The 230686-nt window shown below is 35.9% G+C and carries 206 protein-coding genes, 1 tRNA gene, 7 pseudogenes and 1 riboswitch (1 of these 215 cut by a window edge); of the genes and pseudogenes, 142 read left to right on the top strand and 72 right to left on the bottom strand.

The window, feature by feature from the left end; translation table 11 throughout:
• From AC58NB_RS08855 to AC58NB_RS08815, 9 genes are all read left to right on the top strand, one after another.
• On the top strand, positions 1 to 336 hold the final stretch of the coding sequence (locus tag AC58NB_RS08855; protein WP_497426462.1) for a carbohydrate ABC transporter permease. The gene continues 513 nt to the left of window position 1, outside the view; the window shows 336 of its 849 coding nt (coding positions 514–849); its start codon lies beyond the left edge, outside the window; it ends in the stop codon at positions 334 to 336.
• 6 nt (positions 337 to 342) lie between these two features.
• Entirely contained in the window at positions 343 to 2061 is a 1719-nt protein-coding gene (locus AC58NB_RS08850; protein ID WP_497426461.1) for a cache domain-containing sensor histidine kinase, read from the top strand.
• A gap of 2 nt (positions 2062 to 2063) precedes the next feature.
• On the top strand, positions 2064 to 3644 hold the full coding sequence (locus AC58NB_RS08845) for a response regulator transcription factor (protein WP_497426460.1): 1581 nt from the start codon (positions 2064 to 2066) through the stop codon (positions 3642 to 3644).
• Complete coding sequence (locus tag AC58NB_RS08840) at positions 3632 to 5071, top strand: glycoside hydrolase family 1 protein (protein WP_497426459.1); 1440 nt, start codon at positions 3632 to 3634, stop codon at positions 5069 to 5071. Before AC58NB_RS08845 ends, AC58NB_RS08840 begins: the two co-directional genes overlap by 13 nt.
• Before the next feature lie 262 nt (positions 5072 to 5333).
• Positions 5334 to 6623, top strand: coding sequence for a hemolysin family protein (locus AC58NB_RS08835; protein ID WP_497426458.1), 1290 nt, complete (start codon positions 5334 to 5336; stop codon positions 6621 to 6623).
• Positions 6624 to 8002: 1379 nt separating this feature from the next.
• Positions 8003 to 9790: an excinuclease ABC subunit C gene (locus AC58NB_RS08830; RefSeq protein ID WP_497426457.1), complete on the top strand. Its 1788-nt coding sequence runs from the start codon at positions 8003 to 8005 to the stop codon at positions 9788 to 9790.
• A gap of 586 nt (positions 9791 to 10376) precedes the next feature.
• A complete protein-coding gene (locus AC58NB_RS08825; protein ID WP_497426456.1) occupies positions 10377 to 11096 on the top strand; it encodes a hypothetical protein in 720 nt (239 codons plus the stop codon).
• A 16-nt stretch (positions 11097 to 11112) separates the two neighbouring features.
• Entirely contained in the window at positions 11113 to 11649 is a 537-nt protein-coding gene (locus tag AC58NB_RS08820; RefSeq protein WP_497426455.1) for a hypothetical protein, read from the top strand.
• A 573-nt stretch (positions 11650 to 12222) separates the two neighbouring features.
• Positions 12223 to 13275, top strand: a complete 1053-nt coding sequence (locus tag AC58NB_RS08815) for a hypothetical protein (RefSeq protein WP_497426454.1) — start codon at positions 12223 to 12225, stop codon at positions 13273 to 13275.
• A 123-nt stretch (positions 13276 to 13398) separates the two neighbouring features.
• On the opposite strand, the gene AC58NB_RS08810 is transcribed toward AC58NB_RS08815, so the two are convergent.
• Positions 13399 to 14319 carry a P63C domain-containing protein gene (locus tag AC58NB_RS08810; RefSeq protein WP_497426453.1) on the bottom strand — a complete coding sequence of 307 codons (921 nt, stop codon included), beginning with the start codon at positions 14317 to 14319 and terminating at the stop codon, positions 13399 to 13401.
• Between the two features lie 731 nt (positions 14320 to 15050).
• On the opposite strand from AC58NB_RS08810, the gene AC58NB_RS08805 reads away from it, so the two are divergent.
• The 4 genes and pseudogenes from AC58NB_RS08805 to AC58NB_RS08790 all read left to right on the top strand — a co-directional run bounded on the left by AC58NB_RS08805 (position 15051) and on the right by AC58NB_RS08790 (position 20183).
• Positions 15051 to 16019, top strand: a complete 969-nt coding sequence (locus AC58NB_RS08805) for a DUF4062 domain-containing protein (RefSeq protein WP_497426452.1) — start codon at positions 15051 to 15053, stop codon at positions 16017 to 16019.
• Between the two features lie 181 nt (positions 16020 to 16200).
• A pseudogene (locus tag AC58NB_RS08800) lies at positions 16201 to 16762 on the top strand (recombinase family protein).
• A 405-nt stretch (positions 16763 to 17167) separates the two neighbouring features.
• A pseudogene (locus tag AC58NB_RS08795) lies at positions 17168 to 17437 on the top strand (HNH endonuclease); the annotation flags it as partial.
• Positions 17438 to 17714: 277 nt separating this feature from the next.
• Positions 17715 to 20183, top strand: coding sequence for an HD domain-containing protein (locus AC58NB_RS08790; RefSeq protein ID WP_497426451.1), 2469 nt, complete (start codon positions 17715 to 17717; stop codon positions 20181 to 20183).
• A gap of 367 nt (positions 20184 to 20550) precedes the next feature.
• Here the strand turns inward: AC58NB_RS08790 and AC58NB_RS08785 are convergent.
• Positions 20551 to 21474 (bottom strand): annotated as a pseudogene (locus tag AC58NB_RS08785) (DUF5655 domain-containing protein).
• 449 nt (positions 21475 to 21923) lie between these two features.
• Here AC58NB_RS08785 and AC58NB_RS08780 point away from each other — a divergent pair.
• The 3 genes from AC58NB_RS08780 to AC58NB_RS08770 all read left to right on the top strand — a co-directional run bounded on the left by AC58NB_RS08780 (position 21924) and on the right by AC58NB_RS08770 (position 24883).
• A complete protein-coding gene (locus AC58NB_RS08780) occupies positions 21924 to 23063 on the top strand; it encodes a hypothetical protein (protein WP_497426450.1) in 1140 nt (379 codons plus the stop codon).
• A 363-nt stretch (positions 23064 to 23426) separates the two neighbouring features.
• Positions 23427 to 23846 carry a hypothetical protein gene (locus tag AC58NB_RS08775; RefSeq protein WP_497426449.1) on the top strand — a complete coding sequence of 140 codons (420 nt, stop codon included), beginning with the start codon at positions 23427 to 23429 and terminating at the stop codon, positions 23844 to 23846.
• Positions 23846 to 24883 carry a hypothetical protein gene (locus tag AC58NB_RS08770; RefSeq protein WP_497426448.1) on the top strand — a complete coding sequence of 346 codons (1038 nt, stop codon included), beginning with the start codon at positions 23846 to 23848 and terminating at the stop codon, positions 24881 to 24883. Before AC58NB_RS08775 ends, AC58NB_RS08770 begins: the two co-directional genes overlap by 1 nt.
• A 445-nt stretch (positions 24884 to 25328) precedes the next feature.
• On the opposite strand, the gene AC58NB_RS08765 is transcribed toward AC58NB_RS08770, so the two are convergent.
• From AC58NB_RS08765 to AC58NB_RS08755, 3 genes are all read right to left on the bottom strand, one after another.
• On the bottom strand, positions 25329 to 26288 hold the full coding sequence (locus AC58NB_RS08765) for a tyrosine-type recombinase/integrase (RefSeq protein WP_497426447.1): 960 nt from the start codon (positions 26286 to 26288) through the stop codon (positions 25329 to 25331).
• A gap of 123 nt (positions 26289 to 26411) precedes the next feature.
• A tRNA-Arg gene (locus tag AC58NB_RS08760) sits at positions 26412 to 26485 on the bottom strand.
• A 129-nt stretch (positions 26486 to 26614) separates the two neighbouring features.
• Positions 26615 to 27100, bottom strand: a complete 486-nt coding sequence (locus AC58NB_RS08755) for an STAS domain-containing protein (protein WP_497426446.1) — start codon at positions 27098 to 27100, stop codon at positions 26615 to 26617.
• An 831-nt stretch (positions 27101 to 27931) separates the two neighbouring features.
• Between AC58NB_RS08755 and AC58NB_RS08750 the strand changes: the two genes are divergently transcribed.
• The 8 genes from AC58NB_RS08750 (at position 27932) to AC58NB_RS08715 (ending at position 41108) form a co-directional block, all read left to right on the top strand.
• On the top strand, positions 27932 to 29239 hold the full coding sequence (locus AC58NB_RS08750) for a hemolysin family protein (RefSeq protein ID WP_497426445.1): 1308 nt from the start codon (positions 27932 to 27934) through the stop codon (positions 29237 to 29239).
• A 70-nt stretch (positions 29240 to 29309) separates the two neighbouring features.
• Positions 29310 to 30371: a hemolysin family protein gene (locus AC58NB_RS08745; RefSeq protein ID WP_497426444.1), complete on the top strand. Its 1062-nt coding sequence runs from the start codon at positions 29310 to 29312 to the stop codon at positions 30369 to 30371.
• A gap of 350 nt (positions 30372 to 30721) precedes the next feature.
• Positions 30722 to 32890 (top strand): DNA topoisomerase III, encoded by a 2169-nt coding sequence (locus AC58NB_RS08740; protein ID WP_497426443.1) that lies wholly within the window; start codon positions 30722 to 30724, stop codon positions 32888 to 32890.
• A gap of 92 nt (positions 32891 to 32982) precedes the next feature.
• Positions 32983 to 33909, top strand: coding sequence for a manganese-dependent inorganic pyrophosphatase (locus AC58NB_RS08735; RefSeq protein ID WP_497426442.1), 927 nt, complete (start codon positions 32983 to 32985; stop codon positions 33907 to 33909).
• A 389-nt stretch (positions 33910 to 34298) separates the two neighbouring features.
• The gene (locus AC58NB_RS08730) at positions 34299 to 34751 is read left to right on the top strand and encodes a YueI family protein (RefSeq protein WP_497426441.1); all 453 of its coding nucleotides are present in this window, start codon (positions 34299 to 34301) and stop codon (positions 34749 to 34751) included.
• Between the two features lie 179 nt (positions 34752 to 34930).
• Positions 34931 to 37171 carry an AAA domain-containing protein gene (locus AC58NB_RS08725; RefSeq protein WP_497426440.1) on the top strand — a complete coding sequence of 747 codons (2241 nt, stop codon included), beginning with the start codon at positions 34931 to 34933 and terminating at the stop codon, positions 37169 to 37171.
• An 85-nt stretch (positions 37172 to 37256) separates the two neighbouring features.
• A riboswitch (cobalamin riboswitch) is annotated at positions 37257 to 37437 on the top strand.
• A 323-nt stretch (positions 37438 to 37760) separates the two neighbouring features.
• Positions 37761 to 40037, top strand: a complete 2277-nt coding sequence (locus AC58NB_RS08720) for a ribonucleoside-diphosphate reductase subunit alpha (RefSeq protein WP_497426439.1) — start codon at positions 37761 to 37763, stop codon at positions 40035 to 40037.
• Between the two features lie 18 nt (positions 40038 to 40055).
• On the top strand, positions 40056 to 41108 hold the full coding sequence (locus AC58NB_RS08715) for a ribonucleotide-diphosphate reductase subunit beta (protein ID WP_497426438.1): 1053 nt from the start codon (positions 40056 to 40058) through the stop codon (positions 41106 to 41108).
• A gap of 50 nt (positions 41109 to 41158) precedes the next feature.
• Here the strand turns inward: AC58NB_RS08715 and AC58NB_RS08710 are convergent, their stop codons facing one another.
• A complete protein-coding gene (locus AC58NB_RS08710) occupies positions 41159 to 41311 on the bottom strand; it encodes a YpzG family protein (RefSeq protein WP_497426437.1) in 153 nt (50 codons plus the stop codon).
• Positions 41312 to 41574: 263 nt separating this feature from the next.
• Here AC58NB_RS08710 and AC58NB_RS08705 point away from each other — a divergent pair.
• The 8 genes and pseudogenes from AC58NB_RS08705 to AC58NB_RS08670 all read left to right on the top strand — a co-directional run bounded on the left by AC58NB_RS08705 (position 41575) and on the right by AC58NB_RS08670 (position 48714).
• A pseudogene (locus AC58NB_RS08705) lies at positions 41575 to 42333 on the top strand (methyltransferase domain-containing protein).
• Positions 42334 to 42871: 538 nt separating this feature from the next.
• Positions 42872 to 43474, top strand: coding sequence for a DUF6438 domain-containing protein (locus AC58NB_RS08700; protein WP_497426436.1), 603 nt, complete (start codon positions 42872 to 42874; stop codon positions 43472 to 43474).
• A gap of 136 nt (positions 43475 to 43610) precedes the next feature.
• Complete coding sequence (locus AC58NB_RS08695) at positions 43611 to 44714, top strand: branched-chain amino acid aminotransferase (protein ID WP_497426435.1); 1104 nt, start codon at positions 43611 to 43613, stop codon at positions 44712 to 44714.
• Positions 44715 to 44974: 260 nt separating this feature from the next.
• The gene (locus AC58NB_RS08690) at positions 44975 to 45409 is read left to right on the top strand and encodes a MarR family winged helix-turn-helix transcriptional regulator (protein ID WP_497426434.1); all 435 of its coding nucleotides are present in this window, start codon (positions 44975 to 44977) and stop codon (positions 45407 to 45409) included.
• A 28-nt stretch (positions 45410 to 45437) separates the two neighbouring features.
• Positions 45438 to 46304: a YitT family protein gene (locus AC58NB_RS08685; RefSeq protein ID WP_497426433.1), complete on the top strand. Its 867-nt coding sequence runs from the start codon at positions 45438 to 45440 to the stop codon at positions 46302 to 46304.
• Positions 46305 to 46432: 128 nt separating this feature from the next.
• Entirely contained in the window at positions 46433 to 47167 is a 735-nt protein-coding gene (locus tag AC58NB_RS08680; protein WP_497426432.1) for a gamma-glutamyl-gamma-aminobutyrate hydrolase family protein, read from the top strand.
• A gap of 114 nt (positions 47168 to 47281) precedes the next feature.
• Positions 47282 to 47758 (top strand): acyl-CoA thioesterase, encoded by a 477-nt coding sequence (locus AC58NB_RS08675; RefSeq protein WP_497426546.1) that lies wholly within the window; start codon positions 47282 to 47284, stop codon positions 47756 to 47758.
• 614 nt (positions 47759 to 48372) lie between these two features.
• Positions 48373 to 48714, top strand: a complete 342-nt coding sequence (locus AC58NB_RS08670) for a PTS sugar transporter subunit IIA (RefSeq protein ID WP_497426431.1) — start codon at positions 48373 to 48375, stop codon at positions 48712 to 48714.
• Positions 48715 to 49152: 438 nt separating this feature from the next.
• Here AC58NB_RS08670 and AC58NB_RS08665 read toward each other — a convergent pair whose 3' ends face one another.
• Positions 49153 to 49404 (bottom strand): alpha/beta-type small acid-soluble spore protein, encoded by a 252-nt coding sequence (locus AC58NB_RS08665; RefSeq protein ID WP_497426430.1) that lies wholly within the window; start codon positions 49402 to 49404, stop codon positions 49153 to 49155.
• Between the two features lie 116 nt (positions 49405 to 49520).
• On the opposite strand from AC58NB_RS08665, the gene AC58NB_RS08660 reads away from it, so the two are divergent.
• On the top strand, positions 49521 to 50276 hold the full coding sequence (locus AC58NB_RS08660; protein WP_497426429.1) for an exodeoxyribonuclease III: 756 nt from the start codon (positions 49521 to 49523) through the stop codon (positions 50274 to 50276).
• A 171-nt stretch (positions 50277 to 50447) separates the two neighbouring features.
• Here the strand turns inward: AC58NB_RS08660 and AC58NB_RS08655 are convergent, their stop codons facing one another.
• Positions 50448 to 51722, bottom strand: a complete 1275-nt coding sequence (locus AC58NB_RS08655; protein ID WP_497426428.1) for an MFS transporter — start codon at positions 51720 to 51722, stop codon at positions 50448 to 50450.
• A 3-nt stretch (positions 51723 to 51725) separates the two neighbouring features.
• Complete coding sequence (locus AC58NB_RS08650; RefSeq protein ID WP_497426427.1) at positions 51726 to 53051, bottom strand: alkaline phosphatase family protein; 1326 nt, start codon at positions 53049 to 53051, stop codon at positions 51726 to 51728.
• 305 nt (positions 53052 to 53356) lie between these two features.
• Here AC58NB_RS08650 and AC58NB_RS08645 point away from each other — a divergent pair, with 305 nt between their 5' ends.
• The 3 genes from AC58NB_RS08645 (at position 53357) to AC58NB_RS08635 (ending at position 59207) form a co-directional block, all read left to right on the top strand.
• Positions 53357 to 54175 carry a pyruvate, water dikinase regulatory protein gene (locus AC58NB_RS08645; protein ID WP_497426426.1) on the top strand — a complete coding sequence of 273 codons (819 nt, stop codon included), beginning with the start codon at positions 53357 to 53359 and terminating at the stop codon, positions 54173 to 54175.
• Positions 54175 to 56838 carry a pyruvate, phosphate dikinase gene (gene ppdK / locus AC58NB_RS08640; protein ID WP_497426425.1) on the top strand — a complete coding sequence of 888 codons (2664 nt, stop codon included), beginning with the start codon at positions 54175 to 54177 and terminating at the stop codon, positions 56836 to 56838. The genes AC58NB_RS08645 and ppdK overlap by 1 nt, the downstream gene beginning before the upstream one ends.
• A 203-nt stretch (positions 56839 to 57041) precedes the next feature.
• Positions 57042 to 59207, top strand: a complete 2166-nt coding sequence (locus tag AC58NB_RS08635; protein ID WP_497426424.1) for an ATP-dependent Clp protease ATP-binding subunit — start codon at positions 57042 to 57044, stop codon at positions 59205 to 59207.
• 93 nt (positions 59208 to 59300) lie between these two features.
• On the opposite strand, the gene AC58NB_RS08630 is transcribed toward AC58NB_RS08635, so the two are convergent.
• The 3 genes from AC58NB_RS08630 to AC58NB_RS08620 all read right to left on the bottom strand — a co-directional run bounded on the left by AC58NB_RS08630 (position 59301) and on the right by AC58NB_RS08620 (position 64401).
• Entirely contained in the window at positions 59301 to 60815 is a 1515-nt protein-coding gene (locus AC58NB_RS08630; protein ID WP_497426423.1) for a potassium/proton antiporter, read from the bottom strand.
• Positions 60816 to 61011: 196 nt separating this feature from the next.
• Positions 61012 to 62013 carry a PfkB family carbohydrate kinase gene (locus AC58NB_RS08625; RefSeq protein WP_497426422.1) on the bottom strand — a complete coding sequence of 334 codons (1002 nt, stop codon included), beginning with the start codon at positions 62011 to 62013 and terminating at the stop codon, positions 61012 to 61014.
• An 84-nt stretch (positions 62014 to 62097) separates the two neighbouring features.
• On the bottom strand, positions 62098 to 64401 hold the full coding sequence (locus AC58NB_RS08620; RefSeq protein ID WP_497426421.1) for a glycoside hydrolase family 2 protein: 2304 nt from the start codon (positions 64399 to 64401) through the stop codon (positions 62098 to 62100).
• A 209-nt stretch (positions 64402 to 64610) separates the two neighbouring features.
• Here AC58NB_RS08620 and AC58NB_RS08615 point away from each other — a divergent pair, with 209 nt between their 5' ends.
• Positions 64611 to 65846, top strand: coding sequence for an AraC family transcriptional regulator (locus AC58NB_RS08615; protein ID WP_497426420.1), 1236 nt, complete (start codon positions 64611 to 64613; stop codon positions 65844 to 65846).
• 151 nt (positions 65847 to 65997) lie between these two features.
• On the opposite strand, the gene AC58NB_RS08610 is transcribed toward AC58NB_RS08615, so the two are convergent.
• Positions 65998 to 66600, bottom strand: coding sequence for a hypothetical protein (locus tag AC58NB_RS08610; RefSeq protein ID WP_497426419.1), 603 nt, complete (start codon positions 66598 to 66600; stop codon positions 65998 to 66000).
• Between the two features lie 273 nt (positions 66601 to 66873).
• Between AC58NB_RS08610 and AC58NB_RS08605 the strand changes: the two genes are divergently transcribed.
• The 4 genes from AC58NB_RS08605 (at position 66874) to AC58NB_RS08590 (ending at position 73409) form a co-directional block, all read left to right on the top strand.
• Positions 66874 to 67980, top strand: coding sequence for a CotH kinase family protein (locus AC58NB_RS08605; RefSeq protein WP_497426418.1), 1107 nt, complete (start codon positions 66874 to 66876; stop codon positions 67978 to 67980).
• Between the two features lie 100 nt (positions 67981 to 68080).
• A complete protein-coding gene (locus tag AC58NB_RS08600) occupies positions 68081 to 69082 on the top strand; it encodes a hypothetical protein (RefSeq protein WP_497426417.1) in 1002 nt (333 codons plus the stop codon).
• A gap of 183 nt (positions 69083 to 69265) precedes the next feature.
• Positions 69266 to 72793: a S8 family peptidase gene (locus AC58NB_RS08595; RefSeq protein ID WP_497426416.1), complete on the top strand. Its 3528-nt coding sequence runs from the start codon at positions 69266 to 69268 to the stop codon at positions 72791 to 72793.
• A 193-nt stretch (positions 72794 to 72986) separates the two neighbouring features.
• On the top strand, positions 72987 to 73409 hold the full coding sequence (locus tag AC58NB_RS08590) for a GNAT family N-acetyltransferase (protein ID WP_497426415.1): 423 nt from the start codon (positions 72987 to 72989) through the stop codon (positions 73407 to 73409).
• Between the two features lie 198 nt (positions 73410 to 73607).
• On the opposite strand, the gene AC58NB_RS08585 is transcribed toward AC58NB_RS08590, so the two are convergent.
• Together AC58NB_RS08585 and AC58NB_RS08580 are read right to left on the bottom strand one after the other, a co-directional pair.
• A complete protein-coding gene (locus AC58NB_RS08585) occupies positions 73608 to 73766 on the bottom strand; it encodes a hypothetical protein (RefSeq protein WP_497426414.1) in 159 nt (52 codons plus the stop codon).
• Positions 73753 to 74100 carry a hypothetical protein gene (locus AC58NB_RS08580; RefSeq protein WP_497426413.1) on the bottom strand — a complete coding sequence of 116 codons (348 nt, stop codon included), beginning with the start codon at positions 74098 to 74100 and terminating at the stop codon, positions 73753 to 73755. Before AC58NB_RS08580 ends, AC58NB_RS08585 begins: the two co-directional genes overlap by 14 nt.
• Positions 74101 to 74303: 203 nt before the next feature.
• On the opposite strand from AC58NB_RS08580, the gene AC58NB_RS08575 reads away from it, so the two are divergent.
• The 3 genes from AC58NB_RS08575 to floT are packed head-to-tail and all read left to right on the top strand — an operon-like array spanning position 74304 to position 77098.
• Positions 74304 to 74981: a PspA/IM30 family protein gene (locus AC58NB_RS08575; protein ID WP_497426412.1), complete on the top strand. Its 678-nt coding sequence runs from the start codon at positions 74304 to 74306 to the stop codon at positions 74979 to 74981.
• Between the two features lie 20 nt (positions 74982 to 75001).
• Positions 75002 to 75535 (top strand): NfeD family protein, encoded by a 534-nt coding sequence (locus AC58NB_RS08570; RefSeq protein WP_497426411.1) that lies wholly within the window; start codon positions 75002 to 75004, stop codon positions 75533 to 75535.
• A gap of 12 nt (positions 75536 to 75547) precedes the next feature.
• Positions 75548 to 77098, top strand: coding sequence for a flotillin lipid rafts scaffold protein FloT (floT, locus tag AC58NB_RS08565; RefSeq protein WP_497426410.1), 1551 nt, complete (start codon positions 75548 to 75550; stop codon positions 77096 to 77098).
• A 78-nt stretch (positions 77099 to 77176) separates the two neighbouring features.
• Here floT and AC58NB_RS08560 read toward each other — a convergent pair whose 3' ends face one another.
• Positions 77177 to 77635 carry an OsmC family protein gene (locus AC58NB_RS08560; protein WP_497426545.1) on the bottom strand — a complete coding sequence of 153 codons (459 nt, stop codon included), beginning with the start codon at positions 77633 to 77635 and terminating at the stop codon, positions 77177 to 77179.
• Positions 77636 to 78064: 429 nt separating this feature from the next.
• Between AC58NB_RS08560 and AC58NB_RS08555 the strand changes: the two genes are divergently transcribed.
• The 13 genes from AC58NB_RS08555 (at position 78065) to AC58NB_RS08495 (ending at position 90631) form a co-directional block, all read left to right on the top strand.
• The gene (locus AC58NB_RS08555) at positions 78065 to 78964 is read left to right on the top strand and encodes a peptidylprolyl isomerase (protein WP_497426409.1); all 900 of its coding nucleotides are present in this window, start codon (positions 78065 to 78067) and stop codon (positions 78962 to 78964) included.
• A gap of 143 nt (positions 78965 to 79107) precedes the next feature.
• Positions 79108 to 79686, top strand: coding sequence for a nitroreductase family protein (locus tag AC58NB_RS08550; RefSeq protein WP_497426408.1), 579 nt, complete (start codon positions 79108 to 79110; stop codon positions 79684 to 79686).
• Positions 79687 to 79830: 144 nt separating this feature from the next.
• Entirely contained in the window at positions 79831 to 80418 is a 588-nt protein-coding gene (locus AC58NB_RS08545; protein ID WP_497426407.1) for an RBBP9/YdeN family alpha/beta hydrolase, read from the top strand.
• Between the two features lie 29 nt (positions 80419 to 80447).
• Positions 80448 to 81092: an SDR family oxidoreductase gene (locus AC58NB_RS08540; RefSeq protein ID WP_497426406.1), complete on the top strand. Its 645-nt coding sequence runs from the start codon at positions 80448 to 80450 to the stop codon at positions 81090 to 81092.
• 233 nt (positions 81093 to 81325) lie between these two features.
• Positions 81326 to 82741 (top strand): lysine 2,3-aminomutase, encoded by a 1416-nt coding sequence (kamA, locus tag AC58NB_RS08535; RefSeq protein ID WP_497426405.1) that lies wholly within the window; start codon positions 81326 to 81328, stop codon positions 82739 to 82741.
• Positions 82738 to 83007, top strand: a complete 270-nt coding sequence (locus tag AC58NB_RS08530; protein WP_497426404.1) for a YokU family protein — start codon at positions 82738 to 82740, stop codon at positions 83005 to 83007. The genes kamA and AC58NB_RS08530 overlap by 4 nt, the downstream gene beginning before the upstream one ends.
• A gap of 106 nt (positions 83008 to 83113) precedes the next feature.
• Entirely contained in the window at positions 83114 to 83773 is a 660-nt protein-coding gene (locus tag AC58NB_RS08525) for a CoA transferase subunit A (RefSeq protein WP_497426403.1), read from the top strand.
• A complete protein-coding gene (locus tag AC58NB_RS08520; protein WP_497426402.1) occupies positions 83770 to 84423 on the top strand; it encodes a 3-oxoacid CoA-transferase subunit B in 654 nt (217 codons plus the stop codon). Before AC58NB_RS08525 ends, AC58NB_RS08520 begins: the two co-directional genes overlap by 4 nt.
• Positions 84424 to 84536: 113 nt before the next feature.
• A complete protein-coding gene (locus AC58NB_RS08515) occupies positions 84537 to 85880 on the top strand; it encodes an aminotransferase family protein (RefSeq protein ID WP_497426401.1) in 1344 nt (447 codons plus the stop codon).
• Positions 85881 to 85883: 3 nt separating this feature from the next.
• Positions 85884 to 87185, top strand: coding sequence for an aspartate aminotransferase family protein (locus AC58NB_RS08510; protein WP_497426400.1), 1302 nt, complete (start codon positions 85884 to 85886; stop codon positions 87183 to 87185).
• Positions 87186 to 88631, top strand: coding sequence for an aldehyde dehydrogenase family protein (locus tag AC58NB_RS08505; protein WP_497426399.1), 1446 nt, complete (start codon positions 87186 to 87188; stop codon positions 88629 to 88631).
• A 16-nt stretch (positions 88632 to 88647) separates the two neighbouring features.
• Positions 88648 to 90138, top strand: coding sequence for a M81 family metallopeptidase (locus AC58NB_RS08500; protein WP_497426398.1), 1491 nt, complete (start codon positions 88648 to 88650; stop codon positions 90136 to 90138).
• Between the two features lie 16 nt (positions 90139 to 90154).
• Entirely contained in the window at positions 90155 to 90631 is a 477-nt protein-coding gene (locus AC58NB_RS08495; protein ID WP_497426397.1) for a GNAT family N-acetyltransferase, read from the top strand.
• A gap of 102 nt (positions 90632 to 90733) precedes the next feature.
• On the opposite strand, the gene AC58NB_RS08490 is transcribed toward AC58NB_RS08495, so the two are convergent.
• Positions 90734 to 91066: a DUF4181 domain-containing protein gene (locus tag AC58NB_RS08490; RefSeq protein WP_497426396.1), complete on the bottom strand. Its 333-nt coding sequence runs from the start codon at positions 91064 to 91066 to the stop codon at positions 90734 to 90736.
• 177 nt (positions 91067 to 91243) lie between these two features.
• On the opposite strand from AC58NB_RS08490, the pseudogene AC58NB_RS08485 reads away from it, so the two are divergent.
• Positions 91244 to 92250 (top strand): annotated as a pseudogene (locus AC58NB_RS08485) (IS1595 family transposase).
• A 71-nt stretch (positions 92251 to 92321) separates the two neighbouring features.
• Here the strand turns inward: AC58NB_RS08485 and AC58NB_RS08480 are convergent.
• On the bottom strand, positions 92322 to 92753 hold the full coding sequence (locus AC58NB_RS08480) for a cytidine deaminase (RefSeq protein WP_497426395.1): 432 nt from the start codon (positions 92751 to 92753) through the stop codon (positions 92322 to 92324).
• Positions 92754 to 93244: 491 nt separating this feature from the next.
• Between AC58NB_RS08480 and AC58NB_RS08475 the strand changes: the two genes are divergently transcribed.
• The 5 genes from AC58NB_RS08475 to AC58NB_RS08455 all read left to right on the top strand — a co-directional run bounded on the left by AC58NB_RS08475 (position 93245) and on the right by AC58NB_RS08455 (position 98590).
• Entirely contained in the window at positions 93245 to 93691 is a 447-nt protein-coding gene (locus AC58NB_RS08475) for a GNAT family N-acetyltransferase (RefSeq protein ID WP_497426394.1), read from the top strand.
• A 357-nt stretch (positions 93692 to 94048) separates the two neighbouring features.
• Positions 94049 to 94966, top strand: coding sequence for an HD domain-containing protein (locus AC58NB_RS08470; protein ID WP_497426393.1), 918 nt, complete (start codon positions 94049 to 94051; stop codon positions 94964 to 94966).
• A 279-nt stretch (positions 94967 to 95245) separates the two neighbouring features.
• Positions 95246 to 95944, top strand: a complete 699-nt coding sequence (locus AC58NB_RS08465; protein ID WP_497426392.1) for a potassium channel family protein — start codon at positions 95246 to 95248, stop codon at positions 95942 to 95944.
• A gap of 275 nt (positions 95945 to 96219) precedes the next feature.
• Positions 96220 to 96783 carry an alkyl hydroperoxide reductase subunit C gene (gene ahpC, locus AC58NB_RS08460; RefSeq protein ID WP_497426391.1) on the top strand — a complete coding sequence of 188 codons (564 nt, stop codon included), beginning with the start codon at positions 96220 to 96222 and terminating at the stop codon, positions 96781 to 96783.
• 139 nt (positions 96784 to 96922) lie between these two features.
• Complete coding sequence (locus AC58NB_RS08455) at positions 96923 to 98590, top strand: FAD-dependent oxidoreductase (RefSeq protein ID WP_497426390.1); 1668 nt, start codon at positions 96923 to 96925, stop codon at positions 98588 to 98590.
• 436 nt (positions 98591 to 99026) lie between these two features.
• Here the strand turns inward: AC58NB_RS08455 and AC58NB_RS08450 are convergent, their stop codons facing one another.
• From AC58NB_RS08450 to AC58NB_RS08440, 3 genes are all read right to left on the bottom strand, one after another.
• Complete coding sequence (locus AC58NB_RS08450) at positions 99027 to 99401, bottom strand: hypothetical protein (protein ID WP_497426389.1); 375 nt, start codon at positions 99399 to 99401, stop codon at positions 99027 to 99029.
• A 271-nt stretch (positions 99402 to 99672) separates the two neighbouring features.
• Positions 99673 to 99909: a hypothetical protein gene (locus AC58NB_RS08445; RefSeq protein ID WP_497426388.1), complete on the bottom strand. Its 237-nt coding sequence runs from the start codon at positions 99907 to 99909 to the stop codon at positions 99673 to 99675.
• Positions 99910 to 100095: 186 nt separating this feature from the next.
• Positions 100096 to 100590 carry a hypothetical protein gene (locus AC58NB_RS08440; protein ID WP_497426387.1) on the bottom strand — a complete coding sequence of 165 codons (495 nt, stop codon included), beginning with the start codon at positions 100588 to 100590 and terminating at the stop codon, positions 100096 to 100098.
• 103 nt (positions 100591 to 100693) lie between these two features.
• Here AC58NB_RS08440 and AC58NB_RS08435 point away from each other — a divergent pair, with 103 nt between their 5' ends.
• The 4 genes from AC58NB_RS08435 (at position 100694) to AC58NB_RS08420 (ending at position 106320) form a co-directional block, all read left to right on the top strand.
• Positions 100694 to 101731: a pyridoxal-phosphate dependent enzyme gene (locus AC58NB_RS08435; RefSeq protein ID WP_497426386.1), complete on the top strand. Its 1038-nt coding sequence runs from the start codon at positions 100694 to 100696 to the stop codon at positions 101729 to 101731.
• A gap of 10 nt (positions 101732 to 101741) precedes the next feature.
• A complete protein-coding gene (locus AC58NB_RS08430) occupies positions 101742 to 103616 on the top strand; it encodes a terpene cyclase/mutase family protein (RefSeq protein WP_497426385.1) in 1875 nt (624 codons plus the stop codon).
• An 85-nt stretch (positions 103617 to 103701) separates the two neighbouring features.
• Entirely contained in the window at positions 103702 to 104517 is an 816-nt protein-coding gene (gene proC, locus AC58NB_RS08425; RefSeq protein ID WP_497426384.1) for a pyrroline-5-carboxylate reductase, read from the top strand.
• 249 nt (positions 104518 to 104766) lie between these two features.
• On the top strand, positions 104767 to 106320 hold the full coding sequence (locus tag AC58NB_RS08420) for a hypothetical protein (RefSeq protein ID WP_497426383.1): 1554 nt from the start codon (positions 104767 to 104769) through the stop codon (positions 106318 to 106320).
• A gap of 47 nt (positions 106321 to 106367) precedes the next feature.
• Here AC58NB_RS08420 and AC58NB_RS08415 read toward each other — a convergent pair whose 3' ends face one another.
• Both AC58NB_RS08415 and AC58NB_RS08410 read right to left on the bottom strand, forming a co-directional pair.
• Entirely contained in the window at positions 106368 to 107060 is a 693-nt protein-coding gene (locus AC58NB_RS08415; protein WP_497426382.1) for an LrgB family protein, read from the bottom strand.
• A complete protein-coding gene (locus AC58NB_RS08410; RefSeq protein WP_497426381.1) occupies positions 107045 to 107434 on the bottom strand; it encodes a CidA/LrgA family protein in 390 nt (129 codons plus the stop codon). Before AC58NB_RS08410 ends, AC58NB_RS08415 begins: the two co-directional genes overlap by 16 nt.
• A gap of 764 nt (positions 107435 to 108198) precedes the next feature.
• Between AC58NB_RS08410 and AC58NB_RS08405 the strand changes: the two genes are divergently transcribed.
• The 11 genes from AC58NB_RS08405 to AC58NB_RS08355 all read left to right on the top strand — a co-directional run bounded on the left by AC58NB_RS08405 (position 108199) and on the right by AC58NB_RS08355 (position 120664).
• Positions 108199 to 109608 carry an MFS transporter gene (locus AC58NB_RS08405; RefSeq protein ID WP_497426380.1) on the top strand — a complete coding sequence of 470 codons (1410 nt, stop codon included), beginning with the start codon at positions 108199 to 108201 and terminating at the stop codon, positions 109606 to 109608.
• Between the two features lie 251 nt (positions 109609 to 109859).
• On the top strand, positions 109860 to 110720 hold the full coding sequence (locus tag AC58NB_RS08400) for an SDR family NAD(P)-dependent oxidoreductase (RefSeq protein ID WP_490999741.1): 861 nt from the start codon (positions 109860 to 109862) through the stop codon (positions 110718 to 110720).
• An 89-nt stretch (positions 110721 to 110809) separates the two neighbouring features.
• Positions 110810 to 111454 (top strand): bifunctional 2-keto-4-hydroxyglutarate aldolase/2-keto-3-deoxy-6-phosphogluconate aldolase, encoded by a 645-nt coding sequence (locus tag AC58NB_RS08395; RefSeq protein WP_497426379.1) that lies wholly within the window; start codon positions 110810 to 110812, stop codon positions 111452 to 111454.
• Between the two features lie 33 nt (positions 111455 to 111487).
• Positions 111488 to 112906, top strand: a complete 1419-nt coding sequence (gene uxaC / locus AC58NB_RS08390; RefSeq protein WP_497426378.1) for a glucuronate isomerase — start codon at positions 111488 to 111490, stop codon at positions 112904 to 112906.
• A gap of 20 nt (positions 112907 to 112926) precedes the next feature.
• Positions 112927 to 113973, top strand: a complete 1047-nt coding sequence (gene uxuA / locus AC58NB_RS08385) for a mannonate dehydratase (protein WP_497426377.1) — start codon at positions 112927 to 112929, stop codon at positions 113971 to 113973.
• Positions 113974 to 114049: 76 nt separating this feature from the next.
• Complete coding sequence (locus AC58NB_RS08380) at positions 114050 to 114892, top strand: HAD family hydrolase (RefSeq protein WP_497426376.1); 843 nt, start codon at positions 114050 to 114052, stop codon at positions 114890 to 114892.
• Positions 114893 to 114910: 18 nt separating this feature from the next.
• Entirely contained in the window at positions 114911 to 116659 is a 1749-nt protein-coding gene (locus AC58NB_RS08375; protein ID WP_497426375.1) for a glycoside hydrolase family 3 protein, read from the top strand.
• Between the two features lie 250 nt (positions 116660 to 116909).
• Positions 116910 to 117290: a Replication termination protein gene (locus AC58NB_RS08370; RefSeq protein ID WP_497426374.1), complete on the top strand. Its 381-nt coding sequence runs from the start codon at positions 116910 to 116912 to the stop codon at positions 117288 to 117290.
• An 857-nt stretch (positions 117291 to 118147) separates the two neighbouring features.
• A complete protein-coding gene (gene hutP / locus AC58NB_RS08365) occupies positions 118148 to 118603 on the top strand; it encodes a histidine utilization transcription antiterminator HutP (protein WP_497426373.1) in 456 nt (151 codons plus the stop codon).
• Positions 118604 to 118977: 374 nt separating this feature from the next.
• Positions 118978 to 119430 carry a hypothetical protein gene (locus AC58NB_RS08360; protein WP_497426372.1) on the top strand — a complete coding sequence of 151 codons (453 nt, stop codon included), beginning with the start codon at positions 118978 to 118980 and terminating at the stop codon, positions 119428 to 119430.
• Between the two features lie 79 nt (positions 119431 to 119509).
• The gene (locus AC58NB_RS08355; RefSeq protein WP_497426371.1) at positions 119510 to 120664 is read left to right on the top strand and encodes a thiolase family protein; all 1155 of its coding nucleotides are present in this window, start codon (positions 119510 to 119512) and stop codon (positions 120662 to 120664) included.
• A gap of 153 nt (positions 120665 to 120817) precedes the next feature.
• Here AC58NB_RS08355 and AC58NB_RS08350 read toward each other — a convergent pair whose 3' ends face one another.
• The gene (locus AC58NB_RS08350) at positions 120818 to 121714 is read right to left on the bottom strand and encodes a sulfurtransferase (RefSeq protein ID WP_497426370.1); all 897 of its coding nucleotides are present in this window, start codon (positions 121712 to 121714) and stop codon (positions 120818 to 120820) included.
• A 476-nt stretch (positions 121715 to 122190) separates the two neighbouring features.
• Here AC58NB_RS08350 and AC58NB_RS08345 point away from each other — a divergent pair, with 476 nt between their 5' ends.
• The 4 genes from AC58NB_RS08345 (at position 122191) to AC58NB_RS08330 (ending at position 125243) form a co-directional block, all read left to right on the top strand.
• On the top strand, positions 122191 to 123072 hold the full coding sequence (locus tag AC58NB_RS08345) for an NAD-dependent epimerase/dehydratase family protein (protein ID WP_497426369.1): 882 nt from the start codon (positions 122191 to 122193) through the stop codon (positions 123070 to 123072).
• 213 nt (positions 123073 to 123285) lie between these two features.
• On the top strand, positions 123286 to 123657 hold the full coding sequence (locus AC58NB_RS08340; RefSeq protein WP_497426368.1) for a helix-turn-helix domain-containing protein: 372 nt from the start codon (positions 123286 to 123288) through the stop codon (positions 123655 to 123657).
• 385 nt (positions 123658 to 124042) lie between these two features.
• Positions 124043 to 124609 (top strand): hypothetical protein, encoded by a 567-nt coding sequence (locus tag AC58NB_RS08335; RefSeq protein WP_497426367.1) that lies wholly within the window; start codon positions 124043 to 124045, stop codon positions 124607 to 124609.
• 145 nt (positions 124610 to 124754) lie between these two features.
• Positions 124755 to 125243 carry a prolyl-tRNA synthetase associated domain-containing protein gene (locus AC58NB_RS08330; RefSeq protein ID WP_497426366.1) on the top strand — a complete coding sequence of 163 codons (489 nt, stop codon included), beginning with the start codon at positions 124755 to 124757 and terminating at the stop codon, positions 125241 to 125243.
• A gap of 539 nt (positions 125244 to 125782) precedes the next feature.
• Here AC58NB_RS08330 and AC58NB_RS08325 read toward each other — a convergent pair.
• Positions 125783 to 126433 carry a nitroreductase family protein gene (locus AC58NB_RS08325; protein WP_497426365.1) on the bottom strand — a complete coding sequence of 217 codons (651 nt, stop codon included), beginning with the start codon at positions 126431 to 126433 and terminating at the stop codon, positions 125783 to 125785.
• A gap of 113 nt (positions 126434 to 126546) precedes the next feature.
• On the opposite strand from AC58NB_RS08325, the gene AC58NB_RS08320 reads away from it, so the two are divergent.
• From AC58NB_RS08320 to AC58NB_RS08310, 3 genes and pseudogenes are all read left to right on the top strand, one after another.
• Positions 126547 to 126912 carry a MerR family transcriptional regulator gene (locus tag AC58NB_RS08320; RefSeq protein ID WP_497426364.1) on the top strand — a complete coding sequence of 122 codons (366 nt, stop codon included), beginning with the start codon at positions 126547 to 126549 and terminating at the stop codon, positions 126910 to 126912.
• 1158 nt (positions 126913 to 128070) lie between these two features.
• Complete coding sequence (locus tag AC58NB_RS08315; RefSeq protein WP_497426363.1) at positions 128071 to 128568, top strand: hypothetical protein; 498 nt, start codon at positions 128071 to 128073, stop codon at positions 128566 to 128568.
• Positions 128569 to 128951: 383 nt separating this feature from the next.
• Positions 128952 to 129143: pseudogene (locus tag AC58NB_RS08310) on the top strand (GyrI-like domain-containing protein); the annotation flags it as partial.
• A 424-nt stretch (positions 129144 to 129567) separates the two neighbouring features.
• Here the strand turns inward: AC58NB_RS08310 and AC58NB_RS08305 are convergent.
• Both AC58NB_RS08305 and AC58NB_RS08300 read right to left on the bottom strand, forming a co-directional pair.
• Positions 129568 to 130614: a C45 family autoproteolytic acyltransferase/hydrolase gene (locus AC58NB_RS08305; protein WP_497426362.1), complete on the bottom strand. Its 1047-nt coding sequence runs from the start codon at positions 130612 to 130614 to the stop codon at positions 129568 to 129570.
• A 998-nt stretch (positions 130615 to 131612) separates the two neighbouring features.
• Positions 131613 to 133124 carry a tyrosine-type recombinase/integrase gene (locus AC58NB_RS08300; protein WP_497426361.1) on the bottom strand — a complete coding sequence of 504 codons (1512 nt, stop codon included), beginning with the start codon at positions 133122 to 133124 and terminating at the stop codon, positions 131613 to 131615.
• Positions 133125 to 133561: 437 nt separating this feature from the next.
• Here AC58NB_RS08300 and AC58NB_RS08295 point away from each other — a divergent pair, with 437 nt between their 5' ends.
• From AC58NB_RS08295 to AC58NB_RS08250, 10 genes are all read left to right on the top strand, one after another.
• The gene (locus AC58NB_RS08295) at positions 133562 to 133702 is read left to right on the top strand and encodes a hypothetical protein (protein ID WP_497426360.1); all 141 of its coding nucleotides are present in this window, start codon (positions 133562 to 133564) and stop codon (positions 133700 to 133702) included.
• The gene (locus tag AC58NB_RS08290) at positions 133680 to 133826 is read left to right on the top strand and encodes a hypothetical protein (protein ID WP_497426359.1); all 147 of its coding nucleotides are present in this window, start codon (positions 133680 to 133682) and stop codon (positions 133824 to 133826) included. Before AC58NB_RS08295 ends, AC58NB_RS08290 begins: the two co-directional genes overlap by 23 nt.
• Before the next feature lie 50 nt (positions 133827 to 133876).
• Positions 133877 to 134062: a hypothetical protein gene (locus AC58NB_RS08285; protein WP_497426358.1), complete on the top strand. Its 186-nt coding sequence runs from the start codon at positions 133877 to 133879 to the stop codon at positions 134060 to 134062.
• Positions 134055 to 135470, top strand: a complete 1416-nt coding sequence (locus AC58NB_RS08280) for a recombinase family protein (protein WP_497426357.1) — start codon at positions 134055 to 134057, stop codon at positions 135468 to 135470. The genes AC58NB_RS08285 and AC58NB_RS08280 overlap by 8 nt, the downstream gene beginning before the upstream one ends.
• Complete coding sequence (locus AC58NB_RS08275; protein ID WP_497426356.1) at positions 135461 to 135964, top strand: recombinase family protein; 504 nt, start codon at positions 135461 to 135463, stop codon at positions 135962 to 135964. The genes AC58NB_RS08280 and AC58NB_RS08275 overlap by 10 nt, the downstream gene beginning before the upstream one ends.
• Positions 135948 to 136922: a recombinase family protein gene (locus AC58NB_RS08270; RefSeq protein WP_497426355.1), complete on the top strand. Its 975-nt coding sequence runs from the start codon at positions 135948 to 135950 to the stop codon at positions 136920 to 136922. The genes AC58NB_RS08275 and AC58NB_RS08270 overlap by 17 nt, the downstream gene beginning before the upstream one ends.
• A 228-nt stretch (positions 136923 to 137150) precedes the next feature.
• Positions 137151 to 137336, top strand: coding sequence for a helix-turn-helix domain-containing protein (locus AC58NB_RS08265; protein WP_490557981.1), 186 nt, complete (start codon positions 137151 to 137153; stop codon positions 137334 to 137336).
• A gap of 13 nt (positions 137337 to 137349) precedes the next feature.
• Entirely contained in the window at positions 137350 to 138462 is a 1113-nt protein-coding gene (locus tag AC58NB_RS08260) for a site-specific integrase (protein ID WP_497426354.1), read from the top strand.
• A 156-nt stretch (positions 138463 to 138618) separates the two neighbouring features.
• Positions 138619 to 141138 (top strand): TIR domain-containing protein, encoded by a 2520-nt coding sequence (locus AC58NB_RS08255; protein WP_497426353.1) that lies wholly within the window; start codon positions 138619 to 138621, stop codon positions 141136 to 141138.
• Between the two features lie 153 nt (positions 141139 to 141291).
• On the top strand, positions 141292 to 142401 hold the full coding sequence (locus AC58NB_RS08250) for a site-specific integrase (RefSeq protein ID WP_497426352.1): 1110 nt from the start codon (positions 141292 to 141294) through the stop codon (positions 142399 to 142401).
• A 247-nt stretch (positions 142402 to 142648) separates the two neighbouring features.
• Here the strand turns inward: AC58NB_RS08250 and AC58NB_RS08245 are convergent, their stop codons facing one another.
• Both AC58NB_RS08245 and AC58NB_RS08240 read right to left on the bottom strand, forming a co-directional pair.
• On the bottom strand, positions 142649 to 142897 hold the full coding sequence (locus AC58NB_RS08245; protein WP_497426351.1) for a spore coat protein: 249 nt from the start codon (positions 142895 to 142897) through the stop codon (positions 142649 to 142651).
• 15 nt (positions 142898 to 142912) lie between these two features.
• The gene (locus AC58NB_RS08240; RefSeq protein WP_490999757.1) at positions 142913 to 143095 is read right to left on the bottom strand and encodes a hypothetical protein; all 183 of its coding nucleotides are present in this window, start codon (positions 143093 to 143095) and stop codon (positions 142913 to 142915) included.
• 258 nt (positions 143096 to 143353) lie between these two features.
• Here AC58NB_RS08240 and htpG point away from each other — a divergent pair, with 258 nt between their 5' ends.
• The 5 genes from htpG to AC58NB_RS08215 all read left to right on the top strand — a co-directional run bounded on the left by htpG (position 143354) and on the right by AC58NB_RS08215 (position 153194).
• Positions 143354 to 145231, top strand: coding sequence for a molecular chaperone HtpG (gene htpG / locus AC58NB_RS08235; protein ID WP_497426350.1), 1878 nt, complete (start codon positions 143354 to 143356; stop codon positions 145229 to 145231).
• A gap of 196 nt (positions 145232 to 145427) precedes the next feature.
• Positions 145428 to 146507, top strand: coding sequence for a Wadjet anti-phage system protein JetD domain-containing protein (locus tag AC58NB_RS08230; protein ID WP_497426349.1), 1080 nt, complete (start codon positions 145428 to 145430; stop codon positions 146505 to 146507).
• Positions 146498 to 148003, top strand: coding sequence for a hypothetical protein (locus AC58NB_RS08225; protein ID WP_497426348.1), 1506 nt, complete (start codon positions 146498 to 146500; stop codon positions 148001 to 148003). Before AC58NB_RS08230 ends, AC58NB_RS08225 begins: the two co-directional genes overlap by 10 nt.
• A gap of 6 nt (positions 148004 to 148009) precedes the next feature.
• Positions 148010 to 148756: a DUF6063 family protein gene (locus AC58NB_RS08220; protein ID WP_497426347.1), complete on the top strand. Its 747-nt coding sequence runs from the start codon at positions 148010 to 148012 to the stop codon at positions 148754 to 148756.
• Positions 148734 to 153194 carry a coiled-coil domain-containing protein gene (locus AC58NB_RS08215; RefSeq protein ID WP_497426346.1) on the top strand — a complete coding sequence of 1487 codons (4461 nt, stop codon included), beginning with the start codon at positions 148734 to 148736 and terminating at the stop codon, positions 153192 to 153194. Before AC58NB_RS08220 ends, AC58NB_RS08215 begins: the two co-directional genes overlap by 23 nt.
• A 100-nt stretch (positions 153195 to 153294) precedes the next feature.
• On the opposite strand, the gene AC58NB_RS08210 is transcribed toward AC58NB_RS08215, so the two are convergent.
• Entirely contained in the window at positions 153295 to 153600 is a 306-nt protein-coding gene (locus AC58NB_RS08210; protein WP_497426345.1) for a TIGR04104 family putative zinc finger protein, read from the bottom strand.
• A gap of 340 nt (positions 153601 to 153940) precedes the next feature.
• On the opposite strand from AC58NB_RS08210, the gene AC58NB_RS08205 reads away from it, so the two are divergent.
• The 14 genes from AC58NB_RS08205 to AC58NB_RS08140 all read left to right on the top strand — a co-directional run bounded on the left by AC58NB_RS08205 (position 153941) and on the right by AC58NB_RS08140 (position 165627).
• Complete coding sequence (locus AC58NB_RS08205; protein ID WP_497426344.1) at positions 153941 to 154318, top strand: PH domain-containing protein; 378 nt, start codon at positions 153941 to 153943, stop codon at positions 154316 to 154318.
• Between the two features lie 322 nt (positions 154319 to 154640).
• A complete protein-coding gene (locus AC58NB_RS08200) occupies positions 154641 to 154925 on the top strand; it encodes a hypothetical protein (protein WP_497426343.1) in 285 nt (94 codons plus the stop codon).
• Between the two features lie 357 nt (positions 154926 to 155282).
• The gene (locus tag AC58NB_RS08195) at positions 155283 to 156194 is read left to right on the top strand and encodes a dihydrodipicolinate synthase family protein (RefSeq protein ID WP_497426342.1); all 912 of its coding nucleotides are present in this window, start codon (positions 155283 to 155285) and stop codon (positions 156192 to 156194) included.
• 4 nt (positions 156195 to 156198) lie between these two features.
• Positions 156199 to 156843: a GDSL-type esterase/lipase family protein gene (locus tag AC58NB_RS08190; protein WP_497426341.1), complete on the top strand. Its 645-nt coding sequence runs from the start codon at positions 156199 to 156201 to the stop codon at positions 156841 to 156843.
• Between the two features lie 24 nt (positions 156844 to 156867).
• Positions 156868 to 158262, top strand: a complete 1395-nt coding sequence (locus AC58NB_RS08185) for an ABC transporter substrate-binding protein (RefSeq protein ID WP_497426340.1) — start codon at positions 156868 to 156870, stop codon at positions 158260 to 158262.
• Positions 158263 to 158338: 76 nt separating this feature from the next.
• Positions 158339 to 159214 carry a carbohydrate ABC transporter permease gene (locus tag AC58NB_RS08180; RefSeq protein ID WP_497426339.1) on the top strand — a complete coding sequence of 292 codons (876 nt, stop codon included), beginning with the start codon at positions 158339 to 158341 and terminating at the stop codon, positions 159212 to 159214.
• A 12-nt stretch (positions 159215 to 159226) separates the two neighbouring features.
• On the top strand, positions 159227 to 160066 hold the full coding sequence (locus AC58NB_RS08175; RefSeq protein ID WP_497426338.1) for a carbohydrate ABC transporter permease: 840 nt from the start codon (positions 159227 to 159229) through the stop codon (positions 160064 to 160066).
• A 27-nt stretch (positions 160067 to 160093) separates the two neighbouring features.
• Positions 160094 to 160783, top strand: coding sequence for an N-acetylmannosamine-6-phosphate 2-epimerase (locus AC58NB_RS08170; protein ID WP_497426337.1), 690 nt, complete (start codon positions 160094 to 160096; stop codon positions 160781 to 160783).
• Between the two features lie 92 nt (positions 160784 to 160875).
• Positions 160876 to 161763, top strand: a complete 888-nt coding sequence (locus tag AC58NB_RS08165) for an ROK family protein (RefSeq protein ID WP_497426336.1) — start codon at positions 160876 to 160878, stop codon at positions 161761 to 161763.
• Between the two features lie 13 nt (positions 161764 to 161776).
• The gene (locus tag AC58NB_RS08160; RefSeq protein ID WP_497426335.1) at positions 161777 to 162631 is read left to right on the top strand and encodes a MurR/RpiR family transcriptional regulator; all 855 of its coding nucleotides are present in this window, start codon (positions 161777 to 161779) and stop codon (positions 162629 to 162631) included.
• A 454-nt stretch (positions 162632 to 163085) separates the two neighbouring features.
• Positions 163086 to 163958 (top strand): glycoside hydrolase family 73 protein, encoded by an 873-nt coding sequence (locus tag AC58NB_RS08155; protein WP_497426334.1) that lies wholly within the window; start codon positions 163086 to 163088, stop codon positions 163956 to 163958.
• 147 nt (positions 163959 to 164105) lie between these two features.
• Positions 164106 to 164444, top strand: a complete 339-nt coding sequence (locus AC58NB_RS08150) for a hypothetical protein (RefSeq protein WP_497426333.1) — start codon at positions 164106 to 164108, stop codon at positions 164442 to 164444.
• A gap of 136 nt (positions 164445 to 164580) precedes the next feature.
• On the top strand, positions 164581 to 164874 hold the full coding sequence (locus tag AC58NB_RS08145) for a hypothetical protein (RefSeq protein WP_497426332.1): 294 nt from the start codon (positions 164581 to 164583) through the stop codon (positions 164872 to 164874).
• A 213-nt stretch (positions 164875 to 165087) separates the two neighbouring features.
• Complete coding sequence (locus AC58NB_RS08140; RefSeq protein ID WP_497426331.1) at positions 165088 to 165627, top strand: hypothetical protein; 540 nt, start codon at positions 165088 to 165090, stop codon at positions 165625 to 165627.
• Positions 165628 to 165708: 81 nt separating this feature from the next.
• Here AC58NB_RS08140 and ilvD read toward each other — a convergent pair whose 3' ends face one another.
• On the bottom strand, positions 165709 to 167379 hold the full coding sequence (ilvD, locus tag AC58NB_RS08135) for a dihydroxy-acid dehydratase (RefSeq protein WP_497426544.1): 1671 nt from the start codon (positions 167377 to 167379) through the stop codon (positions 165709 to 165711).
• Between the two features lie 301 nt (positions 167380 to 167680).
• Here ilvD and AC58NB_RS08130 point away from each other — a divergent pair, with 301 nt between their 5' ends.
• Both AC58NB_RS08130 and AC58NB_RS08125 read left to right on the top strand, forming a co-directional pair.
• Entirely contained in the window at positions 167681 to 168781 is a 1101-nt protein-coding gene (locus AC58NB_RS08130) for a mechanosensitive ion channel family protein (RefSeq protein WP_497426330.1), read from the top strand.
• A gap of 336 nt (positions 168782 to 169117) precedes the next feature.
• Positions 169118 to 169761 (top strand): annotated as a pseudogene (locus AC58NB_RS08125) (HAD hydrolase-like protein).
• Here AC58NB_RS08125 and AC58NB_RS08120 read toward each other — a convergent pair.
• Entirely contained in the window at positions 169748 to 170890 is a 1143-nt protein-coding gene (locus tag AC58NB_RS08120) for a DUF2515 family protein (protein WP_497426329.1), read from the bottom strand. The pseudogene AC58NB_RS08125 and the gene AC58NB_RS08120 overlap by 14 nt on opposite strands.
• A 244-nt stretch (positions 170891 to 171134) precedes the next feature.
• Between AC58NB_RS08120 and AC58NB_RS08115 the strand changes: the two genes are divergently transcribed.
• The 7 genes from AC58NB_RS08115 to AC58NB_RS08085 all read left to right on the top strand — a co-directional run bounded on the left by AC58NB_RS08115 (position 171135) and on the right by AC58NB_RS08085 (position 176254).
• Complete coding sequence (locus tag AC58NB_RS08115; protein WP_497426328.1) at positions 171135 to 172466, top strand: multi antimicrobial extrusion protein MatE; 1332 nt, start codon at positions 171135 to 171137, stop codon at positions 172464 to 172466.
• 236 nt (positions 172467 to 172702) lie between these two features.
• On the top strand, positions 172703 to 172837 hold the full coding sequence (locus AC58NB_RS08110; RefSeq protein ID WP_497426327.1) for a hypothetical protein: 135 nt from the start codon (positions 172703 to 172705) through the stop codon (positions 172835 to 172837).
• A gap of 2 nt (positions 172838 to 172839) precedes the next feature.
• The gene (locus AC58NB_RS08105) at positions 172840 to 173085 is read left to right on the top strand and encodes a UDP-N-acetylglucosamine 2-epimerase (RefSeq protein WP_497426326.1); all 246 of its coding nucleotides are present in this window, start codon (positions 172840 to 172842) and stop codon (positions 173083 to 173085) included.
• 333 nt (positions 173086 to 173418) lie between these two features.
• Complete coding sequence (locus AC58NB_RS08100; protein ID WP_497426325.1) at positions 173419 to 174924, top strand: class I adenylate-forming enzyme family protein; 1506 nt, start codon at positions 173419 to 173421, stop codon at positions 174922 to 174924.
• A 64-nt stretch (positions 174925 to 174988) separates the two neighbouring features.
• Entirely contained in the window at positions 174989 to 175261 is a 273-nt protein-coding gene (locus tag AC58NB_RS08095) for a hypothetical protein (protein WP_497426324.1), read from the top strand.
• 300 nt (positions 175262 to 175561) lie between these two features.
• On the top strand, positions 175562 to 175723 hold the full coding sequence (locus tag AC58NB_RS08090) for a hypothetical protein (RefSeq protein WP_497426323.1): 162 nt from the start codon (positions 175562 to 175564) through the stop codon (positions 175721 to 175723).
• An 81-nt stretch (positions 175724 to 175804) separates the two neighbouring features.
• The gene (locus tag AC58NB_RS08085; RefSeq protein ID WP_497426322.1) at positions 175805 to 176254 is read left to right on the top strand and encodes an OsmC family protein; all 450 of its coding nucleotides are present in this window, start codon (positions 175805 to 175807) and stop codon (positions 176252 to 176254) included.
• A 94-nt stretch (positions 176255 to 176348) separates the two neighbouring features.
• Here the strand turns inward: AC58NB_RS08085 and mbcS are convergent, their stop codons facing one another.
• From mbcS to AC58NB_RS08060, 5 genes are all read right to left on the bottom strand, one after another.
• Positions 176349 to 177929 (bottom strand): acyl-CoA synthetase MbcS, encoded by a 1581-nt coding sequence (gene mbcS / locus AC58NB_RS08080; protein WP_497426321.1) that lies wholly within the window; start codon positions 177927 to 177929, stop codon positions 176349 to 176351.
• A 787-nt stretch (positions 177930 to 178716) separates the two neighbouring features.
• Entirely contained in the window at positions 178717 to 179190 is a 474-nt protein-coding gene (locus AC58NB_RS08075) for a nuclear transport factor 2 family protein (RefSeq protein WP_497426320.1), read from the bottom strand.
• 158 nt (positions 179191 to 179348) lie between these two features.
• Complete coding sequence (locus AC58NB_RS08070; RefSeq protein WP_497426319.1) at positions 179349 to 179939, bottom strand: TetR/AcrR family transcriptional regulator; 591 nt, start codon at positions 179937 to 179939, stop codon at positions 179349 to 179351.
• Positions 179940 to 181678: 1739 nt separating this feature from the next.
• Positions 181679 to 182776, bottom strand: coding sequence for a metallophosphoesterase (locus AC58NB_RS08065; protein WP_497426543.1), 1098 nt, complete (start codon positions 182774 to 182776; stop codon positions 181679 to 181681).
• Positions 182777 to 182984: 208 nt separating this feature from the next.
• On the bottom strand, positions 182985 to 183149 hold the full coding sequence (locus AC58NB_RS08060) for a hypothetical protein (protein WP_497426318.1): 165 nt from the start codon (positions 183147 to 183149) through the stop codon (positions 182985 to 182987).
• Positions 183150 to 183350: 201 nt separating this feature from the next.
• Between AC58NB_RS08060 and AC58NB_RS08055 the strand changes: the two genes are divergently transcribed.
• From AC58NB_RS08055 to ykzB, 3 genes are all read left to right on the top strand, one after another.
• Positions 183351 to 183770, top strand: a complete 420-nt coding sequence (locus AC58NB_RS08055) for a YndM family protein (protein ID WP_497426317.1) — start codon at positions 183351 to 183353, stop codon at positions 183768 to 183770.
• Positions 183771 to 183910: 140 nt separating this feature from the next.
• On the top strand, positions 183911 to 184297 hold the full coding sequence (locus tag AC58NB_RS08050) for a hypothetical protein (protein WP_497426316.1): 387 nt from the start codon (positions 183911 to 183913) through the stop codon (positions 184295 to 184297).
• A gap of 119 nt (positions 184298 to 184416) precedes the next feature.
• Positions 184417 to 184665, top strand: a complete 249-nt coding sequence (ykzB, locus tag AC58NB_RS08045) for a protein YkzB (protein WP_497426315.1) — start codon at positions 184417 to 184419, stop codon at positions 184663 to 184665.
• A gap of 179 nt (positions 184666 to 184844) precedes the next feature.
• On the opposite strand, the gene AC58NB_RS08040 is transcribed toward ykzB, so the two are convergent.
• Positions 184845 to 185141, bottom strand: a complete 297-nt coding sequence (locus AC58NB_RS08040; protein WP_497426314.1) for a MerR family transcriptional regulator — start codon at positions 185139 to 185141, stop codon at positions 184845 to 184847.
• A gap of 231 nt (positions 185142 to 185372) precedes the next feature.
• Here AC58NB_RS08040 and AC58NB_RS08035 point away from each other — a divergent pair, with 231 nt between their 5' ends.
• From AC58NB_RS08035 to AC58NB_RS08020, 4 genes are all read left to right on the top strand, one after another.
• The gene (locus AC58NB_RS08035) at positions 185373 to 185702 is read left to right on the top strand and encodes a MerR family transcriptional regulator (protein ID WP_497426313.1); all 330 of its coding nucleotides are present in this window, start codon (positions 185373 to 185375) and stop codon (positions 185700 to 185702) included.
• A gap of 147 nt (positions 185703 to 185849) precedes the next feature.
• Entirely contained in the window at positions 185850 to 187130 is a 1281-nt protein-coding gene (locus tag AC58NB_RS08030) for an ammonium transporter (protein WP_497426312.1), read from the top strand.
• A gap of 80 nt (positions 187131 to 187210) precedes the next feature.
• On the top strand, positions 187211 to 188203 hold the full coding sequence (locus AC58NB_RS08025) for a DUF294 nucleotidyltransferase-like domain-containing protein (RefSeq protein ID WP_497426311.1): 993 nt from the start codon (positions 187211 to 187213) through the stop codon (positions 188201 to 188203).
• Positions 188190 to 188924: an exonuclease domain-containing protein gene (locus tag AC58NB_RS08020; protein ID WP_497426310.1), complete on the top strand. Its 735-nt coding sequence runs from the start codon at positions 188190 to 188192 to the stop codon at positions 188922 to 188924. The genes AC58NB_RS08025 and AC58NB_RS08020 overlap by 14 nt, the downstream gene beginning before the upstream one ends.
• A 90-nt stretch (positions 188925 to 189014) precedes the next feature.
• Here the strand turns inward: AC58NB_RS08020 and AC58NB_RS08015 are convergent, their stop codons facing one another.
• From AC58NB_RS08015 to AC58NB_RS08005, 3 genes are all read right to left on the bottom strand, one after another.
• Positions 189015 to 189233 carry an NINE protein gene (locus tag AC58NB_RS08015; RefSeq protein WP_497426309.1) on the bottom strand — a complete coding sequence of 73 codons (219 nt, stop codon included), beginning with the start codon at positions 189231 to 189233 and terminating at the stop codon, positions 189015 to 189017.
• A 122-nt stretch (positions 189234 to 189355) separates the two neighbouring features.
• Entirely contained in the window at positions 189356 to 189553 is a 198-nt protein-coding gene (locus AC58NB_RS08010; RefSeq protein WP_497426308.1) for a YkvA family protein, read from the bottom strand.
• Positions 189554 to 189575: 22 nt separating this feature from the next.
• Positions 189576 to 190232 (bottom strand): hypothetical protein, encoded by a 657-nt coding sequence (locus AC58NB_RS08005; RefSeq protein ID WP_497426307.1) that lies wholly within the window; start codon positions 190230 to 190232, stop codon positions 189576 to 189578.
• Positions 190233 to 190387: 155 nt separating this feature from the next.
• Here AC58NB_RS08005 and AC58NB_RS08000 point away from each other — a divergent pair, with 155 nt between their 5' ends.
• Entirely contained in the window at positions 190388 to 190870 is a 483-nt protein-coding gene (locus tag AC58NB_RS08000) for a glutathione peroxidase (RefSeq protein ID WP_497426306.1), read from the top strand.
• 6 nt (positions 190871 to 190876) lie between these two features.
• Entirely contained in the window at positions 190877 to 191308 is a 432-nt protein-coding gene (locus tag AC58NB_RS07995; protein WP_497426305.1) for a MarR family winged helix-turn-helix transcriptional regulator, read from the top strand.
• Positions 191309 to 191354: 46 nt separating this feature from the next.
• On the opposite strand, the gene AC58NB_RS07990 is transcribed toward AC58NB_RS07995, so the two are convergent.
• The 3 genes from AC58NB_RS07990 to AC58NB_RS07980 form a co-directional block, all read right to left on the bottom strand.
• Positions 191355 to 192314 carry a YsnF/AvaK domain-containing protein gene (locus tag AC58NB_RS07990; RefSeq protein WP_497426304.1) on the bottom strand — a complete coding sequence of 320 codons (960 nt, stop codon included), beginning with the start codon at positions 192312 to 192314 and terminating at the stop codon, positions 191355 to 191357.
• Positions 192315 to 192666: 352 nt separating this feature from the next.
• Entirely contained in the window at positions 192667 to 193641 is a 975-nt protein-coding gene (locus tag AC58NB_RS07985; protein WP_497426303.1) for a Gfo/Idh/MocA family protein, read from the bottom strand.
• 162 nt (positions 193642 to 193803) lie between these two features.
• Positions 193804 to 195870, bottom strand: coding sequence for a thioredoxin domain-containing protein (locus AC58NB_RS07980; protein ID WP_497426302.1), 2067 nt, complete (start codon positions 195868 to 195870; stop codon positions 193804 to 193806).
• A gap of 639 nt (positions 195871 to 196509) precedes the next feature.
• Between AC58NB_RS07980 and AC58NB_RS07975 the strand changes: the two genes are divergently transcribed.
• The gene (locus AC58NB_RS07975) at positions 196510 to 197088 is read left to right on the top strand and encodes a hypothetical protein (protein WP_497426301.1); all 579 of its coding nucleotides are present in this window, start codon (positions 196510 to 196512) and stop codon (positions 197086 to 197088) included.
• Between the two features lie 228 nt (positions 197089 to 197316).
• Here AC58NB_RS07975 and AC58NB_RS07970 read toward each other — a convergent pair whose 3' ends face one another.
• Complete coding sequence (locus tag AC58NB_RS07970; protein WP_497426300.1) at positions 197317 to 197844, bottom strand: DUF6241 domain-containing protein; 528 nt, start codon at positions 197842 to 197844, stop codon at positions 197317 to 197319.
• 725 nt (positions 197845 to 198569) lie between these two features.
• On the opposite strand from AC58NB_RS07970, the gene AC58NB_RS07965 reads away from it, so the two are divergent.
• Entirely contained in the window at positions 198570 to 198824 is a 255-nt protein-coding gene (locus AC58NB_RS07965) for a hypothetical protein (RefSeq protein WP_497426299.1), read from the top strand.
• Between the two features lie 158 nt (positions 198825 to 198982).
• Here AC58NB_RS07965 and AC58NB_RS07960 read toward each other — a convergent pair whose 3' ends face one another.
• The 3 genes from AC58NB_RS07960 to AC58NB_RS07950 form a co-directional block, all read right to left on the bottom strand.
• Positions 198983 to 199744 carry a sporulation protein gene (locus AC58NB_RS07960; protein WP_497426298.1) on the bottom strand — a complete coding sequence of 254 codons (762 nt, stop codon included), beginning with the start codon at positions 199742 to 199744 and terminating at the stop codon, positions 198983 to 198985.
• A 264-nt stretch (positions 199745 to 200008) separates the two neighbouring features.
• Entirely contained in the window at positions 200009 to 201409 is a 1401-nt protein-coding gene (locus AC58NB_RS07955; protein WP_497426297.1) for a sensor histidine kinase, read from the bottom strand.
• Positions 201410 to 201808: 399 nt separating this feature from the next.
• Positions 201809 to 202057: a hypothetical protein gene (locus tag AC58NB_RS07950; protein ID WP_497426296.1), complete on the bottom strand. Its 249-nt coding sequence runs from the start codon at positions 202055 to 202057 to the stop codon at positions 201809 to 201811.
• 436 nt (positions 202058 to 202493) lie between these two features.
• On the opposite strand from AC58NB_RS07950, the gene AC58NB_RS07945 reads away from it, so the two are divergent.
• Both AC58NB_RS07945 and AC58NB_RS07940 read left to right on the top strand, forming a co-directional pair.
• A complete protein-coding gene (locus tag AC58NB_RS07945; protein WP_497426295.1) occupies positions 202494 to 202880 on the top strand; it encodes a hypothetical protein in 387 nt (128 codons plus the stop codon).
• Positions 202881 to 203286: 406 nt separating this feature from the next.
• Complete coding sequence (locus tag AC58NB_RS07940) at positions 203287 to 204036, top strand: SDR family NAD(P)-dependent oxidoreductase (protein WP_497426294.1); 750 nt, start codon at positions 203287 to 203289, stop codon at positions 204034 to 204036.
• 97 nt (positions 204037 to 204133) lie between these two features.
• On the opposite strand, the gene AC58NB_RS07935 is transcribed toward AC58NB_RS07940, so the two are convergent.
• The gene (locus AC58NB_RS07935) at positions 204134 to 204925 is read right to left on the bottom strand and encodes an ion channel (RefSeq protein WP_497426293.1); all 792 of its coding nucleotides are present in this window, start codon (positions 204923 to 204925) and stop codon (positions 204134 to 204136) included.
• Positions 204926 to 205406: 481 nt separating this feature from the next.
• Here AC58NB_RS07935 and AC58NB_RS07930 point away from each other — a divergent pair, with 481 nt between their 5' ends.
• The gene (locus tag AC58NB_RS07930; RefSeq protein ID WP_497426292.1) at positions 205407 to 206231 is read left to right on the top strand and encodes an STAS domain-containing protein; all 825 of its coding nucleotides are present in this window, start codon (positions 205407 to 205409) and stop codon (positions 206229 to 206231) included.
• 100 nt (positions 206232 to 206331) lie between these two features.
• Here AC58NB_RS07930 and yutH read toward each other — a convergent pair whose 3' ends face one another.
• The gene (gene yutH / locus AC58NB_RS07925) at positions 206332 to 207363 is read right to left on the bottom strand and encodes a spore coat putative kinase YutH (protein WP_497426291.1); all 1032 of its coding nucleotides are present in this window, start codon (positions 207361 to 207363) and stop codon (positions 206332 to 206334) included.
• Positions 207364 to 207470: 107 nt separating this feature from the next.
• On the opposite strand from yutH, the gene AC58NB_RS07920 reads away from it, so the two are divergent.
• Positions 207471 to 207968, top strand: a complete 498-nt coding sequence (locus AC58NB_RS07920; RefSeq protein ID WP_497426290.1) for a phosphatidylglycerophosphatase A family protein — start codon at positions 207471 to 207473, stop codon at positions 207966 to 207968.
• A 163-nt stretch (positions 207969 to 208131) separates the two neighbouring features.
• Here AC58NB_RS07920 and AC58NB_RS07915 read toward each other — a convergent pair whose 3' ends face one another.
• On the bottom strand, positions 208132 to 208308 hold the full coding sequence (locus AC58NB_RS07915; protein WP_497426289.1) for a hypothetical protein: 177 nt from the start codon (positions 208306 to 208308) through the stop codon (positions 208132 to 208134).
• A gap of 405 nt (positions 208309 to 208713) precedes the next feature.
• Between AC58NB_RS07915 and AC58NB_RS07910 the strand changes: the two genes are divergently transcribed.
• Positions 208714 to 210480, top strand: a complete 1767-nt coding sequence (locus AC58NB_RS07910; protein ID WP_497426288.1) for a glycoside hydrolase family 3 protein — start codon at positions 208714 to 208716, stop codon at positions 210478 to 210480.
• Between the two features lie 78 nt (positions 210481 to 210558).
• Here AC58NB_RS07910 and AC58NB_RS07905 read toward each other — a convergent pair whose 3' ends face one another.
• On the bottom strand, positions 210559 to 212208 hold the full coding sequence (locus tag AC58NB_RS07905; RefSeq protein WP_497426287.1) for an FAD-binding dehydrogenase: 1650 nt from the start codon (positions 212206 to 212208) through the stop codon (positions 210559 to 210561).
• A 186-nt stretch (positions 212209 to 212394) separates the two neighbouring features.
• Here AC58NB_RS07905 and AC58NB_RS07900 point away from each other — a divergent pair, with 186 nt between their 5' ends.
• The gene (locus AC58NB_RS07900; protein WP_497426286.1) at positions 212395 to 212583 is read left to right on the top strand and encodes a hypothetical protein; all 189 of its coding nucleotides are present in this window, start codon (positions 212395 to 212397) and stop codon (positions 212581 to 212583) included.
• Positions 212584 to 212660: 77 nt separating this feature from the next.
• Here the strand turns inward: AC58NB_RS07900 and AC58NB_RS07895 are convergent, their stop codons facing one another.
• From AC58NB_RS07895 to AC58NB_RS07850, 10 genes are all read right to left on the bottom strand, one after another.
• A complete protein-coding gene (locus AC58NB_RS07895) occupies positions 212661 to 213275 on the bottom strand; it encodes a PH domain-containing protein (protein WP_497426285.1) in 615 nt (204 codons plus the stop codon).
• A gap of 108 nt (positions 213276 to 213383) precedes the next feature.
• Positions 213384 to 213518 (bottom strand): DUF6254 family protein, encoded by a 135-nt coding sequence (locus AC58NB_RS07890; protein WP_497426284.1) that lies wholly within the window; start codon positions 213516 to 213518, stop codon positions 213384 to 213386.
• A 58-nt stretch (positions 213519 to 213576) separates the two neighbouring features.
• Positions 213577 to 213738 carry a hypothetical protein gene (locus AC58NB_RS07885; RefSeq protein WP_497426283.1) on the bottom strand — a complete coding sequence of 54 codons (162 nt, stop codon included), beginning with the start codon at positions 213736 to 213738 and terminating at the stop codon, positions 213577 to 213579.
• A gap of 506 nt (positions 213739 to 214244) precedes the next feature.
• Positions 214245 to 214400 carry a sodium:solute symporter family transporter gene (locus AC58NB_RS07880; protein WP_497426282.1) on the bottom strand — a complete coding sequence of 52 codons (156 nt, stop codon included), beginning with the start codon at positions 214398 to 214400 and terminating at the stop codon, positions 214245 to 214247.
• A gap of 269 nt (positions 214401 to 214669) precedes the next feature.
• Entirely contained in the window at positions 214670 to 214924 is a 255-nt protein-coding gene (locus AC58NB_RS07875) for a GlsB/YeaQ/YmgE family stress response membrane protein (protein WP_497426281.1), read from the bottom strand.
• 639 nt (positions 214925 to 215563) lie between these two features.
• The gene (locus AC58NB_RS07870) at positions 215564 to 216472 is read right to left on the bottom strand and encodes a sugar ABC transporter permease (protein ID WP_497426280.1); all 909 of its coding nucleotides are present in this window, start codon (positions 216470 to 216472) and stop codon (positions 215564 to 215566) included.
• The gene (locus tag AC58NB_RS07865; protein WP_497426279.1) at positions 216469 to 217770 is read right to left on the bottom strand and encodes a carbohydrate ABC transporter permease; all 1302 of its coding nucleotides are present in this window, start codon (positions 217768 to 217770) and stop codon (positions 216469 to 216471) included. Before AC58NB_RS07865 ends, AC58NB_RS07870 begins: the two co-directional genes overlap by 4 nt.
• An 84-nt stretch (positions 217771 to 217854) precedes the next feature.
• The gene (locus AC58NB_RS07860) at positions 217855 to 219171 is read right to left on the bottom strand and encodes a sugar ABC transporter substrate-binding protein (RefSeq protein ID WP_497426278.1); all 1317 of its coding nucleotides are present in this window, start codon (positions 219169 to 219171) and stop codon (positions 217855 to 217857) included.
• A gap of 1292 nt (positions 219172 to 220463) precedes the next feature.
• Positions 220464 to 220964, bottom strand: a complete 501-nt coding sequence (locus AC58NB_RS07855) for a hypothetical protein (protein WP_497426277.1) — start codon at positions 220962 to 220964, stop codon at positions 220464 to 220466.
• Between the two features lie 133 nt (positions 220965 to 221097).
• Entirely contained in the window at positions 221098 to 221649 is a 552-nt protein-coding gene (locus AC58NB_RS07850) for a tyrosine-type recombinase/integrase (protein ID WP_497426542.1), read from the bottom strand.
• A 407-nt stretch (positions 221650 to 222056) separates the two neighbouring features.
• Here AC58NB_RS07850 and AC58NB_RS07845 point away from each other — a divergent pair, with 407 nt between their 5' ends.
• Both AC58NB_RS07845 and AC58NB_RS07840 read left to right on the top strand, forming a co-directional pair.
• Positions 222057 to 222389 carry a PadR family transcriptional regulator gene (locus AC58NB_RS07845; protein ID WP_497426276.1) on the top strand — a complete coding sequence of 111 codons (333 nt, stop codon included), beginning with the start codon at positions 222057 to 222059 and terminating at the stop codon, positions 222387 to 222389.
• A gap of 1 nt (position 222390) precedes the next feature.
• Positions 222391 to 223410, top strand: a complete 1020-nt coding sequence (locus AC58NB_RS07840; protein ID WP_497426275.1) for a hypothetical protein — start codon at positions 222391 to 222393, stop codon at positions 223408 to 223410.
• 51 nt (positions 223411 to 223461) lie between these two features.
• On the opposite strand, the gene AC58NB_RS07835 is transcribed toward AC58NB_RS07840, so the two are convergent.
• The 10 genes from AC58NB_RS07835 to AC58NB_RS07790 all read right to left on the bottom strand — a co-directional run bounded on the left by AC58NB_RS07835 (position 223462) and on the right by AC58NB_RS07790 (position 230334).
• Positions 223462 to 223953 (bottom strand): metallophosphoesterase family protein, encoded by a 492-nt coding sequence (locus tag AC58NB_RS07835; protein ID WP_497426541.1) that lies wholly within the window; start codon positions 223951 to 223953, stop codon positions 223462 to 223464.
• 2 nt (positions 223954 to 223955) lie between these two features.
• Positions 223956 to 224516 carry a YcxB family protein gene (locus AC58NB_RS07830; protein ID WP_497426274.1) on the bottom strand — a complete coding sequence of 187 codons (561 nt, stop codon included), beginning with the start codon at positions 224514 to 224516 and terminating at the stop codon, positions 223956 to 223958.
• A gap of 76 nt (positions 224517 to 224592) precedes the next feature.
• Positions 224593 to 225042: a staygreen family protein gene (locus tag AC58NB_RS07825; RefSeq protein WP_497426273.1), complete on the bottom strand. Its 450-nt coding sequence runs from the start codon at positions 225040 to 225042 to the stop codon at positions 224593 to 224595.
• A 240-nt stretch (positions 225043 to 225282) separates the two neighbouring features.
• The gene (locus AC58NB_RS07820) at positions 225283 to 226044 is read right to left on the bottom strand and encodes a PH domain-containing protein (RefSeq protein WP_497426272.1); all 762 of its coding nucleotides are present in this window, start codon (positions 226042 to 226044) and stop codon (positions 225283 to 225285) included.
• 352 nt (positions 226045 to 226396) lie between these two features.
• On the bottom strand, positions 226397 to 227368 hold the full coding sequence (locus AC58NB_RS07815; RefSeq protein ID WP_497426271.1) for an NAD(P)H-dependent flavin oxidoreductase: 972 nt from the start codon (positions 227366 to 227368) through the stop codon (positions 226397 to 226399).
• A 240-nt stretch (positions 227369 to 227608) separates the two neighbouring features.
• Positions 227609 to 228115, bottom strand: a complete 507-nt coding sequence (locus tag AC58NB_RS07810) for a DUF1648 domain-containing protein (protein ID WP_497426540.1) — start codon at positions 228113 to 228115, stop codon at positions 227609 to 227611.
• A gap of 172 nt (positions 228116 to 228287) precedes the next feature.
• Positions 228288 to 228467 (bottom strand): GNAT family N-acetyltransferase, encoded by a 180-nt coding sequence (locus AC58NB_RS07805; protein WP_497426539.1) that lies wholly within the window; start codon positions 228465 to 228467, stop codon positions 228288 to 228290.
• Positions 228468 to 228482: 15 nt separating this feature from the next.
• Complete coding sequence (locus AC58NB_RS07800) at positions 228483 to 228791, bottom strand: GNAT family N-acetyltransferase (RefSeq protein WP_497426270.1); 309 nt, start codon at positions 228789 to 228791, stop codon at positions 228483 to 228485.
• An 86-nt stretch (positions 228792 to 228877) separates the two neighbouring features.
• Positions 228878 to 229339, bottom strand: a complete 462-nt coding sequence (locus AC58NB_RS07795) for a VOC family protein (RefSeq protein ID WP_497426269.1) — start codon at positions 229337 to 229339, stop codon at positions 228878 to 228880.
• Positions 229340 to 229470: 131 nt separating this feature from the next.
• Positions 229471 to 230334, bottom strand: a complete 864-nt coding sequence (locus AC58NB_RS07790; RefSeq protein ID WP_497426268.1) for a cation diffusion facilitator family transporter — start codon at positions 230332 to 230334, stop codon at positions 229471 to 229473.
• Between the last annotated feature and the right edge of the window lie 352 nt (positions 230335 to 230686).

Genomic DNA, 230686 nt, shown 5'->3' with positions numbered 1-230686 from the left:
AAGGATATTGAAGAATCTGCGATCATGGACGGATGCGGGATTTTCAGGATATTTTGGTCCATTATTCTTCCTATGTCACGCCCAGCAATCGCAACAACTGTGATTCTTAATTTCATCTATAATTGGAATGAATTTTCATTTGCGTTGGTGTTAATCAATGACCCAGAGCTTCAAACATTGCCTCTTGGTTTAGCAAACTTTGCAGGTCAATTTACAACCAACTATGGTGCACAAATGGCTGGATTAACGATGTCTTTGATACCAATAGTCATTTTCTACATGATCTTTGAAAAGAATATTGTGAAAGGTATGACAGCTGGTGCCGTAAAAGGGTAGATGAAAATGATTCGAAATTGGGGCTTAAAAAGGAAGTTTATCATCATATTTCTTGTGTTCATTACACTTCCAACAGTTTGCTTTGGAGTACTTATTTATTACCAAACAACGGAAGTGCTTAAAAGTCAGCTGGAAGAAGATATCATTGAAATGCTAGATAAAGATGAACAGAGCCTTTTGTCCATCATTCGAGATGTGGAAAGTATGTCTTCCTATATGATTTACAGCGAGGACTTCCGAGCATTTTTTAAAACTTCAGGAGAAACCACCTTTGCTGATGAAAGCAGTATGGAAGGGATTAAAGGCTATTTTACTTTTCAGTTGATGTCAAATGAGTATATATCCTCCATCTTGTTAAGAGGAAGCAATGGTGAGGAACTGGCATTTGGTGAACCCGTTTTTGGAGACGAGGATAAATTGGATCAGGCTGCTATAGAAGGAAATGGTTCTCCGGTGTGGAGTGATACCTATGGGGTTACAAGTGGATGGGACGGAAAAAAATATGTGATCAGCCTCTCAAGAGTTATTAATGACCTAAATAAAATTAATCACCCGATTGGCAGCGTAAGAATCCGTCTCGATCAGGAAAAAATCAAGAGAAATTTAGAAGTCAAACAAGGAACGTACCTGGTCATGTCAAAGTCAGGTGAAATTATTCTTCATTCCAATCAAGAGTTACTAGGAAAAAAATACAATGATTCTGCTTTTGTTGATTGGGCAAATCATAGTGATAACTTAGCTTACGACTTTAAAATTAACAGCCATGACTACAAAGCTGTCAAAAAGAAGCTGGGTGGGACCGATTGGACCTCTATCGTGATTGTAAATGAGGAGGATTTGGTCAAGGAACTATTTACCGTTCGAAATTCGATCAGTACTATGATTTTTCTTCTTCTATTATGTGGAATCTTCGCTTTTTATGGATTCTATCGCTCCAATATAAAAAGAGTGATTGAATTAACCAACCAAACAAAACAGCTTGAGAAAGGGAATTTCTCTGCGAACGTGGACGTTTCTACAAATGATGAAATCGGTCAACTGGGTAGGCAATTTAATAAAATGGTCAAAACAATCCAAAGACATATTGATACTGAATACAAGCTGACTATTAGACAAAAGGAATCTGAATTAAAGGCGCTTCAAAATCAAATAGATCCACACTTTCTTTACAATACCTTAGACATGATACGATGGACAGCACGCCTGGAAAATGCGATGGAAACAGGTCAACAAATTGAACAACTTGCAAAAGTATTTCGAATGAATCTGAATAATGGGAAAACATGGGTTACAATAGAAGAAGAAATGGCCTATATTGAATCATATTTAGAATTACAAAAAAGTCGTTTAGGAGAACGTCTGGCTTTCTTTATTTTCATCGATGAACAAATCAAACGCTCTTATATCATGAAACAATTTATACAGCCACTAGTTGAGAATAGCATCCAGCACGGCTTCAAAGAATTACCGAGACAAGGTATCATTACTATTCGCTGTTATCAAGTGGAAGGTCAGTTATGGATCGATGTGAAGGATAACGGTTGGGGGGTTGAAAAAGATAAGCAAGATTCTGGTTATGCAATGAAAAACCTAAAAGAACGTTTATCGATTGTTTTAGGAGAACCGTTTGGATTACTGATGTTAGAACCTGAATCCGGAGCATTGGTAAGGCTTATCCTTCCGCTGATATGGGACCCAAAAAACATGGAGAATTTAGGTGGTTAATCATGACTTTTAAAATGTTAATCGTGGATGATGAACCTATTATTTCACGCGGGTTACGGGAAACAATTCCGTGGGAAACTATTCATGTAGAAGTGGTGGATACAGCACATGACGGAGATGATGCCATCCAGAAGATTGCAGAATATGGTAATATTGATATTGTTATTACAGATGTCAGAATGCCAAAGGCTGATGGATTGCAGCTGGCCAGTTTTTTGTATGTGAACTATCCTCATATTCGAACAATCATTCTTAGTGGATTTGACGAGTTTGAATATGCCCAGCAAGCCATCAAATTAGGGGTGGAGAATTATTTACTTAAGCCGGTTAATATTAATGAGCTTGTTGAGAATGTTAAAAATATAACAAACAAAATTAAGCAAGAGCAGCAGCAAAAAAAAGACCAGAACGAAACAGGATTGCGAAATGCGATCCTCCAACAACTATCAAATTTACAAACTAAATCAGACCCATACAATGGCATCCTGATTTATACGTTTATTAGTATGCATCAAAATTATATACGGAAAATAAACAATTTATCGGCCGCGGAATACGAAGAGTTTCTAAGAGAATGGGAAAAGGCGATCGAAAGTGGGCTGCATGCTTGTGGTCTTGCTTCTTATTCATTTTTTACGGAAGAAAATATCTTAGTTACCTGTGTTATTAGTGAAGATGGACGGAAAGTGCCGTCAGATAGGCTGCGAAATTTGAAGTGGAATGATCGATTCACACTTCAATTTGTATGGAATGATGAATGGATTCCTATTAAAAAACTCAAGACTGTACTTACTGATCTAGTTGATACAGGAAGATTTTTGCCTTTTACAAATAGCTCCAGTATTGTCGTTTCCAATCAATTGAGTCGGACTACAGATTCATCCTATCCAACTAAACTAGAAAAGCCATTCATAGATGCTATTATCCAGATGAAAGATGCGGACGTGCATTTTTTGATTACTGAATTATTCGAATACTTTTCGGTGAATCAATTTTTCTTAGAAGAAGTTGTTCAAACTTGCAAGGTGCTGCTCAATAAAATCTTGAATCACTATGAGTCTTTGGGTGGGAGAAAGGTAGAACAGGATTTTTATTACAATCAGAGTGTAAATGTTCATGTCTACAACTCGTATGAATTACTGGAAGAGCTTCTCTATCAGGATCTATCTACTATCCGTAAGGAACAATCCCAGTTAAAAAATGTAGACAAACAAGATTTGTTAATCGATCATGCGAAGGAATATATACATGAATATTACAGAACGAACATTAAAGTTCATGAAGTAGCGGAGGTTATTAATATATCGCCAAATTACTTTAGTTCTCTATTCAAGCAAAAAACAAGCGTTAATTTTAATGAATACGTTAACCAATTAAGAATTGAAGAAGCGAAGATATTGCTTGCGGAGACTCCCTTTAAAGTAAATGAAATATCGGAACAAGTAGGATTCCATGAATATAAGTATTTTGTTGGGGTCTTTAAAAAATTTACAGGAATGACGGCGACGGACTATCGGAAGTATAGAAGCTTACAAACATACAAGACTACAAAATGGGGGAGAGATGAGAAATGGAAAAAATAACAATGAATCTACCAGAGGATTTTATTTTGGGAGCGTCATCTTCAGCATGGCAAACGGAAGGTTGGACTGATAAAAAAGAGTTTCAAGATTCATACTTAGACTTATGGTATAAAAAGAATAAAAATGTTTGGCATAACGGATTTGGACCCGCCGGTGCAACTGATTTTTACAATCGCTATAAAACTGATATCAGTTATATGAAGGAAATCGGCCTGACCCATTTTAGAACATCGATCAATTGGTCTCGTTTTTTAGTGGATTATGAGAATGCTGTTGTTGATGAAGAATATGCCAGCTATGTTGGAAACGTTATCGATGAATTAATTAACAATAATGTTGAGCCAATGATCTGTCTAGAACACTATGAATTACCTGCCTATTTATTTGAAAAATATGGGGGTTGGGGTTCAAAACATGTAGTTGATTTATTTGTAAAATATGCTGAAAAAGTATTTGAACGATATGGGAATCGTGTGAAACATTGGTTTGTATTTAATGAGCCTGTTGTTGTCCAAACACGCATATACTTAGATGCCATTCGCTGGCCATATGAGCAAAACACAAAAAAATGGATGCAATGGAACTATAACAAAGGGCTTGCTACTGCTAAAGTGGTGAAATTATTTAAGGAAATGGGATTAAAAGATAAAACAGGAGCTAAAATTGGAACAATTCTAAACCCAGAAGTTACCTATGCTCGTTCATCTTCTGAACATGACCAAAAAGCAGCTAGAATGTATGATCTTTTCTTCAATCGAGTATTCCTGGATCCAGCGATTAAGGGTGAGTATCCACAGGAATTATTTGAGTTAATGGAAAAACACGATATTACTTTTGAACATACAGCTGAAGAACTTCAACTTATTAACGAAAATACGATTGAATATGTAGGTATTAATCTATATTTCCCGCACCGTGTCAAAGCACGGACAACGGCATGGAATGAAGAAACTCCTTTCCATCCAGAATATTATTATGAAAAACACGAGCTGGTAGGTAAGAAAATGAATCCATATCGAGGCTGGGAAATCTACCCGCAAATTATGTTTGATATGGCCATCAGATTAAAAGAAGAGTACGGAAACATTGAATGGTTTATTGCTGAAAATGGAATGGGTGTAGAGAATGAAGGCCGATTTAAGAATGAAGGACAAATCATTCAGGACGATTACCGAATTGAATTTATCAGTGAGCACTTGAAATGGCTCTTAAAGGCAGTCGAAGAAGGTGCCAATTGTAAAGGGTATATGTTATGGGCATTCACCGACAATGTTTCACCAATGAATGCATTCAAAAACCGCTATGGTCTGGTCGAAATCAATTTAGAGGATAATCGAAATCGAGCGCTTAAGAAGTCTGCTTACTGGTACAAGCAATTAATTGAAACTAAACAATTGGAAGCCGAGAATGATGATTTATATAAATAAATTGGTTTGACAGTCCAGCATGCTTCTGACCACACACGCATGAAATCAGGTTAATAAATATGAAAACAGTCTTTAAAAAGTATATATTAAATACTTCTGCAAAAGATACAGACATATATTAGTTGATGTTTTTTACGGTTGTGTATTCTTTTGCTGCGGAAATAGACTATATGGTATGGTATGCGTTATACTATTCTGTGAAAAATTTGATAAAGGAACGGTGAAGATTTTTTTGGACAGTATTTGGACCTCAATTGTCATTTTGTTAATACTTATCGTGGCAAATGGTATTTTTGCTATGACCGAAATTTCAATTGTTACATCTAAGAAGAACAGACTAGAAAAATTGCGAGATGAGGGAAATTCCAGTGCTAGTTATGCCTTGAAATTAGCGGATGACCCAAATCAATTATTGTCGACCATTCAGATTGGAATCACACTTATTGGAGTAATTACAGGTGCTTTTGGTGGTGCAACCATTGCGAGACAGCTAGCTGTTTATATAGAACAAATTAACATTCTTGCTTCTTTTAGTTATGAGCTAAGTCTTATCGTAGTTGTTGGGCTATCAACTTACTTATCATTAATTATTGGTGAGCTAGTTCCAAAACGGATTGGTATGGGAAATCCAGAAAAAGTGGCATGTTCAGTAGCAAAACCAATGTATTATTTTTCAAAAGTCGGACGCCCAATTATTTGGTTCTTAAGTAAATCTACTGATTTTGCATTGAAACTATTGAGAATAAAACCCACAAATGAACCGAATGTAACCGAAGAAGAAATAACCCAATTAATTGAACAAGGTGTTCATAGTGGGATTGTTGAAGAAATAGAACAAGATATGGTTGAACAAATTTTCTATTTAGGGGACAAGCGTATTAGCGATATTTTAACACCTCGTACGCAGCTTGTTTACATTGATTTAGAGGATTCGTTTGAAGAAAATATGAAAAAAATTAATGAAAGTCATTATTCCAAATTTCCTGTCGGCAACGGAAGTTTAGATGATTTTCAAGGAATCATTCATAAAAAAGATCTTTTATCAAGAATTGTGGCAGGAGAGAATTTTTCTTTAGGGGATTCTGTCAAAGATACACTCGTCCTGCCAGAACAAATGAAAGTGTTTCGGGCATTGGAAACATTAAAAAAATCAGGCCAGCATGAAGCCATAATTATTGATGAGTATGGGGGAATTGAGGGTTTTGTCACCCTTCATGATATTATGGAAAATATTATTGGTGAAATGCCGGAAAAGGATAATGAAGAAGAACCGCAAATTATAGAGAGAGATAGAAACTCGTGGTTGGCAGATGGTCTTATTTCGATTGATACTTTTATAAGATATTTTGATTTGGAAGACTTTACGATCCTTAACCAAAGTAAAAACTTCCACACATTAGGTGGATTTATTATAAATAAAATTGGTTATATCCCGAAAACCAAGGACACCATTCAAGTGGGTGATTTGCAACTTGAAGTAGTGGACATGGATCGTGCCCGAGTAGATAAAGTGTTGATTACAAGATTGGAAATAGAAAAGGAAGAAAGATAATGTGAAATTCCAAAAATCAACAAAAAAAGATGGCCTAATGAGAGGTCATCTTTTTTTATACAATTTAAAACAATAAAACATGAAGTTTCCTACTACGTGAAAGATATCAAAGGGTATTCCTTATAAAAAGTAAATTCAGAATCCTGAAAATCCAAACTGTCCATTAATCCAGAGTCTCGAGTATAAAAAGAAAGGGATCAAGCAATCAATGGGTTTGCGTTGGAGAATTAATTTTTTTTATACTATTAAATAAGTTCTTTATAGCACTCCATAAATCAATTACGAAGTAGCCGTATACAACTAAGTTTGCGACTATATCACTTGCCATAAATGAAGGGAATGTTTTAGACATAAATTGTATAAACAATATAAGTAAGCCAACAAGGACTAAGAAAAACTTATTGCATTTTTTGCTATAGAATACAGATAAAACATGATACTGATGAAGAAATATAATTCTACAAAACAGGTAATATACTCCTGATCTAAGATGAAATTATCGAAAATTACATATGTCCATAAAGCAGCAACTAAAGATTTTAATAAAACATTACTGACTTTATCCATCTTAGCCACCTCTATGATAGAAAATAATTACTTATTAATACATACCCATTTTTTCAGGATAATTAAAATAGTTTTAAATGAATAAAAGGAGAATAATCACGAAATATCTGTGGGGTTAGGTCATCACCGTTATATTCATTTGGGTCTTTCGCCAGGAATACACATAAGTATTTAATATGATGTCTATACTCATCAATAGTTCTAGGGTGTACCATCAATTTCTTAAGCATGATTGAATACATCGAGTACTTCTGCTAAGGAATAACTTTATGGCTATAGGGAAGTATTTTGGCCATCGTTAGTTCGTTACCTTCAGTAATTATCTGTTGCTCCTCTTTCGCCAATATACTTACGTTTCATCATTCAGAATCCTCTATTTTTGTACTATGTACGGTGGAAGTAAGTCTTTCGGATGTCAAAGGATATAAAAAAATCCGCAATATTAAACAAATGTCATCTGATTGACAAACGTTAATATAGCGGAAGGTGCTTTTTGTACGTCCCAGAGAGGATTCGAACCTCCGACCTACAGTTTAGGAAACTGTTGCATATGTCAGCACGCTTCAAACCATTGGTATGAATGGTTTTCTATATCAAAATGTCTCTTAGTTTACCTTTTTCAATATCCCATAGTTATCCTCAGAAAAATTCTCCTGCGTTGAGTTATTATCACTATATCTCTATTAATGAAGGCAGTCAAGTGGATACTCATCTATTTGTTTTGTAATAATCATAATAAATCAATATAATATTGAGCTTAAGATATAATTGAGTTATCAGGAAATATTCTCTGTACTAGGAGGAATATTATTATGGATGTTGGTGTGAAAAGTATTGATGAAATAAAAAAACAAGTAAAACAATTGATAAAGGTGAATTTACATAGAGAAGTAACACCAAAGACGAAACATAATATATCAGGCATTTATATGATTTATATAGATAACTTCACTTCGAAAAAGATTGTTCCAATTTATATAGGAAAATCAAAAGATATACAAAAAAGATATAAACAACATTTTTCCGAAATACTTGCTTTGAATAGACTTACTTATGATGAGTATTATAACTATTTTTTTTCAAAATCTATTTCTTTCTATGATGGACGATTTAAAGCATGTAAAATTTTTAAATATATGATAGAACATAAAAATACATTACAAGACTTCCGTATGACTATCATAGAGGAAGTTGAAGAAGAATTTTTAGATGAAAAAGAACAGGAGTACTTTCAAAAATTATTACCTTCTTTTTTTGGCTTTAACCAATTTAATTCTTTTCTAAAAACGATTGAGCTTCATTTCTTATCTCTAAAATCACATGTTAGTGATTCAGTAATAGATGATTTTTTTAGTATAGTACTAGAAGATGCTAAAGGAATATATTCTTATTATGAATATGGATTTACAAGGTTTAATTTTGAACATGCCTTTCCAAATCATATTTCCTATTTGATAAAAGGAAATGATTCACTAAGTAATAAGACACTTCTAAGATATACCGAAGTAAAATTACAGATTGATGAATTAAAGAAAGCATATAAACTTGATATTGAAGAAAGTAAATTGAAAAGTGAAATTGAAATTATAGAAGCAAAAATAAATAAATCAAAAAAACTTAAAGAAATTGCTGAAGAGAAATATAGCGAAGCAGAAAATTTACTAAGAACAGAAATAATAGAAAAATTTAAAGAACTAAAAATGTATACAAATAAAACACCGATAAACAATTTTCTTCGTAGTATATTATCAAATGAAAAAGATAAATATAGAGAACGTTTTAACAAGTATTTAAAAAGCAAACAATGTAAATTAGATTTTTATGAAGTTTTTGATGATAATATAAAAAATGTGGAAAAAACATTATTAGTAATGAATCATGAAGATAATCTTTATCTTCAGGCTTGCCGTTTACGGCAAGACACATTGAACAAAAATATACATAAAAGATATAAAATGATATTTCCTACTTGTAAATATGAGTCTTTCCCTTTAGGAGATAGGTCAAATAATCTTTCATTAAAAATAAATCAAGGTAATCATTTATTAAATACCTGTCATATCCAGATATATATTTCAAATAATGGAATAAATAAAAGTATAGAATATAATAAAGAACCATTTATTATTAGGCTTGATTATTGTTACGTTGATTATGAAGGAAATAAAACAGTAAATGAGTACTATATTGATAATGAAACCACAAGAAATTGTAAGTCTGGAATAGAGTATTTTGAAAAAGATTTTTATAAAATGTTTGTTTTTAAGAGAACACCGTTTAATATTTCTAGTTTAATAAATCATGAAATAGATAACTCTTTTATATCTATTCAATCTGAATATAAGCATGGGATAAATGATTATTCTTTAAGAGATAAAAAGTTGATTGACTTATCGGTTGTGATGGATGAAATTAAGGAAATAACTGATGAAGAGACTAGATTTAATATTGATGTTTCAGAATCGGTCAATTGTTTAAAAAGATGTATTATAAATGAAGGATTACAAAATAATGAATTTGTAGAACAAATACTACTTACGAAGAAATTACTTAAACTTAAGAAACGTAAAAATTTAACTTTGAATAAAGCTAGAAAGTAGTAATAAACATACTGACGAAAGTTGAATGTGCTACAGTATTATTTTACTTACTAATAAATAAATTAATTATCAGAAGAGAGTATAAGAAGGGAAATTGTCTGGCTTTAATTATAAAGAATGGTGATGATATAGCAATATCCCCAGGCCATAATAATATTCAAAAGCGGTCAAATAAATGTTCAGGATGTATTGTTTGAAAATATAATTCCTCATGCTTTGAGAAGAGATTTTGCTAGTACCATGTATGAAAAGGGGCGAATGTAGCAGTAATCTCAAAAGCTCTTGGCATTGGTGATATTTTATTAACAACGAAATATATACTTAGTTGTTTATTGATTTGTGAATAAAATACCTAGTATTTAAATTAAATTTATATTTAAGAATAGCTTATTAGCTATTCTTTTTTTATTGCAATGAAATTGTTTAAAGTAAAATAGCCTTGATAACAACATTTGTAAAAGCATTAATCTTCAAATTAGAAGAATTTGCAATGATTTTGGATAATTATATTAAAAAAGTAAAATACTGGACGAAGAATTCATCTCACTTTATAATGATTATGTAAATAATTAGAGGAGGTGGTTGGATGTTTATTGCTTATACAGATGCATCGGTAAAAGCTACAGAGACAGCTATAGCCTTCCATGTTGTTTTTGAAGATAGAAGTACAATAAGTAGAAGAATAATAGTTGATGAGAGTGATAATAACATTGCAGAGGGATTAGCATTATCCGAGTTAATATCATTTCTAGATTACTATCATTTTGCTAAAGGAGTAATTTTGATTGATTCAAAAGTGCTTAAGACACAATTGAATAATAAAAAAAGTAAGATGTATAAATTTATCCCTATAGGTATAAAAGAAACTATTAGAGACTTAAAAATAAGAGTTCAAATTATACCTAGAAAGTGGAATGTGGCTCATTATATTAGCTATAGAAATAAATTTGTAAAATCGTATGCGGTATCTTCTGTTAATAGAAAGCTATATAGTAATATACCTAACTATCCTGACTACTTTTTAGATGTACCTGTTTTAACAGAATACAGAAGATTGTTTAATAAGCCATCCATGACCTTCCATGATGCGCAAATAAAGTTGAACAAGTTAATATGGCTTGGAGACCTCTTTGAAGAAACGGTTAATGGCAGTATGTTTTTAGTTCATGATAAAAAAATTAAAGTATCTAATGATACTATTGTAGGTATTTATTCTCTCAATTATGTCCAAATCGGTAATCATTGGAGAATAATTAAAAGAGAAAAGAAACTTATAAAGTTATTAAAAAGTACGAACATTACATGAAAAAGAGAGGGATACTATGGCAAAGAAGCCATATACACATTCGAAAGGTTTTAATGTTACATCCTTATTAGGAATAGAAGGATTATATATCTTCCATGATTTTTGGGGAGCGGTTAATTACATAGGTAAGTGTAATGATGATTTTAAGGACCGAATTAGTAGTCACTGTTATGGTGAACATGGAAAGCTAAATGACAATATTAAATATATGCGTGTTATCGTTGCTGACCGAGAAGTTTATCCAATAGATGTTCTTGAACATCTATTTATCTGGTACTTTAGTCCAATGAAAAATGATGCTTTATGGTTTTTTAATAGAGAAATGAATCAAAAACAAGTGAAACAGATTGCAAATGAACATAATCTTAAAATAAAAGGGTCCCTGAGAAGTTTTATCCTTTCATTTGAATCTATTCTAATTGAAAGAGAGTGGGAAGATAATTTTAAATATAAAAGATACGGTGAGATAGAAACTTTTGATTTAAAGAGAATTGCTTGTTGCCGAACTAATGATTGCCTTTGTTTTAACTGTCTTGTAAAAAATAGATGTTAAATGGGTTATCACCTTAATCTGCATGTTATTCTAAGGTGGTAATTAGGTTATCCAATTAAGTTCCCATAAGTATAAAAATCGTATTTAAAGGAACCATAATAACCTATATTTGTTGTAAGGGTGCTTTATTAGTTACTCATAAAAATTCTCAAACAACAAATATAGGTTATTATGGTTCCTTTTAGTACTAAATTTCAACTTTTGGTAGGGTTCTGTTCTATATCAAAATGTATCTCTAAGTCATTGTAGGTTTAGCGAAAGGTATTGTATTCAGATGCATTATGTTTTATTTAAATGAAGGTATTATTCTTTATCTATTTCTCATGACATAGAAAATAAATTTTAAAAAAATAAAAAAAACACTTGACACGACCTGTTTTAGACTAAAGTTGAGAAACACCAGCATTTTATTGCTAAATCTACATATTTAGCTTTGCCGCTTAATCATTAGAAACCCTAGGGAAAACATGGTGTTTCCGGGGTTTTATCACCGATTTGGTATAATTATATGTAACGACAGCTATTGATATAGTCGAAATCAAAAATAATTATACAAAAGGAGTATTGAAAGAAGTGGAAAATGTATTTGAACACAATATTAAATTAGACAATCATGTTATTACAAAGCTACTTGAACAAAACGACAAAAGGGCGTTATTTATTTATACGTATGCTTTGAGATGGAATATAGAGAGAGTGTTTGTACCAACTCAAATATCGCTTATTTTAGAATTACTTGAGAAAAAGCCTGTAGCAGCTAACATCAAATCAGTAAAATATTCATTAAGGGTTTTAGAAGGTATGAATTTAATTAAGCTCTATTCAGATAAAAATCTTAAAATACAAGTTGATATAAATTCATTAAAAAAGAATGATAATATTTTTATAGTTGCAAAAGAACCACTTTCCGAAGAGTACTATACTTTGGTTAAAGTGGGGAATATTGATAAAGCTATGATAAATGAATCGGTATTGGAAAAAGAAGATATGATTGCAATTGTACTTCTGTTAAGTCGTAATATTGAAAGAAAAGATGAAGTATTACAAGTTACATGGCATTCAACCGAAAAACTTGCAACAGAACTCAAAATAAGAAAAGCGCGGTTTTTTGAATTAATTCATGGTCTTATGGAACTCGAGGTTATCTACTTTGAAAAACTTATATTTAAATTTTATGAAGGCAAGAAGAAAGAACATCTTATTTATTCTATGTTTGATGATTCAGAACATGTCAAAATGGCAGTGGTTAAGGCTAATATAAATGGTAAGCTTGATGCAAGAGTCAAGAGCTCTCTTAAACAAAATGTTAATGATATAATTGTCCCGTTGTACGATGATGATACAGGAGAGGTGTTTTATGCTAATCAATATGCTAAAGATGAGGTTGTATACAATCGTTTAATTTATGTATATTTCAATGGTGAAATCTTTCAAAATACTAATTATGAATTAAATGCTCGTTCAGTAAGTGTAATTAATAATGTAAACAAAGAGTTTGGTAGAGATATTCTTGTTCAGGCACTTGATGAAATTGGTTTTAAAGCAAGTGGTGCAGATAATCCAACAGGATATTTAATTAGTAGGTTACCAGAAATCTCTAAGGAACTTTCGAAGAAAGCCTCTTGATAATAACTAATAACTAATTTTGCCTCTTTTAAGGATTAACTCCCCTAATTTATATTTAAAAAAAATTCATAAAACTGTGATTTTATTTAAACTAAAGGAGGGATGTTCCCCTCCTCGTCAATTTTAGAATAAACTTAATTGTTCCGATATTTTCCTATTGAACGAACGGTTAAATAGCTTCTCAAACTCTTCCCAAGTGTCGCTTGCACGCATTAAAGTGGTCGCTGAGGTGATTTGTTTTTCTAAATGGCTTAATCCAACTTCGGAGGTAAGCCATTGATGAAGTTTTTCATTACCTGTTTTACGCTCACGAACTTCTTTCATAACATCATCGGGTAGAAAACTATAAATGAACTCATTTGTTATTTTTGCTACTGTATGTGGTCTTCTGCTACTACCTGTGTATTCCCAGCCCTTTAAACGATAAATTTCTATATAGAACTCCTCTGGAAATCTTCGTTCCCATGGCTGAAAGAGACCCTCTACATAAAGGTTTAAGAGTTTTTGTAATGCATGTTTCTCTCTGACTTCTTGGTAGCCAGTGATTTCATCAATAAATGCATTTATTCCCACCTTAGAGAATGCTAGAGTAATATTATATAGCCTTTCCGCTAGTTCTTTCTGGTATGTCATGCTTGGTTTGTCAAAGATGCCGTCGTTTTTAGCTTTATAAAACGCATCCGCTAGGTCCACAAGTAAAGTTGCTTTAAATGCATGGAAAGAATTTCCGCCTTCTGGGGGGCGAATTTTCTGGATTCTCCCTTTGTTTGTATCAAGCATCCATCTCTTAATATCGTCGCTTAAATAGTCTTGTATGTAATTTGCACTAAGCATACGTGGTAAAGCTAACGCCCCACCGCCTTTTAAGCCCATAGTTCTGGCAGTACCCCTAAGAGAGAATACCCTTTCTCCGTTCTCTAGAACATAGCACTCAATGTTAATATCTGTGCCAGAAGGATTCCACTCCCCTTTGTGGGTGGCCTGAAATACCTGTACTTCAGTTTCTATTAAATCGTCTGTAGACAAATTGTTTTCCTCTCCCATAAATTAACCCCCTCCTAAATACTAATGATTCAATTATATAACAAAATTTCCAACAATTTGAAGTTTTGTGTTATAATTTATTTAACTCATTCATTGTGTGAGTCTTCGCTACCGAAGTCTGGTGGGACCTTGTGTACTTGTGTTTTCCTAGCGAAAATTGTGAAAAAGGGAATGGTGCATATGAACAAATTAACTAATTGTTTTCAGGTATAAATTAAACTTAGGCTTTTATACTGAGATTCAAAAGCCAAATGTATCTGAGATGACCATCGTTAGGAAGTCTCACAGAAGAAATGATTATTAGAGTCGCATGAGCGTCTCTTTTATTTGGTCTAATTTCGGATAAAAATTAATTGACTAAACTAAAGAGGATAGCTTTGAATATTATTTTAATATCGTAAGGAAATATGAAATAAAGATAAAATCCACTGTAATACAAGTGGATTTTAAACTAATCATGTATGATGGATGAAAAAATCACCTTCATCCACACTCGCATTCATAAAATGTCCGATACGATTAAAATAATAGATATGTTAATGATTGATAAATGAGTAGATGTGTTAGTAAAACTATGATATTGTTCGAGACCAATTACATTATTACAATACAAGTCTATTCTTTATTGATTCGGTAGAATTTAATATATTCTTTTTAACGTAAGTTACACAAGTTAATTAATACCTAAATAGGGTCTATTTTATAGAATTAAATAGTATGGAGGATTTTTAGTGAAAAAGAAGCTTCAAGTTTTTATATCATCAACCTATATTGATTTAAAGGATGAGAGACAAGCTGCAGTAGAAGCAATACTCGATGCTGGTCATATTCCAGCAGGAATGGAGCTATTTAAAGCGGGGAATGAAGACCAGTTAAAAACAATAAAGCGTTGGATTGATGAATCTGATGTGTATTTGTTAATTCTAGGTGGGAGATATGGCAGCGTAGAGCCAGCAAGTGGAAAGAGTTATACACATTTAGAGTACGAGTATGCCATTAAGAAGGGAATGCCCGTGTTTGCAACTATATTATCTGAACCTTGGCTTTATAGTAAGGCAGCACAAATGGGAGCAGATAATGTATTTGAACAACGAGAACAGGAAAAATATAAGCAATTTAAGGAGTTTGTTCATACAAAGGTAGTTAGAAGAGTCGATGATTTGAAGGACATTAAACTTTCTATTCATACAACACTAAGTGAGTTTAAAGATTTGTATGAGTTTTCTGGGTGGGTTAAAGGTAGTGAAATAGAGGATAGTGTAGAACTGATTAAAGAAAATAGAGCTTTATTGAAGGAAAATAAGAAATTGAAAGAGTTACTAGAGAAACAAGTTCTAGTAAGAAGAGTGGGGAAATTTGAATACGAGGAAATAAAAGAGGCTTTAAAAAATAAAGAATTAACACTTCCCTCTCCACGATTTGGAAATGATGAGGATGAAAAGGTCAATTACCTTTCAGCCTTTATCTTGTTTAGAGCGACTTTTACTACGGGTATTAAAAACAGTATGTCGTCTGATGATGATGAGATATATCTATATTATAAGGTTGCTCCAACGCTAATGAGTTTTGGGTTACTTGAAAAGGTTAAGGTTGCTGGAGCTAGGTACGAAAGAATTCAGACCACAAAGGAAGGTTTAAATTTTCTAGCGTACTATGAACTCGATATAAGCAATGGGAAAAGAACTGCTGCTTTAAATTAATTAAGTAAATATATATAAGTAGGATTAAGTACCAGACTTAGTCCTTTTTGCTATATGATTTTAAGGGTTGGTGCAAATACTTGAAAGTTATTGCACCTATTTTGAATCCTTGATAGAATCTACTTCGTAAGGTGTATAAACTTAGTGCAATAAATAGACTGTGAAGAGCAAGGACAAGACAATGAAATATGGATATACAAGAGTCTCAACATTAGCACAAGACTTAGAGGTTCAAATCCAGGCTTTAAAAGAAGAAGGTTGCGAAGTCATATATAAAGAAAAGTTCACAGGTACTAAAACAAATAGACTAGAGTTCAATAAATTGCTTGAAATATTACAAGAAGGCGACACATTAGTCGTAACGAAGCTAGACAGATTTGCGAGGTCGGCAGTTGAAGGTATTCAAACAGTTAAGGATCTATTTGCAAGAGGTATTAAGGTTCACATTCTCAATATAGGACTAGTGGAAAATACCCCAACAGGACGACTGATTTTCAATATACTCAGTTCATTTGCAGAATTTGAACGAGACATGATTGTATAACGTACTCAAGAAGGTAAGGCATTAGCTAAACAACGTAATGATTTTAGAGAAGGTAGACCAAGGAAACATTCAAAGATGCAAGTACTACGCAATAGAATTATTTAAGAGTCATACATACAAAGAAGTGTAAGCAATGACGAGAATAAAGAAGCGGACACTTATTAACAGGAAAAATGAATTAGAAGCAAAGCTATTGTAAGAGACTCTTTAAGGGGTCTCTTTATTTGTGTTATAGAGGAGGGGGTGTATTCCCACATATTTATTTACCACATTCCAGGTTAAAGGAATAGTAGGTTGATTTACACACTGTGCATTTTTAAAAGGTCCGACAAGTATAACATTAAAGACTCCATTTACTCTGCGGAATGTTGAAAAGTTAAATTGGGAGCAGTCATCCAAGGCTGCTCTTTTATTACATTTTATCTGAAATTGATATTGTTTATATATAGAAGATTTAGAGCAAGAGCTTGAATCAGATATTAAGCTTAAACAAACAGAAAAAGAATTAATTGTGAAATCTAGGATTGGACAAACAATTTTTAAGAAGGAACTTTTAAAACGAGGGAATAAATATAACCTTTGAGGTGTAACAAATGAGCGGTTTCTTATTGCAAGCCACATAAAACAGTGGAGTGAATCTAATAATGATGAAAGGTTAGATGCTAATAATGGCTTACTCTTATGTTCCAATCATGATTCGTTGTTTGATAAGGGATATATTAGCTTTGACGAAGATGGTCAAATATTGATTTCAAAAAGTATAGATGATAACTCCAAAGTGTTTCTAAACATAAATGATAAAATGAAAATTCGTATGAATGATAAACAATCTGAATACATGAAGTGGCATAGGGATTATAAATTTAAAAATTAATGTTAATGATGTAAGGTAGTTTATCTTGAGAAAAAGACCTATTTCAGTTTGAAGAATCCATTATCGAGCAGATAGTGGATTTTTTATTTGTTTCTTTTGTTGATATGAGTGAATAGGTATTGATACTTCGTTGGTATAAATCGTATTGAGAATATAATTAATAATTTAATAAATTTAGAAACGCACTGATTCCTGTGTAAACATTTAGCTTTTTTACCATTAATGTAATAAAATTGTATAATTATCATAAATAAAATAGGAACAGGATGGGATAAGTTTGAATTTAGAAGATACTAGATTAATGAAAGAATTAAAGGGTAGGGATTCACGTTTTTACGATTCTATTTTAAGCATTTATAGTGAAATTAGACCACTTCTAGACCATAGAATTGCTCAGGTTTTTCCTACATATACTCAACATGATTCTGGCCACTCAATAAGAATTATTGAACATATGAACAATATTATAAGTGATATAAATGCATTAAATGATTTGGAAATTGCAATATTGATTTACTCTGCACTACTTCATGATATTGGGATGGCTGCTAAACAAGAAGAATTAGAAGAGATAGAAGCTTGTAGATTAAAATATAAAAATATAAGTTTTGAAGCAATTATGGAAAAGTTTAATCAGAATAAAACTTATGCTTTACAAGAATATATAAGAATGGTACATGCAGAGCGTTCCGCAGCTTATATCAAAGAAAATTTAAGTACGAAACTAACAATTCCAGGAGTACCTACAGTTTCATTTGGAGATACTCTTGCGTTAATATGTGAAGCTCACACTCAAGAGATAATATGGCTTACAATTAACTTAAAAGATAGAGATGTCAAAGGAAATTTTGAAATAAACCCTAAATTTTCTGCTCTAGTATTGAGATTGGCAGATATATTAGATTTTGATAGTTCAAGAACGCCCCCAGTGATTTATAATTCTCTTTCTCTTGGTGGATATAGTAGGGATGAATGGTTACAACATTTTTTTATAAGTAATCATAATAAAATTAAGGAAAATGATGTGGGTGAAAAGTTTATTGAATTTCATGGTCAATGCTCAGACCCTACTATTCACAGGAAAATTTTGAGTTATATAGATTGGGTAAATAAAGAAATAGGTTATGCAATTGAATCATCTAGAAGATTTCCTCCAAAATATCAATTTAAAATTTACCATAAAGTCCAAAATTACATTAGTTCAGAAGATTACTCAATAGTAGATATGAAGTTCCAAGTAAATTATAAGAACATGATTAATTTACTTATGGGGGAAGCATTATATGGAAATAAGGAATTAGGAGTTAGAGAATTATTACAAAATGCTATTGACGCTTGTGAAGTAAAGAAAGAGTTTTATGAGAAGTCAATCGATAGTTATGATGATTACGATGCGAAAATTTTAATTGTTTTAGATAAGGAAAACAATGAGGTTATAGTCAAAGATAATGGTATTGGTATGAACTTAACCATTATTAAAAATTATTTCTTAGAAGTGGGTGCTTCATTTTATAATTCGGATGAATATTTATTATCTAATAATAAATATAATCCAATAGGAAATTATGGAATTGGATTCTTATCTAGTTTTATGCTCTCAGGTAAAGTGAAAGTTAGGACTAAACATATTAATGAAGAGATTTTATATGAAATAGATATATTTAAAAATGATGATTTTGTTTCTATCAAGGAAAAAAGAGAGCCTCAGTTTAAAGGAACGGAAATAATATTAAACTATAAACAGTTTTTTGATGTGTGGGAAGATAAAGAGCATTTGAAAAACTTCATCGAAAACAATTTTATGACTGACATTGATATATCTCTTTTAGATAAAAGTAATGGAAGAGAAAGTATCAAGGTTAGTAACCTTTTTGGAACAAACCTAAATAATAAATTAATTGACTTGTCACCTTATCTTAATGGTGTAAGTGTTAAAGTAGAATTAACGCAGGAATTTTCAAATAGGATTTTTAAAGAGCAATTAGCTGATGTTAAGTTTGGTGGTGAGCCATATTTTTATAATGGTGAGGAACTTTTTCAAATTGATGAATGCGAAGAGGAATTCTTTCTTGCTAATTACTTAAAAGATAATAAGTTAGGTGTTATAGATTTTTCTATAATTGAATCTTCATTTGAATTGGACGAAATATCTTCTGTAATAGACGGAGAGGATGAAATAGAAGAAATCTATAAAGATAAATATTACCCAATAGAGATTTCTTTAATTACTTTGCCAGAATTATTAGAGTTGCCTCCTCAAGGACTTATGGTAACAGAGGAAATCGTTGAAGGATTAACTTTTGATAAATTTGAAGAATATGACCATGATAATAATTCTGGAACATTTTATGACTTTTACAATAAAACATTTTATACAGTAGAAAAAGGAAATAAACACATTGAATTACAAAGTAAAATGAATATAAATAATGGGAAATTATTTATAAGAGGGGTTTTTGTAAACAAAATTAATTTTATGATAGAGAATGCTATCCGTGGGTTAAATGTTAACGAAATTGAAATAAATGTAATTAATAAAATGATAAGACCTAATGTAGCTAGAAATTATATTAATAATAAAGATAAAATTCTTCTTCAAAATTCAATATATCAGGCATTATGTATTTACTTGTTAGAAAATTTAAGTGACCCACTAGAAAAGCTTGTTTTGGAAGAATTTATTAAGAGCTTTCATAATTATGATAATACACTCGTCCTTGAGAAATATACAAAAAAATTTATATGAACAAAAAAGTCCAAGAAAATGATTGAATCCTAAAATGGTTGAAGTTATCTGGAAGTAAAATAGATTCCGGAAATTAGTTCGAGATTGGGCTTGTTTTACACGAAAACTAATTAATATCTAATTTATAAACATTTGTTATAATATAAGGTGACAATATCGGTCTAAGTTCCGTCACACTGCTGGTAACACAAATAGCGATATAAGCGGCTCAGTTGGATAGAGCGATGGCCTTCTAAGCTTACTGATGTGGACTATACAAAAAATGTAAAAACATCTTATAGAAAAAATAATAACATAAAAGACTGAAGTTCAAATTACGAATTTCAGTCTTTTCCAATTTCCTCGGTATCTTATATTTGTCTTTACTTCAACTAACATCATATGCCATTTCAATAAGTCTTTTAGATTTTTCGAAATCTTCTTCTTTAAATATGGTTACCTCTAAATCACCTGTCCCATAATGTCCTATATTTCGAACATCTCGGGTGAAACCTTGCTCCAAGGTGATACTTTCGGGTTTAACTTTAAGATAAAGTAATATTTTAGCGGTTTGTGGGTGTATCTCAACACAAGCGAAGTTCTTAATGCGTTTAAATGCAATGTAATGTTTTAGTACTTTCATCTGTACATCATCACCAAGAGCCATCATAAAAGTTTTTAGTTTTTCAAATCTATCGGTTAGTTCTGTATTAGCTTGTTCTAAATAGTCGGATACCGTTTTGACTTTAGCGTTACGGTTATATGGAGAAGGTGATGTAGCATTGTCGCTAATTTGTATTGTTTGAGCAGTCGTAGAATTAACTAAATCTAACAATAAAAAACCATCTGGATAATGTTTATATTGATACAATTCTATATTCCGATTGATTTGTTAAACGGCGTGTTCATCATATTTAGTAAAACCACCAGCGATACATAGTAAACGAGGACTACTCCAATCGATAGAGTCTGAATACTCGTTGCCGTATTCACGCATAACCATTAACTCAAATTCAGCTTTATGGTCAAGTAACCAATCTAAATAAAATAAGCCTTGATTAATAACATTTTCATTAATAGACCGTTTATATTCTATTATAACAGGTGAGTTATTTTCATCGATTCCCAGTGTATCAATACGCCCTGCATGTCGCTTTCCAGTACTATGCTCTGAAGCTAAAAAACGGACTCCTAGAAAGGTTTCTAAATGTTTTTCAATGATATGTTGTAATGATTTTTCAATTGTAACGGATTGGCCTTGTAACTCTTCTACCGCATTATCATTTAATCTAAATAACTTTATATCCCCCATATTTTTCTCACTCCTTACAATGATTAGTATACCATTTTTTAATTTTGAAAATTCATGATGATTAAACTTTATGGAAAGATGGTTTTATAGAAAGTCGGCCCAGAAAAAGCCTCAAGCATCCAGTACTTCATCCTTTTGGATTGTTTAAGAATCATACATACAAATAGGTAGAAGCAATGATAGGAATAAAAGCTAAATCTGGTTAACAGAAGAAATGAATCCTCAACCATAAGATAATAGACTCGTTAAAGTCTCTTATAATTGATATATTCCATGTTGTTAAAGTAATATCGAATTTATGTTTAATATGGTATTATTCACCTATAAAGGAATATATAGGGTTGGATTTTTGGGTTGAAGTTAGTTTTGGTAAGTAGAACATGATTGAAAAAATTATTTTCGGTAGTGAAAGAGATGAATAGTTTAGTAAGAATCAAAATTAGAAAGGTATGATTAATTTGCTTGAGATAAAATTATCCCAGGATGATGAAAAAGTAGAAAATGAATTAATAGTTGATGGAAAAAAAATATCACAGAATACTGGTTATATTTCCTCTAAAGGAAACAATCACTTAATTGCCAGGATTTATGATTTAGTTCTTTCCAAAAAGGTTGCAACTATTTCCTTTAATGAAGTACCAAAAGAAATTTGGTATTTAAAACTGTATTTCCCTTTAGATTTTACCGAATTTATTGATGGAATTGAAATTGAAAGAGACTATTATAACGAAAATATTAAACTTAACTTTAACGTATCTTGGGATTTTGAAAATTGGAAAAAACCGTATAGCATTATAGAATTCGCCGAAGAAATGGGAAAAGTTGTTTCAGAATACACTGATAAAGGGATAAAATGGGAGGTAGAAGATGAAGAGATAATTAGTAATGGATGTCATATAAGTTGTCAAGAATTTGATACAAATGAATCAATAAAAGAAGTAATGGAAAGGAATCTTCCTTTTCTAAAAGATATTTTCCGAAAATTAGAGTTCAATCTTGTTGATAGAAGCATGCCCGATTCTGTTCTAAGTTTGTTTGATTTTCCAGAACAAGTACGGGTTCCGTGTGAACAATACCTTATTTATTTTTCTGAATTTTTAAGGAATATCGGGATAAATGCAACTACTGAAATTAACCATAATGCGGGACAAGTGCTTTTTTCTGTTACACCTGTTTCAAAGGAAACTGCCTTGGAAAGAATTAGAGAAGCGTTGAATATTTATCTCCAATTGCCTAATGATTTTGCAAACGCTAATTTTATACATATGCAAATGGAGCCTACAGAACAACAGCTAATGGCTAATATTCAACATTTAAATGGACAACTGATTCTTTCAAATGCTTTAGCACAAACTCAAAGAGAGTTAATTGAAAATCAAAGGGTTTCCATTCAACAACAACAACAACATATAATAGATTCTACAATTCTTCAGCAATCACTATTAATAAATTCAAGCAATAATGAAGAAACTGACAAAGAAAAAATATTAGGTGGTTCTATCTCACTTACTACTCTTGAGGGTAAAGGATTTGAAGTAAACCTACCTAGTATTTACCGTTGGATGAGGGGGAGAATTGCAAAACAATAGTACACGAAAAAGTGGGCTTTAAGTAGATGGGGAACTTTTCCGATAGAAGTGATTAGGGCTAGTTGAATATAAGTAATACATGATTGTAACCCGATTTTGAGGTATTGTTGTGCTATATTCTTAACAACTGATGCTATTTTAGCAATTGTGTTATCCTTATATAAAAAAACTAACGACCAATGACAGTAGGCAAATTAAAGTGCTCTCTGTTCTTGGTCTTTTTAATCAAATTTCATTAATAAAATATAGATTTTATTAATGAAATTTAAATGTATTAATCTATTTTAAAAAGAAAGATGTTGTAAAAGTAGAAAGCTAAAATATGGAAAGTGATTTATAATATTATAAAAAGGGGGGGTTAAAATGCCGAATATACATCAAACAAGAAAATATATGACTTTTACTTACATATTTACAGACCAACATAGAAATTTACAAAATCGTAATAAATCAGAATGGAAAATTAGTCGAGATGAAGAATTTAATTCATTTATTTTAATGTGTGATGAAGACTGGATTTATAAAGAGTTTAAAGGGTGGTCTTTGCATAGAATTAATTCTATAAATGAAAGGTTAGGGAAAAACAGGTCAAAAGAATGGGTTAAAATTGCTAAATTTGTTGATAGTAATAGAAATTCTGAGTGGCATGGTTATCCTGTCGACTATAGAGAGTCAATCCATGATAAACCACCTACAAAAATATTAAATCAATGGGTTAAAAGAGGTTTTATAAAGAAAAGTCAAATGGGGAAAATTGTGGATAGAAAAGGTTGCGATATTTAATGCGAATTATTAATTTAAGAATAGAAGGGGAGTACTGGGATTTTCTGATTAAATATAACAAATTATTTTTATGGAATTTTGATGGGGAAATTGAAATTTATAACTGGGAAAAAATTTTAAGTCATTTATCTTTAGAATACGGCGATATAATATATAAATTATTTAACGGTTCAATAAAAAATAAAATTTTTATAGAAAATGAAAGGTTCAGTTTTGGTCGAGACATATATCTATCAAAAAATGAATTAAAAATGTTTATATATAAAACAATGTTAACTCCTACGGGAGATATAATCACTTCCATTAATTCATACAGAGAAATTTTGCTAATAAATACTGATGAAGGATTGTTTATATCGTCTCTTGATAGAATCGAATCTTCTGAAAAAATTACGGATATGCCATTTTATAACATGAGTGTTGGAACATACGGAAAAGTAGCTTTTGCTGGCGGAGAAGAAGGTATATTTGAACTGTTATTACCGCAGAATCATTTTGATAAAAATTACAAGGGGTATACCGAGAATTTTAAGAATATTATTAAGAAACACTCGAATAATACAAGTTGGGTTGAAAATTCCATCTATAGTTCATCATACGTAGAGGATTTTATATTAAATCCTTTACAATTAAATAAAAATAATATTTATGATGAAAAACAGATATATAGATATTCTTATTATAATGAAAATAATAAGGTAACCTGGGTAACCTATAATAAAATTTATCGTAAATTAAGTCCAAGTGAATTAGAAGAGGTTACTGTTATAAATTTAGGTGATGGTAAATTATCTTTTCAATCTAGAATTATACAATTCCAAGGTTGGAAAGGTGAAATTATAGCAGGTGCAGGGTCTGCCTTTGGAACAATAGTTGAATGTGAAAATTCTATTGTGATTATATTTAAAGATAAAAGTTTCGAGAATATACCAGGTGAAGTTGTAAGATGGAAAAGTTATAGGGCAAATGAGAGGCACAGTAACATTCTTGGAATTATCTATGAAGAAGAGTTAGTTTTAGCTGCATTCGAATATTAATATAATTGAAAGAGATAGAAGAGAAGAATAATTTGTGATTTTTTGAAAGAAACTATGATGATGAGAGAATAGAAATATAAAAATTCCGCTTCAAGGTACTATTTAATCACACGCTATAATATCCAATATTTTGAATAACCTGGTGAAAACTTGCAACAAGGTGAAACTATCCGGCTTAACATTATTTTTTAAATTCCCAGTTGTATCCCAATGCAAGCAAAGTTCTTGATGAGTTTAAACGCATTGTAATGTTTAGCTCTATAATTTGTATGTCATAACCAAGCCCTCATAAACCTTTTTAGTTTTATATTTTTCTGTAATTATTTGTAGCTTGCCCAATATGGTTGGATAACATTTGATATTTCGTTACTCGTTACAGGGAGTAGGTGAAGCCTGTAACGAGATTTATCGAAGACTATATGAGAACTAAAGTAGGTGGGATATACTACTCAAAGAATGACTTAGTAGGCGAGATAGAATCATGTTCATTCCTTATGTGCTTATCGGTCTGATTCACATATATTTCAGTAGTTTTAATATCACTGTGCCCAAGTATCTTTTGTAATGCAAACATATTTCCACCCTTATTAATATAATTCGTTGCAAATGTTTTCCTAAGCATGTGTGGTGTACAGTGAACGCCGCTTTTCTTTTCTAAACGTTGCAACCTTTTCCGAAAGGTATCTGTTTCAAACTTATCCCCATAGGCATTGTAAAAGATGTGTTCAATAGATTCCCCAAAGAAGGCCTTAGTTTCCGCTATTAACTTCTGTAACTCTTTTCCTACAGGCTTACTAAAAGGAATGTATCTTGTTTGACGATTTTTAGTATCAGAACCCTTTAAGGCAATTACTCTGTTTTGAAAATCTATATCTTGAATACGTAAAGAAAGGCATTCGGTGATACGCATCCCAGTATCTAATAGTAATAATATAAGAATTCTATCTCGCCATTGTGCGTATGAATCAGTATCCAAAGAGCGGAGTAATCGCTTTGCTTCTTCATCTGATAGGATGTCATTGGCTTTTTTATCCGTTTTCAATAACTTAATCTTAGCAACAGGATTATCTTTTATTATTTCTTCTTCTTGCAGGTAGGTAAAAAATGTTTTGAAATTGCGTAACCTAAAGTTGATAGTGTAATTGGAAAGCATATTTTCCTGCATTTTAAATATGTATTCTTGAAAGTGTATTTTCTTTAATTCTTGTACATTTTCTACAGATGGGAAATATTCGTTTAAGTAATCTTGAAAGTAGCGGAATGTGGATTCATAACTGTCTAGTGTACGTTTACGTAGCCCTTCTAAACGTTTTTCAGCTAAGAATATAGTAAGAGCATGTTTAATGGTATGTGTTTCATCAATCGGGTGAGAATGGTTTAAATTGGTGGATTGTTTGCGATTCATAATGAAACTACGTGGCACGGTAGATTATCCTTTCTGTCTCATAGTGTCAGGAGAAAATGTCCTACAGTGGGTGAACTAAAAAGGATAATGGAATTGTAGAGGATTGTTGATATAACAGGATTACGTCCCAGAGAGGATTCGAACCTCCGACCTACAGTTTAGGAAACTGTTGCTCTATCCTGCTGAGCTACTGGGACTTATGTAAGATACTTTATAATTATAATAATATTATTCAGAAAGGTCAACTTTCTTGAACATTTTAATAATTATTTTTTAAAAGTATAATTTATATAAGAAGCGTTGTCATCCATGTACAATATTCACTCTTATAGTGATTTCTTCACTAACATTAACCCTTTTTCCTTCATTAAATATTCCAAAGCTGATTTAAAGGTTGAGAATGTATTTAGTGAGTTTGTAAAAGGCAGTTGACATGAGATTAGGTCTTTAATGAATGTGGGTGTTAAACCTACAACGAGTACTCGTATTCCCATTAATTTTAGGGAAGATATTAAACTTCCTATGTTCTCACCAAGTAATTCTAATTCATCACAATTTTTTAGTATGAATCCACTGAAATCCAATACGATAGAATCGATCTCAGTATTATTTACATAATTTAAGATACTTTGAATGACCTGATCAAAGTGAGCGACTGATATGTCAAAGGTTAATGGAACGAGTAGTGTATCAGGTATAATAGAAGGGATCATCGGGACGGAAATTTTATGAGTAATGTTTTCTAAATCTGTAACTCTATCAGTTAAATAATTGATTTTTTTAAGCAGAAATTCTTTTTCAGTTTTATCCATACTCAACCTCACATATATTTAGTAAACGCCTAACTGTCTGTTCTTTACTATTATTCGTTGCAACAGGACATAAATCCTTTATCTTGAAAATGAACTATTTTAAGAGTGTGGATAGACTAGAATGGAAAATTGAAAACACACGGAATTAATGGGTGGAGTGCTAAGACGGTATTTATCTTCGTTTGCTATATCTTACCATCTTTATGTAATAGATAGCCAGAAAGAATTATTGAATACGATAGTGGATCTCATCATTTATTTATAGGTACAAAGTATATGGGAAATTATTTAGATAATAATTTTCTTGGGTTTTATTCTTCCAAGAAGAATCATGTACAAAAAATAATTTTGAAATAGCATAATACAATCTATACATATAGAAGGAATATGAACATATTATGAAATTTTACAAAGATTTTATTATTTTCATAAGGGATATGAGTTTATTTTCACAATAGTTTTATGTTATAGTATTCTCTAAATATATTAGATAAGGAGGCTTTCTTGATAGTAAGTGAAAGGCTTGAATAATAATTTAATGAAACAGACTCCATTTAAAGATGTTTTTCATTAGAGAAGGATCTTCCGCATTAACTCTTCTTTAATCGAATCCTATCCTACATACGTAGTGATTCTGATTAATTTCTACATTAGTTATATTTTATACCCGATTTGAGAGCATTGAACATTCTCGGTTTGGTCTTTTGCATGCAGAAGAGTATTTAGAGAAAATTAGTTTATAAGAAAAATGAATAAATAGGTAAGCTCTTTGAAACTAGTAACAATTTTTAAAAATATTTTGGAGGTGAATCCCTCTTAAGAGGGAAATAATTGGACATAATCACGCTAATCAATCTTGTTTTACTTGTAATACTGATCGGAGCCTCAGGGTTCTTTGTAGCATCTGAATTCGCTGTAGTAAAAATTCGGATGTCACGTATTGATCAACTAATCTCAGAAGGAAACAAAAAAGCCGTGTTGGCGAAAAAGGTAGCAAGTGACCTGGATTACTATCTTTCTGCCTGTCAGCTGGGTATTACCGTAACCACTTTAGGATTAGGTGCACTGGGTAAACCAGCGGTAGAGGGTCTTTTGTATCCTTTGTTTAACCTCTTTAATGTACCTGATGCGGTTGCGTCGGCTTCGTCCTATGCGATAGCTTTCATTTTGGTTACCTTCTTACATGTAGTAGTGGGTGAAATGGCACCTAAAACGCTGGCGATCCAATTTGCCGAAAAACTAACTCTTATGCTTGCTCCGCCTTTATATTGGTTTGGCAGAGTTTTATCTCCATTTATAAAAGCATTAAATGGTGCATCGAGATTAATCCTTCGCGCATTTGGAGTCAAACCTGCAGGGCATGAAGAGGCATATTCTGAGGAAGAATTAAAGATTATTATGGCCCAAAGTTTTCAGGGCGGTGAAATTGATCAAACGGAATTGGAATACATGGAAAACGTATTTTCATTTGATGAACGTGTAGCTAAAGATATCATGGTTCCGAGAACGGAATTAGTAACGCTTGATTTAAATATGAATTATGATGAAATTGTGAGTATTATAGATGAACATAACTACACACGCTATCCAGTTGTTGAGGATGGCGATAAAGACAAGGTTATTGGAGTAGTAAATGTGAAGAAAATGCTGACGCATATTGCTGCCAAAAGAGACCGGAAGCTTGAGGAGTTTGTAAGGGATTTACCTTATGTTCTCGAAGCAACCCATATACAGGATGCGTTGTTAAAAATGCAACAGGAACGTGTTCACATGGCTTTAGTCATTGATGAATATGGTGGTACATCAGGAATCCTTACAATGGAAGATGTGTTGGAAGAGATTGTAGGGGAAATCCGTGATGAGTTTGATGAAGATGAAGTAGCCGATATACGTAAAGTTGGAGAAAACCAATATCTTATTAATGGCCGTGTGCTATTGAGTGAGTTGGAAGAACTGTACGGTTTGGTCTTTGATGACAGTGAAGAAATCGATACCATTGGTGGTTGGATACAATACCGGAATATCGATTCAGTTCAAGACGGTGATAAGGTCATTCATGGAGATCATGTATGGACTGTAACAGAGATGGATAACCATCAAATTAAAGAAGTCATGTTTGCTCAAAAAGGTAAGAAATAATCTAAAGGGATTACTGGGAACAAATTTTGTTACTATTGTTGGAGGTGAATCCCTCTCTAGGGGGAAATAATTGGACGGATCAATCGCTTTAAATTTATTTTTAGTAGCTATATTTATAGGACTAACTGCATTCTTTGTTGGTGCTGAATTTGCCATACTGAAGGTGAGAATGTCCAGAATTGAACAATTGATATCTGAAGGCAACAAAAAGGCAACTCTTGCTAAGAGAGTTGCAGAGAATTTGGATTATTATCTGTCAGCATGTCAATTAGGTATTACAGTCACAGGATTAGTATTAGGGGCGTTGGGTGAACCAACTGTAGAAAAAATGCTTCATCCAGTATTTGAGGATTGGGGAATATCAGAATCAGTATCCACTATCCTGTCTTATGCAATTGCTCTTCTCGTCGTCACGTTTTTACATGTCGTTGTAGGAGAACTTGCACCTAAAACATTGGCAATCCAATTTGCAGAAAAATTGGCTTTGCTTTTATCGCCGCCGCTATATTGGTTCGGAAAAATCACAAAACCAATTATCCATGCATTAAATGGCTCTGCTCAATTCATTCTTCGTACCTTTGGTGTAAAGCCGGCTGGGCATGAAACTGTCCATTCGGAAGAAGAGTTAAAATTAATTGTCACTCAAAGTTATGAAAGCGGAGAGATTAACCAAACTGAACTGGCTTATCTCGAAAATATTTTTGCATTCGATGAACGAATGCTAAAAGATATTATGATTACAAGAGACCAAATTGTCACTTTGGATAAAAAGATGTCTCTAGAAGAAATTCTTGAAACTCTTGATCATCATGATTATACCCGTTATCCTGTTACGGAAAATGGAGATAAAGACATTCTTGTTGGGTTTATTAATACAAAGGAAATGCTAACAAGTGTAGCGGCTGGGAGGGACAAACAGATCCAGGATTTCATTCATGATATGCCACGTCTAAAATCAACCACTCACATTAAAGCCGTATTATTAAAAATGCAACAGAGTCGAGTGCATATGGCAATCGTTGTTGATGAAAAAGGTGACATAGCCGGTCTAGTCACGATGGAAGATATATTGGAAGAAATCGTTGGTGAAATTAAGGATGAGTATAATGGAGATGAACTGCCTGCTACATGATGGTAAATCCATTAATCAAGTTCACTAAATAGGATGCTTTAAAGGTAGGCTGTCAGCTGAGTTGTTTTAAAGACTTAGTTGGCAGCCTCTTTTTTTAGCATTTAGATAGTTAAGTATGATGGCATAATTATAATTTTTAGAAATCCTTTTCCTCCTTAATAAGCGAGTAACATTCTCCTTTTTTACCGCAAAAATCTCTCCATTCATTTCCCCATTAATCTTTTCAGATTCTTTGTAGTAAGATAGTTGTATCAAAAAAAATGGGATACATGGTACTATTAGAAGTGGACTTTTAAAATACGTAAGCTTTAATAGGATCTAAATTTACATAGAAGGAGTTTGACCTGAATATGGGATTTCCATTGATTATTGCGGAGAAACCGGATCAAGGAGTTACGCTGGCCTCACCATTCTCTTTCAAAAAACGTGACGGATATTTAGAGATTGCTCCTAATGATATTTTTCCAGAAGGGGCATTGTGTACGTGGGCGATTGGACATTTAACCGAGTTATCCTCGCCGGAAAAATATAAACCTGAGTGGAAAAGATGGGCCATTGCCACATTGCCTATCATCCCTGAAAGATTTACATATGAAGTGACAAAATCAAAAACAAAGCAGTTTAATATTATCAAGCAATTGTTGAAGCGTTCGGATGTGGATTCAATTATCCATGCTGGCGATGCCGGGAGAGAAGGAGAATTAATTGTCCGCAATATCATTGCAGTCAGTGGTATCCGTAAACCGATGAAGCGCTTATGGATTTCTTCTTTAACGAAAAAATCCATAATAGAGGGATTTAACAGCCTCCGTGACAGCCAGGAGACAGTACCGCTTTATCATGAAGCCTATACGCGTTCTTGTGCTGATTGGCTTGTTGGCATGAATGCATCAAGAGCCTATTCCTTACTGCTCAAGCAAAAAGGAATGAATGATGTGTTCTCTGCGGGAAGGGTGCAAACTCCTACACTTGCTTTGATCGTAAAACGCGAACTGGAGATAGAAAAATTCGAATCTAAACCCTTTTGGGAAGTGATCGCTACATTTAATATAAACGGGAAAACCTATGAGGGCAAATGGGAGAAGGACCAGGAATCCAGGCTGGATAAACAAGAGATGGCCCAAAACATCGCTGCTTTTTGCAAGAATAAAGACGCAAAAATCATTGAAATGAAGACAGAACGGAAAGAATTCCAGCCGCCATTATTATTCAATTTATCGGCCCTGCAGGCAACTGCCAATAAAATGTATAAGTATTCTCCTAAGCAAACACTGGATATCACGCAAAAGCTTTATCAAAAGGGGATCGTTTCTTATCCGCGGAGTGATTCAAACTATGTGACCGAAGGAGAGGCAGAAACTTTTCCGGAAATCTTAGCAAAACTTGCTCAGTTTGAGGAATATAAATCTTTCATACCTGTTCCTAATCCGTCCATACTAAATAATTCCAGGTTCGTTAATGAAAAGAAAGTTTCTGATCACTATGCGATTATTCCGACGGAACAAGTTAAAGATCCTGCGAAGCTTTCCGGAGAAGAAAGGAATATCTATGATTTAATTGTACGCCGCTTGATTGCTGCTCACTATGAATCAGCCATCTTTGACTATACGACCTTAATTACATTGGTAGATGGAAGGGCAGAGTTCGTTTCAAAAGGGAAGCAGCAAATACGTGAAGGCTGGCGTCAAATTATTTTCCAACAAGAAAAGGATGAAGACACCATTCTTCCGAACGTTCAAAAAGATGATGAGGGAAAAGTAAAGAACGTTAAAGTAAAAGAAGGAAAAACACAGCCACCCAAACGGTATACCGAGGGACAATTAATTACATTAATGAAAACGGCCGGTAAACATCTTGATAATGAAGAACTCGAAAAAGTGTTAATGAAATCTGAAGGATTAGGTACAGAAGCAACAAGAGCAGGCATTATTACGATGCTGAAGGATCGAAAATATATTGATGTTAAAAAGAACCAAGTGTTCGCGACCGATAAAGCGAAAGTATTGATCAGGGCGATTGGTGATGAAATATTAGCTTCACCTGAGATGACAGCTAAATGGGAGCAGCGTTTGGCAGAAATCGGACAAGGAAAAGCATCCGCCGCTCAATTTATGGAACAGACAAAGAAGCTAACCGGAAAAATTATTGAAGATGCTGTAAAAGGATTTGAAACCTGGGATTTTACAGGACTAAAGGTTGATACGATTGAACGTACCTCTTCCAAGTTTACAACCGGAAAAAAGGTGGGAGCTTGTCCGCTTTGTAAAGGTGATATCGTCGATAAGGGTGAATTTTATGGATGTGCGAATTATCGACAAAACCAGTGTAAATTCACGTTCTCAAAAAAAATCCTTGGGAAAAAGATCTCTCAAACCAATATGCAAAAGCTATTAAAAGATGGCAAAACCAATGTCATCAAAGGATTTAAAAAGGGAGAAAAATCATTTGATGCGGCGATTGAATGGAAGGATGGAAAAATTAATTTCCTATTTTCAAATGAAATTGCCCCAAAAACTTAAAAATTTTTATGCATTCAGGTATAATGGTCGAAGAAGTTTCCATTTGCTTGTATGTAAATGGAGTACATACTATATTAAGGGAGTTTTTGTGAATGAGTAAAGTATTGATTTTTGGACATAAAAATCCAGATACGGACACAATTTGTTCAGCAATCGCTTATGCAGAATTGAAAAAAGAGTTAGGTGTTGAGGCTGAGGCTGTACGTCTTGGTGCCATTAACGGTGAAACGCAATATGCACTTGATACATTTAAAATGGCAGCTCCCCGTTTGGTTGAAAAAGTTTCAGAGGAAGCACAGGAAGTTATTCTTGTAGACCACAATGAAAGACAACAAAGTGCAGATGACATCGAGCAAGTGCGTGTTCTAGAGGTTATTGATCATCACCGTATTGCCAACTTCGAAACAGCTGATCCATTGTACTACCGTGCTGAGCCGGTTGGTTGTACAGCAACGATTTTAAATAAGCTTTACAAAGAGAACGGTGTTAAAATCAGAAAAGAAGTGGCGGGGTTAATGTTATCTGCAATCATTTCTGATTCCTTATTGTTCAAATCTCCAACATGCACAGAACAGGATGTGGCTGCAGCTAAGGAATTAGCTGAAATTGCTGGCGTAGATGCAGATGTTTATGGATTAGAAATGTTAAAAGCAGGTGCAGATTTAAGCAAGAAAACAATTGCAGAATTAATTTCTTTGGATGCTAAAGAATTCTCCATGGGTACTTCCAAAGTGGAAATTGCGCAAGTTAATGCAGTAGATACGAATGAAGTAATGGCGAAGCAAGCTGAATTGGAAGAAGTTATGCAAGCTACTATTAATGTAAAGGGTCTGGATTTGTTCTTGTTGGTTGTTACGGATATCTTAACTAATGATTCTGTTGCGCTTGCCATTGGTCAAAAAGCGGCAGCTGTTGAGAAAGCCTTCAATGTAACATTAGTAAACAATACAGCTGTTCTTAAAGGGGTCGTATCCCGTAAGAAACAAGTGGTTCCAGCATTAACAGAAGCTTTATCGTAAATAATACTTGCAAACTTCCTAGATTAATGTTATATTAATATATGCGATGAGCTGAATTGTGTAAGCCGAGCACATACCTTAGGGTACACACTATGTGGAGTGTGGTGACTCGCCTCAATTTTTTCGAAAAAGAGACACCTGTTTTTTAAACAGGTGTCTTTTTATATATACAAGTTATTATGAGGTCGATATGGATTTGATTGAACTACTGAGAAGCTGTATCCATTAATATACATAAAGTATAAGGATTAAACTAAAAATGTAAGTGAGTTCGATAAGGTATTCGGTATCGAGAAACCATTAGAAGGCCTTTAATTAAACTAAACAAATAAAAATGATCAATTCCAAATACCCTACATATGTTGATTATTATTCAAGGAGGAAATGACATGAATAAGAAAACGGTAGATGATATTTTACAGGAAGGAATTCATGGGCCTAAAGAAATAAAGCCTGCTGAACGAAAAGAATTTTTGGGGACTATACGTGAACGTGTTGTTGTCGTATTGACGCAGGCTCAGGTTTACCAAAAACAAATTCCCAATGGATTTATGGATCTTTTGAAAACGAATAAGGAAGCTAAACTATATTTAAACGGGCACATCAATTATTCCCATCTATCCAAATTTGTTAAAGCAGCAGATGAACATGGAATTCAATTTAAAATCGTGACCAATAAGGAATATAATTCACCTAACGGGTTAGTCTTGGCTTATGATCATGCTATAAATAAGGAAAACATTACGTTGATGGAGCAATCAGCTGAAAATAAGACCGAAGAAACACCTGAAAAGAAAGGTTTCTTTGAATCACTTAAACGAATGTTTATGAAAAATTCTTAAAGATTTTTTATTCAAGAATATGGCATCAATATAATAGGCACGTGCCGCTAGTATCATACGGTAATCAAGTGTCGGTTACTGGTAGGATGAACGTGCTATCCCCTATTCGAGTTGATGTTTGTGTGGTATAGTAATCAAATTGAAGATAAATTAGGTTTATAATTTGAGGGGCACAAAAAATGAATTCAACACGAGAGTATATTGAAGAATGGCAGGAAGCACTTGAAGAGGAAATTCAATACCTAAAAAAATATGGCAGTACGCGCTATCACTTGATGAATGGTAATAAGATTACATCAGGTGATTCTTTTACGTACTATTTTGAATCTTCCAGTGCATTGAGAATCCCTGTGGGGACGATTGCTAAACTGGAATGGGGCGGGAGCCGCTATGATGCCAGAATCTTGTCCTCTGAGGGCAATAGTTTACTGCTATCTCTGGATCAGTCGATAGGGGAATTGATTGAGGAGGCAACGATTTATCATGATCCGTGGGAACTCTTAGATCAGTTAATCGAAAGACTCGATGATATAAGGAAAAGCAAACGAAAAAGAAGCCGGGTAAAACGTATTATGGAACCTTCCATGCCTGATAAACGAACAGACAAAACAAGTAAAAGCTCGGTACGTGAGCTATACGCCCGTTCCAAATATAACCCGGTCACCTTTGTTTGGGGTCCCCCCGGTACAGGAAAAACATACACTTTGGCTCGAACAGCTGCCAATAAGTATTTTAAAAATAAACGGATATTAGTCCTTTCCCATAGTAATCAGGCAGTCGATGTTCTGCTGGCTGAGATTACGGGATTTGTTAAACGAGCAGATCGTTTTCAAGAAGGGGATATATTACGGTATGGCTCTCAAACTGGTGAAGGTCTGCTGATGCATGGGGATATTTTGCCGGGTAAGTTATTGGAAAGCCATGATGGGCAATTAGTAAAGGAAAGAGACTCCATTGCGGAAGAAAAGAGATTGCTCAAAAAGGATCTATCTATGTCATTCAGCGTGCGTGACTCAGAGCAACTGCTTGATCTGGAAAAAAAGCTGGGTAGAATCCTGGAGAAAATACGGCAAAAAGAAGTCCACCTCTTAAAAAATGCGTATATAATAGGCACGACCTTGGCTAAAGCTGCGATGGATTCAAGTATATATGAACAAGAGTATGATCTTGTTTTGATTGACGAAGCTAGTATGGCCTTTATCCCACAAATTGCTTTTGCCGGCTCTCTTGCCAAGCGGTGTATTATTTGTGGAGACTTTAAGCAATTGCCTCCTATCGCCGTTTCGCGTGGCGAACTGGTAGATCGATGGTTGAAAGAAGATATTTTTCACCGTGCCGGGGTCGCCGATATCGCGCGTGGTGGGAAACTTCATACGCATCTGTTTCTTTTAAAAGAACAGCGGAGAATGCATCCGGATATATCTGCTTTCACGAATCAATATGTTTATAACTCATTAGTCGGAGATCATCCAAGTGTTCATGTAAATAAAAAAGAAATCGTCTCAAGGTCGCCCTTCCCAGACCGTGCGTCGGTATTATTAAATACTAGCTTTACCGGAGAGCATTGCTTCACAGGTACTTCCTCGGGTTCTAGAATGAATTTGATGAATCTGTTATTATCCTTTCAGATTATACATGAAGCTTATAGCAGTGGTACCAAATCAATTGGTTATGCAACTCCATACCGAGCCCAGGCGCAGTTGATGGAGACGTTAATTAAAGACTTATATCAAGATGAGAATGGTCTGCATGATATTTTGGCTGCTACAGTCCATCGTTTCCAGGGAAGTGAACGGGAACTAATGGTATTTGACAGTGTGGATAGTTATCCTCAAAATCGGGCTGGTATGTTATTGACTGGAAGGGAAAGTGAACGACTTCTTAATGTTGCAATCACAAGGACCAAAGGAAAGCTGATTCATGTTAGCGATGTGGAGTTTATTGAATCAAAAGTTTCTCATTCCAAGACCCTTCATCAACTTGTGCAATATCAGATGAAACGAAACCAAATGATCAATATGGACCAAATAGGCAAGTGGATTACGAATCACCATCCGAAATTACAATGGATTTATGCACGAAATTTAGAGGGATTTTATCAAGATATAAAACAAGCCCATTCATCGATTATTCTCTCCTTGCCAAATTCGAGTGTTCTATCACAAGAGTTTGTTCAACGAGTAAAAACAAGGAATTCAAGGGCAAAGTTAATGATATACTCTCCTGATTCCCATACCTATTTAGATCCTGATATCCATCTTCAGAACGGTCCAAGTTTCAGCTTCGTCATTATGGATCAAAAAGTATTCTGGCTTGGAATTCCGCTTGAAGCGAATAGGCGCGTTCAACCGCCGTACATTGGGATTCGGTTGGAATCTGAAGCATTTGTTAATCATTTTTTGCAGCAACTGCCAAAATAATTGGCAGGATATTGATTGCTATTTTCAGTTATTAGATTTATAATTCTATATGTTGATATTATTGAAATTTTTAAATACTATATATTGAGTTTAACGTGTTAAAGGTGTCGAATACGACTTAATAGGGAATCCGGTGAAAATCCGGAACTGTACCCGCAACTGTAAATGCTGATGAAATAAGTAAACCACTGTAGATCAATCTATGGGAAGGACTTAGAGTAAAATGACGCATGAGTCAGGAGACCTGCCTTTTTCACTAGTTTACCTTTATCGGGAGCAATGAAGGTGGAACAGAGAACATGGCAATTTTGGCACATTTCAATTTTGTTATTATTTCTATTCCCATTGCTGATTAAAGGCAATGGGATTTTTTGCGTGGAGAAAATCAAAACTATTCGGTGGTTCTGAGAAATCCTGATTCAACAAAATATGTCGTATCAGAAGGTATGGTCTTTATGCGATGGTTTGGTAGCTCAAAAATTTAAATTGGGTCAAGCTTTACCATTCAGGAGGAGCTCAAACCAAAGAATCCTATCATTACAAGAGTATGCATTAGAGAAATGGCAGTGAAAAATAAGGGGGAAAAATGATGGTACTATCATACGATACACAAGATCATAGTCAATATAGCAAGATAGAAATCAGCAATTTGGAGAGCATTGAAACATATATAAAAAAATGTGTAAAACCCTATCCTTCCTTATATTCAGCAGAAGAATATATCGAAAAAATTATGACGGCACTGGAATATAAATTTGACTATAACAAGGAAGAATTGGTGAATTTATTCGTACTCAGTGCCGTAGAGCGCATATCTGCCGATGAACCGGATTGGACATATGTAGCAGCGGCTATTTATTTAGATCGTTTATATGAATTAGCTTCCCAAAACAGGGGCTATGAGCTGAAAAATAAATACGGAAAGCTCTATCAGCTTGTTCTAACATTGACTGAAATGGGTATCTATCATCCTGCCTTATTGGATGTGTATACAGAAGAAGAGATTAACAGTCTCTCGGCACTTATCGAACCGTCAAAAGATCAATTATTTACGTATATTGGCATTCGTACATTGGCAGATCGCTATTTAGCTAAATCGCATAATGGCAGACTATATGAACTTCCTCAAGAGCGGTTTATGATTATTGCTATGACGTTGATGATGAATGAACCAGAAAACAAAAGGCTTGAATTAATAAAAGAATCCTATTGGGCATTATCCAATCTTTATATGACGGTGGCGACTCCTACGCTTGCTAATGCCGGGAAAAGCTATGGCCAGTTATCCAGTTGTTTTATTGATACGGTCGATGATAGTTTGCAGGGAATTTATGATTCGAACACGGATATTGCCAATCTATCAAAAAATGGTGGCGGAATAGGTGTTTATTTAGGAAAGATAAGGGCCAGGGGCAGTGATATTAAAGGCTTCAAGGGTGTTTCCTCAGGGATTATTCCATGGATGAAGCAATTAAACAATACTGCTGTCAGTGTGGACCAATTGGGCCAAAGGCAGGGCGCTATCGCTGTTTACCTGGATGTTTGGCATAAAGATATTTTCACCTTTCTTGAAGCCCGTCTGAATAATGGCGATGAACGTTTCCGTACTCATGATTTATTTACCGGTGTATGCATTCCAGATTTATTTATGGAGCGTGTTAAGGAACGCGGCACATGGTATTTATTTGATCCGCATGAAGTCAGGAAGGTCATGGGCTATTCTCTTGAAGACTATTTTGATGAAGAAAAAGAAAATGGGCAATTTAGACAAAAATATGAAGAGTGTGTTAACCATCCGGAGCTTTCGAAAAAGGAAATACCGGCAATAGAAGTGTTTAAGGCAATCATGATTTCTCAGCTTGAAACGGGAACGCCCTATATGTTTTATAGGGATACGGTCAATCGCTTAAATGCCAATCGTCATAAGGGAATGATTTATTGCAGTAATTTATGCACAGAAATTACGCAAAATCAAAGTCCAACAACGGTGATTGAACAAAGAACGGAGGATGGGAAAATTATTATCGAAAAAACACCCGGAGATTTTGTTGTCTGTAATCTATCCTCCATCTCTCTGGCCAAAGCTGTAAGGGAAGATGTGCTTGAACGATTAATAACGGTACAGGTTAGAATGCTTGATAATGTCATCGATTTAAATAATATACCAGTCATTCAGGCGAATATAACGAATAAAAATTATCGTGCGATCGGACTTGGTACATTTGGCTGGCATCATTTGCTGGCATTAGAGGGCATTGCTTGGGAATCGGAGAAAGCAGTTGAATACTGTGACCGTTTATACGGAAAAATTGCTTATTTAACCATCAAATCAAGTGTAGATTTAGCTAAAGAGAAAGGCGCCTATCCATATTTTGGCGGGTCTGATTGGGAAAGCGGAGCGTATTTTGACCAAAGAGGCTATCATTCTGAAGTGTGGAATGAGTTGAAAACTGATGTCCATACATATGGGATTCGAAATGGCTACCTTATGGCTGTGGCTCCAAATTCATCAACTGCCATCATTGCTGGTTCTACATCTGGAATTGACCCAATTTTCAGAAGGGAGTATTCCGAAGAGAAAAAGAACTATCGAATTCCAGTGACTGCACCTGATTTGAATCTGGAGACGATGTGGTATTATAAATCCGTTTATTTAATTGATCAAAAATGGAGCATCCTCCAAAATGCGCGTCGTCAAAAGCATATTGATCAGGGGATTTCGTTTAATCTGTATGTCCGCAATGATATTAAAGCACGTGATTTATTAGATTTGCATCTGCTTGCATGGGAGACTGGTTTAAAAACAACTTATTATGTACGTTCTACATCAAGTGCTGTTATAGAAGAATGCGAAAGCTGCCAATAATGATGAGGAGATTATAAAATGGACACAAAAACAATCGTAGAAAAAAGAAAATTAGTTGACCGGGATGCACCGAATAGCTCAACGGGGATTATTAATGGAAAAAATTCGAATATTTTAAATTGGGACGATGTGCGTTATCCATGGGCTTATCCAAAATATAAAGTGATGCTCTCTAATTTCTGGACACCTTTTGAAATTAATATGTTGAATGACGCGAAACAGTTCCCCAATCTATCAGAGATTGAACAGGAATCTTTTTTGAAAATTATCGGCTTGTTAGCTTTACTTGACAGTATCCAATCTGACTATGCTAGTAAAGTTGCTGATTATTTGACCGATTCCTCGTTGAATGCCTTAATGATTATGCTGGCACAGCAGGAAGTGATTCATAATCACTCGTATTCGTATGTATTATCGAGTATCGTCCAAAAGAGTAAGCAAGATGAGGTTTTTGAATATTGGAGAACAGAAGAAATCCTCCGTAAACGCAATGATTTTATTACGGATGGCTATCGGGATTTCACAGAAAGCCCAACGATTGAAAACCTGCTCAAATCCATCATTTATGATGTTATTCTGGAAGGACTCTTCTTTTATTCGGGCTTTGCTTTCTTTTACAATTTGGCCAGAAACCAAAAGATGGTGGCAACATCGACGATGATTAATTATATAAACCGGGACGAACAGATTCATGTTGGCCTATTTGAAAAGATTTTCAAAGAAATTTTGACAGAACATCCGGAAACCGATACAGAAGAGCTCAGGAATTTTGCGATTGAAACCTTCCGAACAGCGGCAGAACTTGAAATTGAATGGGGTAATAAAGTCATCGGAAATAAAGTAGAAGGAATCACGATGGCTGAGCTTCGTCAATATATCCAATTTATGGCCAATAAGCGTTGCAATCAGTTAGGGTATGGAAGAACACCATTTCCAGATGTTCCAAATAAAAATCCGTTCAGATGGATTGTTGCATATCAGGAAGTAGATTTAGGCAAGACTGATTTCTTTGAACAAAAATCACGACAATATACCAAAACAACAGATTCGAATGGATTTGATGAACTCTAAAGAGCAAAAAAGACGCCGTAATTGGCGTCTTTTTTTGCTCGAAGGCATCCTTACCAGCGGTGTGCTTTCGCATTGCTTCTCAAAATGATATTGGTTTGAGACATTGCAGTATGTCCATTAACCTGTGATTTTGAGCGCTTCCGCCTTGTCCAGTTATGGTGAAAAAGAGAAGAGTGTGGATCTAACTGATTCCGATAACTCATTGCTTATCACCCCATCAGTAGGATACGTTCCGATGCCCAGTTAGGACATCCATAATAGGATAGGCAAAATCGGGGAATTCTATTCTCGGAAAAAGTTCACAAAATAGATCATATAATTATGATAAGATAGATAGAAATGGAAACTATTGGAGAGATTGTTATGCAATTGTTGGAACATGAACCATAACAACGCAGAAATCAGTGTCGTGGTCCGCCTTTATACAGAATGGCCTACAAACTAATCTGTTAAAGGGGAGAATACAATGAGCTACGATTCCGTGTTTTTAAGGTATGTCGAGCAAGCATACCAACGTTTTTCTGGGGATTTTTCATTTATTACCGGAACTGGGAGAATGCAAACCGATTGTTTGCCATGGTCCTACGGAAGCCGTCTTCTTTTTCATATGAAAACATCGAATAGAATGCTTGATATGGGCAAAGGCGGTGGTGAATTTTTATCGTTAATGAGGCCGTTTCCTTCTGAAATTTATGCAACGGAGGCATATGAACCTAATATTCCTATTGCCAAAGAACGTCTTCACCCATTTGGTGTACAGGTAGTCGGAATTGAAGAGGATTCTGTTCTGCCTTTTCCGAATGCTTATTTTGATCTGATTGCGAATCAGCATGAATCTTTTTCAGGAAAGAAATAAGCCAGATATTAAGAAAAAAAGGGATATTTATAACGCAACAAGTTGGTGGGTTGGATTGCAAAGAAATGAATGCGTTATTTGATGTGCCCATAAATGGTGAGTTTTCTACGTGGAATTTACAAATCGCTGAAGATGAGATCAAGAAGAGTGGCTTGAACAGTATCTATAGTCAAGAAGCTTTTCCTATCCAACTTTTTTTATGATGTTGGTGCTTTGATCTATTATTTAAAGGCAATTCCATGGCAAATACCAGACTTTTCCGTAAATAAGTATTTTGACGTGTTATATAAAATTCATACGATTATTCAAACGAATGGGTACTTAGATGTAACACAGCATCGATTCATTATTGTTGCTGAAGCTATATAAGAAAACTTTTTCATAGGCGTGATTTAAGCAAAGCAAGACTGTCTTATATAGCAGAAAAAGATACAAGACAGCCCTCTTTTAAGTTTGTAAAAAATAATTCCTAATATGTATCTATACACAGGTTCTGTGTATTATACATCCTTATCAAGGTAGTTGAAACGTATTCAATTTGCATAGGAAAATCATATCGTAGTATTCCTCGAATTACCTAGAATTGTATTTTTCTAACTTCACTTTAGATTCTATCACTATGTAAAAATAGCATTCTTATTCTCTCAGAGTTAAAACTAGGCGATGGCTTTGGCGAAAAAACAGGAAATTAAACCCATTTATTTCAGGTATATATTTGAATGAAATAGATCTTATTAGTCTTTGATTAAAGAGTAATTTGGCTTATTATAAATGGTATTGGTCTTTTATCATGCATATATCCCATATGATAATCTTGTGGGAAATGTTTGAAAATAGAGCACAGTGATATAGATAGATAATCAGAATTTAAACAGACCAGTTTGGACTAATAGGAGGATTTTTAAAGTTGTTTAAAGAAATTTCCATCTCGCGGACATCATGTCTTGGCATATCCCCGATCTATCAGGCAACCATCACAAGTGAAGGACATGTAAGTTGGCAGGGTGAGAAGCATGTTTCATATATAGGAGTTAAAAATTTTACGGTTTCCAAACAACGAATTAAAAAAATAGAGGATCTCTTGCTATCTTTTGATTACAAGAATTTTATCTATCAAACAACTGCACAAATTGTGCCGGATAGCCCAACCTGTGTTACCAGAGTAGTTTATAAATATGGTGAACATAAGACAGTTGTACATGATTTAGGTGATCAAGATGCCAGTTGTGAGAATAGTAAGCATTCATTAAAAAGATTGGATTCCTTTGAAAAGAAAATCGAAGAGTTACTGGGCTTAAAATATTTAATTAAACAGCCTCTCTACCTCTTCCATATTAAAAGAAAGTCAAATCCGCATGAGGAATACGTTTTATCAGGTTCCAATCACTCAGACGCATTTCGAATGATTAATGTTTACGAGCCTAATTATCAAGACTGGCAGATTGAAAAGTTAGGTAAGGACAGTACAGGGCATATTCAACCGTACATTATCATGCAGAGTAAGAGCTAAAATCTAAAGTTTGTCACATATTGTTTGCGAATTGGAAATTTTTTATATAAATATTAGGTTTGCTACTTGCAGGTTGCCCCTTTGAGGAGTACAATTAATTTTATTAATTATTCTGACAATTCAAAGGGGACACTACATGGATACTCAACAAATATCTATTACACAAGCCAAATATAAAAAAGATAAACCTAACTCTGAAACACTTGGTTTTGGCAGAATCTTTACAGATCATATGTTTATCATGGATTATGATGAAGAATTAGGTGGTTGGCATGACCCAAGGATTATCCCTTATCAACCTATTACTTTAGAGCCTTCCTGTATGACGTTTCACTATGGTCAAACGGTCTTCGAAGGATTAAAGGCTTACCGCACTCACGATAATCGTGTTTTTCTATTTAGGCCAGAGAAGAACTTTGAACGCATGAATAAATCCAATGATCGTTTATGCATTCCCCATATAGATGAGTCATTTGCCATCAAAGCGTTGGAGCTTCTCATTGATATGGATCGAGATTGGATTCCGGATCGAGAGGGAACCTCTTTATACATACGTCCGTTTATCATTGCTACAGAGCCTTATCTAGGGGTTTCCCCTTCCAGGCATTATCAGTTTATGATTATTTTATCACCGGTAGGAGCGTATTATAAAGAAGGAATAAACCCCGTTCGAATTGGTGTAGAAAAAGACTATGTTCGCTCTGTTAAAGGCGGTACGGGTATGGCTAAGACAGGAGGTAATTATTCTTCCAGTCTTAAAGCGCAAGAAATAGCAGAAGCACTTGGCTGTTCACAGGTATTGTGGCTAGATGCGATTGAGAAAAAGTATATTGAAGAAGTGGGCAGTATGAATGTCTTCTTTAAAATAAATGGTGAAATTGTTACGCCATCATTAAATGGGAGTGTTTTGGATGGTGTGACCCGACATTCCATTATTCAGCTATTACGTTACTGGAATATCCCTGTAACAGAACGTCGAGTTTCTATGCAGGAAATCATTGAGGCCTATAAAAATGGTACTTTGGAAGAAGCCTTTGGTACCGGGACGGCTGCCGTTGTCTCTCCAATTGGTGAACTGCTGTGGGATAATGAAATTCTGACTGTTAATCAAGGGGAAATTGGGAGCATCACACAGAGATTATACGATACCATCACAGGCATACAAAATGGCAAAATAGAAGATCCTTTTAATTGGATCAGGGAAGTAAAAGAATCAAGCAAGACACATGTATACAAATAAGTAGATTTAAAGACGTGGGTAACCGCGTCTTTTTTTATGTTCTGTATGCTTTTCTTTAATCCTTAGAATAGCTTAACAAAAAGCAAGAGGGGTAAAAAGTCGAGATGAAAGTCTGCAACATATTCCTAATCATGAATCGGTTTTATTTAAGGCGAAAATAGTTAAAGTGTTTAATTATTAATATGGTTTATTATTTTATGGTATAATAATTTTATCATGAAAAGTAAGTATATTCTTTATACGAGAGAGGTCAATAAAGAATGGATAGTAAAGAACTGTATTTAGATATCGAAAACATATTAATGCCTACAATTAGAACCATCATGTCGGAAATTACTCAGCATCAGGATTTAGGGATTACCGGATCGCAATTTCATCTATTAAATAAGATAGAACAAGAAAAAGTGACAAATGTAAAACATTTAGCGAACGTCCTAAATGTGAAACCAAGTGCCATTACAGTCATGCTTGAAAGGCTGGTGCAGCATGGGTTTGTTTCCCGAGTACAGGATGAGAATGATAGAAGATCAGTAGCTGTAACACTTACTGAAGATGGAGCAAATGTCCTGCAAAAGGCACGAGAAAACTCCAGAGTAATTATGGGGAAATATGCATCTTTATTAGATGAAGAGGAATTGAAGGTGTTAAATTCCATTCTTCATAAATTTAATCGTTATCAATTAGATAATAAATAAATTTTCATACAGAAAGAAGGAATTAGTTTTGCCAAAAACACATAAAAAAGCATCTATATTGAAAATACTAACGAGATTTCTCTTCATAACCCTTGGTGCTGTTATGATGGCTGTTGCATTGGAACTCTTCTTGGTCCCAAACAGTGTTATTGATGGTGGAATAACTGGGATATCCATCATGCTTTCTCATATAACCAAATTACAGCTGGGACTATTCATCTTTATTATTAACTTGCCATTCCTTTATATTGGATACAAACAAATTGGTAAAACTTTTGCTATTTCCTCTATTTATGGTATTGCTGTGCTTTCTATTAGTACAGCAATGTTGCATCATGTTGAGCCATTTACAGATGAAAAAATCCTGGCTGTGTTATTTGGAGGGTTGATTCTTGGACTTGGGGTTGGGATTGTCATTCGCGTTGGCGGTGCCCTTGACGGTACAGAGATCATAGCGATTTTATTATCTAAGAAACTAAGATTACCAGTTGGACAGATTATTATGTTCATAAATGTATTCATCTTTATTGCTTCAGGTTTCGTGTTTGAATGGGATTCTGCTATGTATTCTATTTTCGCGTATTATATGGCCGCCAAGGTTATGGATATCGTCGTAGAAGGTTTAAATGAATCTAGATCAGTAACGATTATTTCCAATGAATACGAAGAAATTTCACAGGCTATTCAGGATCGTCTTGGAAGATCAACCACGTTTATTTATGCCAAAGGTGGCTACCTAAAGGAAGATACGCAAATGGTATATTGCGTACTGACACGTCTCGAATTGGCTAAATTAAAAGATGTGGTTCATGATATTGATGAAAATGCTTTTATAGCGATTCAGAACGTCTCTGATGTATCGGGCGGTAATTTTGAAAAGAAAAACATTCACTAATATTATATTATGATAGCAGCTCCAACACGGGGCTGCTATTTATTTTTGAAAGTAATTACATATATTTCTAGAGTGAAAACTATATATAAAGGGAAAAGGGGTGGGAGAGCTAAGGGAGGAATTTAGACATGAAAAATAATAAACCGATTATTGGCTTAACAAGTAATATATTAAAAATAGAAGGATACAATACAACGACAGTATTTTTAAGTTATTCAGAAGCAATTAAAAAAACAGGTGGAATTCCACTGATTTTTCCATTGGGTAATGAAGAACTCGCTAAAGTTTGGGTTTCGATGGTTGACGGTATTTTATTAACGGGCGGAATTGATGTCAACCCTAAATTTTATAATGAACCACCAAGTGAGGATTTAGGAGACACACATAAGGGGTTAGATCAATCCCATTTCCAAATCATTAATGAGGCGCGCAAGCAAGGGAAACCTTTGTTTGGAATATGCAGAGGGGCCCATTTAATCAATGTGGCTGTAGGTGGCAGTCTTTACCAACATGTGGAGGAAGATAAGGAAGATGATAATTCAGATGATTTGGAGCATCTTTCTAACGTAGAACGACCTAAACCAGTCCATACAGTCCATTTAGAAAAGGACAGTCAACTATATAGTATTGTTAAAAAGGACAAAATGGACGTGAATAGCTTCCATCATCAAGGTATAAAAGAGTTAGGCGAAGGATTAAAACCAGTCGCAAAGGCTGAAGATGGGTTAATAGAAGCATTTGAAGGAATTAATGAATCGATTATGGGAACACAATTTCATCCGGAAGAATTACGTAAACATGATGCCAGCATGGATAAATTGTTGGAACATTTTATTGATGTTTGTAAGAAAAACGCTTTATGAGAAGAAAGAAACAAACGAATAAGCTAAACGAGAAGACTGCCATTTGGCAGTCTTTTTCTATGTGTAGTATATTGGGGTAAATGGAATATACTAGGTTGGGAGTCGAGTGCTGTGATGGATGAAGGCAATGTACCAAGTAATTCAATAACTTATTTGACTGATTTAGTCTTACCGGCTGATACAAACCAGTACAATTCGATTTTTGGCGGTAAGGTAATGGCCTATGTTGATAAAATTGCAGGCATTGCGGCGATGCGTCATTGCAGAAAACCAGTGGTGACAGCATCAAGTGATTCATTTGATTTTCATGCACCTATTAAATCAGGGCAGGCTATCTGTTTGGAGGCGTTTGTCATCTGGTCACACACTACCTCCATGGTGGTGTATGTAAAGGTTGAGGGAGAGAACCTTATGACGGGAGAAAGAAGACTAACGTCTGAAGCATTTCTAACTATGATTGCTATCGATCATGAGGGAAGGCCATCATCTGTACCTAAAATACGACCTGAAACAGACCTGGAAAAAGAGTTATATAAACGTGCTGAAGAGAAGTATCAAGAACGAAAAAAGAGAAAGCAGAAATTTAAATAAGAGTATCACCCAAGCCTTGGAAATATATTTTCAAGGCTTCATCACATTTTTGTAACGTTAATATCTTCGATTATTAAAAAGAAATAATCCCAGATGCTTAATGATGAGATGCCGAATTTTAGCGATTCATCCTGAATTGGGTTACCGATGGAAGCTAGTTTACTATTAATTAGGATTACATAGGAGGGGTTTTAGTCCTTCCTTTTTTTATTTCGGAAATAAGATGTGACTTCTGCTAAAAATGCCGTATGAACCTTTTGTAATCCGATGGAAATATAGACTCGAAATCTGATGTGCGTAGAATAGTTATTCCGATAATAACACCATGGAGATCTAGAATTAAGTAAACTAAAATGAAGGTTTTATAATATGCCCTAAATTCCGATAATTATGGTATTTAAAGCGCAGGATATTTTGGGTTAGTGAAGCCAAAAAAAGGGTATTGTTTTATCAGCGTTAATAAAGGATCTATGGAATACTGAATGGACATTCCAATCGTATACGTATAATAGAAATATGAAAATATGTAATAGCATAAGATGAAGTGAAAGTATCAGATATAGGAGAACTGTAATTGAATAAGATATCAAATCTATCTAAATGGAGGGATAATGATGAATGAAGTAGAAAAATTCAGGTTGATTCTCCATGGTGGAGATGGACAAAGTTGTGCGGTTGAAGCAATTTCTGCAGCGAAGCATGGAGATTATAGCTTGGCTCACCAAAAATTGAAAGAATCAACAGATGCTATTCTAATGGCTCATCAATCGCAGCTTTCTTTATTGCAGAAAGAAACGGACGGAGAAATGATGAATGTATCATGCTTACTAGTCCATGCGCAGAGAAATCTGTTAAAAACCTTGACGGTTAAGAATTTGGCTACTGAATTTGTGAAATTATATGAAAGTAGTGAATTACACTCAGGAATTGATAGAAGAATTTATAAAGAAGTATGAAGAAATGCGTCTGCGAGGTGTTTATGGTTTATCATATTAAAGTTGGTAGGTTAAAAAGGGAAATAGCAGGGGCGTGGCCAAAAAGCTATACGTATATCCTGCCCATAACATTGAATCGTTGGAAAGCTAGGCAAGAAGCTGATTTTATTACAACAAGCTGTCAATGAATAAAGGAGAAAAGTTTACTCTATGACAGCATTGTTGAAATCAGCTTAGTATGACAAGTAGGGATCTTCTGGCTGCGTCTGAAGATTGGTATAGTAAATGAAATCTTTTGAGAGTGTAACAGCATTATGGGGAGACAAAGGATTAGCTGTAATTTACGTTAACGAGCAATCAAGTCGAACCATCAAGTAAGTTAACCAAATTACTTGAAAAACGGAACTATGCCAGCTTTACTTATACTTCACTATTTTTCTGAAGCCTGGAGAGGCTTTTTTATTTTCTAAGTATATTTTCCTTTGCCAATTTCGTTAATTCCTTCACCATACTTCCACCGAGTTTACCGCCGATTTTCCCTGCATCTGCTGCAGCAATTCGCCCATTATATCCTTCATTCAGCGGAATACCAAGATCTTTAGCTACTTCATATTTTGCTCTGTCCGGATGATTGGTTTGTGCCACTTTAGCCTTCAGTTGGTCTAATTGTTCTCTTGATTCAGGGACTAAAATCTTTCTGCGTTTTGCCATGATTGATCACTTCTCCTTTCCCATTAAGGTACCCAAAGGATGATTCTTCTACTCGATTTGTTATAATGAAAAATGGACGTAAAAGATAGAAAAATAGCAGGGGGATAAGGAAAAGCATGAAATTTGTTTCTTGGAATGTAAATGGTATAAGAGCTTGTGTTGGAAAAGGTTTCTTGGATACTTTTAATGAATTAAATGCTGATATATTTTGTTTGCAGGAAACTAAACTGCAGGAGGGCCAGATTAATCTGGAACTAGAGGGCTATCATCAATACTGGAATTATGCAGTTAAAAAAGGATACTCAGGCACGGCTATTTTTACCCGTCAAAAACCTTTATCCGTTAAATACGGGATTGGGAATGATGAGTATGATGTGGAAGGCCGAGCCATCACATTGGAATTTGAGCAATTTTTTATTGTGAATGTGTATACACCAAATTCACAGCGCGACCTGGCAAGGCTTGGATACCGTTTGGTTTGGGAAGATTTACTTTCTGCCTATTTACATGAGCTGAATAAAGAGAAACCTGTTATTTTAACTGGGGATTTAAACGTCGCTCACTCGGAGATTGACTTGCGGAATCCTAAATCAAATAAAGGGAATTCTGGCTTTACAGATGAGGAAAGAGGTAAAATGACAGCTTTATTAAATAGCGGATTTGTAGATTCCTTCCGTTACCTCTATCCTGATCGAACAGAGATGTATAGCTGGTGGTCGTATATGAGCAAAGTGCGCGAACGAAATATTGGTTGGCGGATTGATTACTTTATTGTCTCCGAATCAATCGCAGATTTAATTAGCGAAGCGGACATACATACATCGATTATGGGAAGCGATCATTGTCCAATTTCTTTAGAACTGTCAATTTGATTAAAAGTAATCTTCTTGAGGCACCTGCCAGAAGAGGGTTTTACAGTAAGGAAAGAAACACTTTCAAAAATGATGGAAGTGTTTCTTTTTTTATAAATTAATCCTTATTTCTCCAAGTAAAACTCGTATATAAATGATATAGATAAGAATGCGTGCTTCGTATAAAAGTATTTATAATTTAGCAGAAACAGAAGGGGCCTGATGGGCAGTATTTGGTACTCGAAGCATAAAGAGACCGCCAATAATAAATAGGATTACTAAACTAAGCACACCCATATTTGTATTTCCGGTCAATTGTGTAGTAATCCCCATTAAAAATGGACCTGTAATCGCTGCAAATTTTCCAAAAATATTATAAAAACCAAAAAACTCATTTGAGGACTCTTTAGGTACCAATTTAGCAAAATAGGAGCGGCTTAAGGCTTGAATCCCGCCCTGTGAGGTACCAACCAGGATAGCTAATATCCAAAAATCAAGTGCTGATGTAATAAAATAAGCATAGACACAAATAAATGTGTAGATGGCAATCCCAACCAAGATCATGATTTTTTCATTGTATTTAGCTGCCAATCTGGCATAGACAATCGAGAATGGAGCAGCAATGACTTGCGTAACAAACAAGACAATTAACAGGGTAGACGAGCTAAAACCTAAATCAGATCCATAGGCAGTCGACATCGTGATAATGGTATGCACACCGTCAATGTAAAAAAAGTAGGCGATTAAGAAAATAAACAAGTTACGATAGCTCCGGATATTTTTTAAGGTGGCAAACAGACGTTTAAAGCTCATCCGGACTGGATTTGATACTCGCTCCATATAATAGGTTTGTTGGACATTCTTTAGCATTGGAATGGTGAATAGCCCCCACCATAGGGCTGTGATCATAAAAGCAGCTTGCATCGCTGCAGTTATGGATAAAGGAATGATGTTTTGCTGGGCAAGTAGGGTAAGGGCAATTCCAATAATAAAGGGAATGGTACTGCCGATATATCCTAATGCGTATCCGTGCGCAGAGAGCTTGCTCATCTTTTTGTCATCTGTCACATCTACCAAAAAAGCATCATAAAAAATATTGGCACCAGCAAACCCAATTGATGTGATGATATAGCAAACCAATAAAATGATCCATTGATTGAAGGGGACGATTGCCAGCATGAGTGTAAAAAGAATACCGAGAGAGAAAAAGAAGATAAAGAAGCGTTTTTTATAGCCTTTAAAATCAGCAATCGTTCCCAGCAAGGGAGCGAGAATAGAGATTAATAAAGTCCCAATTGAATTAGCATATCCCCAATAAGCAGTAGAAGTGGCACTCGAGATGTCGGCCGCATTAGCAGCTGCTTTGAAATAAATAGGAAAGATAGCTGTCACAATCACGATTGAATAAGCTGAATTAGCCCAGTCATATAAAGCCCAACTCTTTTCCTGTTTTGTCAGTGAACTCATTTCTTACCTCCTTTTTTCATTAGACTGAATAAATGCTTCAATCACTTTTCCATCTGTATCGCCCAAGTTCAGTCCCATTAATTTGGCTAATGTAGGACCGATGTCAACAAGCTTCATATCCGCTATAATCTGTCCGCTTTGAATTCCTTTACCGGCTGCTATAAAAATAGTGGTGTAATCTGGCTTTTGAGGAGAATATCCATGTGTTGCCAATGTATATTTCGGTTCACTCCTCGTATCTTCCGCACTTATTTCTTTGATAAAAGCGCCCTCATGTGATTCCGTGAAATAAAAACCCTTACTTGCTTCGAGCATAAAAGAGCAGTTAGGATCAGCCCCCATTTCTTCTGCTTCGGAACCAGTCAAGATTTGTTCTATTCCGTTGTCCTCGTTCTCCATTAATTTAAATAATAGTGACCGCACCCGTTCATAAGTAACTTTGTCTTTTTTTGCTTTTAAGTAAATATATGCCGATCCATCGCAGGATTTACAATAAGCCGACCAATTCACTAATTTTCCTTTACGGTTAATATGGATCAGATTCTTTTGTCTGAACAAAGTATTAAGCTTGATCGCTTTATTCTCGTCTAATGCGCTGTGATCCCCCAATAGAATTAGTGTCGTTTCTTCATAAAGATGATTCACTTTTAATGTGTTTATAATTTGACCAAGACGATTATTGTGCCTGGTTAGTGCATCTTCTGCTTCTCTGGAGTAAAATCCATGGTCATGTCTTTTTGAATCCAAATCAGTGAAATGGATGAGCAGTAAATTTGGTTGCATTGATTTAATCGTTTCTAAAGCCGAGACCAGTACAAAGTTATCCAAATGTGGTTGGCTTAATCCTTGTCTGAGATGGCCGAACTTCCTATTCAACTTCCATTGATAGGCAGGGGTGCCGCTGAAAAGGGATACAAGTATTTGAGTTTGCCAGACCCTGTTTGGAAAGATTTCAGGCAGATTGTAATCTATGTCTGCGCGGCCAGTGACAGGCCATAACAGGGAAGCTGTTGTTAGGTTAGCCTTTTTGGCCTGATCATAAAGGGTCGTTCCTTCAATAGAGGATCTATACCAATACCAATCAGGGGACTTCCAACCTGGCTGCAGATGTGTATTGTTTATAATTCTGTGTCTTTTTGGGTAATTACCTGTGATGATGGATGTATGACAAGGGTAGGTTAATGATGGGTAAATGGTTTTGACATGAGGTGCATAAGAGCCTGACTTTAGTATTTGACTAAAATGGGAAAGGGTTTTTAATTTTGGTAAATCTAATGCAGATAAGCAATCAAAGGATATCACAATCATCCGTTTTGTTGAGACGTTCATAGATACCTCCATTTCTCCTTTAACTTTATTGTACTATTATGGAGTGAATTGTATAGATTATTTTTAAAATTTTACTTAAAATTAAGATATATGTAAATTATTCACTGAATAGTAGAAGGGAAATTAATTGTGATATACTATTTAATAAAAAGTATGGCATAATTGTTTTATTTTTACATAATTGGTGATACTATTAAATTGTTATAATCCAAAAGATGGGTATTTAGTGGAAGAGGAACGAAAAGTTATTGATTAGATAATTTTATAATTTACATCATTAATTGGATTATAGAAGGAGTGGGCCGATGGATACCATGGAAATCGTATATGTCATTTCTGACTCTGTTGGAGAAACAGCAGAATTTGTAGTAAAAGCGGTTGCTACACAGTTTAATGGAGGACAAGTAGAAATTAGAAGAAATTCATATGTTAAAAGTGAAGAAGATATTGATGAGATTATCAATTTGGCAAAACAACATTCTTCCATTATTGCTTACACACTTGTGATTCCTGCATTAAAAGAGTATTTGGATTTACGAGCTAAAGAGGTGAATGTGGTAGCCGTTGATCTGTTATCTCCTTTATTAAATGCATTTGAAGAAAAATTCCATAAACAGGCCACCCATCGATCGGGTCTAACAAGACAATTGGATGAGGACTATTTCCGAAAAGTGGAAGCTGTTGAATTTGCCGTCAAGTACGATGATGGCAAAGATCCAAGAGGTCTTTTAAATGCAGATATTGTGTTAATAGGAGTATCAAGAACTTCAAAAACACCATTATCCATGTATTTAGCGCATAAAGGATATAAGGTCGCAAATGTGCCGTTAGTTCCGGAAGTTTCACCGCCTGATGAGTTATTTAAAATTAAGAGAAGTAAATGTGTCGGTCTGATTATTACACCAGATCAGTTAAACGCTATTCGAAAAGAAAGATTAAAATCGCTCGGGTTAACCTCTCAGTCTACCTATGCCAGTTACGAGCGGATATTAGAGGAATTGGATTATGCTGAAAAGATTATGAAAAGAGTCGGCTGTCCAATCATAAATGTTTCCAATAAAGCTATTGAAGAAACTGCGAGTATTATTCTGGATATTTTAAAAGGTGAGAGGAGCTATGCGTGATGACTAAATACGTTTATCTTTTTAATGAGGGAAATAGTAATATGAAGGAATTACTGGGTGGAAAGGGTGCCAATTTAGCTGAAATGACGAATATTGGCCTCCCAGTACCTTTTGGATTCACCATTAGCACTGAAGCATGTAACTCTTACTATGAACATGAAAAACAAATTACTGAAGAGATGGAACAACAAATTCTCGAGGCGCTCCATAGCCTTGAACAGAATACTGGTAAAAAACTTGGCGATCCAAGCAATCCACTCTTAGTTTCTGTCAGATCAGGATCCGTTTTTTCAATGCCGGGTATGATGGATACTGTTTTAAATCTTGGAATGAATGATCAAACAGTTATTGGTATGGCTGAGTTAACAGGAAATCCACGTTTTGCGTATGACTCCTATCGCCGCTTCATCCAAATGTTCAGCGATGTTGTTTTGGGAGTGGACGGATTTTATTTTGAGCAATTGCTTGAGGATGTACGTGAACAAAAGGGATATCAAAATGATCCTGAATTAACAGCCGAGGACTGGATGACCGTTATAGAAGGTTATAAAAATATAGTTAAGAAGCATACGAAGCAAAGTTTTCCTGAAGACCCGCGTGAGCAATTGTTTTTAGCTGTAAAAGCGGTATTTGATTCCTGGAATAATCAGCGTGCAAAAGTGTACAGACGTCTTAATAAAATTCCAGGACATTTAGGAACGGCTGTTAATATTCAAAGCATGGTTTTTGGCAATATGGGTGAAGATTCCGGTACCGGAGTTGCCTTTACAAGAAACCCTTCAACTGGAGAGCATGTTTTATACGGGGAATATTTAATTAATGCCCAGGGAGAAGATGTTGTTGCTGGAATCAGAACTCCACAGCCTATACATACTTTAGCAAGAGAAATGCCCGAAGTTTATGAACAATTTGTGAATACATGCAAGCAACTTGAAAAACACTATTTGGATATGCAAGATATAGAGTTTACGGTGGAAAGAAGCCAATTATATATCCTTCAAACAAGATCCGGTAAACGGACAGCACAAGCAGCGATCAGAATTGCGGTAGAAATGGTGCATGAACAAATTATTGATAAGAAGACAGCGTTGTTGAGAGTGGATCCAGAGCAATTAGATCAACTGCTTCATTCTCGAATAGATGACATGTATGAACGAAATCATTTGGCTAAAGGTCTTCCGGCATCACCGGGAGCTGCTACAGGTCAGGTTGTTTTTGATGCCAACGAAGCGGAAAGCTTAGCAAATGATGGGCAAAAAGTTATTTTGGTTCGACCTGAAACAACACCTGATGATATCCATGGAATTGTCGCTTCTCAGGGAATTGTCACAAGCCGCGGCGGAATGACCAGCCATGCTGCAGTGGTTGCCAGAGGGATGGGGAAACCGTGTATATGCGGCTGTGAGCCTTTAAAGATTGATCTGAAAGTGCAGCAATTCAGTGTTGGTGAAACAATTGTTAAACATCGTGAAACAATTACAATAGATGGTTCTACCGGCGAAATTATGCTCGGAGAAATTCCGATGATTGATCCGGAATTATCGGATGAATTTCGTACGTTATTATCATGGGCAGACGAAGCACGAAAACTTGGAGTGCGTGCAAATGCAGATAATCCCGAAGATGCAAGAAAGGCTCTTGAATTTGGAGCTGGCGGGATAGGCTTATGCAGAACTGAGCATATGTTCATGGATGCTAAACGTGTTCCATTTGTTCAACAAATGATTCTTGCTGAATCAATCAGTGAAAGAAATAAGGCATTAGAGCATTTGTTACCAATGCAACAAGGAGATTTTGAAGGGATTTTTGAGGCTATGCAAGGAAATCCGGTAACCATTCGCTTGTTAGATCCGCCACTGCATGAATTTTTACCAGATAAAGAAGAATTACTGATTGATGTGACAAAGCTTCAAATCACAGATCCTGATTCCAAGGAGTTAGTTGAAAAAGAGCAATTGTTAAAAAAAGTTCGACAACTGGATGAGTTCAACCCGATGCTAGGACACCGCGGCTGCCGTTTAGGAATGATTCATCCTGAAATATACGGAATGCAGGCAAAAGCCATTTTTTATGCAATAGCTAACTTAATGGACCGAGGTATCCCGGTTAAACCTGAAATCATGATCCCGCTTGTTGGCCATGTGAATGAGTTAAAACAAATGCGTCAACTGGTGATTGATACTGCGGTTCAGGTAGAGGAAGAAACGAATAAAACATTCACGTACACAATTGGCACCATGATTGAAATCCCAAGGGCTGCCCTTACAGCTGATCAAATTGCCGAAGAAGCTGATTTCTTTTCGTTTGGTACCAATGATCTAACCCAAACAACGTTTGGATACAGCCGGGACGATGCAGAAGGGAAGTTTTTACAAACGTATATAGAAGATAAAGTTCTACCAGAAAATCCTTTTGCCGTCCTTGACCAGGATGGGGTAGGAAAGCTGGTTGAAATGGGCGTAAAATTAGGTCGACAAACAAAACCGGATTTGAAAACAGGTATCTGCGGAGAGCATGGTGGAGAAAAAATATCAATTGACTTCTGTTATAAAGTCGGTTTGGATTATGTAAGCTGTTCGCCATATCGTGTTCCATTGGCAAGGCTGGCAGCTGCCCAGGCAACCTTACGATATGATGAGGTAAAAGAAGCGGTTACAAATTAAAAAGGTTTCAATCAAGGAAGCGGTTAAAATGCCGCTTCCTTATTTTATGGAATAAAAAATAGACAAATGGGTATAAAATAGTTGAAAGTCAAAAAAGGTCAGAGTATAATAGTATTAAGGTCAAAGATAGTCAAAGTCAAATTGACCAATTTTAAATTGAATTTAGAAAACTTAACTTGGATAAAATAAAGGAGGAGTCACATATGTTATGTGAGAAATGCCATCAAAACCAAGCAACTGTTCAGATGCAAGTAAGGGTGAATGGACATCAGGAAAATCATCATTTGTGCTCTTCATGCTATAAAGAAGAACGCAATAAATTAGGAGCTCAAATGAGTGGAATGAATTTCAATTCATTCAGTCCTTTTTCACTTGATTCATTTTTTAAACAAAACAATGGAGATTCATTTATGTCAGGAATGCCAGGCTCAATGGATCCGACTAATCAAAAACAAGTCAAAACACAGACACAGCAGTCTCATGGCGGAGGATTACTTGATCAATATGGCCGTAACTTAACTCATAATGCAAGAGCTGGTTTAATTGATCCAGTTATCGGACGTGAAGAAGAAGTAAAACGTGTGATTGAGATTTTAAATAGACGTACTAAAAACAACCCAGTCCTGATTGGTGAGCCTGGTGTTGGTAAAACAGCGATTGCCGAAGGACTTGCCCTTAGAATTGGAGAAGGCAATGTGCCGCTTAAACTGAAAGATAAAGAAGTCTATCTTCTTGATGTAGCTTCTTTAGTATCCAATACGGGTATCCGCGGTCAATTTGAAGAACGTATGAAGCAGCTTATTGGTGAATTGCAGGCGAGAAAAAATGTTATCTTATTTATTGATGAAATTCACCAGCTTGTAGGAGCAGGCTCCGCCGAGGGGTCTATGGATGCGGGGAATATTCTGAAACCGGCTCTTGCCCGTGGAGAACTACAATTAGTGGGTGCGACAACGTTAAACGAATATCGCCAAATCGAAAAAGATGGAGCTCTGGAAAGACGTTTCCAACCGGTGATGGTAAATGAACCAACTACTGAGCAAGCTTTGGAAATCCTAAAAGGATTAAAGGATCGATATGAATCCTACCATTCTGTTGAATATAGTGATGAGGTATTGGAAGCGGCAGTTGAACTTTCACACCGTTATATTCAGGATCGTTTCTTGCCGGATAAAGCCATTGATTTAATGGATGAGGCCGGGGCAAGATTGAACCTGACTATTGAAAATCACGGTGAAGAAGCAATAAAAGAAAGATTAACACAAATTTATAAAGAAAAAGAACAGGCCCTAAAAGCAGAAGCATATGAACAGGCAGCAAAACTTCGTGATGAAGAAGAAAAACTGGAGAACATGCTAAAAACAGGTACTGGTGAGAAACCGAAAGTAACTGTTCATGATATTCAGCACATCATTGAACAAAAAACAGGTATCCCAGTCGGTAAATTGCAAGAGGATGAAGCCGTTCGTATGAATAAGCTTCAAGAGGAGCTTACCAACAAAGTAATCGGCCAGGATGAAGCCGTTAAAAAAGTGGCTAAAGCTGTTCGTCGTAGCCGTGCCGGCTTAAAAGCTAAAAATCGTCCAATTGGTTCATTCTTATTTGTCGGCCCGACTGGTGTTGGGAAGACTGAGCTATCCAAAGCACTGGCAGAAGAATTGTTTGGCACAAAAGATTCCATGATTCGTTTAGATATGAGTGAATATATGGAGAAACACAGTGTGTCCAAATTAATTGGTTCACCTCCAGGATATGTTGGACATGAAGAAGCTGGTCAATTAACGGAGAAGGTTCGTCGTAAACCATATTCCATTATTCTACTCGATGAAATTGAAAAAGCTCATCCGGATGTTATGCATATGTTCTTGCAAATCCTTGAAGATGGACGTTTAACGGATAGTCAGGGGCGCACAGTCAATTTTAAAGACACCGTTATTATCATGACAAGTAATGCAGGAGTCGGTGAGAAAGTTAAGAAAGTGGGCTTTGGTGCAGGAGGAGTAGAGGAGGAAGTTTCCATTCTTCAATCTCTAGGTAGCTACTTCAAGCCTGAATTCTTAAACCGTTTCGATAGTATCATTGAGTTTAAATCATTAACGAAAGAAAACTTATTTGAGATTGTAGATATTATGCTTGCTGAGTTATATGAAATGCTTGATCATGAAGGTTTAGAACTGACTGTTACAGATGAAGTAAAAGAGAAGCTGGCTGAGCTGGGATATAATCCTGCCTTTGGTGCACGTCCTTTAAGAAGGGTCATACAGGAACAACTTGAGGATGGAATAGCAGATTGTGTGTTCGATCACCCAGATAAAAAGACATTTAAAGCAGAAGTTATGGACAATCAGATTAAAGTAATGACTGTTTAATAAAGAAGCCTCCTGCCAAAGTGGTAGGAGGCTTTTTGTACGTAATTCAGAATTTATCAATCTGTATCATTTAATTACGTCAATTAGTAGACTTTATAGTTCTACATTCGTGGAGTTTGCATCTTGTTTCTTCTGATTATGCTTCTTTTGCAGTAATTGTTTTACACTCCGCTTTTTCGTTTTTGGTGTCAATACATAAAGGAAATCTCCTTCTTCTATAATGGTATCTCCTGTAGGAGTAACCAATTTGTCATCTCGAATGATAGCATTAACTAAAGTATTGTCCGGGAATGGTATTTCATTTAATGTTTTTCCAATCAATAAGGCACCTGGCTTCATTTGATATTCGACCATTTCAGCATTGGCTTTACCGAGTGAGACAATTTCGAGTGAATGCATAGGGGTTTCACTAGCAGGACCAGCTAATCCAAGTTTATCTGCGACAAAAGAAATAGAGGCTCCTTGTATTAAACAGCTCGTTAATACAATGAAAAAGACTACATTAAAGATTAAATGACTATCCCCGATATTAGCTAGCAGGGGAAATGTAGCAAGGACAATTGGTACGGATCCTTTTAAGCCAGCCCAGGATAAAAATACTTTCTCTTTAAATTTGAAATTCATTTTAATAGTAGATAGAAATACAGCTGCCGGCCTCGCAATCAGAATTAAAATTGCGGAAAGCAAGAGGCCTTTAAAAATGATTTCAAAAGTAAATAAATCATCTGAATTGACTAATAAGCCTAATATAATGAACATTAAGATTTGCATCACCCAGGCAAGTCCTTCAGCGAAGAATTGGGTTGCTTTTTCATAAGCAACTTCTGAGTTTCCGATAATGATTGCCATTACATAGACGGCGAGTAATCCACTTCCGTTTAGATGAGCCGTAATTCCATAAGTCAATAAGGCAAAAGTTACCGCAAAAACAGGATAGAGACCCGTTGATTCTAAGTTGATTCGATTAAGTACTGCGACCGCAATTTTCCCAAATATCCATCCAAGTAGTAAACCAAGTCCCATTTGGAGAATAAAAGATCCAATCAGGTTACCTACAGTCGCTTCAGATGAGGTAATCATTTCAATACAGGATACGGTTAAAAAGATTGCCATTGGATCATTGGCACCCGATTCAGCCTCGAGTGTTTTCCCAGAATGGTCTTGGATATTTTGGCCTTTTAGTACTGCAAAGACTGCTGCTGCATCCGTTGATCCAACGATTGCTCCGAATAACATAGCTATCAGCCAATCAATATTCAGAATATAATGGGCTGCTACCGTAACAATGGCAGAGGTGATTAAAACACCAACGGTTGCAAGTGAAAGGGAAGGGAGAATAACCGGGCGTAATGATTTCCATTTAGTTTGTATTCCACCTTCGAACAAAATAATAATCAAGGCAACTACACCAATCGTTTGGGCTAAACCGGCATTATTAAACTCAATTATGCCGAAAGTGTCATTTCCCATGATCATTCCGACCATTATAAAAAAGACAAGGGAGGGGACTCCTAATTTAGCTGAGAATTTGGTAGACAGAATTCCGAGGATCAAGAGAGTGGATGCTAATAATATATAAAAATCAGTTGTTAAAACTTCAGATGGCATGGTTACTCGACTCACTTTCTGTAAAACAATATTAGTTGTTTTTTACGTTTATATACCTATCTCCATAATTGGGCCATCTTCAAACTTGTTTTTCAAGATTAGTAGATTAAAAGGAAGATTAAATGAAGGAAAAAAGGAAGGAAATGAAAAGCAGGTGCCATATATATTAGCACCTGCAAAAAATTGCGGACAGATTCTAGCGTTTGATAACCACTTTTTCATTTTCAACATCAAATTGTTGAACATCCGTTTTACTGGCAATTTGGAAATCGCCGATGATGGTATGTTTTAAGGCAAAAGATGATAAAGCAAAATTTATTGCTTCTTGAGGACTGTATTGATTGTTGATGCCATATAATACGCCGGCTACAAAGGAATCACCGGTACCAATACGTTCAAGAACATTTACTTTTACCGGCCCAGATGTGAAATGCTCTGATTCAGTTATAACGGCACAACGTAATTCCTGTACATTATTACCTAGCATTGTTCTTTCAGTTGTATAAATTTGATCGAAATTATATTCTTTTTGGAACTCTTTTAGTAAAGCGATTTTTTCTTCAAATGTGGTAACTTCACGTTTTTCCTGCCGGATTGTTAAAACGTCCAGATAACTACCAATAATTACATCAATATAAGGAAGAATTTCAATATAAGCTTCTCTGGCTTCTTCTAAAGACCATAATTTTGCACGGTAGTTAAAATCAAAACTAATTTTTATCCCCTTATCTTTAGCAAGCTTGACGAGTTGCATCGTCGTTTCTCGTGCCTGTTTACTGGCGCCTAAGCTAATTCCGCTGACATGGAGCCATTTAGCATCATTAAGCATAGATTCAAGTTCATAATCACTTGGCTGGGCTTCGACAAATGCTGAATTTTGGCGGTCATACGTGACTTCTGTTGGTCTGATAGAATGACCTTGTTCAACAAAATATAAGCCCATTTTTTTACCTTTGTGAACAATATGGTCAGTATTTACGCCGAATTTCCTTAACTGCATGACAGCAGCAAGCCCGATATTATTATCAGGAAGACATGTAACATAGGAAGTTTTTTCGCCCCAATTGCTGAGTGCAACAGCAATATTAGCTTCAGAACCACCGTACATCATATCCAGTTGACTCGCCTGTATTAACATTTGATGGTTTGTTGGTGTTAAACGCAGCAGCATTTCACCAAATAACATGATTGATTTCAATACGTGCACCTTCTTTTCTGACTTGAATATAGGAAAGATAGCGACCCTGGTATCCTCCTGGATCGCTATTTCCACGTTCTCCTATTACCCTTTTTTAATTTGAGTTAATTCTTTGTTAATCGCATACATTAACTTTTCAGTAAACACATCATCAGACATGCCTGCCACCGTATCAAGTTGCATACCTTCTGCCATTCCGAACATTGGGTTTTCAGAGAATCCTTTTAAGTATTTCTCCATCACTTTTTTAGTTTCAGGATGATTATATAAATCACCGATTTTGTCCCGGCTGGAATAAACATCATCTGTTATAACGAGCTCTTCCATTTCCATATCCTCATCTATTTCAGGCATATCAAACCAGTTTGCAACAACTCCGCCGGCATCATCTTCAGGAACAATATAGCTTGGATTTGGTTCTTCTACTTTATTAAAGTGAGCAGTATCTTCGAAAGTTTGACCTGCAACTGTACCGATTGCTTTCACTGTATTGATACCATCTTGCAGGGTAACTCCAGTAAAGATGAATGCAGCACGGTTACGTTCAGCAGTATAGGTAGTGCCATTGACTTCTAAAGTAACATCCTCACAGTTAGAATAAACTTTGATTGTGATTTGATCATCAGCACGGTCTACAAATCGTTTGCTTGTGATGTGTACAAATTTTTCATCGGACCAATTGGCTTTATACATATAAAATGCATCTTTTTTGATTTTACGATCATACGTCATTAAGCCTTTATTATTTCTGCCTTTTACGCCGCCTTCATCACGGATATTGGCTCCGAAGTCAAACATATTCCATACATATGTTGACCAAAGGAATGGACGGTCAGCAAAGATATTCCAAACTGTTTCATGATATAAAGCATGATATTCTTCTGTGTAATCTTTTACTTTTGGATCATTGGAATGGTACTGGATGATTCCTTCTGCACCATATTCAGAAATACCAAGGTTAACTTGTGGATTAGTTGCATGATACCCATCAATCCACTCAGCAAAATCCTCAGCTTTACCCTGATACCATCCAAAGTATTTATTGTAGCCAACCGTATCGGTAATATAATTGTATTCGTCCGTATCAGGAACAAACATAACGTTTGCTTGCGTAGTTAAACGCGTTGGATCTTCTTTCTTAGTTAATTCATTTAGTTCTTTAACGAGTCTTCTTACTTCTGGTCTTTCTCCACCAATTTGAATCTCATTTTGAACGCCCCAGAACACAATAGAAGGGTGGTTGAAATTCTGTCTGATTAGCTCAATCATTTGCTGTTTAGCATTAATCCCCTCATGCTCAGTTTTAGACATGATAGAGATAAACGGAATTTCAGCCCAAACTACCATACCTTCACGGTCACATAAATCATAGAAGTATTGATCATGTTGATAGTGAGCTAGACGAATGGATGTTGCACCAACTTCTTTGATAAATTCCATATCTTCTTTGTGCTCTTTTTTAGTAATTGCCCAACCCATGTCTTTACGGTCCTGGTGACGGGATACGCCGTTCAAACGAAGATGCTCTCCATTTAAGAAGAATCCTTTTTCAGGGTCAACTTTAAAGTAACGAACACCAAATGGGATAGAAAGTTCATCAATTGTATCGTTAAAGCTTGTTAGAGTTAAGTTAGCCTCATACATATAGGCATTTTTAAGACCGTTCCAGAGAATTGGTTTTTCAATGGTGATTGGTAGTTCAACAACAGTTGTTTGTCCCGCTGGTAGAACAATCTCTTTAGCACCATAGGCAGCTGTTTTGCCTTCAGCGTCAAGTATATCAGCCCATAAACGAACTTTTTTCTCTTCTTCATGATCATTTGTAAGGTTCGTTTTAAGAGTAATGGCTGCTTGTTCCTTAGTTACGTTGTCTTGAACGATGTAAACCCCTTGGGATCCATGGTCCATTAAATCAAAATGAACAGGGTTCGCGATAACTAAATTAACATCACGGTAAATACCGCCAAAGAATGTGAAGTCAGCCATTTGAGGGTAAACATCTTCAACAACTGTATTATCTACTTTTACAGCAAGTGTATTTTTACCACCAAATGTAACAAGGTCCGTAATATCAAATCTGAAAATTGAATATCCTCCGCGGTGTTGACCTACATGTTGACCATTTACATAAACATCTGTAACACTGTTGCTTCCATTGAACTCAATGTATACTTTGTTGCCGGCATTTACAGTATCTACAGTAAATTCTTTTCTGTACCAGCATGCTCCTTTATAAAAATCAAATCCGTTCGCACCATCAATGGCATTCCAAGTATGAGGAACATTTACGGATTCCCATTTAGCATCATCATAAACTCGGTTCATTGCTTCTTGTACGTTTTCTTTAATGAATTTCCATGCATCATTAAGATTGATTACTTTTCTCATGTTTTGAACTCCCTGTTTATAAATTAATTCAGTGAACAAGTAACTGAAAAATAGATTGTCTTATCTAGTGTTTACTGAATTAATTTCATTATAGGTGGATGAATAAAGAAAATATCGTACGATTTTTGTTTATTTAGTATTATTTTTAGTTTGTGATGGCGTTTTCATTGTATAATAAAAAAATAAGTGAAATTTAAAGGGTGATTAAATTGAATCAAGAACAGATTAAAGTATACGCCCAGCTGTGTAATTTGGTCAGTTCGATTGTTAAATTGGATGTAAAACTTCTTGATGTTGATGGAAATAAAATTATCCAAATGGCTAAACACCAGATACCGAGTGGACTGGAAAATAATGAAGTGGAAAATAAATCAATCACGGAATTGTTAAAGGCAAGTAAAAAAAATGAGTATTTACACTATATTAATTCAGCTAAATTGGAATGTATATTTGCAGGAATTTGGAAAGATGATCAATATGTAGGAGCTGTGATGGTTGGTCCTTTTTTGTCTGATTTACCTTCAGATTTGTTTATCAGCCAAATTATTACTTCTGAAAATTTACCTATCAGCGACAGAAAGCAATATCAGGATTTTTATGAGACCTTGTCAATCTTAAGTATAGAAGAAATAAGAAGTATAGGAGAGTTATTGGTAAATTTGTGTCCGCACGACTATATTTCCTCTTCTCAGTTGGTTACAGCAAATATTAATAATCAAAGTCATTCCATAAAAACTCTTAAGCATGAGGAAGAAGATCGAAATATAATTATAGAACATCGTTATAAAATAGAAAAAAGGATTATAGATGCTATTGCTAGAGGGGATAAGGAAGGCGCAATAAATCATTTAACAGGTTTGACAGATGTACATTTAAAAAATAGGACACCAGAAAATCCGATTCGATCAACGAAAAACTTAGCCTTTGTTCAAAATACACTATTTAGGATTGCTGCTGAAAAAGGTGGTGTTCATCCAGTTTATTTACATGATATTTCAGAAAAGTATGCAGTTCTAATTGAACGTGCTGATAATCTTCCTTATTTACACAAGCTTATTCTGGATATGCTTGATGCTTATTGCGAACTCGTCAGAGAGTTTTCAACACGGAAGTTTAGTCCAATTGTGAAGAATGCTGTCCAATATATTAATTTCAATTTGGAAAGATCATTGACGCTTAATGAAATAGCTGATGCAGTACATGTAAATGCTTCACACTTATCAAATAAGTTCAAAATAGAAACAGGTCAAAGTATAACGGATTTCATCAATCAGAAAAGAATAGAAGCTGCTAAATTATATTTATCTACAGGGAATATGTTGATAACAGATATCGCCTACTTAGTAGGTTATAATGATGTCAATTATTTCAGCCGAATATTCAAGAGGATTACCTCTATGACTCCTTCACAATATATAAAGGAATTGGAAATATCAGGAGATTAATATATTTGATTGGTTGATTCTATTACTATTTTTCATACATCTGATCACTGACGAAAATATCAACTTTAATTATCGGCATTAAACTAAACTAAAGGACTGCTTGGTCCACTATTATAAAAAAAGTGCAGTCATTTAAAAGACGACTGCACTTTTAACTGTCTTGCTTATTTTTTTTGATGCAATTGATACATATTGCCTTGATCCCAGTATCTTGTTTGACTGGATGGACTAAATACGTCTTCCGTATAAACACGACTTCTTTCTTGACAGCATCGTCTATTACGAGAATGAGAGCGGTTTTGGTTACGAGAACGGCAAGACCTGGATTTGTTTTGGTTACGAGAACGGCAAGACCTGGACTTGTTTTGATTACGAGAACGGTAAGATCTGGACTTGTATTGGTTACGAGAACGGCAAGATCTAGACTTGTTTTGGTTACGAGAACGGCAAGATCTAGACTTGTTTTTGTTTCGAGAGCGGCAAGATCTGGACTTGTTTTGGTTGTGAGAACGGCAAGACCTAGACTTGTTTTGGTTACGAGAACGGTAAGATCTGGACTTGTTTTTGTTTCGAGAGCGGCAAGATTTGGACTTGTTTTGGTTGTGAGAACGGCAAGACCTAGACTTGTTTTGGTTACGAGAACGACAAGACCTGGAACGATTTTTGTTGCGTGAGCGACCTCTTCCGCGTGATTGATTTCTATTACCAGACCGATTATCTGTACGTCTTCTGCCACGTGAGCCTGTACGATCATCGGAGCGGTCGGAAACAGGCTCTTGGTATAAAAATCCATCCATTTGACGAGCTTCTATATCTCCTACCGCTTTTCTGATTTGATTTTCAGAATATTGTTGCATAAATTAGCCTCCTATAACTTAATGAACTACTTACATTAACAGAGTACGTTCAACTATTTTTTTTGCTTTGGACAATCGTGTAGTTATTGAAAAATAGACGTATGGGATCAGTTCCCCCTCTATTTTTGTGACATAGAATTGTAATAACAAAGATGAAGAGGTGGTATTTGATGAGCGGAAAAGAACTACCTGTCATTGAACTTTTTATTCATCCACATGATCTAATGGATTTGAAATCTGATATTTGGAATGACGAACCAGTAGATGGGAAATTAAAAGTGGGGAATAAACGATATCATATACAGGTGAGTTATCGTGGATCTCATATAAGAAAACTAAAGAAGAAGTCGTATTTTATAAAATGTATCAGTCCGAAAGAATTGAATGGTGCTAAAGAATTTCATCTCAATGCAGAATATAAAGATCCCTCAATTATGAGAAATAAACTATCATTGGATTTTTTTCAGCGTATTGGTGTAATGGCTCCTTCTTCTAAACATATTATTTTAAAAGTAAATGGAAGGAATGAAGGGGTTTATTTACAACTTGAGTCAGTTGATGAATTGTTTTTACAAGCTAAAAACAGGCCAGCCGGCAGTATTTTTTACGCAGTAGATGATGATGCTAATTTTTCACTTTTGAGTTCATTTGAAGAAGGGGCAAAGAAGTCATTAATACAGGGGTATGAACAAAAATGTGGAAGGAAGAATGATCGTAAAAAGCTGGAAGAGTTCATCTATATTACGAATACAACAGACCGAAGTGTCTTTAAAGAAGAAATCGAGAATTATCTGGATACAGAAAAGTATTTACACTGGCTTGCCGGTGTAGTTTGCACTCAAAACTTTGATGGTTTTGTTCATAATTACTCCTTATATTTAAATAGCGAAACTAATTTATTTGAAATCATGCCATGGGATTTCGATGCTACGTGGGGAAGGAATATTAATGGGGATGTAATGCCTTATGATTATGTTAGATGCCAAGGCTTTAATACACTTTCTGCAAGATTATTAGATTTGCCCTTTTTTCAAGACATGTATTTCGATCTATTGAGTGACATTCTAAATGAACCCTTTACATCTGAATATATGAATCCGATTATTAGAGATCAGTTTAATCAGCTTCTTCCATATATCGAGAAAGATCCATATCTAAAAGGCCATCGGGATCGGTTTGTAAAAGAACCGGATTATATCCTCTCCTTCATCAATAAACGTAATCAATTTTTAAAAGAGGATTTGAAAAAATGGGCTGCTGGGTTAGGCAATCGTTGATTTTCTTCTAAATAGGCTTATCGTTCAGTACCAATATTGGTAGTGTACGTACACTGTAGTATAAATATCTATGTGTAAAAGCACAGAGGAGGAAACAGAAATGGCAAGTAGGCGTAAAAGATACCTCTCCCATAAGAAATTTACGGATAAAATTACGGAAGCTGAAGAACAAACATTTTCAATTAATAATCAGACAGCCTCTTTATCTCCTTTATTGTCACTAGTTGGACAAAAGGTGAAAATTAACAGAGGGGGCCCGAATTCAAAAGAAGGTATTTTGTTAAAAGCAAAGACGGATTATATCGTTCTAGTAGCGGACAATGAGGTTTTTTATTTTGCTACGAGGCATATTCATAGCGTGACACAGAATATTAAAGAAAGTTCATCCCTCCGTATCGAAAGAGCAGAGGTAGGATTCGAATGTGCTGACTCTGAAACATTCGCAGATTTGTTGAGTGAGTTAATGTATCAAACTATACAACTTAACCATGGGCCTGAATCGAGAGTTGGTAAATTGGTGAGTTTCAATGCCTCTATGCTTGTTATTTTACATGAAGAGGATGGTCTAATTTTTTATAATATCGAGCATGTGAAATCAATAAAAGTAGCATCAGAAGACAACGAAGAGAGAAGCCAAAAAAGTTTTAATAGATATTCAAGTGATCATAAACAGTCCAGTCAATTCAAACACTTTGATGGTTTTCATGATAAGCAGGAATCAATATTCTTCTTCGATTTCATTTATACATTTAAACATAAATGGGTATCGATTAATAGAACAGGACCAGAAGCACTGGAAGGTGTTTTAATAGATGATGGGTGCGGATTCCTTACAATTGTAAATAATGAAGAGGCATACCGGATTCATCCTTTTCATATCAAGAGTATCAGCCTAGGGGCAAAGGGATCATTTAAATCATCAAACGAAAATAAAGATGGAAAAGATAAGGAACAAAGTTTTGAAGATGCATCTTCTTCTTATGAAGAGTCATCCTATAGAGAATCCTGTTCTTGTGAGGAATCCTTCGTATATGAGGATTCTGTAGAGGAAGTTACTTGGAACCCAAAACATTACGTAAAGACTTATGATGTTTTTAATTGAAAATCGTTTGTAAATCACAACTGACTGTTTAGCATGTGAAGCTAAACAGTTTTTTGTTCCAAAAATATAGAGAAGGAATTTTGTCGAAATATTTGTCAATCTTTTGAAAGGATTTTGACATATTTGTAACGAATAGGTAATAGTCTTCTGTAAAAAATTAGGGAGACATAAAGGGGAGAAAAAATGAAAAAAATATTGTCCGCCCTGGCTGTTAGCGCCTTGCTGTTTTCGACAGGGACAAGCGGCGTATTAGCCGCAGCAAAAGCCAATTCAATGAACCAAAAAGGAGATGAAATTCGCAGTACTGAAAAAAATGAAAAACCAACAACACAAAAATATGAGGATTATATTCAAGCGGACACATTGGTGATCAAGCACAGTGGTACTTTATCTAAAAAAATCCTGACCAAATACAAAGGTAAAGTAGTAAAAGCAGGAGGAAGCCTGGGGTATTCAGTTGTAAAGTTTAAAACCACTACTGCAGCTAAAGAAGCCTATACAGAATTAAGTAAATCAACTACTATTTCGTCCATAGCACCGAGTGTAAAGTACAAAACATCTTCTGTTAAAACAGATCCAAAGATAAGTCAACAATATTACAATAGCTTGTTAAATTTACCTGCAGCACAGAAAAAAGCAGGGAAAAATAAAATAGTAGTAGCCGTAATTGATACCGGAATTGATAAAAATCATCCAGAGTTAAAAAACAAAATTGTATCGAGCTATAATGTCCATAATCCTGTAAATGCTTCATTGCCTGAGGATCACGGTACTCATGTTGCTGGAATTATTGCAGCTGAGAAGAATAATGGAATTGGCGGATATGGAATTAATCCGAATGTCTCCATTCTATCTATTGATGTTTTTAATAGAGAAATGGGTGCCTACGATTATAACATTGCAGAAGGTATTTATTATGCGATTAAAAAGAAAGCAAAGGTAATCAACCTAAGCTTAGGAGGCCCATTGAGTTCACCAGTCATGGAAACTGCCATTAAAAAAGCGAAAGAAGCTGGGATTGTCATCGTAGCGGCTGCAGGGAATGATGGTTCTGAAATGAAAGGGTACCCGGCTGCATACGAGGGTGTTATCAGTGTAGGGGCAGTTAATAAAAGTAAAACATTGACATCCTGGTCCTCCTATGGTGTGTCGACAGATATAGTGGCACCTGGGGATAATGTCTATGCACCGATCTACGATTATGAGAAAAAATCAACCTTTGCTTCCTATAGCGGTACATCGATGGCAGCTCCGATGGTGACTGGAACGGTTTCCTTGCTGCTGTCTAAATATCCTAAATTAAAGCCGGAACAGGTAGAATATATTTTGAAGAAAACGGCTACCGATTTAAGTACAAAGGGTTTTGATAAGAAACATGGATATGGTTTAATTAACCCGTCTTCTGCTTTAAGCTTTAATATCAAAAACATTCCATCCTTAACAGCTTCCGCTTGGAGTAAGGACGCAATTCTGAAAAATGCTAAAACAGTAGGAAGTAACTATACAGTGAAGAAAACATTTACGAAACCACTGGAGCAGCACTGGATTAAGCATACGGTAAAAAAAGGTGAAACGTATCAGATTAATTTAAAAGGATCCAAAGTTTTTGATTCACAATTACTTATCAATATGTACGGAAAAGATAAATCGAGCACCAAAAAAATCGATGATGTTCGAGAAGGTAAAACAGAGGGCCATTATTTCAAAGCTCCATATGATGGTACCTTGACAGTTGGTGTAAAAGATATCAGCGGAAATTACGATGTGGCTGGAAGTAAATTGTCAGAATATGAATTGCTGTTTAAAAAAGTGACTGTTCCAACTGACGAATCCAGTGAGGAAAATCCAATTATTATACCTAAACTGTCTTATTCAACCCAGAATAAAAATATGCGTCTTGTGGGCGGAAACGGAGACGATGATTATTATCAAATCACAACGGGTGATCAAGAGCAAAATATTAAGCTTTCAGTCAACGGTACACCTGGAGCGGATGTTAGTATGTTTGTCTATGCCCTCAGAGATATTCGTGAAGAAGATGAAGAAGAGATGGGTAAAGGGATAGATATGATTGAAGAGACACAGGAGACAATAAGTGAAGAAACCGAGGGAGAAGTAGAAGAAGGCGACCAAGAAGAGGATGGTAACCCAGAAGAAGAAGCTCCGACACATGTAAATGTCCTTGAACAAGAAATTAACAGCGGCAGTATTGGAGAAAGTGAGCAAGATGTATTTACGGCTGAACCTATGACAACCTATACCATTAAAATTTCCAACAAATATGAGGGGTATTCAGAAAGTTTCTTTGACTTCTTTATTCTTTCGGAAGGATTTGAAACATCAGCTACTAAGATAACTGGGGTAATCGGCCAAAATGCTGATCCTTATATCTTTAGTGCCAGCCAAGTCCAAATGCCTGAAGACGAAGATGGGATTGAGTCACTATATGGTAGTGAAGAGGAATATGATGAAGAAGAGTATTATGAAGAAGAGGAAGAATACCTAGAGGAAGAAGGCGATGAGGAAGCAATTGAGATGCTGAACGAAATGGCCATTCCTTATAAATTAACCAGTGAACGATCTGGTTATTTACAGTCACGCTATGATGAAGATTGGTATAAAGTAAATATGACCTCAGCAGGAATTCATTCCTTCCATTTAGGTACAGCTAAGCACGCATTTTCTATTTACCAAGCTGTTGAGTATGAAGGTGAAAATGGAGATGAACTCCGTTACCTTGAGACAGTTGCCGATAATTATGATCCATATACCGGTGAAAAGCTTAATACGTTTTATGCCTCGCTTGAAGGTGGAGTTACTTATTATATTAAGGTTGAGATGGATTGGATGTCAGAATCCTATACTACTGATCGATACGTCTTTAAATCACGCTTGGTAGGTAAGTCAGCTGATAAATATGAGAACAATGATTCGATGAAAAATGTAAAAGCTCTTCCTGCATCTACTTTTAAGGGGGACTATGCAAAAAATGCAGATATGGATCTTTATCGATACACAGCTAAAGCATCAGGAAACTATTCATTAACGGTCGATAACAATAAACCAAGCACATCCGGGCTTCCTGCCATGGTGAAAGGCGATGTTTATTCGTATATTGCCGTAATGGAAGATAAGAATAATAACAAAAATGTAGATGATGCGGATTTAGATACAATTAAATATATGGATTCCTATTATGATCCTGCGGGTGTATATGGCTCACATTCCTTCCAAAAGGGAAAATCATATTTTATCGGGATCTTCGGTGAAGGGGAGTACTTACCATTCTCATTAACTCAATATACATTTAAGCTTAATCAAGTGAATCATAAAGATGAAGATGCAGGTACTGTTATAAAGAAAAATACTCCATCAAAACCAATCAGCTTTAAGAAATCAAGTGGAAAATGGGAGAAAACAGGCCGATTCAATGCATTCAATACAAAAAATAATGATGAAGATTGGTACAAGCTCCAGTTGGATAAGACCTTTAGCGGACAAATTACGTTAAGTGGAGGCAGGGAGCTTGATGGAGCATTTGAACTTTATCAAAACGGTAAACGAATGGCGAGCTCTGACAGATATGCTGCAAATGATACCGAAGTATTAAATATCAGCCTTAAAAAAGGCACCTATTATATAAAATTAAAAGATGCCAAAGGCTCAGCTTCTTTGTCATCGTATACCATTAGGGTACAGGAAAAGAAATAGATATTTGTTGAAGATGTCTGGTGAGCAAGTATTGACTTGCCGGCATCTTTTTTTGAAGGCTGTTTTCGTATCATTATTGCTATTTTGGCAAACTCTTTGGAGGTGCTAAAATAGAACAAATTGGGAAATGGAAAAGGAAAGTGTAAACGACTATTGTTAGAATTAGTAAATATAATAATAGGAGAAATCTAAAATGACTCTTTATATAAGTACAGAATTAAATAATAAGGATAAACAATATATTGATGATGAACTTTACAGATTTAATTTAAAGCACTTTCCAAAAGATTTGAGCGGTAGATATGAAGAAATCTGTTTATTTCTCAAGGATGATAGCGGCAGTGTTCGTGGTGGAGTCCTTAGTGAGATCTGTTGGAATTGGTTAGAGATTCATACTTTTATAATTGATGAAGACATAAGAAAATCAGGGTATGGAACTAAGTTATTATCAAAGCTAGAGGAAATAGCTTCAGAAAAAGAATGTGATTTCATAAAAGTAGATACTTTGAGTTTCCAAGCATTGGATTTCTATAAAAAGAATGGGTATCAAGTTTTCGGAAGTATAGATAATGTAGGTAGGGATTTTAAACATTATTACTTAAAAAAAGATTTATAGAATAAATAGAGCCCTCTCATTATTGAACTAAGTCTTCAGTTCAATAATGAGAGGGCTCCTTTATTATGCAGGTGGACTGATCTACCGCCTCGCTTTTTTGCCTTACTATCAACTATTTCAAGCCCTTTTAAAGGTCTCAACATTTCAACGATATTTCCTCCGCCTGTTATAAAGGTTGAAGTCTAATGATTTTGTACTTTATTCATTCTCACCATTCTCATGGGAGTTTCGGACATGTAGATCTCTTTCGTTTTCAATTATTTTTAAAAGGATTTCCCAAAGTTGTTCTTGAATGACGGGATCAGACGTTATTGGTTTAATTTTTTCCCATAAGTGATGAATTTCATTTTGCCTCATGTTTTTCTCCCCATTTTCGCTTTACCATCTTTTTGGAAAGCGTTTTGATAATTCGATTCGGATGTGAATTGGATAATTCCTTTAATAATTTTGAAGCAATTTGTCCGTCTGTTGTTTCCTCTGGATTTTGAATGATTAATATATGGGCCAATGAAGAAATAGTTGATAGATCAGAACTTTTTATTTTCACCAATAGATTAGCCATTTTTAGGTCACTGGGTGAATTTTTTAATTGGGACAGGGTGGAAAGAGAATATGTAAGCTCCTTATTTAAGTCACTCGCCATTTCATGAATTTTATCCTGTCTATTTGAACTCGGTGAAGTCATATGCATGTTCCTTTCTAAAAAGGTGGTCTCTGCTTTTTCGATTTTACTATAGGCTTATTGATGAGTAAATGAATGAGCTTTCCCCTTCTACATACACGTTCGAGGTTTTTCTTTTAATATGTAAAATTATTAAAAAATGTAAAATTTATGAAACTATCCGTAATATTCATTCGTATAAAATGGTAAGATTATCCTGGGAGGTAGATATGATGTTCGAGTTTTTTAAACGAATCAAGACGGTTGTGAGTTCCGAATTGTATGCTCTCATCGAGAAGGCTGAGGATCCCATTAAAATGGCTGATCAATACCTAAGAGAAATGAATAACGAAATAGAAGAAGCTGAGAAGACAACCGCAAAAGTGATGGCAGAGGAAAAATTGACATACAGAAAAATTACGGATTTGCAAAAAATGATTGAAAAACGGAATACACAAGCTTTAGAAGCAATTCAGGCTGGTAAAGAAGAACTAGCTAAGCAAGCATTGAAAAACAAGCTTCAGCTTGGCCAAGAGCTTGCTGGACTGGAGAATTTGCATGAACAAGCTAAACAAAATGTTGCTGATTTGCGCAATCGTTTAGCGGAAATGAAGGCAGATTATCAGGAGCTAGTGAGGCGAAGAGATACCTTACTGGCCAGGACGCTTTCTGCTAAAGCACAAACATCAGTAAATCGTTCTTTCCACACAGGAAATCGAACTTCAGCCAAAGCTGGTTTTGAACGAATGGAACAGAAAGTGATGGAATATGAAGCAGAAACAGAAGTCAGCAAAGAGCTAAGAAGTAACCACTTAGAACTAGATAGGGAATTCAAGAAAATGGAGACTGAGAAATTAATTGATTCGGAGTTACAAAAGTTAAAAGATTCATTAAATACTGAACCAAAATAATGGAAAAAGAGTTGATAAACATGGAAATTCTAGGGCTAGGGTTAGCTGATTTTTTCTTATACTCATTAATCATTTGCGGCATATTTACCTGTATCTTTATCTTATTTAATGATGTATTTGCCGGTTTTGACCTTCCTGATTTTTTAAATCCAACCCTTATTCTCTGTTTTTTGACCATTGCAAGCGGATCAGGGTATGTGCTTGTTTCATTAACATCACTGCAGGCACTGCCCGTTTTTTTACTCTCCACTGTTACTTCTTTTATACTTGTCGCCCTTATTAATCTATTCGTTTTGGTGCCTGTTTCAGCGGCCCATGAATCCTTAACGATTGACGAGGTAGACTTAAAGGGGCGTTTGGGAATAGTGATTACCTCCGTACCTATTGATGGATATGGTGAAGTATTAATAACCAGTAAAAGCGGATCTTTTTCAAAGCCGGCCTTAAGTTTTGATCATGAAGCGATTCCTTCTCAGACAAGAGTATTAATAATTGATATCCAAAATGGTGTTTTACATGTAAGTCCCCATGAAGAAATAAATGAACTTGGATAGGAGAATGAGAGCATGACATTAATATACGGTATTATTGGTGCAGTGGTATTTATTTTATTAGCCCTTATAGGAGTTTTTGTCACAAAATATAGAACAGCCGGACCCGATGAAGCGTTAATTGTTACCGGCAGTTACTTGGGAAGTAAAAATGTACATGTTGATGAATCCAGCAATCGAATCAAAATTGTACGTGGAGGAGGTACCTTTGTTCTGCCAGTATTCCAACAAGCTGAGCCCTTGAGCTTATTATCCAGTAAATTAGAGGTCTCAACTCCGGAAGTATATACCGAACAAGGTGTACCAGTTATGGCCGACGGCGTGTCAATTATTAAAATAGGAAATACCATTTCTGAAATTGCTACGGCTGCAGAACAATTTTTAGGGAAAACGAAGGATGACCGTGAGCAGGAAGCAAGAGAAGTATTGGAGGGTCATTTACGCTCCATTCTTGGTTCTATGACTGTTGAGGAAATTTATAAAAACCGTGAAAAGTTTTCACAGGAAGTGCAACGAGTTGCCTCGCAGGATTTAGCGAAAATGGGATTAGTCATCGTGTCCTTTACGATTAAAGATGTTCGTGATAAAAATGGATATTTGGAATCACTTGGTAAACCGAGAATCGCTCAAGTGAAAAGAGATGCAGATATTGCTACAGCTGAAGCGGATAAAGAGACGCGTATTAAGAGAGCTGAAGCTTCGAAGGAAGCTCAAAAAGCAGAACTTGAACGTGCGACGGAAATTGCAGAAGCTGAAAAAATTAACCAATTAAAAATCGCTGAATTTAGACGTGAACAAGATATTGCGAAAGCAAAAGCCGACCAGGCATATGATTTAGAGACGGCACGCTCTAAGCAGGATGTTACGGAACAAGAGATGCAAATTAAAATCGTTGAGCGACAAAAACAGATTGAATTAGAAGAAAAAGAAATCTTACGTCGTGAAAAGCAATATGATTCAGAAGTAAAGAAAAAAGCGGATGCTGATCGCTATGCAGTTGAGCAAGCGGCTTCTGCCGAAAAAACAAAGCAATTAACGGAAGCAGATGCTAATCAATATCGGATTGAAGCGATGGCGAAAGCCGAAGCAGAGAGGGTACGTTTAGATGGTCTCGCTAAAGCTGAAGCACAGAGAGCGCAAGGGGTATCCGAAGCTGAAATCATTCGTTTAAAAGGTTTGGCTGAGGCGGAAGCTAAGCAAAAAATCGCAGAAGCTTTTGAGCAATTTGGTCAGGCAGCTGTTATGGACATGATGTTAAAAATGCTTCCTGAATATGCAAGAGAAGTGGCAAAACCGCTCAGCAGTATCGATAAAATTACAATCGTTGATACGGGAAGCGGTGGTGTTAACAGTGGCGCCAATAAAGTGACTGGCTATGCCACTAATTTAATGGCTACTTTACAGGAGTCATTAAAAGCATCCTCAGGTATCGATATGAAAGAATTAATTGAAAGCTTTGCCGGCAAAAGTACCGGGAGCACTTCCAGAATTAATCTAGAAGAAGAGCTGGCGAAAACGGAGATTCCTATCGTAAAAGGATTGGATCGTACACCAGAACAACTATAAATAGTAACAGCCTGAGTTCTTCCTGAGCTCAGGCTGTTTTTCCGTTTCCCGAATTTTATATGATGATGATCATTTTCATCATCCTGTTTCTGAAACACGTTGAATAGACATTTCTAACTCTATTTCCACATTGCCTTTAACTGCCCGACTGATCATGCAGGAGGTTTCAGCTTTTTGGGCAAGTTTTCGAGCCAGCTCAATATCGTTGTCTGTTGCCGTGTCTTTTAGGATGATGAAGGGACGATGAATAATTTTTTTGTAGGTAAATACACCATTTGTTACATCTACAATTCCTTCTGATTGTAAACGTAGTCCTTCTTTTTCTAATTGGCTGCGTTCCATCATCGCCGCTAAGGTGATGATATAACAAGTTGCTGCAGCACCGAGCAACATTTCATCCGGATTTGTACCAACTCCGGGGCCATCCATTTCTTCGGGTATAGATATTTTGGTATTTAAGTTTTTAGTATGTATTTCCCCGCTATCATTTCGTAATCCGGGCCAATCAGCTTCTAAAATAAAATGATGCTCCGCCATTTTATCATCCCCCTTGTTCTTATCCACTAGTATCTATTTTAAAGTTTAAATGAATAAAAATCCTGCAAGTTGCTTAAATGAAACCATTTGGAATCGTCATGGATTTGGAACCAGAATGATAATCCCATCCTGTTTTTTAGAATCGACCTACAAAATATATGAATTGTATCAGATACAGCCAATATATGACCAGTTACGTCTTTCGTTTTGGTGAAGGTTTCTCGTATTTATCAATTTTAGAAATCTATGTTGAAAAAATACGATTTTTTATAAAACAATATTTTACAAAGTGTATTTTATGTTTGACATATTGCTGACACATTATATGATTATAGTATTGTGAGTAGATATCATAAATATTATTTCGATAGGAGTTATACTATGACCAACGAAAAGAATACACCGGAGACAGATAACCGTGATACTGAAATGAAAACAGTAGGCACAAAAAAACCTAAAAATAAAAAAATGATTGCTGGGATAGTCGGAGCTGTAGTTTTGGTAGGGGCTATCGCCGGCGGTGCTTATGCTTATACAAAATCTCAAACAGTGGGCAGTGTCAATGGAGACCGTATTACTAAAAGTGAATTGTATGACACTATGGCTAATGTGTACGGTTCATCTGCTGTAGATAGCTTAATAACGATGAAAGTTATTGAAAAAGAAGCAGAAGAGCGTAATATAAAAGTTAAGGATAGTGAAATTAACGAAGAAGTAGATGCTTATAAAGAAAGCTATGGTGGAGAAGAGGCTTTAGTTTCAGCACTCGAATCTAGCGGTTTATCTCTTGATGATTTGAAAGAAGACATTGAGGTAAATATTAAAATTGAGAAGTTAATGCAGGAAGATATTGAAATCACAGAAGATGAAGTAAAAGCCTATTATGAAGAGAATAAAGCAAACTATGATCAACCTGAACAGGTAGAGGTTAGCCACATTCTTGTTGAAGATGAAAATACTGCAAAAGATTTATTGAAAAAAATCAAAGCTGGCGAGGATTTTGCTGAATTAGCCAAAGAACATTCTACTGATACAGCATCTGCTGAAAATGGTGGAGAGCTTGGATATATTTCTGAAGGAGAAATGGTAGAAGAGTTTGAAAAAGCAGCATTCGCTTTAGAAGTTGATGAAGTAAGTGATGTAGTTAAATCTGAATATGGCTACCATATTATCAAAGCTACAGGACACAAAGCGGCTAAAGAATCCACTTATGAAGAATCAAAAGAGGATGCTAAAGAAGCAGCTCTAAGTGAGAAAATCTCTTCTGAGTACAGCACTTGGTTGGAAGAATTAAAGAAAGATTATAAAATTAAAAATAAATTTGAATAATATTCTACTATATTTAGAGAGCAAGCCGACAATCGGCTTGCTCTTTTTGTTGGACAAGCAGAAATTTTTGAACTTTCTAGCATATGTATATATAGTATAGTAGTAACTAAATTTACCAGCTTATAGATTATGGAGGTGTATGTATGGATCTTTTTGAGGCCATTAAAACAAGAAGAAGTGTTGGCAGGGTAAAAGAGAACTCGGTACCTGATGAACTTATACATAAAATAATTGAAGCAGGAACTTGGGCGCCGTGCCATCATCGGACGGAACCATGGAAATTTTTTGTTCTAAAAGAAGATGGACGAAAAATTCTAAGCGATACTTTAGTAGGTATTCTGAAGTCAGAAATGGAAGACCCTGAATCAGAGGATAGCAAAAAAAGGTTGGAGAAAGTCAGCAAGAATCCATATCGTGCTCCTGTCGTCATTGTAACAGCAGTAGAACCTGTGATAAATGATAAGGTGTTAATCGAGGAGGAATTTGCGGCTGTGCATGCTGCTACACAAAACATGCTGCTTGCTGCTCATGCGCTTGGGCTAGGTGCAGTATGGAGAACTGGTAAACAATGCCATGATAAACGAATGAGCCAAGCTTTCAACCTTTCTGAAGATGGGGCTGTAACCGGGTTTATATATATAGGATATCCAGATATGACTCCTGGTAAAGCTGCCAGAAAATCAGTCGATGAAGTGACCACTTGGATCAATGAAGATAAATAATGAATTCCGGTATGAAGAATAGAATTCTCTGTGCCGGTTCTTTTTTTTGTCTCCTATTATTTTAGGTTATAAGTGGACATTAAGTATATTAATCTGATAAACTTAGTATGATATAAACTACTATTAAATTAAGGAGGGGTATACATGGATCGCGCCTTTTTACTACTGCATGGACTTGGCGGAAGTGGGCCTGAACATTGGCAATCCTGGCTTTATCAAAGATTAGTGGATGCAGGAGAAACAGTTTTTTATCCCACCCTTCCTGAGTTTGATGACCCTCATATAGGTGAGTGGCTCCAAACATTAGATGATACAATGGAAACTATTTCTTCTAAAAATATAACCGTTATTGCTCATAGTTTAGGATGTATACTATGGCTTCATTTTATCGTAAAGAATGGTCATCATAGGCTAAGTGAACGGATTAAACGGGTGATTTTAGTGGCACCACCTTCCCCTTATTTAAAGCATGAAATCATTCAAAGGTTTTTCCCCCTGCCTATTAAGGGTAAGGAATTAATACAGCCTAATCAGGAGCTTCTGCAAATTCAATCTACAAATGATCCTTATTGTTCTGTGGAAGACAGTCAATATTTTAAAGATTTGGGGATTAGACAGCTTTTGGTTGTGAATAAAGGACATATCAATATTGACTCCGGTTTTGGAAAATGGCAATGGATTCTAGATTATTGCTTGGATTTAAACCAGGATTTTGCAGTTAAAGAAGGCTGAATCAATGCATTAGGAAGGTGACTGAATCTATGAATATACTTATAGTAGGTGCGAACGGACAAATCGGGAATCAATTAGCCCATCTTATTAAGGACGATGGACAACATACTGTTAGGGCAATGATTAGAAAGAAAGAGCAGGCCGAATCATTCGAAAGCAAGGGAATCCAAACTGTTCTAGCTAATTTAGAGGATAGTGTAGAGAACTTGGCAAAGGCGATTGAAGGTTCTGATGCAATTTGCTTCACTGCGGGGTCTGGAGGAAGCACAGGACATGATAAAACCCTTTTAATTGATCTTGATGGAGCTGTGAAAATGATGGAAGCGGCAGAAAAGGTTGGCGTCAATCGGTTTATTTTAGTCAGTGCACTGCAGGCTAACAATCGTGAAAACTGGAGTGAAGAAATTAAGCCATACTATGTAGCCAAGCATTATGCAGATCGGTTATTAGAAAGCAGCAATTTAACTTATACAATTATCAGGCCTGGAGGTTTATTGAATGAACCAGGTAATGGGAATATTCATGTAGGAGATACAATTAAGAAAGGTACAATCCCACGTGAGGATGTGGCCCGCACTATTTTAGCATCTCTTACAAATGAGGCGACCTATAATCGTTCTTTCGACCTAATCTCAGGTGATCTTTCAATAGAAAAAGCTCTCGAAAACTTATAAAACTTGTCGAAGCAGTTCAGTGTTTTAGGCTGAACTGCTTTTTTTTGTTGTCATAAAAAGACAAATGGGTAATCGACTCAAATTGTCAAAATTTTTGGTCATTGACAGTGTGCGGGTAGAGATGATAGGTTGAGATTGGGTTAAATACACCAAAAATCCATTCTGTCATATAGTAGTTTTTGTATCTGTAAATCCGGCTTAAAAGGTTTATTCTTACCAGGGGAGGGAGAAGAGTGGACTATAACTTATATAAACCCAAGCGTCATTGGAGTGAGATCGAGTTATGGAAAGACGTAAGAGATGATCAATGGAATGATTGGATATGGCAGTTAACCCATACCATCAAAACATTGGATGATCTAAGAAAAGTGATTAATCTGACACCAGAAGAAGAGGAAGGTGTTCGGATTTCCACTAAAACCATACCATTAAACATTACCCCCTACTATGCATCTCTAATGGATCCAGATGATGAACGTTGCCCAATCCGTATGCAATCAGTCCCGATTGGCCAAGAACTTCATAAAACGGTGTATGATCTAGAGGATCCTCTGCATGAAGACGAAGATTCTCCAGTGCCGGGATTAACTCATCGTTATCCGGACAGAGTGCTATTTTTAGTTACAAACCAATGCTCGATGTACTGCCGGTATTGTACAAGAAGAAGATTTTCGGGTCAAATTGGTATGGGTGTACCAAAGAAACAATTAGACAAAGCAATCAACTACATCAGTCAAACACCAGCTGTCCGAGATGTCCTAATTTCAGGGGGAGATGGTCTCCTCATTAATGACAGCATTTTAGAGTATATTTTAAAAAACTTACGCGCTATCCCTCATGTAGAAATCATTCGTATTGGAACAAGAGCCCCGGTCGTATTTCCGCAACGAATTACAGAAGAATTATGTACCATTCTTAAAAAGTATCATCCCGTTTGGTTGAATACACATTTTAATACATCGATTGAAATTACAGAAGAATCAAAGCGTGCTTGCGAGATGCTGGTTAATTCGGGAGTGCCTGTTGGCAATCAGGCAGTTATTTTGGCTGGTATTAATGACAGTGTGCAGATTATGAAAAAGTTAATGCATGACTTAGTTAAAATAAGAGTCCGGCCTTATTATATCTACCAATGTGATCTATCTGAAGGAATTGGTCATTTTAGGGCTCCTATTAGTAAAGGGTTAGAAATTATGGAGGGGCTTCGTGGCCATACGAGTGGATATGCAGTACCTACTTTTGTGGTTGATGCACCAGGCGGCGGCGGGAAAATACCGCTTCAACCGAATTACATTATCTCAAAAAGCTCAAATAAAGTGATTCTCCGAAATTATGAGGGAGTGATTACTTCCTATCCTGAACCCGAGGGTTATGTATCTGGTCGTGCCGATGACTACTTTAAACAAACCTATCCAAACGTATATGAAGATTATAATAGTACAGGAATATTATCTATCATGGATGATTCTAAGTTTACGATTACACCAGAAGGGTTGGAGAGATATACGAAGCGGAATGTTTATCAACAAAATCCGGAACATACAACCCTCAAGAACCAGCGAGATAAACGTGATGAACTAAAGGAAAAGAAATTTAAAGCTCAGCAAACGAAAGAAATAAAAACCGATCAAGAGGATTCAAAAGTATGAAATGCCTTTGGTGTGAAACAGATGCTGCAGTCGAGACAAAGAGTACGGTATTTTGGGAATTACCAGATGGCACGCAATCCCTAGAAATAAGAGAAACACCTACTATTTATTGCTCCCAATGCCAAATGGAATATTTAACTGATGAAATGACTGAAGAAATAGAGGATCATTTACTGCTCATCAATACAAAACAGTTGCCTGGTTCCATTTCCTTTGAAAAATTAATGGGAATTCCCCGTTTATTAAAACGGAATTATTTTAAATAACCAAAATATATATGTAAGCGTTTACAAATATACTTGAACGTCAAAGAAAGCATGATTCTTTGGCGTTTTATTAAATCATTTTTCATTATGGATGGGGGTGGGTAAATTGAAGCCGGTATTGACCGCGGATGAAGCCATTTCTTTACTGAGAGATGAAAACCGGATAATGGTTGGCGGGTTTGGCTTGGTAGGTTGTCCATTAACATTGGTTCATTCCCTTGATTTAAAGGACTTAAAGAACCTGGAAATTATCAGTAATAACCTGGGTGAACCAGGCAGGGGGCTTGGAGTTCTTGTTCAAAAAAAGAGAATAAAAAAAGGAATTGGTTCGTATTTTACCTCCAATCCAGATGTAGTGGATGCCTATCTTAGAGGAGAGATTGAGATAGAACTATTGCCGCAGGGCACGTTAGCTGAAGCAATCCGTGCGGGAGGTGCCGGAATACCAGCATTCTATACACCTGTAGGAGTAGGCACTGAAATAACAAAAGGAAAAGAAGAAAGGATTATAAATAATAAAAAGTATATTTTGCAGAATTCCTTAACAGCTGATTTTTCGCTCATTAAAGCCTATAAAGCAGATACACAAGGTAATCTGATCTATACAAAATCAGCTCGCAATTTTAATCCAGCTATGGCAACGGCAGGCAGGATTGTCATAGCCGAGGTTGATGAAATTGTAGAAACAGGGGATCTCAATCCGGAAGAAATTATCACCCCTCATTTGTATGTTGATTATTTAGTGGTAAAGGAGATGCCAGTGTGAACCCAAAAGAGAGGATAGCGAAACGTGCAGCACAATTCCTTGGAAATGGTGATATCGTCAATTTGGGGATTGGGATTCCTACCTTGGTTGCAGATTATATTCCAGCTCATTTGTCTATATTTCTCCATACCGAGAATGGTATTTTGGGAGTTGGCCCAACCCCAGTAGAATCGCCGGACCCAAACCTAGTCAATGCAGGAAAGCTTCCTGTCACTGTCCTTTCGGGTGCGTCTTATTTCGATAGCCCCTCTTCTTTTGCAATGATTCGGGGTGGTCATATCGATATTTCGATATTAGGAGTTTTGCAAGTTGATGAAAAAGGCAGGATAGCGAATTGGGCGGTGCCGGGAAAAGCGGTTCTCGGTGTTGGTGGTGCGATGGATTTATTAGAGGGATCTAAAAAGATTATTGTAACGACCTTACATACAACGAAAGCAGGTAAGTCCAAGTTTGTAAGGAAACTCCATTATCCGCTGACATCTGAACGGAAGGTAGATTTGATTATTACAGAACTAGCTGTGTTTGCTGTTGATGGTGAAGGCCTTGTTTTAGTGGAAACGGCACCAGGCATAACGATAGCTGAGGTCAAGGAGAAAACAGAAGCAACATTCAGAGTGGAGCTGGACGGTAGCCATTCAAACTTTAAATAAATCATCTTAATCGAACCTAACCATAAAGCTCTTAGTCTTGAAGTGGGTTTTTAAGCATATCTTTTATGTAGGAAATACTAAACTATCACCTCTTTTGAAATGGAGAGACCGCGATGGCTGACCATGTATTCCATCGAGATTTTACTCATGAGTATCCTATTATCACGCATGGGAAAGGGATTTATTTATACGATAAGAATGGCAATCGATATATGGATGCCTGCTCTGGTGCTGTTGCCGCTAATTTAGGACACGGGAATCAAACGATTGCGGACGCGATGGCTGAACAGGCTAAAAAGGCAGCCTTTGTTCACACAATGCGGTTTGAAACCGAAGTATTATTTCAGTTGGCTGAGAAAATTGTAAAGATTTCCCCACTTTCTTTGAATAAAGTTTATTTTACCAGTGGCGGGTCAGAGGCGAATGAAAGTGCGATTAAACTTGCTAAACAATACCATAAAGGAGCCGGCAATCCTGAGAAACATATCGTGATCGGCAGATGGCAATCCTATCATGGCAATACGTTAGGGTCTTTGTCAGCTGGGGGAGATAGTAAAAGACGACAATTATACACTCAAAATCTTCTGGACTTTAAGCATGTCTACTCTCCAAATTGTATTCGCTGCCCTTATCAAAGGCAGATAGATGAGTGCAATCAACAACGTAATTGGTCATGTATTAAGGATATCGAGAAATTAATTATTGAAGTAGGGCCGGAACAAATATCTTCGTTTATAGCCGAACCAATTGTTGGAAGTCAATTAGGCAGTGTTAGCCCGCCAGATTCATATTTTAAAGAGATTAGAAAATTATGTGATGAATACAATATCATTTTGATAGCAGATGAAGTGATGACGGGATTTGGAAGAACAGGGACTCATTTTGCTGTAGAGCATTTTGATTTTATACCGGATATTATTACGTTTGGCAAGGGAGTATCAGCCGGTTATTCACCTCTTGGTGGAATGATTGTTCACGACAAGTTGGTTGAAGGCCTTATTCAAAACAGCGAAGGTAAATTCGCACATGGATATACATACAGCGGCCATCCCGTCTCGGTTGCTGCGGGTTTGGCCGTTTTAACGATATTGGATGAAAATAATGTCCTCGCTAATGTCAACATTCAGGGTGAATACTTGCTTGAACAACTAAGCAAGCTTAAGGAACGATTCCCTATTATTTGGGATGTAAGAGGGAAGGGGCTTTTGCTTGGAATTGAGCTTGTTTCTAATCAAAAAGGAGACCCATTCCCTGCTGCCGTCGCTGCTTCTCAGGAAGTTAATCGGATGGCTATGCAGTTGGGAGCGGTCTTTTATCCTGGTGCAGGCTCGATCAATGGGTATGAAGGAGATCATTTATTAATTGCTCCACCCTTAACGGTAACCAAGAAGGAAATAGATGAAATTTTAAACATCCTAGAGCAAGCTCTGCAACAATTTATTCATTCGAGGGGGTAAGGTATGAGTCCGTCTAACAAAGTAAGTGAATTAACAGATAAGGCAAGGAAGCATCTATCTCCTGTTAGTACAAGAGTGACAGAATTGATCATTGATCGAGGGAAGGGAGCCCGATTCTGGACTAAGGATGGGGAAGAATATATCGATTTTGTTTCAGGGGTTGCTGTTAATGTATTGGGGCATTCTCATGAAAAGATTGTTCATGCGATTAAACAGCAAGCAGATCGGCTCGTGCATTTTGGATTGAATTATGGCTATTACGAATCGGTGATTGGTTTGGCTGAGAAATTAGCACAAATCACGCCAGGTACTTTAGATACTGTCTTTTTTTCCAATTCAGGCGGTGAAGCCATTGATGGGGCATTGAAACTAGCGCGTGCGGCAACTTGCCGACCAGGAATTATTGCGTTTAACGGTTCCTTTCATGGACGTACGATGGGGGCAACGTCTGTAACAGGATCAAGCAGTAAATATAAAAAGCTCTATGAACCACTGGTAGGTGAGGTTTATCATACCCCCTATCCTTATCCAGGTTTAGTAAAGGGTATTGATGATGCTGATTTGACAACCTTTTGTCTCAATCAATTATATTCTGTATTTGATTTGCATATCGATCCATCCAGAGTGGCTGCTATCCTCGTTGAACCGGTTTTGGGAGAAGGCGGATATTATCCTGCACCGCCTGAGTTTTTACAGGAATTAAGGAGGATTGCGGATGAGCATGGAATCTTATTGTTATTTGATGAGGTTCAGTCAGGATTTGGCAGAACGGGACGGATGTTTGCTTCAGAACACTCCGGCGTAATTCCCGATATTCTCGTTTTAGCAAAAGCTTTGTCCGGAGGTATGCCGCTTGGTGCAATTGTAGCAAACAGGGATTTGCATGCTAAGTGGCCTGTAGGGGGGCATGGATCCACCTTTGGCGGGAATCCGATATCATGTGCGGCAGCTCTGGCAAGTATTCAGGTTATTGAAGAAGAAGGATTGGTCAATCGGAGCAAGGAGCTTGGCGGGCAAATTGTAACTAGACTTCAAACTAGTTTGCAAGGCTATGAACCTATTAAAGAAATTCGCGGGATTGGCATGATGATTGGAATTGAATTTAACGAATCAGCGGCGAAGTCGATTGTGCCGCTTATTAAAGAACGATGTTTGAATCATCATTTATTAATTATGAATTGCGGTGTGAATGGGCAAACCATCAGACTGATGCTGCCATTAAATATACCTACCCATGATTTGAATGAAGGTTTAACCATTCTTGAGAAAGTGATTGAGGAAGTGGTAAGGGAGGGAGATACGTAAATGGCTAAGGTAATGAAACAACAACTTTATATGAATGGTCAATGGGCTGCTGAGGCTGGCCAGGATTATCGAGAGAGTATAAACCCTGCTACGAATGAAGTTGTGGGGAAGTATGCAATTGCAACAAATAGCCAAGTTGACACAGCAGTAATGGATGCAAATGCGGCCTATAAAAGCTGGAGGCGAAGACCTGCACCGGAGCGAGCCGCATTTTTATGGAAAGCGGCTGGATTATTCGAGCAAAAAAGAGAATACATAGCTGAGGTCATGACACGAGAAATGGGGAAGGTTCTGGCGGAAACCCGTGGGGAAGTAAATGTTGTAATAGAAACATGCCGGTATATGGCAGGAGAAGGACGCAGAATGTATGGGGAAACCATCTCCTCAGCCAGCCACAATCGAACAATCACGATGATTCGGGAACCGATTGGAGTAGTCGCGTGTATTACTCCGTGGAATTTTCCGATTGCTCTGGCAGCTTATAAAATATGTGCGGCCCTAATTAGCGGAAATACAATTGTCTGGAAACCTGCTTCAGACGTTGCACTCTCAGCCGGTCTTTTTACTCGAGTTTTCCATGAGTGCGGTCTTCCGAAGGGGGTTCTAAATCTTATTACGGGAAGCGGAGGGCAGGTCGGGAAGCAATTGGCTGAACATGAAGATGTTAAAATCATATCTTTTACCGGGTCAACTGAGGTCGGTGTACAGCTTTCTCAAGCAGCAGCCAAACAATTGAAGCGGATCTCCCTTGAACTCGGCGGAAAAAATGCAGCTATTGTTTTCAGTGATGCAGACTTGGACTATGCTGCGGAATGTATTGTGAAAGGAGCTTTCGGAACGACAGGTCAAAAATGTACAGCGACAAGCCGGGTTATTGTAGAACGTTCTGTGAAGGACGCTTTGCTTAAACGAGTTGTAGAGTTAACCATGAATTTAAAAATCGGCAATGGACTTTACGAAAATGTGGATATAGGTCCTTTGGTGAATAAACAGCAATTGGAAGTAGTTGAAGATTATGTGAAAAAAGCACTCGATGATGGTGCTTTGCTTGAATGCGGAGGGAAAAAGCCGGATAATCTGGAGGGGAATTTTTTTGAACCAACTATTTTCAGCCAAGTGAAACGAAATCATTCTATTGCTAATGAAGAAATATTTGGTCCTGTTCTTGGCTTTATAGAAGTCGATAGCTACGAAGAAGCGATTGAGGTAAATAACGATACAAAATATGGACTGTCTACATCCATTTTTACAAAAAGCCTCTCCCACGCTAATCGAGCAGTTGCCGATATAGAAAGTGGTCTCGTTTATGTTAATAATGGGACTGCAAACGCAGAAATTGGTGTGGCGTTTGGCGGGATGAAGTTTTCCGGTAATGGTCATCGTGAAGTATCGCATCATGCTCTGGATAGTATGACAGAATGGAAGTCGGTATACATGAATTATTGATTGGAGGGATTTGCTAGTGAAACGGTTGAGGATTGGAATAGCTTTTTTCTATCATGAATCCCACAGCTTCTCCCCCAAAAAAACAACCATTCAGCATTTTAAGAATGAAGCTTATTTTAAAGGGAATGAAATTTTTGATGTCTATACGAACACGAAAACGGAGGTTGGCGGATTTATAGATGTTTTAAAAAAACATGATCAGGTAGAAATGGTTCCTATCCTGTGTGCGGCAGCCATACCTTCGGGTCCAGTAACTCACGAGACATATGAACATATAGAGACAGAAATGCTGAGTTTAATAGATCAAGCCGAGAAGTTGGATGGCTTATTAATCGCCTTGCATGGGGCCATGGTGATTGAAGGAATAGAAAGGGCAGAAGAATGTTTGCTCTTAAAAATAAGAGCAAAGCTTGGAGAAACTATTCCGATTGCTACAACATTGGATTTACATGCTAATATAAGTCCAAAAATGGTTGATATTACGCCCTATCATTTTGGATTTAAAACGTATCCACATATAGATATGTATGAGCAGGGAGTTAATGCGGCAAATGCCTTGATGAATCATATATTATGGAGTCAGCATGATGAAGCGATATGCGTGAAAATCCCCATGCTGCTGCCTTCTGTTAATATGAGAACAAATGAAGGACCAATGGCTGTAATGATTGAGCTCGCTCAACGTTATGAAGAGATAAATGGAATCGTTAATATTTCTGTTTTTGGTGGATTTCCTTATTCAGATGTTTTGTGCGCAGGTGCGTGTGTGATCGTAATAGCCGAAAATAAAGCGGTGGCAGAACATGCAGCCATTGACTTGGCCAAATATTTTTGGGAATTAAGGCAGGATTTTATAGTCCGTTTGCCAGGAGTTAAAGAGGCTTTTCAGCTTGCTTTTTCAATGGATAAAAATGAGCCGATTGTACTGGCTGATATTTCCGATAATCCGTTGAGCGGAGGGAGTGGAGACACAACCAATCTTCTGCGTGAATGTTTGCGCTTCAATCAAGAACTGACCCTTTTTGGAGGATTAACAGATCCAGAGGCAATTGATATATGCAGAAAAGCAGGAGTCGGGTCGACTGTTTATCTTTCTTTAGGGGGGAAAACATCACCGGAATTCGGTTTGCCTGTTAAGGTTCAGGCAACTGTTACTAAATTGACGGATGGTGTATTTTATAATAGTGGCCCATTCAACAGGAATCTGAAGGTGGATGTTAAGGGAGCTTGTCTGATTAAGGTAGGGAATATCGATATTCTTCTTATTGGGAGACCAATGTCTGCCAATGATCCTGAATTGTTTCGCCATATTGGGGTTGAACCGAGCAATTATCAATATTTGATATTAAAGGCAAAAAATCATTTTAGGGCAGCATTTGATCCACTCATTGGTGAGGTCATTTATGTCGATGCACCAGGCGTCGCTACCAATAATATTGTTCAGTTGCCATATAAAAAAATCCCTGCAGATATATGGCCTCTTAAAAATATAGAATTTATACCATGAGCAGAGGTGAAGGAGAATGAGTCAAACGAATTCGATGTATTACATTGAAGTACCTGAATTTTTAACGCCGGCACAGCAGCAAATGCTGATGGAGCTGGAAAAGGATGCTTTCCCGGGGTTGGGTGCGGTTGATGAACAAACGCTTGTCCCACTAGCCAGATACGGAAAAATACTGCTTTGTAGACAACAGGACGATGATCGGCCAGTAGCGGTATGTGAATGTATGAGAGATTATAATCAGCCAGATAAAGCCTATATATTTGGATACTATGTACGTTCTGATCAACATGGAAAAGGCTTGGGTACAAAATTTTTACATGAGGTATTGAACATTCTGAAGGCTGATGGGTTCCAAAAAGTCAGTTTAACAGTGAGCGAGGCAAATACGGCTGCTGTGAAATTATACAAAAACCTTGGTTTTATGGTAAAAGAATTAAGATACGGTGAATTTGGGGCTGGGGAAGATCGGCTGTATATGGAGATCAGTTTATAATGGCAATGGTCAAGGAGACGTGCGAACTATCGCACGTCTTTATATATGAACATGTAAAATAGATTCGTATATAAAAATAATTACGGGGAAGTACAGTTAACATTAAAAATGTAAAGCGAAATAAAGGATCATAATAATGGTAATTGAACTTATGAGGGTGGGAATATATTGTTTAGATTCTTTTATGAACATCCACTCTAAAAATGTTTGGAAACTAAATAAGACCGTAAGAAAAAGAATCAAATATAGGTGTGAACTTATAAATGGTATGAAACAGATAAAAATGACTACAATGATGGTTCGTCCCCATCGATCTATCCGTTTACCCGCGGTTTTAGAAAGCGGTTTTCTTTTTATTCCAAGGAATTTTTCTATGCCTTTTTCCAATAAAAAAACGAGTAAAAATAAAAGGATAATAATCAAATAGTGGTTCACACATATTACCTCATTTCAATTTTTCATTTAGGCAATGAAAGTTCGACATATTATGCAACTAATTCGCTAAACAGAATAGAAAGTCCTCTTTTTGGTAGGCTCTTTTCGCAAGATTGTTGCTATTTTGACCATTCTAAAAAGAGGTGATAAAATACTCTTTCAGGAGGCGTTTTCTCAATGATTAAAGACATCTATGCCACTTTTTCGGACTTAACTAAAGATGAGCAAATTCAACTATTTAACCTTTTAAAAGAAGATTTCAATGATAATGAAGATACTGATATGAAAGATGCATACAAAACGATTAGAGAAACCCGTTTTAAAGAGGGATTAGGTTGCATTCATTGTGGAAGTGTAAAGTAAAACGAAATGGCAAGTACAGAGAGAGACAAAGATATCTCTGTCGTGACTGCGGAAAGTCCTTTAATGACCTTTCAAATACTCCGATTTCAGGAACGCGTTATCTTGGTAAATGGTCGAAATATTTTCAAATGATGGTCGAAGGCTATACTTTACCCAAAATTGCGAAACGATTAAAAATCCACATCTCTAATGCATTTTATTGGAGGCATAAAATTCTTTTTGCTCTTCGTTCAATGGGATATCAAATGTTAAAAGGGATTATCGAAAGTGACGAGACCTTTTTTAAAGAGTCTCTAAAAGGACGAAGAACACTGGACAGGAAACCAAAGAAACGCGGAGGTAGAGATAAATTGAGAGGGATTAGCAATCTCAAAATTGCTGTTGTTGTTGCCCAGGACCGAAATGGTCAAGTCATTGCTCTGAAGGCTGGAAAAGGTCGTGTAAAAGCAGAAGAAATAGACGTAGTTATCGGAAGTTATATTGACCCGTCTTCTTTGTTGTGCACAGATACAGCCACGAACTACAAGAAATTTGCCCTAATCAAGGCACTTAAGCACGAACCAATAAACCTAAGCAAAGAAGGGTATGTCAAAAAAGGCATCTACCATCTGCAAAACGTTAATAACTACCATAAACGTTTAAAGGGGTGGATGGATAGGTTTCAAGGAGTGGCTACAAAGTATTTGGATAATTACCTTTATTGGTTCAGCTTCCTTCAGCAAAGTAAGAAGTTGGCTGAAAAAGAGCAGATAAATAAAATGCTCCTTAGTGCTTGCCAAAATTCCAATAGTATTACCGTCAATTTCCTACGTGAGGTATAAAGAAACAGCCATTCCTGTTTGGAACGACTGTATTTCTTATTCCGTTAAAGCCCCCCGTTTTGTTGAAGATATTATTCCATATCGCTTATATATTTTTCGGGTAGTAACTCCATTACATTGCACTTCACTAATTTATCATTATAAGGAATAATTACATCTGTATTTTTTCCATAATCACTAATTAACTCTCGACACATACCACAAGGAGCAACTACCCAACATTTTTCTATATCTTCGTGTGGATGAGGGTGAGCAACTGCTACAATTGTTTCAAATTCGTGGTCTCCTTCAGAGATAGACTTACCAATAGCCATTGCTTCTCCGCATACTGTTATTCTTCCCACATTCGCTTCTACGTGAACTGCTGAAAAAACATTACCTTTTATAGTTCTAACTGCTGAACCAATATGATGTCGTCCATACCTATAATTCTTTTCTATTACTTCTTCTGCTTGCTTAATCAATTCATAATCTCTATCTTCTAAAGGTCTTACTTTTAACATAATTATTCTCCCCTTTTGATGGTTCATTTTTATCTTTTTATTCAACAAACCTGTCCGTTAGCTGAATTAACCTATGTCTAAATAATACCATAAAAAGAAAATTATTCCTCGTTATACTCGTAAGCAACAATCTTTACGAAAAGAGCCTTTTGGTAAATCAACTCAATCAATATCTATTGTGTCTATTTAGAAGCAAAAAGTCTATTTATCGATGAGGAGTTAATCGTTCCTATTTACATGAATGTTGAAAAGAACGATTTGTAAAAACGCCATAACCGTATTATTTTAGATATAGAGGTAGTAAAAATAGATCCGTTTTAAGGTCTGCCTGTTCACAAAAAAATTCTTGGATTAAGAATGAGAAAGTACATCATATCATTGGCGAGGTGTTATTCGGAATCCTGCTAGGGGGCAATACAAAACAACGGAGCCAAAGTTGAAACAACCTCGAAGAAACTTAATACAGCTAGAAAAGGAGCTATTAGAAACGTATGAAGATCGTAATTCGTAAAGTGGAGCCACATGACAAAAAAGAATTCATAGATATGGGTAAGGCTTTTTATTCATCGGAAGCTGTCCTGCATAACATAGATGACAGATATCACGAGCTAGCGTTTGACGAGCTTATGCGTACCGATACCTATTTAGATTGTTATTTCCTTGAATCTGAAAATAGAATTGTGGGGTATGCCTTACTGAATAAAACCTATTCGAGAGAAGCAGGAGGGTTAGTTGTTTGGGTTGAAGAACTGTATATAAAACCACATTATCAAGGAAAAGGGTTAGGAGGAACTTTCTTTCACTGGTTAGAAATGAATGTCCCTGCGGCGCGATATCGCTTGGAAATCGAGCCAGATAACATTCGTGCAGAAGCTTTATATAAACGAAAAGGATATCATCGGTTATCCTATGTTCAAATGGTAAAAGATATGAAGTAACAATAAAAGAATTAATGAGAAGAAAATCGGCAATATGAATCGTGCTGCTATACGTTAACCTTAACTCATTATCGAAAATGATACTTATAATGGCTGTCAGTCTTCGTGTTTCAAAAAACCTCGATTTTTTGTGTTCTATTTTTATATTTAGAGGTAGTAAGTAAGCTTTTAAAAACTCGAAATGGAACTAATTTCGTCATAAACTACTAATTATAAACGATACATAATTCGTCTAAATAAGGCAAAAGAAGATTGGAGGAAAAATCAATGGTGAAAGAATATGAACGTGAACCTGAAAAGGCAAATGAAGAATAAGCGACACCGTACAGACCGAAGACGTGGGAGGAAAATGCAGTTTTGCATCGCGCCATTCTCTTTGCAACGAAGGCTCACCAGGGACAGAATCGTAAAGGAACAGAAATCCCTTACATTTCTCATCCATTTGAGGTTGCCCAGATTCTGACCGCTGCCGGCTGTGATACAGATTTGATATGTGCTGGCCTCTTACATGATGTTCTTGAAGATACTGATGAGACCGCTGAGGCAATTGAAAGGGTGTTTGGTCCGCAGATTCTGTCCCTTATCCAGTCAAACAGCGAGGACAAGTCCCGTAGTTGGGAAGAGAGAAAGCAGCATACGATTGACTATATGACAGAAACAGCAAGTTTTGAGGAACTGCTACTTGCCTGTGCGGACAAACTGTCCAACCTTCGCAGTATCAAAGAAGATTTTACTGAATATGGTGATGTACTTTGGTCTCGGTTCAACCGAGGAAAAGAGCAACAGAGCTGGTATTACAGCAAGCTTATTGATGCATTTGCACCCCTGCATACATTTGATATGTACTGGGAAATATCCAATCTGTATACAGATATCTTCGTAACCTATTATCGCGATTTTAACGAATATGGTGAGGTGATCTTCCAGACCAATGGACAAGAGACCTACTTCTACCATGAGGATAATTGCGATTGGATCCCCGTTAAAGAAGATGAATGGAAACGGGTCCAGCCATCGTTGATTGCCATTTCGAAAAGCGAAGCCCTTGAGATGGAAGTTAGACTCCGCGAAAATTTTCCGTCTCCTATGTGTTTGATTCGTCATCAACGTGACGTGAATATTATCGTCCAATACGCTAAAAAGCTACTTCGTGAAGGTCATACCCCCAAGCTGTTCTCTGAGTTGTGGAATAATATGGGGGGCGGAATTCCCGCCCATACACTCCGCGCAGTAGAATCCGCATTTATGGCTCTCTACTTAGGGAATGATGAATAAAGCAATCTGATGCAGTTTTCCTTGGTGTGCAGTCTATTTTCCCAGGTAGTAGCATTAGCAGATATGTACATATAGCCCCGGTACAGGAATGAGCTGTAGCGGGGATTTCTATGCGTGAACATACACCACTTAATTGATTGTTTTACATGACTTTATTCTTCTCTTTCTCAATGGAAAACGGTTGGTTAGTGCGATCGTTAAATTTTTAAGATTGAGGTAAGTATTATCCTAGAGAATGTGGAGATGAGAAAGAAAACCTTTTAATAAGGATGTGCGGCTATGTTGAAAAGATATGAAGTGAAAGATTTACTTGTAGCACTACTTGGTTTTATTTCTATTTTTTTATTGTTTTTGGACCAGTATGATACAAGTTATCTGAGAAACATCATCTTATTAATATTTTATATTTTTGTTAGCAGTGAATTTATAAAAGCCAAAAATAAATGGAAATACATACGAACTCATCCGCTAGAAATCATTGCATTAATTCCAATGGAAGGAATATTTCAGGGGTTAATGATCATTAGAGTATGTCGATTGGTTGTGGTCATTAAGTTTTTCCAAAAACTTTTTCCTTCTATTTCTGCAATTTTAGTAACAAATGGGTTATATCGAGTTCTTATATTCACAATCGTGGTTATTATGCTCTCCGCCATTCCAATTTCTTATTTTGAGGAAGGAATAAATAGTATAGCGGAAGGAGTGTGGTGGGCGATTGTGACAACTACTACAGTAGGATATGGGGATATTGCTCCAGTAACGACAGGTGGACGTATCGTTGCTGTCATTCTCATGCTGACTGGTATCGGTTGCATAGGAACCATTACGGCCAATGTGGCATCCTATTTTTATAAAACAGATGATTCTAATGTAGATAAAGAGTACCTTAAGAAAAAAATAGATGATATTGAAAAATTAACAGATGAAGAATATAAACGGTTTTTGGATATACTAGAAACTGTAAGAGGAAGACATTAAAATGTTATATTTAAATAATAATTAGTAATGTTTTCTTCTTGATTGATCACTGAGAAACGGGTCGGTTTGAAAGTACTATGTATACAGTGAATATCAATATAATCTTTATTTTTGTTGATATATAAGGATTTATAATAATTTTTAAACAAATTCAGGATTTAAATTTAATAAAATATGATAATAATTATAAATAATCGGTTGACAAATTTCTTTTTAATAATTATTATAATATAGTATTAAACATCACATTGAAGTTTTTTTAGGAGGATAACAATATGTCACTTATCAATAAAAAATTAGAGGATTTTACCGTTCAGGCTTATCATGATGGAGAATTTAAAGAAGTAAGCCTTTCAGATGTTCAAGGTAAATGGTCCATCTTCTTCTTTTATCCAGCTGATTTCTCTTTTGTTTGCCCAACTGAATTAGCTGATTTGCAAGATAATTATGATGCACTTAAAGAAATTAATTGCGAAGTGTACTCCGTATCTACAGATTCCCATTACGTACATAAGGCTTGGGCAGATGCGACGGATACAATTGGCAAAATTAAATACCCTATGCTTGCAGATTCAGCGCATGTTCTTTCCCGTCAATTTGGCGTTTTAATTGAGGAAGCTGGTCAAGCACTTCGTGGAACATTCATTGTGAACCCAGAGGGTGAAATTAAAGCTTACGAAATTCATGATTTAGGTATTGGCCGTAATGCTGAAGAAGTAGTACGTAAAGTTCAAGCAGCTCAGTTTGTTGCTGAACACGGCGATAAAGTATGTCCAGCAAAATGGACTCCAGGTGAAGAAACACTTGAACCAAGCTTGGACTTAGTAGGAAAAATCTAATTTAATTATTAAAATGGCATGCATCTTTCCTTGTAGGGTGCATGCCATACTAACTTAAATAAAAATTCTAATCATTCAAAGAGGTACTTAAAGTGATAAGTACCTTTTTTTAAAAAGATATAGTGAATAGGTGAACGTAATGAGTAAAAAGATTTTTGATTTGATTATTATAGGTGGAGGTCCGGCTGGATTATCTGCTGGTATTTATGCAGGTCGTGGAAAGTTAAACACTCTTATTATTGAAAAAGGAAATATGGGTGGACAAGCTGCGACGACAAATGAAATTGTAAACTACCCAGGTGTTCGTAAGACGACTGGACCTTTATTAATAGAAGAAATGAAAAACCAATGTGAAGATTTTGGTGTTCAATTTACTAAAACAGATGTGACAGATGTTGACTTTTCAGGTGAGGTTAAGATCGTCAAAACCATTAATGGAGAATTTCAGGCAAGAGCGGTTATTATTGCGGCGGGTGCTGGTCCGCGTAAGCTTGGTTTCCCGGGTGAAGCTGAATTTACTGGCCGTGGTGTTGCCTATTGTTCAACATGCGATGGCGAGTTCTTCGAAGGTTTAGAGGTATTTGTAATCGGCGCAGGGTTTGCGGCAGCTGAAGAAGCAATGTATTTAACCCGTTTTGCGAGCAAAGTTACCATTATTGCTCGTGAGCCTGAGTTTACTTGTGCTCCTTCCATTGCAGATAAAGTTTTTGCCAATGATAATATAGAAGTTAAATTTAATACGGAGCTTCTTGAAGTATCTGGTAAAGATATGGTTCAGCATGCACGTTTCATTAATAATGTAACGAAGGAAGAATGGGAATATACAGCGAAAGAAGAAGATGGCGCATTCGGTGTATTTGTTTTCGTGGGATATCAGCCTAAGACAGAGATTTTTAAAGGCCATGTAGAAATGGACGAACGTGGTTACATTCTTACGGATGAAGAAATGAGAACAAATATTAAAGGTGTATATGCTGTCGGAGATCTTCGTCCGAAATCTTTACGTCAAGTTATTACAGCAGTGGCCGATGGGGCAATTGCTGGAACAGATGTACAGAAATACGTTGCAGAAGAAAAAGAGCGTCTTGGCATTGTAGATGAGCCTCAGCAAGAAAATACTAAAGCTGAAAAAGAAACTGCAAAAGAAGAGACAGCTACGAGCGGGAAGAGTAAATTGCTTTCTGACGCCATTAAGGGACAATTAAAAGGTATCTTCGCAAAAATGGAGAATGAGGTAACTTTAGTAACCATTGTAGATGAAGGTATGCCTAAATCTGTAGAATTACGTGATTTCTTGATGGATGTTGCTGAACTTGGCGATAAACTTCATTTGGAAGTCTATACAAAAGGCGAAAATGCAGAAATGGAAACAAAAATCAATGCTGATAAATTCCCGGTTGTTTCATTGCTAGATAATCAAGGAAATTACAGCGGCGTTAAATTCCATGGCGTGCCTGGAGGTCATGAGCTTAATTCCTTTATCCTTGCGATTTATAACTTGGCAGGTCCTGGACAAGCATTAGATGCCTCTATCCAACAGTCCATTAAAGCAATCGATAAAAAAGCAAATATTAAGGTTATGGTATCTTTATCATGCCACTATTGCCCAGATGTTGTTGTAGGTGCTCAAAGAATCGCGATTGAAAACCCAAATGTAGAAGCAGAAATGATTGATATCAGTAACTTCCAGGATATTAAAAAGAAATATAAAGTAATGAGCGTTCCGGCCATGATTATTAATGATGAACAAGTGGTCTTTGGAGCGAAAAAAATCAATGAGATTGTAGAAGTATTACAGCAAGCTTAATAAAAAATACAGCCTTTAAAAAAAGGGTTAATCAGATTGTAACAAAAGGAATTCAGAACCGGCTTAAAAGCCCATATTCTGAATTCCTTCTTTTTATGCCATTTATAGACTTTGCTAAGTCCAATTTGGATCTCTTTTTGAGATTTATAGCAGTAAAGGTAGGCATCTCCTTCATGGTCATTTTTTTAGTCCCCATAAGTCGTCCCTTGCATTCCTGCATTGGGGTTTATATACGAATAAAATTATTCTAAACGCAGTGTCCTATTTTCTATAGAATGGGAGAGACTCCTGCGGGAAGAACAAGCGAACCCTAGACCCCGCAGCGCAAAGCGTGAGGAGGCTTGATGCTTGCCCGCGGAAAGCGAGCCCATTCTGTAGAAAATAGCGTTGATCGATACTGCGAACTAGTGCCCTTATATAAGGACTATGAATACAGTTAAAAAAAGGCTGGCTTTTTTTGTTTCCAAGTTTTGATGATCATGATTACAGATGCAATCACAGAAATAGAGAAAATGGAGATGCCGGCTATCTCATGTAAATTCATAAACAAAATGAAGGAGATAATTTGTATAAAAGCGATTATGATACCGAATAAGGTGTTCTGTTTTTGATTTTTTTTGATGGCGAAAAAAAGCTGGAATGTAATGAAGTTACTAACGATTAAAATAAATACAGCTATAGAATAATCCCAATTTGTTATGTTTGTCCCTTTTTCAATCGCAAACATTGAATAAATGGAAATAGGAAGGCTGCATAGATTAATACCTAATAAAATCAACACCCATATCAAATGGAACAAAAATTTTTGCATAAATGAAGCTCCTTGTCCTGTCCTATTTACATTTTGCGCTTTTATAGAATGATTATTCACTTAACGTATTTGAGATTAAGGATAACGATAGGAAGGTCGGTGATATTTAGGGGGAGAAACTAGCCTGGAGTCTATGATCAAAGTTTAAAACATTAAACATTTTTGTAATAGGGAAATCCTTAATAAGTTAGTTACATATTTAACATGAATCTTTACTTAAGAGGATTTATTTTAAGTCAAAAAAAGAACGAATAGGGTGCAATTACCACCATCATTCGTTCTTTTTTGTATGCTCTTCAAGTTTACTGATTCTTTGTTCGAGTTCGTCCATCCCCAATAATTTGGATTGACCCTCGAGAAAAAGGTTACAGATGGACGTTAATAAAAAGCCAGCGCCTAAACCAACGAGACAACCTACACCGGGAGTTCCAATGTATAAACCAATTCCAAGGCCAGTTAACAGGCTTCCCGGAATAAGGTATTCAGTTACTGAATGAATTTTCGTCAACATTTCTCCTTCTTTCTTTAAGAAAGTTTATGTACTGTAATTCATATTATAACCATTTGCCTACCAGGTCGAACGGGGTTTAACGGTTTGTCGGTCTATCGCATAAAACTTTAAAACGGAAACAAGAAGGTGACATCATCTATATGGAAGGGATTGTTGTGGTTTTCAAATAGTATAGTGAAGCATTTACATGTTGATACAGCTAAGGTCGTATATCGTTAGATCACAAAAAGGACCCTTGCTATCCTTGGATGCTATAACAATGCCTTTATAGCCTTTGGAAGTAAGCATTTCCTGAAGCAGGCTGCCTATTTGAAATTCAGTCTCTCTAATAAATGATTTTATATTTGTTCTGTTATCACCCTCAGATAAATTATGAATTTCAGCAAATTGTTTATTGTATATATACGCACTCATCGTTTCGTAAGGTTGTACGAATTCATTCGTAAATGAATCATATAATTTAGCATAGTCATCATCTTCAATATAGAAGAAATTATCAGTGTCAACAGAAAACTCGATTACGTTCGGTCCAAACTTTTCTGCCCAATGTTTGCGTGTAGTCGCATAAATGGCATCTCCATGCTGTTTGCCATGAGTGAAGGAGTTTCCAAGGGTCAGGCCTTTTTCGAGAATCTTCTCATAATTGGTATGAGATGTACCATGAAATACATCAATCACTTTATCACCTCTTTACTTTTACAAGATATCTTTATCTTAAACGATAATTACACACATTTCCATGCAAATATTGGAATTGATGGATTGGTCAGGAGGAGCTATTTTGAATGAAAATCAATTTGTTTGTTCCGATTGTCAAAAAATCTTTACGGAGCAAACTCAGGTAAAAGAATGCACCTGTGGTGGATTGTTACTTATAAAAAAGAGTAAAAAGGTTTTAAAAGAGGATTGGATAGATGCTGAAAATTTAACGATGTGGAAATTCTCCCGCGCCTTATCGGTACATCAAAAATGGAGGGTATGGGAGAAGATTTCATTGGGTGAAGGGAATACGCCATTTGAACAGCTTGATAAGGATAATCAGCATATTTATTTGAAATTAGAAAATACCTTGCCCAGCCAATCCTATATGGATAGATGTTTAGCTTTATTGGTAACCAAATTAAAAGAGCAAGAGATAAAAAAAATCATTTTAACCGATGAAAAGTTCGAGAATCCTTCTATCATTAAATATGCAAAACAAGCCAAAATTCCCACCGAGGTATATAGTTCTGAATCTCCTTTAACTATATCAGTGGAGGCCTATAAGGCTAGTGGAATAAATGATGTTCCAACTGCCCTTGATTATGAAGCTGCCCAGGAGAAACAGCATTTTATCATGTCAGATTATCATCCCTATATGATAGAGGGAGCAAAAACCTATGCTTATGAGATATGGGAGCAGTTCGGGCATCAAGAACCTGATATCGTTGTTTTTCCAATAGAAAGCAGTCTCTTAGCCATAGGTGCCTATTATGGCTTTAAGGATCTTTTAAGCAATCATTTCATGAAAAAAATCCCTAAATTTATTTTGGTAAGTAATCTTTCTCCGTCTTCATCCATAGTCATTCCATCATCTTTATATAATGAAGTGCTCAAAATCATTCAACAAACAGATGGCCATATGCAAAAGATTACGAAAACAGAAATTGTCCAAGCCGGTAAAGCTCTTTTGATGAGAGGTCATTTCACGGATGAACAAAGTGCAGCTGCCTATGCCGGTTGTATGAGATATTATCGGGATCATTCCATTAAAAATGAGTCGATGGTGATTCCCCTTTGTAATTCTAGTGTGAAGAGTAAATCCGAATGGATGGGGTGATAGGAAATTTATGAATAAATCTAAAGTGGGAACCTATATAGCTTCCAAGGTTGATAAGCTAGAGAAATTACAAAACACTTCAGGCTCTTGGACATTTAATTTTGAAGGTTCTTCGTTAACGGATTGTTTTTTGATTTTGATTATACGGACATTGGGAATGAAGGACGAAATACTAATTGATCAATTAGTAGAACGGCTATTGCGTACCCAAAATGAAACTGGTTCGTGGAGTATCTATCCAGATGAAAAGGAGGGTAATTTGTCAGCTACCGCTCAATCTTATGCAGCTTTACTTGTTTCGGGCAAGTTTAAGCGGAGTGACGAGGAGATGAAACGAGCCGAAAAATTTATAGAAACCCAAGGTGGACTTTCGAAAACTCATTTTATGACCAAAATGTTGCTGGCTGTGAATGGAATGTATAAATATCCGAGCATTTTTCATTTTCCGATGAGCTTTTTCTTAGTCCCGCCATATGTTCCTTTAAATATGTATCAATGCAGTAACTATGCGAGAGTCCATCTAACCCCCATGACCATCTGTATCAATAAACGCTTTGGCTATAAACACAAAGGACCAGACCTTAGCTTTTTTGAAGGGCAGAAAGGAGGGTGGTTTAGAGAGGAACGTAATCCAAACATGAATCAATTAATCAATCAGATGAAGTCACTGAATTATGCTCCGTTTTCATGGCAAAAGGCGGGCTACCAAACTGCAGAAAAGCTCATGATTGACAGGATTGAAAAGAATGGGACTTTATACAGTTACAGTTCGGCGACCTGTTATATGATTTATGCACTGCTCGCACTCGGGTATAAGAAAGATTCTCCGATTATTCAAAAAGCAGTTGCAGGGATGAAGGGTTACTTAACTGATACCCCCTCTGGCGTACATGTGCAAAATTCACCTTCCATGGTCTGGGATACGGCTTTACTGAGCTATTCTTTGCAGGAGGCTGGTCTAGGGGAAACGCATCCGGTTATCGAGCGGGCAAATGCGTATTTGCTCAAAAAACAACAACATATTCGGGGAGATTGGGCGATACACGCTCCAAATGTAATGCCAGGAGGATGGGGTTTTTCGGACAGTAATCATTTTATACCTGATCATGATGATACAAGTGCAGCTTTAAGAGCCTTAACAATCCAAAGTAAGATAGATCCACAAACAAATGTAGCATGGAAAAAAGGGTTGTCTTATTTGAAGGCCATGCAAAATAAGGATGGGGGATGGGGCGCTTTTGAAAAAGATGCCTATAATCCTTTGTTTGCATTATTGCCAATAGAAAATGCCAAAGATGCCATTATTGATGATTCCACTCCGGATTTAACAGGCAGGGTGTTAGAATTTATGGGTAATTATGTTGGTTTAACTTACGACCATTCTTTTATTAAAAGAGCCGCGGCCTGGTTGCTGAAGGAACAATTGGCGGATGGGAGTTGGTATGGGAAATGGGGGGTCTGTTATATTTATGGAACATGGGCTGCAGTCACAGGTTTATGTGCAATCGGAATTAAGCCTGAACATCCTTCTATCCAAAAAGCGATCCAATGGCTGGAGTCTATTCAACTGAAGGATGGAGGATGGGGAGAATCCTGCAAAGGTGCAGATAAGGAACGTTTTATTTCATTGCCTTTTAGTACACCATCACAAACTTCCTGGGCATTGGACACACTTTTAACCGTAAAAAAGACAACGTCATCCTCGATACAAAAGGGAATTAACTATTTAGTAGATGAACAATCCTACCATCCTCATGCGAACCGCTATCCAACAGGCCTGGGGTTACGAGGTGGATATTATATTATTTATGAAAGTTATAATTATATATTTCCTCTTTTGGCACTTGGGCACTTTGAAAAGAAACGAATGAAAGAAAGCACATAGCACCCCGGGAATAGCCATAATTAATTAACTTTAACTGGTTTTATGTTAAAATAGTGGCAAACGATGAAGAATAGGTGTTGAACCAATGAATAAAAGAATAGGTTTTATTGGCTGCGGGAATATGGGGAGAGCGATGGTTGGTTCTTTGATAAACAGCAATCAAATAAGTGCAAACCAATTAATCGTATCTGTCCGTTCAGAAGAATCAAGAGATGTTATTATGAAAAAGTGGCCGATTAAAACAACTTTGAACAATAGTGAAGTAGCCTTGCATTCTGATATCATCTTTATAGCGGTAAATCCGAACCAATATGAAGAGGTTATTAGAGAAATAAGAGAGTATGTGGATGATCAAAAAATTCTCATTTCGATTGCGGCTGGTGTGAAATCACAACAGATGGATGAATGGATTGGAGCAGAGTCGAAATTTGTTTTATCGATGCCGAATACTCCGGTTTTAGTAAATGCCGGGATGACAGCTATTTGTCCAAATGAACAGATCACAGAGAGTGAATTAGAAGAAATCTGCCAGATTTTTAGTGTTTTTGGTGAATATGAGATCATTAAAGAAGATGATTTTGAAGCGTTTATTGCTCTATGCGGTTCATCACCAGCCTATATTTTTGTATTAATCGAAGCAATGGCAGATGCTGCCGTCAAGCTGGGGATAGATCGAAAGAAAGCTTATAGAATGGCTGAACAGACCATTTTGGGTTCAGCTCGTCTCGCTTTGGAAACGGGGATTCATCCGGCAGAACTTAAAGACCAGGTCTGTTCCCCGGGAGGAGCTACGATTGCTGCCATAACTGAACTGGAAGCGCACGGGTTTAGGAATTCAGTAATTAAGGCGATGGAAGTTTGTGCAAATCAATCAAAGAAAATGAATGATGAAGTATACTAAATAACGAATAGGCATCCACGTCCTTATAGGGAGTGGATGCTTATTTTTATGAGGTACGTTTTATCGTGCTGCAATTTCAAAGGGCTCATCCTTTTTATATTCCTGATGTAAAAGGGAATGTAGCAGTGGTGTTCTTTACAAAACCCATTTATATTCATAAAATTCTGTAAATAGTTGAATTGTAAGTATATTATCATCCGTTAACATGTTAAAATAATCCTATTCATTAAGGTTTGGGGAGTGAGTCCTATGGATGGCACGATATTATCCAACAGTATCTATTCATTAAAAGGAAGCGATTTACGGATCATTTATAGTTTGTTAAGTAATATGAATTTAAGAAAACTGTTATCATTCAATGTAAATAAAATAGTGGCAAGGGAACATAATGTGGATTATGTAAACTTTGTTTTTGACGCCGCAAATGAATTCAATGACATACCGGATGAAACATTACAATTCAGCTTATTCCAAGAAATGAATAAAATACTTTCCTTAAACAGTCTATCTTATGAAGATTCTTATCATATAGAGAAACAGTGTGAAGTCATTGTTGACAAAGTATATCAAATATATATAAACCAGGAAAAACCATTTTTGCAATTTACAAATGAGCAAATCGAGTTTACGAGAATACACCTTATGATTGATTATCAATTGAGACCGTTATTCTATGAAGTAGAGCATTGCTTTCAGAATTTGTCAGAGGATGAACAGGATGAATTTTTAGATGTTATTTATCAATTCATCCTTCTTCTACCAGAGGATAAAAAATGGATTCTTCAACAAAATTTGCCGAAAAAAGTTGTACAGATTAAAGACCTAAAGGATATTGAACTATCCACTTTGCTTATTCAGTTATCTAATAGCCATCTTCCTTCCCTTTTTCATATGTTAACAAAGTTAATGCTCAAATATGCTGATAAGCTCTCCATAACGATTCCCTTACTCCATCACGACGATATTTCCTCTGCGATAAAATTTGTAACATCACCCTATTTTATTACGCCCTATGTGTTAGGAGGCAGAGCCCTTCAAATGAATTATCATCACCAGGCCATTAAAAAAAGGCTATTGCCTTTTATCCTTATGCAAATTACTTTGCCGTATCTTAGCAATGAATTTTCCACCTTATCCAGTCCTGTTTTATTTCAGAATGAGTGGAAAAGAAGGGTAGAGGAGTATCGTCGAATTGATTATCAATCCACAGTTATTGAAATGAAACATATTGAAATCAGTGAACTTCATCATAAATGTCGACAAAGATTGATTGATTATGAAAACCAAAAAACCCAAATAGATGAACGGTTGCAAATCGAGATACACAAACTTAAATCAACACTTCTTTTTATGGATATAAATGAGTTGACCATTAACGAGAGCTTTGAAAAACATCGTGATGAATATTTCCGTATCAAAAATAAAATAAAACAACTGAGATTGTCTAAAAGGGAAGACATACTGGAAACTAGCTTAATGAAGCAAGTTTCCAATAAATTGCTTAATATGTCAGTGACTCTTGATCAATTTGGTAAGGAGAAAAAAGTGGATGAGCTTCTAGAAAGGTTGGTTCTGGATATTATAGGTTCGGATAGTCATTTTAAACAGGAAGAAAGGGTTGTGATTAAACAAATCCAGAATGAATTAAAGGATATGAACCATATGATTGAAACGGAGAATCTGATTAAGACCGAATATGAGAAAGAGCTTATTAAACTGAATCAAAAATTAAGGGAATGCAGTGAAAAGCTGAAAAAATTAGAAAATGACAACTATCGAATTAAAGAGGCAGTGCAATCGTAATTTAGGTGTATTAAAGTCCGTTTGCTCCCAACGGACTTTAATTACCTTTATCGCATAAATAGATGCATAAAAATAGGACCTAGAACAGAACCGAATATTGCACTTAACGTCATGGAAACAGAACTCATAGAAAAGGTTAATTCCCCGAATTCGAATGCTTTTGATGTTCCAATCGCATGGGATGCGCTGCCCATAGCGATACCTTTACTGACGGGGTTTTTGATTTTAAAAAGCTTTAAGATGAGCGGTCCTAAAATGGCACCGGTCAAGCCTGCAATCATCACAAAAACAGCTGTCAAGGCAGGTATTCCCCCTAATTCTTCAGAAATTTGTACAGCAACCGGGGTTGTTAAGGATTTAGGCAGGATGGATACAGCCAGTTCATCGGTGACGCCGGCCAGCTTGCCAAATAAAAATCCGCTGAACATTCCTGCAGTTGCACCAAAGAAGACTCCTCCAAGAATGACATAAATGTGGTTCATTAAAACCTTCCGTTGTTTATAGAGCGGAAAAGCAAGGGCTACGACCGCAGGACCCAGCAATTGATTAATCCAATCCCCGCCAATCATGTAGGTATCATAAGAAATATCAAAAAAAGACAGAATACTGACCATTACGATTGTGGTTGTTAAAATAGGCAATAGAAATGGATTGGAAAATCGGTTGTAAAGTTTATTCAATAAAAGAAAGATGAGTACAGTTATAACAATAAAAAAGAAGGCAATCAATACTTTTCCCATTCACTTTGATCCTTTCTTTTAAGAGCTGACGTTTCAAGTATCTGGCTTGTTCCACCAGCAATCAGCATGGTGAAAATCGTACTGAGAAATACGATTGACATGATGGTGAGGCCTTTCATGGAAAACAGAGCAGGGTACTTCATAATGCCTATACAGACAGGAACGAATAACAAAGGTAAAAAAGCAATTAAAAAGCCAGCCCCTCGATTGATGTATTCTACTCGGATTACTTTAAATTTCAAACAAACTAAGAGTACTATCAAACCGATGATACTCGCAGGAATGGGAATCTTAAACAACTCTTGTACAAACACACCAAAATAATAGAAAAGAAAAAGAATAAGGACTTGTGAGCAAATGACTAAAAATTTCACGATAATGATCGGTCACTTCTAGTAAGTAACCTTCACCTCCAAAAATACATGATAACTTGATATTACGCCTCCATTCTGACAAGTCAAATGATTAGCACTTTTTGGGAAAACTGCAGATTTTATAAGAGTTATCAGGCTTTCTCTAATGAACATAAGCTTTTGACTTATTAGGTAAAAACTAAAGTAAGACGCCTTAAAATAGAGTTTGTTAGAAAGAAGGGCTCCATTGTATTTCCCTAAAACTGAAGATGTTGAATTCGTATTTAGATTTGAATCATAGGGAATTTAATTGCACTGGAATGATATTTTGTATGAAAATATTTTTTTGAAATGCAGGAAGAAATAAAAGTTGGTTGATTTTACCTGCAAATAATTTATAAAAAGGGCTTTCATTATTCATCTGCGCATGCTAGTATACTAGTGTAAATGAACGAAACACAGTTTGAACCAAGATAGTAGTTTCAAACATTTATTTTACTCTTATTTGTGAAATAATGAGCAATAGTAATTCTTCATTCATTTTTACACGAAATATGTAAGATTGGTTTTAGTATTACTTTACTTCAATTATTTATTTTGCTTATTATTGTGAAATTATGAGCAAAGGAAAAATAAATAAAATTTGTGAGTAAGTATATACTACCGATTAGAGAAGCCTTTACTTGTTTTCAAAAGATTGATGGAAGTAACGAGTGTAAGTGTTTGAACCTGCTTGGCGGTATTTATTCGTCATTTATAAACATATTGTATTTGGAGGTATTTAAATGAGTGCAGAAGCTTTGAAAAAACAAGGCTCACCAAAAGAAAATCCTACTCCTAATGTTCGTCCTTTCGGTATGAGGGACAAAATTGGTTACCTATTAGGTGACTTTGGAAACGATTTCTTTTTCTTATTGGTAAGTGCATACTTAATGGTATTCTATACCGATATTTTTGGCATCAATGCAGCGACAGTTGGTGCGCTCTTCATGGCTGCTCGTTTATGGGACGCAGTAGCTGACGTAACTTGGGGACGTTTTATTGACACTAGAAAACCAACTAAAAATGGAAAATTTAGACCATGGGTTTTAAGAATGTCATTCCCATTAGTATTTTCTGGCGTATTAATGTTTATCACAGTTCCTGGTCAAAGTGATGGTTTCTATCTTGCTTGGGCGTTCGTAACATATATCGTTTGGGGTACTTTGTACAGTACAGTTAATATTCCTTACGGATCTATGGCATCTGTTATGACAGATAACCCAGTTGAACGTACTTCTTTATCTACTTACAGAACAGCTGGTATGATGCTTGCAAGTTTGATTATCAATGCAGTAGGACCTATGATTGTATTTGTTGACAACAAAATTGATGCAAATCGTATGTTTATGGCTGCTTGTATTTTTGGTGTATTGGCGATTTCTTGTTACATCGGTTGCTACAAATTAACAACTGAACGTATCGTTCCTGAAACAAATGATGCAGAAAAAATGGATCTTCGTAAAACACTTAAAGCAATTGGTCAAAACAAACCACTTATCTGGATTTTAACTGCATCTTTATTATTCATGACAAACAGCATGCTTATGGGTGCAGTAAACGTTTACCTATTCAAAGATTATTTCACTAGCACTGCAGCATTAAGCCTTGTTGGTGTTATGACAACTGCTACTTCTTTCATTGCAATGCCAATGGTTAAACCTTTAGTTGCACGATTTGGTAAAAAGGAAATTGCAGCTATTGGTATGGGATTTGCAGCTATCATTTACTTCGTACTATTCATGCTGAAAGATATTAGTGCAATGACGTTTGTATGGATTGCAGCACTTGGTATGTTTGGTACAGCTTTCTTAAACGTTGTTATCTGGGCATTCGTAACGGATGTTATTGACTACCATGAATATTTAACAGGTTTACGTGAAGATGCAACGATTTATTCCGTTTACTCCTTCGCTCGTAAAGTAGGTCAAGCCGTTGCTGGTGGACTTGGCGGTTTCTTGATCGCGGCAGTTGGTTACAATGCAGCACTTGAGACACAAACAGAAGGTACGTTAAATGGTATCCATGCACTTGGTACATTAGGACCAGCATTGTTCTATGCAGTTATTTTCTTAATCCTAATGTTCTTGTACCCATTAAACAAGAAACGTACAGAGCAACTTGCAATTGATATTGCGGAAAAACGTAAAAAATAATGATTAAAAAGATAGCTCCGAAACGGTAGCTATCTTTTTTTTGTTAGAAACTGAAAAAGAAACAGGGAAATACATACTTTGCTTTGGATGGAGCATCATATGTAATGAGCATTTATGTATGAGTTATGTTCAAATTTTGAAAAATAAATTATTGATATAACTCTTCAAGTATGCTAGTATACAAGCATGCAATAACACGTATACATAGTGTTTTTCAAAATTCAATGCAAATATTTGGAGGTATGACAAAAATGACTACTTTACCTTTTAAAGTTGATTTAACAGATAAAGTTGCAGTTGTTACAGGCGGAGCTGGAATCCTTTGCGGAGCTTTTGTTGATGCTTTGGCTGCATGTGGAGCAAAAGTTGCGATTCTAGACCGAGCTTTAGAAGCTGCTGAAAAGAAAGCTGAAGAAGTTCGCCAAAAAGGTGGAAATGCTATCGGCGTTGAAGCAAACGTATTAGACAAAGAAAGCCTAAAAGCTGCACACGCAGTTGTAAAAGAAAAATTAGGTCTTTGCGATATTTTAATCAACGGTGCTGGTGGTAACCATCCACTTGGAACTACTACTAAAGAATATTTATTCCCAGAAGATTTGAATGGTCAATTGAAAGATACAATCACTTTCTTCGATTTAGATCCAGAAGGAGTTCAATTCGTCTTCAACTTGAATTTCTTAGGTACTCTTTTACCATCTCAAGAATTTGCAAGTGATATGGTAAATCGTAAAGGTGCAACAATCATCAATGTATCTTCTATGAATGCATACACACCATTAACAAAAATTCCTGCTTACAGTGGTGCGAAAGCTGCAGTAAGTAACTTTACACAATGGTTAGCTGTTCATATGTCCAAAGTGGGAATTCGTGTAAATGCGATTGCACCTGGATTCTTTGTTACAGCACAAAACGAAAAATTGTTGAAAAACGAAGATGGTTCTTACACAGAGCGTTCTGAAAAAATTCTTCGCAATACGCCAATGGATCGTTTTGGGGAAGCAGATGAACTTGTTGGAACAATGTTATACCTTGCAAGCCATGAAGCATCCAGCTTTGTTAATGGCGTAATCATCCCAGTTGATGGTGCGTTCTCTGCATATTCTGGTGTTTAATTTGTTCTAAAAAATAGCAAACAAATAGCGATTAACTATCGCTATTTGTTTTGTTGATATCAGACTCGAGAACTGGAGAGTGAATAGATATGTTACCAAAATTTGAAGTATTAAATGAAATGCGCAAAGGCTATGTTGTAGCGGTTGTTCGCGGAAAAACAAAAGAAGAAGCTGTCGAAATTGCTAAACAAGCATATGCAGGCGGTATTCGTTCTTTAGAAATTACATTTACAACACCTGATGCAGGAGATGTTATTGCTGAACTTGCGAGCTTAAATGATGAAAACATGATCATCGGTGCAGGAACTGTATTGGATGAAGCAACTGCTCGTTTAGCAATTATGAAGGGTGCGCGTTATATCGTAAGCCCTCATTTCGATAAGAACATTTCTTTGATGTGTAATCGCTACTGTGTTCCTTACTTACCAGGTTGCGGATCCGTAACAGAAGTAATGGAGGCTGTTACATACGGTTCTGATGTTATCAAAATGTTCCCTGGAAGCCTTCTTGGCAAATCCTTCATAAAAGATGTACACGGACCACTACCACATGTTCAAATGATGCCTTCTGGCGGTGTAAGCAAGGATAACCTAGCTGACTGGATCGAAGTAGGAGCATTCGCAGTAGGTATCGGAAGTGCTTTAACGAAGAACGTTAAAGATGGTGATTACAGCTCTGTTCAAGCAGTAGCTAGAGAGTTTATGGATCATTTAGCAACTCTTCAAAATAAATAATCTAGGCCTGCTACATAAAGGAGGGTAAAGTGGATGAGTTCATTTATACATGAAAACTTTATATTGCAAAATGAAACAGCTGTGAAGTTATATCATGAATACGCTAAGAATATGCCGATTTATGATTACCACTGCCATTTATCCCCAAAGGATATTGCAGAAAATCGTAAATTTAAAAATATAACTGAACTATGGCTCGAAGGTGACCATTATAAATGGAGAGCAATGAGAGCAAATGGTGTTGCTGAAAAGTATATTACTGGTGATGCAGATCCGAAGGAGAAGTTTGAGGCTTGGGCTAAAACAGTTCCATATACAGTTGGAAACGCTTTGTATCACTGGACTCATATCGAGTTAAAAAACTACTTCGGTATTGAAGAATTATTAAACGAACATACATGGGAAAGCATTTGGAACCGTTGCAATGAATTGTTGCAGCAAGATGATTTTTCTGTTCGCGAACTTATCAAACGCTCAAATGTAAAAGTAATTGGCACGACAGATGATCCGACGGATGATCTTCAGTATCATGCGCAAATCGCTGAATTGTCTGATTTCCCAGTGAAGGTTCTTCCTTCATTCCGACCTGACAAAGGCTTGGAAATCAATAAAGCTACATTCGTTCCATTCGTGGAGACACTTGAAAAGGTAGCTGATAAATCATTAGCAACTTATGAGGATTATATTGCGGCTCTATTAGATCGAGTTCAATATTTCCACGAAAAAGGCTGCAGAATTTCTGACCATGGTCTATCTGAGGTTCCATTTGCTGAATTCGATGAAACCGAATTGGATGGAATTTATCAATCTGGGCGCAGTGGTAAAGCTGTAAGCCTAGAGGATGAAAATAAATTCAAGACAGCCATCTTAATTGCTCTTTCTAAGGCCTACACAGAAAGAGGCTGGGCAATGCAGCTTCACTTTGGTGCAATACGCAATAACAACACTAAAATGTTCAAAAAATTAGGACCTGATGCAGGCTTTGACTCCATCAGCGATCAAGGCGAAGTAGCCGCACCATTAAATGCGCTGCTAAATGCGTTAGAAATCAGAGATTCTCTGCCTAGAACAATTGTGTATAATTTGAATCCTGTTTATAACGAACTGATTGGTACAACGATTCAAAACTTCCAAACAAATGAAGAAGGAATCGCAGGTAAAATCCAATTTGGTTCTGGCTGGTGGTTCAATGACACTAAACCAGGCATGATTCGTCAAATGACAGCTCTAGCTGATCAAGGATTATTAAGTCACTTTGTAGGGATGCTGACAGATTCACGCAGCTTTATCTCCTATAGCAGACATGAATACTTCCGCCGCATTCTATGTAACTTAATTGGTACATGGGTAGAATCTGGCGAGGTTCCGAATGATCCAGCATTGCTGCAAAACTTAATTGAAAACATTTGTTATAACAACGCTAAAAACTACTTCACTATTGAAGTTCAATAATAAAGGGAGGCAATTTAATTATGGAAATGAGTTTTCGTTGGTATGGAAAAACTGATAGTATTCCTTTAGAATACATCCGTCAAATTCCAGGTATGAAAGGAATTGTAACAGCTATTTATGATATCCCGGTTGGTGAAGCTTGGCCGATGGATAAAATCGAAGAATTAAAGAAAACTGTAGAAGATGCTGGTATGCACATCTCTGTTATCGAGAGTGTACCGGTTCATGAAGATATCAAAATTGGTTTGCCAACTCGTGACAAATATATCGAGAACTACAAAACAACTATACGTAACCTTGGTAAAGCTGGCATCCCTGTTGTTTGCTACAACTTCATGCCAATCTTTGACTGGACACGTACAGATTTAGAATACCGTCTTCCAGATGGTTCTACAGCACTTATCTTCGAAGAAGAAGTAGCTAAGAAAATGGATCCATTAACTGGTGAACTTTCTTTACCAGGTTGGGATTCCAGCTATAAAAAAGAAGACCTTCAACAATTATTTGATCACTATAAAAATGTTGATCATGAAAAACTTTGGGAAAACCTTGAGTATTTCATTAAAGAAATCATTCCAGTTGCAGAAGAAGCTGGCGTAAAAATGGCAATCCACCCAGATGATCCTCCGTTTGATATCTTTGGATTACCACGTATCATCACAAACAAAGAAAACCTAGAAAGATTCGTTAACCTATATGACAGCCCATATAACGGTTTAACAATGTGCAGCGGTTCACTTGGTTCTCACCCAAATAACGATTTCCCTGAAATGCTTCGTTACTTTGGTAAGAAAGACCGCGTAAACTTTGTACATGCCCGCAACGTTAAATTAACTGGCGGAATGTCATTTGAAGAAAGTGCTCACCCATCCGAGTATGGTTCCGTTGATATGTATGAAGTGATTAAAGCAATGAAAGACTTCAACTACGAAGGACCAATCCGTCCTGACCATGGTCGTATGATCTGGGGCGAAACTGGTAAGCCTGGTTACGGTTTATATGACCGTGCATTAGGTGCTACTTACCTAATTGGATTATGGGAAGCAGTAAATAAAAATAATCGCTAATGATTAAAATAAGTCGATGCGGATCTTCTCGTTAAGAATTCGTATCGGCTTATTAATATAGAAGGAGAGTACAGGAATGAAGGACAACATTAATGAATTTGTTAAATCAAAAGACTTTTTAGTATGCGTTGATTCCGATGGTTGCGCAATGGATACTATGGGTGTAAAACACGAAGAAGCATTTGGACCGCGTGCAGTGGATGTATGGGAGCTTCATCACATTAAAGATCGTTTCCTTAAAGTATGGAATGATATCAATCTTTACACTAGAACAAGAGGAATTAACCGTTTTAAAGGGGTTGTCGCTACTTTTGAAGCATTAGAAAAAGAAGGCATTAAAATGCCAGATATCTCTTCCTTCAAAAAATGGGCAGAAACAACAAACGAACTTTCCAATCCATCACTTGAAAGAGCAATCGCTGAAACAAATGATGAGCAATTAAAGAAGGCTTTAGAGTGGAGCCATGCCGTTAACCGTACGATTGAAGAAGAATTAGCGGGTAACGATAAGCCGGTTGAAGGCGCGAAAGCTGGACTGGAAGCTGCTAATAATGTAGCTGATGTAGCAATTGTTTCTTCAGCGAATGGTGCGGCTGTACTTGATGAATGGACAAGACATGAACTAAACGTACATGTTGATGTCATGCTTGGTCAAGAAGCTGGTACGAAAGCATATTGCATTGAGCAATTGAAGAAATTTGGTTATGACAATACTCATGTATTGATGATCGGGGATGCTCCTGGAGATTTATCTGCTGCAGAGGTAAATGGTGTTCTTTATTACCCAATCCTGGTTGGCAAAGAGAAATTCTCTTGGGACCGTTTTAGAGATGAAGCATTAGCGAAATTCCTAGACGGCAGCTTTGCAGGTGAATACCAAGAACAATTGATCAAGGAATTCAACGATAACTTGAAATAAGATTTGGAGGAACTACTGATGATCCAAAAAATTGCTAAAAACATCCCAATGCCTAAGGTTGATTTAAAAGCAAAGCCATATAATCTTTCTGATGAAGATATCAAATGGGTTAAAGACACAATCTCTGAAATGACGGTTGAAGAGAAGATTGGCCAGTTATTTATTAACCTATTCTTCTTTGGTGATGATAAATTCAGCGGAAATAGTTTCACAAATAAAGAGCTGCTTGAAAAATACCATATTGGTGGAGCTCGTTATATGGGCGCAACTTCAGATAAGGTACAAGCACTGATTAACGAACTTCAAAAGGATTCCAAAATACCATTACTAGTGGCAGCGAACTGTGATGCAGGCGGTAATGGTGCAGTGAACGACGGTACATATGTGGCATCAGCTGCTATGTGTGAAGCTTCCGGTGATGAACAAGTATCCTTTGATGCAGGTTATGTAAGCGGTCGTGAAGCACATGCGGTTGGGGTTAACTGGAACTTCGACCCATGTGTTGATATCCTGAAAAACTGGAGAAATACAATCGTAAATACTCGTGCTTACGGTACAACTGCTGAACCCGTTATTAAGCACACAAACTCCTACATTAAAGGGTTAACCGAAAGCAATGTCGGTGTATGTATTAAGCACTGGCCTGGTGATGGAACAGAAGAACGTGATCAGCACCTAGTCATGGGTGTAAATGAATTATCTGTTGATGAATGGGAAAAATCCTTCGGTGAGGTTTACCGTAACCATATTGAAAATGGTGTTCATTCCATCATGGCCGGTCATATTGCTTTGCCAGAATACCAAAAAGCATTAGTACCGGAATTAGAAGACCGTGATATCCTGCCAGCTACTTTAGCTCCAGAATTAATTAATGGTCTCCTAAAAGGTAAATTAGGCTTCAACGGTCTAGTCTTGACTGATGCCTCTCATATGCTTGGAATGACAGCAGCGATGAGACGTGAAGAGTATGTACCGCAATCTATTGCGGCTGGCTGTGATATGTTCTTATTCTTCAACGATATTGATGAAGATTACAACTTCATGTTAAATGGCTACAAAAACGGAATCATTACAGAAGAACGTCTACAGGACGCTTTAGAAAGAATCTTAGGCTTTAAAGCGACACTTGGCTTGCACAAAGCGCAAAAAGACGGTTCCATCTTCCGCAATGAAGAAGATTTAAAAATAATTGGCTGTGAAGATCATATCGAGCGTGCTAAACAAGCTGCTGATAAAGGGATTACGCTTGTTAAAAACACATTGGATCAACTGCCAATTCGCCCAGAAACACATAAACGCATTCGCCTATATTTCTTAGAAGGTGAAAAAGGCGGCATTTATGAAGGCGATGATAAAACTCTTAACTATATTGTGAAAGAGCTTGAAAGCAGAGGCTTTGAAGTAACAGTTAATGAAGGTGACACTCGTGTTAAAGGCCCTACATTAAAATACCGTGAAGAAGTAGATGCAGCACTAGTATTTGCTAATGTCATTGGTTATGGTGCGGAAAACAACTACCGCATTAGATGGAAAACAGCTATGGCAAACGAGATTCCTTGGTACGTACATGAAGTACCAACCGTATTCGTGTCATTGAACTTCACAACACATTTAACTGATGTACCAATGGTAAAATGTTATATTAATGCATACAAAGATACTGAAATCACCATCAAAGCCGTAATTGACAAAATCATGGGTGAATCTGAATTCCACGGCACACCAAATGAAAACGTTTGGTGCAATAAATGGGATACAAGACTTTAATATAGTTTAGCTAAAAAGCGCGAATCATCAAAGATTCGCGCTTTTTTTGTAAATAACCCCAAAAAAACCGAAGGAATTTCAACCTTAAACTGCCTACAAACCTCAGATAAGAATTATTCAAACTATGTTCCAAATCTTCATGGTGATTTTTAAAACCCCCAGCCACCAAGAAAAAGTCACAAAACCATCCAAGAAGGAAAAAATTTGATACTATAAGAATAAAAGAGATGTCATGTAAGAGGTGAGTGGAATGAACAGAGGGTTCTTATTAAAACAAAAAGCATTTTTAAAGCTATATCTACTGGAGATTGCTTCTCATCCAAGAGACTATGGATCAATGGTTCTAAATGATTTGAGAGAAAAATTTAAACCATATGGTTATTCACCGACACATACGGAAATATATAAAACCTATAAAGAATTATACAAAGCAGGATTTGTTAAAAAGAGAACCGAAATCCTTGGTGATCCGCAAGCAAATGTTCAAGAAGTTTTTATATATTATTTAACGGACAAAGGGAAAGAAGAATTAGAAATTTACCGCAAGTTAATGAAAACGGAATTGGAACGTTCCATTGGAATCTTACAGGTAGCATTAGAAGACCATTTTGGCCCTGTTAAGAAAATATAACAGAAGAAAAACGAACAAAACTAGGTTATAGATGATGGCAGACTGATTTGCATAGCGAATTGGTCTGTTTTGCTATAGAAAATGAACGTAAAATCATCAGATGAAAGCTTGGATATCCAAGCTTTTTTTGTTTTAGATTTGATATTATTAAAAGGCAAGCAAGCATTTTATTTTATCTTCTCATATGAAATTAATGATCGTAAGAAAGCTTTTCCTAAACTAATTTTGTAATCATAAATGAGGAAATATCAAAATAAATATATAAATATTGGATAGAATAAGTCCATTGCAGGGATTCTAACAAATTATAAGGAGATAGGGAATCTATTTAATAAGCAGCTATGACCCATCTATACCCAGTGCATAGCTAGGTCAAAGGTGTGTCAAAGGCAGGTGAAAGCCCGGTGAAAGAGGCTATACCCTGGCTATGGTCGGCCTATACCGGGTCATAGCTAGGTCAAAGCCGGGTGAAAGCCCGGGAAAAGAGACTATGCCCTGGCTATGGTCGGCCTATACCGGGTCATTGCTGTGTCAAAGGCAGGTGAAAGCCCGGTGAAAGAGGCTATGCCCTGGCTATGGTCGGCCTATACCTGGGCCTAGCTGGGTCAAAGGCAGGTCAAAGTCCAGGAAAAGAGGCTATACCTTGGCTATGGTCGGCCTATACCGGGTCATAGCTGTGTCCAAGGCGGGTGAAAGCCAAGGTAATGCGGCTATGCCCATCTATTGCTGAGCCCATATCGGGGCATAGATAGATCAAAAGCGGATATCCCACTATACCCAAACCCTAACGGTAAAAACGTTATTTGGAATTTCGAACTCTAATTAAGCTTTTGTAAATAATTTAAGGGGTGCTAACAATGATTATTCAGGAGCATGATTTCACTATAGGCAAGTTAACTTCATTACTGGTCCTCTTACATAATAATGAAGCGGGAGAAATGATAAAAAACCAATTAAGCAAGGAGAATTGCAGGTATCTGGTTGGAAGTGTAGGATCAATCGATTTAAATAAAGTGACCTCTGTTATTGAAGAAAGTGCCAAGACAAATGGGATTATTGATTCGGAATCTTACAGTGAACGGAATACGCTTTATCATACTATTTTAGAGGCCATACAGGGGGTTGGCAGAGGGACTATTCAGGTTGGTGATTTTCTCGAAAAAGTCAATTTGACCTTCAGCGTAGTAAGAGGTAAAAATAAAAAAATAAAAGAGGGTAACGATTGGATTGGTGTCTGTATTTATGGACGATCAGACTCCACTGAAAAAGGGATAGAACAGGAAACACTAGGACTTGGCTTTAATCATTTGTAAATGAAGGTCTGCTGTTAAGTAAATATAGAGGGCTTTATCAAGGTTACTTGATGGAGTCCTCTTTTCATTTATTGATAAGGTAACACCATTTGTTAACTGAATACTTACTAAATAACCCAAAAAACAATTTACTTTAGGATATGAGGAAATTTAAAGGAATTACGAAGCCTGTTGTTGAAAAGTACAAGAGGAGTGATTTCATAAGACATTTAGTACATAGATGAAAACTCTAAAAGTATTGCAAGACGAGTATTTAAGTGCTCTTCACTTTTGCTAAACATAACAGGTATCTTAAACCAAATACATTTAATTATAAAAGATTAGATGGCAGCTTCGTATCGAAAAGAAGTAATTTAAAGGAAAAGGCAAATCCGATGAAAAAACTTATACTACTATTGATTCTGAATACGATTATCCTATCAGCTTGTAACAGTCATGACAGTGTAAAATGGTATAACACTAAAAACGAAGCAGTAGAGGCAGGGATAAAAGAAGAGGAAATAATAGAAAGGGATATTGATATTATTGACGAATTAGTTGTAGATGATGAAAGCTTCATTGTATTTTTATCTGGTTCGAACACAATCAGTGTCGCAAATCTCGCAAAGAAAGATCATATGTATACTTGGTTTCGATCCAGTGCTTTTACCTATTTAAATAAAGTTTCCTTAGTTTCTTGGGAATTTGAAAGTAAAGCTAACGATACATATATTATTTATGCAGGGATCCCAAATGATCAATCTATTACTATAAATACAGTAGAAGGCGTTAATACACCTATCATGAATGAAGAAGCAGGTGTATTTTATTACATAGCAAAAAAGTAGTTAGCAATATTTATTAATTTACTTATATAACCATCCATAAAGAAGAATTGAAATTTCGGAATTCAAGGGGGAACTTCAAATGAGAGAAGCAGTTATTGTAGAAGCAGTCAGAACTCCTGTTGGGAAAAGAAAAGGAGTGTTTAGCACAGTACGACCGGATGATTTACTTGCAGATGTTTTGCGTAATCTTGTTCAGAAAGCTGGCATTTCAAGTAGTTTAGTAGAAGACGTTATTATTGGCTGCGTTTCTCAGGTTGAAGAACAAGCGGTTAATATAGGCCGGTCAGCTGTGTTAATGGCAGATTTCCCAATTCATGTACCAGCGACAACAATTGATCGTCAATGCGGTTCAAGTCAGCAGGCGGTCCATTTTGCAGCGCAGGCCATATTAAGTGGCGATATGGATATTGTTATAGCAGGTGGAGTTGAAAGTATGTCACGAGTTCCAATGGGTTCCAATCAATTACAATCAGGTCCAAGCGAAGAACTATCATCCCGCTATGAACTAATTAATCAGGGAGTATCTGCAGAGAGAATAGCAGAAAAATGGGGATTCAGTCGAACACAGTTGGATGAATTTTCAATTAAAAGTCATCAAAAGGCAATCCGAGCACAGAATGAAGGTCGGTTTAATCGTGAAATTATGCCAGTAGAAGTAGTTAGGGAAGATGGCACCAAAATAACAGTTACCCAAGATGAGGGTCCTCGTCATGAATCTTCAATGGAGAAATTGGCAGTTCTTCCAACTGTATTTAAAGAAAATGGAGTCATTCATGCGGGTAACGCCAGCCAAATGAGCGATGGTGCTGCAGCGATCCTTATTATGTCAAAAGAAAAAGCAACCGAGTTGGGGTTAAAACCACGCTTTAAAATAATTTCGAGAACGGTTGTAGGTTCTGATCCTACCTTAATGCTTACAGGCCCGATTGAAGCATCACGAATGGTATTAAAAAAAGCGGGATTAAACATTGATGATATGGACTTATATGAAGTTAATGAGGCCTTTGCACCTGTTCCTTTATGCTGGATGGAGGAACTGGAGGCTGATCCGGAAAAATTAAATGTTAATGGAGGAGCCATTGCACTTGGCCATCCATTAGGAGCCAGCGGAGCTCGAGTTATGATCACGTTAATGCATGAATTAGAACGGATAGAAGGTAGGTATGGTTTGCAGGCTATTTGTGAGGGAGCAGGGATGGCGAACGCTACTATTATTGAAAGAATGATAGAATAACCGTTCCTATATCTTAACTTGTTCTTATAAATACAGAAAATGAGTCAAAGAAAACCAGTAAGGCAGTAAGAGTTCTTGTTATCAATCGTTTAAATAAAAAAGAGTAAAGACCGTATCTTGGCACTACAGGTCTCTACTCTTTTTTAGTAATCATCATTTGCTCCCTGTGATTAAAGGTAAATCAGGTTTAGATGCCCATTCGTTCATGGAACCGTCATATACTGCAACATTTTGCACACCTAGCTTTTCAAGTATCAATGCATTCCAAGTAGCTGCTATTCCGCCTCCGCAATAGGTGATTACTTTTTTATCGGAATCGAAGACGCCAGTATCTGCAAAGTTTCCCTTCAATTCTTCATCTGTGAGAATATTTTTGGATGCTGAATCCGTATGGCAGCCAAAGAATACATTAGCACTGCCTGGTATATGGCCTTTTCTCGGATAGCTGTTGGTTTCGCCGCGAAAATCTTCAGGAGACAGACTGTTGATTAGTATGACGGAATCATCATTCATTGATTTCAAAACTTCTTCCATCGTTACCAATAAATCATCTCTTCTGTTACCTGTAAACGAAGCTCTCGGATAGGATGCTTTTTCGGTTGAAATTGTTCGGCCTTCTTCGATCCATTTTGGCAACCCACCATCTAAAACCGCGATATTATCCAGCCCTTCATATTTAAGCTGCCATCTTAATCGGGAAGCCCAGTACGGAGCGAAGAATGGAGCTCCAACAACCGCTCCTCGATCATAAATTACGGTGTATGTATCCTCATTTCCAATTCCTAATTCTGAAATCTTCTCAATAAAATAATCTCGATCAGGAACAGTGAACGGTAAATCAGAAGCGGGATCCGACAATTCATTTATTAAATCTGCATAAACCGCTCCAGGAATATGTCCATGTTCATAGGATTCCTTACCTGATGAAAGCGTGGTACTGCCATCATCTAGCGGTTTCATCAGTGTGGTAGCGTCTATTAATCTCAATTTGGGATCATTAAGTCTGCTTGATAACCAATCGGTAGAAACAATAATAGGTATAGTTTGCATGTCAATCCTCCTATAAAAGGTGATTAATTAAATATATAATAATTTCTATAAAAATACTATGAATTAGCTTTTTATTATCTATACAGTTTTTTAGATCTTATTTGCAATGGATTGATCTTCATTTTAGTAAAGCTTATATCCTAAACTCTTCAAATAGCATAAATTGTACTGGGATTAATTCGTGAAGAGGATATATACATGATTGTCACTTAATAGGATTACACAGAATCGAAAATGAATTAGTCCGATTTTCTATTAAAAGTTATTTACTCTTATGCTGTTAAATGTACTATCGAAGGCAATTGATCTATGAAGGATTAATGTCTTGTTATGTTGAATTTCTATTTAGTGGGAGATGCAGGTGGATACAAGAAGCTCAATAAAGTAATGCGTCCAATGCCATTAGAAAAATATAATTGGCCTTTGTGTGTGGAGCAAGTATAAGGAGTTATTTAACTATATTAGGAGTGATCATTATGGGAGAGTTAGGTACCACAATTTTAATTACAGGGATAACTGGAACATTAGGAGGACGGGTAGCGAGAAAGTTTTTGAATGAGAATGCATCGATTATGGGATTAGTAAGGAATGAAAAAGATTCACATGCACTACAAGGATTAGGATTACAAATCATTCAAGGTGATTTATTAAATAGAAGCTCTCTTTATAGCGCACTACAAGATGTTGATATAGTAATCCATTGTGCAGCCTATTTAGGAGATGACTACGAGGAAGCCATAAACTCAAATGTTATAGGCGTAGAAAACATAGCAAGCATTTCCTACGAGTTAGGGATTAAAAAATTTATCCATATTTCAACATTGTCTGTTTATGGTGAACCTAAAGACGGATTTTATGATGAAACTAGTACAATGGTTGAAAATCACGAAAACATCTACATAGAAACGAAGGTCCAATCTGAAAGGATATTAAATCGTTACAAGGAAATGGGACTCGATTTATTAATTCTAAGACCAGGTGCTATTTGCGCAGAGGAAAACTCGTATTGGGGAGATCGACAAATTATGAGGATGTTAAATACGCAAAAAGTGACTTGGGTACATCCTAATGATTACGTACCTTGGATACACGCAGATAACTTGGCTGAGATGATTCATTTAGTTTGTTCAATAGGGACATCTGGTGAAGTATATCATGCAATTGATGGAAACTTTCCAGAACAAAATTTTAGATTAAAATTGATAAGGACCTTAGGAAAAGAATATCAAGTTCCAAATCGTCAAGCAGAATGTCCCATCTATTCAAACGATAAAATTAAAGCCTTAGGATACAAACCTATTAGAACTTTTGAAGAAACAATGACCAATCTAAGTAATTTAGCCATCAGTAAAATGTGATTATTGTTCTTTTGTTGTGGGGCTATTTGGTCTAACTTGGATTCCTATTAGAACTTTACCTAAAGTAATTGTTTAACATCAAGTCCACTGAAGAAGTAGATCAAGTAAGGCAAACGAATTTTAGATTCACTTACTGTTTGAAAAGTATTCTCTAGTTAACATTTAAGTTGGTTAGAGTGGATGATGACTGGAGAAAGGAGAAAGGGGAAAATAATGAATAACAACGGTAAATATTCCTTCATAATTGGAGGGGCTATCATCGCAATAGCGATTATTATTGGGTCATATTTGTCAGTTGCCCCATCGGCTGCTACTGGTAATAGTCCTACAGCTGCTACTGTAACTACAGGTGAAGTTTTTACAATAGACGAATTAGCGGACTACCTATCTATTGATAAAGAAAAATTAGAGGAAATCATAGAAAAAGATGATGTGGAAAGAGCTGGTATTGGGGAAGACAGTTTTGATACCTATCAATTTATTCCTTATGCAATGATTGCTGGTGAGCATCGCTTTTTAAAGAAGGAGATATTGGAATGGCTGGAGTATCAAACTCATACCCATCCTTTAAATAAAAATCAGTGATTTCATTAATTTGCAACCATATTAAGCTGCTCGTATTTTGCATCGAAACGTAACCTTACCCACGAAATCATTTCTCGATGCAAAATATAAGCCCATGTTTGAAAATTTAGAATTTACCAACACCCTTTTGTAGAATTGATCTAATTACAACTATAATTTAAAAACAAATCATTATATACAGGGAAGAAATAGCTATGGAGAATGGAGAATGGAGAACAGACTCGTGAAGAATCTTTTTCTTGCTATACCTTTATTTTTAACAATAGTACTGTTAATGTTTCTACCTCTTATGACTATTTATGCTTTGATTATTCACTTTACGGGTCAGCATTACGGGAATTTTTTCCATTTGATTCTGTTTCTTTTTCTATTGTGTCTTATAGATATGGGAGTGGGGACTTTTATTGATAGCTTTCTTCATGCCGTAACGGACATTTATAAAGATATCTTTGTGAATAAACTAATTGCGAGTACCATAACTTTTGTTGGTACGTACATAGTTATTATTGGACTCGATTCCTTTTTAACAGTGATTGACCTATCAATGACTGTAACAATCCTTATTGCATTTATACATTTTGCTTCTTCTTTACTGTTTGATAAGTTTGATAAAGGCGAGGATAACGTAGATGAAAGTGATAATGAACTGTATCAAATAGATCTAGTGGTCAAAAGTGAAATCGAATCACTGTTAAAAACAGAAATGCATTGGGTTGATTGTGTTAAGTTAATCAAAGAAAAATATCCGGATATACCTAAAGAAAGAATCATTTCGGTTACTCGTAAATTGCATATGGAAAATAAGAGAAGAAGTGGCTGCCCTGCACAGGTGGCTTTTTTTGAACTCTGCTCTTCCAACATAAGAAGTATTAAAATAGAGAATGTGCTGTTTGTGTTATTTGGAACGTATCGTGAAATTTCTTTTGAAATGCAGGGGCCGACATCTTTGTAAAGGAACGCATTTTAACTAATGGAGGATGGACTTTGTTTTACTTTCATATGGGATAGGTACTGTCGATATTGTATTTTATGATAAAATATTTTTGTAAAATAATAATTTTCAGAGATATCTATGAATAGTTGGAGGTTTTATCTCGATGGAACAATATCAAACAGTATATAACTCCTTAAATAAAATGAAGATTTCCTTTGAAATTGTAGAACACCCTCCTGTTTTGACAACAGAAGAAGCAGACGCCTATATAGTTGGGAAAGAAGGTGTACGGACTAAAACACTTTTTCTTACCAACCAAAAAAAGAATGCGTATTATTTAGTCATTATGGATGGTGCAAAGCGTCTTGATATGGAACATCTTGCAGAAATTCTTAATGAAAAACGTATAAGCTTTGCTTCGCCTCAAAGATTAATGACAAAAATGTCTTTATCTCCTGGTAGTGTTTCTATTTTTGGATTGCTAAATAATGAGGAACGCGATATAAAAGTTTATCTCGATAAAGAGATGCTCTCAGAACGATTAATAAGTTTTCACCCTAATGACAATACGAAAACTATCTTTATTTCTATAGAGGATATGTACAAATTTATAACTTCAATTGGGTATGAGTACACGATTGTTGAACTGTAATCAAGCCAACCAATCAAATGAATGCTTTTGAAAGAAGAGAGTCCTAGTAAAGAATCAACAATAATTAAATAAATTTAGAATAGTGGGTAGAAGAGAAAAATCATGCGGGTTAATCAGTAGTGGTACGGATGTAAAATAGATTAGAAGTTATCTATTTATCCCTCATATAAACTTGGATAGTACATCCCATACTCAGCTATAAAGGCAGAGGGGATTATATGAAAGAGTCAAGGGAAGAAATGTAAGCTTAAGCAGATTAAGTCTGCTTATAAGCCCGCTATATGAAAGAGAGAAGAGCATGCGCTTGAAACGAATCTACCGATAATGAAAACGATTATCGAGCGCATGCCAGAAGAAACTGAATATCATATTGAGTATTGTAATCCCCTCAAGGAGGACAATATCTAGAACTTTATCAAAAGCTCACCCAGCTTAGTAAATGGCGGAAGCCTTTAGGGTAGATCCGCTGACATGGCCGTAATAGTCTGATGTTTATTAGTATCAATGAAAATAAAGTATTAGATATAGCTTATGTTCGATTATGCCCAAGTAGTAGTGGTTTCAACTGGGAGCCGGTAAGAAGGATAACCTTCTTTGGCTGCTTTTCCGATTGAGATTAACATGACCGGTTTAAACCTGTCTTTATTAAGACCAAAAACTTCCGCAATTCGTTCCTTATCATATCCTGCCATCGGGTTAGTGTTATATCCATGGGCACGTGCAACAAGCATGAGTTGCATCGATACAATACCCGAATCAATCAAGTTTACGTCTCGCAGTTCTGATTCGGATAAGTTGGCATAGTAGGATTTTGTTTGTTGAACCTGCATATCCATAATTTCCTGTGGCATGTAACCATGTTCTACAGCTTTGCCAAAAATCTCGTCAATATATTCAATGTTATCAGCATCGTAAAATACCGCGATGACAGCAGAGGAAGTTAGAGTTTGTGTTTGGTTGAAGGATGCTAGTGGGATAAGTTTTTCTTTGCCTGCAGCGCTGTCTATGACAAGGAAACGCCAAGGCTGCATGTTAATGGCAGAAGGGGCACGGGTAGCTTTCGTTAATATTTCGGTCATTTCCTCTCGGCTAATTTTCACTTTTGAATCGTAAACTTTTACCGAACGGCGTTCTAAGACAATTGCATTGAAATTATTAGTTTTCTGGAATTTCCCAATGATTTTATTCATGTAGTGTTCTCTCCCTCATATATATTAGGTGTGAGATTTCAATCGTTTAACCTCACTATCTGGATTGTAAACTATGAAGTATACTTTATAGCAAGACGTATTGGGGTGATTAAATGAAGATTAGTGAAGTTGCAAAAATAGTTGACCTTCCTATATCAACGATTCGGTACTATGAGAAAATAGGAATTATTACCAATGATTACATTAGAAGAGAACAGAATAATTACCGGGATTATGCTTCTGATATTACCGCTTATCTAGAAGTCGTAAAAAAAAGTTTATCCATGGGATTTTCAATTAACGATATTAAGGCCATGATCTCTAGAAATGGAATATCAAGAGATGAACAAACACATATCATTAAGGAGAAAATATCTGAAATCGAGTTGGCTCAAAAAAAGTTAGATGATTCAAAAAGAAAACTTTACGACGTACTTGAAATGGACATTACATGTGAAGATGGGTTTGGAAAATATTGATCCGAATATGTAGGAGTTGAACTGATGGGAGACGTTAGTTGGCCCTCTACTAATCACGCATCCATCAATCCTATACATGAAGCTATAGAGAAAGATGACGTTGTAGTAGAAAATTAGACTTCTATTTGATAAAAACATACTAATTTCAACACTTCCTCCATTAAACAAAATTGAAGGTTTTTTAATGAAAGTTAAAAAGTTGGTGAAGTATGGTTTTTAGGCTAGATGGTGGTGCTAACTATCATAAAAGCAAGAGGAAAAAGATATATCGAAGCGGTTTTAAAACAAAAATTTTGAAGCAACGCATCGAGATTATAGACAGCTTACGAGGATTTAGTTTATTTGGCATTAGTAAACTTATTAATATTCTATTTATTAACACCTTTTATTAACACCTTAATCTAGATTTTAATTATTTTACAATTATTATTGTTGTTCAACTAATCTGCCCGTTCGTATTATAAGGTTGACCAAGTTATTGGTTGACCTTTTTCATTGAGGTCTAGAATACTACAGGTAGCTGGGGTAGAACGTACCTGCCCCTGGGGTTTGACCCCGTCAACTAGCTGAACTAAGGTAGCTTGTAGCAGGTCAAGTTTTACAAAGAGCTATGATTGAAGTTCTATATTCAACCGGTGTTCGAGTGAGTTATATAGGCTTTTGATTGAAGATATTAATTGGTCTGAGAGGTTTAGAGTATGGGAAAAGTAAGAGAGACCTAAAGGAGTAGAAGGGCTGTCCTTATTGGGCTTTTTTAGAAAAGATTCTTTTAACAATATTTCAGCTTATTTTGCTCTAGAATACTGATACTATTAAATCACCTTTAAACATGGAATAGGAAGTTTTTTCTTTATTATCATTTGTTCGTTAGCAGTGATTTTTATTACCTATACCTCTTCTAATTTGTTAGATTTATGATTGCCATAGCTTTAATAGGGTTACGGCAAAATAGGGTGTAGATTGAAAAATGTATTGTTCTAGGTGCCAGTATGCTATATACTACCTTTGTGAATTAACATACAAATGAAAAAAACAATGCATATGATCACTATCCAATCACAGGCTGATGATTGGATAAGAGTTTGTTGAATAGGCATTGTTTTGCTTAAAGATTTGTCATTCATAAAAGTATAACGGTAAGTAAGATAGGTGACTATTATGAACAGAAGTGTAAGACAATATATTGGAATTATTGCGGCTATTATCATTTACTATATCATCCATGAGGGAGCGCACCTCCTAGTAGCTTTTTATTACGGGGTTTTTAAGCAAATCAATTTCATGGGGCTTGGGGTTCAGGTGGATGTATATAATACCCTGATGACAGATATTCAGATGGGAATTTTTTGTCTGGCTGGTGCGATTGCAACTCTTGTTTGCAGTTGGCTTTTTATTATATTTTGTAAACCAATCTGTTCAGTAAAATCAAAGGTTTTCCGGACCATCGCATGGTATACCTCACTAGTTATGCTACTGCTTGATCCGCTATATTTGAGCGTACTTTGTGGATTTTTTGGTGGGGGCGATATGAATGGTATCTTACTGCTTTGGCAGGAATGGAATGTGAGAGCTCTCTTTGCGGGAATTGGGCTTATTCATTCGTTGATCATCTTCCGATACTTGCTACCTAAGTATACAAAGTCCTTTTCTGATTAAGATTATTAGCAATTGCAAAAGAGCTAAACAAGATACAGGTGGAAAGGCTTGTGTATACCGTGAATATGTTTTGATTAGCAAGAAATTTAATAAAATGATATGAGCCAAACGACTTATTTGATGCTGAGCCAACGAACTTGTGGGAAATTCACAAATCCTCGGCTCTTTCCCTTTATTCGGAAGTAGAAATGCAAGCAATGAAATGATAAAAAGAAAAATGGCTAAAGTTGCTGTTTCTCCTTTTATTTTTGTAAATGAACAAATAGGTTGGGAAATGTTTGAAGCAACAAGAAATCCAGTTTTAAAACAAAATGTAGCAGAATAAAAAAGGGCTTATCAACGGGCAGTTGACAAAGAAACTGATTAATTAAAGCATACTCTAATTAAATTCTTTTAAAAAGTGGGCAAAATTGAATGGAGTATTTGATAATTCTACAATTTTAGGTATTCCGCAAGAAAACCCAGAGATTACTTCTAAAGAGGAATGTCGTTATGAAGTTAGCGTTGTTAAAAATAAGGATTTTAATGTGGTAAAACCAGCTCATGTTGGTAAATTTCCTGGTGGGAAATACGCATCCCGACTGGGTTCGAACCAGCGCCCCCACCCTGTCGATATACTATTCTGAATCTTATACACAACATATGCATAAATAGAGTCCACATAGTTCATTAATTCAGGATGACGTTGAGTATTCATACTAGCTGAGTCTCTTAATTCCATTGTTTCTGAAAAATTAGTGCAATTTTTGTGCAGTCTGTAATAGAATGAATAACTGGTGGGTGGAGGTAGGGTGTTAACAATAAAAGTTGATGAAGCTAGAAGTTCTTATTCTTTTTTGCTCAATAATCTTTTGGGTATTTTAATCCTCTTCAACATCTTTTTCTCATTATAAATAAAAGTACCCTATCAGATGGACAACTTTCAAAGTGTCTATTCTGATAGGGTACATCTAGTCATTAAAAAAGGCTTTTTATTTTAAAAACATCGTAGTTGTTGTGTTAAAAAACAACTTCATTTAAAAAAGGCATAGTATAATCAATTTCGCCTTTAATCTTTTTTATATATATTTTTTTCCCATCTAAAAATTGTTGGAAGTTGAAAATAACAGGAAGCGATTTTCCGCCAATAGCATACCAAGCAGTTTTATTTATTGGATCGTACAACGTGGTATGAAGTGTTCCAGACCAAGCATCGTATTTGGAAGAAAATACGTTTTCCTTTGGATCATTCATCAAAAGGAAACCCTTTTTTTGATTTAAGGTAATGTCTTTTTCTAACAAAATTCTCTCCCGGTATTGAGATTCACTTGTTCGGTACCGGTTCTCTTCTGTTAAGATTTCAAAGTGATTGGTACTGACATTTCCCTCTCTAACGGATACGTTTCTTGGCGAAGCTTCTACTATTACAGACCTTCCACTTGCGTCCATTAGGGCATAATTAAATGACATGGAGTGGGGGATTTCTTTTAATAATTGAATGGCATCATCAATATTTTCACATGTCTCTAAAATCATCCGACTAATCATTTGACAAATAAATCCATGTCCTGAACGTATTCGATTGACAAAGTTATACCCAATCACAAGTCCTTTTTCATTCATCCCGTCGGTTCTTCCTGTAATTTGCATGGAAGGACCAATGGTTGCATAACCCTTTTCGGTTGGATGGTATACTAAAAATCTACCTTCATAGCCTGAAGGATGGCTATCATAATTTCGTACCATGTAACTGTCACTTGAGAAAATTGAACATCCGCTTTTGTTATAATCAACATAGAGCCCACCGAATTCTCTTAAGGCATCTTTAAAATCCCATTGGAGTGCATCCGCTAACCCTTGTATTTCATCTGTCATCAAAGGAATAAATCTATTTAAAAGCTTGATGGATTGATCTATGTCAATAACAGTACGGCGTTCTCGTTTTTTCTTCCAAAGTTTTTCTCGATTTATGAGCACCGGAGAATCTAAAAGAAGTTTTCCTTGCTTATATCCAAAGTCGTAATGACTCCCCCGAAAGGTTATCACGTCTGTATGAACTTCTCTCATTAAAAAAACTCCCTTTTATAAACAATGCTAAAAATAAAACTAATATCTAATAAGGATACACAACGTATGTCCTTATTTACTAAAACTTCATCATAAATCTGGCTACAGCAAAATTCCTAAGTTTCTTCAATTAATGCACCAATTAGATGATGGTTTTGATATTATCTTTTATTCTTAAAAATAAACTGACATTTGATAGTAGGGAATGATTTTACCCCGCTCTAGTCAGTTTGTAAAATATTAAGCTCATAAGAACTTCTTTCTTCTTTTTCTAAATGTGCTATACTTATTCTCTTTTTCGTGATAAGCATGAACTATACCTCGAATAGCGGACACTGATAAAAAAAGGGTCCCTATCCAGGGTTTTGTATTTCAAGATTAAAAATATATGCAGAGGCCTATTATGTGTAAGAATATTTAAAAGGATTTCTATTATGAAGAGCTTGAGAAAAATCCTAAAGAACTAGTGCTTCTGATTGAACTCTTATAAACCTGATATGAAGCTGAAATCAGTAATTGATTAAAAGTTTAAAAAGATTTATTGAATATGGCTGTACGAACTATTACTATCTTACGCTGAATATTAAGAACCCAAAATATAACAAAACTAAAAAGTCATGTGATGTAGTAAATGGAAAAATGTAAAATTAGAAGTGGTATAATTATACAAATGGTGTGTTGGATAATAAAAAAGGCTAAAACCCTTGATAAACTTAGGTTTAAGCCTTCTCAAAAAGTATGATCCTCACTTGGATAGAACCAGCGACCCCCACCCTGTCAATTTACTATTCCGAATCTTATACACAATATATGTATAAATAGAGTCCAGATAGTCCATTAATTCAGAGTGCCAGTGATTAATTATACAAGCTGAATCTCTTAATTCCATTGTTTCTAGAAATTCTGTGCAATTTTTGTGCAGTCTGTATATGAATGAATACTGGTGGGTGGGGTAGGGATACATGTTAATTATCTTTCATATAAATGAAAAATCAGGATCAATGATTTAATATATTATGAATATTATCATTAGTAATTTTCACTTGTGCCTCTGTAGAATTAGTGTACATTTTGTGACCTAATAAAGCTTGTAGGACATTTAATGGATATCCCTTTTTTTTCATTTTTTTTGCAAATGTATTACGTAATGTTTTAGGAGTCACATTTTTAGTTATTGTTGTTCTAACTACAACTTTTGTAACGAGATCTTGAATGGCCCGTTCACTCATTTCTCTATAAGGTCTTCTTTCGGTTACAAATAATAAATCATTATTATCATTTCTATTCTCTATATATTTTTTTAAATAGTATTTAGCGTTATTTGTAAGAGGTACAACTCTATTCTCTTGGTTATGTCCTATTATTGTAATTGTCTTGATATTCCAGTTTATATTATTTAATTTCATCTTCTTTAATTCACCTAGCTTACATCCAGTAGAGAGAAATACCTCTATGATCGCCCGTTCTCTAGGTAATTTGCAAGCATTTAGAAGTTCGATTATTTCTTCAGGTTCTAATTCTTCTCTTTGAATTTCTGGTATTCTATAAGCTTTTACTTTTCGGACTGGATTTCTATCAATAATTTTTTCTTCTTCTAGCCAATCAAAAAATACTCGTAAAATACCTCTTATTTTTTCCAGAGTTCCTTTTTTATTTATATTAAAGGAAGTCTCTCTATACATAAGAAATTGTCGGATAAATATTGCATCAATTTTCTCATCTTTTTTTAGAGAACAATATTTCTTGAATATTGCTAATTCCATTTTATATCCATCGATAGTCCTCTGTGCTAAACCAATTCTCTCTTTCTCAGCAATAAAAGTATCTATATAATAATCTAACTTATCTATATCAAAGACGGCTTCTTCATTTTTATTAGTGGTATATTCACTTCTAATTATTTGAGCCAATTTTTCCATAAGCTCATTACTATCTACGTTATTGAATGGTTGCATATATTGTAGAAGATTTTCTATCTTTAAAATAAAATTTTCACTTCTCCAATTTATTGCTCTGTCAAGTAAATCTCTCATATCCCTTGAGGAATTTATAATTTCGCTTGATCCTTTGTTTGTTCTAATGTAGATAGAACCCTTTTTTAAAACATGTTTGTTTTGGGGAGTGTGAAAATCTTTGGCGCAAATAACAGGTACATCCGAAAATTCAGGAACATCGATCACAGCCACTTTTTTGCCTTCTATCTCGTATTTATATACTTCGCATGTGTACTGCGGATCACAATATGAAATTAATAAATCATTAATGTTAGTAGAGTCAAATGATTGATAATCACTTAAACTTAATCCTAAAAGTGCATATGTATCATCTGAAACTCCAAAGATTAATTTTCCTCCGCCTTCCGTATTCATCATTGCTAAAATATCTTTAATAATACCGACTTTTAATTCCTTGGTACTAGTCTTCCAATTAAACATTTCTTTATAATCAATATTTTTATTTTCTTTTTTTTGATTGAGTAATACATTTACTTTTTCAATTGATAAACTCATATTACCCTCCGCTGCTATTTATTATTAGTTCAAAAATCAATTTCGTTTTATTTCCAATTATACATTAATAGAATTCGTTTGTAGATGGTTTAATGCGATATATTAACTGTCAATTACTATAATTTTAGATAAGTCTGCTCTTCACTCATTCAATTTCATATCCACAAACATCTTCTCAAACATCCCCTAATATCTAAGAACTTCCGAATCAAAGAACATGTCATGATATCCGTTTTAAAAGAAATGAAAATGAATCAAAATACCTATTGTGCTTTCTAGACGAAATGGGTTCGATAGGTTGGCAGTCAGATGAACTGCCGAAACTAAGAATAGGAGAGTGACATCATGAGATTAAGTTATACAACATCACAGCATAATAGAAAGAAAACAACTATCTATAGAAAACTAGATTCTTTAAAGAAGAGAGGGATTCTCTCATGAATAGTACACATAAGACTCCGTTCATGCAGTCGATTGATTCCATTCAGGAACAGGGAATGCTATCTCCGTTTATCGTCCATAGCTTCCTAGACTATGAGAAAGATAGGAAACAACATGAATCAAATCAATCCTCTTGATTCTCTGTTTCCTGGACAAGAAACCGGGATTATATCCATCTATTTTAAGGAAAATGACCGGGAAGAAACCATTCAGATACAATTCGATTTATTTGATGAAGAAGGTCAGGAAAAGAAGAACTGATGTATATTCATCCGAACCTCATGTCAATGATGCTAGGTGAGGTGATACTGATGAGAAAAGTCATCAAGATGAAAACATCCAATCAGAAGAATGGAGCCGTAGATCAATGGTTCGGTTATCTCATACATCGCTTACTTATGGATGAATTGGACTTTCCGATTCTGTTACAGGCCAAGATTACCCATGCCGTTCAAAAGAAGATAATGAAACAAAGAGAGGATTATACAGATGAATAAGCAGAAATTACATGTATTTTTTAGACGTGTTAGTACCGCCAGTCAGGATTTATCCATGCAAATAGAATTAGATCGACCCTATCGTGAACTTCTTCAGGAAGGTGAAATTTATGTTATCGATGAAGATGGTGTATCAGCTAATAAACTTTCTATATCAGAAAGGCCAAAGATGCTTGAACTAATCTCCCTTATTGAAGCGAATAAAGTTCATACATTGTATGCTTTTGACCGAACGCGCATCGCTCGTAATATGTATGATGCCATGCAATTTAATGATATATGTCAGAGACATAAGATCAACATTGTTTATACATCTACTGAAAACGGTCATATGGCATATACAAATAACAATTTATTAGAAAGTATCTTGTATATCTTTGGCGATATTGAAGGGAAAAATATTGCTAGAAGAACAAAGGAAGCACACCGCCGGTATCCTCCAAAGAAATTTGGTTATATCAAAAACAAGGAAGATAAGACCTATCAAAAAGATGAAAGCAAGCAATCCTTATTGGAAAATTTCTTTCGTGAACTTAAGGGTGTTCATTCCTATAACGAACTGAAAAATCAGATTTTATCTTTCAAGGAAGTTTCCAAACGTTCAGAAGATCAAATCCTTAGATTAGTTATTGATCCATTCTATGCAGGTTTGGATACTGAACAAGGTAATAATGTTTTACCACATGTGAATCCATATCTATCCAAGGAAGATTACCTGGCTATACAAGGTCAGATTTATGAACACTTTATGCAATATGTAGAACGATTAAATCAAATAAAAAAATCTGTTTTACCAGTACAACCTCATTGTGGGCACTGCCAAAAACCGCTGAGTCTGAAATTAAAAAAGGATCGATCAGATTCTTATTATAAATGTACTAAACACGCCAAACATCCAGTAGAGTATACGTCCACTGAGCTAAATGAGGCCATTGAATGGACAGTCTATCAAATGATTGAACACTTAGATGCAGATCGACTCATAAGCCATTCGAGAAAACAGATGAAATATATAAAAGAAGAAGTGGGAAAAGAAATCAATAAGTTACGAATGAAAATCAAAGCGATTGAGGATGAAATCTTCTTTTCTTCTAATGAGTATCATCAGGATTGGAGCCAGATTGCATCCGTAAAAAATCTTACTTCTTTAGAAGAAGAAAAAAGTTCATTAGAAAGAAAAATAGAAGAGAAGGAACATTTGTTGATTAAAAATAAAAGCATGATCTCTCAAATTAAACAGGCAATTCATAAACAAGCTGCTATAAATATAGATTTATTAAAGGATTTATGGATCCGAGAAGTATGGTTGTTTGATGACCACATCGGAATAGAAGTATATACCTTCAATTATCTAAAGGATATGGACAAACAATTGATTTATAGAGAGGAAGAGTCATCATGCAAGTAGCTTTCGGATATATTAGGCGTTCTTCCTATAAACAGCAGGATAATAATAGTGTAGAAATACAGAAATCACGCATACAGGAATTTGCGAGTAGGATACAGTTATCCGTTCCAGAAGATTTCTTTTTTATTGAAGATGCCACCAGTGCTTATTCTAAGCAAGCAGCTAAACGAAAAAAGTTAATGGCTCTTCGGGATCGAATGAAGGAAACAGGTATTAATTACGTTATCTTTACAGAAGAATCCCGAATGGATCGGACCGGTTATACCTTTGTCTTGGACTTCTATAGGCCTCTACTAGATCATTTTGGTCAAGTAAACGTCTACACAACAGAATCGAGAAACGTATGGAGTCCAGATGATGAAAAGTCAAAACTTGCCTTTCTTTTATCTAGACAAGAATCAGAATTCAAATCAGAACGGGCAATTGGCGCCTTAGATGTATATCTAAAACAATCAGGGGAAGAGACCTGGATCGAAAGTGCCCTTTGGCTATAACCAGGAGAACCATCATTTAATTCCAAACGAGAAAGCTGAAATCGTCTCCTTCATCTATTATCTTCAAACATGGGGTGTTTCCATGAAAAAGATAGCAGATACCTTGACCAGCGCTGGCATTCCAGCTCCACTAGGAGGGGACTGGAAAGTCAGCACTATAGAGACGATATTAAAAAATCCAATCTATACCGGCAACCTGAAATGGAACATTCATAAAGGAGAACAATCAGAAAATTATATATTCTCTAATTCGCATCCCGCCATTATTCCGAAAGAAATAATTGACTTAATCCAATTAAACCAGCAGCTCCAAAAACAATTTGGGCGGTTGGATACACCGTTTCTTATGTTAAATAAAATGCAATGCCAGGAATGCGCCCATTATCTACAAGCGAAAAATAATTCGACCAATCGAAACAATAAAACTTATCATTACCGGTATTACATCTGTCCTTCCTGTTCCTATAAGTTGAAGGCAGAGGATGTTCATGAAGTAGCTATTGAACAAATAAAAAGCACGCTACAACAGCTTTTATCATCTGATGATTTGAAATCTCAAGTTCTATCATGTACGACTGATACGCTACAATCCATTGAATCTGAAATAGAATCAATCGATGAACAGTTATTACTTTTAAAAATGAAATCCAATCATGCGAAGAAATATAACGATCATGAATTTCAAAACCGATTATCTAGCCGTTTAGGTGATTTATTGAAATCTCGTTCTGTGTTACAGAACAAAGAGATTATAGCCAATTCACTAATCCAAGATATCCAGGATGGGTCATTCTTCAAACGATTTGAGCTAGTATCTAACCATACCTTGTATAACCATGAATTAAGATTGTTGTGTTTATATTTCGTCGACAAAATGGTTGTATCTAAAACGATGGAGCCACGTTTCATTACTAATTGGGACATGTTAAAAAACGTGTTTAGCCAAGATGACGGATAGAGTACGAAAAACAGATGTAATCAATGGACAAAGTATCGAACTATAAATTCTATGCCCACAAGATAAAAACGTAGTTATCAAAAAAAGCTTAATATCAAGGGATTTTAGAATGAGTATTTCGATACTTTATCCGTACTGGTATCCCATTACAGATAAATAACCGAACTATATCTATTAGTTTGGACAGATAACCGAAATTTTAAACCATAAAAAAGAGGAGAAATATACATGAATAACTTTGAAGTTTTAACAGCAGTTGAGATTGCAGCTTTCTTAAAAATATCACGTGCTTCCGCATATGAATTAATGGAAAGAACTGATTTTCCTACTATTCGAATTGGTAGGAACAAAAGGGTAATGGCACATGAATTTATGGAATGGCTTAAAAATAATACGAACAAGATAGCACTATAAGGGGGAAATAAGAATGTCAGTTAAAAAGGTAGGAAGCGGTTGGTCATTTAGAATCGATGTTGGCAGAGATCCTCAAACAGGAAAACGCCGGCAGAAATATCAAAGTGGTTTCCGGACCAAGAAAGAAGCTGAACAGGCGCAGGCAGATTTTATGACACGGATTAAAACAGAAGGATATTTTCAGTCGAAGAAAGAAACGATGGAAGTCTTTTTAAAAAAGTGGATGGAGACAGTTTATAAACATGAAGTAAAATCAACTACCTTTGAGAAAGCGGAATCTGTAGTGCGTGTTCATATTATCCCAGCGTTTGGTCAAAAGGAAGTGGATACACTTAAACCCTATGATATCCAACAGTTTTTCTCAAATAAAACAAAGAGCGGTCTGTCACCGGCAATGATTAAGATTATCAAAAATGTATTAAGCAAAGCATTTCAAACGGCTATTGATTGGGAGTTAATAAACAAAAACCCAATCGAAAAAGTAAAACTACCTTCTATTGTAAAGAGTGAAAAAGAAATTTGGACAGCAGAAGAGGCAAAAAGATTTCTGGAATCCTGTGATGAATTAAGATGGAAGGTGGCTTTTTCTTTGGCACTTCACACAGGAATGAGGCGAGGAGAAATACTTGGACTCAAATGGGAAAACGTAGATTTTGAGAATGCAGTGATTAAAGTACAAGAATCACTGGCATATACAAAGGCAGAAGGACTCTTCTTCTCCACTCCTAAAACCTCCAATTCTTTCCGTGAAATTCTTCTTCCAAAAAGTTTGATACAGTTAATGAAAATATTAAATAGAGAACAAAAGAAAATGAAGTTGCGCATGGGTCCTGCATATCATTCGTATGATTTAGTGGTGAGTACAGTGGATGGTAAACCTCTTCATCCAAGGAACTTGGCCAGAACCTTTGAAAATCTGATCAAAAAGGCGGGAGTTAAACGGATTTCATTACATGGAATGAGGCATACGAATGCAACAATACTCATGAAGGAAGGGGTGAATCCTAAGATTGTAAGTGAGAGGTTGGGGCATGCGAATGTCGGAATTACATTGGATATATATTCGCACATGGATATAAGTTTACAAAAAGAGACTACTATTAAATTGGAAGGCGTATTGAATTAAGAATAGGGGAATAGTTGCTGCTTTTATGTTTTATATATCTAGAATTAATTAAGTGATTATTGAATACGAATATTAATATTAATTAATCGACAAAACGAAATAATGGTAATGTATGGTAAAATAGAGGGGGAATATAACTTATAGGGGGAGTTTTAAGTGAAAAGGGTTTTTCTTTCTCATAGTAGTAGGGATAAGGCATTTTATATTGATATTGTGGTAAAAAACCTAACTAAATTAATTGGTCCTGATAAATTTGTATATGACGCAATAACTTTTGAAGAAGGTCAAAATACAGCACAAGAGATTTCAGAATGGTTAGAAAGGACCGATATTTTTGTACTATTTATATCGAACGATGCATTAGAATCTCCATGGGTTATAAAAGAAATTTTGCAAGCTAAAGATTTATTTGATAAGCATGATCTGAGTAAAATTTATCCTATCATTATTGATGAAAATATAACTCATGAGGATAAGCGAATACCGAAGTGGATGAAAGAAACATACAATATAAGATACATTTCTCAACCATCTGTAGCTGCAAGAAAAATCCATAATAGATTTATTGAGGTATTATGGGAGAAGAACCCGAAAATAAAAGAAAAGAATACATTTTTTGCAGGTAGAAATGACCTCATTGATAATATTGAGGAAAGGATAGATACATTTGATAAACCTTTTCCAACAGCTTTAATTGCATCAGGACTAAGTGAATTTGGTCGAAGATCACTATTGAGGAGAAGTCTTATAAAATCAAGTATCATTAGCGAAAGTTATTTAATGCCTACAATTGTTTTAGATGCACATCAAAGTATAGAAGATTTGATATTCTTATTAAACGACCTAGGATTTAAATCAAATTTCAATATAGAGGAATCTCTGTTGACATTATCTCAAGATGAGAAAGTAGATATTGTTTTCAAAATGTTAAGAGAGATGAAAAGTGCAAAAGATGTTTTATTAATTGTAGATGAAGGAGCAATAGTATCTCCAATAAGAACTATAAGTGAATGGTTTATAAAGTTAAATATTAAACTTAGTGAAGCATCTAATGGGATGACTTTATGTATCGTAAGTAAACACAGAACAAGATATCAAGATTTAGCTAAAGCAGAATCTATCCACGCTATTCATGTTCCTGAATTACCTGTGAATGAAAGAGGTCGCTTATTTACTAGATATCTTCGTATTTTAGACTTGAATATATCAGAAAGTAATATAAAATATATATCTTCTTTATTCTCCGGTCTACCAAAGGAAATAATATATACCGGTGACTATATTAAGCATCATAGTATTTTGGAGTTAAAAAACAATGTATCAATTATAACAGATTTTTCAGACAGAAAAGTATCTAGACTATTATTTCGTTATGAGAATAATGAAAAAGCATATAGTTTATTAGCATTAATAGCAACTTTTGATTTTATTAGCTATAGTATGCTTTCTGAAATTATTGATGAGTCAGATACATATAAAATGCTCATTGAAGAATATATAACCAATGGTATCTGTGAAAGTTTAGGGATTAATGGGGAGTATCTTTGTCTTAACTCTGCTATTAAAAATTATGTACAAAGGCAAAAGTTTAAAATGGAGAAAAATGTTCAAGATGCTTTAAGAAACCATGTTAGAAAATTTGTAAATGATTCTGATAAAGTAAATGATAGAGATGTATCAGATGTATTTTATTCATTGAGGGAAGCTATTAGTGAATACAGTGAGATAGATAGTGTATTTTTAATCCCCTCACACTATTTGAAATCAATGAAAGAATTGTATGATAGACGAGACAGGGATCAAACAGTGATAAAATTAGCTGATAGAATCTTGGTGAATGAAGAATTTATGGATAAGCACATTGCAAGAGAAATTAGATATTTCCTATGTTCATCATTGGCTAGATTAAAGGAAGATAGATTTAAGGAAGAAGTTCAAAAAATTAATGGTCCTGAGCATAATTTTTTATTTGGTTTTTATTATAGACATGTGGGAATGGATACAAAAGCTATTGAAAGTTTATTGAAAGCTCTTAAAGATAGGCCGCAATTTGGTAGAGCAAAAAGGGAGTTAGTGCTTGTTTACAATAATAATGAAGAATATGATAAAGCACTTAATTTAGCACAAGAAAATTACGAATCAAATCGAAATAATGAGTACCACATTCAAGCGTATTTTCAATGTTTATCATATGGAAAAAGCGAGTCTTTAAGTTTTGAAGAAAGAAGAGAACGAGCCAAATTATTACTAGAGGATATAACGAAGATAGACTCTGAAAAAGCAAAAAGTATGTCGTTAGTAATGAATATACAGTATAACATTTATTTTAATGATGATTTAGAATCAGCTGAGTATTTAATTGAGGAAAACGCTAATTTATACCCGAAAGATATATTTGTGTTGCTAGCTATGTTTGATGTGTATGAAAAGTTAAATAAAATTGAAAAATTAAGTATAACATTAGAGTCTATAAAAAATCTTCATGGTAATCCAAGCAGTAAGTATCATCGTGATTATTTAAAATGTTTAGTAGTTTATACGGCTGCGACCGGTTCATTTTCAAAGGCTAGATCAATGGCAAGAACTATTAATCTATCAGAAACTGCTAAACGGTTGCTTGATAATAAGATAAATAAATATGAGACAGTAAATGGTATAAATTTATTATCGAAATGAATAATTATATGGCTTAAAGTATGAGGCTGATTAATATGCCTTTTTATAATTATCAAATTAGAAAGGATTATAATCTCAAAAATGTTATAATGTTAGAATTTTGCCCATACTATTACCAACCCTACCTCCATCCACAAAAATGGAGGTCTTTTAATGTCAGTAAAAAAGGTTGGTAAGGTATGGTCTCTTCGGATAGATGCAGGTATAGATCAACGTACCGGTAAGAGAAAACAGGTGTATCGAAGTGGCTTTAAAACAAAACGTGAAGCATTGGAAGAGATGGCTAAGCTTCAATTCCAAATTAGTACTGGAGAATACACAGAGCCTGAGAAGACGCTATTTAATGAGTATATCGGGTCCTGGCTTCATAAAACATACAAGCATGAAGTCCAGTTGCCGACATATGAGAAAGCTGAACCGATAGTTCGGTATCATTTGGTTCCGTATTTTAAATCAACACCACTTTCTAAGATTACGACCTACGATATTGATCAATTCTATGCTGCCAAGCTGCAGGAAGGCTTAGCAAATGCAACCGTAAGGAAGATGCATAATCTTCTCTCCAAAGCTTTGCAGAAAGCAGTGAAATGGGGATTGATTAAGAGTAATCCTGCTCGTGATGCAACACCGCCAACGGTTCATAAACAGCGTAAGCAAATATGGACGGTGGGAGAAGCCAAAACCTTTTTGGAAGTCTGTGAGCGGGAGGGTGAATTAATTCCCTTCTTGCTGGCCATCTTCACTGGTATGAGGCGTGGAGAACTATTGGCACTTAGGTGGAATAACATCGATTTGGAGAATGGTGTGATTCATGTGGTCGAATCATTGGTGAGGACGAAAGCGAAGGGCTTATATGTGAAAGAAGTGAAAACAGCTCATTCTGTACGTGAAGTTTTCCTTTCTCCTGATGTCAGAGATGCTTTAATAGAGTATAAGAAAAGACAGAAACCGAATGAATTGGGAATTGTGATTGCTTCTTCTGTCGGAACATATATGGAGCCACGCAATCTGCTGAGAAAATATCGGCGGTTAATCAAGCTAGCAGGTGTTCCTTATATGCCATTTCATAATCTCAGGCATACTCATGCAACGATTCTTATGCGGATGGGAGAGAATCCGAAAGTGGTTAGTGAGCGGCTTGGACATGCCAGAGTCGGCATTACATTGGATATCTATTCTCATACAAATGAGGAAATGCAGAAGCGGACAGCGAATCGGTTTGGAGAACATTTTGGATTTAACGGAAATAATGGAGATAGCTGAACCTCTTGGAAAGACTGGGTTCGTGAAGTGGTGTGTGCAGCTTCTGTGCAGTATTTGTGCAATGTATAAAAATACAGGCGAAATCGGGCTTTTACTGAAAAAAAGAAAAAAGGCTCAAACCCTTGATACACCTGGGCTTAAGCCTTCCTAAAAAGTATGATCCCGACTGGGTTCGAACCAGCGACCCCCACCCTGTCAAGAAGAGGGTTGAAAAAGACTGTATCAAATTATGATACAGTCCTGTTTGTTATCCCTGTGATAACTCGTTCTTAACGGTCATGATTTCGTCCTCGGTTGCTGGTTGTGCTGGTTTATAATAGCCTCTTTGCTTAGCTAGTAAATAGACATCATATTGTCTTTGTTCATCTTGGTTTCGCATATCTTGAACCTTTTGTCTTAGTTCTTGATTCTCCGTTTGTGCAATAATAGACGCATAACCTGTGAGACTGCTGTTTAATCCTGATAAATAATCATTAATCATTTCTTTTTCCTGCATGATTAAACCTCCCGCTTATAAAAATTTCATTAAATCTTCTTTATGTTTTCGTGCGTCTTGAGCATCTTTTTGCAGCTGTTGTATGATTTCTGGATCTGTACATTGCTGTGCATAATAATCAAGCTTCGTGGCTAGTGTGCCATGTGAACCGATCATATGACGCAGGTTCTGAAGTTCTAATTCATTTAAGTTTGGCATGTTATCACTCCTCCAATAAAATTCACTCCTACTATCTGCTAAAATGACATAAAATATGCATTCCAAAAAACCTATTGATCTTCTGAGTAAATTCCTTCATAAAATTATTTTTACCTTAATAAGTTATCCTACAAATATTGACACCATATTAAAATTGTGAATAATTAAAAATAGATAGCAATTAGCACTCAGCATCAATGAGTGCTAATTGCCGGATAATTTTTCTTTACAGAACACGATGGAGGGGAAAAGACGAAGATGGAAAAACAGCAATTTAAAGCGGAATCCAAACGATTACTGGAAATGATGATTAACTCAATCTATTCGCAGCGCGAGGTCTTTTTGCGTGAGCTCATTTCAAATGCCAGCGATGCAATTGATAAACTTTACTATAAGGCATTAACAGATGAGTCCTTAACATTTAATAAGGATAGTTATTACATAAAAGTAAGTGCAGACAAGGATCAAAGAACCCTAACTATTTTGGATACAGGAATTGGGATGACAAAAGAGGAACTTGAAAATAACCTTGGTACGATTGCCAAAAGTGGTTCTTTAGCTTTTAAAAATGAAAATGAATCAAAAGATGGCCACGATATTATCGGACAATTCGGTGTCGGATTTTATGCAGCCTTTATGGTAGCGGATAAAGTAACCGTAATCAGTAAAGCTCTTGGTTCTGATACCGCTTATAAATGGGAATCAGAAGGTACTGAAGGTTATACAATCGTTCCATGTGAAAAAGAATCAGTTGGTACTGAAATCATTCTTACTATTAAAGAGAATTCCGAAGAAGAAGATTTCGATCAATATTTAGATGAATACAAACTCAAATCTATTATCAAAAAATACTCCGATTTTATCCGTTATCCAATCAAAATGGATAGCGTAGAGAAACGCCCAATCGAAGGCAGCGAAGACGAATTTGAAAATGTCATCGAAGAACAGACAATCAACAGCATGGTTCCGATTTGGAAAAAGAATAAAAGTGAATTGAAGGAAGAGGATTATGAAAGCTTCTACCATGAGAAACATTATGGCTTTGATAAACCGCTCAAACATTTGCATATCAATGTAGATGGAACGATTCGCTATAATGCGATTCTGTTCATTCCTGAAAATATGCCGTTTGATTATTATTCAAAAGAATTTGAAAAGGGTCTTGAATTGTATTCAAATGGTGTTCTCATTATGGAGAAATGTGCTGATTTATTGCCGGATCACTTCAGCTTTGTGAAAGGGATGGTCGATTCAGAAGACCTATCTCTGAACATCTCCAGAGAAATGCTGCAGCATGATCGACAACTGAAGCTTATCGCGAAAAATATTTCGAAAAAAATCAAAAGTGAGCTTCAATCCTTGTTGAAAAATGACCGTGATAAATATGAAACATTCTATAAATCCTTTGGCCGTCAAATTAAATTTGGTGTGTACAGTGATTTTGGAGCCAATAAAGATGCTTTGCAGGATCTGCTGATGTTCCACTCTTCCAAAGAGAATAAATTAGTGACCCTTGATGAGTATGTTTCCAGAATGCCAGAGGATCAAAAGTACATTTATTATGCAACTGGTGATTCATATGAAAGAATTGAAAAGCTTCCGCAAACAGAGGTCGTTTTAGATAAAGGATATGAAATTCTTTACTTTACCGATGATATCGACGAATTCGCGGTTAAAATGATCATGAATTATAAAGAGAAAGAATTTAAATCTGTTTCCAGCGGAGACCTTGGAATTGATACTGATTCTTCTGAAAGCAAGGAAGATACAAAAGAAGAAAACACTGAGCTATTCAATTATATGAAGGATTTGCTTGCAAACAAAGTGAAAGATGTTAGAGCTTCCAAGCGTTTGAAAACACACCCTGTATGCTTATCCGCTGATGGGGAAATCACAATTGAGATGGAAAAGATCTTAAACGCCATGCCGGATAATCAAAATGTGAAGGCAGATAAAGTGCTGGAAATCAACACTAATCATGAAGTTTTCGACTCTTTAAAAGCTGCTTTTGAACAAGATAAGGCTAAATTGGATTTGTATACCGAATTACTTTATAACCAAGCCTTATTAATAGAAGGTCTGCCAATTAATGACCCTGTAGAGTTTACAAATAATATTTGCAAAGTGATGGTCTAACCATAACCGAAAAGCATCAGTTACCCTCCAAAAATGGGGGAACTGATGCTTTTTTAATTTCTGTTTTCCGTTATTTTGAGCCGGAATGCACGCATTTTTGTGTATAATAGGAGTACTATCGACAAAATTCTCCATTAAGAAATTATGATATTCATATAACGATCCGTTTGTTATAATCCTAAAAGTAAGATGATGTATGAAGAAGGTGGCAGTTATTAATAAGGTTGAAGTGAGAGTAAGGCAGTTTATTGAAGATATACAGCATCCTAACCAAAAGAAAAAGATAAATGTAAATGACTTGGAGAGTCAGTTAAGAATACATATAGAAGACTATTTTGATATGGATGGGTATACATTGTTTCACGGTGTTATCGAGAGGCTCGTAGAAGAGAATGTACTTACCCCTATTTTAAATAAACAAACAAATGGCCGTTATCCAGCGTTGCCATTATTTTATTGGGTTAATATCAAAAAGGAAATCACCAAATGGGATCGGCTTGAAATGCTTAAGCTAAATGACCAATTTGATTTTTCTTATTACGAAAGACATCCGGAATGGCAAACAGAAGAGGAATGGACAAGAATTAAAAACCTCTACACTTTCTTGAAAAGCAGCCAATCCAGGCAAACGGTTTCCTTGGAAGAACGTAGTCTTGAGCTTTTCGGTCACGAAAAATTCCTAACTGACAATGAACTGTTTCCAGAAGGAAAAGGATTTTTACAAAGAATCGGTGTGTCCATGGACGACTTAAAAAGCACAAAGATGGGAGAACCTTTTGTTTTTTGGATGAAAACAGGTGTTCAGATGGCAGATATTAAACGTGTGTTGATTTTAGAAAATCTATCATTCTTCCATACATGCGTTCAGCTGCTAGAAGAAGACATTTTGGATTATGAACCGGATCTGATTATTTATGGTGAAGGCAAAAAGATTGAAAGAAGCTTCTCCTTTTTCTTTAAACTTTTCCCAGAGGATTCCTATTTATTTTATTATGCTGGTGACCTGGATGCAGAGGGCTATAGCATTTGTATGAGATTAATAGATAAATATCATGAATGCACGATTCAGCCGGCCTTAAAAATCTATCGAAAAATGCTAGAGTGCAGGGAACAGGCAAATCTGGAAACAGGACAGGTGCGTAATGAAGCGCACAGAGACCGATTCTTTGCCTGGTTTACGGAAGAGGAACAGGACAGCTTAATCGAGTTGTGGACTGCCAAAAAGCGAATTCCGCAGGAGGTATTAACGATTGAAACTTGGAGGCGATGGACGTGAATGAATCGTGGGAGGGCTTTGCCCAAAGGATGAAGCGATTAAATCCTTTGTTCGAACTGGGGAAAGGAATGGAAATCGGCGAATTGAAGCCCTATATCCAGACTATATTAATGCAAGTTCTATTGACCATTTTTTATCGTGAATTAAATGATGACGACGGTCGACGAAAAATGGATATTTTACATATGGTCGAGGATTGCATTAAACAAATGAAGCTAACAGCTGATGAAAAACAAGTAGAACGGATTACGAACGGTCTCCTCTTTCAGGGGAAGGAAGAATACAGCAAACCTTTTGAATCGTACTATTATGATGAAATTAGACAGGTTTGGGATACTCAAACCTTTCGTTATGTAACCATGGACGAACTGTATACAAACCTGGAAATGGGTGGATCGATTGTCTATAAATTAACCGATGTCGCACAGGAAATGATTTTTATGAGCCGGGAGATGGCAGAAGAGTTCTCGATTACGATCGAACAGCTTTATAGTATGCAGCTGATTAAAAATGGGAATTTCAAAAAAGCGACACGTAATCTTGATCATTTGATTTCCAGAGTGAATCGTTTGATGACGAAGGAATATACCTTTCAAAAAGAGATGGTCAACAACCCTAAGATTCTACTTTTGGAGCAAGAGCACCAAAGGGAGGAGAATCGCTGGGAGATTGAGGAGCAATTTGAAGAAGAGAAAAATCATTTCCGTACAATTTCCTCTATGATTGAAAAAGCAAAACGGACAGAAGAGAATGGCTTGGTTCAAAAGGAATTAATCGTTCTGCATGAGAAAATTGAACATACCAGACAGCTGCATGACCGATTTGCCAAATTAGTCATCCAAAACATTTCATATGAAATGAAGTTAAAAGCTGAAAACCCATCATTGTTCTGGGAAAACAGCCTTGTTTCATTCAGGGAGCATATTTATGAAAATTGGATCATGAAAGAGGGAATCAAGGATTTTGACATAGTCGAAAACATTATTGGACCTTTATTTTCCCCGAAAAATGAATTCGTTCTCCCGCTCGATTGGATTTGGATGGAACAAGAGCAGGCAAATGTTATGCCAATAGAAGATACAACTGCGGATGAGGAAGAGGAAGAAGAGTTTACAAAGCGTGTGACAGACTGGTCTTCCATCATAAAAGCATGGAAACATGTATTTGAACATTTACAGCAATTTGGGGAATTTTCACTGGCTGATTTAGCGGATATGCCAATGGACGTACAGGACCAATGGTTTGAAGAAAGTGAAACACTTGATTTATGGATGTTATTTGATAAGAAACCTCTCAGAATCCTATCACCGATGCGAAAATTAGAGACGCTAACGGATGAACGTGAAATCCTTCTGCATCGAATCATGAATGAGTATCCACAATTTTTATCATTAGAAGGAAGCCAAATTTATACTGAATTTGACCATCGTTCAGCTCCTGTCATCTGGTATGGGACTAAAATGACACCATTTAAAATTTGTCTCCGGGAGGAGTAAGGCTAAATGAATACAGAAATCATAAAAAAAGCATCACACGTTTATTTTACATTACTAAAAGATAAAGTAATTGATGAAACGAGTGAGCATTTCCAAACCTACTATGAACCGGAAGTCAGACAGACTGTTTTATTACTGGCAGACGAATCCGGAACCTATATTATCGAATCACCAAAGCGAATCCATTTAGTTGTGCAGCCTGCAGGGTCTGTTTTCGCAACCAACTTTACCCATATGAAGGATAAGCATAAGCAAATAGAAAATAAGAAGTATTTCAATTTAATGAGTATCATTCTTATGGCTTTTCTGGCAATGGTGGATAAGAACCAGGCAGCCAGAATTCGGACGAAGCGTGAAGGAATTACGTTTTACGCTTTAGAACGCCACGTGAATGAGTTGATTACAAATTGGAATCGCATGTTAAAAGAAAATCCTTCATTTGGAGAAGAACAAGCCATTGATATGCCGGATATCGTGACCACTTGGGTCAATATGGTTGTTGAAGCGGATGATTTCGGTACTAGAAAAGGGAACAGGCGGACGCGTATCGGGCTGATTACCGGGGCTATGAGACTCTTGGAAACAGAAGGATTAATCGTGATTTTAGATAAAGACGATATACCAAAAGCCGTCCCGAAAATGGAATTATTCGAGCGGATCGAATTCCTTTATCATGATTATGACCGATATGAACAAATGAAGGAACTTATGAAGACGGAGGAGAAGGAGAATGCCGAAAATCCATCGCATTAGAATCGTCGGACTGAAATATGACGGGATGCAAAAGCAATATAAGGATACAACCTTTGATTTTCACAATGAACAAACATCTACGAATGGATTAATCGCTATGATGAACGGCGGTGGAAAAGGTGTTTTCCTGCAATCCATCTTTCAGGTACTTAAGCCGGGAACTGCATGGGGCAAACAAAACAATCGTTTCTACCAGCAATTTTTCTTTAATAAAAAGGAACAGTTTGCACCGTATACCTTCCACATCTTGATTGAATGGGAACTGGATGGTTCTGAAGGACGTCATTTAGTGACAGGTGGTATGTTCTCTGCTGAACAAAAGAAATTGCTGGATGAGGAAAGCGGCCTCGAGAATGAAGCAACTGAACGTGAGGCTAAAATTGTCCCGAATATTACGTTTTATGCAAGAGAGTTTGATCGTAAAGAGGATGTTGCATTGGAACATATTCCTCTCTATGAAAATGGCAAGGTAGCGGATCCGGAAGAGTTGAAGGATTATTTCAAATGGAATGGATTCGATGTATACCGCGACATAAAAAAACATTATCGCATTCTTGATACATATGGCATCAATCGAAAAGATTGGGACATTATGAAAGAAATTAATAGGGATGAAGGCGGGGTAGGCAAATTTTTTGAAGGAGCAGAGGATGATCATTCTCTCTTCCAAAAAAGAATTATTCCGACCATCACTCAAGTGTTAAATAAAGCGGAAGCGCAAAAAAATGACCTGATGGAGATCTTTAAAAGCCAGGCAAGTATTGCTAAAGATTTACCAGTGCTGCTAAAAAGAGAACAAGCTCACAAAGAATTTTTAGAGGATATTGTACCTTTTGAAGAACATGTCAGAGTTGGTGTCGAGCACGAAGAGATTGTGCAGGCAAGTACAAAGGAAGGCCAGCAGCTTCTCGGTGCATTGGAGCATGTGATCAAACAAGAAAAGGAAGATTTTAATACGCTAGAAGAAGAGATTGAACAATTAACGAAGCAATTGTCTGTCTTGCGTTTTGAAAAAGATAATTTGGAGTATGCCAAAGCTCATCAAGATGTACGCCATTGGGAAAAGCAGCTCGAGAAAGATAAAGAGAAGCATGAACAACTAAAAGCCATTGTTGCAGAAAAACAAGCGATTAAAGATGAATTTACTTTCTCCCTGTTGTTAAAAGAATGGAGTGAATACGAAAATACCATTCTTAATTTAACTGAACAAATGAAAAAACTTGAACAAAACAGCGGGTTAGAACAAGTTAATCAACGAATGGATGAAATCAAGGCCGAGATGACTGCTGAGTGGGACAAGGTGAATCTCGATATTACAGAGGCTCATAACCAGTACCATGCTTACAAAAAATATCTTACTAAAAGAAGTAAAGAAGTAAGCGGTCATGATAAACAAAAGACCATTGAAATTGCTAAATTAAGCACAGAAATACATGCCTTACAGGATGAGCTTCAAACGTTTGATAAAAAAGCAAAGGAAATGGCTGCACAATTTGGAGACCGGATTACGTATGATTTGTCTGGGTTAATTGCCCATTTTAAACAAAATCTACTCCAACTTCAGGAAGATCTTAAACAGCTTCAAGATCAGGATAAACAAACGCAGGAATTACAAAATGAACTATCCGGATCTTTAGGTACGTTACGGGAATCATTGAAACATATGACCGTTAAACGTGATAGCTGGAATGAGGCTTACCAAAAGCAGGAATTAAAAGAAACGTCTATTCTGGAACGTCTGAAACTTATTTTAGATGATGTATCGACACCTTTAACGCATGCTCTCTTATCAAAATATGCCTCAGGTATTGAAAGTCATCTGAACCAAAACCAGGAAGAGAGTGAACAGGTCAAAAAAGAACTCTGGGAAAGTCAGCTTGACCATTATTTAAATGATGAGAATTTCTGGATAGCCAATCAGGACGTGAAAGAGTTTAAAGAGTGGATTGATGAAAAGACAGGTATTGATGTATTCTACGGTACACAATACTTGCAATCATTGGACGAGGAAGAACGCCTTCACCACTTGGAAGCCTATCCACTTCTGCCATTTGGTTTGGTCGTCAGCAAACCACAATGGGAGAAAATCAATCATCATCTTTTACAAGGAAGGCTCTTTAAAAGCCCGGTTCCTATTTATTTAAGAGAAGAAATGAAGGATCAACCTGTTTCTTCATTTGTTGTTTTACATGGTGAAGAACAGGAGTTAATTACAAACAGAGACTCCTATCTGAAATGGAAACTATCCATTTCCAAACAAATTGAAGAGAAAAAAGATATATTAGATGAACTTGGAAAATCTGAACGATCTCTTCGCCGCTTATATAATGAATTAAATAGAATGACAGATACTGAGCTTTGTGTGGATATTGCCAAATTGATTGAGCAGGAAGAAAAGGAAATATCCCGGGTAGATAGCGAATTAAAACGAACCATTCAAATCCTCAATAAAGAAAAAGAGCTGCACGCGCAGTTGCGTGAACAAATCAATAAGAAGCAAGTCAGAATTGATGAATGTGAAAAGCATATAGAAGTAGTCGAGGGATTTGAACAGGAAAAAGAAAAATTCGAACAGCATAAACAATTGAACGATGCAAAGGAATCTCATAAAGCTACTCTGATCGCCCAACAAGAAGAGATCAGTAAGGAACTAGAAGAGCTTAATGACAGGAGTTCGCAGTGGAACCAAACCTATTTGGAATGGAAATTGTCCATGGAGCAAAGTATTAAGCAAATCGTGCAATATGTAAGTTCAGCTGCTTTCCCTTCAGTTGGAAAAGTCGAAAGCAATGAGGAAGTACCAAGTTTATCTCTGCATCTACTGGATAAGATTAAAGGGCATTTGATTGAATTAAATCAATTGCAGCGCTCCAAGGAAGAACAAGCACAGGAATTGCTTACGTTAAAAGCACAAAAAGAAGCGGAAGCATCACAGAAATCTAAATTGGAGAAAAAGTTAACAAAGCTTCATGAAGATTGGAAAGAGAAATCGGTACCGGACGAACCGATCAGCATTCTCGAAGGTTTGCAGCAGACCGCTAATAAAGAGGCAAAAGACGCTGATAAAGAGGAGCGTAAGCAGGACAAGGAAGTCACCGTTGCGGAAACATCCTTAAAGATGGCGAACGAACAAGCTAAAAAAGCGGAGAAAAAGCTTAGCAAGCATGAACAGGAGCCGGAAAAGTGGGAAGATCAGGATCTGGAAGTTAAAGAGGTTGAGATTAAAGACCGGACTAAACTGACTAAAAAAGAGCTGAGTCAGGCTGAAAAGAAACTGAAAGAGACAAATGATCGTATCAATGGTTACGAGGGAGATCAGTTAACCTTATCCGTTATTTTAAAAGAAAATCCGCTCCCTTATACAGAAGAGGTTGTAGCCAAAATTAAAAATCAAGGTAAATCATGTATCTTAGCTTGGTGTGAAGCGCACCAAAATTTCCTTGAAGAAAAACAGGTTAAACATGCCAAGCTTGAGCAATCACTCCGTAAGCTGAAGCTTACGATTGAAGATAAAGATTGGGAGCTGCGGTTTAAAAATGAAGTTCTCTCTTCTTTGGATCATATGGATACTCGCCATTATGCCCATATCGAATCGATTATTGCCAATATGAAACGCTTCTCGAGGAGCGGTTTGGAGCAATTGGATCGTGATAAAGAACGAGCGGAAAAGGCACAGGATTTCTGGGCAAGCCGTGCCAGCATGAAAATCATGAGTATGTCCGACGCGATCCGGTCCATGATTGCCAAGATGAAAATTAAAAATGAACGTGGAGCATTTCCGCTTGTCCAATTGAAGGAAGACATCTTACCTAAGAATGCCGAAGAGGTAGAACCGCTCTTAAAACAGCATTTCGTTATGGCTATAGATAAGATTACGAAGCAATTCGAGACAATCGATGACCATAATAAAGCTCTTGAGACAGAAATCAAGCAATTAATCAGTGATGAACAGATTCTGTTTGTATCCCTACGCAATCGTTTCCCTGAGCTGCTGGTCTATAATATGCGGACTGATAATGCCTTCATGTACGGTAGACCGCAAAAAGAACACTATTCAACTTGGAAAACGATAAACCAAGGGTCTAAGACGAAGTCAGATGGCAGTGGCGGCCAAAAATTATCTGCCCGGATGGTTATGATGATGATGCTCTTATCCGTTAAGAGTGAAGCGGATAACAGCTGGGTATCACTCGTTTGTGATAATCCGTTTGGCCAAGCAGCATCAGCACATGTTCTGGATCCGATTTTTGCGGTTGCTGAGAAGTTGAAGTTCCAGTTAATCGTTGTGACACCGCCTGAATTGGTGAAAACTGAGATCAGTCAGCGCTTTGACTCCTATTACAAACTAGATTTTGTTCGTGAAAATGGAAAAGAGATTGTGACAGACACCGTTGTACCGGCTTATCGGATTTATCAGGAAGAAGAAGTTTTACAATAGAATTAATTGATTTATTTACGTATGGATGGATATAGAGAACTCTGTTGAGGACTGTTAGTAAAGTAAAAGGAGACTGCATGTTTAATTGCAGTCTCCTTTTTTACCATAGTGGCTCATCTTTATTCGTTAACCTGAGAAATAGAGGCATAAAGAGCATGACTACAAGCATTAAACATAATTCCAAAAGCAGTGTAGAAGATAATGATAAATCAAAGATGACAGTAAAAGGGATTGTTATGAGTGGAAATAAAACAAATGCAGAAGTTGCCTTTCTGGAAGTATTGCTTTGATATTGAATTTCTCCGCAATGATTACATTTCATCTGTCTGCGAGATGCAAATAATTTTTTTATTGATTCGGTCCAAGACCACTTTACCCCACAGTTTTGACAAGTTGGCACGACCATAGCCTCCTTTTTTAAACCTAAACAAACAAAAGGTATTTAATTTATTATACCAGAGCTTAATTTTTCTAAAAGTGAAAAAATATCAAGAGTAGAGGTAGGCTGAAAATAGCAGTACCATAGGTGTTTTCCTATCCCTTTACATTACCTTTGGGTTGATCATGGTTATATCCACCGTACGAAGGGAATGAGGATAATGTGGGAGATTATAAAGTTGGGGAAAATAATATCGTCCTGATTACAAAAAGTCATAAAAATCCAGATATACCCAATTTATATGATATGATCCACTTTATACGGTATACTTTAGGATATGGGTTATTTTAATAAGGAGGTTAAAGCAATGGGCATTTTAGATGGGTTAATGGGTAATTCTTCAACTATAAGTAAGGATGAAGTTTCTAAATCATTAAAAGAAGTATTGTTTCCAGGTGAAGAAGTTCAACAAGCGTACAAGTTAATCAGGGATTTGATTGTATTCACGGGTAACCGACTTATTCTTGTAGATAAACAGGGCATGACAGGTAAAAAAGTCGAGTATCATTCCATCCCATACAAAAGTATTACGCATTTCAGTACGGAAACAGCAGGCACATTTGATATGGATGCTGAGCTTAAAATTTGGTTATCCGGAGCAGATATGCCAATAATCAAGACGTTTAAAAAAGGAAACAGTATTGAAGACGTTCAAAAATTGCTTGCTTATTATGTTTGTGGATAAATGTAGCCAAAGAATCTAAGGGAGGGCGACTGAAATCGCTCTCCTTTTTTTTATTGTCCTCTTTAAATAAACTCCAATAATAAATATGATCCGTAGTCTTTTTGTTCCATATAGCCATCCAAGGTCATATTAATAAATGACCATTTTTATATAAATTGGAAATAATGAAGGACATCATAAATTTGTGACGAATACTATAATATGTGTCTAAATTGTGAACGATATGAATACGTTTTATCAAAAGTACTTATTCTTAAAGTCGTAATTCTTTATTCAATTATTTATTAAAGCGTTTTCATCATTCTGAAAGGGAGGAATTTTTGTGAATGACCAGCAAATCATCAAATGTGAAAAATGCAGTGGGAATCAAGTGAAAAAACTAATTACTGTCTCTGATATGATGTTTTTGGCCATTTTAATTGCATGCTGTATTCCAATGCCAGGTTGGTATTTAATTCCGATCTTCATGTTTATAGGCTTTCTTGATGTGAAAAAAGGAGGCTTTCGTTATAGCTGCACTGGCTGCAAATCCAAATTTAGAGTATCAAAAGAAATCAATGCAGCGTTTACTGAATTTTTTAGAACCCAGAAAACGTTAATTAAATAAGCTACACATTGTTGGGAGATCAGTTGGATATAAACTGGTCTCTTTTTTATTCTCAGTTCATCATCCAATTTATTTCTACTAATCATTCACTGCTAAAGATGTAAAAGACTTCATTCTTTGCTCCAAGAATATAATTCTTGCGATTATAAAAATTTAACAAAATATCTCAAACATAAATTTAGGGAAATTTTTTTCGATGGATTCGAAAATATAGAGAAAATTTTCTCCAGAAAAATAGGTAATAAAGAAAAATATTTACATATATTTATATCAATGCTATATTTATCCTTGTAAGCGTTTACCAAATATGAAGTCAACAAAAGATTTTGTTTAAAGTCTATATAGGTGGTGGCAGAATTGAATTTAGAAAAGTATAAAGGAATATTTCCAGCTTTCTATGCTTGTTATGATGATTTAGGAGAAATATCTGAGAGTAGAACTAAAGATTTATGTGATTATTTATACAACAAAGGGGTTAAAGGCCTGTACGTTGGGGGAAGTTCTGGGGAATGTATCTATCAGAGTCTTGAAGAAAGAAAAGCTACATTACGATATGTTGCAGATCATGTTAATGGAAAACTGACTGTAATCGCACATGTTGGTGCACCGTCAACAAGAGATAGTGTTATATTGGCAAAATATGCTGAAGAATTGGGATATGATGCTTTATCTGCCATTCCGCCAATTTACTTTAATCTCCCTGAAAGTTCTATTTATAAGTATTGGACAGAGATTATTAATGCAACTAATCTGCCATTTATCATTTACAATATCCCACAAACAACAGGCTATAATCTTTCTTTGAATCTGTTTAATAAATTATTGGAGAATAAGAAGGTTATAGGAGTTAAAAATTCTTCCATGCCAGTTATGGATATTGAAAGATTTAAGACAGCGGCTGGTGAAGATTTTATTGTTTTTAATGGTCCTGATGAACAATATGTTTCTGGGAGATTAATTGGTGCAGACAGTGGTATAGGCGGAACCTATGGAGCTATGCCAGAACTTTATTTACTGGCAGAAGAATTTGTATCAACAGGAGATTTTGCTAATGCCAGGAGAATACAAAGTGATATAAATGACATTATTATCGCTTTATGTTCCTTAAACGGCTCTATGTATTCGGCTATTAAAGAGGTCTTAAAATTAAGAGACGTTAACATAGGAAATGTAAGAGGTCCGTTAGAGCCAGTAACAGGTGAGGATTTAAATAAAATCGAAAGTATTAAAGAGTTGATCGACAAAGCGATAGTAAAGTATAGAGGGTAACCAGATGAAAAGAAGAATCGTATGCTTTGGGGACTCTAATACTTGGGGATTTAACGCTAAAACTGCGGATAGATATCCAGAAGGCGTTAGATGGACTAGTCTTTTAGCCGAATTACTTGGTGATGAGTTTCAAGTAGTGGAAGAAGGATTGTCCGGTAGAACGAGTGTCATAGATGATCCTTTATTTGAAGGATTGAATGGGTATACCTATATCCATCCTTGCTTGATGAGTCATATGCCAATAGAACTTGTCATTATTATGCTTGGAACGAATGATACGAAAGAAAGGTTTCATTTAACTTCTTATAATATTGCACAAGGAATAGCCAGACTTTCACTTAAGGCCAAACTTACTCCCGCCGGTTTAAACGGAACATGTCCAAAAGTCTTAGTTATTGCACCTCCCCCTATTGATAAAAGGTATCTGGATACTGAAGTCAGTAAATCAATGGGAAGTGAATGCGACCTCAAATCAGAGGAAATATCGAAGCATTTAATGGAACTATTAGAGCTTCAGGGTACAGAATTTCTTGATACAAAGGGATTGGTAGGAATGAATAAGGTTGATTTTATGCATCTTGATGAGGAAGGTCACAAGCAATTATCACAGCTTGTCTTTCGTAAAATCAAAAGCATTTTACTATTTTAATAGGATGATAAGGAGGGGTCATTTATGTTTAGAAAGCGTTTTCTTAAAGCCGGAATGGCAATCATGCTTGTACTGTCAGTACTTGCGGGATGCTTGGGGAAAGAAACCAGTAAATCTAATGGTAGTTCTGGTTCAAATGGTGAGGTAGAAATAACAGTTTGGTTAACTCCGCAGTGGAAGGGTGTTTTAGATGCTTCTGAAGAGGGAGCTGACTATGATAGCTTTTTCAAACATGCAGCAGAGAAATTCGCTGCTGAATACAAGGAACATAAGGTCAAAGTAAATGTTGAGGTCATTGCAGGTGACCAACGCGATGAGCTTTTAAACGTAAATCTTAATGGGGGAACTCCTCCAGATGTTTTCTTTGAAAGCGTTTTTGCTATGGGAGACTATGCTCATAGAGGGGCTTTAGTACCTCTAAACGATATCGTTGACGATGAATCTAAAAAAGATATTGCCGAAAGCCATTGGGAGAGTGTGACGTTTGGTGATGATGTATACTTCTATCCATTCTCACATAACCCAGGTACTTTAACTTATAATGCTGATATGTTTAAAGCTGCAGGGCTTGAAGAATATATTGGTGGAGAGCATGAAATCAAGACTTGGACCTTGGCTGACTATGAAAAAATACTTAAAAATTTAAAAGAGAAGTTGCCTAAGGATAAATATTCAAATGCGTATCCAATGGGATTGTTTGCTTTAAATAATCAGGCAGATACCTGGAATCTTGCTTATTTAAGAATGTTTGGTAATGAGTTCTTTGATAAAGATGGTAATTTAATCATTGATGATGCAAAGGGTGCTAAAGCCGCAAATTGGTTAAAGAAAATCTACGATGATGGTTTAACTAACCCTGGTGTAGAATCTGTTTCTTCAAACGATGTTAATGCGATGTTCCAAAATCAACAGCTTGCGATTAGTTTTACTAACTCAATACTACTCAACAATGCAAAGGCTGATATGGAAAGTGGTAAAGCTCCTAAATTTGATATGAGGCTCGCTAATATTCCGTCTGAAAGTGGAGATCCTTTAACTTTCACTTATGTGACAGGTGCTGCTGTTTTTGACACAAAAGACGAAACTAGAATTAAAGTTAGTAAGGATTTCGTGAAATTTGTCTCTACTGATTCTGAACTTGTGAAGGCATCTAAGAATGGAGTGCCTGTTAGAACATCTGTTACTGAGGAGTTTAAGGCAGAAAAGCCTTACTTTGATGCCTATTCTGCTAACGATCAATACATGTTTAATTTTACTGGAAATGTACCAGGTTACAGCCAGTTAAGACAAGTTCTTTATCCAGAATTACAGGCTTTATATACTGGTGAAAAAACCGCGAAAGAAGTTGTAAAGAGCTACCAATCAAGCGGAAATAAAATAATTGAAGATTCAAAAGCAAATTCAGTTATTACTAATTAGCTCTAGAATATACGACTTTACAACATTTAAGCCCCTTCTTATTGGGGCTTAAATTGTAGAAAGGTAAATGATATTAATGAAAATCAAAAAAGATTTTTTCAGAGAAAATATTACAGGCTACTTGTTTATCGCACCTCAAATGTTACTTTTTTTGGTATTTTTAGTTTATCCGATCATTGAAGGAATAAGATTAAGTCTATTTAAAATAAGCTATCAAGATGAAGTATTTATTGGGCTTGATAACTATAAAAGATTATTCAGTGATTCTGTATTCATTCAATCCACTATTAACACAGTTATTTTTGTCCTATTCATTGTGGCATTAACCGTTATTTTTGCAATGTTTGTTTCCGCTGCTATTTTTGATAAAAATGCTAAATATGTATCTTTCATTAGAGGTGCATACTATATTCCTGTAATGGTTTCCATGGTGGTCATGAGCATGATTTGGAGTTTCTTATTAAACCCTGCCAATGGTTTAATCCCTTTTGTGGCAAGAAAAATGGAACTGTCAACAGTCAATTTCTTAGGTGATACGGATTGGGTACTGCCCGTTATTATTTTCGTGACATTTGCTACGAATGTTGGGCAGGCAATCATTCTATATATTGCTTCTATGATTGGGGTTCCAAAGGAACTATTTGAAGCGGCTGAAGTGGATGGGGCAAGTAGAATGAAAATTATCTTTAAAATTATCATTCCGATGGTTAAACCTACAACAATATACATCATTATTATGAATATTATTGCCGTCCTAAAGATCTTTGTTGTTATTCAGCTTTTAACTGGTGGAGGACCAAACAATGCATCTACAACTCTTATGTACTACTTATATAATAATGCATTTAAGTATAATCAGCTTGGTCTGGCTTCTGCTGTAGGTGTAATTATGTTCTTAATTACATTAGCTCTATCGATTCCACAGCTAAGAGCTATGTTTAAGAAGAATTAGAGGTGAGAGAATATGTTGAGGAATAAGAACAAGAAAAAGAAAGAAAAAATTGATATCGTAACAAATATAATTGTACTATTTTTTGCTATTCTAAGTCTTTTCCCTCTTTACTGGCTTGTGACGAGCTCTTTTAAGAACAGTGCCGATGTTGTTAAAATGCCGCCAGATTGGTTTCCTAAAACCTTTACGTTGAGCAACTATGTGGATGTTTTCAACAATCAACCTGCTTTTACATGGACATATAATAGCTTATTTGTAGCTTTGGTTTCTACCTTGGCCTTAATTATTGTCAGTGCGCTTGCAGCCTATGCATTTTCAAAGCTCCAATTTAAAGGGAAAAATATTATTTTCATTATTTTTATTTCAAGTCTTATGATTCCAAAAGAAGTCATGATCGTCCCTTTGTTTAGAATTATTCAGGACTTTAATATGGTTAATACCTTAAGTGGTATGATTTTGCCAAACGTTGCAACAGCTTTTGGGGTATTTTTACTAAAGGGATTCTTTGATACAATCCCAGATTCCTTAAGAGAAGCTGCCAAAATCGATGGAGCCAGTGAATTTAAAATCTTTTATAAAATCATGCTGCCCTTAGTTAAACCAGGTATTGGTGCATTATTTATTCTTAACTTTGTTCAAGTTTGGAATGATTATTTATGGCAGCTTGTAGTCGGTCAAGATGAAGGTTCGAAAACGTTAATGGTAGGGATCGCAACTTTGATGCAAGATCTAAATCCAAACTTTGCCTATAAGATGGCTGGAGCTACTGTAGCAGCCATTCCTATGCTACTCATATTTATTTTCTTCCAAAAGTATTTTACAAAAGGAATTACGATTGGAGCAGATAAGTAATATTTTTATATTTGGAGATGTTTGCAGATGAATAAAAAACAGAAGATATTTGATCTTATTAATAGACAACTGATTGTTTCATGCCAGGCTCTTCCAGAGGAACCTCTTCATAGCTCTTTTATTATGAGTAAAATGGCTTATGCTGCTATGGTTGGAGGAGCAAAGGGGATTAGAGCAAATAGTGTTGAAGATATTAGGAAAATAAAAGAAACTGTTCAATTACCTATCATCGGAATTATTAAAAAAGTTTATGAAGGATCAGAAGTATTTATCACCCCTACTTTTAAAGAAATCGACCTTCTTTATCAGGAGGGGGTAGATATTATTGCGTTGGATGCAACGAAAAGGATCAGACCTGATGGCAAGACGATAAGTGAAGTCTTTCCTAAAATCAGAGAGACATATAAAGAACAAATTTTCATGGCGGACTGCTCTACCTATGAAGAGGCAAAAGAGGCTTATGAATTAGGGTTTGATTGCTTAGGTACAACGTTGAGTGGCTATACGGAATATACAAAGGGTAATCATCTTCCAGATTTAGAATTGATAGAACGATTGGTTCAGGATTTTCATATTCCTATCATTGCTGAAGGTGGGATTTGGACTCCAGAGGAACTGAAAAGTGTTTTTGATTTAGGCGTTCATACAGCAGTAGTGGGTACCGCGATTACGAGGCCAATGGAAATTACCAAGAGATTTATTGAAGCAATTAAATAATTGGTCCAAGTAAGAGATAAGCTTTTTTAAGTGTCAGTCCATTTTTCAAGGGGTTTATTATGCATAATAGATAGATTTAAAGGATGATGGAAGTGAAAATATTAGCAGCCGATATTGGTGGAACCTCTATAAAAGTTGGCATCTCTGATCGGGATGGAAAAATAGAAGAATTTAAAGAATATGATACGGAAAGTAAAAAAGGTGGAAAGTATTTAGTTGAAAAACTAATTAAAATAATAAGTGAATTTCAGGACTTTGATGTTATCGGTATAAGCACTGCAGGACAGGTTAATAGTACAGAGGGTTCAATCATTTATGCCAATGAAAATATTCCAAACTATACAGGTACTAAATTAAAAGATATTCTAGAGAATCAGTTTAAGGTTCCTGTTAAAGTGGAAAACGATGTGAATGCAGCTGCTTTAGGGGAAAAGTTCTTTGGAGCTGCAAAGGATTTTAATGATTTTCTTTGTTTAACATATGGGACAGGCATTGGTGGGGCCATTGTAATCGATTCTAAAATTTATAAGGGACATAATGGATTGGCTGGAGAATTTGGTCACATCATTACCCATCCCTTAGGCAATAGGTGTAACTGTGGCAAAGCTGGCTGTTATGAAGTATATGCTTCTACCACGGCTTTAATAAAAAGAGCGCAGGCCGTAAATTCCGATTTTATAAATGGTAGAGTCATTTTTCAAAGAATGAACCTAGGTTATAAGGGTTTAGATATGCTCCTTCAAGATTGGGTATCGGAGGTGGCTCTGGGGCTAACTTCCCTTATCCACATTTTTAACCCGCCAGCTATTATTATTGGTGGTGGAGTGATGGAGCAAGAAAATCTGGTAAATATGATTTCTAATAAAGTTAAAGAGTTAACAATGGATAGCTTTTCAGATGTTAAGATTATGAAAGCCTCTCTTGGAAATAAAGCCGGAGTTCTTGGTGCAGTATCACTTCATTTAAGGGATGATTACTAGAAGGAGTGTCACAATGACAGTTCAGGATCTATTTTCTCTCATTCACTCAAGATACAATTCATTTACTAACACAGAAAGAAAAGTTGCTGATTATATTCTCGAAAATACCAAAGATGTCATTTACATGTCGATAACTGATTTGGCTGATGCATGTAACGTAGGTGAATCAAGTGTTTTTCGATTTTGTAAAACGATGGATCTTAAAGGATATCAGGAGTTTAAAATTGTTTTAGCCCATAGTATTTCTCTTGAAAATGAAACTCCGCAGCTTTCCAGTGTGATTACGATTCAAGATTCAATTGAGGAAATGTCGTCAAAGGTTTTATCCTCAAACATACAGGCACTTACAGAAACCTATAACCTTCTTTCAGAAAATGATCTTTCTCATGCTGTTGAGTGTATGGTAAACGCCCAAAGAATCCACTTTTTTGGAGTAGGTTCTTCCTTAATGACAGCAATGGAAGCAAAGAATAAGTTTATGAGAATTACGAATAAAACAGAGTGTTCGATCGATTCACATCTCCAAGTTATGTCTGCAGCTTTAATGACAGAGAAAGACGTAGCCATTCTCATTTCTTATTCAGGTTCAACGAAAGATACGATTGAAGTAGCAAAAGCAGCAAAAGAAAGCGGTGCAAAGATTATTTCGATAACGAGATTTGCAAAATCTCCTTTGACTAGTTTCTCAGATATTACATTGCTGTGTGGTGCAAATGAAGGTCCGCTTCAGGGAGGAAGTTTATCTGCAAAGATATCACAGCTTTACCTTTTAGATATGCTCTATTTTGAGTATTTTAAAAGAACGAACAAGGAAGCGGTCTATAATAAAGAATTAACGGCAAAAGCTGTTATTGAAAAGATGCTATGACGGATGTTAGATTGCCAACGGTTAAATGTTAATGCTGATTTTGTTATTTGAAATCTTGATTATGAAGTGGATTAACAATTCCAATAGGATTTATAAGACCTTCCGTCGCATTTATCCAGGAGGATGCAAAACGGGTAGTCAAAAATCAGCCGACCAATTTAATCGAGTAATATATAATACTTTGTTTAGAACATAAGATGATACATGGAGCGGTACTTTTAGAAGGACGCTTTTACTGAAGAACTGTTTCCGAACAGTTCTTTTTTTAGTAATCATACAAAAAGTTAAATCCCAGTACTATCCTTTTATAGAAGTAATTTTCATTTAAAGTTATTCGTAATTTGATACAATAATATTTGATAACATACTAGATAGAGTTTATAGTAGTTATCTATACTGCAAACACCTGACTTTCTTCCTCTAAAATGTCGAATTGTACAAAGGAGAAAATCAAATGAAACCGATAAAATTAGTATTCTTCGCAATGATTGCGATTATGATAGTTGTTCTATGGAATATCTTTCCGAACGAGCAAAAGACGTTTATTACGAATGATCGAATGGAGGAAATCCAATCAATTGTTGATGATGCAAGCAAAGGTAAAGTGCAGGCTAACTGGAAAAACGTCGCAGCTATAGCATCCATTGAATATAATTTAGAAACAGTGGAACCTTATAATATTGAACAAACCGCTAATCTATTTATCCAAAAAGAAGGTAATCAGTATAAGCTTGAAAATATTGAAGAGGTTATGTCTGAGTTGAATTATACGGATGAACAGAAATCAAAAGTAAAATCCTATTTAAGTTATTTGGATTCATTAAACAAGGGTGATAAAAGCAAACAATACGAATTTATCGCTGAAATAGAAAATGCCGCTGTAGATAATTATAAGGATTATGGAATCTTGCCCTCCATTACTATTGCACAGGCAATTTTAGAATCTGAATGGGGAAAATCAGGCCTTTCTCAGAAGTATAATAACCTATTTGGCATTAAAGGTCATAACTGGGACGGTGCTGTCGCAAGCATGGACACGAAGGAATTCCATAACCAAAAGACAATAAGTGATTTTAGAGCCTATAATTCGATTGATGAGTCGATTGATGATCATGGTGCTTTCCTTAAAGAAAATAAACGATATGAAAAACATGGCCTTTTTGATGCCAAGACCTATACAGAACAGGCACAAGCCTTGGAAGATGCGGGATACAGTACAGCAGAGAACGAAAAAGGTGAAAAAATATACAGCCAAATGTTGACTGATATTATCCAACAGTATCAGTTGCAGCTGATTGATAGCAATGTCACAAATGATAAAATATAAACTCAAGCGTATGTGTTTAATTTGCACATACGCTTATTTTTTATTCTTTTTTATGGGACTTCACTATAAAAACATTATCTATGGGTGTGTTTGTTATAATATTTCTAAAGTTGAAAATTATGGAATAAGTAAACAAGGGGATTTTACATGATTGATCTAATTAGTGGATTATTAATTAATGGGTTAGCCATAGTTGCATTTTTAAGCATCAATAAATTTAACACCCAAAAAGTAAAAATATCGATAGTAAGTCTTATATTAACTATTATTGTTGCTGTAGTTCCTACTATAGGTTATCGGTTTGACAAGAGTTCAGGAAATCATTATTTTGGTTTTCCTGCTGATATTCTAGTTTATCATGATGGAATGCTATTAACTTTAGCCTCCTTTGGCTTTTTATTTAACTTCTTTTTCTTTTATTGGATGTTTAAATTAATAGTAAAACTAGTACTTTTTATCAGAACTGTGAACAAAGGGGATTATTGACGATATAAGTAGAGCGACTTAACTAGCTCCTTTTCCTAAGTGTTCACATTTCACTTAATGGCAGTTTAATTCCTTTACTATGGAGTAGACGCTGCAGTCCTTATTATAGAATGAAATAAAAAGGTGGAGAGGGAATTTGAAACCAAATTATACGGACTTAGGATATGCAGATAAAATGGGGTCTAAATTAAAAAAGTTAGTAGAAAAACAACTATGTGATGATCTGAGTTTTTATGGAATAAAGGAGAATGAGTTTAAATTTGATTGGTCTGAAAGTTGTATAGAGGGTGACGATGCAAATTATTTAGATGGGGTAGTGGACAACTTCTCAGGAATTAATATATTCAATGAAAAAGAAGAGCATATTGCCGAGGGATGGATGGAGTTTATTTATGAGCCAACTTATAACTTTTTCATTTCTTATTGGTAATTTCTTACCCACTTTAATTCTGGGATAGAAATTGAAATTAAAGATAAAGTCGGAATCCCCTCTCATATATTTAATAAGATTCCAGTAACTGCACGATCTAAGTATGAGAAGGAGTTACTAACGGATAGTTAAATTATATCATGTTGAATTAAATGTACTTAAACATATGGAAGTTTTAGTTTAATTAAATGTAACTAGCCGGAGGTGTCTTAAATGACAACACTTACGATAAATACATACATCAGCAACTATATCCCAGAGTTTGGCTACTCATCGATAGAACCTAAAGAATTTTTAGCAATGCATCATCCACTAGCGAAAAAAGCTGCTCAAAAGTCCCTAGATTATGAGGATAAGATTTATCTTAATGGTTATATAGAAATAACCTATAATAATAAAAAGTTTCTTAATGACTTGGAGGAAACTAGTGACTTACTTTCAACATGGGATGATCTGGCTCGGCTCGTTATTAAACATGAAAAAGAAGACGAGTTTGAAATTATTTTATTAGATAACGCATCAACATTAAAAGTATTCAAAGATGGAGCAAATGATCAACTTATTTTAGATTCTGCTCATTCAGAAGAATGGGATCGTCTTTCTTTACTATCTATTCCTTCACATGAATGGATTGAAGGAATTAAAATCTCTTTCAAAGAGTTTGTTGACTTTTGTAAAAGTGATTTAGTGTTTAATAAAGAATCGGAGTATAAAAATATACTGGAATCCTATTCAAAAATCAAAGATTTATAATTTAAATATGTACTTAAATTTACGCGGCTTAATTCATATATATATAAGGGGATGTAACAGTCATTACATCCCCTTTAATGATTAGATTTTCATAACGCCACCTGTACTTGCGGAAGTGACCAGTTTGGAATAACGCGCGAGATAGCCTGTTTTAACCTTAGATTCAAAGCCCTTCCAATTTGCTCTGCGTTGCTCAAATTCTTCATCAGAAATCTCTAATTGAATGGTTCGTTTATTCATATCAAGTTCAATAATATCGCCATTTTCAACAAAGGCGATGGGGCCGCCTTCAGCCGCTTCTGGTGAGATGTGGCCAATGCTGATTCCTCTTGAAGCTCCTGAAAAACGTCCGTCTGTTATTAAGCCAACTTTTGCTCCCAATCCTCTTCCGACAATTTGTGAGGTAGGAGCGAGCATCTCAGGCATCCCTGGCCCGCCTTTTGGACCTTCATACCGAATGACCACAACATCGCCTTCTTTAACCTTACCTGTAATGATTCCTGACAAAGCATCTTCCTGAGAATCGAAACAGATAGCGGGACCTCTATGATATCCGCCAACCTCCGGATCGACCGCTCCAACTTTAATAATAGAACCATGAGGCGCGAGATTACCAAATAGGACTGCAAGCCCGCCGCGCTCGGAATGTGGATTATGCAAAGGCCGAATCACATCATAATCTAAAATTTCACACCCCGCTACGTTTTCCCGCAATGTTTGGCCAGAGACGGTCATGCAATCTCCATTTAAAGCATCTGGCTTTTTCAGTAATTCATTAATAATCGCACTGACACCACCTGCATTATGTACATCCTCAATATGATAATCAGAGGCTGGTGCGATTTTTGCTAAATGGGGAACCCGGCTGGCAATCTCGTTAATCCGTTCCATAGGATACTCAAAGCCCGCTTCATGAGCCAATGCAAGTGTATGCAGAACCGTATTCGTTGAACCACCCATGGCCATATCAAGCGCAAATGCATTATCAATGGTCTCAATCGTTACGATATCACGTGGTTTAAGGTCTAGTTTGATAAGCTGCATTAACTGTTTTGCTGATTGTCTAACAAAATCTTTTCGTTCTTCCGCAACTGCCAGGATGGTCCCGTTGCCAGGTAAAGCTAATCCTAACCCTTCAGCCAGGCAATTCATTGAATTGGCGGTGAACATACCCGAACAAGATCCGCATGTGGGGCAGGCGACCTGTTCAATTTCTTGAAGCCGTTCCGCATCAATTTGCCCGGATTGAAAGGCGCCGACACCTTCAAAAACAGAGGTGAGGGAGAGGGCGTTCCCATCTTTATCTTTACCAGCCTTCATGGGTCCGCCACTGACAAAAATAGTCGGGATATTGACGCGCAAGGCAGCCATCATCATACCAGGCGTGATTTTGTCGCAGTTTGGAATACAAACCATTCCATCGAACCAATGCGCTGAAACGACTGTTTCGATGGAATCTGCAATGATTTCCCGACTCGGCAGAGAATAGCGCATACCGATATGGCCCATAGCAATTCCATCATCTACTCCAATAGTATTAAATTCAAAAGGCACTCCACCTGCTTCCCAGATGGCTTCTTTTACGATTTTCCCAAACTCTTGCAAATGGACATGACCCGGAACAATATCAATATATGAATTGCAAACCGCGATAAACGGTTTACCAAAATCCTCTTCACTTACTCCTGCTGCTCTAAGCAAACTCCGATGTGGTGCTCGATCGATTCCTTTTTTAATCATATTACTACGCATCTCGGCCACGACAATCATCTCCAATTAGGTAAATTTATCTGTATATTTAGAATTATTAAACATTTTAACATTAAATGAAGAAATATCCTATCATATTAAAGATAAATTTTTAATTTTTATCGAAAACTTCCAAACTAAGCATTCTATCCAAATTAAAACACCGTTTAGAAGACGCATTATTTTCAATTTAGGGAGAATCAGGTTAAAATAATGCGTATTACTTACTTGATGTTGCCTAATATGGATAATAATTCTGACTTGGTAGTGACTTTTATAATCAAGACAGAGGGGATTTGATCGTTTGTTAGATTACAAGTTAATGGTCACTTTATATACTGGGGCCTATGAGAATTTAGTGAACACTGGAATCGCATTGGGAATCATTTTGCTATTTATCCTGTTCAGGAATTTGTTTACAAAATATGTCTTGCAATTGCTGTTGAAATTGAGAGATGAAAAACCAAATGGTCTGTTTGTACAGGTTTTTAAGAGTTTTGAAAAACCAATCAGTTGGCTCTTTATCATTATTGGTCTGTACATTGCTGTGAAGTACTTCCCATTTATTGATCAAAAGAATCCATTTTTCCTTAAATTTTTACGTGCGATGATCATCTTCCTGATTAGCTGGGGATTATTTAATCTGTCATCACCCACAAATGGGATTTTATTAAATATCAATGAAAAGATGAATCGAAGAATTGATTTAATTTTGATCCCATTTATTTCGAGGGCTATCAGGGTAATCATCGTAGCAATCAGCATCAGTATTATTGGACAAGAATTCGATTATGATGTAAATGGATTGGTAGCAGGGCTTGGATTAGGTGGATTAGCTTTTGCGTTAGCCGCAAAGGATGCTGTTGGCAATTTGATTGGCGGAATTGTGATTGTTACAGAGAAACCATTTTCAATTGGAGACTGGATTCTGACTTCCAAAGTTGAAGGAACAGTCGAGGATATAAACTTTAGAAGCACCAAGGTTCGTACATTCAGCCAAGCGTTGGTAACTGTTCCAAATTCAACACTAGCCGACGATGCGATTACGAACTGGAGCCGAATGGGGAAACGGAAAATTGATTTCCATCTGGATGTTGCCTACCAGGGTGATACAGATCAGCTCGAACATCTAATCGAAGATATTAAACATATGCTTCGTTTACACCAAGGGGTTCACCAAGATACGATTGTTGTAGCCTTTGATCAATTTAAGGATCATTATATAAAAATATTAGTCTATTTCTTTACAAACACTACTGCCTGGGAAGAACATGTCCAAATTAAACATCAAGTCAACTTAAGTATTATGCAGCTATTAGAAAAAGAGGGAATGTCTTTAGCAGTACCTTTGCAAAAAGTTTCTGTAGATCCTGATCCTTCTTTATTAAAGGAACATTCTAATTAAGGAGTTTGCCGATAGATCACTATGATGTGAATTATTCATAGTGGTCTATTTTTTATCCAGTTTACCTTTTATTTAGCCGCAGCACGGAATCCTCTTTGGTAGTTCATTTTAGGGTAATCATTTGATATTTAGGCAACAGGCTAGTTTAAAACAGGATTTAACTTACTGGATATCGAATATATTTAAGTATATTAATTTCTTTGTTTATTCAATGGTTTAATTCGCTTTGGTTGATGGACATACCCTTTTATGAATGTTTTGCTTTGATAAAAACTATTGTATAACCTGATTCTTGTTTTATAAGGAGAGAAAGATTTGATTTCATTGATTTTTGATATGGACGGAGCGTTATTTCAAACAGATAAAATATTTGAAATATCACTCGAAGATACTTTTAATCATCTAAAAAAATATCGAGACATTATGGGAGTGCCTCTCCCGGTAGTTTGGAGAACATTATTACCTGACTTTACAAACGAAATTAGACAGCAAGCAAACGATTTATTCCATCAACGTTTAATTACTAATATTCAGGCAGGCAAAGGGGCCTTGTATCCGCACACAAAAGAAATTTTTAGTTATCTAAAAGAAAATGATTGCAACATATACATAGCAAGTAATGGCCAAATAAAGTATTTAGATGCTATTATTCAATATTATCAATTAGATAATTGGATTACAGAAACATTTAGTATTTAGCTGGTCCAATCGCAAAATAAATCGGAATTAGTACAAAAAATACAAAAGAAATATACGATTGAGTCTGGAGCGGTCATTGGGGATCAATTATCAGACATTACAGCCGCCAAGGATAATAATTTAATTTCGATTGGTTGCATTTTGATTTCGCTCAACCTGATGAGCTTTCTCAAGCAGATTTTATTATAAATGACTTGTTAGAATTAAAAACTGTTTTAGAATACCAGAGATCTCCTACGATTAGATATCTATTGAGTCTATGTCCTATCATTCTTCTCTAAAATGAGGAAGAACTGTCTTTGCCAAACAAGCGATTTCTAATTTCTCCAGTGTATGACAATAATCAGCTTCCACATGGTCTATATCGTGATTTTCACTTGGCAGCATATAATCAACGATGGTTGAATCCTTATACCAATCTGTAGGTAGAGGGGCTACGTGAGAGACATCTTTCCACACATTTAAGAGGGATGGACTATAGAACCGAGGAGCTCCGGAAAGTAAGTTACATTCTTTTAAGCGGACCTTATACACTCTCCCAGGTATTTCTTCATTCACATCATTAAAAAGATGCGGCCAGTAATCCTTCCTGGAGCCTGTGTGGGGAGTCAAGAATGCCCAGTGCTCTACATTCTTTAAATGACCACGATTAAATAATAAACCGTACAAATCTTTACCAATAGAAATCCGACTATCAACTTCTTCAAACTGATGGATGGTTTTACCTGTAAAAGTAACTTTCGATTCATTTATAAAATAAGGAAATAGAATCTGATTCATCGACAAGAGGTCTTGAAGGGCAAATTCTATTTTTCCAAGTACTTCCCTATGGATATTCGGTTGTTTCATGAGTGTTTGTTCTAAATGATTCTGCTCATTGATGATCAGGGCAATCGTTAAAAGAGACGAATCCCTATTCTCCCAAAAGTAGGACCAGATTGTTTCCATGAACGTAGAAACAGAAAATTGAGGTAATAGATAGGCAAGGTCGCTTCCGCGTTTTAAAGATTCTTCATACAGGAGTAATTGTGGAAAGGCATCATGGAAAATCAACCAATTTCCCCGCTCCAAAAATAGAAAGAAACTTTTCACTTCCTTCATGGATAATAACCTCGGTAGACACGTCCCTTTTAAATCTGTCATATTCCAACCAGCATTTCTAGAAACCATATGGGCAAGGAATGACCAATGGATTTCAGGGTGATTTTTATAATACAGTAGGTAGGCTTTTGTTCTTGTACTATTATTTAGATTTAATAAACGTGTTTTTTCACGAATCGAACTTACAATCACTTCATCCTCATAGGTTAGTTTGTAAGTCACATTCTTTTTATGTTCGAAAATCTTTTTCATTTTAACTAATGTTCCTGGAACTGTTGTTTTTTTCTTTTTAAACCAGGGAAAGGACATAAATATGGCTCCTTTTTACCGATAAATAATCTTGGATTCTGTATTTTATTCTTTGTATAACCTATTTATACGTATGCATAGAGCGGAAGGAAAGACGGTACCTGCTATCCGGAGTAATCTATTGGTGGTATGTATTGGTAAAAATTATTGCAATCGAAAAGTTGTTCTTTGTGAAAATAAACACATTGCCTTTAGGATGTAGGTTTTTACGAGTAATCGTTGAGAAAAGAAGTGAGGGTACGTCATGAAAGAACAAAAATCAGCATCGGAATATACGTTAGGAACTATTTTATTGTTTTTTATCCCGTTGGCACTTTCGGCAAGTTTAACTTCTGTTTCTCATGTGATTATTAATGGAACGCTAAGCCGTGCAGAATCAGCGGAAGTCATCATATCCAATTATGCAATCGCCTTTTCTCTGTTTAGTATTATGGAGAGACCGGCCTTAGTATTCAGGCAAACAAGCTCAGCTTTGGCAAAAGGGAAAGGAAATTTCCAATCCTTATGTTCTTTTTTTATTAAAATTATGGTTTCGTTAATGCTGGTTTGTATTTTAATCGCATTTTCACCGCTCGGAGATTGGATGTTTATTCATTTATTTAATGCAGATCCAGAAAGCCTGCCAGCCTTACTCAATACTTTTAAGGTGTTGGCTGTGGTTATTTTACTCTCAGGCATTCGCACATTATATCAGGGAATTATGATTAATCATCTTGAAACGAAGTGGGTGAGCTATGGTGTGATCATTCGCTTGGTCGGCATGATTGTGATTGCCCTGTACTTCATTCGTTATGCGGACTTGCTATCGAGCATTGCAGGAGCGATCATCTTCTTAACCGGCATGTTCATTGAATGTGTGATCAGTGTTTGGAGAGGTCGCCTATTAATGAACAGGGAGGAAGTCGTTGAAAACCTACAACCGTTAACTCAAAAAGCAATCGGCAAGTTTTATACGCCATTGGCCTTTTACGTATCCTTTCAAACACTTGTCACACCGATCATTTATGCTTGTTTAAGCTATATAGACAATGTCAGCCTGGGAATCGCTTCTTTTGCTCTTGCCTTTAGTGTGACGAATCTTATTATTAGCTTTTTTATGTACACCCATCAGGTCGTCCTGCAGTTTTATGAAACAAATAAAAGAGCGGTTTTTCAGTGTATTGTCATTTTTAGTATCGTTCCATCCACCTTGTTGCTCTTATTATGTTATACACCAGCGGGTATTTGGTTTATGGATACGGTTTTTGGTACAACTGGTACGTTGGCGAAAGAAACATTGTATGTCCTTCAATTTTTCATCGTGAAGACATTTGTTTTTCCTTGGGTTGATTATCTAGGCGGTATTTTAATGCTGAACAAGAAAACAGGTGCTATGTTAAAGCCACAGATTTATAATCTGGTTACGGTTGTGATCGTTTTAGTGACATTGGTTCTTCAATACCCGGCATTAAATGGACGAGCGGGTGCCATAGCTGCTTCAATAGGGGAACTGGTCGGATTAATGGCTGTTTATCTCGTCGTGAAGAAGTATAATGCCACAACGGCACAACAAGCTAATCATATCGAATCGACGTAGGATGTAGTGGGGTTATCTAAATAGATAATCTCACTTATTTTTTTGAGGTTTAATGCTTATGTATTTATGAATAATCGGTTATTTATCGAATACCGTTTATAAGAAAGAAGTGCTGAATCGCCAATTCAGGAAAGTGGCATAGGAAGCTATGAACCGTTGGGGGAATCCGGCCAGGTTGGAATTTGAAGAAACAGATGGTCACATTACCAAAATTAATATCATAAGGAACTAAGCAGATGGCTAAAAAAACAGTGAACCTTATATCGATCTTTGGAACAAGGCCTGAAGGTATCAAGTTCACTCCCATCATTAAACGATTCCAGGAAACAGAATGGATTAATTCGATTACTCTTAATACGGGTCAGCATTAGAAATGCTCGACCAAGTCTTGGGCATGTTTTGTTTACTGCCAGATTACAACCTAAAATTGATGAAGCCCAATCAGAATCTTGAGGAATTGACCGCCAATATGATTCTTGAAATCGGCAAAATTCTTGATAGAGATAAACCTGATTTGGTTTTGGTATTAGGAGATACGGCAACTACTTTGCTAAACAAGAAGAAATTATATATATTTCATGTAAACAACTTTCTATTATTTAATGCTAGAATTGGATAACTGCTTTAACGGAAACATATTTATTCAGATACCTACACAATAAGTAAAACGCCAACGATTGATTTTAAATGAACAAGCTTAATATCCACCTCAATTTCCTCAATTTCAAGAGGTTTAAAATGCTCAAGTGATGAATTTTACCTTCACCCAGGAATTACTCTCCCATCTAGACCATATCACAAACTCCCAATATTATTTATTAACACCATCTCAGGCAATATATGTTCCAGCTATATCGTTTTGACCCAGCAACAAGGTCTATTATTTTCCCATTAAAGTTTGAAGTCAGTGGGGAATAAAGGCTAAAAATTAAATCAAAAGGAGTTATGAATCATGTTTATTGCGGACCAGTTATCAGAACATGCCAAGACTCACCCCAACAAGGTGATTACTTCCTTTCAAAATAGTGAGACGACGTATGGTGAATTTTATGAAAAAGTCGAACGCTTAGCCGGTTATTTTCAACTGAAGGGTTATACCAATGATTATATTATTGCTCTTTATCTTCAAAACTCAGACCATTTTCTCGTTGCCTATTATGCCTGCCAATTAGCAGGAATTCCCATTCTGCCGATCAATACAAAATTATCCCCACCAGAAGTCGAATATATTATCACTCACTCAGAAGCAAAAGTACTCATTTATGATGTTCGCCTAAAACATACGGTTGAACAACTCATAACGGATCAAGAACAATTTGAGGAATGCCTTGAGGTTGGCAGAGAGGCTTCGTTTAACTCGATTATCATGAATACATCGCTAGCATTTAAAAAGCCAGTTATTAAAGAGGAAGATACAGCAGTGATATTTTACACTTCAGGTACGACTGGAAAACCTAAAGGTGTTCTTTTATCTGCTGGCAATGTTTGTGCAATCGCAAACATATGGGCGGAGTGTCTTGAAATAACTTCAGTTGATCGAACACAAATTGTTACACCTCTATTTCATTGTGCAGCCAGTCACTGCTTCACGATTCCAACAATCTTGAGAGGCGGAACTGTTATTATTGAAGAGATTTTTTCAGCGGAACAGTCACTGGACACAATGGAGAGAGAAAAAGTCACAATTTTTTTTGGTGTTCCAGCTATCTATAGTACTCTGCTGAATACTTCTAAAATGAAAAGTTTACATTTATCACATCTGCGTTTATTTACATATGGTGCTGCCCCAATGCCCTATGAACTGGTGAAAAAATTAAAAGTTTTATATCCTCATGTAAGCGTACAAAATTTATATGGACAAACAGAAAATTCACCTGGAGCCACTACTTTACGAGATCAATATGCATTAGAAAAGATTGGTTCTGTCGGAGAGCCTCTTCCACATACTGAGGTACGTGTAGTGAATGAATTAGGTGAGGAAGTTCCAACTGGGCAAGTAGGAGAAATAATTGTAAAGGGACCACAAGTTATGAAAGGGTACTTAAAGAACCCAGATGCAACAAAACATGCGATTAAGAGCGGTTGGCTATACAGTGGTGACTTGGGACGGTTTGATCAAGAAGGATTGCTTTATATCGTAGACCGAAAGAAAGACATGCTGATTCGTGGTGGAGAAAACGTCTATCCAGTTGAAGTTGAAGAAGTTTTATATCAATTAAACCAGATTCTAGAAGCAGCTGTAGTTGGCATACCGGATAAAAAATATGGCGAAGTACCAAAGGCGTTCGTAGTATTGAAAGATAATTTTACTTTATCTGCTGATGAGATAATCGATTATTGTAAAGATCAATTAGCAAACTATAAAATACCGACAGAAATCGTCTTTGTTCATGAATTGCCACGGAATGCGAGCGGAAAAGTCCTGAAGCATTCATTGAAAGACCGAGCGAGGGTTTGATAGATGCTAAATTTATATTTCTCTAATTTTGACGCTACTATCATTCTAAAAGGGATAACTTAGCATGAGGGCGAGCTTACGTTTTGCGTGGATTGCTACATGGTTCGCTTTGGTGGGTCAATTCGTTATCTTTTTCATCCTATCATTATGGACGAAAGAATGGCGCTTTTTAATGTGGAGTTTCATGGCCAGTATGATGGCGGGTGTCCCGAGTCTTATCAAAACCTGGAATGCACAAAAGGAAGCGAACTTAAAAAATGATAAAGACAAAGCAGAAACAGAACTACAAAATGGTGATAAACCTGACTCATCACCCGCTCCAATTTTTACGTCTTGATTTATGAAAATAACAAACAATTAATATATTTTATTATTATTCGTTCGTATTTAAGAGGCGTAAATGCGAGTTGCTCACCGGACGGATACAAGTCGATTACTAAAAAACACGAACATTAGCTGTTTTTTAGCTAAAAGGCTATTTAACTAACCCTTTAAATGGTATTTTCGCTAAAATGCTCTTTTCAGCTAAACGGAACATATGTTTGTGTGTCGGACTCCAAAGGAATCTTATGCATAGAATTGCATTCTCGGTGGTAATAACCTATATAGTTATAAATTTTATATAGGAGTGATTGAATTGACACAACATACAAGCGACGAATGCAGAGTAGGAAGTTTTGAAAAGGAATATGAGCTTCCAGCGGGAACCATCAGAAACCACAATGGTCGGGATACTCGAAGTGACAAGAAAATAGGGACAATTCGTAAGGAAGCGGAACATCCTCATAAAAAGAAATAAAGTCAATTTTATAAACTATAGCAAGGAAATAGGTTAATATTGATTTCATATGAGTCTATTTATGAACAGAAGGAGAGTATGATGGCCCAAATTACACTGAAATCCAAAGCTACCTTAATTAAAAATGTTCAAGTCGAGGTAGAAGCAAGAGGGCATAAAGTTACGATTGATGAACCAGAAAGAGCGGGAGGGACAGATCTTGGAATGAATCCATTGGAGCTGCTGCTTTCTTCTCTAGGTGCGTGTCAAACGATTATGGCCCAAAGTTATGCTAATAAAATGGGTGTTCAATATGATCAATTAGAGATTGAGCTTGAAGGGGATTTAGATACCAGTGGTTACAAAGGAAAACCTGGGGCAAAGGTTGGCTTAGAAGAAATTCGTTATACTGTTCATATGATATCTAATGAGCCTCAAGAAAAAATTGACGAATTTATCCGCTATATTGAATCACATTGTCCAGCGTTGGACTCATTAATCAATCCAACTCGCGTTCTATCAAAAGGGGTAAAGATTTCACAAACAAAATAATCTTTTAACCGTCACTTTTTTAGGTGGCGGTTAAAAATTTTTATACATAAAAAAACCCGGCTTTTGTAAAAGCCAGGTCATCATTCGTACCATTTTATCTTTTTGCCAGTTCCACATCTCTTAATTGGACATGACGAATTTTTCCTGATGTCGTTTTTGGCAGCTCATCAGTGAACTCAATACTCCGGGGATATTTATACGGAGCGGTTAATTTTTTCACAAAGCTCTGCAGCTCAGCAACAAGCTCATTTTCCGGATGTTGCTTATATGAATCTGTTAAGACGATAAAGGCCTTAACGATATTCCCTCTTATGGCATCAGGACTTGCTACTACCGCACATTCCTTAACGGCTGGATGTTTGATTAACGCATCTTCAACCTCGAACGGCCCAATTGTATACCCGGAACTGATAATGATATCGTCACTCCGTCCTTCAAACCAAAAGAACCCTTCGTCATCTTTCTTGGCACGGTCACCTGTAATGTAGAATTCTCCTCTTTTTTGAGCTAGCGTTCGTTCAGGATCTTTATAATATTCCTTGAAAAGGGCAGGTGTACTTAGATGCACTCCAATATCGCCAATTTCGCCTGGTTGGCACGGCTGGCCGTCTTCATCTACAACTTCCACGATATTACCTGGTGTCGCTTTACCCATTGAGCCAGGTTTATTTGGAGTATCTTTTAATTGGCCAATTAATAATGTACTCTCTGTTTGACCGTAACCGTTGCGTATCGTCACGTTAAATTGGTTATAGAAGGTATTAATCACTTCTGTATTTAAGGCTTCACCTGCAGAAATTGCGCTATGTAGTTCAGGCAATTTGTAAGATGGAAGTTTATCGCTTTTAACGATTAAGCGATATTCAGTCGGCGTACTGCAGAAAACATTTATCTTATACTTATCAAGCAATTCTAAAAAGGTATCTGGATTGAATCTACCGTTATAAGCAAATCCTGTTGCGCCTGTTCCAAGTACAGATAGGAAGGGGCTCCAAACCCATTTTTGCCATCCTGGAGCGGCTGTTGCCCATACAAGATCACCTTCACGGATCGCCATCCAATTTTCTGCTGCTGTTTTTAAATGGGCAAAGCCCCAAGCATGAGTATGTACAACCGCTTTAGGATTGCCTGTTGTACCGGAAGTATAGGATAACAGTGCAATATGTTCCCTGGTTGTGTTGGCAGCTTCAAAATGAGTAGAGGCTGTTTTTACTTGATCATCTAAAGAAACCCAACGATCTTTATGGCCACCAACGCTGAATTTAATTAATTGATCAGAACCATTCACAGCATCAATTTCTGATGTGAATTTTTCATAACAAACAACGGCCCGAGCTTCAGCATGTTCAATTCTAAATCCTAAATCTTTTGCACGGAGCATTTCTGAGCATGGAATAATGACGATACCGGATTTTAATGCAGCGATATAGATCGCATAAGCTTCGATTAAACGAGGGACGATCACCAATATTTTATCACCCATTTGCAATCCTGCTTCAGCAAACACATTTCCTATTTTATTAGCTTCATCGATTAATTGTTTATATGTAATAGACTTAGTCAGACCCTCTTGATTCTCCCATTTCAAAGCCAGTCTTGTCGGATCTTTGGCAAAACGCTCGATTTCCGTTGTTAAATTATATTCAAAAGGAGCTATTAATTCTTCTCTTTTCATGAAAATTCCTCCCAAGATGTGAAATAAATATGTAATACCTGTTATCATAGATAACTTTTAGTACTAGGTAATAATTTTTATTTTAGCTATTTTTTGCTAACAAGTAAAGGAAAGAGGGTAGGATTTTACTTTTACAATAGAATATATGAATGTTTTACTAGGGAATCTGACTAGTAATAGTTAAATACTTTTGTAAATAAATCAGATATAAGGAGTGATATTTTATTTAGTAGGATTGAGAAATAGTAGACTCATCTCGCAGATTAGCTCATAGGATTTAGTTTATCAAGATTAGATAGAACCTTATTAAGAGTGAATTCAAACCACTTCATTTAATAAAATTAACTAAATAAAATAGCTACAAAATTGGTGAATAAGCAGAATATCTAACGAGAAGCATAATATATATTAGTGATTAAAGAACATATCATTCGACAGACTATTAGATAAACTCTGTAAGTATGTCTATTATTTTTTCCTAAACGGATAAATTAAAATTATTTTATTGATTGTGGTAATAATAAATGGCATCGGGATTAATCTTATAGACAAAGAAGTACGTTAGGGAAAGAATAACTATGGAAGAAGAATCCTATACCGTGGCTAAGAAGAAGAGGGAGGTGTCAAAAAAAGAGCCAGCTCAGTGTGAGCTGATGGCCAGCTCTTCGCGTTTAATTTTAGTTGGGACGGAAGCTCATTCGACGATGCAATCACTGGGCTAGTGAGGATAGTGCCAAGCCTGTTTAAACGAAGCTTTTCTGCTCAACCCTAAGCCTTTAACCACCATTTAGCTCCCAAAAATCACGCTGTTATCCGGATCTTCCTGCACGTCGTCAAGTTTGAGTGCCTCAATCGCTATAAGCGGGTTCCAGTAGTCCAGGTAGTGGGTGATGAGTGCTTTGTTATTGGTCCGTACTACGGAAATACACGTTTGCTCGTACGGTTTTCCAGTCGACACAGCTGTGCCTGTAGAGCAGAATTCGGCTATAACCAGATTTGGATCGACTGTCTCGTGGAACATTAGGTCGACGAACTCTACGTCAAAGGTCTTGGGAAAGTTGCTCATGTGTGCAAATAGTGCGTCTCGCCCTTTTAAGATGCGGGGCATGCCAGCGGGCGCATACGGAAACTCAAGCACTGCGTCCGGGGTGAACAGCTTCACCCATTCGTCGACATGACCTGCAGCGGTAAGACGGAGGTGTTCGGTCAAAGTGTTCTGGGCTGCGGTGCGGCGGGTGGCTTCGTCTTTCTTCAATGTCATGTTAAGTTCACTCCTTGTTTAATGGGTGTTATTCGGCCAAACAGCCTTACTTAATTTAAATTAACTCCTTCATCATCGCGTCATTTTCCTTTTATTCTGCCAAATCACCCCCTTTAAAAAGACTGTCAGTGCCCACTGTCATAATGTAGATAAAAAAACTAGGGGGTTAAAGCCCTAGTAAATGTCTGCACACTCTCCTCTATAAATGCCTCCAACGAAACGGAAGGAAAGTCAACACCGCTATCTAGGTTGTTTATAAATGCTCCATAATTCATCGCCATGAACAAAAACGCCTGTAACTCTGGATTTGTTCGAATCAATCTTCCTTTCTCGAACATTACAGTGAAATAATTTGTTATAATTTCCATTAACTGTTGAGGATGCTTCTTAGTCATTTCTCGAAACCCAGGTAAATTGTCTTCTTCCTTAAGACCGATTTTAATCATTTTCCGATTACGATTCATAATTTCATGATAGGTTCGGGTAAAAAGGTCCAAGTCTGTTTGCAAATCCCATACGACCTTCTCGTTAAAAAGTTTTGTCATCTCTTCGGTATAATGAAAACGATCAAATGCTGTTTCGAGAAGGTTTTGTTTGCTTCCGAAGTGACGAAACAAAGTTTTTTCACTCAATCCGGCCGCAGTAGCGATTTCTTGGGTAGTTACACCCTTATAGCCTTTTTCAGCGATTAGATCAATGGCTGCTACCAGCATTTTATCCTTGTTGCTAAAATTATTACTGCTACTCATTTGTTATCCTCATTTCCTTGACTGTCAGTGGTGACTATCACTTTAAATAACAATATCTCAGCTTACAACAAAATGTAAATGTTGCCATTTTTATAGATTATGCATTATGAATTTGTCCAAGAACTTCATTATGTATTAAGTTTACACTTCTTCATATTAGTGTGTTTTTGTATACATTAGGCTTCCTGGAATTCAGATCAAACAATGATGTTCATCGATCAGTGAATTATGTGTTAGAGCTAGTTAAGAAATATCAATTTGTTTATAAAAAAGGATTAGATAATTTGAAGAGCTAGAAGGGAATATCAATGGAGAGAGTTCCAAATATAACATAATAAAAGAAATAATGTAAATGAATTGATGACAAGAGAACGCAAGTGGGAGAAACTTTAGGAGTCCTATTCGGTTTCAACCGGCTCATGTAATATTTAAAAGAAGATGTGTATACCAAGAGAAAGAAGTGTTGCAACAAATGCAAGGGCCTAATCAGCTAATAAAGTTGGATTGTTTTTTTCTATGTAAAGGGGTTTTATAAATAAATTCAAATAGGGTGGGGGATTGCAATAAAATATGGTATTTCGGATGGTATGAATATTAAACTTTACAAAAGTGAAAAAGCAAATAAAAAGATATCACAAATTACAGGACTGTCCGATCGAGTTTTACGAAACCTTATGTATACACATATAGTTTTCCAAAAATCAAATGGAGCATTTAGAATATTTATCGAACCACAGAAAATGTTTGTGACTGTTTAAAAGTTCAATTCACTTTAGATTTGTAGTTTTATAAATTTAGGATTATTTATATAAAAAGATCCATTTTCAGGATGTTGGAGAAACGCTCTCAGATGAAATTACGTTTTGTTTAATGAGTAGTTGTTCATCTAAATTTAAAATTTGATAAATTAGAATGTCTAAAGAAGGTAAAACTGCAAGAAAGACATTAATGGAATTCAAAAAGTAAATTTATGAGACTGGTTATCATGCCAAGTTAGACCAATTATTTATTTGAAATAAACTCTAATATTCTGTTAGAGAGAAGAAGCTTTCGATAATTTTTAGATGTAGTTTTAAGAACTATCACAGTTAATGAAGCCATTCAATTAATTAAGTCATTATAACAAAGGGGGAAGACATAGCAATTATCAATAATCATAAAATTTAATTCTAGTTTACATAATATATATTATAGGAAGTTAACTAAACCATTTAAATATCGGTCTCATTAAGCAAGATTACTTTAGCAATTGAGACAAAATAGAAAAATTTTCAATTATTGATCTTAGTTATATAATTTTTATTAATTTGTTTCTTAATCTGTATAATCTTGTTTTTACAATTTGTTTTTTGATAATTAGCTTTTGAGTTTGACGTTTTCATGAACAAATTATCTTTAGAATTATATTCTTTCTATGTAAATAAAATATGAACTAAATTAATTTATGTTTAACTTGTACGTAAATTAAAGTTTTAAATCATTCATTTAGATTTAATTGTCTTGCTGCCAAATTTCCACTGGCTTTTTATTTTAGTTTACATAACGTAATTATCGATTACTTTACCTTGTTTTCATCTATTAACTTCTAAAATCATAACAATCATACAGATTTCTTAAATAAAATTCAATCTATGACCGGTCATCCGTAGTTTCTTTTATCTTTAAAGTTTACAAATTTGCTGCCATAAAAATAAGATCTCATTGTCTACTAATGAGATCTTCAAGTAATTCAGTACTGTTCATACTGTTAAACATACATTAGAAACCCAACCTACTAATCCATCTTTTTTTATTAATGTATAGGCACTACAGTTAGTATCTAATATAGAGACCATATCCCCTTTGTTGACAGTTAATTGAGCGCATGAAACATCGGTTCTTACTTTAAATCCTCTATCTTCTTGCTGCTTTATATATTCATTTTTAACATAAAGCAATACATCAGTATGATGCTGTCTGCAAAGGGTGAAATGCTCCCCTTCTTCTATTGGAGATATCTCAAATAAAGGATAGGATATTGAACCTGTCATATGAGGATCAGCCATATAATCTTTCTTTATCTCGCATTTTGTGAATTGGTCTACATATGTATAAGAAAACTCATTACCTTGTAGATTTTTATTGATAATGAAAGCGTTTAATTGACCAGTTTCTTTAATGATATTTCCTCCATCAATCGCAATCATTTTCTTATCAAAATTTATAATAGGATTATGTGTTGGTATGTCTGCCGGATAGTTGATCACAGGCCAATGTCCGACAACAACCATTTTATTAGCCAAATGCGACTTATCCATAAAAGACGGCATGCTAAGAGCGTTTTCTCTGCTTGTCATTTTCCAATCCTGTACATCGTCTAAACCTGCATGTACAAAGATAAAATCGTCTGTTTCAATGGCTGTCGGCAATTCATTAAGCCAATTGAACTCAGATGAAAAATTCCCCATGATCATCTCTTTTAATTCAGATACATTCTGAATGGTATCTATGTTAATTTCTAATTGTATAAGACAATCATTCAGCAAGGTATACTTTCTTTCAGATATGTAATGAAGGATCCAAGGATCTTCGTCTATTAAATATTCTACTAATGAATCACAGTTACCCTCTAGTACATGGACCTTGGTGTTTTCTTCTGCCAAATGCATAATATATCGCACAACAGCCAAGCTATCAGACCCTTTTTCGCACAGATCTCCATTAATGATTAGATAATCTTCCTTACTGTAATTCACTTTTTCCAAAAGACTAATGAATAAATCAATTTCCCCATGTATATCCGAAATAACAAGTACTCTGGCCTCGTCAGGTAAAGATAAAGACTGTATTTTTTCGATGATAACCACTCCATTTCCCCTATTCATGTACTTGGCCCAAGCTTAATGATCAGTAAATGCACTTTAATTATTCAATATAACTTTGGTATATTCCTTCTTTCTACATAAAATGACAGGAATGAAGCTCCAAATGCCTTTATTTTGATAACAAAAAAAGACGTAATTTTATACGTCTCATCAGGTTATCTTTTGTCATGTAAGAAGAAAATCACAAATGCTCTGTATTAATCCGGTTTTTATCATACGGTTCTTCTGGTGGTACTTCGAATTCCAGTTCCGGGTCGAATGAGGAATCCTGCAGCGTTGACTCTAAGAAATCTTTTTCTTCCTTTTGCTTTCCTTCAATGTGGTCTTTGCTAGTCCGCTTATTCATGTTTATACCTCCCTATATTTTATGTACGTATAGGGTTACCAGTTATCCTATTATATATGCTTGTTTATAGCGCTTCTTATCTACTTCTTCTCTTACAAAAACACACTTTTTAAGCTTGATTCGCATAATTTTCAGTATTTGTTTACCCGTTCAACTAAAGGGTATTTATCTTAATAAATACAACTTAGGGAGGTATAGATCATGAATCATGTAAAAGCTCTTATCGTAAAATTTCTTATGATTGCTGTCGTATTGGGATTAGTATTAACTCTAGGGTTTGATTATCCATTTGGCGACACAATGTTAATCAGTGTTATTTTAACAGTGGTTGCTTATTTATTGGGAGATTTGTTTATTTTCCGTAAATCTGGCTATTCTTCAGCACAAACGAAAAGAAATATGATCGCAACAATCTCTGATGGGATCCTTGCATTCTTAGTCATTTGGATTATGAGTGAACTGTTTGTACCAAATAATAATGATATTTTACTTGCATCTTTTATCTCTACTCTAATTATTGCTGTTGGAGAATGGTTCTTTCATAAGTACCTTGATGCCAGTGTTTTCCCTGAAAAAACTAATGTTGATCCTAAGAAATCGAACAACCCTTCTTATAGTTAAGATGAGTAATAATTTGCTACATCCGTTTCCATATCGGATGTAGCTTTTTTTTATTTTGATAGAATCTCTTCTATCCAAAGGTCATAATCTCCTCTCTACCAAAATAACCTATAGTAAACGAGCTATTTTGGAGGGATAACATGAATAACACTCTTATTACAGCTGATATGATTACGAGATATAACGAGTTAAGCAAGAAGAAAAAAGAGATTGAAATGGAAATGGAGAACTTGAAAGAGATTTTTCATCAGTATTTTGATAGTCATGTTGGTGTAAACCATAAAGGTGAACTAATCGACAATGGATTGAAGTTGCAAAGGCAGATCCGTAAATATGAAAAATACAGTACGGTGCCTACTGTGTACAAATTAGAAGAATTGAACATGAGAGAATTAATTAAAACAGTGAAAATACCGGATGAAGAAAAAATGAATGCAGCCATTAAATTAGGCTTTCTTAAAGAACAAGATTTTGAGAATTGCAAACTGATCACATACTCTAAAGCAATTTCGGTAAAAGAACTTTAAATGTCGCTTTTAAAGAAAAATGTGCGTTAGAAACCTTTACAAGATAAAAGACAGATTGGCGTGAATCCTCTACACTTATAAAAACTTATGTAATTAATAAGGTGGAAGGATGATACAGTATGAGAATAGAGAATGAAAGGCAACTGGCTGAAATGATTATCCAATTGGATTTATTACGTGATCAGCTCTATGAAGAATTACAGAACAATTTTGGATCAAGAGGCCAGGATTTCCTCCGTACTGTACAAAACAGTCAATTGCAGCATGATATATCGATGCATTATACAGTTGAAGATAGACGTGGGATTTCGCTTACTTTGTTAGAAATCATGTTTATAACGGCTAAGCAAAAAAAGCAAATTGGGTAACCTTTCAAAAGGATGTCTTTTTAGACGCTTGCAAAAGGGATAATCATATATTAGTTAAAAGGGCATAGAAATTTCCTCTATGCCCCTTCCTTATGTTTACTTATATTAGTTCCTTAAAAGACAAATTAACTAGTAGATAAACGCAACACTCAACGTTTGATATGTTCGATCTCTCATGACTATTTATGAAATTTCCGAAAATGAGCATTAAGTTGCCCTTTTATCATTTCGTCTCTCATTTTTCTACGGTGCATATCGTTTCTGATTTCAGCTGTTTGTACACCTTCTTCCATCTTTTCAGCAATCTTCATTAAAGATTCCACATCCTGAAATGAGTATTTACGAATTCCTTTATTTGATCTTTCCGGAAAAATTAATCCCCGTTCTTCATAATAACGAATTTTCCGTTGAGAGATCCCTGTTAGTTCACTGACCACACCTATAGAGATAACTTTCTTATCCTTATATGAAGACATGGCTCCCTCCTTCCCAAAACCATTCTGTATAAATTGTTCTATATGGTTGATTATTACTGGTTTCGTAGTAATCTCAAGGTGTTTGGCAGATGTTCTGACATAATTTTTTTAGTAATTACATAGATTAGGGAGATTTTCTTGAAATTAATTTTGAATTTTCTGTTTGTTCAATTTCAACTATGTGAGATAATATGACAAACTATAATTTTACTAATTTTGGGAGGAGAATGGATGAGCCAGGAGTCTTCATACAAAGATAAAAAAGTCATAACGATCGGCGTTGTTAAAGAATTAACTGGTTTGTCAGAAAGGCAAATCCGTTATTATGAAGAACGTAAACTCATTTTCCCTGCCAGAAGCAACGGCGGGAGTCGGAAATATTCTTTTGCTGATATCGAATTATTAATGGAGATAGCCGAAAAAATCGAAGACGGTATCCAAACCTATGAGATCAGGCAAGATATGATCAGAGAAAAGAAACAAGAAAAGGAAGCAAAAATGCATAAAAAAATGATTCAAGGACAATTAAATGCCCAATTTGGTATTCAAAAATTCAACTAATTAGCTTATTCTACCTTCTGCTGCAATAAATCCATTCCCTTACTGAAAAACCACGTGAGGTTTCCTTACATGGTTGTAGAATTGACCTCCCTGATGATGCGACAATACAGACAGCAAAGGAAAACATTATCAGGAAGGTGTGGAATTATGGATACAGTTTTTTTAATGAATAGTCTTTGGGTCATGATTGGGGCAGTTTTAGTCATTTTGATGATTGGTGGCTTTATCCTGCTTGAGACAGGTTCGACTCGTATGAAGAATGCAGGTCATATCGCAGGTAAAACCATTCTAACTTTCGGAATTTCCTCGATTGTCTTTTGGGCGATAGGTTTTGGCTTTATTTTTGGGGATGGTGAGGGATTAAGTAAATTCATTGGTTTAACTGACTTTTTCTACTCTGGGTATGATTTGGATGGTATTAATTTATCTGGAGCGGTATTTTTCTTATTCCAAACAGCTTTTGCGGGGATATCGATTACAATCGCTTTTGGAGGATTTGCAGAGAGAGCAAAAATGGGAGTTTACGTTCTGTTCGCCGTTTTATTCTCTGCCCTTGTTTATCCACCCATAGCGCATTGGATTTGGGGCGGCGGCTGGTTAGCTGATCATGGGAAACAAGACTTTGCAGGATCCACTGTTGTTCACTTGACCGGAGCGATGGCAGCTTTGGCAGCTACAATCCTCTTAAAACCGCGAATCGGAAAATTTAATAAAGACGGCTCAGCTAATAACTTGTATGGGCATAATCAAGTATACACGGCTTTAAGTGTTTTATTGCTTTGGGTCGGCTGGTTTGGTTTCAACGCTGGCAGTACCGTAGCAGTTGATAATGGATTCTTTGGATTTGTTGCTCTTAATACCAATCTTGCAGCAGCTGCAGGTACAATTGCTGCCTTGATTATATCCTGGATTGTCATGGGGAAAGCGGATGTATCGATGATGTTAAATGGAGCATTAGCCGGTTTGGTTGCCATAACGGCATCCTGTGCATTTGTTGAAGCATGGGCATCCGTGGTTATTGGGTTTATTGCTGGAATTCTTGTGTTTTATAGCATCCGTTTCTTTGAAGCTCGTAAAATTGATGATCCAATCTATGCCCTTTCCGTTCATGGAGCTGCTGGTATATGGGGAACATTATCCACAGGGTTCTTTGCTACAAAAGAACTGGCTACTGTTGGAAAACCAGGGCTATTTTACGGAGGCGGTTTCGACCAATTAGGTGTTCAAGCATTGGGTGTCGTTGTTTGTGGAGCATTCGCATTCATTGTGTCCTATATACTTTTACTAGGAATGAAAAAAGTAATGGGCGGCCTTCGAGTTACGGAAGAAGAAGAAATTATGGGGCTTGATTTGAGTGAACATGGTGTATATGGATACCCTGAATTGCTCAAAAATAATCCAAATTCTACTGATAAATCGATCATTTAAACAAGAAGTCTATCTTTACACATTTTCCCCTGAACAGCATCTTGTTCAGGGGATCATTTCCTTTACTAAGGAGTGTCTGCATGGCAATTGACAATCAGCATTATTCCACCATACTGGCTTATCGTAAGCAGCAATTCCAATCAGTGATTTTAAGTACAGAGAAACTGAATTTACTTCATGATGAGATTATCAGGAAAACCATCACCCTGGCATTCAACAAGACCGTTCAAATATCTGGTCCTCCTCCCTCCCCGTTCTGCTTTTTTGTGATGGGTAGTGCCGGCCGTAAAGAACAGGGTATTTGGAGTGATCAGGACCATGGAATGATTTATAGCAAGGATCACCCGGATGCCAGACATTACTTCTTAAGACTCGGTAAAGAAATATCTGAAGGGTTAAGAGAAACGGGATATAAGCTTTGCGAAGGAAAAGTAATGGCAAGTAACCCATTCTGGTGCAGATCATATAAACAGTGGCAGATCCAATTAACTGATTGGCTCGAGGATGCTTCATGGGAATCGATCCGGCATTTGCTCACCTTTATGGACAGTAGGGCTTTTTTAGGTGAGGAATCGACTATAAACCAATTAAAGCAGGAGGCCTGCCAATTCATCGAACAAAAAAATATGCTGAGCCGTATCATGGATAATACTAAGCACAGAAAAAAAGCTGTCGGTGTCCTTGGACAATTACTTGTTGAATCCCATGGCCCCTTTTCAGGTTGTTTAAATATAAAGGAAACAGCTTTATATCCATATGTGAATGCTGGAAGGCTTCTTGCCATCTATGAAAAATTAGATAAAACCTCCACCATTGAAAGACTCGAAAATCTGACCCATTCAGTCATGCCGCTCCAGGTTCGAAAAAAATATATCGATCAATTTACTAAACTGCAAAATTATCGATTAGCATACAGTCTTCATACAGATTATGAATCCGGTCACTACTTGGCCGTCAGCAAACTATCAAACGTAGAAAAAAAGAATTTAAAGGAAATCATTAAAGATGGCGTCCAGCTTACTGATTATGTGAGAAAGCTTGTAACAAAGGATGATGACGATGGGAATGAATGAGTTTATTCAATTTTTCAGAGGAATGGGCGGCAAAATCGGTTCAAATGTACTAGCCGGTGTACAGGGACAAGCGTCCCCACAAAATATTTCTTTTGTTCGCCAGCTCGAAAAAGAAGCACGCCAAAATAACGATTTAAGCTGCCCGCTTGATCAGCTTAAAGTTGTGGTCTTTGATATTGAAACGACAGGATTTTTTCCTGACAAAGGTGATCGAATGATTTCTATCGGTGCTGTAAAGATGCACGGGAGTACCCTATTAAGTGAAGAACGCTTTTATTCACTTGTTCAGTCGGATGTTACCCTTTCTCCTGAGATCTCTTCCTTAACGAGTATTACGAATGAAGACCTTCAAACTGCTCCTGAAAGCTCAGAGGTGCTATTAAAATTTTTTAAGTTTGTTTCAACCCAAAGTCTAGTCGCCCATCACTCCAAACATGAGCTTAGCTTTATGCAAAAGCTTACCTGGGATGTGACCCGGACGAAATTCCAGCACAGAATTCTGGATACTTCATTCCTTACACAGCTGTTTAATCCAGCTAATAGTTCTCATGCCTTAGAAGATTTATGTAAAGATTGCGATATTGAAATCAAAAATAGACATCATGCCTTGGGCGATGCCTTGATGACGGCTCACGTATGGAGCTATTACCTACAAAAAGCTCAGGAAGCCGGCTTTAAAAATCTTAGTGAAATATACAGTGCCATTGCGAAATTTAGATGAATGGGCAACATTTATTTAATTACCTTTAAACATAAAAAAAGTGGGGCTTTTCAATACCCCACATTCTTTAAATAGTAGTATGCTATTTTCCTAAACCCCGTATCTACCTCTATCTTCAAAATACTGTCGATCAATCATCCCTTTTAATCTAAACAGGTCAACCCACAGAATAATAGAAAAGGTGCATGCTATCGCTAACCAATACCAAAAGAGATAATGCACTTTTTCCCTAATATACATTCTGTGGGCACCGATACTGCCTAGGAAAAACCACAATAATAACGCGATGCCAAATGACTTCCTTCTCACATGCAAAATAAATCCTTCTTTCTTCTTTCTAAGATGTCATATACAAGGTACAAAAATAGTCCTTTAGCACTAATTACGAGGTGTGTTCCTCTATATGTCTAACAAAAATTGATCATTTATTTTTAATGGTTACTGATTGACTTCTTTTTTGATTTTTTCAAATCTTCATAGATTGTCTTAAAAACAAAGGTTGCTACTGCCAAATCGTCCACTTGTCCAAAACCGATAATAAAATCAGGGATCAAATCTGTTGGCAATGCTAAATAGACTCCTGCAGCGACAAGAGCAAATTTTGATTTCTTTGATAGTTTTTTCAACATATGAATACCTCTTTTTTAGAAATTAGATTTTCTTTAATTCCAGCTGACGGACAATTGGTTTGACTAGTGAATCCAACGGATTAATAATCTCCAAGCCCGTTTGTTTGGCTCCATCATACATAGATAGCTGGCCGACAGATAAGACATCGTTAGAGTCCTTTCTGTACGACTGGATGTACTCCGCTATTTTTTCATTATATTGTTCATTCAGCCCTTTCATCATGAACTCAAAAGTCCCTTCCATGATCATAGGCTTTATATTTAATGACTTCCCTTTTTTAGCAGCATATTGATGAAGACGATCCATCGTTCCATTAACGGTTCCAGGATTAGAAAAAAATAAAGTCTGCGGATCCGCAATCTCACAAATCTCCTCAAAAAAAGGTTCATCTATTTTTATAATCGGAACACTGGTTGTTAGCAGTTCTTCTTGTAACAAAGCAATATAATTTGTACATGTAAGTAAGATTGCATCTACCTGGCAGCTTGCCATCCATTCTATTTGTTCTGCAATTTTATTCCCGGCTTGTCCGTTTTGAAAGGATGAATCCTTGCTTAACCGAATCATTAAACCAGGATCAACAAAGTGTATAAGCTCTACATCATAGGATGAGAAGGCCTTATCAATATAAGGAATATTTGAATGATGTACATGCATACACGCCAATCTACTACCCATTTTGTTCACCTCTATTAAGTTTACATTAGTTTAACAGCTATGATTTAGACTGTCTATTTCCTTCTATTACCTATATACGTGAACCCTTTAAATTTATTTCAATTAACCAATTATTGTATAATTATATCGTGTGCGATATAAAAAGGAGGATTCATATGAACAGTGTTTATGATTTTGAAGCAAAGAAAACAAACGGTACTACACAGTCATTAAAAGAATACGAAGGTAAACCTCTCCTCATCGTCAATACAGCCAGTAAATGTGGCCTGGCTCCACAATTTAAAGGACTTCAGGAATTATACGAGAAATTTAACAATAAAGGCTTTGAAGTGTTAGGCTTCCCTTGTGATCAATTTAATAATCAGGAATATGACGATATCAATGAAACTACGCAGTTTTGCCAAATAAATTATGGTGTCACATTCCCAATGTATGCAAAAATAGATGTAAACGGAGACAATGCTGAACCACTGTTTCACTATTTAACGACTCAGCAAAAAGGATTTCTAAGCAAAAAAATCAAATGGAACTTCACCAAGTTTTTGATTAATAAAAAAGGTCAGGTTGTAGAACGGTACGCGCCAACCACCGCTCCCGAAAAAATAGAAAAAGATATTATAGCCGAACTGGAAAAGTGATTCGTTATGGAAAATGTTCATACATTAAATAATCAGCTATGCTTTGCTCTATATGAGACAGCAAATGAATTTACAAGACTTTATTCTCATGTATTAAAGTCTTTTGGTTTAACGTATCCTCAATACTTAGTGTTAGTGTGCTTATGGGGAAAAGATTGTATCCCAATGAAGGAGCTCGGGAAAAAATTAAATATGGGGATTGGGACGTTAAATCCAATCATCTCCAGAATGCAGCAGAATGAATGGCTGATTAAAGAGCGTTCTAGGAATGACGAGCGAATTGTCCTTATTTCCCTTCAAGAGAAAGCTCATAAGAAAAAAGAGGATATCATCCATACTATAGCCGCCAAAATAGAAGAGTGTGGTTTGGATATGGACGAATATGAAGTATTAATGGAGTATGTAAGCAAATTGAATACAAAGTTGAAAAATCTTTAAAACAAAAAAGCTGCCTCACATGAGACAGCTTTTTATCAATCTACTATTATAGGTTTTCTGTATCAATTTTATTTTTTTGATAAGGTTTAGCAGTTAAAGGATCTACTTCTTCCTCTACTAATGTTGAATCCTGCATAGTAGTGCGATCTAAAGGAGTAGTCGCATTATCGTCATGTACTAATGGATTGCCATCGCGATCGACACGTACATCTTCTTTTTTAACAGTATCTTGAACAGTTTTTGTATCTGTTACTTTTTCTTTACCAATCACAATTTCATCCGTTACTACTGCCTTTTTTGTAACTTCTAATCTTTCCTCTGTTACCGGAATACGAATTTCTTCATTATCCGTGATTGCGCCCATTTGATCTGCATAATCGCGATCTGTTACTTTACGTCGTTCAATGTAAACTTCTTCATGGTCTACTGGTACTTCTATTTCTTTCTGTGTTTCAGTTACTTCTTTATTAACGACGACTTCACCAGTTTTCACTTCATTTTTATTAACATCTAATCTTTCTTCACGAAGTTTAATTCTTCTCTCTTCATCAGTTAGTGCATGGTCATTCGTCATGCGGTCAGTCGTATTAAGTGCAGTGGATGCATTTGCTCCGAAATTCACATCTTCTGTGCGATCCATTCCGACCGTATCTCCAAGTAGTGAATCTTGATCAATAAGAACAAGTACTTTTCCATTATTCACATCTTCTGCATAACGTGCACTTTCTTCATGTGTAAAACCATAATCCGTTCTCAATGTTTCTTCTACTGGATTATTAGTATCTAATGTGAAGAATTTTGCTACTTTATCCATGAAAGAATCTTCATTATTTGATACTGTTTTAACATCTTTATCTAAAGTGTAATTATCCATCATGCCCAGTTTATCTGCCTTGTCAGCCATTACTGTAATATCAGAACCATCATACCCTTTAGCTTTCAAACTATTAATAGCCTGTACAACTTCTACGCTCTCTGTGTAAACTCCATATACTGTTTTATTCATTATTAATTCCTCCTAGTAGTTTTTATTGGATGATTGTTGCTTCATAGTTAAAATATACCCGTAGTAGAAATCACTAAACAGGAAATGATTTAACAGTTACCCTGTTAGACCCGTTTCTTTTTGTTGCTTATATGGAAGGTTTTCTTTTTCCAATGAAAAAAATTTTTTTATTGAAAGCCCTTTTTTAAAGGGAAGAAAGCTATCATTACATCCAATCATTCATTTTTATGGAGGAGAATAAGTCCAAACTAGCAGCAAAAGAAAATTTAAAAATATCCCTAAACTTTGGGGAGTTAATCTATCTATACGAATCAGTCTTCTTCTATAAAAAAAGAGAGCCAACCTGGCTCTCTTAATCTTTCAATACGTTATTTAAAAACACCTGATCGACTATGTCCATAACTTCTATCGAATCCTGCCAGGTCATCATAGGACTTTCTAACATTCCCTCTTGAAGACAGCGGCCTACTTCGCGTATTTGATATTCAAATCCAGTAAATTCAAACGGCTCTTCAATCGTCCATTCTCTTTGAGGAGTGGTAATGGTCGCAGATTGCGCATTTGAGAAATAGGGTATGTAAATACTACCTTCTGTCCCTAAAAGACTTGCATCCTTACGAGTATTCGCTCTAATCGTACAATAAATTTGAGCAAATGTTCCATTTTCATAGCTTAATTGAATTGTCCCATTTTCATCTACGTCGGTTACGCCATATTGTAAGGAACTTTGAATAAATGCTGGTTTAGTTCCTAGTAAATAAGCACAATATGAAATAGGATAGATCCCGATGTCTAAAACTCCTCCACCGCCTAATTCACGATTAAAAAGGCGTCCTTCTGGATCAAATTCCGCATTAAATCCGAGTTCTGCCCGCATGAAAGTAGGTTTTCCAATGACGCCTTCTTGGACGATTTTCCTTATTTCTTTATTAACAGGCATGAAACGTGATTTCATTGCCTCCATAAAGAAAACATTCTGTTCTTTTGCAACAAGAACGATCTCTTCTATTTCGGCTTTATTCATCGTAACAGGCTTTTCACAAAGCACTGCTTTTCCATGTTTTAGACAACGAATGGCGTTCTCTTTGTGAAAAGGATGTGGGACAGCAATATAAATGGCATCAATTTGTTCATCTAGCATTAATTCATCATATGTACTATAGCAGTATTTTTCATCAACCTCGTATCTGCGACCAAATTCGAGAGCATTTTCTTTTGTCCTGGAAGCCACTGCTTTTAAATTTGCTCCATCCATCTTTTTCACGGTGGTGGCAAATCGTTCAGCAATTGAACCAAGCCCAATAATACCCCATTGAGTTGTTTTCATAAAATCCTCCATACGTCATTTATTTAGAATATTTATATTCATTATAATACAAATTGTCTGTAAATATCGATTGCTGACAATAAAAAGAGTACACCATATGTGATGTACTCCTGACTCTAATAATTATCTAGCTAGAATGTAATCTCAGTCTTTTACTTTATTTTATTCCCTTTTATTTGTACCTAAAAGCTCAATTGCTTCTTCTTCACTTATAACCGGACGATGGCAAATAAAATTCTCACAAATATAATAGGTCGTTTGTTCATCTACTATCGAATAATCTGCAGCAAAGTCAGCTATTCCTGAGAAAGAAGCGGAATCTTTATTTACTAAATAGGTTAAATGTGGGTGAAACTCTTTTTGCAGATGAGAGATGAATTTGTTCTTTCGATCCTGATCACCTAATACGATTACTTCTTTCATATTCATCTGGGTCGTAATATAAGCCATTAACATATAGGTATGGCCCATTGGATAATGAATCACATCATCGCTGAATGCATCAAAAACCTTTTGAACTTTCTCTTCTAATGAAAACTCCCCTGTTAAACGAGCCAAACGTAGCATTTGTAAAGTAGCTACACTATTTCCGGACGGTAAAGCTCCATCATAAACATCCTTTGGACGGATCAATAACTCTTCATTATCCTCTCCATAGAAAAAGAAGCCGCCATGATCCTCATCCCAAAATAGATCATTCATTTGATTCGTGAGCATTTTTGCTTTTTCGAGATAGGATAAATCAAAGGTTGTTTCGTACAGCTCAATATAGGACCAAAGAAGATAAGCGTAATCATCAATAAATCCTTCCTGTTTAACTTCGCCTTCTCTGTAACGAACCATGACTCTGCCGTCCTTGATTAAGTTCTGTTCAATAAACTGAATAGCACTTTTAGCTGCATCAAGCGCTTCCTGATGATCATATACTCTAGCCGCTTTCGCCAAAGAAGCAATCATCAATCCATTCCAGGCAGTTAGGATTTTGTCATCCTTATGAGGATGCACCCGCTCCTCACGAACCTGAAATAGGATCTCTCGTGCTTTTTCTAATTGTTGACGAACTTCATTTGCATCTAAGTCATTATGGGCAGCAAATGAATCAATCGGTTCACGGATCAGATTAGGAATATTCTCACCTTCAAAGTTTCCTTCAGGCGTAATATCATACACAGCACAGAATAATTCTGCTAAATCCTCGTCTAAATGATCAAATATTTCAAAGTAGTCCCATATATAAAATTTCCCTTCAACGCCTTCTGAATCAGCATCCTCCGCAGAATAAAAACCGCCGTCAGGATGTCTCATGTCCCGCAGTACATAGCTAATGATTTGTTTTGAGACTTCTTTCAATGAGGCGTCCCCAGTTACTTGATACGCTTCTGTATACGCAATTAACAGCATCGCATTGTCGTAAAGCATCTTTTCAAAATGTGGAACCAAGTATAGTTCATCAGTGGAGTAACGCGAAAAACCGAATCCGATATGATCGTAAATTCCACCTCTTGAAAGTCCTTCTAATGTTTTCAATGCCATATTTAACGCTTCCTGGTCATTGGTCATATGGTAATAACGCAGCAGGAACATTAAATTATGCGGAGTAGGAAATTTAGGAGCTGAGCCAAATCCACCATACTGTTCATCAAATACTCGTTTAAATTGTTGAAAAGCTGCATTTATAGCAGCCATCGTTAATTTCTCATTGGATGACTCCTGCTTCGTCGGCATAATCGCATCTTTAAGTCGTTCGCCGGTCATTTTTATTTTATGAGGATCATTACGGTACGTATCATACAGTTGAGTTACGACATCGATGATGCCCGGACGTCCGTATCGACTGGTCTTTGGAAAATAAGTGCCTGCATAAAAGGGAACCTGATCAGGCGTCAAAAATACATTGAGCGGCCAACCACCCTGTCCCGTCATCACCTGGCACACGGACATATAAATAGAATCCAAATCTGGCCGCTCTTCCCGATCTACCTTTATCGAAACAAACCGCTCATTAATAATCGCAGCCACTTCTTCATCTTCAAAACTTTCCTTCTCCATCACATGACACCAATGGCAAGTCGAGTAACCTATACTTACAAACACAGGTTTGTTCTCCTGTTTCGCTTTCTCAAAAGCCTCAGGACCCCATGGATACCAATCTACAGGGTTATAAGCATGCTGCAAAAGATAGGGTGATTTCTCATTTATCAGTCTGTTTGGCTTAGATTTTTGATCCATATCGTTCATGCTCCTTTCGAAATCAAAATAATATTTTACATAAGTTTACCTGTCCACTTATCACGTTATGGATATAAATTATCCTCTATATACCATACACATCTTTAATTAGTATAAACTTAATCGCATGATTTATTGATTAATAAAAACTTTTAAGCAATAAATAAAAAGGCATCCTGATTGGATACCTTTTGATAAGTTTTACATGACCCTAATGACAAGTCGGGTTACCTATATTATCGAACACAGAAAAGCATCAGAACCCCATAGAAAGTTTTAATTAGTGCTCATAGTACTATTTGAAGGCTTAATGTATTTCCGTTTCTGTATCAATAGCAGTTTTGGTGAGTCATTTAAAGATTTGATCTATTTAACCCCTCCATACAGACCATTTATACATTACTTAATTTCTCAGGGATTTTATTTCTCATACTAATCTTACCTATTTTAAAAATGTGTTGGAGCAACTCTCCCCTTGTTCTGTCTTACTATTTTCTTGAATCATACCTTTTTTATAAGGATCGCATGTTACATAATTATTGTCCCATAAAAATTTAGAGGGGTTCGTAGCTTTTTGGATCAAAGAGTTTGAGGTATAGTTAATCTATACATATGTCCATATTTTAGGAGGCTTCCTCAATGTCAGAACAACCAATAGAAGTAAAGTTAGAAAGGATAAAAATTAACGCACATCTTTGCCAAGAATACCTATCACCAAAAGAGTATAATCACTTACTAGCAATTGTAGAAATGATGGAAAACGATCTGGATAGGAAGGGTAAATGGAATAAATATGATTATGAGGAACTAATGTCAATACGTTCCCTTACAAGTAAACGAATAGTAGCAGCTCAAACGAACGAGGCACGAGGTGTTGATGTAGAGTCAGAGATTAAGAGAATCCAGGATTTCAACAATGGAGTCAAAAAGAGGGCCAAGTCTTTGGTTGCGGTATCAGTGTCTGTTTTTCTCCTCATTGTGGCTGCGTTTATTTTAAACATGGTATCTGAAAGCTATTCTTCATTAAGTAAATACCAGGATTGGGTAGTTTTGAGTATACCGTGCCTTATCACTTGTTACATGATCTATTTGAAAGACTTCCAGGTTGGAGAACATTGGGAACATTTAGATCGCCCTATAAAGGTGGTATGGTGGATAATCTTTGTTTTTAACCTGTTTAGTTTAGTATTTAACTCTTTTAACTTAATGGAATGGTAATATCGGTAATGTGATAGTTATGATGTAGGACGATTACTTATGTATGGTATGCTTTTTTTCGTTACATAAGTAACATCAAGCGGAACTTTCATCGTGACAATTCTTAGGAATTTGGAAATTTAAAGTCTTGAGATTTCGACTTTGGTTATGTTTTGATTTTTAGTAACTCATTCGTAGAATTGACTCAATTTGGAAAAACAAAAATGAACGGAGAATTTATTCCGTTCATTATTTAAAGTATTCTTTTACAAAGGCTTCTTCTTCAGCAGGGGAAAGTAATCCGGTAGCTTCTCCGAGTGTTCCACCTTGAAGTTTCCAAATCGTGTTATGAGCTTCCACGGCGTTCGAAAAGTCACCTTTCAACCATAAGTCAATAATTACACGATACTCTTTTTCGTGTTCGTAATCGTTATTTTTTAATAATTCGTCAACTTGTTTGACATTTGCTTCGGTAGCAGGCATGGCTCCCCATTTTTCTTCCGCATGAACTTTTTGATGTGACATTTGGTGTATGGCATCTTGAACTGCAAATTCAGAATCACCGATTTTATCAGGATTTTTCTTCGCAAATTCTTCGACTACTTCATTTGTTTCAACAATAGCAACTGCTTCTTTTTCGCTTCCTTCTTCGTACTGTTCAATAGGTTTTTGAGTTTCATTGTAATTTGTAACTTTACCCATTACCCAAAACGTTCCATATAAGACAAGCCCGCAAGCTATAACGATTCCAAAAATCCAATATAATGCTTTTTTCATATAATTAACCCCTTATGTAAAAATAAATACTTAGGAAGCGGGACAGAATTTTGCCCTTATCTTCGTTCTTCTATCCTCTTAAATGGACAAAACGGAAAATAATTCAACCAATTTGACGCACTTAATTTACTTGCTTCGTGTGAGTTTTCACACCGTTTTTCTATATTCAGATTTTCACAAGATTGGAATGAAACAGAAAACTTATGTTTGTTCCTGATATTTCATAATTGAACTGTTTACCACCTTTACAGATAATACCATAAATTCCCTTAGATGTATTCTTGTTTACTTATGTATATTACTCATAATTCGCAGGATATTTCTGGGGGATATTTTCTAGTTTTCCTCTAACTCGAAAATACCGTTATCATATAATTATTCCACCAGCATAAATACTTACTTCTATTACGTATCTTCGGTCTACCTTAACTCGGCGCCAATTATTTCATGGGTAAATGACAAGGTTCTGTACATTTCACTCTGCCATAATGCTTAATTGAAATCTAAGGAATCATTCTTAACTATGGCATCTTAGTTTTTATTTCTTACACCCAACTTGCCATAGTAGAAACTTTATATAGTAGGAGATGACTATTATAAATTCAAAGATTATAAAAGGATTATTTTTATAACGTTCACCTGTTAAAAATACATATAAGAGATATATGGTATAATTAACCAATATTAATATGAATAGAATACGTACATAAATAGGAGGAATATATATGTATACGTTTAAAGGATGGAACATTGAAACAAGAAGCAAAGCTAACCTAAATGTGATTATTGATAAAAATGATAATCATTTTGTCGTTTTCGATGAAGATAAAGATCCTATCGTGTGGATGCGTCCTTCAGAAAATGGGGATGGGATAGTGATTGATAAAATGGGATGGGGCACTTCGGTTGATTTGCTACATGAAGATAAGAAAGTCATCATAACATACTCTGCCCTGGAAGGTGACGAGGAAGAAGAATGAAAATGCCTTCAACCTTTTTCTTATGCGACTCCTTACTTTAACACGCATTACCAATACATCTACGGATTCCTATATAAAATAAGGAACTGCTCAAGAGCAGTTCCTTATATAAAAATAATACTAGTTCTTCTTAATAAATCTCTACGGCTACATCTATATCAGCAATATTTTCTAATGATATCAGCTAATGTTCGATCAAGAGTGCTCAGTTCTGATTGGTTGAAAGAGAATTTGACAAAAGTTTCATCCATGTTTAATGATTCAGCCAAAAAGCTTGAGAAGCCCCGGGCTCTCCTATCTACCTGAAGTAATACTCTTGCTTCGTTTTCAGTTAGCTGGAACACAGCTTCTAGTTCATCCAGTTTTCGTGCAAATTCACCGGATATAGGCTTGAATTCAAATTCCTGAACAAATGGCAAACCGTTTTTGAAATAGGAGGGAGTCTTCTCACAATCTACCTGACGCAGTCGGAAGCCTATCCTTTGTACAGCATCTAGGAAACCTGACACAAGCGGATGAGGTTTGATCTCCAGAAAATCTTTATCTTTAGGGTCGATTGCCATTTTAATATCCAAACCAGTCTGAATCCAAATGCGCGTCCTTCCCATTGTGACAGGTGCTTCATATGGGATTTTCATTTGGAATGGCACCACTTTATCCTCATTCGCAGCAATGGTAAATGACTCAGTTAACAATATTTTATCCAAGGCGACAGAGCGGCTTATTCTTTTATCGTCAATTTCCACTTCATAATCAGTCATTAACGTTAAATAGATGGCATCAATAACCTGCTCACTTTTTCCACCCTTGATATAAACTTCTCCTTCAATCGTTTCCCCTACTATGAAACTCTTTTTCGCTAGCCTCGTATCCACTTTGGCAGCGCCGATTCCTATAGATGAAAGCAGTTTATCAAACATGTAAATCCCTCGTTTCCTGATTATATGTCTATTTTACTATACAAATAGCGGATAATAACACTCTGCAAATAATAATGAGCATCATTTTCCTAATTAAACAGAAAAATGAAGGCAAACTACATTTTTTAGTCTATTTCTTGCCAAGAAAATCTCATACCTACCACTTTCATCTTAATAATGATTTAATTTCTAATTCACTGCCTTTTTTACTAAATCATATTCTCTTAAGAATTAGGTTCTTAAACGTAAAAAAAGCGATCCCTTTTACGAAGAGATCGCTTCATTCTCAAGTGGTTCTTGCTCCATATATTTATAATGTTTAAAAGAAATCGCAAAGCCGGTTGTATTCGTTGAACTTTGTACGCTCACAAAAGCCTCATATATTTCTGTAATGCTATTAACTAGCCAGAGCCCAATTCCGGCACCACCCGTTTGTTCTTTAGCACGATTTGTTCGATAATATTTACCGAATATTTTTCCAATATTATTATACTCAATGCTTGAATCAGAGTTTACAACATCAATGATTACCCGTTTATCCTTCTCCTTCTGTAATTCGCGAATACCAATAAAGATTGAGGAGCCATCTTTAGAGTATTTAATGGCATTATCAAGCAAGTTCCTTATCATTAACTCGATTGAACCTGGGTCAATCCATATATGTATTTTAGGGTGAATATGATATTTGAAATGAAATTGTCGGTCAGGATATTTTTCCTTATATTCTTCGAAAATCGGTTTGATTTGCTTGACGGGATTCAGCCAGCTATCCGGAGGAGATCCTCCTAAATAATACATATCATAAATGATTTTAATACTAGATAATAACGAGGTGATATTTTCTGTTTCATTTATGACCGATTGAAGTCTATGTTTCAATTCATCATCCGCTTCAGGTAGCATATCCTCTATCAATTCTAGTTCATTCTTTATATTATGAGCTGGATTTTTAATTTCATGAACCATTTCATCAAGGAAAGATTTGGTTTCTTTAATCCCATCCTGCAGCTCCAACATCGTTGTATTCACTGCGTCAATCGTTTTTTCTACTTCTGGTGTAACAGGCTTTTTGTATACGAAACTCTCTAGGTGAAATCGTGACATTTTCATAAAATGGTCTCTCATTTTTAGTAAAGGGGTATAGTAAAGATTTTTCATAATTTTATAGTTAATGAAAATAAAAAGCACTGAAAGACTGATGAATAGCAAACATTGATAGATGACTACTTTGAATTCCGGCAATAGAGCTTGACTAACATTACGGTAAGCAAAGATCTCACCCTTAAAAGTATCTGTATTAACTTCATGGCCAATTTTAATCAGAGTAGAGTTGCTTTCATTAAATAATTTCATATCCAAATTTTGATCAATAAACACATTATAGACATCTCCTAGGTCGACATGCATTAATAATTTGTTTAACAATAGGAGTAAAAGGCCATCGATGCCATCAACGTCATCATGCAGTACCGTTGTGTCCTTATAATATAATGCCTTTGACTGAGTATCTTGATTATAAACATAGATATACTCGTTTTCTTTTGGAATAGATTGCAAAAAGTGAGTTAATTCTTCTATATCTAGTTTCTTTTCATATAAAGCATGTTCTAGCCAAATATGAGTTGGGAATAATTCAGATGCCTCTTTGCTAAAGAGAGTCGACATCCTGTTATAACCAAATAAAACAGTGGTAATAAACACCAGCGAAATAATTGAAAAGTATGCAAATTGCTTTAAAACTCGCTGATTATTTATCAAATTCTTTTTAAAACTAATCATTTTATATCTTAAGTGTTCCTTTCGCCTTTTAAATTAACAGAGGATTTCATTATATCAAAACAATAAATTTTTATTATATGTATATAATTCCAGTCACTTCACTAAGTACAGATATTTTCCTATATTAAGAACTCAGTAAAAATATGATTATGAAAGCAAAATAAAACGCCGCTCCGATTGGAAAGACGTAATTAAAGGGATATCTACCTTATTAAATCATTTTACAAATAGATAGAGGTATACACTATTGAAAACTTTTGTTACTTTACTGACAAGAAAAATATTCTAGTTTATACCTATACCTGCAACTAACACCAATATGACAAAGCAAACCCATGTAAAGCCATTTAAGAGGACACCGAAAGTAATGCTCACTACTTTTTTAGATAAAAAAGCAAAGACGATTCCTGCTATAGATAAGATTGTTGCCAACAATAAAAATAATCTAGGATACGCCATATTATCCGTTATAAAATAGGATAAAACTATACAGATGCCTACTGTTAATAAAGATAATTTTCCGTATTTATTCATCCCTAACCTCCATTTACAATTTAATTCTATCAATATATTGTAAAGCCCTCCCTGCGTAATTCAAAAACACTCAATTGAATCCACGACTAAAATAATCAACACAATCTTATCAATATATATTCAGGCTTCGTAAAAAATAAGCTTGGTCCAAGGGCTATGCTGCGCTAATTCTAATCAATGAAGTTTAACAATATATTCATTTTTATTAATCTATGATATCAAAGAATATTTAGATGTCCTGAGTCTTCTTTTTAAATACAAAATTAAAGTTGCCAGGATGATAACAGCATAGCCAAGTACGGCCTACAACTCAAAGACAAAATGCAAAGAAAGACTGTTTTTTGTAAAACATTCTAGAGATAGAAGTTTTTTTGTTGTTCTTATAGAATAACCATCTTTATACCCGATAAAATGATTTTTGGAGGTGGATATAACCATGAAAATGATTCAAATTCTCTTACTCAGTATTTCCCTTTTACTTATGGGTTGTAACGATAAGGAACCTTCTGCGGGAATATCCTATGATCCGACAAAAATACGAGAACATTTAAAGGAAGAACAAAAAAGCGAACCCAAATTACCAACTACATTTCCTGTAGAAATCATAGAATATGAGATAAATCCTCAGACTCATGCTGAATCTTCTGTATATGATGTACAGTTTACAGGGAAGAATGATGAAAATTTCATGCTTATGATACATACAAAAGAGGTAACATACGATGGATCACCGAATGGATATGAAGAAATCACGATTAAAAGTCATAATGGATTTTATTCAGAGGATGATTTTAGCCTCATCTGTTCATTGGACAGATGGTAATTATCACTATATTTTCGAATATCAAGTTGCCGCTTCGGGGAAAGATGCCGTTAAACTACCAAGGAAGAGATGATTAAAATAGCTGAGTCATTCAAATAATGAATAAATCATTGATTGAAACGTTCGAATATAAACCTACCCTTACCTTATCAAAATGTCCATGTAAACCGATTTAACATATCGTACAAAGTCTTTTATATATTCCCCATGAAAACTGGTCAGATCTAAAGGGAAAGTTCTATAATATTCCCTTATTCTCCATACATATCTATACAAATCACATTAAAACGAGCATTCCTTCTTTGAGCATATTTATTCCATTACCAATTTCTGTTGTTTATAATCTCTTAGAATCGGTTAATACATACATGAACGGGTTAATACTTACATCGGGGAGGCTTTTTACATGAATAAAGTTGCAATTATTACAGGTGCTGGAAGCGGAATAGGACAAGCTACAGCCCTTCGTTTAGCAAAACAAGGCATTAATATCGTAGCCGTTGATATTAATGAAAAAGGCGGAAATGAAACAGTCAAAATGGCGGAAGAATTAGGTGTAGAATCTATATTCGTTAAAGCCGATGTTTCAAAAGCTGAAGATGTGAAAAATTATGTCGATAAAACGGTTGAACGCTTTGGTTCAATTGATTATTTCTTTAATAATGCCGGCATTTCTGGCAGCGGATCTTATTTCTTGGATACTAAAATTAAAGAAATTGAACAAATTGTTGGAATCAACTTAATGGGAGCTTTATACGGTGTTTATTATGTTGCTGAAGTTATGGTGAAAAACGGCGGAGGTTCTATCGTAAATACAGCATCTAGTGCTGGTGTGATTGGACAAGATTCTGTTGTAACTTATTCTGCAACAAAACATGGGATCGTTGGTTTAACCAAGAGTATGGTTGCAGAATATGCAAAGGATGGTTTACGTGTAAATGCGATAGCTCCGGGACCTACCGAAACACCTATGGTAAAAACTTTCTATGAAGCTAATCCAGCCATGAAAGAAAATGCGACTAAAGGAATTCCGCAAAAACGATTGGGAACACCTGAAGAAGTAGCTGAACTTGTTACATTCTTATTAACTTCTGAAGCGCAATATATTAATGGTGAAGTTATTCGGATTGATGGTGGATTTACCAATACTAAATAAGATTGAATACTACTAAAGATGCTCAGAGCTAATTCTGAGCATCTTTTTAAACATATGTATTCTTCAAAAGCTCTTCTTATTCATATGTGTATCTTAATTACATCGCGTCAACCACCATTTTGGCAATTGTTCCATTTGATAGAATAAATTTATCTATATTAATGTGTGAGAAATTTTCTACATGCTCTTCTCTTTCGATTTCTACTATAGTATTTACATGTGAAGCAATTCGTTCAACCGCACATGCAATCATAAGTGATTTCCCATCAGACAGAGTTTGATTTTGAATTCTGTCATCTGAAAAGATCAAAATAGATTTCGCATGTTTGATATTGGCTTTCTTTAATACGTCTACATTCGATGCCTCACCTTTTATATAATGAATATTCCCATTCACGTAAGGAAGCTTTTCAAGCACATCAATCACAACAATTTCAGCTCTTTTATTCTGATCCAGAATTTCTTTTACCGCATTTTGTGCCTTGTGTGACCAATCTATGATCACAATATGGTTCTTTCCTTCAAACATAATTTCGCCGCCCTCTTTGCGTTTTCTATAAACAGTAAAACCTTCCATAACTTTTCCTATGAATGTTGCAAATAAGCCAATTCCAACCACATACAGAAAAATAATGGTGAATATTCTACCATCTGTTGTAGAAGGTGACATATCCCCATAGCCGACCGTTAACATGGTTGTCATTGTAAACCAGAAGGAATCCATATAGGTCGTAAATGTATCTGGCTCCAACACTCTTAACATGACTGTACTAAAGACAATCAAGCATATGGTCAATGTGGTCAATAACAACCATGACATATGTGTTAGTTTGAAATATAAATTCCGTAAAATAATCATTAAAACACCTCTTCTACCAATGAAAATCACTCTATTTATTCCATATTAATAGTTCTTTCTCTCCATTATAATATTGAACCACCTATTTAATATAGTAATAATTGGTTTTTTATTCCTTTTTTATCCGTTTGTCTAACATTCTATGTTTAAGATAGTATGAGAACATATTAGTTCTTTCTATCCATCCACCTTCCTATCACGCTCTATTACTTTTCAATTTACTATTTGATTGCATGATTCCATTTTAAAACCACCAATATGATAGATTTCTCAATATATAACCATCAACCTATCAATTGATTTGGTAGATTATGTAATATTTTGTATATAGGTATTTCTTTACAGTATGTTTTTCAACTGTTATGTTAGAGAAAATAATATATTCTTTTATGTGGGGTTACTAGTATATGGGTTAAAGCTGAATTATCTAAATAATTATCCTGCTAAGGGTTTTTTTTCTTTGTGAAAAACCACTTTAATCCATAAATCTTCAAATTTTAGGAGTTGTTATATGCATAGCATTGATAATAGCATAGATCTGTTTTTGAAAGATGTTTCAAATCACATACTTTCTTCAAAGGATCGTTTAGCCAATATTCGATTTGATGATGACACCCATACATATTCTGATGAAATCAATATAATGATACATAAATGGAGAGTAAACCTTATCGAGATATATGGTTTATCCATTATTGAAGAACAGACCGAGACCTTTACTAGCTTAAAAGAATGGGGTTTAGAAACGGTTGATTTACTTGTAAATCTAAATTTAAATCTTGATGAAGCTGTGGAAGAAGTGAGATTTTACCGCGATAAGATTGGTACAATCATCAAAGATAAAGCGATAGAAATCTCAATGAGCTTGGATGTTTTCTATGAAACCATTTCAAAATTTGATTTAGTTGTAGACAAAGCGATTCATTGGCTTAGCCTTTCGTATTCTTCACAATACTCGCAAAGGATCGCATTAGCAGAATCGACAGCTTTTGAACTTTCCATTCCTGTCGTTAGGATTACATCCAATTTAGGTATTATTCCTGTCATCGGAGTCTTGGACACTCAAAGAGCCAGCCACTTGATGGAAAAAGCTTTAGAGGCAGGCAGTGAATTTAATTTGGATTATTTAATCATAGACTTATCAGGTGTCCCAATTATCGATACAATGGTAGCCCAGCAAATTTTCAAAGTGATCGATGCACTGCAACTTCTCGGTATAGAAACCCGTCTATCTGGTATCCGCATAGAAATCGCCCAAACAATGGTTAGTTTAGGAATAAGATTCACAGCTAAAACGTTCTCCAGTTTACACTTGGCTATTAAAGATTTACTGTGACCTATTGCTACTCTCGACCATACAAGTCGGGGGTGTTTTTTATAAAGGGGGATAAACAAAAAAGACACCCTAATGAATGTCTAAAATAACTTACGTTAGTCTAAATTGACTTCCTTTTTATAATCCATTCCGGAATAACCATTCTGATATTTCCTTTCGGGATTCCAGCCAGTTCATATATGTCACTTAGCATTCTCTCGTATAAACTAGAATGTTTAATATCATATGACAATTTTTCTTCCAATCGTGTTTTTTCTCCTTCTGATTTTGATCCATAATACTGTTCGATCGTTTCAAAAAAATGGACAGGCAGCAGCATTCTTGAAAATAACATCCTAGCTGAAAACGTTGATAAAGGAGTAATAGATTGATATTGGCGTAAAAACGACTCCACGCCCTGATGATAGGTGTTTGGCTGTTTAAAATAATAAGCACGAATCCATTCAGCAATATCCCTCGCACCATGATCAAAAACCCATTCAGTAAACAGCTTACCGTTAGAACCAGATCCCCATGTTTCAGATGTAAAGCGATCATAACATACGGTACCTCCATCAACCATTTCCGGATTTTCGTCTATTTCGGTATCTACTAAATATTGAATCGCATTTTCCGCCAGGCCTGCATAATAGGGATAACTATCAATAAATATTTTTTCAAAATCATTTTGCGGCTTAGCCGTCAGCTTATCTCTCCAAACTTTTTCAAGCTGATCGATACGCTGCTCCCACATTCCCTTCCATTTTCCAATTCTCGAGCAAAATTCTATCCGTTGCGGAATCGTCCTGCCGCGATAATGAAATACGGCCAGTTCTCTGCCTGCTTCGTATACATGTGGCATATCTGAACCTTTAAGACAAACCACAACGTTTTTGTGATCTATTTCGGTTAGTAATTTCTGTTCATTATTTAACAGGGGCAGCCATACCCCCTTCTCACCTTTGTTCTGCAAATGATAGGCGAGATTGTTTCGTTCTTGAATCTCCTGCTCCTCCATATGGATCTCAAAGCTTATGAAGTCGTTTCCTCCACCCGTATATAATTTCAAGGCCCCACTAGTCTTTTCTTGATCTACTGTAAGACCATATCGTTCGTACAATAATTGTTTGTTCATCACAGTTTTCTTTAACACCCCTTTTTCTCTTTGCTTACTATGATCAGTATATGGGCAAGATAACACTTATATGTGATTAACATCAGATTTATACTTACTAAAAAATTGGAGGTTGGTGTCACGGTATGAAAGGGAAACCAGTAGGGAAAACAGAACAAATGGCTAGACAATGGCTAAATGAACGTGGGGTGACAGTTCAAGACATTGGTGAATTAGTACTGTATTTACAGCATCAATATCATGATAATCTGCTTTTAGATGATTGCATTCACAATGTAGAACGAGTGCTGTCAAAACGAGAGGTCCAAAATGCCATTTTAACAGGCATTCAATTGGATAGGCTATCAGAAAAAGGAATGCTGGAGGAACCTTTACAATCCATCATTAAAACCGATGAGGGATTATACGGGGTTGATGAGATATTAGCGTTAAGTATTGTTAACGTATATGGTTCCATCGGTTTTACCAATTATGGTTTTATTGATAAGAAGAAGCCGGGTATACTGGAGAAGTTGAATGATAAATCTTCCGGTGAATGCCATACCTTTTTAGATGATATTGTTGGAGCCATCGCAGCCGCTGCATCCAGTCGCCTGGCTCATAGTGTAGAAAACGTAGAATAAAAAAAACTGTATTTGTCTTGAATCTAATTGATGAATAACAGCCTGCATTTAATGACTTATACAATCTTGAAGAACCACCAAAAAGAACGAAAGAGCATCAACCGTCTCTTTCGTTCTTGAATAATTTTGTGTTTGTTTCTTTTAGATTCCAAAGGTTTTATGCTTATTCATTCACCACTAGAGCCAATTCTACTTGTTCGAAATCCATTTCTACTGCCAGCTCTATAGTATAAAGGACAAAGGCAAGGGCAATGATAGCAGCTAGAATGAGTTGTTGTTCAAAAAGAGTAATGGCAAAAAAGATATCCAGTAAGACAAGTAACGAAAATTTTAAAATCATCGTCTACTCCCCCATTTCTTCATCTTATTACTCTTATTCCCAGAATATTTATAGATAATGATCTAGCTAGTGACAGTTGTGTGTACGTTTCCATTTCTGAAACAGAAGCCTCTTACTAAATTCTAATAAATTCTAATAAATTCTAATAAATTCTAATAAAGTTTGTGAAATATTGAACTTTATATAGAAATCTATTAACTGGTATGCTAGAATACTTGTGTATCAGTAAAGACTTATTCATTTTGTAGGTTTTTATGTCCAAGACTATTATGAAGGTTCGTGTTCGGTACTCAAAATGCCAGCGCTTTCTCTTTTTAATTTTAGGTCATAAATTAAGGATAACTGTACAAACTACAAGATGATAGAGAACTTTCACAAATTAAAAGTAAGGGAGTATTACATAGGATGACTAAAGTGGATTTAAAAGCAAAACCTTACCATTTATCTGACGAAGATATTAAATGGGTAGAAGATACGATCAAGTCCATGACAATCGAAGAAAAGATTGGTCAATTATTCGTAAATATGGGAGCTAGCCGTACTGAAGAATATCTAACTAGCATGGTTAACAATTATCATATCGGTGCTGTTCGTTACAACCCTGGTAAAGCTGAAGAAGTTTACGATCAAAATAAAATTCTTCAAGAAAACAGCAAAATTCCATTATTGATTGCAGCTAATACAGAAGCTGGCGGTAATGGTGCTTGCACAGATGGTACTGAAGTTGGTCTTGAAGTTAAAATTGGTGCAACAAAGGATGCTAAATGGGCTTATGAAATGGGTCGAGTATCTGGTGTGGAAGCATCTGCTATTGGATGTAACTGGAGCTTTGCGCCAATCGTTGACATTCACATGAACTGGCGTAACCCAATCATTTCTAGCCGTACTTTCGGTTCCGATCCAGATCAAGTTCTAGAAATGAGCTTAGCGTACATGAAAGGTATCCAGGAAAGCGGAATCGCTCCTGCTGCTAAACACTTCCCTGGTGACGGTGTAGATGAGCGTGATCAACATTTATCCTTCGCACCTAATAGCTTATCTATGGAAGAGTGGGATGAAACTTTCGGAAAAGTATACAAAGGCTTAATCGATGCTGGCCTACCTTCTATTATGGCTGGTCATATCCATATGCCTGCTTATTCTAAGCACTTCAACCCAAGCCTTACAGATGAAGATTTACTGCCAGCAACACTTTCTAAAGAACTTATCACAGACTTATTACGTGGTAAATTAGAATTCAATGGTGTTGTTGTTACAGATGCGAGCCACATGGTTGCGATGACATCTGCAATGAAACGCAGTGAAATGCTTCCAACTGCCATTGCTGCTGGTTGTGACTTATTCTTATTCTTCAACGATCCAGATGAAGATTTCGGCTATATGATGGACGGTTACAAAAACGGTATTATTACAGAAGAGCGTTTAGAAGCTGCTCTTACTCGTATCCTTGGTCTTAAAGCATCTTTAGGTCTTCACAAAAAAGCAAAAACAGAAATCATGATGCCGAAAGAAGAAGCGCTTAAACAAATCGGTCTTCCTGAAAACGTTAAGCTTTTTAAAGAAGTTGCAGACCTTGCAATCACATTAGTAAAAGACAAACAAGATATCTGGCCTGTTACTCCTGAAAAATACAAACGCGTATTATTGGTTAACGTTAAAACAGCTGAAGGTGCCTTCAGTAAATTAATTAGCGGAAACAAACCTAAACCAATTGATCTTCTAAAAGCTGAGCTTGAAGCGCAAGGCTTTGAAGTGGAAATCCACGAATCTCCAATGGATAAAATCGCGGACCTGCCACCAGAAGAACAAATGAAGAGCATCATGAACGCATATGCAGCAAAACGCCCTATTAAAGAATTAACAGATAAATATGATTTAATCATTAATATCGCTAATATCAAAATGGGTGAAGTTGTTCAACGTATGACTTGGAATGCATTAAAAGGAACACCTGATATTCCTTTCTACGTACATGAAGTACCAACTATTTTTGTTTCTGTAAACTACCCATTCCACTTAGCGGATGTACCGCAAGTGAAAACATACATCAACACGTATGATGGTAATAAAGAAACAATTGAATTACTAGTAGAAAAAATGATGGGTAAATCACCATTCAAGGGTGACAGCCCAGTTGATGCATACTGCGGATTAAAAGACACTTATATTTAATAGGTGCTAAAAGGATTAAACCAAATACGGTTTAATCCTTTTTTAATTTATTTTCTTTTGCATTTTTCTAAGAAGGCTCTATACATAAGAAGCAATCGCCCTGCCTGCGATCAGCGCGGTAAATAAACAACCGCCAAGAAATGTTCCTTCGAGAGAACGATACCCATGAACGCCTCCCCCGCCGAATCCGGAAACCTCACCAGCTGCGTAAAACCCAGGAATGGCTTCACCTTTAGAGTTAAGAACTCGTGCAGATAAATCCGTTTGTAACCCGCCAAGTGTTTTTCGGCTCACAATATTTAATCGAACAGCAATCAAGGGGCCGTTTTTAGGGTCGAGAATTTTATGTGGTTTAGCAACACGGATCAATTTATCCCCTATATAATGTCTCGCTCCCCGTAAAGCTGTTATCTGTAAATCCTTGGTGAATTTATTATCCATTTCACGATCTCTCGCTTTAATTTGTCTCTCAATTATATGAGGATTTAATAGATTGTCGCGAGTAAGTTTATTCATGCCTTTTACTAATTCCACAATGTTATCAGCTACGATGAAATCCTCTCCATTATCCATAAATGCTTTCACCGGACCAGGGGGCCCAGGGAGTACTCTGCTTAAAACCTTACGGATACTTTTACTTGTTAAATCCGGATTTTGTTCAGAACCGGACAGGGCGAACTCTTTCTCGATAATCTTTTGCGTTAAAATAAACCAGGAATAATCATAACCTGTTTTCTGTATAGCCTCCAAAGTGCCTAGTGTATCATAGCCGGGAAAGTTGGGGGCAGGAAAACGGTTACCTGTTGCATCCAGCCACATAGAAGATGGTCCAGGCAATATTCTGATTCCATGGTTTTCCCAAACTGAATTCCAATTCTTGATTCCCTCCGTGTAATGCCACATCCGATCGCGATTCACAATACGCCCTCCCACCGCTTCAGAAATGGCCAGCATTCTTCCATCCACATGTGCCGGTACACCTGAAATCATATTCTTTGGTGGAATGCCGAGTCTATCTGGCCAATTTGCACGGACTAAATCATGGTTGGCACCGATACCGCCGCTCGATACCAGCACTGCACTGCTGTTAAATTCAAAATGACCAATGACTTCCCTATTGCTCTTCTCTCCTCTTAATGCTGAACTAGGTGCCAATAGAGATCCTTTTACCCCTAGTATGGTTCCATTATGACCGATAAGTTCATCTACTTGATGCCGAGGACGATAATCCACCAACCCATTTTTAATATGTTCTCTAACCCTCTTTTCAAAAGGAGACACAATGCCTGGTCCTGTCCCCCAGACGATATGAAATCTCGGGACTGAGTTGCCGTGGCCCTCAGCTAAATAACCTCCTCTTTCTGCCCACCCAACTACAGGAAAAAAACGAACTCCTTGTTTATGAAGCCAGGCACGTTTTTCACCAGCAGCAAAGTTAATATAAGCCTCTGCCCATTGTTTCCCCCAGTAATCTTCCTCATCACGGTCAAATCCTGCAGTTCCCTTCCAGTCCTGCCAAGCCAATTCCTTGGAATCCTTTATGCCCATACGACGCTGTTCAGGAGAATTAACTAAAAATAACCCACCAAAAGACCACCAGGCTTGTCCGCCCATTGACGTTTCAGGTTCTTGATCTAGAAGTAATACCTTTTTCCCTGCATCAGCAATTTCTGCTGTTGCCACCAAACCGGCGAGACCAGCTCCAACAACAATCGTATCAAACTCCACTATAGATCCCCCTTTTGTATAAAAGTTTTATATTCTTATTTTAATCCAATATTTGATAATTTAGATATACCTCACTATTATGAAAAAAGTAAATTTCTACTGTTTGAACTAGTTGAATTATATAAAGAGATTATTTAACTTAATTTTCTGATAATATGTAATTAAGCTAAAAAAAGGAGGATTTTAATGAGGGAGAAACTATATGAGATTTTGAGGACATATCTTATTGTTGTAGTTGTTACCACTTTATTCGGTGTGTTCGTTCAAGGAAAATTATTGGATGAGTCATTATCCAATATAGGTATGGTCACATTCATTTATTTTATAAGTCTTATATTCGTAATGATTATCGAAGGTATCAGGAAAAATTGGTAAATAAAAAAGGAGCCCATAAAGTATTCTTACGTGCTCCCCTTTTAGTAATTATGCTTCACCCTCTATATTGGGCAAGATTAATTATTAATGTATTTCTCAAAGATGGCTCCAAAATCCTTCACGTGGTACTGATCATAAGAGGATTTCAACCATTCAAATGTAAATTCAGTTATCCCTTTATAGGTGCTTGTTAATGAAGTTTCTTCAGATCTTGAATTTTGTAAAGTTTGGACCGCTCGATCAAGCCCTTCTTTAGCATAATTCATTTGAATAGAGTATTCATATGTCATTTCCTCAATACGTAGCAACGCTTTATATAAATCTTTTAATTGTTCAACTTGATTTTTCTTCACATCAATATCAAAATGAACATTTCCCACATCAAACTTAATTTCTGTATCCAAGTCCAATTTACCAGCAGTTTCAAGCATGACATTTGAAATCTTATACTGAGAATATGGGTATCTTTTTAACAAACGTTTAGATGAGATAGCATTCTCACCATCCACATGAATTAGTGCCAGATTTGTAAAGCAGTACTCGTCTGCCTTTGTTTTAATGAGGAAGTAAATCTTCTCATTATCTTCATGCATAACATAGTCGTCAGCATCTGTTTTATTATAATCTTCTGGCGAAATAATACTACCTACATCAGACAAGCCTAATGCATCAGAAGCCATTTTCTTTAACATGTTAATCACCTCATACTAGTTAATACCTTTACTATATCAAAAAAACGATTAGGATAGAATTCATTTTTCGCCTTAAAAAACACATGGATTTCCATGTGTTTCATGCCATTATTCGTCGTATTTTTTCGTTATTTTTGCTATTTCTTCACCAAGCTTTTCATAACTACTTACTTCTCCATGTGGATGCTGAGCATTCTTTCTTTGTTTCCACTGTCTTTCTTCTTCTTTTTTTGAATGAGACATGTATTTACCTCCAAATTATTTGGAGCATAAGGGTGATATGCAGTTCATGCATACCGTCCTATTCTCCTTGATTTTTTGATTTCTTTGCCTTTTTAGCTTTATTCTTATGAGCCTGATTCGCACTGGTACTTCCAAATTCCTTGGAGAATTCAGAATCCGTTTTACTGGAATCAAACCCCTGTTTACTTTTTTGATCTGCATCATGCTTTCTTTTCGGCATACGATCCCTCCTTCTCTCATTTAGTATTAGAAAGTGAAGAGTAAATATGCACTAACACTTTTATTCGCATAAAAAAAGCACAGAATACTCTTAAGTATGCATTCTTTGCTTCATTTGCTTTCTTATCAGGCTTATTAAATCGCTCTTGATTAATCCGATTAACATTCAACTTATTCAATAGGTACCTGTTATTTTGCATTCGTCAGTTTACTCATTAAAACATACGCCATAAATGGATGACAATCAGCAATACGACTGTATGCATCCCAAAGGGATTAGGATAGAATCGGAGATGACCATAAAACCTCCCATCCCTGTAATCATGGATGAAATAGCTCCATATTTATTACCACTCGGCCCTTATACCCCATATTCACTGGCCATATAGAAATACCGATTCCAAGCCTCCAAAAGCAAATAAGTTCATCCACATGATTAAATCAGGTGGACTTAACGAAAATAAGACAACTGCCAATCCAATCATTGTTGTGACCCAGAAGCTGATTTTATTTAATCTGCTTCTCAGTAGCATTCTTCTTTATGTAATTGATATATACATCTTTAACTACGGTTGCACTCACCAAGGTTAAAAGAGTACCAGCGGTGAACATGATTGCGGCCATTGGAGCGGCTAAGACAGTTACTGTCATAAATGGCGGCATGACTTCATTGTCAATATAGGCCTTACCATGTTGTCTCCTATTTCAATTCCAGGAATCACAGGACGGACGAAAACTTTGATAAAATGCCTTAAGATTGCTTAACTATTTTGTCCGTCTTTATATTTTGTATAATATATAAAAAAACAACATTATCATTAAATAAAGCTGTATTCCTTAATTGAAGGATGAAAATTTAATGAAATACATTTAACTACATAACACAAAGTAAAGAAGCCTCAAAATATAATTTTGAGGTGACGATGCAAAAATTATAACCATTTATTCGTTTTTATTAAAATAAAGCTCACAATTAGGGTAAGGACAAGTGCACCAGTAAATGCAGGAAATAAATAAAAACCACTTGTTTCAGGACCCATTTCACCAAGAATACCTGTACCAAGCCAGGCACCAATAATTCCGGCCAGAAAATTCCCTATCAATCCATTGTGAACCTTTTTATGAATAAGCAAACCTGCAATCCATCCAATAAAGCCACCAACAAATAGGATGCCAATAAAGGTCATTCTAAGACTCCCCCTTCATCGTCAGTATATGTCAGGAGACGTTAATTGGCTTTATATTGATGGAAAGAGGGCTTTCTCTTATTTAGTTCATTTTAGTTTTACTCATACAATTGTTGAAAAGTTAAATTTTCTGAAACTTGCTTACTGTTCATACTAATTCCCCCCTCTACCTTTCTTGTACATTTTTCATTCCTATATTAAACAGTCTTTGAACTGTAGTTCCAACCACAGGGATTGGAAAGCTGCTTAAATTCTAAGATTAAAATGCAATTTTCGGAACGCTGTCTCTAAGCAAAACTCCGTAGTGGATTAATGCCTTCATTATATAGACTCACCTTTAAGCCTATACTAGGTTATATCTTTCTATACCTTGGCATAGGTGTATTAAAGACCGGGTGAAGCCGTGTCGAAGGCAGGTGAAGTCCAGGGGAAAGCGCCTATGCCCCAGCTATAGAGTGGCTATGGAGCGACTATACCCGGAGAAAGCCGGGTCATAGGCGGGTGAGGTCAGGGTATAAGCGACTATTATACCAACCATTGCTTCAGATGCTCCAAAAACGGAAGTTCTTTTGATTTTACTTTACCAACGACATTGACTAGCTTAACTTGTTCATCAAGCAGGGTACTGGGTGAAACTCCTTATTTATTCGCCCCAGCCTTCAACCCTTCTACCATGTATTTTTGGAACGCCATAAAGAGAATCGTGATGGGTAGTGCAACAAGCACAGCCCCAGCAGCGAATGTTGTAAATTCCGTGTTTCCTCGTCCTGTCACCATTTCAAATAACCCAATCGCCAAGGTTTTATTCTCATTGGATCGTAAAACCAGTCGGGCAAAGATAAAGTCCATCCACGGGCCGATGAAGTTCGAAACCGCTACGAAGACGAGAATCGGTACACTCAATGGCATCATCACTTTAAAGAAAATAGTGAAATGGCCTGCTCCATCAATTTTCGCTGCATCTTCCAAACTACGAGGCATGGAATCGAAGTATCCTTTTACAAGCCAGGCGTTAAATGGAATGGACCCGCCCGCATAAACCAAGATGAGTCCCCAATGATTATCTAATAATCCCATTTGTAAAAGCAGGATATAGATGGCAATCATCCCCATAAATCCGGGAAACATTTGCAGAATCAACATAGTCATCAATCCCTCTTTCCGACCTGGAAAGCGGAATCGGCTGAAAGCATAAGCAGCCGTGACCACTAAAAAGGTCGAAATGACCATGTTCCATAGTGCAATTTTTAAGGTGTTTTTGTACCAGGTCACATACTCGGTTTCCTGAATCAAAAAGACGAAATGTTCCAGGGATAAACGGATTCCTTCGACAGACTGGGCGATTTGAGTAAAATTAAAATTCCGAACCCCTTCCCAAAAGAGAACCCATTCCATCCCAGGAAGAAGCTGTGCACTGAAGAGGGAATCCCCTGGATTCAAACTTCCCATGAGGATCCATACAACAGGATAGAGCACAAAGATTGCCACCACGAGAAGCAGGAAATGTTTCCAGAAGAATGAGATTCGTTCACGTGTTTTATGTTTCATGACATCATGTCCTCCTCCTTGAATGCTTTCGTTCGTCTGAAGTTCCAAACCGAAATAATGGCGATAACAATAAAGATCAAGATGCTCACAACGCTTGCCATATTAAATTGGCTTTGGTCGAGGGTTAGTTTGTAAATCCAGCTTATTAAAATGTCTGTTGAGCCTGCATAACTGTAATCCACATTCACAGGTCCTCCGTTCGTCATGAGATAAATCAGGTTAAAGTTATTGAAATTCCCGGCAAACTGCATGATGAGTAAGGGGGCGGTGGAGAACATGACAATTGGCATGGTGATTTTCCAGAACTGTTGCTTCCCGTTTGCCCCGTCCACTTGCGCTGCTTCATAGAGTTCACGATCGATGCTTGTCATGACTCCGCTCATCAAAACCATCCAGAACGGAAATCCGAACCAGATATTTACCATGACAAGCGCGAATTTCGCCCACATCGGGTCGCTGAGCCAAGGGATACTGGAAAGTCCAATGACTTCTAAATATTGATTAATCGGTCCGAATTCCCCGTTGAATAGGTTGCGCATGATCAAAATGCTGACGAATGATGGAATCGCCCATGGCAAGATATAAATGCTCCTCCAAAATTTTTGGTATTTGATTCCCTTTGAGTTTAAGAGAACCGCAAACAAGATTCCGACAAAGAACGTGGTGACTGTGGCTGAAATCGCCCAAAGAACCGTCCACCCGAAGACTCCGATAAACGTTCGATTCCATGTTTTTAAGTTAAATAAGTCAACAAAGGTTTGAAAACCCACCCAGTCCACTAAAGAAGCAGGTGGCAAATGGTTCGGTCCTGAATAGTTGGTAAAAGCGATTGCAACTCCGAAAATCAGAGGCAAGATGGTTAAAAAGGCAGTGAATACAATGGATGGTGTGAGCAAAAAATACGGAAACCCTTTATCCATTAAGACACGGAGGGTTTCTTTGAATGAGTTTGGCTTTTTCCCCTGATCTCTCCATTGTCCGACTTTCCAAGCATCCTTCACATTCAAATAATAGATCCAAACAAAGAATAATCCACAAATTAAAAAGATGATTCCTTCGATTAATAAGAAGATACTGTGGTCCCCTTGCTGAATCTCAAATCCCACACGGGTTTGCACCGTATCTCCTAATGTGGCCAATCCCCACATGGCATTTCGAAACGGTAAGGTCCAAAAAAATACGAGATATACCTCCATAGAGACAAATAAGATCCCTTTGATATACTGTCGATTGTATAATTGTCCAAGTCCCATAAGCAGCAAAGAAAAGATCAGGCTTTTCTTGGCATGTGTTTTCATTCGTTTTGACCTCCTTTTCACTTCTTAGAAAAAAGAACCAATATCTCACTATCTGGATATCGGTTCTTCTGATTGTAGATCTCTTTATTTCTTATTCTGAGTGGCCACTGCATCTTCAATTTGTTCTTTGGCAGCGTCTAACGTTTTTTTCGAGTCGGTTCCATCATTCCATATAGATGTATAGGCCGTTTCCATCGGTCCCCATACTGCTTGCATTTCAGGAATGTTTGGCATCGGTACTGCGTTTTTCGCCTGTTCCAAGAAGGCCATGGAGACTTCATCTTTTTTGATGCTTTCATTTTCAAGGAGCGAAGTCGCTGGTGGCAATTGGCCTGTCATTTCGTAACGTTTTAGGAGCATTTCTTCACTGGAAGCCATTTGAGCTAAAAGAGATGCTGCTTTCGGATATTTGGAATAACTGTTTACATAGTAGGCTTTGATACCTGAATAGGATTTTGGCGTTTCACCGTTATCCAATGTTGGAAGCGGAGCGATTCCAAAGTTCACGCCAGCATCTTGATGGTTTTTAACATCCCATGGTCCTGAAAGACGGTAGGCTAATTTATTTTCATTAAAGAAGGATGAGATCACATCACCAGTGATGTCTTCTTTTTTCATCGGTAACAATTCTTTGTTGATTTTTTTCATAAATTCCGCTGATTTAATGGCTCCCTCATTGTTGACACCAATATCCGTTGGATCAGTATCTTCTTTTCCGAATACATAGCCACCATATCCAGCTAGGAAAGCATGTGTGTAATAAAAGTTACCCGGTTCCATCATGAAACCATATTTCTGATCTTTTTTTCCTTTGTTCGTCACTTGGAATTCTTTCGCTGTTTTAAATAAATCTTCCCATGTTTTTGGAGCCTCTTTCACGATATCTTTATTGTAATACAAAGCATAAGTTTCAATAGAGATGGGATACCCGAACATTTTCTTCTTTCCATCTTTATCCACAAAACTTGTCCCGTTTACCGCTGCTTCCAGAAACATATCTTGATAGTCATCGGCAAAATAGTTGTCATACACCAAACCTGCCTTCACCATTTTTCCTAAATGGTCATGAGCGGAGTTGAAGACATCTGCACCTAAGCCCGCTGGTCCGTCTGTTTCCAATTTACCTGCTGCATCTGTGTGCCCCACTTCCTGTACTTCAACAGGCACATTGTATTTTTTCGTGAATTGCTCTGCGACATAGGTCGCCCATGCGCCTTCATCTGCTCCGTTGTCCCAAATAACCAGAGTGGCTCCATCTTCAGGTTTGAGTGTTTCCTTTGTAGTTTCCTTAGGTTTTGGTTCCGAAGTTGCTTTTTTCGGTTCATCTTCCGAACACCCTGTTAATAGACCGGCCAACAGGATGGCTGATGCCAACATACCAACTATTCTTTTCTTGATCATGTGAAACCTCCTAAGCGGGATATTTTTTGTACCATGTATAAAATTTGTAAAATACATTCTGAATGCGCTTTTGAAATGAACTACATTTACTTTTACATATGAATCCGAAAATCTCATTCCACTTTTTTGCATACTTTTTGTTGCTTTCGTTTTTGATAGACCTGTGCTTCATAAGAATAAAAAGTAAAACAAAGGCATCTCTGTAAGCGGTTTCAAAATATGCATTAATAAATCATATACATCGCATTCTTCCTGCATCACAATGGTTGCCATGTAGACCAAAAGTCTCTGCCTGCTCGTTCATAAGGGTCGATATAAGCATATATTTGCTGATGACGTATTCGGTGAATTAATATCATAAGTTCTATTCACAAATAAGAGGGTAGTTTTTCGAAGCTGAATCATCTGTTTGTAGTACGAAAGAATACTCTGCGGATCCTTTTTCTAAAGTAATACATTGATATGAGGGTAGTTTGGAACGACGTCGAACCAAGCACATTTATTCGTTGTAAATCCCAACTTGATGAGTATAATCTTGCATAGGTATAAGTCTTGTTGTCTGATTTCCAAATAATCTGCATGATCTCTTCGTATGATCGCCCTTTCCATATCGTTGTACTGATCACTAGTCGGGAAGTGGAAATTTGTCATGCTGTACAGGAGTCGTCATTTACCTAGAGCTTGAAGCTTCATGGCTGGTCATTATTTTTCGAATCCAAAACATGCAACACATTGTCCTACAGTTTCTTTTGCCTCTTGGTCAATGTCTGCTTCAAAACAGCATCTTCAGTCCTCCTCCCATCCCCTTGATTCCATATCCTCAAGTGCTCTAGCGGAAAAATCATGTTGAAATCCTCTATTTCTCCTACCCATTTGTCTGCTTTTTCCAAACGTCCCCATTGTCATCCTGTTCGTCATAATAATATAGCGGGCAAACCTTTCTTATCGTAATACCCTATGAAACCCCGCTCACGTTTATTATATGAGGGGAGCAGGGTTATCAGAAAACTTTTTACAATTTTTATTTTACGGTATCGTATATCCTAAGGTTGAGAATGCTGAGAATTCACTACGTTTTTGGACGGAATTCACTTGAGTTTCAAGAACTTTGTTTATAGAAGTCACTAAACAAGAAACCAGTAAACAAAAAGGATAGACGAGCAATTCATTATGCTTGTCTATCCTTTAATATTTATTATAATTTCTTCTGTATAAGTAAAGCGTCTTTTAAATATTTAACTTTAACTCCTTTTTATCGATTATTTCAAGATTTACTCTAAATCACGAGCTTTTTACTTCCCAAGCGTTTTTGTAACCCCAAAAACATTGTCTGCTTCATCATACTGATTCACAGCAATATCAAGATCATGAAAATAACGATGGATCAATCGAATCTGTTCTTTGTCCGGTTTATTTTTGGTTGCCTTAGCAATGGAATGGATTTGCTTAAAGTCATCCGATACCTGTTTATTTTCTATCCCTTGGCTAACGACCTCATTTATATCCCTCTCAAGTATAGCTGATAAACTCTTGGCCTCTGACATATCTAATTCTTCAATACTACCATAACCTGTTAGTTCATTGTATTTTGCATGATATTCAGCAATTAACACACTTTCTTGATTCGATACATTTTTAGGAGGGTTTTTCTTTAATTGATCAATTGCTTCTTTAGATGGATCATTTAAATGGTAATAGATAGCCAGACCAATCACTCCAGCTGCTAGTATTCCTACTATTACTATTAAAAAAGATAGCCACTTTGATTTTTTCTTCTTTTGTTTTTTAGTCAATCGTTCTCCCGCCTATCAACAAAGTATTTGTTCTCTTATCTTTGGAAATTTATACCTTATAATTATGACAGGTTTAGCTCATCTGTACAAATAAACCAACCAATCTAGCAATGATTGGTTGGTAACTAAATAATTAAAAATAAAAATCCATTAAGGTTTCATCCATTAAATCTTGTGTTAATCCTATGTATATCATTGTATCTTTTTGGTTGGAATGGTTTAAAATTTGCTGCAGCAAGGCAATATCTTTATATTTTTGGTAGTGTAAATAACCGAACGTTTTACGTAAGGTATGTGTGCCGACATCTTGAATATCAGCCATTTCAGCAGCTTTATTCAACACACGATACGCCTGCACCCTTGTAATCGGTCCGTTTCCTTTTCGGCTTGGAAAAAGATAGCCATCATTTGAAAGTTTTTCTTTCTTAACGTATTTTTTTACTTCTTTCCGCAATTGAGGATTAATCAAGAACCGCTTCGTTTTCTCTGTCTTTTGTTCAACAATGACAATATGAGTTCCATCAAGTATGTCTTTTACCCGTAGCTGTAATAAATCCCCTATCCTGAGTCCGATATTGATTCCAATTGTAAACATTATATAATCGCGATAACTGCAATAGCGCAAAAGCGCTTTTTTCATCGCTTCTATCTGATCAAGCCGGCGAATAGGCTGTACATTTTTAATTCGTTTAGACTCTGTATACACTTCTAGCCAGTCCCCCTTCTTCCCTTCTTTTATTGTACGAGATTAGACCATTCCAAGACAAGTTTTTTTCATTTTCACATCCCCTATAAATGTTGATTTAATCACTTTTTGAATGTATCAATACAGGTCCTTTGTTACATTCGGAATTTTCAATTATTTTATCCTAAAATACCTGTTAATTCTACAAAATTCGTCAGAGCTCTATAAATCAATTTTATTCATAATTAACTCATTTACATCCAAATACCTTCAGGGATAAAAATAATAACCTTAAAATCGAATTATGAAGGTCGTTTTTTGAATTATTTTGTATAAATTTTTAGTTATTATTCACTTAACAATACTGTATAAGATACACTATTATAGAATGAGGAGGTGGAGGCATTTTGGATGAACTCATACAATCTCTTATAACTGAATTGCGGAGAGGTACACTTACTCTTGCCGTTTTAAGCCAACTGCAAAAACCAGAATATGGATACTCGCTCGTTCAATCCCTCGAGGAAAAACATGTTACTATAGATCCCAGTACTCTTTATCCTTTATTGAGAAGATTAGAAAAACAAGGGTTATTGATTAGCAAATGGGAATTAAATGGAAACCGACAGAGGAAATATTATCAATTAAGCTCAGAAGGCAAACAAGTTTTTGAAAAATTAAAGGAAGCTTGGACAGAAACGGCTCAACAAATGATACAATTGTTACGAGAGGATGAATGAGATGAATTTAATTGATATATATGTTTATGAAGTTAAAAAATGGCTTCCTGAAAAATCCAAGGATGAGATCGCAAGCGAACTCAAGGGGAATATTGAGGATATGCTGCCTAATGACTATAAGGAAGATGATATTAAGAACGTTTTAAATAGCCTTGGCGATCCCAAAATTCTTGCTGCCAATTACGGCGGAAATAAGCGGTATATTATAGGACCTCTCTTTTATGATAGTTATATTAAGGTTTTACTGATTGCGATGGCTGTTATGGTTGGCCTAGTATTACTGGGTGAAATAATTAGTGGGATTACAGATTTCACAAGTTACTCTTCCATTGTATCTTTTCTAATGGATATGTTAACGGATTCAATCATAGGAATTATTCAAGCCGCTTTCCAAGTATTCACCTGGGTAACGATAGCTTTTATAGTGATTGATAAAGTTGCTGATTCAAATAGCATCCCTTTTCTTAAGCCAAAGTGGAATACTGACCTATTGCAAAGAAGGATTGTACAAAAACAAAAATATCAAATCCCTAAATCTGAAGCTATCTTTAGTTTTATTTGGACGATTATATGGATTTTAGTTTTATTATTTTCACAACATTTGCTAGGTTGGTACGAAACTGAAAATGGGGAACTGGTTTTAAAAGCTTCTTTATTTAATCAATCCGTCCTGAAAACGTATATCCCCCTTTTAATTGCCCTGGCCGTTTTAGAAATTAGTTTGGCTGGATTAAAATACGTGATGGGCAAATGGACTTACTACATGGCTATATTCTATACAATTCAAAGTACATTCGTTATAGCAATTCTTTATAAAATGTTGTATGACACGACTTTATACAACAGCGAATTTATCGAACGCTTCAATCTATTATTTGAAGAAAACACAAATGGAACATTTCCATCAGGTATTATAGCCATCATATTAGCAGTCGTTATTTTAATATCTGTGTTTGATTGTGGATTTGCATTTTACAAAGCCTATAAAACTACGAACTCTAAGCGCAAACGTAAAAAGTAAATAAAAGGATGCATCCCTTATTAGTATGGATGCATCCTTTTATTAATTCTTTTATTTCTTATTTGGATAAAATACATGTTCGACCGTCAGACTTTCTTTAATTTTTATTATGCCAAATGAGTATGCTGATTGTCGTCTTTTGTCTGTCGGAGATCCCGGATTAAAGAGAATTATTCCATCTATTCTTTTGTTAACGGGTATATGCGAATGTCCAAAGATGATCATATCCAGTTCTGTCCCACTAAATGCTTCGATGGCTCTTTGTTCTGTGGTCCCCTTCTTGCCGTGCCCATGGACCAGCCCGATTCGATATCCCTTAACTGTTAGGATCTTTTGATATCCAAATTGGTCTATAAGATATTGTCCATCTACATTTCCGCAAACACCCTCGACTGGTGCATAGGTTTTTAGTTCCTCATAAACCTCTCTGGTTTGCCAATCTCCTGCGTGTAAAATCAGGTCCGCTGTTTTCAACTCTTCCCTTAAAAGCGGTGGAAGACCTTTAGCCATTCTGGGCATATGAGTATCTGAAATGACAATCACTTTCAATCGCTCTTCACCTCCATACATGGATTTGTTGATTCTTTTATATATCTTTTCAGTTCATTTAGAAACAAAAAAGAATCGTCTTTAGTATGAAATATCCTTAACGGTATAATAATGGCATGGATGGCATTCGTATAAATATAAATGTGATTATTTTGCTGTACAATATTTTTAATGTCTTGCCATCTATATAGTTGCTTTTGCCCACCTTCAACCATTTCTTCTAAACCATTTTTTCTCATTACTAAATGGTATCTGCCAAACAAATTTGGCTCCCGGCTGTTTTTATGAAACTTTCTAAACTTCCTTTTGACTGCTTGATTAGCATAAGCCGAATAGAAGATAACAGGCAGTAAGGCAATCAACAAACCACTAATATAATTAATTGGTGATAGCGGGCGGATATACAACCATTGTAAAATCAGCACAATACTAAAGGTGATAAAAAAGAGTTTTATTTTTTTGTTCCTTATTCTTCGGCGGGTTGACATAGATTGCTTTGTCGTATGAAGATAAAAATCAATTAAGTCAGTTAGTCTAAGATCATATGTTATTTCCATCTTACTCCCTCATATCGTTTGGTTTCCCTTCATTGTAACAGGATATTTCAATAAATAAAAAGGACAGCCAACATTATCATTGATAATGTCGGACTGTCCCATAAAATTCTGTCTTATTATATTCAGGATATTTAGAAGAAAAGTGAACATAAACCGGGCTATCCAACAGCCATGGATAATACGCCAGGAGTGTTTGATCACCATGAACAATGGCGTGTAAGGCTACAGGCATCATTTTTTTGAAGTGTTCATATCGTTCGCCCGCCTTAGATTCATCAAAATCACCCTTACTAATATGGACATAAGCGGCAAAAATGAATTGTCCGTTCATCATCTGCCAATCAGCAACCACTTCATCTCGCATCTCCCAATTAATCTTTAACGTATCAATTTCATAGCCAATACTGAGAAACATTTGTCCAGTCTCATCAGAATGTGTCAACGTGTATTTTCTGAACTCTAGTGGACCTAAAGGAGTCGCAGGCGGAATAAACGTCACACTTAATTGCTCTGTTTGAAAGGTCATAGCTGGAACACTCCTTGAATAAGAAGATATTTTTACCATTCTATGACAATGGCCTATAATTGGTGCCAATAAAAAATTAAAAAGCTTATCAATCTACCTCTTCTACAAAAGTTTTCTAATCACAGGTTTTTACTGTACAATCCTTCAGTAATTAGTAACCAAGGATCGTCTTCCTAAAACAAACAATAAGCCAGAAACTCTTACTCAATAATAGTTTCTGGCTATGCATAATACGATGAATTATAATCCTAGTAACTGTTTCTTTTTAGCTTCAAACTCTTCTTGAGTGATAACTTCCATATCTAATAGTTCTTTAAACTTTTTCAATTCATCAGCTGCAGATACTGTTGGCTGCTGGTTGTTTCTATTAGCATTTTCTTTCAAACTATCTAGAACTTGATGTATATGGTTATTGATTGATGTTGCTGAACCTTTATCTAAAGCAATTTCAAATTTTTCTCGAGGTGTGTCAATTTTGATGATACCAAATACGAATCCAGCTTCAAATGAGATATCATTAATTTTTGTATGATCAACTACCTTGAATTTCTCTCCAGTAATTTTTTTCTGCCCTGCCAGAATACGTTTATTTGTGATAGCATAGGCAAAATTCCCATCGTGCTTAGTAGTTGATTCATAATCGTGCAACCCTATGAAAGTCATTAATACCTTTTCATCTTTCATCAATTTACTCTCGATAACGCCGAAATGTTTTACTCCCCAAGACTCATTAAAACCTGAACCAAAGTTATTATCAATACAGTATTGGTACATTCCAATCGCAGTGTTCATTGGATCGCCTTTTAATTTTTCTTCTTTTTCCTTGATTATCGCTTTTATATCTTCAATTGTAATTTTTGATACATCAACAACTCCAAGTCCTCCTGCTTTTTTGAAGCATTCTGGACAAGCCCAAGCATTAGATCTTTTTATTTTATATCTATTTAGTCCCACTTCTTTGCCACATGCACCACATACAGCTTTCAAACTAAAGAAACCCATTCTTATCTCTCCTACATTTTATCATTATCATTAAAATCTCTATGAAAACTTGACTCTCTTTTATAGTTAAATGTATAAAACTACTACTAACATGTGATTAAATGAACATTCATAATCAAAAATAACCGGCGACCATACCCAAACACTTTTCTTAGATAAAAGGGTATTTCCTCATTAGTAATGGCCAGTAAAAATAAGAATAAGGCAATAGAAATATGGTGTCAATATAGCTTTTAAATCCATTTAATGACTGATTTTATGGATTTTAATTCAGCGTAATCCCTCATAAAAAAATGAAACCGACGCGACGTCGATTTCACTTTATTCTTTATAGAGGCTTGTAAAGTCTTATCTATTGAAAATCAGCCATTAATTCATCTACAATTTCTTTCACTGTTTTCTTTTCTTTAATCGAATCAATCGCTGTATTTACAGATATGATGCCTTCTGAAACTTTTCCATCAAGCATCCCTATACGAAGCCCCCCACGCTTATTAATCTCTTGTTCAACCTCATCAGTAGACTTTCCGTTTTTATACATTTCCGCTAACTCCACCGCTGATTTAGTAGGAGTAGACCGCTGTAAACCTGAAACAAGCAAAAGGTCTTCCGCTTTAGAATTGATAATGTCTTGTTTAGCTTCCTCAGAAGCAGGATTCTCTTCAGATACGATAAAGCGAGTTCCTATAAAGACCCCTTCAGCTCCAAGTGCAAATGCAGCTCGTACTCCACGAATATCATTTATTCCACCTGTCGCAATAACCGGGATATCAACAGCATCTACAATTGTTGGTACAATAGAGAACGTACCAATTTGGCGTTGTGGAATATGTCCTCCCTCGTCGTATCCAGTAGCCACAATTATATCAGCGCCGCTCTCTTCTGCAATTTTTGCAGAAACAACAGATGGAGTTAACTCTCTAAAAATTATAATACCACCACGATCTTTTATTTCTTTAAAAAAGGTTCTATTCACTTCTCCAACAGCCACGAAAATGTTAACCTCTTCTTCAAAAGCCGCATCAAGTGTTGAACTTATGTATACATCCGTCTCCATACCTTCTTGTGGAGAATACACATTAATACCAAATGGTTTATCTGTTAACTTTTTAATTTCTCTAATCTCACTTCTAAGTCTCTCCTCTATGGATACCGTTTCATCTTTTGCAAGTGGACCCGCATTAAATCCCAAGACACCTAAACCACCAGCCTCAGAAACAGCGGCTACAAATTCAGCATTTGTAAGCCAATTCATTGGTGCTTGAATAATCGGATATTTAATTCCCAAAATGTCCTCTACTCTTTTGTTTGTATTTAGATTCATTTCTCTCACCTCAAAGGTTAGTTCTTATCTTACATTATGGTAACCCACAATAATTTCATCAGCAAATTTTAATTATTCTAAATGGAAATAACACTTATTTCGAACCTGTTAGTAAATCAAGAGATCATTCACTCTTTAAATCTCTTTTTATAATTAACCTCTCCCTTCTACCATTAGATTACAGTAGAAAAGGCATTAATCCCTTTTGGAATCAACGCCCTATTATTACAAATTGGTATGTTATTTAATCTTTTTTTGTTTGATTATCCCATATACTATGGGGATAGTGGTACTAACTATTATAATGAGTATAAGCCATTTGCCTAGATGGTTTTCCCAGCCAAGCGCAATTGATATGGATTCAAACGAAATAAAGGCAAAGATGATTAGGCAAATATTTTTTAACTGGTTCATCGTTTTTCTGCTGGCCAAATAAAATTCCCTCGCATTTTCTTCATTAAATCGTTCAGGATAATTATGTGTCTCAGGAAACTTTTCAAACAACAGCATGAAACCTGCAATAAAGATACCCAAAACCGGCAAAGTAAAAAGTTCTGTTTTTGAACCCCAACGGTCCACTTCACCTACTGCATTAAAATGTGCAGGTACTTTATCAGGTAGTGCATGCCAATTGAAAATCAAAAAGATGATTGATCCTAAATAGAATGCATACCCAATGAGATCCCAAACCAACTCACTTTTCGTTTTTCTAATTATTAATTTAGGTCTTTTCCAAGAATTCGATATCCTCTTTACCTCCTTTTACAATTTAAAATATCTATATAATATTTATTCGTTATGTTAGTATTAATTCCTTCTTTCGCTAATCTGACCGATACTATTTAAAATTTATATCGAAAACTCATCTTCCCCTTTAGTAAATTACAATTCGATATTAATCTTTTCTCTTGCACAATTATTAGATAATCAAAACCATCAAATCCTCGTCAAAATATAACCCATTAAATTTCAGAGCATTTTTTTCTACGCCATAGACTTCAAATCCCAATGATTTATATAGCTTTTTGGCTGAGTTGTTTTTAGATATAACAGTTAAGCAGATTTGTTCCAAACCTTCACACTTTTTCGCTCTTTTTATTAGGTCAACTAGAAGTTATTTCCCTATACCTTGTCCTCTAGCATCTGGTGCCACATACATCCCGTATACATTTCCTTTGTGACTGGTTTTAAGACTGGTCTCACGCCTAAAAGTAACTATCCCAACTAACGTGCCTTTATCATTAAAAGCACCTAAAACAAATCGATCTTTATCTGGTTCTAATCTCTCAGCAATAGAATCTAGTGAAAATTTCACTTCTCTCTCATATAATGAACCAAATGCTTCTGGGTTTATCGTTAATGCACTTAATCGCACTTCTTGGTATATTTGAGCATCAGAAGCATTTAAAATACGAATTTTCATTCTCTATTCCCCTTAGACCTTTAGAGTTATACATCATAGAAAGTGACTAATTACAGAATAATACTTTGTTCCATAATTAAGGATTTTTACTTTTCATGTGTTTGATTCCATTCTTCTAATGTCATCATTTTAAATTCTTCTATGTAATCCAATCTTAACGGAGCCATTAATTCAATACTATTTCCATCTGGATCTTTAAAATAGATTGCTGCATGTGCTTGAGGGTTATTGGGTAAAACCAATGGCTGTTTTTCTGAAGGAAAACCGAAATTAGTTGAGACAGCTATATCCCTCTTCTCTAACCACTTTTTAATATTATGCATATCATCTCTATCAATTTGGAAGGCTATATGCCTTAAGGAAGGATGGTAAGGTGTATTCACCTTATCTGTTTCCCACAATCCCAACCAACTTCTTCCTTTCTCAATCCAGAAAAACACTAAATTTTCTTGTTGAAAGGCTATTTCTAAATCTAATTTCTTATAAAACTCAATAGATACTTTAAGATTACTGACAGGTAAATGTGCTTCATATAAGCCTTTAATCATTCCATAGCTCCCCTAGATATTCGTATTTAAACTCACTACATAAATTGCCCTTTCCCTTTCATATATTAGAGTTCAACATAAAAGGACATTATTCCTCCTCGGATTAATGTCCTCTTTAGTACTCTGAATACCTATTTTGGCTCAATATGAATATGAACATTTTGTATACGATGTTTATCCATTAAACTTTTCTCTATTTCTTCAGTGATTCGATGACTTTCAAAAACATTAAGATTTTGATCTGTTACAATTACTATATCAACAAACGTTTGGTTTCCGTGTGTTCGTGCTCTCAGACTTTTCACTTCGGATATATTTGGATTACTTATCACAGTGCTTTTAAGCGCTTCTAATTCGCTCATTTCAAAGCCATCTGTTAGTTCTAACACCGCCTCCTTAAATATTCCGACAGCCGTTTTAATAATAATTAGTCCTACTAAAATAGCTGCCACCGGATCAAGCCAATGAACACCAAATCGAGAACCTATAATACCTATGAATGCTCCCATACTAACAAGAGAATCAGATAAATTATCTTTTGCAGCAGCTTTAACTGAATGACTCTTGATTTTTTTAGCTAACTTCATGTTATATAAATAAACGAGAAACATAATTAAGGAACTGGCTAAAGCAACCCATCCAGTAAATAGATCTGGGACAATATTACCTGGCCGATTTAAACTTTTAACCCCTTCAATAATAACCTGAATACCTACCGTGACCATTATGAATGCTGCAATAAGTGATGCAACAGTTTCTGCGCGATAGTGGCCATATTGATGGTTTTTATCAGGTGGCTTTCTTGCAATTTTTAGTCCGATCAAAACTGCTATTGAAGCTATTACATCTGTTGAATTATTTAATCCATCAGCAAGCAGTGCTTCAGAATTACCAAAATAACCAATGACCGATTTAGAAATAGATAAAATGATATAGGTAACAATACTAAGCCAAACACCCTTTTCCCCAGCTTTTAGGTTATCATATGACTCCATCAGCATTCCTCCACTATTAGACAAAAATCAACCTAATGTACGATCAGATATCATTATTGAGGGTATCTTTAACTAATATTTCCTTAACGGAAGAAAATAACCGTTCTACCTTTACTACCACGTTATAAAAAAGAGCTGAATTAACTCTTAAAAAAATCCATAAAGTGAATGTAATATTATATTCATCTTGTAGCTTCCATAGCATAAAAAGATAAAGATCGATTTATATTAGAGATTTATTTCTAAGATAAAATAAAAAGACAGAGGAATAAATATGATGTGCACCCCTAAAGTTAGACGAACCAATTCTAACTTTAGGGGTGTTTTTGTGGTCAAATATGATGAAGGCTTT

It is taken from the genome of Pradoshia sp. TA40_28 (assembly GCF_059694525.1).
This window is presented reverse-complemented; position numbering and strand designations above follow the sequence as displayed.

Bases quoted from the DNA above. Each gene is read 5' to 3' on its own strand.
- AC58NB_RS08850 (WP_497426461.1), top strand. From the start codon at position 343: ATGATTCGAAATTGGGGCTTAAAAAGGAAGTTTATCATCATATTTCTT.
- AC58NB_RS08845 (WP_497426460.1), top strand. From the start codon at position 2,064: ATGACTTTTAAAATGTTAATCGTGGATGATGAACCTATTATTTCACGC.
- AC58NB_RS08840 (WP_497426459.1), top strand. From the start codon at position 3,632: ATGGAAAAAATAACAATGAATCTACCAGAGGATTTTATTTTGGGAGCG.
- AC58NB_RS08830 (WP_497426457.1), top strand. From the start codon at position 8,003: ATGGATGTTGGTGTGAAAAGTATTGATGAAATAAAAAAACAAGTAAAA.
- AC58NB_RS08825 (WP_497426456.1), top strand. From the start codon at position 10,377: ATGTTTATTGCTTATACAGATGCATCGGTAAAAGCTACAGAGACAGCT.
- AC58NB_RS08820 (WP_497426455.1), top strand. From the start codon at position 11,113: ATGGCAAAGAAGCCATATACACATTCGAAAGGTTTTAATGTTACATCC.
- AC58NB_RS08810 (WP_497426453.1), bottom strand. From the start codon at position 14,319: ATGGGAGAGGAAAACAATTTGTCTACAGACGATTTAATAGAAACTGAA.
- AC58NB_RS08780 (WP_497426450.1), top strand. From the start codon at position 21,924: ATGATTAATTTGCTTGAGATAAAATTATCCCAGGATGATGAAAAAGTA.
- AC58NB_RS08775 (WP_497426449.1), top strand. From the start codon at position 23,427: ATGCCGAATATACATCAAACAAGAAAATATATGACTTTTACTTACATA.
- AC58NB_RS08770 (WP_497426448.1), top strand. From the start codon at position 23,846: ATGCGAATTATTAATTTAAGAATAGAAGGGGAGTACTGGGATTTTCTG.
- AC58NB_RS08765 (WP_497426447.1), bottom strand. From the start codon at position 26,288: ATGAATCGCAAACAATCCACCAATTTAAACCATTCTCACCCGATTGAT.
- AC58NB_RS08755 (WP_497426446.1), bottom strand. From the start codon at position 27,100: ATGGATAAAACTGAAAAAGAATTTCTGCTTAAAAAAATCAATTATTTA.
- AC58NB_RS08740 (WP_497426443.1), top strand. From the start codon at position 30,722: ATGGGATTTCCATTGATTATTGCGGAGAAACCGGATCAAGGAGTTACG.
- AC58NB_RS08735 (WP_497426442.1), top strand. From the start codon at position 32,983: ATGAGTAAAGTATTGATTTTTGGACATAAAAATCCAGATACGGACACA.
- AC58NB_RS08730 (WP_497426441.1), top strand. From the start codon at position 34,299: ATGAATAAGAAAACGGTAGATGATATTTTACAGGAAGGAATTCATGGG.
- AC58NB_RS08725 (WP_497426440.1), top strand. From the start codon at position 34,931: ATGAATTCAACACGAGAGTATATTGAAGAATGGCAGGAAGCACTTGAA.
- AC58NB_RS08720 (WP_497426439.1), top strand. From the start codon at position 37,761: ATGGTACTATCATACGATACACAAGATCATAGTCAATATAGCAAGATA.
- AC58NB_RS08715 (WP_497426438.1), top strand. From the start codon at position 40,056: ATGGACACAAAAACAATCGTAGAAAAAAGAAAATTAGTTGACCGGGAT.
- AC58NB_RS08710 (WP_497426437.1), bottom strand. From the start codon at position 41,311: ATGAGTTATCGGAATCAGTTAGATCCACACTCTTCTCTTTTTCACCAT.
- AC58NB_RS08695 (WP_497426435.1), top strand. From the start codon at position 43,611: ATGGATACTCAACAAATATCTATTACACAAGCCAAATATAAAAAAGAT.
- AC58NB_RS08690 (WP_497426434.1), top strand. From the start codon at position 44,975: ATGGATAGTAAAGAACTGTATTTAGATATCGAAAACATATTAATGCCT.
- AC58NB_RS08680 (WP_497426432.1), top strand. From the start codon at position 46,433: ATGAAAAATAATAAACCGATTATTGGCTTAACAAGTAATATATTAAAA.
- AC58NB_RS08675 (WP_497426546.1), top strand. From the start codon at position 47,282: ATGGATGAAGGCAATGTACCAAGTAATTCAATAACTTATTTGACTGAT.
- AC58NB_RS08670 (WP_497426431.1), top strand. From the start codon at position 48,373: ATGAATGAAGTAGAAAAATTCAGGTTGATTCTCCATGGTGGAGATGGA.
- AC58NB_RS08665 (WP_497426430.1), bottom strand. From the start codon at position 49,404: ATGGCAAAACGCAGAAAGATTTTAGTCCCTGAATCAAGAGAACAATTA.
- AC58NB_RS08660 (WP_497426429.1), top strand. From the start codon at position 49,521: ATGAAATTTGTTTCTTGGAATGTAAATGGTATAAGAGCTTGTGTTGGA.
- AC58NB_RS08655 (WP_497426428.1), bottom strand. From the start codon at position 51,722: ATGAGTTCACTGACAAAACAGGAAAAGAGTTGGGCTTTATATGACTGG.
- AC58NB_RS08650 (WP_497426427.1), bottom strand. From the start codon at position 53,051: ATGAACGTCTCAACAAAACGGATGATTGTGATATCCTTTGATTGCTTA.
- AC58NB_RS08645 (WP_497426426.1), top strand. From the start codon at position 53,357: ATGGATACCATGGAAATCGTATATGTCATTTCTGACTCTGTTGGAGAA.
- ppdK (WP_497426425.1), top strand. From the start codon at position 54,175: ATGACTAAATACGTTTATCTTTTTAATGAGGGAAATAGTAATATGAAG.
- AC58NB_RS08635 (WP_497426424.1), top strand. From the start codon at position 57,042: ATGTTATGTGAGAAATGCCATCAAAACCAAGCAACTGTTCAGATGCAA.
- AC58NB_RS08630 (WP_497426423.1), bottom strand. From the start codon at position 60,815: ATGCCATCTGAAGTTTTAACAACTGATTTTTATATATTATTAGCATCC.
- AC58NB_RS08620 (WP_497426421.1), bottom strand. From the start codon at position 64,401: ATGAGAAAAGTAATCAATCTTAATGATGCATGGAAATTCATTAAAGAA.
- AC58NB_RS08610 (WP_497426419.1), bottom strand. From the start codon at position 66,600: ATGATCGTACAGGCTCACGTGGCAGAAGACGTACAGATAATCGGTCTG.
- AC58NB_RS08605 (WP_497426418.1), top strand. From the start codon at position 66,874: ATGAGCGGAAAAGAACTACCTGTCATTGAACTTTTTATTCATCCACAT.
- AC58NB_RS08600 (WP_497426417.1), top strand. From the start codon at position 68,081: ATGGCAAGTAGGCGTAAAAGATACCTCTCCCATAAGAAATTTACGGAT.
- AC58NB_RS08595 (WP_497426416.1), top strand. From the start codon at position 69,266: ATGAAAAAAATATTGTCCGCCCTGGCTGTTAGCGCCTTGCTGTTTTCG.
- AC58NB_RS08590 (WP_497426415.1), top strand. From the start codon at position 72,987: ATGACTCTTTATATAAGTACAGAATTAAATAATAAGGATAAACAATAT.
- AC58NB_RS08585 (WP_497426414.1), bottom strand. From the start codon at position 73,766: ATGAGGCAAAATGAAATTCATCACTTATGGGAAAAAATTAAACCAATA.
- AC58NB_RS08580 (WP_497426413.1), bottom strand. From the start codon at position 74,100: ATGCATATGACTTCACCGAGTTCAAATAGACAGGATAAAATTCATGAA.
- AC58NB_RS08575 (WP_497426412.1), top strand. From the start codon at position 74,304: ATGTTCGAGTTTTTTAAACGAATCAAGACGGTTGTGAGTTCCGAATTG.
- AC58NB_RS08570 (WP_497426411.1), top strand. From the start codon at position 75,002: ATGGAAATTCTAGGGCTAGGGTTAGCTGATTTTTTCTTATACTCATTA.
- floT (WP_497426410.1), top strand. From the start codon at position 75,548: ATGACATTAATATACGGTATTATTGGTGCAGTGGTATTTATTTTATTA.
- AC58NB_RS08560 (WP_497426545.1), bottom strand. From the start codon at position 77,635: ATGGCGGAGCATCATTTTATTTTAGAAGCTGATTGGCCCGGATTACGA.
- AC58NB_RS08555 (WP_497426409.1), top strand. From the start codon at position 78,065: ATGAAAACAGTAGGCACAAAAAAACCTAAAAATAAAAAAATGATTGCT.
- AC58NB_RS08550 (WP_497426408.1), top strand. From the start codon at position 79,108: ATGGATCTTTTTGAGGCCATTAAAACAAGAAGAAGTGTTGGCAGGGTA.
- AC58NB_RS08545 (WP_497426407.1), top strand. From the start codon at position 79,831: ATGGATCGCGCCTTTTTACTACTGCATGGACTTGGCGGAAGTGGGCCT.
- AC58NB_RS08540 (WP_497426406.1), top strand. From the start codon at position 80,448: ATGAATATACTTATAGTAGGTGCGAACGGACAAATCGGGAATCAATTA.
- AC58NB_RS08530 (WP_497426404.1), top strand. From the start codon at position 82,738: ATGAAATGCCTTTGGTGTGAAACAGATGCTGCAGTCGAGACAAAGAGT.
- AC58NB_RS08515 (WP_497426401.1), top strand. From the start codon at position 84,537: ATGGCTGACCATGTATTCCATCGAGATTTTACTCATGAGTATCCTATT.
- AC58NB_RS08510 (WP_497426400.1), top strand. From the start codon at position 85,884: ATGAGTCCGTCTAACAAAGTAAGTGAATTAACAGATAAGGCAAGGAAG.
- AC58NB_RS08505 (WP_497426399.1), top strand. From the start codon at position 87,186: ATGGCTAAGGTAATGAAACAACAACTTTATATGAATGGTCAATGGGCT.
- AC58NB_RS08495 (WP_497426397.1), top strand. From the start codon at position 90,155: ATGAGTCAAACGAATTCGATGTATTACATTGAAGTACCTGAATTTTTA.
- AC58NB_RS08480 (WP_497426395.1), bottom strand. From the start codon at position 92,753: ATGTTAAAAGTAAGACCTTTAGAAGATAGAGATTATGAATTGATTAAG.
- AC58NB_RS08475 (WP_497426394.1), top strand. From the start codon at position 93,245: ATGAAGATCGTAATTCGTAAAGTGGAGCCACATGACAAAAAAGAATTC.
- AC58NB_RS08465 (WP_497426392.1), top strand. From the start codon at position 95,246: ATGTTGAAAAGATATGAAGTGAAAGATTTACTTGTAGCACTACTTGGT.
- ahpC (WP_497426391.1), top strand. From the start codon at position 96,220: ATGTCACTTATCAATAAAAAATTAGAGGATTTTACCGTTCAGGCTTAT.
- AC58NB_RS08455 (WP_497426390.1), top strand. From the start codon at position 96,923: ATGAGTAAAAAGATTTTTGATTTGATTATTATAGGTGGAGGTCCGGCT.
- AC58NB_RS08450 (WP_497426389.1), bottom strand. From the start codon at position 99,401: ATGCAAAAATTTTTGTTCCATTTGATATGGGTGTTGATTTTATTAGGT.
- AC58NB_RS08430 (WP_497426385.1), top strand. From the start codon at position 101,742: ATGAATAAATCTAAAGTGGGAACCTATATAGCTTCCAAGGTTGATAAG.
- proC (WP_497426384.1), top strand. From the start codon at position 103,702: ATGAATAAAAGAATAGGTTTTATTGGCTGCGGGAATATGGGGAGAGCG.
- AC58NB_RS08420 (WP_497426383.1), top strand. From the start codon at position 104,767: ATGGATGGCACGATATTATCCAACAGTATCTATTCATTAAAAGGAAGC.
- AC58NB_RS08415 (WP_497426382.1), bottom strand. From the start codon at position 107,060: ATGGGAAAAGTATTGATTGCCTTCTTTTTTATTGTTATAACTGTACTC.
- AC58NB_RS08405 (WP_497426380.1), top strand. From the start codon at position 108,199: ATGAGTGCAGAAGCTTTGAAAAAACAAGGCTCACCAAAAGAAAATCCT.
- AC58NB_RS08400 (WP_490999741.1), top strand. From the start codon at position 109,860: ATGACTACTTTACCTTTTAAAGTTGATTTAACAGATAAAGTTGCAGTT.
- AC58NB_RS08395 (WP_497426379.1), top strand. From the start codon at position 110,810: ATGTTACCAAAATTTGAAGTATTAAATGAAATGCGCAAAGGCTATGTT.
- uxaC (WP_497426378.1), top strand. From the start codon at position 111,488: ATGAGTTCATTTATACATGAAAACTTTATATTGCAAAATGAAACAGCT.
- uxuA (WP_497426377.1), top strand. From the start codon at position 112,927: ATGGAAATGAGTTTTCGTTGGTATGGAAAAACTGATAGTATTCCTTTA.
- AC58NB_RS08380 (WP_497426376.1), top strand. From the start codon at position 114,050: ATGAAGGACAACATTAATGAATTTGTTAAATCAAAAGACTTTTTAGTA.
- AC58NB_RS08375 (WP_497426375.1), top strand. From the start codon at position 114,911: ATGATCCAAAAAATTGCTAAAAACATCCCAATGCCTAAGGTTGATTTA.
- AC58NB_RS08370 (WP_497426374.1), top strand. From the start codon at position 116,910: ATGAACAGAGGGTTCTTATTAAAACAAAAAGCATTTTTAAAGCTATAT.
- hutP (WP_497426373.1), top strand. From the start codon at position 118,148: ATGATTATTCAGGAGCATGATTTCACTATAGGCAAGTTAACTTCATTA.
- AC58NB_RS08360 (WP_497426372.1), top strand. From the start codon at position 118,978: ATGAAAAAACTTATACTACTATTGATTCTGAATACGATTATCCTATCA.
- AC58NB_RS08355 (WP_497426371.1), top strand. From the start codon at position 119,510: ATGAGAGAAGCAGTTATTGTAGAAGCAGTCAGAACTCCTGTTGGGAAA.
- AC58NB_RS08350 (WP_497426370.1), bottom strand. From the start codon at position 121,714: ATGCAAACTATACCTATTATTGTTTCTACCGATTGGTTATCAAGCAGA.
- AC58NB_RS08345 (WP_497426369.1), top strand. From the start codon at position 122,191: ATGGGAGAGTTAGGTACCACAATTTTAATTACAGGGATAACTGGAACA.
- AC58NB_RS08340 (WP_497426368.1), top strand. From the start codon at position 123,286: ATGAATAACAACGGTAAATATTCCTTCATAATTGGAGGGGCTATCATC.
- AC58NB_RS08335 (WP_497426367.1), top strand. From the start codon at position 124,043: ATGGGAGTGGGGACTTTTATTGATAGCTTTCTTCATGCCGTAACGGAC.
- AC58NB_RS08330 (WP_497426366.1), top strand. From the start codon at position 124,755: ATGGAACAATATCAAACAGTATATAACTCCTTAAATAAAATGAAGATT.
- AC58NB_RS08325 (WP_497426365.1), bottom strand. From the start codon at position 126,433: ATGAATAAAATCATTGGGAAATTCCAGAAAACTAATAATTTCAATGCA.
- AC58NB_RS08320 (WP_497426364.1), top strand. From the start codon at position 126,547: ATGAAGATTAGTGAAGTTGCAAAAATAGTTGACCTTCCTATATCAACG.
- AC58NB_RS08315 (WP_497426363.1), top strand. From the start codon at position 128,071: ATGAACAGAAGTGTAAGACAATATATTGGAATTATTGCGGCTATTATC.
- AC58NB_RS08305 (WP_497426362.1), bottom strand. From the start codon at position 130,614: ATGAGAGAAGTTCATACAGACGTGATAACCTTTCGGGGGAGTCATTAC.
- AC58NB_RS08300 (WP_497426361.1), bottom strand. From the start codon at position 133,124: ATGAGTTTATCAATTGAAAAAGTAAATGTATTACTCAATCAAAAAAAA.
- AC58NB_RS08295 (WP_497426360.1), top strand. From the start codon at position 133,562: ATGAATAGTACACATAAGACTCCGTTCATGCAGTCGATTGATTCCATT.
- AC58NB_RS08290 (WP_497426359.1), top strand. From the start codon at position 133,680: ATGAATCAAATCAATCCTCTTGATTCTCTGTTTCCTGGACAAGAAACC.
- AC58NB_RS08285 (WP_497426358.1), top strand. From the start codon at position 133,877: ATGAGAAAAGTCATCAAGATGAAAACATCCAATCAGAAGAATGGAGCC.
- AC58NB_RS08280 (WP_497426357.1), top strand. From the start codon at position 134,055: ATGAATAAGCAGAAATTACATGTATTTTTTAGACGTGTTAGTACCGCC.
- AC58NB_RS08275 (WP_497426356.1), top strand. From the start codon at position 135,461: ATGCAAGTAGCTTTCGGATATATTAGGCGTTCTTCCTATAAACAGCAG.
- AC58NB_RS08265 (WP_490557981.1), top strand. From the start codon at position 137,151: ATGAATAACTTTGAAGTTTTAACAGCAGTTGAGATTGCAGCTTTCTTA.
- AC58NB_RS08260 (WP_497426354.1), top strand. From the start codon at position 137,350: ATGTCAGTTAAAAAGGTAGGAAGCGGTTGGTCATTTAGAATCGATGTT.
- AC58NB_RS08250 (WP_497426352.1), top strand. From the start codon at position 141,292: ATGTCAGTAAAAAAGGTTGGTAAGGTATGGTCTCTTCGGATAGATGCA.
- AC58NB_RS08245 (WP_497426351.1), bottom strand. From the start codon at position 142,897: ATGCAGGAAAAAGAAATGATTAATGATTATTTATCAGGATTAAACAGC.
- AC58NB_RS08240 (WP_490999757.1), bottom strand. From the start codon at position 143,095: ATGCCAAACTTAAATGAATTAGAACTTCAGAACCTGCGTCATATGATC.
- htpG (WP_497426350.1), top strand. From the start codon at position 143,354: ATGGAAAAACAGCAATTTAAAGCGGAATCCAAACGATTACTGGAAATG.
- AC58NB_RS08230 (WP_497426349.1), top strand. From the start codon at position 145,428: ATGAAGAAGGTGGCAGTTATTAATAAGGTTGAAGTGAGAGTAAGGCAG.
- AC58NB_RS08225 (WP_497426348.1), top strand. From the start codon at position 146,498: ATGGACGTGAATGAATCGTGGGAGGGCTTTGCCCAAAGGATGAAGCGA.
- AC58NB_RS08220 (WP_497426347.1), top strand. From the start codon at position 148,010: ATGAATACAGAAATCATAAAAAAAGCATCACACGTTTATTTTACATTA.
- AC58NB_RS08215 (WP_497426346.1), top strand. From the start codon at position 148,734: ATGCCGAAAATCCATCGCATTAGAATCGTCGGACTGAAATATGACGGG.
- AC58NB_RS08210 (WP_497426345.1), bottom strand. From the start codon at position 153,600: ATGGTCGTGCCAACTTGTCAAAACTGTGGGGTAAAGTGGTCTTGGACC.
- AC58NB_RS08205 (WP_497426344.1), top strand. From the start codon at position 153,941: ATGGGCATTTTAGATGGGTTAATGGGTAATTCTTCAACTATAAGTAAG.
- AC58NB_RS08190 (WP_497426341.1), top strand. From the start codon at position 156,199: ATGAAAAGAAGAATCGTATGCTTTGGGGACTCTAATACTTGGGGATTT.
- AC58NB_RS08185 (WP_497426340.1), top strand. From the start codon at position 156,868: ATGTTTAGAAAGCGTTTTCTTAAAGCCGGAATGGCAATCATGCTTGTA.
- AC58NB_RS08180 (WP_497426339.1), top strand. From the start codon at position 158,339: ATGAAAATCAAAAAAGATTTTTTCAGAGAAAATATTACAGGCTACTTG.
- AC58NB_RS08175 (WP_497426338.1), top strand. From the start codon at position 159,227: ATGTTGAGGAATAAGAACAAGAAAAAGAAAGAAAAAATTGATATCGTA.
- AC58NB_RS08170 (WP_497426337.1), top strand. From the start codon at position 160,094: ATGAATAAAAAACAGAAGATATTTGATCTTATTAATAGACAACTGATT.
- AC58NB_RS08160 (WP_497426335.1), top strand. From the start codon at position 161,777: ATGACAGTTCAGGATCTATTTTCTCTCATTCACTCAAGATACAATTCA.
- AC58NB_RS08155 (WP_497426334.1), top strand. From the start codon at position 163,086: ATGAAACCGATAAAATTAGTATTCTTCGCAATGATTGCGATTATGATA.
- AC58NB_RS08150 (WP_497426333.1), top strand. From the start codon at position 164,106: ATGATTGATCTAATTAGTGGATTATTAATTAATGGGTTAGCCATAGTT.
- AC58NB_RS08140 (WP_497426331.1), top strand. From the start codon at position 165,088: ATGACAACACTTACGATAAATACATACATCAGCAACTATATCCCAGAG.
- ilvD (WP_497426544.1), bottom strand. From the start codon at position 167,379: ATGCGTAGTAATATGATTAAAAAAGGAATCGATCGAGCACCACATCGG.
- AC58NB_RS08120 (WP_497426329.1), bottom strand. From the start codon at position 170,890: ATGTCCTTTCCCTGGTTTAAAAAGAAAAAAACAACAGTTCCAGGAACA.
- AC58NB_RS08115 (WP_497426328.1), top strand. From the start codon at position 171,135: ATGAAAGAACAAAAATCAGCATCGGAATATACGTTAGGAACTATTTTA.
- AC58NB_RS08110 (WP_497426327.1), top strand. From the start codon at position 172,703: ATGGCTAAAAAAACAGTGAACCTTATATCGATCTTTGGAACAAGGCCT.
- AC58NB_RS08105 (WP_497426326.1), top strand. From the start codon at position 172,840: ATGCTCGACCAAGTCTTGGGCATGTTTTGTTTACTGCCAGATTACAAC.
- AC58NB_RS08100 (WP_497426325.1), top strand. From the start codon at position 173,419: ATGTTTATTGCGGACCAGTTATCAGAACATGCCAAGACTCACCCCAAC.
- AC58NB_RS08095 (WP_497426324.1), top strand. From the start codon at position 174,989: ATGAGGGCGAGCTTACGTTTTGCGTGGATTGCTACATGGTTCGCTTTG.
- AC58NB_RS08085 (WP_497426322.1), top strand. From the start codon at position 175,805: ATGGCCCAAATTACACTGAAATCCAAAGCTACCTTAATTAAAAATGTT.
- mbcS (WP_497426321.1), bottom strand. From the start codon at position 177,929: ATGAAAAGAGAAGAATTAATAGCTCCTTTTGAATATAATTTAACAACG.
- AC58NB_RS08075 (WP_497426320.1), bottom strand. From the start codon at position 179,190: ATGACATTGAAGAAAGACGAAGCCACCCGCCGCACCGCAGCCCAGAAC.
- AC58NB_RS08070 (WP_497426319.1), bottom strand. From the start codon at position 179,939: ATGAGTAGCAGTAATAATTTTAGCAACAAGGATAAAATGCTGGTAGCA.
- AC58NB_RS08060 (WP_497426318.1), bottom strand. From the start codon at position 183,149: ATGAATAAGCGGACTAGCAAAGACCACATTGAAGGAAAGCAAAAGGAA.
- AC58NB_RS08055 (WP_497426317.1), top strand. From the start codon at position 183,351: ATGAATCATGTAAAAGCTCTTATCGTAAAATTTCTTATGATTGCTGTC.
- AC58NB_RS08050 (WP_497426316.1), top strand. From the start codon at position 183,911: ATGAATAACACTCTTATTACAGCTGATATGATTACGAGATATAACGAG.
- ykzB (WP_497426315.1), top strand. From the start codon at position 184,417: ATGAGAATAGAGAATGAAAGGCAACTGGCTGAAATGATTATCCAATTG.
- AC58NB_RS08040 (WP_497426314.1), bottom strand. From the start codon at position 185,141: ATGTCTTCATATAAGGATAAGAAAGTTATCTCTATAGGTGTGGTCAGT.
- AC58NB_RS08035 (WP_497426313.1), top strand. From the start codon at position 185,373: ATGAGCCAGGAGTCTTCATACAAAGATAAAAAAGTCATAACGATCGGC.
- AC58NB_RS08030 (WP_497426312.1), top strand. From the start codon at position 185,850: ATGGATACAGTTTTTTTAATGAATAGTCTTTGGGTCATGATTGGGGCA.
- AC58NB_RS08025 (WP_497426311.1), top strand. From the start codon at position 187,211: ATGGCAATTGACAATCAGCATTATTCCACCATACTGGCTTATCGTAAG.
- AC58NB_RS08020 (WP_497426310.1), top strand. From the start codon at position 188,190: ATGGGAATGAATGAGTTTATTCAATTTTTCAGAGGAATGGGCGGCAAA.
- AC58NB_RS08010 (WP_497426308.1), bottom strand. From the start codon at position 189,553: ATGTTGAAAAAACTATCAAAGAAATCAAAATTTGCTCTTGTCGCTGCA.
- AC58NB_RS08005 (WP_497426307.1), bottom strand. From the start codon at position 190,232: ATGGGTAGTAGATTGGCGTGTATGCATGTACATCATTCAAATATTCCT.
- AC58NB_RS08000 (WP_497426306.1), top strand. From the start codon at position 190,388: ATGAACAGTGTTTATGATTTTGAAGCAAAGAAAACAAACGGTACTACA.
- AC58NB_RS07995 (WP_497426305.1), top strand. From the start codon at position 190,877: ATGGAAAATGTTCATACATTAAATAATCAGCTATGCTTTGCTCTATAT.
- AC58NB_RS07990 (WP_497426304.1), bottom strand. From the start codon at position 192,314: ATGAATAAAACAGTATATGGAGTTTACACAGAGAGCGTAGAAGTTGTA.
- AC58NB_RS07985 (WP_497426303.1), bottom strand. From the start codon at position 193,641: ATGAAAACAACTCAATGGGGTATTATTGGGCTTGGTTCAATTGCTGAA.
- AC58NB_RS07980 (WP_497426302.1), bottom strand. From the start codon at position 195,870: ATGGATCAAAAATCTAAGCCAAACAGACTGATAAATGAGAAATCACCC.
- AC58NB_RS07975 (WP_497426301.1), top strand. From the start codon at position 196,510: ATGTCAGAACAACCAATAGAAGTAAAGTTAGAAAGGATAAAAATTAAC.
- AC58NB_RS07970 (WP_497426300.1), bottom strand. From the start codon at position 197,844: ATGAAAAAAGCATTATATTGGATTTTTGGAATCGTTATAGCTTGCGGG.
- AC58NB_RS07965 (WP_497426299.1), top strand. From the start codon at position 198,570: ATGTATACGTTTAAAGGATGGAACATTGAAACAAGAAGCAAAGCTAAC.
- AC58NB_RS07960 (WP_497426298.1), bottom strand. From the start codon at position 199,744: ATGTTTGATAAACTGCTTTCATCTATAGGAATCGGCGCTGCCAAAGTG.
- AC58NB_RS07955 (WP_497426297.1), bottom strand. From the start codon at position 201,409: ATGTCGACTCTCTTTAGCAAAGAGGCATCTGAATTATTCCCAACTCAT.
- AC58NB_RS07950 (WP_497426296.1), bottom strand. From the start codon at position 202,057: ATGAATAAATACGGAAAATTATCTTTATTAACAGTAGGCATCTGTATA.
- AC58NB_RS07945 (WP_497426295.1), top strand. From the start codon at position 202,494: ATGAAAATGATTCAAATTCTCTTACTCAGTATTTCCCTTTTACTTATG.
- AC58NB_RS07940 (WP_497426294.1), top strand. From the start codon at position 203,287: ATGAATAAAGTTGCAATTATTACAGGTGCTGGAAGCGGAATAGGACAA.
- AC58NB_RS07930 (WP_497426292.1), top strand. From the start codon at position 205,407: ATGCATAGCATTGATAATAGCATAGATCTGTTTTTGAAAGATGTTTCA.
- AC58NB_RS07920 (WP_497426290.1), top strand. From the start codon at position 207,471: ATGAAAGGGAAACCAGTAGGGAAAACAGAACAAATGGCTAGACAATGG.
- AC58NB_RS07915 (WP_497426289.1), bottom strand. From the start codon at position 208,308: ATGATTTTAAAATTTTCGTTACTTGTCTTACTGGATATCTTTTTTGCC.
- AC58NB_RS07910 (WP_497426288.1), top strand. From the start codon at position 208,714: ATGACTAAAGTGGATTTAAAAGCAAAACCTTACCATTTATCTGACGAA.
- AC58NB_RS07900 (WP_497426286.1), top strand. From the start codon at position 212,395: ATGAGGGAGAAACTATATGAGATTTTGAGGACATATCTTATTGTTGTA.
- AC58NB_RS07895 (WP_497426285.1), bottom strand. From the start codon at position 213,275: ATGTTAAAGAAAATGGCTTCTGATGCATTAGGCTTGTCTGATGTAGGT.
- AC58NB_RS07890 (WP_497426284.1), bottom strand. From the start codon at position 213,518: ATGTCTCATTCAAAAAAAGAAGAAGAAAGACAGTGGAAACAAAGAAAG.
- AC58NB_RS07885 (WP_497426283.1), bottom strand. From the start codon at position 213,738: ATGCCGAAAAGAAAGCATGATGCAGATCAAAAAAGTAAACAGGGGTTT.
- AC58NB_RS07880 (WP_497426282.1), bottom strand. From the start codon at position 214,400: ATGCCGCCATTTATGACAGTAACTGTCTTAGCCGCTCCAATGGCCGCA.
- AC58NB_RS07875 (WP_497426281.1), bottom strand. From the start codon at position 214,924: ATGACCTTTATTGGCATCCTATTTGTTGGTGGCTTTATTGGATGGATT.
- AC58NB_RS07870 (WP_497426280.1), bottom strand. From the start codon at position 216,472: ATGAAACATAAAACACGTGAACGAATCTCATTCTTCTGGAAACATTTC.
- AC58NB_RS07865 (WP_497426279.1), bottom strand. From the start codon at position 217,770: ATGAAAACACATGCCAAGAAAAGCCTGATCTTTTCTTTGCTGCTTATG.
- AC58NB_RS07860 (WP_497426278.1), bottom strand. From the start codon at position 219,171: ATGATCAAGAAAAGAATAGTTGGTATGTTGGCATCAGCCATCCTGTTG.
- AC58NB_RS07840 (WP_497426275.1), top strand. From the start codon at position 222,391: ATGAATTTAATTGATATATATGTTTATGAAGTTAAAAAATGGCTTCCT.
- AC58NB_RS07830 (WP_497426274.1), bottom strand. From the start codon at position 224,516: ATGGAAATAACATATGATCTTAGACTAACTGACTTAATTGATTTTTAT.
- AC58NB_RS07825 (WP_497426273.1), bottom strand. From the start codon at position 225,042: ATGACCTTTCAAACAGAGCAATTAAGTGTGACGTTTATTCCGCCTGCG.
- AC58NB_RS07820 (WP_497426272.1), bottom strand. From the start codon at position 226,044: ATGGGTTTCTTTAGTTTGAAAGCTGTATGTGGTGCATGTGGCAAAGAA.
- AC58NB_RS07815 (WP_497426271.1), bottom strand. From the start codon at position 227,368: ATGAATCTAAATACAAACAAAAGAGTAGAGGACATTTTGGGAATTAAA.
- AC58NB_RS07800 (WP_497426270.1), bottom strand. From the start codon at position 228,791: ATGAAAATTCGTATTTTAAATGCTTCTGATGCTCAAATATACCAAGAA.
- AC58NB_RS07795 (WP_497426269.1), bottom strand. From the start codon at position 229,339: ATGATTAAAGGCTTATATGAAGCACATTTACCTGTCAGTAATCTTAAA.
- AC58NB_RS07790 (WP_497426268.1), bottom strand. From the start codon at position 230,334: ATGGAGTCATATGATAACCTAAAAGCTGGGGAAAAGGGTGTTTGGCTT.